This window comes from Streptomyces melanogenes (genome assembly GCF_014649795.1).
Lineage (GTDB): Bacteria > Actinomycetota > Actinomycetes > Streptomycetales > Streptomycetaceae > Streptomyces > Streptomyces noboritoensis.
The window spans coordinates 46,391-277,076 of the sequence record NZ_BMTS01000011.1 but is presented as its reverse complement, the minus strand read 5'-3'; the positions used below and the strand labels follow the sequence as shown (position 1 = coordinate 277,076).

The following is a 230,686-nucleotide window of genomic DNA, read 5'->3' as shown; positions in this document are numbered from 1 at the left end:
AGAGCACGGAACGCGGGACGAGCCCGCGCAACCGGGTCCTTCGGAAGTGACGGCAGTGTCGGAGGGGCCGGACGTGAGCGACGCCGGACGGGAGCCCGCCCACCGCGACGCCCCGGAGCCGAGCCCCGCGGAGCTGAGCGTCGGCGCCCTGGGCCCCGCCGTTCCGGGAGCCGTCGGGCTCACCCCCGACGGACCGCAGGACGACGGCGTGCTCGCCGAGGGCGGCGAGGTCGAGGTCGAGATCCGCCCGCAGCGCAGGCTGCGGATCTGGCAGCTCGCGCCGATCGTGATGCTCGCGGCCATGGGCTCGCTGATGTTCGCCTTCCCGCTCGCCTTCGAGTTCGGCGACGGCGGCCCGGTCGTGGCCATGCTCGGCCTCCTGATCAGCTGCTGCGCCGCCGGCTGGGGCATGATGGCCGCCCGCCGGGTCGGCTACACCTGGCCGGGCCTGCCCGCGCGCGGCTCGGGCGAGCGCCCCGACTGGCGGGTGATCGGGCTGTACGTGGGTGGCCTGGCCGCTGCGGTGGCCCTGGCCGTCTGGCGCGTGGCCCGGCTGCGCTGAGCGCCCGGCATCCCGTCCCCCTGATCCTGACGGGGACACGTCCCCCCGGCGGATCCGTCGTCCGGAGCTCCCGGCCCGTTGTCAGTGGGCACCCGTACGATTGACGGCGTGAACAACACCTCGCCGCTCACCTTCCTCAAGGGCCACGGGACTGAGAACGACTTCGTGATCCTCCCCGACCCGGACAACGCCGTCGACCTGCCCGCTTCCACGGTCGCCCGGCTCTGCGACCGCCGGGCCGGCATCGGCGGCGACGGGCTGCTCCACGTCGTGCGCAGCGCCGCGCACCCCGAGGCGAAGGCCATGGCCGACGAGGCCGAGTGGTTCATGGACTACCGCAACTCGGACGGCTCCATCGCCGAGATGTGCGGCAACGGCGTCCGCGTCTTCGCCGGGTACCTCCAGCGCGCCGGGCTCGTCGAGGAGGGCGACCTGGCGATCGCCACCCGGGGCGGGGTCAAGAAGGCGCACATCGCCAAGAACGGTGATGTCACGGTCTCGATGGGCCGCGCCGTGCTGCCGGAAGAGGGCGTCACCGTCACCGTCGACGGCCGCAGCTGGCCCGCCCGCAACGTCAACATGGGCAACCCGCACGCGGTCGCCTTCGTCGAGGACCTGGCCCACGCGGGCGAACTGCGCACGGTGCCGCCGTACAGCCCGGCCGCCGTCTACCCGGAGGGCGTCAACGTCGAGTTCGTCGTCGACCGGGGCCCCAGCCACGTCGCGATGCGCGTCTACGAGCGCGGCTCCGGCGAGACCCGCTCGTGCGGCACGGGCGCGTGCGCGGTGGCGGTGGCTGCGGCGCGCAGGGACGGCGCGGACCCGGCCGTCACCGGTGCCCCCGTGACGTACACGGTGGACCTCCCGGGCGGGACGCTGGTGATCACGGAGTTCCCCGACGGCCAGGTCGAGATGACCGGCCCCGCCGTGATCGTCGCCGAAGGCGTGATCGACCCGGCGCTGCTCGCGGCGGTTGAAACGGCTGTGGCCTGAACCTTCGCTCGAATGGGTGATCCGGTTCACGCTGAGCGAGAGCCGGACTGCGCCACGTGGTGGGGTCGGTAGCATCAAGCACCGGCCCGGAGGGCACGCCTGCCTTTCCACCGCCGGTCGATGCTGCCGGAGGTGCCCCATGAGTGCAGAGGCCACGAATCCTGACGCACAGAGTCGCCGACGCGGCCTTCCCAGGATCGACCTCCGCAGGCTGGGCCGGGCCGCCCTGCTGGGCCCCACCTCGCGCGACCGGCTGCCCGACGCCATCGGACACGTCGCCGAGGCGCACCGGGCCCACCACCCCGACGCCGACCTGGCGGTGCTGCGGCGCGCGTACGTCCTCGCGGAAACGTCCCACCGGGGCCAGTTCCGCAAGAGCGGCGAGCCGTACATCACGCATCCGCTGGCCGTCACCCTGATCCTGGCCGAACTGGGCGCCGAGACCACCACGTTGACCGCCTCGCTGCTGCACGACACCGTCGAGGACACCGAGGTGACGCTCGATCAGGTACGGGCGGAGTTCGGCGAGGAAGTCACCTATCTGGTCGACGGCGTCACCAAGTTGGAGAAGGTCGACTACGGGGCGGCGGCCGAGCCCGAGACCTTCCGCAAGATGCTCGTCGCCACCGGCAACGACGTACGCGTGATGTCGATCAAACTCGCGGACCGGCTGCACAACATGCGCACCCTGGGCGTGATGCGCCCCGAGAAGCAGGCGAGAATCGCCAAAGTCACCCGTGACGTGCTGATTCCGCTGGCCGAACGGCTGGGGGTGCAGGCCCTCAAGACCGAACTGGAGGATCTGGTTTTCGCCATCCTCCATCCCGAGGAGTACGAGCGCACCCGGGCGCTGATCGCGGCCAACTCGGGCTACGAGGACCCGCTGACCACCATCGCGGACGGCGTCAGGGCGGTGCTGCGCGAGGCCGGCATCAGCGCCGAAGTCCTCATCCGGCCACGGCACTTCGTCTCCGTCCACCGCGTCCAGCTCAAACGCGGAGAGCTGCGCGGCACCGACTTCGGCCGACTGCTCGTCCTGGTCGCCGAGGACGCCGACTGCTACGCCGTCCTCGGTGAGCTGCACACCTGCTTCACCCCGGTGATCTCCGAGTTCAAGGACTTCATCGCCGCCCCCAAGTTCAACTTGTACCAGTCGCTGCACACGGCGGTGGCGAGCTCCGACGGCGCGGTGGCCGAAGTCCTCATCCGCACCCACCAGATGCACCGGGTGGCCGAGGCCGGCGTCGTCGCCCTCGGCAATCCGTACGCCGGGGGCGGGCCCGGCGACGGCGCCGACCCGGCGGCCGACGAGCGCGAGGACCCCACCCGGCCCGGCTGGCTCTCCCGCCTCCTGGACTGGCAGCAGAACGCGCCGGACCCCGACACCTTCTGGTCCTCCCTACGGGAGGAACTGGCGCAGGACCGCGAGATCACCGTGTTCTGCGCCGACGGCCGCACCCTGGGCCTGCCGGCCGGAGCGAGCTGTGTGGACGCCGCGTACGCCCAGCACGGCGAGGCCGCCCACCGCTGCATCGGCGCGCGCGTCAACGGCCGTCTGGCGACGCTCAGTACGGTCCTGAGCGACGGCGACACCGTGCAGCTGCTGCTCGCCCAGGACGCCGCCTCCGGGCCGTCCCCGGACTGGCTCGACCACGCCAGGACCCCGGCCGCGCGGATCGCCATCACCGGCTGGCTCGCCGCCCACCCCGAAGGCGTCAAGGTTCCGGCGGCCGCCCCCCGCCCGCAGGTCTCCGTCACCACCGACCGGCGCAGCGCCGCCAACGCCGTCACCGACCTGCCGGACGCGACCGTACGGCTCGCGGGGTGCTGTACGCCGGTGCCGCCCGACGCGGTCACCGGTTTCGCGGTGCGCGGCGGCGCCGTGACCGTGCACCGCGAGGAGTGCCCGGCAGTGGCCCGTATGACGGCCCTCGGACGGGCCAGGGTCGGGGTGCGCTGGGGAGAGACCGCCGCCTGCCGGGTCACGCTGGTCGCCGAGGCGTTCGGGCGCCCGCGCCTGCTCGCCGACCTCACCGAGGCCATCGCCACCGCGGGCGCCGCGATCGTCTCCGCCACTGTCGAGCCGCCCAGCGAGCAGCGGGTGCGGCACACCTACACGCTCCAGCTGCCGGACGCCGCCGAGCTGCCCGCCCTGATGCGCGTGATGCGCGATGTGCCGGGGGTGTACGACGTGAGCCGCGCGCAGCACCCGGCCGCGGCCGGCTGAACCGACGGCCGACGCTCGTTCGGGTGGGGGTGGTGCGCGTCGGCCCCGCCCTCGCACGGTGTGCTGGTAGCGGTAGGGCATGCTGCTCTCCTCACGCCGTGTGCGTGCCGCTCTGCTGGCCACCGCAGCCGCCTGTGTCCTGGCCGCCGCTCCGCCGCCGCCCGCCCCGGCCGGAATCGGCGACCCGCTCTTCCCGACGCTGGGCAACCCCGGGTACGACGTCATCGCGTACGACATCGGATTCACCTATCCGGGCGACAACAGCAAGCCGATGGAGGCCGTCACCACCATCGACGCCCGCGCCACCGGCTGGCTCGACCGGATCAACCTGGACTTCGCGCGCGGCACCGTCCACGGCGTCGAGGTCAACGGCAGGAAGGCCGAGTTCGCGAGCGCCCAAGAGGACCTGGTGATCACCCCGCGCCACCCGGTGTACCCGGGGGAGGAGCTGCGGATCACCGTCCGGCACACCAGTGACCCGCGCGGCGCCGAGGACGGCGGCTGGGTGCGCACCACCGACGGCCTGGTGATGGCCAACCAGGCCGACGCCGCCCACCGCGTGTTCCCGTGCAACGACCACCCCTTTGACAAGGCGATGTTCACCTTCCGGGTGGACGCCCCCAAGGAGTACACGGTCGTCGCCAACGGGCTGGAGACCGGCTGGACGAGGGAGGGCGGCCGGGCCGTCTCCACGTACCGCACCGAACACCCGATGGCGACCGAGCTCGCCCAGGTCTCCATCGGCCGCTCGGCCGTGCTGCGCCGCGAGGGGCCGCACGGGCTGCCCGTGCGCGACGTGGTCCCGGCGGCCGACCGGCAGCGGATGGAGCCCTGGCTGAAGAAGACGCCCGCCGAGATCGCGTGGATGGAGAACCTGGTCGGTCCGTACCCGTTCGAGACGTACGGCGTCCTGATCGCCGGCGCGGACACCGGGTTCGAGCTGGAGACCCAGACCCTGTCGCTCTTCGAGCGGTCGCTGTTCCTGCGCACCGGGTTCCCCGAGTGGTACGTGGACTCGGTGATGGTGCACGAGCTGGCCCACCACTGGTTCGGCGACAGCGTCTCCCCGCGCGCGTGGTCCGACCTCTGGCTCAACGAAGGGCACGCCACCTGGTACGAGGCGCTGTACGCGCAGGAGCACGGCAAGCGGCCGCTGGAGACCCGGATGCGCGAGGCCTACCGCCAGTCCGACGCCTGGCGCGCCGCGGGCGGACCGCCAGCCGCCCCCAAGCCGCCCGCCCCCGGCCAGAAGATCAGCATCTTCCGGCCCGTCGTCTACGACGGGAGCGCGCTGGTGCTGTACGCGCTGCGGCAGGAGATCGGGGAGGCGAGGTTCGGCGAGCTGGAGCGGCGCTGGGTGAGCGACCACAAGGACGGGACGGCCAGCACGGCCGACTTCACCGGCCTCGCGTCCGAGGTCGCCGGGCGCGACCTCGCCGGGTTCTTCCAGGGCTGGCTGTACGGGGCGAAGACGCCGCCGATGCCCGGGCACAAGGACTGGCGCAGCGTCGCGCCCCGGCACGCCTAGGCCTACGGCACCCGCCCTGTCGGGCGCCGGAAAACCGGGGTGACGGCCCCGGCGGCACCGTGCGACCATCGTCGGGTCGGCGGCGCCGCCGGGGCCGGATTCCACTCGGGAATCTTTCGGGTCCATTACGCGTTGTGACCGACGTAACCGCAATTCCAACGACGTAAGGATCCAATGACCTCCTCTTCATCCCCTTCCCAGGACGAGCAGAGCTTCGCGGAGAAGAACCGCACCGAGAGCCTTCGGGCCGATGCCCTGATGGAAGAGGACGTCGCCTGGAGCCACGAGATCGACGGCGAGCGGGACGGCGCGCAGTTCGACCGCTCCGAGCGCGCCGCCCTGCGGCGTGTGGCGGGCCTCTCCACCGAGCTGGAAGACGTCACCGAGGTCGAGTATCGCCAGCTGCGCCTGGAGCGCGTCGTGCTGGTGGGCGTCTGGACCACGGGCACGCTGAAGGACGCGGAGAACTCCCTGGCGGAGCTCGCGGCCCTCGCCGAGACGGCGGGCGCGATGGTGCTCGACGGTGTGTACCAGCGCCGTGACAAGCCCGACCCGGCCACCTACATCGGCTCCGGCAAGGCGCAGGAGCTGCGAGACATCGTCCTGGAGTCCGGCGCCGACACCGTGGTCTGCGACGGTGAGCTCAGCCCCGGCCAGCTCATCCACCTGGAAGACGTCGTCAAGGTCAAGGTGGTCGACCGGACCGCCCTGATCCTCGACATCTTCGCCCAGCACGCCAAGTCCCGAGAGGGCAAGGCCCAGGTCTCGCTCGCCCAGATGCAGTACATGCTGCCCAGGCTGCGCGGCTGGGGCCAGTCGCTCTCCCGGCAGATGGGTGGTGGCGGCTCCGGCTCGTCCGGCGGCGGCATGGCCACCCGTGGTCCCGGTGAGACCAAGATCGAGACGGACCGGCGGCGGATCCGCGAGAAGATGGCGAAGATGCGCCGGGAGATCGCGGAGATGAAGACCGGCCGCGAGATCAAGCGCCAGGAGCGCCGTCGCAACAAGGTCCCCTCGGTCGCCATCGCCGGGTACACCAACGCGGGCAAGTCCTCCCTGCTCAACCGCCTCACGGGCGCGGGCGTGCTGGTGGAGAACGCGCTGTTCGCCACCCTCGACCCGACCGTGCGCCGGGCCGAGACCCCCAGCGGCCGGCTCTACACCCTGGCCGACACCGTCGGGTTCGTCCGGCACCTGCCGCACCACCTGGTCGAGGCGTTCCGCTCCACCATGGAGGAGGTCGGCGACTCCGACCTGATCCTGCACGTGGTGGACGGCTCGCACCCGGCTCCGGAGGAGCAGCTGGCCGCCGTGCGCGAGGTGATCCGCGAGGTGGGCGCGGTCGACGTGCCCGAGATCGTGGTGATCAACAAGGCGGACGCGGCCGACCCGCTGGTCCTCCAGCGCCTGCTGCGGATCGAGAAGCACTCCATCGCGGTCTCGGCGCGTACGGGCATGGGCATCGAGCAGCTGCTCGGCATCATCGACGCCGAACTGCCGCGCCCCGAGGTCGAGATCGAGGCCCTCGTGCCGTACACGCACGGACAGCTGGTCTCGCGGGCGCACGCCGAGGGCGAGGTGATCTCCGAGGAGCACACCCCGGAGGGCACCCTGCTCAAGGCGCGGGTGCACGAGGTGCTTGCGGCGGAGCTCGCTCCGTACGTACCGGCCAAGCACTGACCACGCGCGCGGCCGGGCACTGACCGGCTCGCTTGAACGAACAAGGCCCGCCCCCTCCGTACGAGGGGGCGGGCCTTGTCGTCGTCAGGTGCGGTCGGCCTTACCGGCCGCCGTACTTCTGACTCATCTGGGTGAAGATCTGCTGGGCGCCGGGGCCCAGCTGGGGTCCGGCCAGCCAGCCCGAGGTGACCGGGCCGATCGAGGTGTTGGAGACCAGCTCCGCCTTGCCGCTCTTGCCGGTGATGAACCAGCCGCCGCCGGAGGAGCCGCCGGTCATCGTGCAGCCGATGCGGTACATCGCGGGCGTGCTCGGGGCGACCGACAGGCGGCCCGGGCGGTCGACGCACTTGAACATCTTCAGGCCGTCGTACGGCGGCGCCGCCGGGTAGCCCCAGGCGCCCATCGCCGAGACGGAGTGCGCGTCCGGCGTCGAGAAGTTGACGGTCAGCGCGTTGCCGACGGTCTCTTCGAGCGACTTGCCGCCGCTTTCCGGGTTCACGTGCAGCACGGCGTAGTCGTACGGGGCGCCGGTGCCGCCGGTGTGGCCGCCGCCGGCGATCCACTCGCCCGAGGTCGAGGCCCAGTCGGCCCAGTAGGCGCCGTACGGGGCGATCTCCTGCGACTGCGCGTTGCGCAGCTGCGCCGCCGACTTGCCCTGGTCGTTGTAGGCCGGGACGAAGGCGATGTTGCGGTACCAGCCGCCCTTGGCGCCCGCGTGGACGCAGTGGCCCGCGGTCCAGACGAGGTTGGACCTGCCGGGGTGCGCCGGGTCCTTCACGACGGTGCCCGAGCACACCATGGAGCCCTCGGGGGAGTCGAAGAACACCTTGCCGACCGGGGCGGCGTAGTTGTGGTAGGGCAGGCTCTCGGCCTTGGCCTGAACAGGCCGCGGCTCCGGATCGCTGATGCCCGGGGCGCCGTTGACGTCACCGGCGGCCATGGTCTTCTGCGGGTCCTTGGCGGACCGCATCCGCTCGGGCTTCCACAGGCCCGCGATGACCGGGTTGACGAAGTCCTTGGCCTCGCGCAGCCACTTGGCCTGGTCCCAGTTCTTCCAGTCGCCGTTCTTCCACTTGTCGAGGTCGACGCCGTGCTTCTTGAGGGCGCCGGCGACGTCGTCGGGAAGGCCCTGGTCGCCCTTGCCCTGGGCGGTGCTCGACGCGGACGGCTTGCTGTCCGCGCCGTCGTCGCCGGGGCCGCACGCGGTGGCCGTCAGCGCGAGTGCCGCCGCGAGGCCGGTGGAGGCCAGCAGCGGACGTATGGATCGCATGGAAACGATTCCCCCTGAGTTGTGCTCGTACCTTGTTCAGTTGCGCGTGCCGGGCGGCACGCCGGGACGGCGTGTTGCCATGGGCACGTCATATCGGGAAACGGGGTCTTCCGGGACCGCCGTTGCGCAGCCCCCCACTATGCCGGTAGCTCGTGGGGGTCTCGTACAGGGGTCCGGGAGCTCTCGTGGAGAGAGCTCCCGGACCCCGGCCGGGCCTACTGGCCCGCGTACTTGTTGCTGACCGAGTCGTACACGCCCTTGGCCTCCGGGCCCAGGCGCGGGCCCGCCAGCCAGCCGGCCGTGACCGGGCCGATGGAGGTGTTGGAGACCAGCGCGGGCTTGCCGTCGGCGCCCGCGGCGATCCAGCCGCCGCCGGAGGATCCGCCGGTCATGGTGCAGCCCAGGCGGTACATCGTCGGGGTGCTGGCGTCGAGCGAGAGCCGGCCCGGCTTGTCCTTGCACTGGTACAGCTTCTGGCCGTCGTACGGCGGCGCGGCCGGGTAGCCGTTCGCCGTCATGCTCGCGATCTTCGGCACGGCCGGGGCGTTGAAGTCCACCGGCAGGGCCGTGCCGACCGTCTCCTCGAGGGACTTGTTGCCCTTGCCCTTCTCGGGGGTGACGTGCAGCACCGCGAAGTCGTACGGAGCGCCCTGGCCGCCGGTCGGGCCGCCGCCCTGGATCCACTGCTGCGAGGTCTGCGCCCAGTCGGCCCAGAACACGCCGTACGGCGCGATCTGCTGCCGGGTCGCCTTCTTCAGCTGCGCGAGCGACAGGTCGGCGTTGTTGTACGAGGGCACGAAGGCGATGTTGCGGTACCAGCCGCCCTTGGCGCCCGCGTGGACGCAGTGGCCCGCCGTCCACACCATGTTGGACTTGCCGGGGTGCGCCGGGTCCTTCACGACGGTCGCCGAGCAGACCATCGAGCCCTCGGGGCCGTCGAAGAAGAGCTTGCCGAGCTCCGGCAGGCTCTCGTGGTACGGGGCCTTCTGGGCCTTGGCCTTGACGGGCGCCGGGGTCGGGTCCGTCACGCCCTTGTCGCCCGAGATGTCGTTGGGGACGGGCTTCTGCGGGGGCTTCTCGGCCTTCCGCATCCGGTCCGGGTCCCACAGGTCCTGGATGATCGGGTTGACGAAGTCCTTGGCCTCACGCAGCCACTTGGACTTGTCCCAGTTCTTCCACTCGCCGTTCTTCCACTTGTCCGGGTCGATCCCGTGCTTCTTGAGCCGGTCCTTGATGTCGTCCGGGATCTGGAGGCCGTCGTCACCGGCGGTCGCCGAGGCGGTCGGCTTGGAGTCGGCCTTGTCGTCGCCGCCCGGACCGCACGCGGTGGCGGTCAGGGCGAGAGCGGCCGTGAGGCCGAGCGCGGCCAGCACGGGGGAGGTCCGGCGATGTGCGCCCCTCCCACCATGGGCCGCGGAGTTCGGACGTGTCGGTCGCATGTTCTTGATCCCCCTGGGACTTCGGTACTGAAGCTGCTGTTGCGCGGTGCAGCCACCGTTGCTCCACCGCTTGCCGTTACTGAAGCGAACCCGCCGACTTCGTCGAAGTCGGCGGCCCACCTCGCTCCGGCCGAAAAGTTCCGGCCGAAGTGCGGCCCCCACTATGCCGGTGCCGGTTGGGACGGTGCGCGGCAGGGCCGCGGTTCCGCTCCGCAAGGATCTTCCCGTTTGCCCGTGATCCTCCGGCTCCGGCGTCGTTGGTACGTACGGGGGACGACACGCCAGCGTTCAGCCCCACCGTTCGCACCGGGCAACGGGCGTGCCACGGAACCGTCACAGGGTCCCGGCGCGCGGCTGGCGCAGCAGGCACAGCGGAGCGCGCACCGTGGGAGGACCAGAACTCGTGGCCGTGACCGAATCCGCGCCGGTACCAGCGTCGGCCGAGCTTCCGACCACACCGCCGCGGACACCGCCCGCCCACGAGGGGATCCTGCGGCGGCAGTCCCTGCGCGAGTCCGCCGCCCGGACGTACGCCCGCTCGCTGCCGATCGTGCCCGTGCGGGCGCGCGGACTGACCATCGAGGGGGCGGACGGGCGGCGTTACCTCGACTGCCTCGCCGGCGCGGGCACCCTGGCCCTCGGGCACAACCACCCGGTCGTGCTCGAAGCCATCCGCAAGGTCCTCGACTCCGGCGCCCCGCTGCACGCGCTCGACCTGGCCACCCCGGTCAAGGACGCGTTCACCACCGAGCTGTTCACCACCCTGCCGCGCCCCCTGGCCGACCACGCGCGGATCCAGTTCTGCAGCCCGGCCGGGACGGACGCCGTCGAGGCCGCGCTGAAGCTGGTCCGCACCGCGACCGGCCGGGGCGGACTGCTCGCCTTCACCGGGGCGTACCACGGCATGACGGCCGGCGCCCTCGACGCCTCGGGCGGCGCCTCCAACGCCCGGGTGACCCGGCTGCCCTACCCGCTCAACTACCGCTGTCCGTACGGCGTGGGGGGCGAGCGCGGCGCCGAGCTCGCCGCCCGCTGGACCGAGAGCCTGCTCGACGACCCCAAGGGCGGGGTGCCCGCCCCCGCCGGAATGATCGTTGAGCCGGTGCAGGGCGAGGGCGGGGTGAATCCCGCGCCCGACTCCTGGATGCGCCGGATGCGCGAGATCACCGCCGCCCGCTCCATCCCGCTCATCGCCGACGAGGTGCAGACCGGCGTGGGCCGCACCGGCGCCTTCTGGGCCGTCGAGCACAGCGGGATCGTGCCGGACGTGATGGTCCTCTCCAAGGCCATCGGCGGCTCGCTCCCGCTCGCCGTGATCGTCTACCGCGACGACCTCGACGTCTGGCAGCCCGGCGCCCACGCGGGCACCTTCCGGGGCAACCAACTCGCCATGGCCGCGGGCACCGCGACCCTCGCCTACGTCCGCGAGAACGGGCTCGCCGAACGTGCCGCCCTGCTCGGCGGCCGGATGCTCGCCCGGCTCCAGGGCCTGGCGGCGGACCACCCCACCATCGGCGACGTCCGCGGCCGGGGCCTGATGATCGGCGTCGAACTCGTCGACCCCGAGCGCGAGGACCCGCAGACCGGCACCGCGGCCGCCGCGCCCGCGCTGGCCACCGCCGTCCAGCGCGAATGCCTGTGCCGGGGCCTCATCGTCGAACTCGGCGGCCGCCACTCCAGCGTCGTACGGCTGCTGCCTCCCCTCACCCTCACCGACGAACAGGCGGTCGCCGTCCTCGACCGGCTGGCCGACGCCCTGGCCGCCGCGGAGCGCGCGACCCGCCACCGGACCGATGCCGGGCCGTCCCACTGACCCGGTCCACCACACAAGGAAGCCCACCGTGAACCGCATCCCCGCACCCGACGCGCCCGATGGCTCCGGCCGCCCCACCGCCCCTTGCGGCCCCCTTGTGGCAGAGACGGCGACGGTGCCGCGCCAGAAGGCGGGGATCCACGGCGAACGGCTGCCCGCCACCGACCAGGACTCCCACGGCCAGGGCGCCCGCGACCAGGACCCCCGGGCCCAAGTCCCCGTGGGCCAGGACCTCCTGGAGCGGGAGCCGCTGGACCACCCGGACCCGCAAGCCGCCGCCGAGGCCGCGGCCGTCGAGAACCTGCTCCGCTGCTGGGTACGGGAGAACGACCTCCCCGCACCCGAAGGGCCCGTGCTGCGCATCCGGCTGCGCGCCAGCGGCACCGCCCTGCTCGTCCCCGTCCGGTACTGGTCCGCCACCGGATGGCACCGCTTCGGCACGCCGGAGCTGGAGGGCGCCCCGCACGGCGCCCCGGCCGTCGACGCCGTCACCGTGGCCGCCCTGATCAACCGCGAGTCCGGCCGCAGCGAGGGCGCCGATCTGGTGGGCCGCGTCGCCGATTCGGTCCGGCGCACCGCGGAGTTCATCGCGGAACGCCGCCGCCACCCCGGCCCCGCCGACGAGGCCGACCTCTTCCTCTCCGCCGAACAGTCCCTCCTTCTCGGTCACCCCCTCCACCCCACCCCGAAGAGCCGCGAAGGACTCTCCGAGGCTGAAGTACGCCTCTACTCACCCGAGTTGCGCGGCTCCTTCCCGCTGCACTGGATGGCCGTCGACCGCACCGTGCTCGCCGCCGACTCGGCCTGGACGGACGGCGGCCGACCGGTCACCGCCGATGAACTCACCGCCCGGCTCGCCGCCGGACTCCACGTCCCGGCGAACACCGTGGCGCTGCCCGTGCACCCCTGGCAGGCGCGCGAGCTCGCCCACCAGCCGGCCGTCGTCGAACTGCTCGACGCCGGGTTCCTGCGCGACCTCGGCCCCCACGGCGACCCCTGGCACCCCACCTCCTCCGTCCGTACCGTGCACCGGCCCGGCGCCGACGCCATGCTGAAGCTCTCCCTCGGCTTGCGCATCACCAACTCCCGCCGGGAGAACCTCCGCAAAGAACTCCACCGAGGCGTGGAGGTCCACCGGCTGCTGCGCACCGGCCTCGCCGAGCAGTGGCAGGCGGCGCACCCCGGGTTCGACATCGTCCGCGACCCGGCCTGGCTCGCCGTCGACGCCCTGGACGGCCAGCCGGTGCGCGGGCTCGACGTGATGATCCGCCACAACCCGTTCGGCCCCAGCGACGACGCCGTCTGCATCGCCGCACTGACCGCGCCGCGCCCGCTGCCCGGCCGCCCCGACAGCGCGATGCACTCGCGGCTCGCCGACATCGTGGCCAAGCTCGCCGCCCGCACCGGCCGCCCGACCCCGGCCGTGGCCGCCGAGTGGTTCCTGCGCTACCTCGACCAGGTCGTCCGCCCCGTGCTCTGGCTGGACGCCACGGCCGGGATCGCGCTCGAAGCCCACCAGCAGAACACGCTGGTGCTGCTCGACCCCGACGGCTGGCCCGTCGGCGGCCGCTACCGCGACAACCAGGGCTACTACTTCCGCGAGTCCCACCGGAACGCCCTCGAACGCCGACTGCCCGGAGTCGGCACCGCCAGCGACACCTTCGTCTCCGACGCCGTCACCGACGAACGCTTCGCCTACTACCTCGGCATCAACAACGTCCTCGGCCTCGTCGGAGCCTTCGGGGCCCAGCGCCTGGCCGACGAGCGCGTGCTCCTCGCCGCCCTGCGGCAGTTCCTGGCCAAGGCCACCGCACTCGGCTCGCCGCTGCCCGCGTACCTCCTGGACAGCCCGACCCTGCGTTGCAAGGCCAACCTCATGACCCGGCTGCACGGCCTCGACGAGCTCGTCGGCCCGGTCGACACCCAGTCCGTCTACGTCACCATCGCCAACCCCCTTCACACCACCGGAACTTGATCACCACGACTTGATCCCTTTGATCTCCACGAACAGCTGAATGAGGAGAGAGGAACGTCGCCGTGCCTCCCACCGATGCGAGCACCGACGCCGACGCCGGAGCCGGTCCCTCCCCCCGGCCCGGCGGCGCCGAGGACACGCTGGACATGCGGCTGCCCTACGAACTCGTCGCGCTGTTCGGGGAGTCGAGAGCGGACGGGATGGGAAGGACGGGCGCGGCTGAGGGGGGAGGCGGCGAGGACGGCGTCCCGGAGTCCGGCCTCCCGGAATCGAGCGTCCCGGACCCGGGTGTACCCGACTTCCGGACCCCCGACGTCGGAGCCCCGGGCCGCGCGACCCCCGGCCCCGACGCGGCAGACGCCGCGACGGCAGGTGCGGAAGCGGGCGCCCGCCCCCCGTCACCTCTCCAGTCCGAGGCCGAGGCCGAGGCCGAGCCCGAGCCCGAGCTAGAGCCCGACCGCTCCCATCCGGCCCCCCGCACCCCTCACACGTACAGCCCCGTCGGCGCCACCCACCTCACCCCACACACACCCTCCCGCATCACCCCCCACACCGCCCCCCACCCCCGCGGCGACGACCTGCTCGACTGCCCCGAGGCGTGGGGACCGGTCACCACGCCCGTCGGCGCCTTCCAGCTCGTCCCCGTCCGGGTCGAACGTGATCTCTCCCTTCTGAGTGCCTGGATGAACGATCCCGCCGTGGCCGCCTTCTGGGAGCTGGCCGGGCCCGAGTCGGTCACGGCGGCGCATCTGCGGCCCCAACTCGACGGCGACGGGCGGAGCGTGCCGTGCCTCGGGCTGCTCGACGGCACGCCGATGAGCTACTGGGAGATCTACCGGGCCGATCTCGACCCGCTGGCCCGGCACTATCCGGCGCGGCCACACGACACCGGTATCCACCTCCTCATCGGCGGTGTCGCCGATCGTGGGCGCGGGGTCGGGACCGCGCTGCTCCGAGCCGTCGCCGATCTCGTACTCGACAACCGGCCGCTCTGTCCCCGTGTGGTTGCTGAACCCGATCTGCGCAACACCCCCTCCGTCTCCGCCTTTCTGAGCGCCGGCTTCCGGTTCTCCGCGGAAGTTGACCTTCCCGACAAGCGGGCCGCCCTCATGGTTCGTGATCGCGCGCTCAGGAACCTGCTGTGAACCACCCGCTGCCCTACATACACCGCTCGAACCGCATCGGTTCCACCCCGAGGAGTCGCCTTGCCGAACCCGCTTGTCCCCGATGATTCCGAGGAAACGGAGGAGCCACTCACACCGCCCACGCCGCCCGGGCTGTCCACACCACCAGCGCCGCCCGCGCTGCTCGCGCCGCCCGAGCTGAACCGCGACGCCTGGGACCGCGCGGCCCGTCGGCTGCTCGCCAAGATGCTCGGGGCCTTTGCGTACGAAGGGATCATCGAGCCGGTCGCGCAGCGGGACGGCGGCACCGAGGACCTTCGAGCGGACGATCCCGGAGGAGCCCTCGAAGCCCTCGAAGCCCTCGAAGCCGGAGCCCCGGAGGCCCCCGAAGACGCCCCGGGCCCGGGCCGCGCCTCCCACCACACCCCCCACCGCATCCCCCGCCGCCCCTGCACCCCCTACACCCAGTCCCTGGACGACGGCTCCGCCCTCTCCTTCCGGGCTCGGCGCGGCGCGTACGACGACTGGCTCGTCGACGCCGAGTCCGTCAGCCACGGCGGGCAGCCCTTCACCGACCCGCTCGCCTTCCTCGTGCGCGCCCGCCGCACGCTCCGGCTCGACGGCGCCACCTTCGGCCACCTCGTCGGCGAGCTCACGGCCACGCTCGCCGCCGACACCCGCCTCGACCACACCGCGCTGCCCGCCGCGCGCCTCGCGGAGCTCGGATACGCGGAGCTGGAGGGCCACCAGACCGGGCACCCCTGGCTCGTCCTGAACAAGGGGCGGGTCGGGTTCTCGGCCGTCGACACCGCCCGGTGGGCCCCCGAGGCCCGCACGCCCGCCCGGCTGCCCTGGATCGCCGTCCGCACCGACCTCGCCCGCTACCGGGGCGTCGGCGCGCTCGCCACGCCCGACCGGCTCTACACCCGGGAGCTCGACCCGGCGGTCCGCGAGGGCTTCGCCGCCGCGCTACGCGCGCGTGGACTCGCCCCGGACGACTACCTCTATCTGCCCGTGCACCCCTGGCAGTGGGACGAAGTGGTGCTGCCGCTCTTCGCCCCGGCCGTCGCCGAAGGCGCGATCGTCCCGCTGCCGGGCGACGCCGACCTCCGGCTGCCGCAGCAGTCCATCCGGACCTTCCTCAACACCTCGCGCCCCGACCGGCACACCGTGAAGCTGCCGCTGTCCATCCTGAACACGCTCGTCTGGCGAGGGCTGCCCACCGAGCGCACGCTCGCTGCCCCGGCCGTCACGGCCTGGGTGCACGCCGTGCGCGACGCCGATCCGTTCCTGCGCGACGAATGCGAGGTGATCCTGCTCGGAGAGGTGGCCTCCGTGGCGGTCGAGCACCCGCTGTACGACCACCTCGCCGAGGTTCCGTACCAGTACAAAGAGCTGCTCGGGGCGATCTGGCGCGAGCCGCTGCAGACCCGCCTCCGGGCGGGCGAACGCGCGCGTACCCTCGCCGCGCTGCTGCACACCGACCCGCAGGGACGTGCCTTCACCGCCGAACTCGTCGCCCGCTCGGGCCTCGCCCCGCAGGTCTGGCTGCGCCGGCTGTTCGCCGCGCTGCTGCCGCCGCTGCTGCGGTTCCTCTACCGCTACGGGACGGTCTTCTCGCCGCACGGGGAGAACGCCATCGTCGTCTTCGACGACCACGACGTGCCCGTACGCCTGGCGATCAAGGACTTCGTCGACGACGTCAACATCAGCGCGGAGCCGCTGCCCGAGCACGACTCGATGCCCGAGGACGTACGGGACGTCCTGCTGACCGAGCCGCCCTCCTTCCTCACCCAGTTCATCCACTCCGGTCTCTTCGTCGGCGTGTTCCGCTATCTCGCGCCAATGTGCGAGGAGCAACTGGACGTTCCGGAGTGCGACTTCTGGGCGCTGGTGCGCGACGAGATCCTGCGCCACCAGGCGCGCTTCCCCGAGCTCAAGAAGCGCTACGAGACGTTCGACCTGCTCACGCCCCGTATCGAGCGGCTCTGTCTCAACCGGAACCGCCTGCACCTGGACGGCTACCGGGACCGCCCCGAGCGCCCGCACGCGGCCGTCGCGGGCACCGTCCCGAACCCGCTCGCACCGCCGACGTGATCCGATTGTCAGTGGTGCCCCGTAGACACCTCGGGGAGGTAACTCGTCAAGCGGCTGCGGAAAAATGGGTGGGGAACGCGGTCTGTTCCTCGAACGGTTTGTTGTGCTGCAGGCAGTGGTAGAGCTGTCCGATCATGCGGTTGAAGAGGTTTCTCTGGGCGGCTGCGTGCCAGTCCCCGTGCTCGTCGCGGCGCTTGGGGTAGTGCGCTTTGGCGCCGGGTGAGGCGGTGAGTGCGGAGAACGCCCAGAGGTATCCGACGTGGTTGAGCCGGTCGTTCTTCACCCACCGTCTGGTGATGGACGACTTCTTGCCGGAGGCCCGGGTGATGGGCGAGGAGCCGGCGTAGGCCTTCAGCCCGCGGGCGTCGGCGAACCGGGTGCGGTCGTCTCCGATCTCGGCGAGCACCCGGGCGCCGAGCTGGACGCCGAGACCGGGGAAGCTAAGGATCACTTCGGCGTCCGGGTGCTGAGGGAAAGCCTCTTCCACCGCCTCGGCCAAGTCGTCGGCTGCCTGGGATGCGGCTTCTAGCTGGATGAGAAGGGCGAACATCTGCTTGCCCAGGGCGTCCTCGACCAGGGGTGGCTGGTGGGCCCAATCGGCGCGGAGGACCTCGCGGAGCCGCTCGGCCTCGGCGTCGATGCCGCGCTTGCGGCCGGCTCGCTTGAGCGCGGCTTGAAGCTGGGAGCGGGTCAGCCTCGCAGCTTGGGACGGCGTCGGGGCGAGGCGAAGGAGCTCGAAGGCCTCGGGGCGGCACAGACCGTTCTTCCAGGTCTCGGCGGCCGCGAGGGCGGCCGGGTAGTACTCGCGCAGCAGCGAGCGCAGCTGGTTGGCCGTCTGCTGCCGGTTCCAGGTGGCGTCCTGCTGGGCGCGGGCCAGCACAGCGATGGCGCGGCCGAGGTCGGAGTCGCCTGGCAGGGGCCGGTGGGCGTGCATGTCGGTGCGCAGGATGTTCGCCAGGACCAGGGCGTCGCCCGGGTCGGACTTCTTGCGCGAGACGGAGTGCCGGTCGCGGTAGCGGGCGGCCGCCATCGGGTTGATCGCGAACACCTGCCGCTTACCCGTCCGCAGAACGGCGACGAGCAGGCCGCGGGAGGTCTCGATCGCCACCGGGATCGGGTCCTCCTCGCTGTCGCCGTGCTCGACGAGCAGGTCCAGCAGGATCTTGTAACCGGCCGCGTCGTCGGTGATGTGCCGCTTGGCCAGTAATCGGCCGGTGTCGTCAACCAAGGCGACGTCGTGCGTCCTTTCCGCCCAGTCGATGCCGCAGTAGATCAAGGTCTTTCCTTCCCCATGTGCAGGTTCGTGCTGGTCACGAGCTCATGCGGGACCACGCGGCGCCCTAATCCCAGGCCTCGACCACGATGGGCCGGACCGACACCTCGGTAGCCGTTCGTGGCACCAGCTCATCCCCACGGGCCCCGGTCTATGCAGGAGCTCAAACGGGCTCGGGCGTATCAAGGAGTCACCGTGGAGCGGGCTCGCACCACCAACACCAACGAGTGACCATGGTGCGGGTGTTGACAGAGGTGGTGGCGGTCGCGAGGACGCCGGACGGTGCACGGTCTACCAAGAGGCTTCACGCGCCTGGCACGGTAAAGACATCCGCCCGGCGCCCACGTGGCCTCCACCACAAGCAGCAGGACCGCGCACGCGATCTACGGGGAGACATCGGATGCCCGGGTTAACGCAGGCGTCACGGCCCCACTGCTCGAACAGCCCGTAACGAACTCTGATCTCGTCCGGCACTGTCTTACCCACGGATTAGGGTTAACGGGCTATGACGAAGCCATCTCTCCCCGAGCTCCTGCACGCCGCCGTCGCCGCCGTCGGCGGTCTGGAGCGCCCCGGCCAGGTCACCATGGCCACGGCCGTCGCCGACGCCATCGACGGCAATTCCCACCTGCTCGTCCAGGCCGGCACCGGCACCGGAAAGTCCCTGGGCTATCTGGTGCCGGCGCTGGCGCACGGCGAGCGCGTCGTGGTGGCCACGGCGACCCTGGCGCTCCAGCGGCAGCTCGTGGAGCGCGATCTTCCGCGTACGGTCGACGCGCTGCACCCGCAGCTGCGCCGCCGCCCGGAGTTCGCCATGCTCAAGGGCCGGTCGAACTACCTCTGTCTGCACCGCCTCCACGAGGGCGTGCCGCAGGAAGAGGAGGACGGTCTCTTCGACCAGTTCGAGGCGGCCGCGCCCACCAGCAAGCTGGGGCAGGACCTGCTGCGGATGCGGGACTGGGCCGACGAGACGGAGACCGGCGACCGGGACGACCTGACGCCCGGCGTCTCGGACCGCGCCTGGGGCCAGGTGTCCGTCTCCTCCCGGGAGTGCTTGGGCGCCTCGAAGTGCGCGTACGGGGCGGAGTGCTTCGCGGAGATGGCCCGCGAGCGCGCCAAGCTCTCGGACGTGGTGGTCACCAACCACGCCCTGCTCGCCATCGACGCCATCGAGGGCGCCCCGGTGCTCCCGCAGCACGAAGTGCTGATCGTCGACGAGGCGCACGAGCTGGTCTCCCGGGTCACCGGCGTCGCCACCGGCGAGCTCACCCCGGGGCAGGTCAACCGGGCCGTGCGACGGGCCGCCAAGCTCGTCAACGAGAAGGCCGCCGACCAGCTCCAGACCGCCGCCGAGGGCTTCGAGCGGCTGATGGAGTTGGCGCTGCCCGGCCGTCTGGAGGAGATCCCCGAGGATCTCGGATACGCCCTGATGGCGCTGCGCGACGCTGCTCGTACGGTGATCTCGGCGCTCGGCTCCACCCGCGACAAGTCCGTCCAGGACGAGGACGCGGTGCGCAAGCAGGCCCTCGCTGCGGTCGAGAGCGTCCACGGCGTGGCCGAGCGGATCTCCAACGGATCCGAGTACGACGTCGTCTGGTACGAGCGGCACGACCGCTTCGGCGCCTCCCTGCGGGTCGCCCCGCTCTCCGTGTCGGGGCTGCTGCGGGAGAAGCTCTTCGCCGACCGGTCGGTGGTGCTCACCTCGGCGACGCTCAAGCTCGGCGGTGACTTCAACGGGGTGGGCGCGTCGCTGGGCCTCGCGCCGGAAGGCACCGAGGGCGAGGACGTCCCGCAGTGGAAGGGCATCGACGTCGGCTCGCCCTTCGACTACCCGAAGCAGGGGATCCTCTACGTCGCCCGGCATCTGGCCACGCCGGGCCGTGAGGGCTCGCGCGGCGACATGATGGACGAGCTGGCGGAGCTGGTCGAGGCGGCCGGTGGCCGGACGCTGGGCCTGTTCTCTTCGATGCGGGCCGCCCAGGCCGCCGCCGAGGAGCTGCGCGGCCGCCTGGACAAGCCGATCCTGCTCCAGGGCGAGGACACCCTGGGCGAGCTGATCAAGACGTTCGCGGGCGACCCCGAGACCTGTCTGTTCGGCACGCTCTCCCTCTGGCAGGGTGTGGACGTGCCGGGCGCGAGCTGCCAGCTGGTGGTCATGGACAGGATCCCGTTCCCTCGGCCCGACGACCCGCTGATGAGCGCCCGCCAGAAGGCGGTGGAGGAGAACGGCGGCAACGGCTTCATGGCGGTGGCCGCCACCCATGCCGCGCTGCTGATGGCCCAGGGCGCGGGCCGACTGGTCCGGGCGACGGGGGACAAGGGTGTCGTCGCCGTCCTCGATCCCAGGCTGGCCAACGCGCGCTACGGCAGCTATCTGCGGGCCTCGCTGCCGGACTTCTGGTACACCACGGACCGCAATCAGGTGCGCCGCTCGCTCGCCGCGATCGACGCGGTCGCCAAGGCCGACGGGAAGTAGCACCCGGCGCCTTGGCTGCCGGGAGCGGGTCCCGGACACAACAGGGCCCCGGGACCGGCGCAGTGGGTCCCGGGGCCGGTCCGGCCGGCGGGTCGGTCAGACCCGCCGCAGCACCGCCACCACCTTGCCGAGGATGGTCGCCTCGTCGCCGGGGATGGGCTGGTACGCGGCGTTGTGCGGGAGGAGCCAGATGTGGTTGTCCTCGCGCTTGAACCGCTTCACCGTGGCTTCGCCGTCCAGCATCGCGGCGACGATGTCGCCGTTCTCCGCGACCGGCTGGCGGCGCACCGTGACCCAGTCGCCGTCGCAGATCGCGGCCTCGATCATCGAGTCGCCGACGACCTTGAGGACGAAGAGCTCGCCGTCGCCGACCAGCTGGCGGGGGAGGGGGAAGACGTCCTCGACCGACTCCTCGGCGAGGATGGGGCCACCGGCGGCGATCCGGCCGACCAGCGGCACATAGGAGGCCGCGGGCTTGCCGGTGGTGTCCGTCGGCTGGGTGCTGGGCTGGTCCGAGCCGCGCACCTCGTACGCCCGAGGGCGGTGGGGGTCGCGGCGGAGGAAGCCCTTGCGCTCCAGGGCCATGAGCTGGTGGGCGACGGACGACGTGCTGGAGAGACCCACCGCCTGACCGATCTCCCGCATCGACGGCGGGTACCCCCGGCGCTGCACCGAGTCCCGGATGACCTCGATGACCCGCCGCTGCCGGTCGGTGAGACCGGAGCTGTCCGCCCTGATGCCCGGAGGTCGGCCGGGCAGCGAGCGTGTGGCCCGCGCGGGGTCGCCGCCCTCCTGGTTCGTGACTGCGTCATTCATGGCATGCACCGGCTCAAGTCGGGTCTGGGAGCGGTCCTGGGCAGTGATGGTGGCACTGTCTGCGGTGGTGGTCACGTCGGCCCCTCTCGAAATGGTCTCCCTAGCTGGACAACGGTAGTTGCTTTCGAAAGGTTGCGCCAAACACACGTTCGAGTGAAAAATCGCAGAAAGCGTGACGTGATGGTGGAGCCGGGTGTATGCGGGCACCCTTGCCGGGGCCGGTCGGCAGGCAATTCGGTCGATTACGGTACCCTTCACCGCTGAGGCCGGAGCCTGCGGGCGCCGCCCGGGAGCGTCGCCGACAGCCGCCGGACCGTGCGTGCGTACGACCGCGGCGCGATGGCCGGTACCGGCCTCCCAGTCTGCCATCCGGTCGCCCGGAAACAGGGTCGGGCGCGCCCGCCGGGCGGTTCCCGATCCGGTGTTCCGGCGGCGGCCGGCCCGCGCTTCGTCGCCCTCCGGGCCTGCGTGGACACGGGCCGGAATCACGCCTTCCCGCGCTGTTCCCTGCGCGACCGCGCCGCGACACGCGGTAGTGGGCAGTTGGCGGCAAAACCCCAGATCTAGTGGTTGGATTGGCACCGCCACCCAGAAGTTGTGGTTGTGGTCCTTGGGGCCGCGGTCATCGCCTATGCTTGTGGCTGCTTCGCGGGGCCTGTTCAGCCCCACCGAGGTCATTCAGTCGTGCTGCGAAGGAGGGTTGGGATCCATGCACTGCCCCTTCTGCAGGCACCCCGACAGCCGTGTCGTCGACAGTCGGACCACCGACGACGGCACGTCGATCCGCAGGCGCCGCCAGTGCCCCGACTGCTCCCGTCGTTTCACGACGGTGGAGACGGCCTCGCTGATGGTGATCAAGCGGTCGGGCGTCACTGAACCCTTCTCGCGCACCAAGGTCATCTCTGGCGTCCGCAAGGCGTGCCAGGGGCGGCCGGTCACCGAGGACGCCCTCGCCAAGCTCGGCCAGCGGGTCGAGGAGGCGGTGCGCGCCACCGGCAGCGCCGAGCTGACCACCCATGACGTGGGTCTGGCCATACTCGGCCCCCTGCAGGAGCTCGACCTCGTCGCGTACCTGCGCTTCGCGTCCGTGTACCGGGCGTTCGACACCCTTGAAGACTTCGAGGCCGCCATCGCGGAACTGCGCGAACAACGGCCTCCCGCGGACGACGCGGACGCGCGCGTGGCCGGAGTGACCCCCGAGGTCCCCGTGCCCGCCACCGCTGCCGACTGACCGGCGGACCCCGGTCGCCGATCGGCGGCAATCCAGGACCTGTCACGGGCGCCCGCGAGGCGCCCGGGGCACAAGACACACACCGTGCCACGGGAACATTCGGGCACTTTTGGGCGTTTTCGCCCGCGTATGGGAGGCGGCATGACAGAGACGGCGAGCGGCCCGGCACGAGGATCCCGCACCAAGGGTTCCAAGGCGACCAAGGGTCTGCGCATCGAGCGCATCCACACCACCCCCGGAGTGCATCCGTACGACGAGGTGGCCTGGGAGCGTCGTGACGTCGTCATGACCAACTGGCGCGACGGCTCGATCAACTTCGAGCAGCGTGGCGTCGAGTTCCCCGACTTCTGGTCGGTGAACGCGGTCAACATCGTCACCAGCAAGTACTTCCGCGGGGCCGTCGGCACCCCGCAGCGCGAGACCGGCCTCAAGCAGCTCATCGACCGGATCGTGAAGACGTACCGCAAGGCCGGCGAGGACCACGGCTACTTCGCCTCGCCCGCGGACGCCGAGATCTTCGAGCACGAGCTGGCGTACGCCCTCCTGCACCAGATCTTCAGCTTCAACAGCCCGGTGTGGTTCAACGTCGGCACGCCCCAGCCGCAGCAGGTCTCGGCTTGCTTCATCCTGTCCGTCGACGACTCCATGGAGTCGATCCTCGACTGGTACAAGGAAGAGGGCATGATCTTCAAGGGCGGCTCCGGCGCCGGCCTGAACCTCTCCCGCATCCGCTCCTCCAAGGAGCTGCTGTCCTCCGGCGGCAACGCCTCCGGCCCGGTCTCCTTCATGCGCGGTGCCGACGCCTCCGCCGGCACCATCAAGTCGGGCGGCGCCACCCGCCGCGCGGCCAAGATGGTCATCCTCGACGTCGACCACCCCGACATCGAGAACTTCATCGAGACCAAGGTGAAGGAGGAGGAGAAGATCCGCGCGCTGCGCGACGCGGGCTTCGACATGGACCTGGGCGGCGACGACATCACGTCCGTCCAGTACCAGAACGCCAACAACTCGGTCCGTGTGAACGACGAGTTCATGAAGGCCGTCGAGACCGGTGGCAAGTTCGGGCTGCGTGCCCGGATGACCGGTGACGTCATCGAAGAGGTCGACGCCAAGTCCCTCTTCCGCAAGATGGCCGAGGCGGCGTGGGCCTGCGCCGACCCGGGCATCCAGTACGACGACACGATCAACCACTGGCACACCTGCCCGGAGTCCGGCCGGATCAACGGCTCGAACCCGTGCAGCGAGTACATGCACCTGGACAACACGTCCTGCAACCTCGCCTCGCTGAACCTCATGAAGTTCCTCAAGGACGACGGCGAGGGCCACCAGTCCTTCGAGGTCGAGCGGTTCGCCAAGGTCGTCGAGCTGGTCATCACCGCGATGGACATCTCCATCTGCTTCGCGGACTTCCCGACCCAGAAGATCGGCGAGAACACCCGCGCCTACCGCCAGCTGGGCATCGGCTACGCCAACCTCGGCGCCCTGCTGATGGCCACCGGCCACGCGTACGACTCGGACGGCGGCCGCGCGCTCGCCGGTGCCATCACCTCGCTGATGACCGGCACCTCGTACAAGCGCTCCGCCGAGCTGGCCGCGGTCGTCGGCGCCTACGACGGCTACGCCCGCAACGCCGAGCCGCACCAGCGCGTCATGAAGCAGCACGCCGACGCCAACGCCAAGGCCGTCCACATCGACGACCTGGACTCGCCGATCTGGGCCGCCGCCACGGAGGCCTGGCAGGACGTGGTCCGACTGGGCGAGAAGAACGGTTTCCGCAACGCTCAGGCGTCGGTCATCGCCCCCACCGGCACCATCGGTCTCGCGATGTCCTGCGACACCACCGGTCTTGAGCCCGACCTCGCGCTGGTCAAGTTCAAGAAGCTGGTCGGCGGCGGCTCGATGCAGATCGTCAACGGCACGGTCCCGCAGGCGCTGCGCCGCCTCGGCTACCAGCCGGAGCAGATCGAGGCGATCGTCGCCCACATCGCCGACCACGGCAACGTGATCGACGCCCCGGGCCTGAAGACCGAGCACTACGAGGTCTTCGACTGCGCCATGGGCGAGCGCTCCATCTCCGCGATGGGCCACGTCCGCATGATGGCCGCCATCCAGCCGTGGATCTCCGGCGCGCTCTCCAAGACGGTCAACCTGCCGGAGACGGCGACCGTCGAGGACGTCGAAGAGGTCTACTTCGAGGCGTGGAAGATGGGCGTCAAGGCGCTCGCGATCTACCGCGACAACTGCAAGGTCGGCCAGCCCCTCTCCGCGAAGACCAAGGAGAAGGAGAAGGCGGAGGTCACGGAGAAGGCCGAGGCCGAGATCCGCAAGGCCGTCGAGAAGGTCGTCGAGTACCGCCCGGTCCGCAAGCGTCTGCCCAAGGGCCGTCCGGGCATCACCACCTCCTTCACGGTCGGTGGCGCCGAGGGCTACATGACCGCCAACTCCTACCCCGACGACGGTCTGGGCGAGGTCTTCCTGAAGATGTCCAAGCAGGGCTCGACCCTCGCGGGCATGATGGACGCCTTCTCGATCGCCGTCTCGGTCGGCCTCCAGTACGGCGTGCCGCTGGAGACGTACGTCTCGAAGTTCACCAATATGCGCTTCGAGCCGGCCGGTATGACGGACGACCCGGACGTGCGGATGGCGCAGTCGATCGTCGACTACATCTTCCGCCGCCTGGCGCTGGACTTCCTGCCGTTCGAGACCCGCTCGGCGCTCGGCATCCACTCCGCCGAGGAGCGTCAGCGCCACCTGGAGACCGGTTCGTACGAGCCGAACCTGGACGACGAGGAGATGGACGTCGAGGGCCTGGCCCAGTCCGCTCCGCGCCAGACCGAGACGCTGAAGGCCGTCGCCGCGCCCAAGCCGGCGGTCGTCGAGCCCCCGAAGGCCGTGCACAACTCGGCCGAGCTCGTCGAGATGCAGCTCGGCGTCAGCGCCGACGCGCCGCTCTGCTTCTCCTGCGGCACCAAGATGCAGCGGGCCGGCTCCTGCTACATCTGCGAGGGCTGCGGCTCGACCAGCGGCTGCAGCTGATCACGGGCGCTCGCGGCCCGAGCGCTCCTGAGGGCTGAAAGGCCCTGCCCCGTGGGGACCGGTGAACTGCCGGTCCCCACGCGGGCGTTCGGGGGGTGTACACCGCCGTGCTTCAGCTACGTACTCCGTACGTAGGAGTCAGACGGTCCGTGCGCCCATCGCGGCGGTGAAGGCGTCCGGGTCCAGGTCGAAGCCGCGTACGCCCTGGTGGAGCTCCCAGGCGCCGCCCGAGGTACGGACGAACTCCGCGACCGTCGCCGCCGTGCTCTGCGCGACCGAGGAGAAGTCGTCGCTCGCCAGCTCCCGGTAGCCCTCGCGGATGCGGACCTCGGGGTTGGCCACGTCCGCGAAGACGAGCCGGTCCGGGCGCTGCTGGATGACCACGCCGACCACGATCCGGGCGTGCGCGTCGGGCTGGCGGGCGAACTCCAGCGTCAGCACCTCGTCGTCCCCGAAGCCCTTTCCGGTGGTGCTGTCGCGGCTCAGATAGACCGTGCCGTCGGGCGAGCGGCTGTCGAAGTGCACCAGATAGGCGGGGCTGCCGTACGGATCGGACGCGGTGTAGACCGCGGCGATCACATCGAGGTCGTGGGCCGCGGAGCCGACCGGGCTCGGGTCCCACCGCAGTGCCACCTCGACCTTGTCGAGCCCCTTGCTGAAGCCGCTCATCCCCAAACCCCTCCCCGTGACTGCCCGTTGTCAGCCGCTCACCGACCATGCTGCCACGCGCGCGGGGCCAACCGGTCCGCCGGAGTGGGACCGGCGCCACGGGCGCTGGCCGTACGATGGCGCGGTGCTGGTCAAGTGGATTCGCTGCACTGTGGTCGACCGTCCCGGCTTCGACCGGGGGCAGCGGAAGTGGGCGGGACTGCTGGGGGAGCCGGGATTCAGGGGCCAGGGCGGCGGGTGGAGCCGAGGGCGGCCCGATGTCGCGCACGTCTTCACGTTCTGGGAGAGCCGGCCCTTCTACGACTCCTTCATGGCGCGCCACCACGACCGCCTCGCCGCCACGCAGTCCGGCACGTTCCGGGACGCGCGCGCCAAGCTGTTCGACCACCGCTTCGACGTGAAGACCGGCTTCGAGCCGCGCTTCACCGACGCCGATGTGGTGCGGGTGGCGCACTGCCGGGTGCACGCCGACCGCGTCGAGCACTTCCGCAGCGCGCAGGAGCGGATCTGGAACCCGGCGATGGCCGGATCGCCCGGAATGCTGCGCGGGGTGTTCGGGGAGGCCCCGGGCAACGAGTTCCTGGTGCTCTCCATGTGGCGGTCGGCCGCCGAGCACGGCAAGTACCGGGCCGACCGGGTGGAGCGGCTCGCGCTGCGCGCGGGGACGGAGGCCGACGTCGCGGGCCTGTCCGGGGCCGTCGTCGACCTGAATCCCAGCTGGACGGTGTGAGCGATACGCCGGATGGCGCCGGACGGCTGCTCGAATGTCAGACCGGCGATCTAGGGTTTACGCATGGCAAGACCGCGTCGCATCGTCCTCGTCCGGCACGGCGAGTCGGAGGGGAACGCCGACGACACCGTGTACGAGCGCGAGCCCGACCACGCGCTGCGGCTCACCGCGACCGGGCGGCGGCAGGCCGGGGAGACGGGGGAGCGGCTGCGCGAGATATTCGGGCGCGAGCGCGTCAGCGTCTACGTCTCGCCGTACCGGCGCACCCACGAGACGTTCCAGGCGTTCGGGCTCGATCCGGAGCTCGTGCGGATCAGGGAGGAGCCCAGGCTCCGCGAGCAGGACTGGGGGAACTGGCAGGACCGCGAGGACGTGAGGCTCCAGAAGGCCTACCGGGACGCGTACGGACACTTCTTCTACCGCTTCGCGCAGGGCGAGTCGGGGGCGGACGTGTACGACCGGGTGGGGTCGTTCCTGGAGAGCCTGCACCGCAGCTTCGAGGCGCCCGACCACCCGCCGAACGTCCTGCTCGTCACCCACGGCCTGACGATGCGGCTGTTCTGCATGCGCTGGTTCCACTGGACGGTGGCGGACTTCGAGTCGCTCTCCAATCCGGGGAACGCGGAGACCAGGACGCTGCTCCTCGGCCCCGACGGGCGGTACACACTGGACCGGCAGTTCGAGCGGTGGCGCGTCCCCGAGCCGTACGGCATCACCGGATAGAGTGGGTGTGCGATGACCGCTGACTCCACACTCGAATCACGCTTCGAACGCGCGCTGGGCAGCCTGCGCGGGCTGTCCGTGGGAGACGCCCTGGGCTCCCAGTTCTTCGTCCCCGCCCACTATCCGCTGCTCAAACGGCGCCAGCTGCCCGACGGCCCGTGGCAGTGGACCGACGACACCGAGATGGCCTGCTCGGTCCTTGCCGTCCTGGCCGCGCACGGCCGGATCGACCAGGACCGGCTCGCCCGCTCCTTCGCCGAGCACCACGACTTCGACCGGGGGTACGGCCCGGCCGTCAACCGGATGCTGCGGCTGATCCGGGAGGGCGGGGACTGGCGGGAGCTGGCCGCCGGGCTCTTCAACGGACAGGGCTCCTGGGGCAACGGCTCCGCGATGCGGATCGCGCCGCTGGGCGCCTGGTACGCGGACGACCCGGAGCAGGCCACCCACCAGGCCGAGATCTCCTCGTACACCACCCACCAGCACCGCGAGGCCGTGGTGGGCTCGATGGCGGTGGCGGCCGCCGCCGCGCTGGCCGCCGATCCGGCGGGCCCGCCGACCCCGGCGGAGCTGCTCGACGGCGTCGTGGCGCTGGTGCCGCGCAGCGCGGTCGGCGCGGGGCTGCGCCGAGCGCGGGACATGCTGGACTACGGGGACGCGGGCACGGTGGCCGCGGTGCTCGGGTGCGGGCGGCGGACCAGCGCGCACGACACGGTGCCGTTCGCGCTGTGGTCGGCCGCGCGCTCGCTCGGCGACTACGAGAAGGCGTTCTGGACGACCGCGCAGGCGGGCGGCGACGTCGACACCACCTGCGCGATCGTCGGCGGGGTGATCGCGGCCGGCAAGGCCGGGGCGCCCCCGGCCGAGTGGCTGGCGCGGACCGAGGAGCTGCCGGGCTGGGTCCCGGCGGCGGCTTCGGGCTGAGGCGGATCCGAGGCCCTTGGGGCCTTTACGGGCGCTCCGGAACCCCGGGGCGCCCGTACCGCCATGGGTCAGCCCGGCACGCCCGCCTTCCCGCTCAGCGCCTCCAGATCGCTCTTGCGGACCTGGATGACGAAGACGGCGACCAGCGCGGCCAGCGATACCAGGGCCACGGCGGCGATGAAGGCCGTGCCGATGCCGTGGGCGAGGACCTCGTCGCTCCAGGGCGCGGGCAGTTGGTGGGTCTTGGCGAAGGCCGCCTTCTGCTCGGGTGAGCCGTGTGCGAGGAAGTCCTTGAGCTGGGTCTTGCCCTCGTTGCGGCTCGCGGTGCCGAAGACCGTGGTCAGGATGGACAGGCCGAGCGCGCCACCGACCTGCTGGGTGGTGTTGAGCAGGCCGGACGCGGCGCCGGACTCGCTGTCGGCGATGCCGGAGACCGCGGTGAGGGTGAGCGTGACGAAGTTCAGGCCCATGCCGAAGCCGAAGAGCAGCAGCGGGCCGATGATCCCGCCGGTGTAGGTGCTGTCCGGATCGATGAAGGTCAGCCAGGCCATGGCGCCCGCGGTGATCAGCGAACCGGTGACCACGAGGGGCTTGGGGCCGATGCGGGGCAGCAGGTTCGTGGCCAGGCCCGCCGCCAGGACGATCGCCAGGGTCGAGGGGAAGAAGGCGACGCCTGCCTTGACCGGGCTGTAGTGCAGCACGTTCTGCACGAAGAGCACGATGAAGAAGAACATGCCGAACATGGCCGCGGCGAGGCTCAGCATGATCACGTACGTACCGGAGCGGTTGCGGTCGGCGAACATCCGCAGTGGGGTGATCGGCTGGGCGGAGCGGCGCTCCACCGCGACGAAGGCGAGCAGCAGGACCACGGCCGCGCCGAAGGACGCCAGGGTGAGGCCGTCGCGCCAGCCGTCGCTCGCGGCCCGGATGAACCCGTAGACCAGGGCCGCCATGCCGCCGGTCGAGGTGAACGCGCCGGCCAGGTCGAAGGTGCCGGAGTGGCGCTGGGACTCCCGGATGTAGCGCGGCGCGAGCGCGGCGATGGCCACGCCGATGGGGACGTTGACGAAGAGCACCCAGCGCCAGTTGAGCCAGTCGGTGAGCATGCCGCCCGCGATCAGGCCGATGGCGCCGCCACCCGCCGAGACCGCCGAGAAGACGCCGAACGCCCGGTTGCGCTCGGGGCCTTCGGGGAACGTGGTCGCGATCAGGGCGAGCGAGGTGGGCGAGGCGATCGCGCCGCCGATGCCCTGGAGGGCGCGGGCGGCGAGCAGCTGCCAGGGTTCCTGGGCGAAGCCGCCGAGGAGCGAGGCGAGGGTGAAGACCAGGATGCCGGTGATGAACATCCGGCGCCGGCCGAGCAGGTCGCCGGCCCGGCCGCCGAGCAGGAGCAGCCCGCCGAAGGTCAGCGCGTAGGCGTTGATGACCCAGGTCAGGTCGCTGGTGGAGAAGCCGAGGGAGGTCTGGATGTGGGGGAGCGCGATGTTCACGATCGTCGCGTCCAGGACCACCATCAGCTGGCACATCGCGATGACCGTGAGGGCGATGCCGGGGCGGTCGGGGCGCGGGGGGTGCGGTTCGGGTGCGGGGGTGCCGGGCTTCGCGTCTATCTGATCTGACGTCATAAAGGGTCCCTTGAGACGTACGTCGTACTAGGAAACGCCACCGTTCACTATTGACGACCCTAGCGAGCCGGAAAGAGTGAACACAAGCGTTCACTAAGGGGAGTTGGGGCAGGTTGTCGGTGGGATGACGGGCCCGTGCGGGGGTGTTCGCGGACGCTGTTCCTGGTCAAACGGCTGGAGGGCGACCACCATGGGGGGCGACCCGTCCCCAACGGAGAGAAGACGATGGCTACTTCGCGCTGGACTGCTGCCGACGAGGCCCCGCAGGTCTCGCCGCGCCGCCGGGGGCCCGTCCTGGAGCGGGCGATCCTCGACGCGGCCCTGGAGCAGTTGAGCACGGTCGGCTGGAACGCCCTCACCATGGAGGGCGTGGCCGCCGGGGCGCAGACCGGGAAGGCCGCGGTGTACCGTCGCTGGTCCTCCAAGGAGGAGCTGGTGGCCGACGCGCTGCGGGCCGGGTTCCCCCATCTGGACCGGGCCGACGACCACGGCTCGCTGCGCGAGGACCTCTACCAGCTCTGCCTGCGGCTGCGGGAGGCGATGTACTCGCGGTCCGGTTTCGCGCTGCGCTCGGTGCTTTACGAGTGCGACGCCGCCAGCGCCGAACGGTTCCACGGCATGGTGCTGCGGCGCCTGGTCGAGCCCGCCCAGCGGCTCTTCCGGGAGGCCGTGCGGCGCGGAATCGAGCGGGGCGAGGTGCGGGCCGACGCCACGGCCGAGGTGATCTTCGATGTCATTCCCGGGCTGATGATGTTCCGCGCGAAGGTGCGCGGAAGCGAATGGCCCGACGAGGCGGTCGCGGAGATGATCGATCACGTGATGGTGCCGCTGCTGCGGGCCGGGACGGCCTGATCGGGGTGTGCGGGCCCGCACGGGGTGGCCGGGGTGTCCTCGGCGGCCCGGGCGGCGTAACCTTGCTGGCGCCATGCCGTACGAACCACCCACCCACACCGTCGAGCGCTCACTCCGCGCCACCACCGGATGCAAGATCATCGCCGGTGTCGACGAAGTCGGACGCGGGGCGTGGGCCGGTCCCGTCACGGTGTGCGCCGCCGTCACGGGGCTGCGCCGACCGCCCGAGGGCCTGACCGACTCCAAGCTGATCAGCCCCAAGCGCCGCCTCGAACTGGCCGGGGAGCTGGAGTCCTGGGTGACGTCGTACGCACTCGGGCACTCCTCGCCGCAGGAGATCGACGAGCTCGGAATGACCGCCGCGCTCCGTCTCGCCGCCGTCCGCGCGCTGGACGCGCTTCCGGTACGGCCGGAGGCGGTGATCCTCGACGGCAAGCACGACTACCTCGGCGAGCCGTGGCGGGTCCGTACCGTCATCAAGGGGGACCAGTCCTGCATCGCGGTCGCGGCCGCCTCGGTGATCGCCAAGGTGCGCCGGGACGCGATGATGGCCGAACTCGGGGGAGCGGCGGGGGAGTACGAGGCGTTCGGCTTCGCCGACAACGCCGGCTACCCCTCGCCCACGCACAAGACGGCCCTGGAGGAGTGGGGTCCGACCCCGTACCACCGGCTGTCCTGGGCGTACCTCGACGCGCTGCCGCGCTGGCGGCACTTGAAGAAGGTCCGGGTCTCGGCGGCGGCGGCCGCACTGGAAAGCGGGGGCCAGCTCGGCTTCGACTTCTGAAATCCCTGGACTTTCCCCGCCCTTTACGGGGAGACTCCGCCCCGATCGCACTTTTGTGCCCACCCGGTGGTGCCCCATTCACCGGCGTTTGATAGACCTTTACCCATGCCTCTCATCCCCGAGGAGCCTCAGATTCACGAGAGCGCCCAGGGTCCCCGCGTCACTCCGGCCGCCGGCCGCACCGCGCCGACCCCCCGTCCCGTTCCTGGTCCGCGTACCGCGGCGGCACCGCGTCCCGGAACTCCGGGTCCCGGTCCCGCCCGGCCCACGCCCCCCGCGCAGCGCACGCACACCGCCGCGCAGCCCCAGGCGCCCCGTCCGGCGGCTGCCGGGCCGCAGGTCCAGCTGATCCCGGCCCCGGCCGACGGCGCGCTCGACGCCGCGGGCGAGGCGGTGGACCTGCTGCTCGACACCGGTCGTGCGCCGGGCGACATCCTGGTCCTCACCACGGGTGAGCAGCATCCGTGGGCGGCTCACGAGCTGTCCTTCGGCGAGGAGTCGTACTGGGCGCAGCACGATGCGCGTGACGACGTCTTCTACGCGTCCGCGGCGTCCGCCGCGCGGGCGGCTGGTCGGGCTGTGGTGATCGTCGCCGTCAACGGCGGGGATGATGCGGCTCTGGCCGCGTTGCCGCTCGCCCGCGAGCGCGCCGGTGCGCTGCTGATCGTCTGTGGTGATCCGCAGCGGATCAATGCGGCGCTGAGCGCGGGGGTCTGAGCGCGCACCTTTTTGGCCCGGTGTTTGTCTGCGGGCCGGTGGTGGGTTGCTCGCGCCGTTCCCCGCGCCCCTACACCCGCTTTCGTCTGCGGGCCGTATGTGGCTGGTCGCGCAGTTCCCCGCGCCCCTTTGGGGGCGCGCACGGCGCAGCCCCCTGCCCGTATGCGCCCGCTAGCGCGCCGCCACCCTGCGTAGGGCCTCTGTTGAGCCGCTGCGTAGCGGCAGGGGGTCGGGGTCGGGGGCCGATAAGGGGGCGGGGCGGGTTGTGGAGCTGGGGTGGCGGCCGCCTCGGCCCTCGCCCAGGACCTGCCAGCCGGCGCGCGTCAGGGTGATGTACGCGCCGCAGCGCAGCCCGTGCAGGGTGCAGGCGTCCCGCAGGCCCCACATCCAGGCGCCGTCCTCCTCGGTCCAACGCTCGTCGCCGTCACGGCAGTAGAGCAGTACGGCGGTGCGCACCGGGGTGCGGCGGCGCAGGTCGTGCGGGATCACCCGGCGCAGGTGCGCGAGCAGCGCGTTGCGGAACTCCCAGCCGTCGGCGGCGACCGGGCGCCGGACGAACGAGGCGCTGGCGGCCAGCCGTTCCTCGTGGTCCAGGACGGCGACCACGGCCGTCGACGGGGTCGGGCGGTGCCTGCTGTGCAGCCCGCTGACCACCTCGCGGGGGTTGCGCAGCAGCGGGATCCCCGCCGAGGCCCACTCCGCGGGCTCCAGCATCCTGGCGAGTCGGTTGGCCGAGGCCGCCGACATGAGGGACGACGCGCCTGCCGAGGCTGCGGACGGTGCGAATCCGAAGGTCACGGTCCTCCCTTCCGGATACGCGCCCACAGTGCGGGCAGGGTCGGGTGAGGGCGCAGCACGGCGCGGCCCGGGATACCGGGTCCACCGCTGAGGCGCGGCTCCAATTCTCGCTGGCTCACGGGCACGCGGCAACGAGCAAATGGAGCCGCTGACTGGAATCGGAGGGTATGACGCTCATATCCCTGCCCAGTCGCGCCCCCGATCACGCCCTGGACTCCCGGGCTCACCCCTGCACGGCGAGGACCAGCGGAAACACCCCCTGCGCGCCCGCCCTGCGCAGCAGCCGGGCCGCCACCGCCAGCGTCCACCCCGTGTCCGAGCGGTCGTCGACGAGCAGCACCGGGCCGCCTGCCTCCCGCACCGCCCGCGCCAGTCCGTCCGGCACCGTGAAGGCGTGGTGCAGGGCGCGCACCCGCTGGGCGCTGTTGGAGGCCGGGACGCGGACCCCGGCGGCCTCCTCCCCGTACTCCACACACCCGAGGAGCGGCATGCGGCCGATCTCGGCGATCCGGGCGCCCAGCGACTCCACGAGCCGGGGTCTGGTGAGCGAGGCGACGGTGACCACGCCGGCGGGCCGGGGCGGGGCGTCGGGGCCGCCGCCCGCCCAGCCGCCGGGGCCCTTGGCCCAGTCGGCCAGGACGGTCACCACGGCGTCGACCACATCGTCCGGAACCGGTCCGTCGGGGCTCTGGGGAGCGAGCATCGGGCGCAGCCGGTTGCCCCAGCCGATGTCCGAGAGGCGGCCCAGGGCCCGGCCGGGGAAGGCCTGTTCACCAGCGGGAATACGACCCTTGAGGTCCACGCCGACCGCCGCGAGCCCGGTCGGCCACATCTTGCGGGGCTCGACCTCCACGCCCGGCCGGCCCAGCTCGCCCTTGGCCGCGTCCAGCGCCTTGCCGGAGACGTCGGCGGTGAAGCGGGCGCCCGCGCAGTTGTCGCAGCGGCCGCACGGGGCCGCCCGCTCGTCGTCGAGCTGGCGGCGCAGGAACTCCATCCGGCAGCCGTCCGTCGCCGCGTAGTCGCGCATCGCCTGCTGTTCGGCGGAGCGCTGGCGGGCCACCCACGCGTACCGCTCCGCGTCGTACACCCACGGTTGTCCGGTGGACGTCCAGCCGCCCTTGACGCGGTGGACCGCGCCGTCCACGTCGAGGACCTTGAGCATGGTCTCCAGGCGGGTGCGCCGCAGCTCGACCAGCGGCTCCAGGGCGGGCAGTGAGAGCGGGCGGCCCGCCTGGGCCAGCACGTCCAGGGTGCGGCGGACCTGCTCCTCGGGCGGGAAGGCGACCGAGGCGAAGTAGCGCCAGATCGCCTCGTCCTCCTGGCCGGGCAGCAGCAATACCTCCGCGTGCTCCACACCGCGGCCCGCGCGGCCCACCTGCTGGTAGTAGGCGATGGGGGAGGAGGGCGAGCCCAGGTGGACCACGAAGCCGAGGTCCGGCTTGTCGAAGCCCATGCCCAGGGCGGAGGTGGCGACCAGCGCCTTGACCCGGTTGGCCAGCAGGTCGTCCTCCGCCTGCTGGCGGTCCGCGTTCTCGGTGCGGCCCGTGTAGGAGGCGACGGTGTGCCCGCACTGGCGCAGATACGCGGTGATCTCCTCGGCGGCCGCCACTGTCAGCGTGTAGATGATCCCGGAGCCCGGCAGCTCGTCCAGGTGGTCGGCGAGCCAGGCCAGGCGGTGTGCCGCGTCCGGCAGCGACAGCACGTTCAGACTCAGGCTCTCGCGGTCCAGGGGGCCGCGCAGCACCAGCGCGTCGGTGTCCGCGCCGGTGCCCAGCTGCTCCGCCACGTCGGCCGTCACGCGCGCGTTGGCCGTCGCCGTCGTCGCGAGGACCGGGACGCCCGGGGGGAGCTCGGCCAGCATGGTGCGCAGTCTGCGGTAGTCGGGGCGGAAGTCGTGGCCCCAGTCGGAGATGCAGTGCGCCTCGTCCACCACGAGCAGGCCGGTGGCCGCCGAGAGCTTGGGCAGCACCTCGTCCCGGAAGTCCGGGTTGTTGAGCCGCTCCGGGCTGACCAGGAGCACGTCGACCTCGCCCGCGGCCACCTCGGCCTGGACGGTCTCCCACTCCTCGGTGTTCGACGAGTTGATCGTGCGGGCGCGGATGCCCGCGCGGGCGGCGGCCTCCACCTGGTTGCGCATCAGCGCGAGCAGCGGCGAGACGATCACCGTGGGGCCGCTGCCGCGCTCGCGCAGCAGCGAGGTCGCCACGAAGTACACCGCGGACTTGCCCCAGCCGGTGCGCTGGACGACCAGCGCCCGCCGCCCCTGGAGGAGGGCCTCGATGGCGCGCCACTGGTCCTCGCGCAGCCGGGCCGCTCCCGTGGGGTCGCCGACGAGGCGGGCCAGGACGGCGTCGGCCTCGGTGCGCGGATCCGTGGTGCTCGTGTGGTTCATGCCCCCATACAACAGGACGGGTCTGACATCCGGCCCGCCGCGCGTCCCCGGGGCGGGCACTACGGCGTGATGTGGTCCGAGCGCAGGCCGTCGAGCACGATGTCGATGTAGCGCCGCCAGTCGCCGCTGCGGCGGTGCACGATCGAGGTGAGGCCGCAGGTCAGGGCGAGGATGTCGGCGCCCGCGATGTCGCGCCGGATGGAACCGGACGCCTGGCCCTTGCCGACCAGGTCCACCAGCTCGGCCTCCAGGTCGGCCCGCATGGTGCTGGGCGGGCCCTCGGAGCCGAGCGTGCCGCCGACGACGCTGGCGAAGCCCCGGTCGCGCGCCTCCACCTCGCCGACCCGGGTGAGCAGCATCTGGAGCGCTTCGAGCGGCTCGGCCGACTCTCGGCACACCGTGCGGTAGTACGTGAGGATCTCGCCGAAGCGCTGCTGGGAGGCCGCCACGACCATGGCTTCCTTGGTGGGGAAGTGGCGGTAGAGCGTGCCCACGCCGACCTCGGCGTGCCGGGCCACCTCGTCCATGGAGACGTTGGCGCCGCGTTCCGCGAACAGCTCGCGCGCCGCGTTCAGGACCCGGGCCCGGTTGCGCTCCGCATCGGCCCGGAGCCGGCGGCCACCGCTCTCGGTGACCGGCGTTGACGTTGGCATACGGAACCTCCCTCCGTTTGACTCTACTATGCCCTGACGTCACCTACTGAACCAGCCCCGACTTCACGCCAGTTGGGGTATGCGGTTCGCAGTTGCCCAGCAGGTTCCAAAGGTGGGCCCCGGGTGTTGACAATGGCCTGGTAGCTGCAGTGAGACGGAAGGACGAACACGATGTCGTTGCCCCTGGGGCGTACGAGTGCGCCGGAGGTGTCGGCGTCGGTGGAGGCATTCCTGGCGGAGCCGCACATCGGCACGCTGACCACCATCCGGTCCGACGGGTCCCCGCACGTGGCGCCGGTGCGGTTCACCTGGGACGCGGAGGCGGGGCTCGCGCGGGTGATGACGGTGTCCTCGTCCCGCAAGGCCCGCAACCTGATCGCCACGGCCGGCGGCCGCGTCGCCATCTGCCAGGTGGCCGGCTTCAGTTGGGTCACCCTGGAGGGCACGGCGCAGGTCGTCGACGAGCCCGCGCGGGTCACCGAGGGCGCGCGCCGCTACGCCCGCCGCTACCGCTCCGGCCCGCCCAACCCGCCCGGCCGCGTGGTGGTCGAGATCCGGGTCGACCGCGTGATGAGCCTGAACGTATAGAAGGAGACGCGGGCACGGCGGGCAAGTGCTAAGCAGAGAGCGGCGGTACGGGGGGCTTCCTCCCCGTACCGCCGCTCTCTTGTCGGTCGTGGCGTGCTCAGCCCTTGCGGGGCGGGGTGCCGGTCACCCAGATCATGCGCAGCGACAGCAGGCTCAGGCGCCAGCCGTCCGGGGTGCGGCGGGCCTTGGCGCTCACCAGGCTTCCGTTCGCGAATATCGGGTCGCGGTCGGCGTCCTCCGGATGGTCGGAGGGGTGGTGCACATGGGTGGAGACGATGTTGGCGCGCAAAGAGGCCTGGTCGCCGTCGATTTCGACCACGGCGGGCGTGTTGGTGTGCTGGGTGCGGGCGAACGCCGCCAGCGCCGTGCTGTGGTACTCGGCGAGGCCCGCGATCCCCTCGTGCCGGCTCATCGGGAACTCGACCACGGCGTCCTCGGTGAACAGCCCCCGGGCCCAGGCGTCATCGAGCTTGTCGTCGTCCAGATTGATCAGGTAGCGGTCCAGGAGAGCCGCGACATCGGCGGTGGATTGGCTTGAGGTCATGGTTGAGGATGACTCCGGAGCAGGCCTCTGACCAAGAGTCCTTGTAGCAGAGTTGACGTACTTGTCAAAGGCCTGTACTAGCAGCTATTTACGCTCGCTTGCCCCCTCGGGATACTGGAGAAACGCCAGTCGGAAGAGGGTAGATGTCTAACTTTGACGCGGACGTAATTATCGCGGGAGCCGGCCCCACTGGACTCATGCTCGCGGGCGAACTGCGCCTGAACGGCGTGTCCGTGATTGTCGTCGACCGCCTTGCCGAGCCGATTCAGCAGTCGCGTGCTCTGGGATTCTCGGCGCGTACCATCGAGGAATTCGGCCAGCGCGGACTGCTGGAGCGATTCGGTGGTGTGGACGTCATTCCGGTCGGTCATTTCGGCGGAGTGTCCATCGATTACCGGTTGGTCGAGGGCGGTTCGTACGGCGCCCGGGGCATCCCCCAGTCGCGCACCGAGGGCGTGCTGGCCGGCTGGGCCGGGCAGCTGGGCGCCGAGGTGCGCCGCGGGGTCGAGGTCACGGGCCTTGAGGACGGCGCCGACGGGGTCACCGTGGAGGTCTCCACGCCCGAGGGCCCGGCCACGCTGCGCGGCCGCTACCTGGTGGGCGCGGACGGCGCCCGCAGTGTGGTGCGCAAGCTCGCGGGCATCGACTTCCCGGGCACCGACCCGGCCATCGAGCTCCGGTTCGCCGACATCAGCGGGGTGCCGCTGCGCCCGCGCTTCAGCGGCGAGCGGGTGCCCGGCGGCATGGTCATGGTGCTGCCGCTCGGCCCCGAGCGCTGCCGGATCGTCTACTTCGACCGGAGCGAGCCGCTCCGTAAGAGCCCGGACCCGATCACCTTCGACGAGGTGGCCGAGGCGTTCAAGCGCCTGTCCGGTGAGGACATCAGCGGCGCCACCGTGCACTGGGTCTCCACCACCACCGATGTGAGCCGCCAGGCCGCCGAGTACCGCAAGGGCCGGGTCTTCCTGGCCGGCGACGCCGCGCACATCCACCTGCCCATCGGCGCGCAGGGAATGAGCGCAGGCGTGCAGGACGCGGTGAACCTCGGCTGGAAGCTCGCCCTGGAGATCAAGGGCCAGGCCCCCGAGGGCCTGCTCGACACGTACCACTCCGAGCGCCACCCGGTCGGTGCCCGGGTCCTCACCAACACGCTCGCCCAGCGGATCCTCTACCTGGGCGGCGACGAGATCACCCCGCTGCTCGACGTCTTCACCGAGCTGACCGGGTTCGAGGACGTCCAGAAGACGCTGATCGGGATGGTCACCGGCCTGGACATCCGGCACGACGTGGGCGAGGGCGACCATCCGCTCCTCGGCCGGCGTCTGAAGGACGAGGAACTGGTGGTCGACGGCAAGAAGACCACCAACTTCGAGCTGCTGGCGGCCGGCAAGGCCGTCCTGTTCGACCTCACCGACGACTCCCACCTGCGCGAGCTCGCCGCGGGCTGGGCCGACCGTGTCACCACGGTCACCGCTAAGCAGCACGACTGCGACGACGGCCTGGACGCGTTCCTGGTGCGCCCCGACGGCTATGTCGCCTGGGTCTCCCCCTCCGCCTCGCGCACGGAGGGGCTCGCCGAATCCCTCAACCGATGGTTCGGCCGGCCCAACTGAGCTGGGCCTGACTCCCTTTCCACTTCCACCCGTACACCCGAAGGAAGCGAAGAACATGCCCAAGATTTCCGCCGATGACAAGAACCTGACCGTCCTCAACCTCTTCTCCACGGACGCCCCGGAGAAGCAGGAGGGCCTGCTCGGCGCGATGCGCGAGATCGTCGACTCGGCCGCCTACCCGGGCTGGATGTCCTCCACCGTCCACGCCGGCGTGGACAAGCCGGGCACGGCCAACTTCATCCAGTGGCGCAGCCGCGCGGACCTGGAGGACCGGTACGACGGCGAGGAGTTCAAGCACCGCACGCTGCCCCTCTTCGGCGAGCTGACCACCTCGATCCGCCTGCTGCAGAACGAGATCGGCTACTCGCAGTCGAAGTCGGGCGACGGCGTCGAGATCTCTCCGGAGCGCACCGACTTCACCGTGATCGCGGTCTTCGGTGTCGAGGAGAAGAACCAGGACGACCTGGTCGACGCGCTCGGCCCGTCGATGAAGTTCCTCAGCGACGTTCCCGGCTACGTCTCCCACACGATCCTCAAGGGCATCGCCGCCCGCGGTCTCGAGGGTTCCTTCGTGGTCTCCTACTCGCAGTGGGAGAGCCAGGAGGCGTTCGTCGCCTACCAGGCCGTGCCGCAGGGCGACAAGCCCGCCGCCCGCCTGGAGGCCGAGAAGCGCACCGGCTCGCTCCTGACGTCGGTGGACTCCAACACCTACCGCGTGGTCCACACCCGCGCGGCCGGCGAGTAACACCTGGCACCACAGCACCACGAAACGCCCGGCTCCTCTCCTGGAGCCGGGCGTTTCGGCATTCCGGGCGCGGGCGCACAGGGGAGACGCTCCGGTTCGCGACCTGACGACACCTGACGCCGACGTGACAATTTCCGTGCGCTCAGCTGCTCATCGCTGCCGGTTCTCTGACATGGCTGCGGTGTATTTGCGGAACCTGACCGAACCGGACGTAGACCTGAACCGGGGCGCCTTGAACGGCGAGCGGGATCAGAAGACCCTTGAATACATGATCCGGGGCGTGGTTCGCCACCGCTGATCCTCTCGCTCAACTCCCGTTCATGGCCCTCGTATCCGGGCGCGTCCGACGTCGTACGCGCGAGGAGGAAGGCCAGTGCCGGATCAACCGCAACCGCTGAGGAGCGAATACGTATGCACAGCACGCTCATCGTCGCCCGCATGGAACCCGGTTCGAGCACCGACGTCGCCAAGCTGTTCGCCGAGTTCGACGCGACGGAGATGCCGCACCGGATGGGAACGCTGCGCCGCCAGCTGTTCTCCTACCGGGGCCTCTACTTCCACCTGCAGGACTTCGACGCGGACAACGGCGGTGAGCTGATCGAGGCCGCGAAGAACGACCCGCGGTTCATCGGGATCAGCAACGACCTCAAGCCGTTCATCCAGGCGTACGACCCGGCCACCTGGCGCTCGCCCGCCGACGCCATGGCCGCCCGCTTCTACAACTGGGAGGCGGGCGCGTGACAACGCCTCGCAGGGTCGTCATCACGGGGATGGAGGTGCTCGCCCCGGGTGGAATCGGCACCAAGAACTTCTGGAGCCTCCTCAGCGAGGGTCGCACGGCGACGCGCGGGATCACCTTCTTCGACCCCACGCCGTTCCGCTCCCGGGTGGCCGCGGAGATCGACTTCGATCCGTACGAGCACGGTCTGAGCCCGCAGGAGGTCCGGCGCATGGACCGCGCCGGGCAGTTCGCGGTCGTCGCCTCGCGCGGCGCGGTCGCCGACAGCGGCCTCGAGCTCGCCGGTCTCGACCCGTACCGCGTCGGCGTCACCGTCGGCAGCGCGGTCGGCGCGACCATGGGCCTCGACGAGGAGTACCGGGTCGTCAGCGACGGCGGCCGGCTCGACCTGGTGGACCACGAGTATGCCGCCCCGCACCTCTACAACCACCTGGTGCCGAGCTCGTTCGCGGCCGAGGTGGCCTGGGCCGTCGGGGCCGAGGGCCCCAGCACCGTGGTCTCCACCGGCTGCACCTCCGGCATCGACTCGGTCGGCTACGCCGTCGAGCTGATCCGCGAGGGCTCCGCCGACGTCATGATCGCCGGTTCCTCGGACGCGCCGATCTCGCCGATCACCATGGCGTGCTTCGACGCGATCAAGGCCACGACGAACCGCTACGACGAGCCGGAGACGGCCTCGCGGCCGTTCGACAACTCGCGCAACGGCTTCGTGCTCGGCGAGGGCACCGCCTTCTTCGTCCTCGAAGAGCTGGAGAGCGCGGTCAAGCGCGGCGCCCACATCTACGCGGAGATCGCCGGCTACGCCACGCGCTCCAACGCGTACCACATGACCGGACTGCGCCCCGACGGCGCGGAGATGGCCGAGGCGATCCGCGTGGCGCTCGACGAGGCGCGGATGAACGGCGACGAGATCGACTACATCAACGCCCACGGCTCCGGCACCAAGCAGAACGACCGCCACGAGACGGCGGCCGTCAAGCGGATCCTCGGCGACCACGCCTACCGGACGCCGATGAGCTCCATCAAGTCGATGGTCGGGCACTCGCTCGGCGCGATCGGCTCGATCGAGATCGCCGCCTCGGCGCTCGCCATGGAGTACAACGTCGTGCCGCCCACGGCGAACCTGCACACGCCCGACCCCGAGTGCGACCTGGACTACGTCCCGCTGACCGCCCGCGACCGGAAGACCGACGCGGTCCTCTCGGTCGGCAGCGGCTTCGGCGGCTTCCAGAGCGCCGTGGTGCTCGCCCGTCCCGAGAGGAAGCTCGCATGACGTCGTCCGTGGTGGTCACCGGCCTGGGGGTGGCGTCCCCCAACGGGCTCGGCATCCAGGACTACTGGGCGGCGACCGTCGGTGGCAAGAGCGGCATCGGCCGCATCACCCGCTTCGACCCGTCGTCCTACCCGGCCAAGCTGGCCGGCGAGGTCCCGGGCTTCGTCGCGGAGGACCTGCTGCCGAGCCGACTGCTCCCGCAGACCGACCGGGTGACCCGGCTCGCGCTGGTCGCGGCCGACTGGGCGCTCGCCGACGCGGGCATCACCCCCGCCGAACTCCCCGAGTTCGACATGGGCGTGGTGACCGCGAGCGCGGCCGGCGGCTTCGAGTTCGGCCAGGGCGAGCTCCAGGCCCTGTGGTCCAAGGGCAGCCAGTACGTCTCGGCGTACCAGTCCTTCGCCTGGTTCTACGCGGTCAACAGCGGCCAGATCTCCATCCGCAACGGGATGAAGGGCCCCAGCGGCGTGGTCGTCAGCGACCAGGCCGGCGGTCTCGACGCGGTGGCGCAGGCCCGGCGGCAGATCCGCAAGGGCACCTCGCTGATCGTCTCCGGCGCCATCGACGCCTCGGTCTGCCCGTGGGGCTGGGTGGCCCAGCTGGCCAGCGACCGGCTCTCCACCAGCGAGGAGCCGACCCGCGCCTACCTGCCCTTCGACCGCGAGGCCGCGGGGTACGTGCCCGGCGAGGGCGGCGCCATCCTGATCATGGAGGACGCCGAGGCGGCCCGCGCCCGCGGCGCCCGGATCTACGGCGAGGTCTCCGGCTACGGCTCGACCATCGACCCGAAGGCCGGCTCCGGCCGTCCGCCCGGGCTGCGCAAGGCCATCGAACTCGCCCTGGCCGACGCCGGGGTCGCACCGGGTGACGTGGACGTGGTCTTCGCCGACGCGGCCGCCGACCCCGAGCTCGACCGCCAGGAGGCCGAGGCGCTCAACGCCGTCTTCGGCACCCGGGGGGTCGCGGTCACCGCGCCCAAGACGATGACCGGACGCCTCTACTCGGGCGCGGCCCCGCTGGACCTGGCCGCCGCCTTCCTCGCCATCAAGGACGGGGTCATCCCGCCCACCGTGCACATCGACCCGGCCGCCGAGTACGACCTCGACCTGGTCCTGGGCGAGCCGCGCACCGCCGAGGTGCGCACCGCGCTGGTCGTCGCCCGCGGCTACGGCGGCTTCAACTCCGCCGTCGTCGTCCGTGCCGCCGCATAGCCGGTACGCAACCGCTCCACCGCACCACCTGTCCACGCACCACCGCTGAACACCACTGCGACCAGCCCCTGCGGCACGCCGTACAGAGGAAGGGAAATCCCATGGCCACCACGTTCACCCTCGAGGACCTGAAGCGCATCCTGCTCGAGGCAGCGGGCGCCGACGAGGGCGTCGACCTGGACGGCGACATTCTGGACACCGAGTTCGAGGTCCTGGGATACGAGTCGCTCGCGCTCCTGGAGACGGGCGGCCGGATCGAGCGTGAGTACGGCATCTCGCTGGACGACGACGCGCTGACCGACGCCACCACGCCGCGCGCCCTCATCGACGTCGTCAACGCCCAGCTGTCCTCCGCGTCCGCCGCCTGAGCCACAGACTAAGGAAGAACGACATGACCGAGAACACCGCACGGGTCGCACTGGTGACGGGTGCCACGAGCGGCATCGGGCTCTCCGTGGCCCGGCTGCTCGCCTCCCAGGGCCACAAGGTCTTCATCGGCGCGCGCAACGCCGAGAACGTCACCGAGACCGTCAAGCAGCTCCAGGGCGAGGGTCTGGAGGCCGACGGCTCGGCCCTCGACGTCACCGACGCCGACAGCGTCAAGGCCTTCGTCCAGGCCGCCGTCGACCGCTTCGGCACCGTCGACGTGCTGGTCAACAACGCCGGCCGGTCCGGTGGCGGCGTCACCGCCGACATCGAGGACGAGCTGTGGGACGCCGTCATCGACACCAACCTGAACAGCGTCTTCCGGGTCACCCGCGAGGTCCTCAACACCGGCGGCATGCGCCACAAGGACCGCGGCCGGATCATCAACATCGCCTCCACCGCGGGCAAGCAGGGCGTCGTGCTCGGCGCCCCGTACTCGGCCTCCAAGCACGGCGTGGTCGGCTTCACCAAGGCGCTCGGCAACGAGCTCGCGCCCACCGGCATCACGGTCAACGCCGTCTGCCCCGGTTACGTCGAGACGCCGATGGCGCAGCGCGTGCGGCAGGGCTACGCGGCCGCGTACTCCACCTCCGAGGACGCGATCCTGGAGAAGTTCCAGTCCAAGATCCCGCTCGGCCGCTACTCCACCCCGGACGAGGTCGCGGGTCTGGTCGGCTACCTGGCCTCCGACACCGCCGCCTCCATCACCGCGCAGGCGCTCAACGTCTGCGGCGGCCTCGGCAACTTCTGATCCGCCACACACCCGAAGGAGGAGCGGTTATGACGACCCGTGAGGTCGAGCACGAGATCACCATCGACGCCCCCGCCGCCGCGGTGTACCGGCTGCTGGCGGAGGTGACCAACTGGCCGCGGATCTTCCCGCCCACGATCTACGTGGACCAGGTCGGTGAGCACGACAACCACGAGCGCATCCGGATCTGGGCCACCGCCAACGGCGAGGCCAAGAACTGGACCTCGCACCGCGAGCTGGACCCCGAGGGCCTGCGCATCACCTTCCGCCAGGAGGTCACCACGCCTCCGGTCGCGGCGATGGGCGGCACCTGGATCATCGAGACCCTGGCCGAGAACTCCTCGCGCGTGCGGCTGCTGCACGACTACCGGGCGATCGACGACGACCCCGAGGGCCTGGCCTGGATCGACGAGGCGGTCGACAAGAACAGCCGCTCGGAGCTGGCCGCGCTCAAGCAGAACGTCGAGCTGGCGCACGCCACCGAGGAGGTGACGTTCTCGTTCACCGACACCGTCATCGTCCAGGGCTCGCCCAAGGACCTGTTCGACTTCATCAACGAGGCGAACCTGTGGTCCGAGCGGCTGCCGCACGTGGCCGTGGTCCGGCTGACCGAGGACACCCCCGGGCTCCAGACCCTGGAGATGGACACCCGCGCCAAGGACGGCTCGGTGCACACCACCAAGTCGTACCGGGTGACCTTCCCGAACCACAAGATCGCGTACAAGCAGATCACGCTGCCCGCGCTGATGACCCTGCACACCGGGATCTGGACGTTCGAGGAGACCCCGGAGGGCACCGCCGCCTCCTCGCAGCACACGGTCACGCTCAACACGGACAACATCGCGAAGATCCTCGGCCCCGAGGCCACCGTCGCGGACGCCCGTGAGTACGTGCACACCGCGCTGTCCACCAACAGCACGGCCACGCTCAACCACGCCAAGACGTACGCCGAGTCGAAGGGCTGATCCCGCATGACCACCACGGACCGCCCAGACACCCAGGTCATCGTCGTCGGCGCCGGACCCGTCGGGCTGCTGCTCGCCGGTGAGCTGCGGCTGGGCGGAGCCGACGTGGTCGTACTGGAACAACGGGCCACGCCCACCACGGAGTCGAGGGCCTCCACGCTGCACGCCCGCACCATGGAGCTCCTCGACAGCCGTGGCCTGCTCGACGTCTTCGGGACGCCGCCGAACGAGCCGCGCGGCCACTTCGGCGGCATCCCGATGGACCTCACACTGCCCAGCCCCTACCCCGGGCAGTGGAAGATGCCCCAGACCCGGACCGAGGCCCTGCTCCAGGAGTGGGCGCTCTCGCTGGGGGTGGACATCCGGCGCGGGCACGAGCTGCGCGGGGTGTCCGACCGGGGCGACTTCGTCGAGGCGACGGCGGCCGGGCCCGAGGGCACGGTCGTGGTGCGCGGTGGATTCCTCGTCGGGTGCGACGGCGAGGACTCCACCGTGCGCCGCCTCACCGGGGCCGAGTTCCCCGGCAACGACGCCGGCCGCGAGCTGCTGCGCGCGGACGTGGCCGGAGTCACCATCCCCAACCGCCGCTTCGAGCGGCTGCCCGCCGGGCTCGCCATCGCGGCGACCCGCGACGGGGTCACCCGGGTCATGGTGCACGAGTTCGGCTCCCAGGCCGAACCGCGCACCGGAGACCCGGAGTTCGGCGAGATCGCGGCCGTCTGGAAGCGCGTCACCGGCGAGGACATCAGCGGCGGCACCCCGCTCTGGGCGAACTCGTTCGGCGACGCCAACCGCCAGCTCACCCGGTACCGCAGCGGCCGGATCCTGTTCGCCGGGGACGCCGCCCACCGCCAGATGCCGATCGGCGGCCAGGCCCTCAACCTCGGCCTCCAGGACGCCTTCAACCTGGGCTGGAAGCTGGCCCTGCACCTCGGCGGGTCGGCCCCCGAGGGCCTGCTCGACACGTACCACACCGAGCGCCACGAGGTCGGCCGGCGGGTCCTGTCCAACATCAGGGCGCAGGCCATGCTGCTGCTCGGCGGCCCCGAGGTGGAGCCGCTGCGCTCGGTGCTCACCGAACTCCTCACCCACGACGACGTCCGGGCGCACCTCGCCGGGATGATCAGTGGTCTCGACATCCGCTACGACGTCGGCGGCCCGGAGCACCCGCTGCTCGGCGCCCGGCTGCCGGACGCGGGCCTGACCACCGGCGAAGGCCCGGTGAACACGGCCCAGTTGCTGCGCACCGCACGCGGTGTACTCCTCGATCTGTCCGGCGGCGGTGCGGCGCTGCCGGACACCTCCGGCTGGGCGGACCGGGTCACGGCCCTCCCGGCCGCGCCGGAGAGGGACGGCGCCCTCGACGGCGTGGGCGCCGTCCTGGTGCGGCCCGACGGGCACGTGGCCTGGGCGGGCGCGCCCGACACCGACGGCTCCGGGCTGCGGGAGGCCCTGGAGCGCTGGTTCGGCCCCTCCCACTGACCTCCCGCAGGCACAACCCCCCACCCCCGCGCACGACCGTACGACTCCTCAGCACGACAGGGCACGACAGGGCACGTCCAGGAAAGGGAACACTATGGAGGGGACAGCCGTGGACACCGATGTCATCATCGTCGGCGCGGGTCCGACCGGTCTCATGCTCGCCGCCGAGCTGCGGCTCGGCGGGGCGCGGGTCGTCGTCGTCGAGCGGCTGGCGAAGCCCACCGGGCAGTCCCGCGGCCTGGGCTTCACGGCCCGCGCCATGGAGATCTTCGACCAGCGCGGACTGCTGCCCCGCTTCGGGCAGGGCGAGACGCTGGAGATCAGCCCGATGGGCCACTTCGGCGGGGTGCAGTTCGACTACACCGTCCTGGAGGGCGGGCACTTCGGGGCGCGCGGCATCCCGCAGTACAAGACCGAGGCGGTCCTGGAGGAGTGGGCGGCCGAGCTGGGCGTCGACATCCGGCGCGGCTGGGACTTCCTGGAGCTGACCGACGGCTTCCTGGACGGCGACGACGTCGAGATCACCGTCCAGACGCCCAACGCGGTGCGCAAGCTGCGCGCCTCCTACCTGGTGGGCGCCGACGGCGGCCGCAGCGTGGTGCGCGAGGCCGCCGGGTTCGACTTCCCGGGCACCTCCGCGACCCGGGCGATGTTCCTCGCCGACGTCACCGGCTGCGAGCTGCGCCCGCGCTTCCTGGGAGAGCGGCTCAACAACGGCATGGTGATGGCGGCCCCGCTCGCCCCGGGCGTGGACCGGATCATCGTCTGCCCCGACAACGCGCCCGCCCGCGCCAGCGGCGAGTCGGTCTCCTTCGAGGAGGTCGCCGCCGCCTGGCAGTCGATCACCGGTGAGGACATCTCGCACGGCGGCGCCGAGTGGGTCAGCTTCTTCAGCGACGCCACCCGCCAGGCGTCCGAGTACCGGCGCGGCCGGGTCCTGCTGGTCGGCGACGCCGCCCACATCCACCTCCCGGCCGGCGGCCAGGGCCTGAGCACCGGCGTCCAGGACGCGGCCAACCTCGGCTGGAAGCTGGCCGCGGAGATCGCCGGGACCGCGCCGGAAGGGCTGCTCGACACGTACCACGGCGAGCGGCACCCGGTGGGTGCGCGGCTGCTGATGAACACCCGCGCCCAGGGCATGGTCTTCCTCGGCGGCCCCGAGGCCGACCCGCTGCGCCAGCTCTTCGGCGAGCTCATCCAGTACGACGACGTCAAGCGCCACCTCGCCGGGATCGTCAGTGGTCTGGACATCCGGTACGAGCTGGGCGGCGAGCACCCGTTGGTGGGGCGCCGGATCGCGCACCGCACGCTGGTCCTGGCGGACGGCGAGACCAGCACGACGGCGCTGCTGCACGCGGCCCGCGGGGTCCTGCTCGACCTGGGCGACTCCTCGGCCGTACGGGGCGCCGCCGCCGCGTGGCAGGGGCGGGTCGACGTGGTCACCGCCTCGGCCAAGCCGGTGGACGGCGGCACCGATCCGCTCGCGGGTACGGGTGCCGTGCTGGTCCGGCCCGACGGATATGTCGCCTGGGCCGGGGACGACGTCCCGGGCCTGGAGGCCGCGCTCGGGCAGTGGTTCGGTCCGGCGGGTTCGTGACGCGGGAGAGCTCGGTTCTGAAGGCGGTGTCGCGTCTGCGGGCCGTCGGTGGCCGGTCGTGCGGTTCCCCGCGCCCCTTCAGGGGCGCGGGGCCGCGGCCGAACGAACCTCAACGCAAACGGGGGCTTTGATGGAAAGCACGCTCGCACCGGCGGTCGTTTCGCAGGGTGTCCGCAGGATCACCCTGGACGCGGGCGGTGTCACCCTGTCCGCGCTGCTGTGCGAGCCGGAAGGCACCCCCCGCGCGACCGTCGTCGCCGTCCACGGCGGTGGCATGAGCGCCGGGTACTTCGACGGCCAGGCCCACCCAGAGCTGTCCCTGCTGACGCTGGGCGCCCGGCTCGGCTACACCGTCCTGGCCGTCGACCGGCCCGGCTACGGGCAGTCCGCCGCCCAGCTGCCCGACGGCCTCACCGTCGCCGAGCAGACCGACGTGCTGCGCGCCGGGATCGACGACTTCACCGCCAGGTACCCGACGGGCGCGGGCATCCTGCTCGTCGCGCACTCCTTCGGCGGCAAGCTCGCCCTGTCGGCCGCCGCCCACTGCACCGGCGACGGCCTCCTCGGCCTCGACATCTCCGGCTGCGGCCACCGCTACGCCGTCACCCCGGGCGTCATCCGCAAGGGCCTCAAGCACATCGCCCGGCACTGGGGGCCGCTGCGGCTCTACCCGCCGAACACGTTCCGCAGCAGCGGCTCCCTGGTGGCGCCGATGCCGGAGCGCGAGGCGAGCGAACTGCCGCGCTGGCCCGAGCTGTTCGCGGCCCTCGCGCCGCGCGTCCGCATCCCCGTCCGGCTCACCTTCGCCGAGCACGAGGGCTGGTGGCTGCACGGCGACAAGGACCTCGCCGACCTCGCCGCCCAGCTCACCGCCGCCCCCCGCATCGTCGTCGACCGCCAGCCGGACGCGGGCCACAACATCAGCCTCGGCTGGGCGGCCCGCTCCTACCACCTGCGCACGCTCGCCTTCCTGGAGGACTGCATCACCAGGGCGGGACGCGATGCCTGACCATCCGAGCCTATGACCAGCACCTTCGCCCATCCCTTCCGCTCCCTGGCGGTCCGCAACTTCCGGCTGTTCGCGGCCGGGCAGGTCGTCTCCGTCGCGGGCACCTGGATGATGGTCGTGGCCCAGGACTGGATCGTCCTCGGCCTGGCCGACAACTCCGGCACCGCCCTCGGCGTCGTCACCGCGCTCCAGTTCACGCCGCTGCTGCTGCTCACCCTGTACGGCGGGCGCCTCGCCGACCGCTACGACAAGCGGCTCCTGCTCACCTGCGCCAATCTGGCGTCCGGCGTGCTGGCCCTGGTCCTGGCGCTGCTGGCGTTCGCGGACGCCGTGCAGCTGTGGCACATCTGGCTGTGCGCGTTCGGCCTCGGGGTCGTCAACGCCGTCGAGGTGCCGACCCGGATGTCGTTCGTCAGCGAGCTGGTCGGGCCCGAACTGCTCCCGAACGCCTCCGCGTTGAGCGCCGCGTACTTCAACACCGCCCGGGTGGTCGGCCCCGCCCTCGCGGGGCTGCTCATCACCGGCTTCGGCACCGGCTGGGTGATGCTGTTCAACTCCGTCAGCTATCTGGCGACCGTGATCGGGCTGCGGATGATGCGGCCCGGTGAACTCCTGCTCGGCGCGCGGCAGGACACCCGGCCGCGGGTGGTCGACGGGCTCAAGTACGTGGCCGGGCGCCGGGACCTGAAGCTGCCGCTCGCCCTCGTCGGGGTGATCTCGCTCTTCGGGCTCAACTTCCAGCTCACGCTTCCGCTGTACGCCAAGACCGTCTTCGACGCCGACGCGGCCTCCTTCGGGCTGCTCACCACCGGGTTCGCGGCGGGCTCGCTGATCGCCGCGTTCGCCACCACCGCGCGCCGCAGCCGTCCCACCAGCCGGCTGGTGGTGGGCGCGGCCCTCGTCTTCGCGGTCCTGGAGACGGTGGCGGGCTGGGCGCCGAACTTCGCGGCCGCGATCGTGCTGCTCTCGCTCACCGGCGGCGCCACCATCTTCTTCGTCCAGGCCGTCAACCACCGCGTCCAGCTCGGCAGCGACCCGCAGTACCGGGGCCGGGTGATGGCGCTGTACACCCTGATCCTCCAGGGCTCGACCCCGCTGGGCTCGCTGCTCATCGGCTGGCTCGCCGAACACCTGGGCGCCCGCTCGGGCTTCTACGTCGGCGGTCTGGTCTCGCTGGCGGCCGCGCTCACCGCGCTGGCGTACGACCGGCGCGGCGGGCGCGTGGAGCCCGTCGAGGAGCCCGCGGGGGACCCGGAGCAGGGCGGCCCCGTCCACGAGGCGGTGCGCCGGTGAACGCGACCCGTACGCCGCTGCGCGCGGCCCCCGCGGCCGGGCGGCTGCACCTGCTGGTGTTCCGGCCGCCCGCCGAGGAGGTGGCGCGGGTGTGCCCGCTGATGCAGGCGCTGGACGAGATGGAGGCGGCGCGCGCGGCCTCCTACGTCTCCGCGCGCGACCGGACCCAGTACGTGGCCGCGCACGCCACCCTGCGCGGGCTGCTCGCCGAGTACACCGGCCTCGAACCCGGCCGGATCGTCCTCGGCCGCAGCGAGGAGCCGTACGGGAAGCCGCAGTTGATCGATCCGCCCGTGCCGCTCCACTTCAACCTCTCGCACAGCCACGGCCTGATCGCCATCGGGGTCGCGGCGGCTCCGGTGGGCGTCGACGTCCAGCGCGTGCCGTCGCCCGAGGCCGTCGAGATGGTGCTGCCCCGGCTGCACCCGCAGGAGCGCGAGGAGCTGCGCGAACTGCCCGCGGCCGAGCGGACGGTGGCGTTCGCCCGGCTGTGGACCCGCAAGGAGGCCTATCTCAAGGGCCTGGGCACCGGACTCACCCGCTCACCCGCGGCGGACTACCTGGGCGACCGCAACGCCCGAGGCCGCCCGCACGGCTGGACGGTGCGCAACGTGCCCGTACAGCCCGGCTACGCCGCCGCGGCGGCGCTGCGCAACCACCCGACGTGACCGCGAAGGCCGTCGACTCCGCACCAAGGATCCGCAACCTACAGGGGGAACCGAACACCATGCCGACCACGCCGACCACACAGTCCTCCGCCGAGGTCTCCGACCGGCTGGACGAACTCAGCGAACGCAAGGAACAGGCCGTCCGCGGCCCGAGCGACAAGGCGACCGAGGCGCAGCACGCCAAGGGCAAGCTGACCGCGCGCGAGCGGATCGAACTCCTCCTGGACAAGGGCAGCTTCACCGAGGTCGAGCAGCTCCGGCGGCACCGCGCCACCGGCTTCGGCCTGGAGGCCAAGAAGCCGTACACGGACGGTGTCATCACCGGCTGGGGCACGGTCGAGGGCCGTACGGTCTTCGTCTACGCCCATGACTTCCGCATCTTCGGCGGCGCCCTCGGCGAGGCCCACGCCTCCAAGATCCACAAGCTGATGGACATGGCCATCGCGGCCGGTGCGCCGCTGGTGTCCCTGAACGACGGCGCCGGCGCCCGTATCCAGGAGGGCGTCTCGGCGCTCGCGGGCTACGGCGGCATCTTCCAGCGCAACACCAAGGCCAGCGGGGTGATCCCGCAGATCAGCGTGATGCTGGGGCCGTGCGCGGGCGGCGCGGCGTACTCGCCCGCGCTCACCGACTTCGTCTTCATGGTCCGCGAGACCTCGCAGATGTTCATCACCGGCCCGGACGTCGTCCAGGCGGTGACCGGCGAGGAGATCTCGCAGAACGGTCTGGGCGGCGCGGACGTGCACGCCGGGGTCTCGGGCGTGGCGCACTTCGCGTACGACGACGAGGAGACCTGCCTCGCCGAGGTCCGCTATCTGCTGTCGATGCTGCCGTCCAACAACCGGGAGATGCCGCCGCTGGCGCAGACCTCGGACCCGGTGGACCGCGAGGGCGCGGCGCTGCTCGACCTGGTGCCCGCCGACGGCAACCGCTCGTACGACGTGCGCGGCGTCATCGAGGAGCTCGTCGACGACGGCGAGTACATGGAGATCCACGCGGCCTGGGCGCCCAACCTGGTGGTGGCCCTGGCCCGGCTCGACGGCCACGTCGTCGGGATCGTCGCCAACCAGCCCTCCGCCATGGCGGGCGTGCTTGACATCAAGGCGAGCGAGAAGGGCGCGCGGTTCGTCCAGTTCTGCGACTCCTTCAGCATCCCGCTGATCACCCTCGTCGACGTCCCCGGGTTCCTGCCGGGCGTCGACCAGGAGCACGACGGCATCATCCGGCGCGGCGCGAAGCTGCTGTACGCGTACTGCAACGCCACCGTTCCTCGTATCTCGGTGGTGCTGCGCAAGGCGTACGGCGGTGCGTACATCGTGATGGACTCGCGCTCCATCGGTGCCGACCTCTCGTTCGCCTGGCCCACCAACGAGATCGCGGTGATGGGCGCCGAGGGCGCGGCGAACGTGGTCTTCCGCCGGGAGATCGCCGCCGCCGAGGATCCCGACGCGATGCGCAAGCAGAAGATCGACGAGTACAAGAACGAGCTGGTGCACCCCTACTTCGCGGCGGAGCGCGGTCTGGTCGACGACGTCATCGACCCGCGCGAGACCCGCTCGGTGCTGTGCCGCTCGGTCGCGATGCTCATCGCCAAGGACGCGGAACTGCCCCGCCGCAAGCACGGCAACCCGCCCCAGTAGGCCCGACTCCCGTAGAGAGGTGACCGACATGAGCGAGATGACCCAGTTCACCGAGCCCGCCACCGAGCCGGCCGCGCCTGCCGAGATGACCCTGGAGCACTGCCGTGAGCTGCTGAGAGTGGAACGCGGTAATCCGGATCCGGAGGAACTGGCGGCGCTGGCCGCGCTGTTCTTCGCACACTTCTCGGCCATGGAGGCCCGGGCGGAGGCGGCCCGGGTGATGATCCCGAGGCAGCGCCGCTCCGCGAGCTGGCGCCGCACCGACCGGGCGACGGGCTTCGACGGCCCGCGCACCTGGCGGGCGGGCGGCCCGGTGCTCGCCTGACGAAAATTACTGACGGTCCGTCAATTCACGGCCGTCCCGCGCTTTTCCCTCGTGGGGAGCGGTGCACAGCGCCCCGAGCGGGCCGTCCGGACAGGGCGGTCCCGCCCGGGGCGCGCCGCTGTTCAGGGCCCCCGGACTTTACTTGACACAGACTCTCCCGGACGACCATTCTGTGCGGTGAATGGGGGTCTTCGTCATGCAGGTGTTGCCGTACTGCAAGCTACAGCCCGATCACAGGGAGCGCTGGGGGGCGCGAGCCGCGCCCGACTGAGGCGCAGTACCGGCGAATTCAAGCCATCGGCCATCGTGACGTCACTTGGACACCTGTTATTTAACTTGTTGTCAGCAGACTCGCCTGAATTCTGTAAACCTCCAGGCCGATGTGGCGAACATCATGTCATGGCATCGTCAACGTCAGAGCTGCGCCAAGATGGCCGGATTATGCGAGTCGCGGCGAGTTACCCTTGGTTGAATCACTCCTGGTCGAATCAACTGATCCTCCAGTGTTCCGCTTCCGCATGGCGGAGACTGGTTGACGGGGGCCCCCAGTCGTGATCACGTATGGAAACGAAGAGGCGCTCTGTCCGATCTCGCTCAATAACCGACACAGTTTATTTGTTATTTGCTCGAACCTCTTTGAATTCCGTAGCAACGGTCTGTAGGTTCGTCGGTGTTCGCAGTGAGATCCGGATCGGATCTCGTATTGGACTCACTCAGATGGGGGAGGGACATGACTCGCGGGGGAGGCATGACTCAGAGTTCGTCAGAGGCAGTGCTGGAGCCTCATATACCTGTCCAGCGTGGTCCAGGGGGACCACACCTGATCGAAGAGGGCGTGTCGGAAGCGGTGCGCAGGGTGGCCGGCCTCTCCCGGGGCCGGCGGATCCTCGTGGTCGACAGCGACGTCGACGGCGCGGAGTCCCTGGTGTGCCGGCTGCGTCGGCACGGCCACGAAGCCATCGGCGTCAAGAGCGGCAGCACCGCGCTGCAGGCCTACGAGGACGTCGATCTCGTCCTGCTCGACCTGGAACTTCCGGACCTCGACGGCCTGGAGGTCTGCCGGGCCATCCGCTCGGTCAGCGGCATCCCGGTGATCATCGTGACGGCCCGCGGCTCCGAGCTCGACTGCGTCCTCGGCCTCCAGGCCGGCGCGGACGACTATGTGGTCAAGCCCTACGGCTTCCGGGAATTAATGGCACGGATCGAAGCCGTCATGCGTCGCGCGAGGTTCCAACCGCCTGTTGCCAGAGAGATCTTGCACGGGCGGTTGCGCATTGACGTGAGCTCCCGCGAGGTGAGCCTGGACGGCCGCGAGGTGGGGCTGACCCGCAAGGAATTCGATCTGCTCTGCCTGCTCGCCTCCCATCCGGACACGGTCATTCCGCGCAAGCGCCTGCTCCAGCAGGTCTGGGGCGACTCCTGGTCGCGCCGCACTGTCGACACCCATGTCAGCAGTCTTCGCGGCAAACTGGGCGACAGCGGATGGATCATTACCGTGCGCGGGGTCGGTTTCAAGCTGGGCAACGGGTGAATTTCCGCCTTTCCGCCCGCCGGAAACAAGAGAAAAACAAGTTGAACAACCGTCATATTCTCGAAGAATTCTTTGGTGCGGCAGCCTGATAATGGCTACCAAGGGTAAGACGGGTTTTCGGCCGGGGCCTCCGGGGCAATGACATTGCCCCGGAGGCCCCGCCGCATTACCAGGTGTCCACCGGAACATCAATTCCGTGCAACACCCGTATTGCACACTTCGCGCACCCCCGTGCACACCTCCGTAGACACCCTCGTGTACAGGAAAAGGCCCCCGCGGCCGGACGAGCCGGACCGCGGGGGACTTCGGGCGTACTGCCGCCGGTTTCCTACGGGTTGAGGACCCAGGCGGAGTTGTGCTGGGTGAAGCCGATGTGCGGGTAGTACTCCACCGCGGCCGGCGCCGACAGCAGGATGACCTTGGCCTGCGGGGCCTCCTTCTGCGTGGCGTCGATCAGCGCCCGGCCGATCCCCGAGCGCTGGTAGTCGCCGCTCACCGCGATGTCCGAGAGGTACGTCGCGTAGCTGAAGTCGGAGATGCTGCGGGCGATGCCGATCAGCCTGCCCTCCGCGCGGGCCACGACCACGAGATTGGCGTTCCGCACCATGGCGGCGAACCGCGTCACGTCCTCGATGGGACGGCGCTCACCGAGCCCGGAGGAGCGGTAGACCTCGAGGACCTCGTCGAGGTCCAGGTCCGCACCCTCCACACGCTCAATCTTCCAGGTCACGAAGTTGCTCCAATCGATCGAGAATCACGCCGTGGTTGACGAGGAAACGCTCCGGGCGCAGCTGGCCGATGTCCATGCCCTCCTGGCGCAGCGTGTCCCCGAAGTGCTCGCCGGTGGCGATCGTACGGTTCGCCGCGGACTGGACCGCGCGGTAGGCCTTCTCCCGCTCCACCCCGTCCGCGAGCAGGTCGGCGAGGACGGCCGAGCTGTACACCAGACCGTCGGTGCGGTCGATGCCCGCCCGCATCCGGTCCGGGAACACCTTGAGGTCGCGGACCAGTTGGGTCGCCATGGTGGCCTGGAAGTGGCCCACCGCCAGCGCGTCCGGCAGGATCACCCGCTCCACCGACTGGTGGGCCAGATCGCGCTCGTGCCACAGCGCCACGTTCTCCAGCGCGGTGGCCGCGTAACCGCGCAGCAGCCGCGCCAGGCCGTTCAGGCGCTCGCTGGTGGTGGGGTTCCGCTTGTGCGGCATGGCGCTGGAGCCCTGGTACGCGGAGGTGCGCTGCTCCTCCACCTCGCGGACCTCGGTGCGCTGCAGCAGCCGCAGCTCCAGGGCGACCTGCTCGATGCTCGCGCCGAGCAGGGCGACGGCCTGGAGCAGCTGGGCGTGCCGGTCGCGGGCGACGACCTGGCTCGGCGCGGGCTCCACACCGAGCCCGAGCTCCTCGCAGACGTACGCCTCCACCGAGGGGTCGATCAGTGCGTACGTGCCGACCGAGCCGGAGATGGTGCCCACCGCGACGGCCTTGCGGGCCGCCTTGAGGCGGGTGAGCGAGCGGTCCACGGAGAACGCGAACTGCGCCAGCTTGTGGCCGAACGACGTCGGCTCGGCGTGCACCCCGTGGGTGCGGCCGACGATCACCGTCTCCCAGTGCTCAAGGGCCCGCTCGACCAGGACCTTGCGCAGCTCCACGCCGGCCGCGAGCACCAGGTCGGTGGCGCGGGCCAGGTTGTAGCCGAGGGAGGTGTCGACCAGGTCGTAGCTGGTCATGCCGAGGTGGACCCAGCGGGCCGACTCGTCGGGGATGCCCTCGCAGTAGGCGGCGAGGAACGAGAGCACTTCGTGGTCGCGCTCCCGCTCGATCTCCTGCACCCGCTCGGGGGTCGGGACACCGGCCCGCCGCATGTCCTCGACGGCGTCCTCGGGCACCCGGCCCAGGCGCACCTGGGCCTCGGAGGCGAGGATCTCCACCCGGACCCAGGTCGCGTAGCGCGCCTGGTCCGAGAAGATGTCCGCCATCGCGGGCAGGGTATAGCGGGGAATCATATGGGCCAGCACCCCCAGGGTGAGCTTGTCGACAGGTGGTTCGGACGGGCCATCAGTAGGCCTCGAAGTATTCGCGCTGCTCCCACTCGGTGACCTGGCCCTCGGCGGGCCGCTCCTGGGCGCGCCACGCCTCGAAGCGGGAGAACTCGCTCTCCTTGAGCTTGGCCAGGGTGGCCGCCAGCGGCTTGCCGAGCAGCTCGGCGCCCTGACCGGCCCGGAAGGCCTCCAGGGCCTCGCCGAGGTTCTGCGGCAGGGTCTCGTGCGCACCCTCGGCCGGGCGGGGGGCCGCGCCCACGGTGGCGGTGAGCCCGTCGAAGCCCGCGGAGAGCTGGGCCGCCAGGGCGAGGTACGGGTTGGCGGTGGGCTCGCCGGTGCGGTTCTCGACGTGGGTCGCGGAGCCGCCGCCGACCACGCGGAGCATCACGCTGCGGTCCTCGTAGCTCCAGCCGATCCGGGTCGGCGAGAGCGAGAACTCCGAGCTCAGGCGGCGGTAGCCGTTGACCGTGGGCACGGAGAGCAGGCACAGGTCGCGGGCGCGGGCCAGCAGGCCGTCGATGTACGCCTTGCCCTGGTCCGAGATGCCGCCGCCCTCGGCCGCGAAGATGTTGCGGCCGGTCGCGTCCATCACCGACTGGTGCAGGTGCCAGCCGCTCGGGTCGAAGCTGTCGACGCGCGGCAGCGACATGAAGGTGGCGTGGTAGCCCTGCCGCGTCGCGGTCTGCTTGACCAGGGTGCGGAACAGCAGCATCGCGTCGGCGGTGTCCAGCGCGTGCATCGGGTTGAAGGTCGTCTCGATCTGGCCCGGGCCCGACTCGTGCTCGATCGACCGCAGCGGCAGGCCGAGTTCGAGCAGCTTGAGGGCGAGCGGGCTGGTGAAGTGGGCGACCGAGTCGTAGTTGGAGTCCAGGTTGAACTGGTAGCCCGAGTTCACCGCCTCGACCTGGGGGGCCGCGCCCTGGAGGCCGAAGCCGTTGCCCGCGTTTCCGGGGGGACCGGGCAGCCGCTTGGTCAGGTACCACTCGACCTCCAGGCCCAGCACCGGCGTCAGGTCGCGGGCCGCGTACCGGGCGACGACCTGGCGCAGCACGTTGCGCGCGGAGAGCGGGTGCGGGGAGCCGTCGCGCAGGTACTCGTCGCCGAGCACCCAGGCGGTGCGCGGCCCCTCGTGCGGCAGCAGCTGGAAGGTCAGCGGGTCCGGCACCAGGACGAAGCTGCCCGCACCGGCGATCTCGTCGACCCCGACGCCCGGGTCGGAGAGGTAGTCGAGCGCGGCCGCGTGGCCGGTGTCGAAGATGAAGGGCCCCGAGCTGAAGTCCATGCCGTTGCGCAGGACCGAGCGGAACGCGTCGGCGGTGAGCGTCTTGGAGCGGGCCAGACCGTGCGGGTCGCCGAAGACCAGGCGGACGAGGTCGACCTCGTCGAGCGACGCCTCGATCTGCTCGGCGGCGGCGGCCTGTTCATCGGTCCAGAGGCCGAACTCGGTGACGAACGCGGGGCGTCCGACACCGCCCGACTCGGAGAAGGGGCGGGACCACGACCGGGAGAACATGGTTTACAGGATCCTTTCGGTTACTCGGTCCGGCGCGGCCGGCAGGGGCCCGAGGTCCGCCTCGAGACGGCGTGCGGCTGACAGGACCAGATCGTCCGCCCCGAACGGGCCCACGAGTTGGAGCCCCACCGGGAGTCCGGCGCGGGTGAGCCCGGCCGGGAGCGAAACGGCCGGCTGGCCAGTCATATTGAAGGGATACGTGGCGGGTGTCCACGCCAGCCAGAGCAGGTCCTCCGGACGGTTCGCCCACTGGGGGCCGATCGCGTGGGGGTCGAACGGCTCGATGGGCACGGTGGCCATGGCCAGCAGGTCGTACCGGTCGAAGATCTCGTGCAGTCTGGTGCGCAGTGCGAGCCGCACCTCCTCGGCCCGCATCACGGTCGCGCCGCTGAGCGTGCGCCCGTGCCGGACGATCGCGAGGCGGCCCGGGTCGCACCACTCCTCGTCGGCGGGCGAGGTGGAGGCGGCGTCGCTGGCGGCGAGGATGTCGACGAGCGCCGGGTACGGGTCGCGGAAGGGCACCTCGATGCGCTCGACGCGGTGGCCCTGCGCGCTGAGCGCGGGCAGCGCCTGCTCGCTGACCCGGCGGATCTCCGGCGAGGTGCCCGGGAACTCGATCCACCCGATCCGCAACGAGCGCCGCTCGCCCGGGACTTCGGTCGCGCCGATCAGCGAGTCCGGGTCGCCCGGGTGCCCGCCGGTGATCACCGAGGCGAGCTCGATGACGTCCGGCACGGTCCGCGCGATCGGCCCCTGGTGGGAGAGCCGGTCGGCGCAGGCGGGCACGTAGGGGACCTTGGCGAACGACGGCTTGTAGCCGACGACGCCGCAGAACGCGGCGGGGATGCGGATGGAGCCCGCGCCGTCGGTGCCGAGCGCGCCCGAGCCGAGGCCCGCCGCCACCGCGGCCGCGGCGCCGCCGCTGGAGCCGCCGGCGGTGAGCTCGGGGTCCCACGGGTTGCGGGTGGGCGGGGCCACCCGGCTCACCGTGGAGCCGCTCCAGCCGTACTCCGACGTGGTGGTCTTGCCCACCACGACGGCACCGGCGGCCCGCAGCCGGGCGACCGAGGGCGCGTCGGCCCGGGCCCGCCGGTTCTCCAGGAGGGACCCGCGGGCGGTGGGCAGGTCCCCGGTCTGGATGAGGTCCTTCACCGAGACGGTGATGCCGAGCAGCGGCTGCCGCTCGAACGCCGCCCGGCCCAGCTCGCGGATCCGGGCGTCGGCCAGCTCGGCTTCCCGGACGGCCTCGTCGCCCGCGACGGAGACGAACGCGCCGAGCTCGATGTCGGTCTTCTGGATCGCGGTGAGGACCGACTGGACGTGCTCGGCCGCGGTGAGCTCGCCCCGGGCGAGGAGCTCGCGTATGTCACCGATGGAGGTCAACGGATCTCCTTGCAAGGACAGGTGGGACGCCGGTCACGACACCGGGTGCGGCTGCTTGGCGCCCGCCGCCGCGGCCTGGACCGACTTGAGGTGCCACTCGGAGTCGAAGGCGGTGACCTCGATGTCCTCGCCCGCGGCCACCAGCGCGGCGGCGGCGCTCATGGCGCTGGCGATGAACCCCGAGGTGCGGTGCGCGGCGAGCAGGTCGGACTCGTTGAACGGGGTGCCGTCGCAGCGCAGCAGACGCAGGTCCATGAACCCGTTGAACTTCTGCCCCATCACCTCGACCGACTGCGGGCTGCGGATGCTGAAGCGCACCTTCGACGCCACATGGCCGTGGTGGTGCTGGTCGGAGTAGAAGGCGACGTCGGGGATGGTCGGCGGGATGAAGTGGTCGCGCTCCACCACGGCGGGCACCTTGGGCAGGTTCCCGGCGATGAAGTGCCAGGAGTTGTACTGCATGCGGGACGACATCGCCCAGGCGTTGTCGGCCAGTTGCAGCACCGAGTCCTCGTAGTGGCGCTTGGCCGACGGGGCGGGCACCACACAGCAGAAGAAGTCGGTGATGTCCCACTTGGTGATCTCGGCGTAGCTCTGCTCTCGCAGGGCGCGCATGAGTTCGGGGAGGGAACGCATGCCCCGGCTCATCGCGAAGTCGGCCTGGAAGACGTCGGTCGCACCGGACACCGTCTCGTACACCAGGGCTTCGAGCCCGGTGCCGAAGTCGCCGTGCGGCCGGGCGAGCCAGCCGGGGGAGGCGGTGAGGCTCGCGCTCAGCTCCTCGAAGGTGGCGCCGGTCAGCGGTAGCCGGTCGCGCAGCCGCGCGGTCATGTCCGCCTCGCGCTGCTTCGACGCCTCGCCGTACGGCCCGGCCAGGCGCTCGATCTTGTGCATCAGCGCGCCGTGGATCTCGCGGTAGAGCTGGGCGTTGGGCAGTACGTGTCCGACGCGGCGCTCGCGCAGCGCCACGGCGAGGGTGTTCAGCGCCTCGACCCGGTGGGTGGGGGCGGCCGGGACCGGCTCGCCGCCGGGCACCGCGTTGTAGTTGCGGCGGGTGCGCTCCAGCATGAACGCCAGGTGGTCCAGGGTGAGCTGGGTGCCGTTGGCCTCCTCGATCCGGCCGGCGCCCGCCGACCGCACGAGCAGGGTGAGGCAGACGACCAGCATCGCGTCGTGGTCGGACCAGCGCTCCATCTCGACGCCGAGCAGGCTGCTGAACGTCTCGCTCGGGTGGCCCGCCCACAGGGTCTTGCCGATGAGGTTGTTGCCCTCGCGGAAGTTGGTGTAGAGCTTCCCCTCCTGGTGGAGGACGAAGGGGGCGGTCCGCAGCGCGGACTCCCGCACCGTCTCCAGGAGTTCGTCGCGGGCCTGGGTGCCGAGCGCCGCCAGCCACTGGCGGCAGTCGACGACCTGGTCGGCGTAGCGGGCGGCCGCGCGGTTGACCTCGCTCTCGTAGTCGAGCAGGTCCTGCGCCGACCACGGCACCTCGATCACGCCGTCGACGAGGTTCTCCTCGTCGGCGAGCGAGCCCTGCGAGGGGACGCGGATGACGATGCGGCCGGTGCTGGTCAGACCCAGCTCGCCCAGGAACGCCGGGCGCTCCAGGGTGTCGCGCGCCGGGGCGGCGAGGTCCTCCTCGCGCCACGAGATGCCGCAGAGCACCTTGAGCGCGGCCTCGTCGGCGGTGCGCAGCGCGCGCAGCTGGACGTCGGCGGGGACGTGGCCGTCCAGGGTGAGCAGGGCGGTCACCGCGGTCCGCAGGTCGGGAGCCTCGACGGCCGTCTCCCAGGCGCGCTTGAGGAGGGTGGGGAAACCGGCCTCCTCGTCCTTGAGGCGGTCCGGCTTCGGCGTGGCGCCGGCCACCGCGCCCAGGCGGCTGGGCCGGCGGCTCTGCCGCTTCTTGGCGTTGATGGCCCGGCGCGAAGTGCCGTTGCGCTCAGCGAAACTGGTCATGACACACCCTCAGCGGTAAGCCCGATGTGGTTCCACATCTCGTCGGTCGTCGGGGTCCAGTCCTCGTCCACGTAGATGCAGTCGACGGGGCACTCCAGGACGCACTTGGGGCAGCCCGAGCAGAGCTCGGGGATGATGACGACGTCGAGCCCGTTGTCGAAGATGGCGTTGAACTCGGGCGGGCAGGCACGCAGGCAGGTGTCGCAGGTGATGCACTCGGCCCGCTCGATGCGGCGCGGCGGCTTCTTCCACGTCTCGCTGCGGGTGCGCTCGGCGATCACCTTGTTGCGCCCGGATACCGAGCCTTCCACCTCGTCGAGTGAGTCGTCCGAAGTATTCGTGGGCATGTGGCCCCCCTCTTGTCCTGTATCGCTCGTGACCACGTAAGAGAGCATCAATAGCGGCGCCGCACCTGGGCGACGTCGGCCAGAATTACACGGAGGCCCGCTTCCTGGGAATGCCGGGCGAGCGGTGTGCAGGCGCGGATCAAAACGTGTGGTGGATTCCTACTGGAGGGAATCTTGAATCGCGCGGACTCTTGATAATCCCCGGTTCCGCAAGGGGGCGCAATATGCTCAAGTCACCGCGCGGCGGCCGTTCGTACGACGGGCACGGGATCCCGTGAGGATCCCGGTTGACCTGCGGTTACGGGGGAATCTGGGCGACGGGTGCGGGCGGCGGGGCCGGGCCGCGGCCGCCGCACCGTACGAAGGTATACGGGAAGCGCGCCCGTGCAACCGCGGAAGTTTCGCAGTCGAACACCTTGCGCGCGCACCGTGATCTGTCAACTCCGTACGCGTTCGTTTACTGGTGTCACCCTACCGTTTTCCGGGATTTGTGTCCGTTATCTCGGACGTGCACATTCCGTCCCGCCGGACTTTGGGTGAAGCAAAGGGAATCCCGGGCGGGTGATTGATGGGAAGGCGCTCCGGGGACATCCCGCCTGACAACGAGAAGCGGCGCGCCACCGGGCCCGATGCCCGGTGGCGCGCCGCCTTTGTGCTGCTCAGTCGCCGAGGATCGTCAGATCGGTCCGGCTGAGCCGGTCGGGCGCGGCCCGCATGTCGATGCCGGTGATCCGCTCGTCCACGATCGTGAAGCCGAAGACGACCCGCGGTCGGCCGCGCGGCGCCCACACCGCGCCCACCGACCCGTCCACCAGCGCCAGTTGGGCGTAGCGGGCCCGCCCCGAGAACGTCTTCGCCACCGAGTCCGCCCCCCGCACCTCCGTCGGCGCGCCCACCGCCACCGCCTCCGGATCGGCGTGCAGCACCACGTCCGGGGCGAGCATCGCGATCAGCGTGTCGAAGTCGCCGCCGCGCGAGGCGGAGAGGAAGGAGTCCACTATCCGCCGCCGCCGGTCCGGGGCGTCCGGCAGCGGGTCGACGCTCTGCACCCGCACCCGCGCCCGGCCCGCGAGTTCGCGCGCCTCCCGCGCGTCGGCGGCGCCGACGATCGGTGCGATCTCCTCGTACGGCAGCCCGAAGAGGTCATGCAGGACGAACGCCATCCGCTCGGCCGGGTCAAGGGTCTCCAGGACCACCAGCAGCGCCAGGCCCACCGAGTCCGCCAGCAACTCCTCGTGGGCCGGGCCCATCCCGGCCAGCTCCGCCGCCAGTACGCCCGGCACCGGGTCCGCCAGGTCGTCCGGCGCACGGCGCGCGGCGGGCACCCGCGGCAGCAGGGGAGCCTCCGGCGAAACCGTTCTGCGCGAGCGCAGCCGGTCAAGGGAGACGTTCGCGACCACCGTCATCAGCCAGGCGGGCAGACCCCGGACACCCTCGTCCGTGGCGTCGTCGCCGCTGTCGATGATCTGTAACCACGCTTCCTCGACGGCTTCGTCGGCCTCGTTCAGCGTCCCCAGCATCCGGTACGCCACGGCCCGCAGATGCGGCCGGTTCTCCTCGAAACGCCGCGCCAGCCATTCGCCGTCGTCCATCGGTCACATTCCTCCGTCGCGCTCCGTCAGTGAGTGACGAACGCGTCACGGTCATACCCTCTGGCCACGTTCCGTCATACCAGTGACGAACAAAACCCAGCTCATGTGACAGGAAGAGGTACCCCGATCGAGTCGAGGCGATCGGGTCGTACAGGGGAGGCCCCTCGAACAACCGGAGTTCGACCGAGCCCTGAGCGGCACACGAGCGCGCAGGACTCCCGACCCTTAGCGAGCAGTCATGACGACGCATCCTCCATCACCCAGGAAGTCCCCCGAGGAGCCGCCGCCCCCGTCCACGACGTCGTTCACCCACAGGTACGCGAAGGCCGTCGCCGGCCGCCGCGCCAAGTGGGCCGTCCTCGTGCTGTGGGTGCTGCTCATCGGCGTGGGCGGATCCCTGGCGGCCAAGCTGGGCGACGTCCAGAACAACGAAGCCCAGACGTGGCTGCCGAAGAACGCGCAGGCGACGAAGGCGGTGAAGATCGCCGAGGACTACTTCGCGGACAAGGGCCGCCTCGGCTCGGTCGTCGTCTACGCGCGCGAAGACGGCCTCACCGAAGCCGACTTGGCCAAGGTCAACAGCGACCGCGAACGGTTCGTCGCGGACAAGCTCGCGGCGGCGGAGATCCCGCAGGTCACCGTGGCCTCCGACAAGAAGGCCGCGTTCCTCAGCGTGCCCATCAAGTCGGACAAGAGCGACAACAGCGTCCTCGGCGACGGTGTGAAGGACCTGCGCAAGGCGGCGCAGAAGAACGCGCCGGACGGCCTCGACGTCCGGATCACCGGCCCGGCCGGCAGCATCGCCGACTTCATCGACGTCTACTCCGGCATGGACGGCGCGCTGATGGGCGCCACGCTCGGACTCGTCGCGATCTTCCTGCTGTTCACCTACCGCAGCCCCATCCTCTGGTTGATCCCGCTCCTCTCGGTCGGCCTGGCCAGCCAGGTCGCCAGCGCCGTCGTCTACCTCCTGGCCAAGCACGCCGGGCTGACGGTCAACGGACAGAGCGCGTACGTACTGATCGTCCTGGTCCTGGGCGTCGGCACCGACTACGCGCTGCTGCTGATCGCCCGATATCGCGAGGAGCTGCACCGCCACGAGGACCGGCACGAGGCGATGGTGTACGCGCTGCAGCGCTGCCTGCCCGCCATCACGGCGTCCGCGGCGACCGTCGGCATCGCCACGCTCTGCCTGGTGTTCGGCTCGATGAACTCCACCCGGGGCCTCGGCCCGGTCGTCGCCCTCGGCGTCGTCATCGTCTACTTCGCGATGACCACGCTGCTGCCCGCGTTCCTGGTGATCCTGGGCCGCTGGGTGTTCTGGCCGTTCACCCCTCGCTACTCGGCGGAGTATGTGGACGCGAGCGTCGAGAAGGAGCACGGCTTCTGGGGGAGGATCTCCGGCTTCGTGGGCCGCAGGCCGCGTCCGATCTGGATCGGTACGGTGCTGGTCCTCGGGGCGCTGGCGTTCGGCGCGATGTCGCTGTCCACCGGGCAGACCCAGGCCGAGCAGTTCACCAAGAAGGTCGACTCGGTGGCGGGCCAGGAGCTCCTGTCCGACCACTTCCCGGCCGGCTCGTCGGCGCCCGCCGACGTCTACGTCAAGGACGCGGGCGCGGCCGCCGCGCTCTCCACGGTCCAGGGCGTGCCCGGCGTCACCAGCGCGACCAGCGTGGCGTCCAGGAACGGCTGGACGCACATCGAGTCCGTCCTGAAGAACGCGCCGGACACCCAGGCCGCCCGGCAGACCATCGACCGCATGCGCACCGCGCTCGACCGCAGCTCCGGCGAGGCCGGGGACGCGGTGGTCGGCGGCCAGACCGCGATCGCGCTCGACACCTCCGACGCCCAGGGCAAGGAGGAGAAGGTACTGATCCCGCTCATCCTCGCGGTGGTCCTGATCATGCTGATCATCCTGCTGCGGGCGCTGGTGGCGCCGCTGATGCTGCTGCTGTCGGTGGTGCTCTCGTACACCGCGGCCGTGGGAACCGCGGCGCTGCTGTTCCACGCGGTCGGGTATCCGCGGATCGACCGGGGGCTGCTGCTGTTCGGCTTCCTGTTCCTGGTCGCCCTCGGTGTCGACTACACCATCTTCCTGATGACCCGGGCCCGGGAGGAGGTCGGCAAGCGCGGCCACCGCGACGGCGTCCTCACCAGCCTCACCGTCACCGGCGGCGTGATCACCTCGGCGGGCCTCGTCCTCGCCGCCACCTTCAGCGTCCTCGCGGCGATCCCGACGGTGGCCTCGCTGCAGCAGGGCCTGCTCGTCGCGGTCGGCATCCTGCTGGACACGTTCATCGTCCGCAGCCTGCTGATCCCGGCGCTCGCCCTGGAGCTCGGCCCGAAGTTCTGGCGCCCGGGGCACCCCGAGCGCGACGAGGCGGACCTCCCGGTCAGGCCGCGCGCCGAATCGGCACGCCTGGGCTGACCCCGTACGTACGACACACGCACCGGCTCGTACGTGCGGTCCTCGATCGCGGGCGCACCGCTTCCCTTGGGGAGGCGGTGCGCCCGTGGCGTGTCCGGAACCTCGGCGTCACACTTTCGCGGGCCGTCTCGTCAGTGTGGCGACACTTCAACGGAGGAGGAGCCATGACGTCGCCCATCCTGGTGACCGGCGGCACGGGCACGCTGGGACGACTGGTCGTCTCACGGCTGCGGGACGCCGACGCCGACGTCCGGGTGCTCAGCAGGAAGAGCCGCCCGGCCGAGAACGGCATCGCGTACGTGACCGGCGACCTGGCCAAGGACCAGGGCATCGGCCCGGCGGTCGAGGGCGTCCGGGCGCTCGTGCACTGCGCCAGCGACAAGAAGGGCGACGCCGACGCCACCCGCAACCTGGTCCGCGCGGCAAAGGAGGCGGGGGTCGCGCACGTCGTCTACATCTCCATCGTCGGCGTCGAGGACGTCTCGTTCGGCTACTTCAAGTCCAAGCTGGAGTCGGAGCGGGTGGTCACCGAGTCCGGGCTGCCGTGGACGCTGCTGCGGGTCACCCAGTTCTACGACTTCATCCTCGACGGGGCCGCAAAGGCGCGGAAGCTGCCGCTGGTCCCGGTGCCCTCGGGCTTCCGGGTGCAGCCGATCGACCCCGAGGAGGTGGCGGTCCGGCTCGCCGAGCTTGCCCTGGACAAGCCGGCCGGGCGCGTCCGCGACCTGGTGGGGCCGCAGGCCACCGACGCCGTCGCGATGATCCGGGCGTATCTGAAGGCCGTCCACAAGGGCTCCCCGGTGGTGCCGGTGTGGATGCCCGGCATCGGGAAGATCCGCAACGGCGGACTGCTGCCGAAGGGCCCGCGGGACGGGTACGACACGGCCCGGGTGACCTGGGAGGAGTTCCTGGCCACCAAGCTCGCCTGACGGCGGGGAACCCTGTCCCGGACGGCCGGGCGGCGTCCGGGACAGGAAACGGGAACGCCGACGGAAAACCGACGGGAAGATGATTTCCCAGCAAATGTCCGAACTGGATACCGAACATCCACGATCTGAACTTGATGTGACTGTCCCATAGGCTGGGCTTGCACTGCGTGACCACGGGCCCGGTGGAGGAATGTGACCGATGGACGAGACCGAACGGCTGGCGGAGCGCTTCGAGGCGTACCGCCCCCATCTGCGGGCCGTCGCCTACCGGATGCTGGGTTCGCTGACCGAGGCCGAGGACGCCGTGCAGGAGTCCTGGTTCCGGCTCAGCCGCTCGGACGTGAGCGCGGTGGAGAACCTGGGCGGCTGGCTGACCACGGTCGTCGCGCGCGTCTGCCTGGACATGCTGCGCTCGCGCGAGTCGCGGCGCGAGGACCTGCTGGGCGAGCGGCCACCGCCCGTCCACCACGGCGCACATGAGAGCGCCGACCCCGAACAGGAGGCGGTCCTGGTCGACTCGGTCGGCCCGGCGCTGCTCGTGGTGCTGGACACGCTCTCGCCGGCCGAGCGGCTCGCCTTCGTGCTGCACGACATGTTCGCCGTCCCCTTCGACGACATCGCCCCGGTCGTGGGGCGCTCCACCATCGCCACCCGGCAGCTCGCCAGCCGGGCGCGCCGCCGGGTCGCGGGCGCCGAGGCCGCGCCCGCCACCGACCGGGGGCGCCAGCGGCAGATCGTCGACGCCTTCCTCGCCGCCTCGCGCGGCGGCCGGTTCGACGAACTGCTCACCCTGCTCGACCCGGAGGTCGTGGTCCGCGTCGACGGCGCCGCGCTGGCGATGGGCGCGAGCGGCGCCCTGGGCGCGCAGGCGGTCGCCAAGACGTTCTCGGGCCGGGCCCAAGTTGCACAGCTCGCGCTGGTGGACGGGGCCCCGGGCATGGTCTGGGCGCCGAACGGCAGCGTGAAGGTGGTCTTCGACTTCATCGTCGTGGACGGGCGGATCGCCGCGATCGACATGGTCGCCGACCCCGAGGAGCTGGACGAAATGGACGTGAAGGTCCTGGCGGAGTAACCGGCCAACCCCCGGACGGAGCCCAGGAACCGGGAGCGTTCCCGGTTTCGAGTGGCACGGGGACACCGCTCCATGCAACACCAAGAGGCGCAGCGCGGCCATCGGGCCGTGCTGCGCCTCTGCCGTTCCTTGAGCGGATCCCTACCGGTGACGGAATCCGGGGTGGATGGCGACCCCGAACCGACTAGCCCCGCCGTACCGTCATCCGCTGGCGCGCGGCCTCGGCGAGCGCGGTGAACGGGCTGTCGTCGTCGGACTCCTCGGCGTGCCACTGCACCCCGACCGCGAACGGGTGGTCGTTGACCTCGATGGCCTCCACCGTTCCGTCCTCGGACCAGGCGGTCACCGTCAGGCCCTCGCCGACCTCGTCGATGACCTGGTGGTGGTGGCAGGGCACGACGTCCTTGGCGAGGAACTTGGCGAGGTGGCTGCCCGGTTCGAGGCGCACCTTCTGCTGGCCGTACTCCTTCCCGCCGGGGGAGTGGTTGTCGTGGCCGACGATCTCCGGCAGGTGCTGGTGGAGCGTGCCGCCGCGCAGGATGTTCATCAGCTGCTCACCCCGGCAGATGCCGAGGGTGGGCAGGTCGGAGGCCAACGCGGCTTCCAGCAGGGCCAGTTCGTGCCGGTCGCGGACCTTGTCGTTCCAGCCGGTCTTCTCGTGCTTCTCCTGGCCGTAGAGCTCCGGGTCCGCATCCGGACCGGCGAGCATGAGCAGACCGTCGAGCCCGTCGACGGCCTGCTCGATCCCGGGCTGCGGAGCCAGCAGAACCGGTATGCAGCCGGCGTCGGCGACCTTCTGGACGAACGTCTGCGGTACGAACGTCGCGTCCATCTCGAAGATCGCGAACTTGATCTGGGTCACGACGGCCGTGATGCCGATGATGGGCCGGCGGGTGCGGTCCAGCGAGTTCAAGGTCTCGTTGACGGCGGAATGCACAGTGCACCTCACAAAGTGTCAGAGCTGGGGTACGGGGCGGAGCTCCGCCTCGTGGTGGGTGATCCACTCGGCGTACGTGTAGGCCGGCCGGCCGGTGACGACGTCGACGGTGGGAAGCACTGCTGCGACCTCCCCCTGCGTCTCCCGGCGCCGGTCGAGGATCTGGTCGGCCACGTACCCCGAGAGGTACTTGACCATCTGCTCGCGGACGCGTTCGCGCGGCACTTCCTGGAAGCGGGTGGGGATGCCGAGCGCGGCACCGATCATGCGCACCCGCTCCTGCGGACTGAGCGACTGGGGCCCGGTGATCGAATGGATCACTCCGGATTCCGCCGCGAGCAGGGACTTCACCGCGACCGCCGCGATGTCGCGCTCATGGATCGGCGCCATCGCGGAACTTCCGTACACACCGTGCACCACTCCGTCTTTGGCGATCTGGGGTATCCAGAGGAGATCGTTGGACATGAACGCGCTCGGCCGCAGGAACGTCCACGGCATTCCCGACTCGACGACTGCCTTCTCGCACGCGATGTGCGGCTCCTCGGCAGCATAGGTGACCGCCTCCGAAGACAGCATGACGACATGTTGCACCCCGGCTTGCGCGATGGCGTCGACGGCCCCCTGGAGCTGGCCGAACACCGGCCAGAGGTAGAGGCGTTCGACCCCGCGCAGGGCCGCGGCCAGGGTATCGGGCCGGCTCAGGTCGGCCGCCAGGACCTCCACTTCGCCCGGCAGGGCGGACTTGGCGGGGTCGCGTGCGATGGCCCGCACCTGCTCCCCCGATTTCAGCAGCTCGTCGACGATGTTTCTGCCGACGTTCCCGGTCGCGCCGGTTACCAAGATCATGTGCTCTCCCGTGGTCAAGGGGGGACGTCCGACGGATGTCTTGCATTTTGCGAAGGCAACACGACACGGGCACGGGAAATCCGGGCAGGGCGGAACCCGGCACGGAAATTGCGGGCGGTGGACAAAAAGCGGTCAGTGGGCGGCCGGGCGGCGGGCGCCGGGAATAAGTGACTGACCGGTAAGTAATGGGATTGTGAAAGAAAAGTTCCGCAGGGAAGCGTCGGCCATGAGGCAGCGGTGCCTCATGGCCGACGGTGGAGCGAGGTGGAGCGGGTGGGGCGCGGGGCAGGTGCGGTTACTTGACCTTGCTCTCGGAAAGGTTGATCCGCCAGGAGACGCCGAACTGGTCATTGACCCAGGCGAACTTGGCGCTGAAGCCGTAGGTGCCGACCGGCATGATCACCTCGCCCTTCTCGGAGAGGCCCGCGAAGACCCGGTCGAACTCCTCGTCGGAGTCGCACTGGATGTACACCGCCATCGCGGGGGAGAACGCGTAGGTGTCCCAGGGGGCGTGGTCGGAGCCCCGGGCGCCGTCCGGCGGAATGTTGATGCACATGAACTGCTGGCCGGCGATGGTGAAGACCGCGTGCTGCAGGGTCCCCTCCGTCCAGCCGGGCTCCCCGGCGCGGGCCCGGATGGTGTTGATCACCTCGGAGTCGTCGAAGAGGGACGTATAGAACGTCACTGCCTCCTCGGCATCCCGCGGGAACGCCAGAAAAACGGTGAGCTTCTGCGTGACTGCGGAGGACATCGTGGCTCTCCTTATTAAGTCTGGTGTTCTGCGCGGATCACCTTTCCAACATCCAATTCGCCCAGTCAAGAGGGCAACCGCGGAAAGTCGATGTCGAGCGGAGAAGTGGATCTTGGCGTGCTGTCGGCTATCTGGAATGAGCCATTACGGTCTCCTGAATGCACCATTCCTATTCCGCTCCATTGATCCTTTTCGGAGAGCGGAAAAGGATCACCGAGAAGAGTATGGCGGATAATTCGATAAGGCTTGCCTGAGTGGCCGGGGGGTGTGCCTGGAAAAGATCAAGAAAAACAGCAGGACTCATTCCCCTTGACGCCCCTGATCGACGGGTTGCAGACTTCTTCGGCGGCCCGAAAGGTCTTTTCCTGAGCCGCTGAGCATGATCACATTCAACGCTCCGTTTTCGAGCTCGATAGGCCGCTGAGCGGCATCGAGAAGCGTTGCGAGTTCATTCCCGAAGTGCTGAATTCGATCTCGCATATCTCATCCAGGAGGGCGAAAAATGGGAACTGGCGTGATCATTGCCGGTGCCGGACCGGTCGGGCTGATGCTGGCCGGCGAACTCCGACTGAACGGCGTGGACGTCGTTGTCTACGAGCAGAGAGCCACCCCGAGCGGCGAGTCGCGCGGGGTGGGCTTCACCCGGCGCGCCGCCGAGGTGTTCCACCAAAGGGGGCTGCTGGCCCGTTTCGGTGACATCGAGATAGGCAACGAGGGCCACTTCGGTGGCGTGCGCATCGACTTCACGGCCCTGGAGGACAACCACTTCGGCATCCGCGGAGTGCCCCAGTACCGCATCGAGGAGATCCTGGAGGCGTGGGTCACCGACCTCGGCGTGGACGTGCGCCGCGGCTACGAGGTGGTCGACTACCGGGAAGGCTCCGACGACATCACGGCAGTGGTGGAGGGGCCGGACGGCCGCGCCGAGCACACCGCCCGGTACCTGGTGGGCTGCGACGGCGGGCGCTCCAGGATCCGCAAGCTGGCCGGCATCGAGTTCCCCGGCCGCGAGGCCACCCGGGGCATGTACGTGGCCGACGTCGTGGACCGCCCCGACATCAAGCCGCGCGTCATCGGCGAGCGGGTCGACGGCGGCATGGTGATGGCGATCCGGCTGGAGGAGGGGGTGACCCGGATCATCATCCATCCGGCGAAGCTCACGCCCCGCGACAACAGCAAGCTGACGTTCAGCGAGATCGCCGACTCCTGGCAGGAGCTCACCGGGCAGTCGCTGCACGGCGCCGAGACCAAGTGGGTCAGCGCGTTCACCAACGCCACGCGCCAGGCCGCCGAGTACCGGCGGGGCCGGGTCCTGCTCTCCGGCGACTCCACCCACATCCACATCCCGGCCGGCGCCCAGGGGCTGAGCGTCGGCGTCCAGGACGCGGTGAACCTCGGCTGGAAGCTGGCCGCCACCGTCAACGGCTGGGCGCCGGAGGGCCTGCTCGACACCTACCAGGCCGAACGGCACCCGGTGGGCGAGAAGTTGCTGCGCAACACCCTCGCCCAGGCCTCCCTCTATCTCACCGGCGACGAGATGGAGCCGATGCGCCAGGTGATGCGCGAGCTGGTGCAGTCGCCCGACGCGGCACGGCGCCTGGCCGGGCACGTCAGCGGGCTCGGTATCCGCTACGACATGGGCGGCGCCACCGGCCACCCGCTGCTCGGGCTGCGGATGCCCGACCGCGAGGTCAAGCTCGGGGACGGCTCCACCACCCGGGTGTCCCGGCTGCTGCACCCGGCGCGCGGCGTCCTGGTCGTCGCGGACGGCAGCACCGGGCCTGCCAAGCTCGCGGCCGGCTGGTCCGACCGGATCGACATCGTCACCGACGCGGGCTGGTCGGACCGGGTGGACATCGTCCCGGACGGCTGGGTGCCGGCGGACACGGCCGAGGGGACGACCCCGGACGCCGTCCTCCTGCGTCCCGACGGACACGTCGCCTGGGTCTCCCCGGACGGCGGCGAACTGCTCGACGCGCTGGCGCGCTGGTTCGGCTCGCCGCGCTGACCCGCGTCGCCCCGCTCGTCCCGTCCGAACCGCAGGAGGTCACGTGATCGAATTCGTGGAGGCCGACGAGACCACTCCCTATACACGGCAACTCCAGGAGCGGACCGGCCCGGTCGTGCTCGTCAACACCTTCACCGTGCCGGAGGGCAAGGCCGAGGAGTTCCTGGCGCTCTGGCGCGAGGACGCCGCATACTTCACGCGGCAGCCCGGCTTCGTCTCCACGCAGATGCACCGGGGCATCGCCGGCAGCCGGATCCTGGTGAACGTCGCGGTCTGGCAGTCCGCCGCCCATCTGGCGGCGGCGCACAGCAACCCCGACTTCCACCCGGGCGGTGAGGGCTACCCGGAGGGGTGCACCGTCTCGCCCCATCTGTACGAGAAAGTCGCGGTCGACGGCATCTGCGCCGCCTGACGCCCAGCAGGCCCGGGGCCCGTCACGCCGGTGTGACAGGTTCCGGGTCTGTTCTCGGCCAATAAACCGGCCAAGTTCGCGCCAGCAGGGTGGAGTTGCCCCACCGCCTCGCGCCGGAAGTGCGACCGGTGGTTACCCCGGGCGCGGGCGACGGCCCGGGGAGCATCACGAGTGCGAAGCCGATCAACCGGGCGGAATGTGTGATTCCGCCCCCTCCTCTGACGGTTGCCGAACGTCCGGCTCCACTCAGTGGGCCGATCCCCACGACTGTTCACGTCCGACGGTACAGAAGGTTGTCCGCGCTTGACGGAACCTGAACTTCCGCTCTGACGGTCCGACGTTTGCCCTCGTACAGCAGTGCGGTACGCACCGCTCCGGGGGCCCTTCGGGCTGCCCCGCGGGCGGCTCGCGCGCGCGTGAACCCCCTTGTCCCGCACGGGAATCCGGGCCTCGCGAACCGGCTCCAGGGTGGTTGACAAGGCTTCGCCGGTCGCCTTTCATTTCGCACACCGGAAGTGGATTCCGGTTCCGATTCATTGCGAGGGGGCGCAAAGTGAGTCTGGCCGAGCAATCGATTGACGATCAGTTACTGAAGATCCACGCGGCGGACCTCGACGAGGTCGTGACCTCCATGGTCTGGATCGAGTCGCATCCCGCCGGTGAAGTACGCATCGACTCCCTGGTCTTCGAGGACTCGCCCCGTCTCGGCGGCGCGGACGAGGACCACGTGCGCGTGCTCGCCGAGGCCGGCGACTCGCTGCCGCCGATCACCGTCCACCGTTCGTCGATGCGCGTCATCGACGGTACCCACCGGGTGCGTGCCGCGCTCCTCAACGGCCGCACCACCATCCAGGCCCGGATGGTCGACTGCGACGAGGGCGCCGCATACGTCCTCGCGGTCAAGGCCAACGTCACCCACGGTCTGCCGCTGTCGCGGTCCGACCGCTCGGTGGCCGCCGCGCGCATCATCATGACCCACCCGCAGTGGTCGGACCGGGCGGTCGCGGCCGCCGTGGGCCTGTCCGACAAGACCATTTCCCGGATCCGGTCCCGCTCCTCGGCGGACGCTCCGCAGTCGAACGCGCGCCTCGGCCGCGACGGCCGCCTGCGCCCGCTGGACAGCGGATACCGCCGCCAGCAGGCCGCCGCGATGATCCACGAGCGGCCCAACGCGGGGCTGCGCGAGGTGGCCCGGGCGACCGGCCTCTCCCCGGCCACCGTGCGGGACGTGCGCCAGCGCATCGACCGGGGCGAGGACCCCGTGCCGGGCCGCTACCGCACGGCCGCGGGCCAGAGCCCGGCGCCGGGCACGCCCGTGGTGCCCCGTCAGACGCAGCGCGCGGTGAGCGCCCGCAGCGAGCGTCGGGAGGTGTCGGTCGACCGGCAGAAGCTGCTGGCCAAGCTGAGCGAGGACCCCTCGCTGCGGCTCAACGAGGCGGGCCGGCGCACCCTGCGCTGGCTCCACCACTACACCGTGGACGGCGAGGGCATGGAGACCCTCGGCCGCGGACTGCCCGGTCACTGGGCGCCCGAGGTCGCCGACCTCGCGCGCAGCTGTGCGGCCGCCTGGCAGACCCTGGCCGAGCAGCTCCAGCAGCGGGCCGAGTGAACCGGCCGGGCGCCGGCCGTGACAGCGCCGGTGAGCGCTGAACACCGCGCACAAGTGAAGAGCGACGCGGCAGGAGTGCTGGCGCGGGCCCGACGCCCGCGCCAGCACTCCGCCCGTTGGCCCGTGCAACTGCGGCACACCCGCACCGGTCCGCCGACCGGCGGATCATCGATACGTTCGAACAGCTGCCCAACCAGCCGCCACTTCCGTCAGGTTGGAAAGGCTTCAACGCGCTGACGTAACCAGGAGGCTGTCCGTGTCCCCTTACGCAGATACCCGCGACCAAGGCCCCCGGACGGGGGTCTGGTTCATCGGAGCCCGCGGCTCCGTCGCCACCACGGCGGTCGCCGGCTGCGCCGCCGTCGCCGCCGGGCTCCAGCCCGCCACCGGCATGGTCACCGAGACCCCCGACTTCGCCGGGACCGGACTTCCCGACCTGTCGTCCTTCGTCTTCGGCGGCCACGACGTCGCCAGCAGCCCGCTGCCCAAGCGGGCCGAGGAGCTCGCCGCCGGGGGAGTGCTCCCGCACGGGCTGCCCGCCGCCGTGCGCGCCGAACTCGCCGCCGCCGACGAGGAGATGCGCATGGGCGGCCCGCTGCCCGGCGACACCCGCGACGACGAGGAGCTGATCGCCGCCTTCGCGGCCGACATCACCGACTTCGCCCGCCGTACGGGAGTGGCCCGCACCGTCGTCGTCAACGTCTCCTCGACCGAGCCCGCGCCCGCCGACGGCGACACCCGGCTGCCCGCCTCCTCGCTGTACGCGGCGGCCGCCCTGCGCGCCGGGTGCGCGTACGTCAACTTCACCCCGTCGACCGGTCTGCGCCACCCGGACCTGGAGGCGGCGGCCGACGCGGCCGGCGTCCCGTACGCGGGCCGCGACGGCAAGACCGGCCAGACCCTGCTCCGCGCGGTGCTCGCCCCGATGTTCCGCCAGCGCGCGCTGGCCGTACGGGCGTGGTCCGGCAGCAATCTGCTCGGTGGCGGGGACGGGGCGTCGCTCGCCGACCCGGCGGCCGCGGCGGCCAAGAACGCGGGCAAGAACCGCGTCCTGGAGGACAACCTCGGCACGCTGCCCGAGGGTGAGGTGCACATCGACGACGTCCCGGCGCTGGGCGACTGGAAGACCGCCTGGGACCACATCGTCTTCGAGGGCTTCCTCGGCTCACGGATGGTGCTCCAGACCATCTGGCAGGGCTGCGACTCGGCGCTCGCCGCGCCGCTCGTCCTCGACCTGGCCCGCCTCACCGCCCGCGCCCACGAGGCCGGGCTGACCGGCCCGCGCCCCGAGCTGGGCTTCTACTTCAAGGACCCGGACGGCGGCTCCTCGGCGCTGGCCGAGCAGTACGGCGCCCTGCTGTCGTTCGCCGAGCGGCTGCGGGAGGCCCGGTGAAGCCGGTGCTGCGCGACTGGGCCGAACTCCTGCGCGTCTCGGCCCTGTTCACCGTTCCCGGCGACGCCCTCGCGGGGGCGGCGGCCGCCGGGCTGCGCCCCAACCGGCGCACCGCGCTCGCCGTGGGCGCCTCCCTCTGCCTGTACGAGGCGGGGATGGCCCTGAACGACTGGGCGGACCGCGACGAGGACGCCGTCGACCGCCCGCACCGCCCGATCCCGTCCGGCCGCGTCAAACCGGCCGCGGCCCTGGCGGCGGCGGCCGGACTCACCGGCGCGGGCCTGGCACTGGCCTACCGCGCCGGCCGCCCGGCGGGCCTGGTGGCGACGGCGCTCGCGGGCACGGTGTGGGCGTACGACCTGCGCCTGAAGCACACGCCGGCGGGCCCGGCGGCAATGGCCACGGCCCGCTCCCTGGACCTCCTCCTGGGCGCCACGGCCACAACAGGCAGGCTGACAAAGCCCCCCCTGCTCCCGGCAACGGCCCTGGGCGCCCACACATACGCGGTGACAACGGTGTCCCGAAACGAGACACAGGGGGGAGCGGCGGGCGCCCCACTGGCGGCCCTGGGCGTGACCACGCTCCTGGGCGCACTGACCGCCGCCCGCACCCCGTTGCCGCACGCCGTCACCGACCACTCCCTCCCGTTGTTGGCAGGCGTTCCGCTGGGGGTCCCCCCAGGTCCTTCGGACACTGGGGGAGGAACGGGTGGGCACAACCCACCCACGGCCCGCAGCCGAACACGGGTCTGGGGCGGAGCCCCAGCAGCTCCAAGCGACTTGGCCCGAGCAGGACTCGCCGCCGTCTACGTGGCCACCGCCGCCAAGCCCTACCTCCACGCCACCCTCAACCCCTCACCCCCACTGACCCAACGGGCCGTCGGCGGCGGCATCAAGGCCATGATCCCGCTCCAGGCGGCGCTGGCGGCAAGGTCGGGAAGCCTCCGCACCGCCGCAGCCCTCACCACCCTCATCCCCGTAGCCCGCAAGCTCGCACGCAAAGTGAGCCCCACATGAGCACCCAAGACCCCCGCATCCGCCTCGGCTACGGCACCAACGGCCTCACCGACCTCCGCCTCGACGACGCCCTGGGCCTCCTCGCGGACCTCGGCTACGAGGGCGTGGGGCTGACCCTCGACCACATGCACCTCGACCCGCTCGCCCCCGAACTCCCCGCCCGCACCCGCCGCGTGGCCCGGCGGCTCGGCGAGCTCGGCCTCGGCGTGACGGTCGAGACGGGCGCCCGGTACGTACTGGACCCCAGGCGCAAGCACGGCCCGTCCCTCCTCGACCCGGACCCCGACGCCCGCGCCCGCCGCACCGACCTGCTCGTCACGGCCGTCCGCGTCGCCGCCGACCTCGGCGCGCACGCCGTGCACTGCTTCAGCGGCATCACGCCCGACGGCACCGACGAGGACACCGCCTGGAAGCTGCTGGGGGAGGCCCTCGCCCCGGTCGTGGACGCGGCCGCGGACGCCGGTGTGCCGCTCGCGATCGAGCCCGAGCCCGGCCACCTCCTCGCCACCCTCGCCGACTTCCACCGGCTGCGCGAGCAGTTGGGCGACCCGGAACCGCTGGGGCTGACCCTCGACATCGGGCACTGCCAGTGCCTGGAGCCGCAGTCGCCCGCGGAGTGCGTGCGCGCCGCCGCGCCCTGGCTGCGGCACGTCCAGATCGAGGACATGCGGCGCGGGGTGCACGAGCACCTGCCGTTCGGGGACGGCGAGATCGACTTCCCGCCCGTCCTGGAGGCGCTGGCCGCCACCGGCTACCGCGGCCTGACCGTCGTCGAGCTGCCCCGCCACTCGCACGCGGGACCCGAACAGGCCCGCCGCTCCATGGAGTTCCTGCGCCCGCTGACCGCGGGTGCCGCCTCGGCCCTGAAGGGAGCCTAGCCGTGATACCTCGTGCGGAACTCGACGCCCGCTTGGGCGGCGCCGCCCGTGCCTGGCTCGACGAGGCGCTCGCCGAGGCGGCGCACACCGCCGAGCGCCCGGTCACCGGATACGGCACCGCGCCCTGGGAGCTGCGGTTCGCCTCGGCGGGCCGCCACCTCGGCGCCGACGCCGTGGACGAGGCACGCGTCCTGCTGCTGCGCACCGCCCGCGTGGACGCGCCCACCGCGACCCGGATCTACCAGCAGGGCACGGCGGCCGAGCGCCGCGCCGTCCTGCTCGCGCTGCCGGACCTCGGCCTCGACGCGGCGGCCGGGGTGCCGCTCGTCGAGGACGCGCTGCGCGCCAACGACACCCGCCTGGTGGCGGCGGCCGTCGGCCCCTACGCCGCGGCCCACCTGGACCCGCACGCCTGGCGGCACGCCGTACTGAAGTGCCTGTTCACCGGCGTGTCCGTGGACGCCGTCGCCTCCTTGCGGGAGCGCGCCCACGGCGACGCCGAACTCGCCCGGATGCTCGGCGACTACGCGAAGGAACGTACCGCCGCCGCCCGCCCCGTCCCCGACGACCTGCACCGCGTACTGGCCCTCACCGGGGCCGAGGAGTCCTGACCATGCGCATCTTCGACCCGCACATCCACATGACGTCCCGCACCACCGACGACTACGAGGCCATGTACGCGGCGGGCGTGCGGGCGGTCGTCGAGCCCGCGTTCTGGCTGGGCCAGCCGCGCACCTCGCCCGCCAGCTTCTTCGACTACTTCGACGCGCTCCTCGGCTGGGAGCCGTTCCGGGCCGCGCAGTACGGCATAGCCCACCACTGCACGATCGCCCTCAACCCCAAGGAGGCGAACGACCCGCGCTGCACGCCCGTCCTCGACGACCTGCCGCGCTATCTGGTCAAGGACGGCGTGGTGGCGGTCGGCGAGATCGGCTACGACTCGATGACGCCCGCCGAGGACCACGCGCTCGCCGTCCAGCTCCAGCTCGCCGCCGAGCACGGCCTGCCCGCGATGGTCCACACCCCGCACCGCGACAAGCTCACCGGTCTGCGCCGCACGATCGACGTCGTACGGGAGTCGGCGCTCGCCACCGACCGGGTGCTGCTCGACCACCTCAACGAGACGACGGTGCGCGAGGCCAAGGACAGCGGCGCCTGGCTCGGCTTCTCGGTCTACCCGGACACCAAGATGGACGAGGACCGGATGGTCGCCATCCTCGACGAGTACGGCCCGGAGAAGGTGCTGGTCAACTCGGCCGCGGACTGGGGCAAGAGCGATCCGCTGAAGACCCGCAAGGTCGCCGACGCGATGCTGAAGGCCGGGTTCGACGAGGACGCGGTGGACCTGGTGCTGTGGCGCAACCCGGTCGCCTTCTACGGGCTGAGCGGCCGCCTCGACCTCGACCCGACCGCCCCGGAGGCCCTGCACGAGGGCAACTCCATCCTCCGCGGCGGCGAGTGAGCCCATGCGACTGCGCCACCCCGACGGCTCCACGGTCCACCTCGCGTACTGCACCAACGTCCACCCCGCCGAGACCCTCGACGGCGTCCTCGCCCAGCTCCGCGACCACTGCGAGCCGGTGCGCCGGCGCCTGGGCACCGACCGGCTCGGCATCGGCCTGTGGCTGGCCCGGGGCGCGGCCGAGGAGCTGAGCGCCGACCCGGCCGCGCTGCGCGGGCTGCGCGCCGAGCTCGACGGACGCGGTCTGGAGGTCGTCACCCTCAACGGCTTCCCGTACGACGGCTTCGGCGCCGAGGAGGTCAAGTACCGTGTCTACAAGCCGGACTGGACCGATCCGGAACGCCTGGAGCACACCGCCGACCTGGCCCGGCTGCTCACCGCGCTGCTCCCCGACGACGTCACCGAGGGCACCATCTCCACCCTGCCGCTCGCCTGGCGCACCGGCTTCGACGCGGCGGCGCAGCAGACGGCGCATGCCGCGCTGCGCGCGCTGGCGGGGCGCCTGGACGCGCTGGAGGAGGAGACCGGGAAGTCGATCCGGATCGGCCTGGAGCCGGAGCCCGGCTGCACGGTCGAGACCACCGCCGACGCCATCGCCCCGCTCACCGCGATCGGCTCGCCGCGCATCGGCATCTGCGTCGACACCTGCCATCTGGCCACCTCCTTCGAGGACCCGTCGACGGCGATCGACGCGCTGCACGCCGCCGGGGTCGCGATCCCCAAGGTCCAGCTCTCGGCCGCGCTGCACGCCGAGCAGCCGGACCGGCCCGAAGTCCGTGCCGCGCTCGCCGAGTTCGCCGAGCCGCGCTTCCTGCACCAGACCCGCACCAGGAGCGGCGCCGGGCTCCTCGGCACCGACGACCTCGACGAGGCCCTGGCGGGTCAGGCCCTGCCGGACACCGCGCCCTGGCGCGCGCACTTCCACGTACCGCTGCACGCGCGGCCGGTAGCGCCGCTGACCTCCACGCTGCCCGTGCTGCGCGAGGCCCTGGCGGGCCTGGTCGGCGGCCCGGTCGCGCACACCCGCCACCTGGAGGTCGAGACGTACACCTGGCAGGCCCTGCCCGCCGAGCTGCGCCCGCGCGACCGGGACCAGCTCGCCGACGGCATCGCCGCCGAACTCACCCTCGCCCGGGACCTGTTGACCGACCTCGGCCTCAAGGAACTGCCATGACCGACGCCCCCACCCCGCTCCTCGTCCTGGACGTCGTCGGGCTGACCCCCAAGCTGCTCGAGCACATGCCGCGCCTCAAGGCGCTCGCGGGCTCCGGTTCCAAGGCGCGGCTGGGCACGGTGCTCCCGGCCGTGACCTGCGCCGCCCAGTCCACGTTCCTGACCGGCGCGCTCCCCGCCGAGCACGGCATCGTCGGCAACGGCTGGTACTTCCGCGACCTCGGCGAAGTCCTCCTGTGGCGCCAGCACAACGGCCTGGTCGAGGGCGACAAGCTGTGGGACGCGGCCCGCCGCGCCCACCCGGGCTACACGGTCGCGAACATCTGCTGGTGGTACGCGATGGGCGCGGACACCGACATCACGGTCACCCCGCGTCCGGTCTACTACGCCGACGGCCGCAAGGAGCCCGACTGCTACACCCGGCCCCCGGCGCTCCACGACGAACTCCACGACAAGTTCGGCACGTTCCCCCTCTTCACCTTCTGGGGACCCGGCGCGAACATCGTCTCCTCCCAGTGGATCATCGACGCCACCCGGCACATCCTGGCGACCCGCGCTCCCGACCTGGCGCTGTGCTACCTGCCGCACCTGGACTACGACCTGCAGCGGTTCGGGCCCGACGACCCGCGCTCCTACCGGGCGGCCGCAGACCTGGACGCGGCCATGGCGCCGCTGCTCGACGACGCCCAGGCGGCGGGCCGCACGGTGGTGGCCCTGTCGGAGTACGGCATCACGCGCGTCAGCCGGCCCGTGGACATCAACCGCGCGCTGCGCCGCGCCGGGCTGCTCGAAGTCCACACCCAGGACGGCATGGAGTACCTGGACCCGATGGCGTCCCGCGCCTTCGCGGTGGCCGACCACCAGCTCGCGCACATCTATGTGCGCAGGCCCGAGGACCTGGACGCCACCCGCGAGGCCCTCGCGGACCTGGCGGGCATCGACCAACTCCTCGACGACGAGGGCAAGAAGAGCTTCGGCCTAGACCACCCGCGCTCGGGCGAACTGGTCGCGGTCGCGGAGCCGGACGCCTGGTTCACGTACTACTACTGGCTCGACGACGACCGCGCCCCCGACTTCGCCCAGCTCGTCGAGATCCACCGCAAGCCCGGCTACGACCCGGTCGAGCTGTTCATGGACCCGCTCGACCCGTATGTGAAGGTCAAGGCCGCGAAGGCGCTGGCGCGCAAGAAGCTGGGGATGCGCTACCGGATGGCGGTCGTGCCGCTGGACCCGTCGCCGGTCCGGGGCAGCCACGGACGGCTCCCCGACGACCCGCAGGACGGGCCCCTGCTGCTGTGCTCGGCTCCGGATGCGGTGGGCGACGCGGTGGAGGCCACCGAGGTGAAGGGGCTGCTGCTGAGGCTGGCGGGGCTGGAGTAGTTCCCCGCCGTACCTGTCGCACGAAGAAGCTCCCGTACACGAAGAAGCTCCTGGCGGATCGTTCCGCCAGGAGCTTCCTCGTACGTACGCGAGGTGGGGCCGGATCAGACCGGGCGCGCCTCGACGATGGAGACGCCCGCGGCGGTCTGCACGATGCGGTCCAGCTGGAAGCCGGTGGCGCGCAGGATCTCCGAGTACTGGCGCTCCGTGCGCTCCTTGCCGCCGACCAGGATCATCAGCCACAGGTCGACGAGCTTGGCGGGGTGCGCCGCGTTGCCCTCCGGAGGCACGAATTCCATGACGAGCAGGCGGCCGTCGGGGCTGATTGCCTCACGGGCGTTCTTGAGGATCTCCAGCGCCTTCGGCTCCGGCCATTCATGCAGAATGTGCTTCAGCAGATAGGCGTCGGCACCGGCCGGCAGCGGACCGAAGAGATCGCCCTTGTCGATCTCGACCCGGTCGACCACGCCCTCTTCGGTGAGAAACGCGTCGGCGCCGAGCTCGTCCGCCCGGGAATCGAAGAGGATGCCCTTCGACGCGGGCGTCTTCTTGAGGATCGCGGACAGCAGACCGCCGCGACCGCCGAAGACGTCGACGAGGGTCTTGTACTTGGAGAAGTCGTACGCGGCGAGAATGGGCTCGGTCTCCATATTCGAGAGCGTGCCCATGCCGTTGAGGAAGATCTCGGCGAATTCCGGGTTCTGGCCCAGGTACTCGTACGCGTGCATGCCGCGGTTCTTCTCGAGGCTCGGCTGACCGGTGCGCACGGTGTGGATGAGCGCACCCCAGTCCTCCCAGCTCGCGGGGTGACCTGTCAACAGGGCCATGTCGCGCATCGACATCGGCGTGCCGGTGCGCAGCGCGTCGGCCATGGGCGTCAGCTTGAAGCGGCCGTCGCTCTGCTCGCTGAATATCCGGTAGCTGGCGAGGGCGCGCAGCAGCCGGTGGACCGCGTCCGGGTCGGCCTCGATCCGCCGGGCGATCTCCTCCGAGGACAGCGGGCCGTCGGCGAGCTGGTCGGCGATCTTCAGTTCGGCCGCCACGTAGATCGCCTGGGACACCCAGGCGCCCTGGGCGAGTTCGAGGACGGCGATCGGCGCGGGCACCATCAGCTGGGCGAGGCGCTGCACCCGCGCGCGCACCCCTTCGACGATGCGGACGACTCGGGCGGGCGGAATTGGGGGCATGCGTATCCTCCATCGGCGGTTGCGCAGCGGTATCAAGAGTCTCAATTACCGGGATACCGGAAACTATGGGCGTCGCCCGGCAGACTCTAGAGCCGCGCCCGGCGGCGAACAACCACTCAACGCGCGAAAACCCGCCCCTCGTTGGCCGAAATTCGGCGCGAGTTCGGCACCAGTGAATTCCGAGTGCGAATCAAGTGTGCAACTGCGGATGGGGCGCAGTCGGACAGGGCTTACAACTTACCTGCGAATACAGGACGGTTGAGGTAGAAGCGTCTATCGTGGCGCCGGTTGAGTCGGCTCCCAATGACGGGGGCACGCCATGATGAGGGAGAGACATGTCGAGAATACGCAGGTCTTGGAGTGGGGCCTTCGTGGCAGCGGCGGCGGTGGGCACCCTGGCCGTCACGCTGATCCCCGGCCCGGCACAGGCCTCGCCGAAGGAGGCGAAGGCCGCCGGTACCACCGCGGGTGCCACTGCCAACATTGAGGTCATTGCGAGCAAGCTCAACAACCCCCGCGGCCTCTCCGTCCAGGCGGACGGGACGGTCCTGGTCGCCGAGTCGGGCGTGGGCAAGCCGGGCTGCGCGCCGGGCACCAAGTGCGTCGGACTGACCGGTTCCATCTACCGCGTCAAGGGCACCCAGCAGGGCCGCGTCGTCACCGGCCTGGCGTCCTCGGCGGTGGCCCCGACCAACCCGTACGAGCCGATCTCGGCCGCCGGCCCCAACGACGTGGAGGCCAACGGGTCGGGCTACCTCGTCCTCAGCGGCTTCGGCGGCGGCACGGACGACCGCGACAAGCTCGGCGCGGACGCGGCCAAGCTCGGCACGCTCCAGACGGCGAGCGGCTGGGTCGTCGGCGACCCGGTCAAGCACGAGACGCTGCTGGACCCGGACTGGATCCTCGGCCACCCGGCCAACCCCGAGGAAGCGTCCATCCACAGCAACCCGTGGCGCTTCGCCCGCAACGGCCGCGGCTTCCTGGTCACGGACGCCGGCGCCAACGACCTGATCGGCGTCGGCTTCGGCGGCCGCACCACCACCGAGGCGATCTTCCCGGACAACGAGCTCCCGGCGCCGGGCGGCGCCGCGGCCCCCTCGGCCAAGGAGAAGAAGGCCCTGGAGTCCCTCGCCCCGCAGGCCAAGACGGTCGCGGCCGACGGCACGGTCAAGGTCCAGGCGGTGCCCAGCGGCATCGTCAAGGGCGCGGACGGCGCGTTCTACGTCGCCGACATGGGCGGTCTGCGTCCGGGTGCCTCGCGCATCTGGCGGATCGTGCCGGGCCACCGCGCTGAGGTCTTCGCCAGCGGTCTGACCGCGGTGACCGACCTGGCCACGGACAAGAACGGCAACCTGATCGCGCTGACCCTGACCGGCGGCTTCCAGCAGCAGGGCCCGCCGCTGCCGGGCAAGCTGAACCGGATCGACGTCAAGACCAAGGCGGTCACCGAGATCCCGACCGACGGCAAGCTGGCGATGTCCACCGGCCTGGCCGTCGGCCCGAACAACGAGATCTACGTGACCAACAACTCGGTCGGCACCGAGGGTCAGCTGATCAAGATCACGGAGTAGTACCGCAGGGCGTGCTACCGCCTGGGTAGTACGAGTAGTACTGATCTACGGATCAGCGCGTGACGTGCGGCCCCGCCGGGAACCTGACGCCCGGCGGGGCCGCTTCGTCGTCCGCGCGGAAAAATCTTCCTCCCCTCCGGTCACACTCCTGAGCCGGGACCCGTCAGACCAGTGACGCGGATCCCGACCGATGGGATCGAGCCAGCGTCGCCGCTGAACGATCGCAGTAGATCTCTGAAGGAGAGCAGTCATGGAAGCACGGATGCAGAACCCGGCGATGGTCCTCCCCGACGCGATGCAGGCCATCCAGAGCCTGTACAAGGCCACCTACGCGGGCGGCGTCCCGGCGGGTCTGCTCGCGCTGAGCCACCTGCGCGCGAGCCAGATCAACGGCTGCGCCCCCTGCGTGGAGTCGGCGTCCGGCCAGGCGCGCAAGGCGGGTGAGAGCGACGAGAAGATCTTCTCCGTCGGCGCGTGGCGGGAGACCCCCTTCTACACCGACTCCGAGCGCGCGGCGCTCGCGCTCACCGAGCACGTCACGCGGCTGAGCGACCGCGAGGACCCGGTTCCGGACGCGGTGTGGAACGAGGCCGCCAAGCACTTCAACGAGCAGGAGCTCGCGGCGCTCGTGCTGCACATCTCCGTCAGCAACCTGTTCAACCGCCTCAACGCCACGACGAAGCAGCAGGCCGGACAGAAGTGGTAGGCACGGCCTAGCGGCGTGTTCGGTACAGCCAGGCCGGACCCGGACCGAGTGGGCGGTGCGGCGGTCGCGCGACGACACGCGACGGCCGCGCCGCCCCTCAGCACGCGGATCGGTTCGCTGCTACGGATCGGTCGACTCGGTCCCCTTGTGCGGCTCAGTATGCAGATCATCGAGGTGGCTTGTTCTCGCCTGTGGACAACGTTTTCCACAGGGGTGGTGAGGGGGGGCCGGGCGCGGGACCGTCGAGGCATGAACAAGCACCACGAATCGCACGGTTCCCACGGTCTGCCCGACGACGACCCGCGGCTCACCCTGCGCAACCCGGCCGAACTGGCCGACGCCCTGCCGTATTTGATGGGCTTCCATCCGACGGACTCCATCGTGATGGTCGCCCTCCACGGTCGCCGGGGCCGCTTCGGCGGGCGGCTCCGGCTCGGCATCCCCCGAGCGGCGGGGGAGTGGCCGCACGTCGCCGAGCAACTGGCCGAGTGCCTGGTGTCGGGGAGCGAGCGGCGGGGCCCGCGCCCGGACGGGATCATCGTGTTCCTCTGCCGGGACCCGGACCGGGCCGGCGATATGACGAGCAGTCAAGTGATGGAGGGGCTACGGCCGTTGGCCCAACTCCTGCGTACGGCGTGCGGCACCCTGGACGTTCCGGTCCTGGAGGCGCTCTGCATCTCGGACGGGAGGTACTGGTCGTACTGCTGCCCGGACGCGCGCTGCTGCCCGCCGGAGGGGAACGTGCTGGCCATGCCCGGTACGTCGGTGCTGGCGGCAGCCGCGACCTTCGCCGGGCTCCAAGTCCGCGGTTCCCTGCGGGAGATGGAGGCGCGGCTCGCCCCCTGGCGGCGCCCGGCGGCGGCCGACCAGGAGCGCGTGCTCGCGGCGGCTGAGGAGGCGCTGGTGCCCCGCATCCTGGACGAGGAGGAGCGGCTGCGGGTCGGACGGGAGACCCTGGACCTGGCGGGCCGCGTGATGCGCCGCCTCTCCGGCGCGCCCCCGGCCACGGGCCGCACGGACGCGGACGCGCTGGACGACGGCCTGATCGCCCACGACGAGGCGGCGGCCCTGGTCCTCGGCCTCCAGGACCGCACCACCCGGGACCGCGCGGCGGAGTGGATGGAGGGCCCGGACGCGGCCCCGGCCCAACGCCTGTGGCGCGCCCTGGCCCGCCGCTGCGTGGGCCGCTACGGGGAGCACGCGGCGGCCCCGCTCACGCTGGCGGGCTGGGTGGCCTGGTCCACCGGCGACGAGCCCGCCGCCAGGGTCGCCCTGGGCCTGGCCCTGCGCGCGGACCCCGACTACCAGTTCGCCCAACTCCTCCACCAGGCCTGCAACCAGGGCCTGGACCCGGAGGCGTTGCGCAGGTGCTTGCGGGAGGAGAGGCGGGAGCGGGAGGAGGGGGTGAGTGCTCCCGGGGTTGAGGCCGCCCTCCCCGAGCCCGGCGTCTCCGCGGCCGAGCCTGCCGCCGCCGGGCGCGGGGTGGTCGTGGAGGCGTCGGTGTCCGGTGCGGCCGGGCCCGTTCGGCGGCTCAAGGCCCGCCGCAAGTCTCCGGGGAGCCGGAACGACAGCGCGGCCGCCACCTCCCCGGCGAACAGGCGGGACGCGGCAACCGCCGCCGCCCGCCCCGACGGTGTCGAGGGCGGCACGCCGGCGGCCGGGTCCGCCCGGCGCGGGGCCCGGCGGACCGGCCGGGCGGGGCAGCGGGACGGGACCGGCCGATGACACCGGGTCCGCGCCACGCCGTGTCGCTCCGTGACCCGTGCACGGCCCGCCGCGTTCACGAGGGGGGCGCCGCGCGAGGGCGGTCCGCCCGACCCGCGAATGCGGCCGGAGTGCTCGGAAGGCAAGGTATGGCGTTCAATGTCCCTCCCCGGGCCAATCCCCCCTCCCGGGTCGATCCCGCTTCCCGGGGCAATCCCTCTTCCTGGGCCGAAGACCCGCCCCCGCCCTGGGGGCACCTCTCCCTCCGGGGTGAAGCCCGGGGTCACACCCCGCCCCGGGCCCCCGCCGGAGGCGGACCGGCCACCCTCGGAGCAACGGGTCGAGGGCCAGGACTCGGGTCCGGGGTCGGGCCTGGACCGGGTCGGCGCCCGGGACCCGCATCCCGAACGTCCGGCCCGGCCGGAACCTCCGGGCACGGACCCGGACCCGGCCCCGGATTCGGCGAGCTCCCCCCACTGCACGCGGCCCTGATCTCCGTCGCCCTGCCCGGCCTCGTCGTCTCGGCGGAGCACGGCCAGCTCACCGGCCACGGCCTGGAGGGCTTCTACCGCCACGGCCGCCGCCTGCTCGCGCGCTGCCAGCTGAAGGTGGCCGGGCGGGAGCCGATCGCCCTCCAGGGCAGATCGATATCGGCCGACCGCGCCCGCTTCTTCGCGGTGGTGCGCACCCCGGCCGACAGCGGCCCCGACCCCGAGATCGCGATCGAGCGGCTGCGCCAGGCCGACGGCAGCGAGCGGATCACCCTGCGCAGCTCGTCACCCCGCCCCCTGCGGCTGCCCGTGGAGATCGCGCTCGGGACGGACCTCGCCGACCTGGGCGCGGTCGCGGCGGGCCGGGCCGGGCCCGAACTGCCGGGCAGCGTCCACGACTCGGGCATGCGCTGGACGGCCCCCGGCGCACACGCGGTGGTGAGCGCCCACCCGCCCCCGGCCGACGCGCTCGCCTCGGCGGGCGTGCTGCGCTGGGACGTGGAGCTGCCCCCGGGTGGTACGTACACGATCGAGCTCACCATCCGCACCGACCGCCCCGCCCGGCCCCCCGGCCAGGCCGCGAGCCACCCGCTGCCGCAGGCCGAGGCGGAGGGCGACGACCCCCGGGTCGGACCGCTGCTCCAGAGCGGCCTCGACGACCTGCGCGCCCTGCTCGTACGGGACCCGGCGCACCCGGTGGACGTGTACGCGGCGGCGGGCGTCCCCTGGCGCACCGGCCCGGCCCCGGCCGAGGCGCTGTGGGCCGCGCGGATGGCCCTGCCGCTCTCCACCCGGCTGGCGGCGGCGACCCTGCGCGCCGTCGCGCGTACCCAACTTGCGGGCGGAGAAAGGGAGTCGGGCCGCATTCCCGGTCCGCTCCGGGACGCGGGTCCACACCTTCCGCCGAGCTGTACCGGAGTGGAGGCCACGCTCGCGTTCCCGGTGGTGCTCGCCGAGGCCCGCCGCTGGGGGCTCGCCGAGTCCGAGGTGGCCGAGCTGCTGCCGGCGGCGGAGCGGTGTCTGCGCTGGCTGCGCGGGTGCGTCGGCGAGGACGGCTATCTCGGCGAGCCCGGCCCGGCGGCGGGGCTCGCCCGGGCCGAGACCCAGGCCCACGCCCACCGCGCCGCGGTCCTTGGCGCCGAACTGCTGAGGGAGTACGGCAGGCCGGGCGCCGAGGAGTGCGCGGCCCTGGCGGCGGGGCTGCGCGAGCGGTTCCGGGAGGAGTTCTGGATCGAGGACCTCGCGGGCGGGCGCCCCTCCGCCGCCCGCACCGCCGACGGCCGCCACCTGCCCCCGCTCGGCGCGGGCGCCGCCCACCTCCTGGACACCGGGCTGCTCGGTGCGGGACGGCTCGCCCCCGGCCTGCTCGACAAGGTGCAGACGGAACAGCTGGCCCGCCTCCTCGGCAGCCCGGCCATGGACTCCGGCTGGGGCCTGCGCGGCCTCGGCGCCAAGGAGCCGGGCTACAACCCGTTCGGCCACCGCGCGGGCGCGGTGCGGGTGTACGACACGGCGGTCGCCGTCACGGGCCTGGCGGCCGCCGGGTACGAGAAGGAGGCGAGCGGCCTGCTGCGCGGACTCCTGGACGCGGCCGAGACGTTCGGCTACCGGCTGCCCGAGATGTACGCGGGGGAGCAGCGCACCGCGGACGGCGCCCCGCTGCCGCACCCCGCCGCGTGCCGCCCGGCCGCCGTCGCCGCGGCCTCGGCGGTCCAGCTGCTCACCACGCTCGCCGGGATCCGCCCGGACGCCCCGGCGGGCACGGTCGCCCTCTGCCCCGTACGGTCGGCGCCGCTCGGCGCGGTGCGACTGTCGGGGCTCAGCGTCGCGGGGGAGCCGTTCGCCGTGCGGGTCAGCAGGCTCGGCGTCGGCATGGTCGAGCAGGCCGCCGGCCGGCTCCAGTTGGGAGGCTGAACGGAGTGCTGAGTGAATCCGGTACGGAGGAAGAGGTCGCGCCCGTCCCCGGGGCGGGGGCGGTGGGCGCCGAGGGTATCGAGCCATATGTGGTGAGAAACCGCGCGCGGGGCGCCTCGGGAGGAACCCGTGGGGCGCCTGGTGAAGATGGTGCGACCGGCCGCGTCCGGGGGCGTGTTTATCGTCAGGGAGACGACTATGATCGCTTCATGTCTCCCTACGACCCGTCGGCCTACCCGCCCTTCGCCGTGACCGTCGACCTGGTCGTGCTCACCGTGCGCCGCCACGCCCTGTGCGCGCTGGTCGTCCGTCGCGGGGAGCCGCCGTTCCAGGGGCGGTGGGCGCTGCCCGGCGGCTTCGTCCGGGGCGACGAGGACCTGTCGGCCGCGGCGGCCCGCGAGCTGACCGAGGAGACCGGACTCTGCGCCCAGGACCCGGCGGCCACCGCCCCGGCCCCGGGCAACGGCGCCCATCTGGAGCAGCTCGCCACGTACGGCGACCCCCGGCGCGACCCCCGGATGCGGGTCGTCAGCGTGGCGCACCTGGCGCTCGCCCCCGATCTGCCCGCCCCGCGCGCGGGCGGCGACGCGCACAGCGCGCGCTGGGCGCCGGTCGAGGACCTGCTGAGCCAGGACGGCGGCTTCGGCCGCGAGGACGAGCAGCCCGCCCCGCTCGCCTTCGACCACGCCCAGATCCTCGCGGACGGCGTGGAGCGGGCCCGCTCCAAGATCGAGTACTCGTCTCTGGCCACGGCGTTCTGCCCGGCCGAGTTCACCGTCGGGGAGCTGCGGCGGGTGTACGAGGCGGTGTGGGGCGTCGCGCTCGACCCCCGCAACTTCCACCGCAAGGTGACCGGCACCCCGGGCTTCCTGGTCCCGGCGGGCGGCACGACGACCCGCCAGGGCGGCCGCCCCGCGCAACTGTTCCGCGCGGGCGGAGCGACGCTCCTGAACCCCCCGATGCTCCGCCCGGAGGTCTGACCCGCGCCCCAAAGGGGCGCGGGGCTGTGTCATTGTGCGGCTCCGCCGCGTGGGCGCGACCAGGCACGCACGGTCCGCAGTCGAAGTCCGCACACCTCCGGCGGCGCCGCACGCATGCCCACGGGTGCATGAAAAGTCCGAAATGTCGAGTTATGTTACTCCGGTACTCGTCGCACCCGCCGCACCCGCGGTACTCGTCCTCCCGCCGTGCCGTCGAGCGGTCTCACCCCCGCGAGAGAAGCGATGCTCCAGGCCATCGGACTCACCAGCACACCCCACCGCGACCGTCCGCCCGAGGTGGACGACCTGACCTTCGAAGCCCGGCCGGGCCTGATCACCGCGCTGCTCGGCGCCCCCGGCTCCGGCAAGACCACGGCCCTGCGCCTGATGCTGGAGCTCGAACCGGGCCGGGGCGTCACCTACTTCCGGGGCCGCCCGCTCCACAAGGTGGCCCACCCGGCCCGCGAGGTCGGCACCCTGCTCGGCGACGTGCCGGGCCACCCCGCCCGCACGGTCCGGGGCCAGCTGCGCCTCATGTGCGCGGTAGCCGGGGTCCCGGCCGCGAGGGCCGAGGAGATGCTCCACGTCGTCGGCCTCGACGGCCTCGGCGACCAGCGGCTCGGCGCCCTCTCGCTCGGCATGGACCGCAGGCTCGGCCTCGCCGCCGCCCTCCTCGGCGACCCGCACACCCTGCTCCTCGACGAGCCCGCAGAGGGCCTCTCGCCGCGCGAGAACAGCTGGCTGTACGGGCTGCTGCGCGGCCACGCCCAGCACGGCGGCACCGTGCTGTGCACCTTCGCCGACCCCAAGGAGGCGGCCCGGGTGGCCGACCGGGTGGTCACCATCGACGGGGGCCGCCTCGTCGCGGACCAGGACGCGAGGGAGTTCGCCCGCACCCGGCTGCGCCCCCGGGTCGCCGTCGCCACCCCGCACGCCGCCCGCCTCGGATCGCTGGTCACGCGCGAGGCCCGCGCCGCACGCCGCTCCGTCGAGGTGGTCGCCGAGGACGGCAGCCACCTCTCGGTCTACGGCACGACCTGCGCCGAGGTCGGCGAGACGGCCTTCCGCCACGGCATCCTCGTCCACCGCCTCACGGAAGAGGTCGGCGACACGGGCCCGACGCCGCCGGGCCCCCGCCCCGCTCCGGCAGGGGCCCCCGCCGAACCCACGGAACTCCTCCCGCCGCACACCAGCGCCCCCACTCCCCACCCGCGCCCCCCGATCACCCCCGCCCTCCCGCGCACCCCACTCCGCCCCCTCCGCTACGAGCTCCGCCGCCTGCTCGGCGTGCGCACCACGTACCTGCTCGCCGGTGCCGTGCTCGTCGGGTCGGTCGCCCTCGCCGTGGTGCTCGGGCGCGCCGGGCACACCCCGCTGCCGCACCTGGCCGCCGCCTGGCCGGAGCTGCTTCCGCTGCCGCCCGCGGCGTTCGGCGCCGGGGTCCTCGGGGCGCTCGCCTTCGGTGAGGAGTACCGCTATCCCGCGCTCGCCGCCGACCGCGGCACCGTCCCCCGCAGGCTCGGGCTGCTGCTCGCCAAGCTCGCCGTGTCGGCCGGGGCCGCCCTCCTGCTGGCCGTGCTCACGGTCGCCCTGGACGCGCAGGCCCTGCGTCTGGTGTACGGCGGCGACTTGGTCCGGATCCCACCGGACTGGCCCTCGCTCGCGGCGAGTTGGGCGGGGCTGACCGTCGGCTGCGCCTGGGCCGGGCTGCTCGCGGCCGGCATCTTCCGGGCCACCACGGCCGGGCTCGCCGCCGTCCTGGCGGTGCCGGTCGCCGTCGTCCCCCTCGTACAGAAGGCGCTGGCGGCGCCGCAGGCGCGATCGGTGGCCGGGCTTCCGGCCCGGCTGCGGGACGTGGCCTGGCTGCGCTGGCCGCACCTGCTGGACAACGGCCTCGCCGCGGCGCTGCACCTGCTGGCCCGGCCGCAGGGCGCGGCCCTCGCGCTGTCGCTCTGCGTGCTGCTCTGCGCCTACGTACTCACCAGCCTTCGCGCGAGGGCCCGTTGGTGACCTCGCCCCGACCTCCCCGTATACCGATGGCCACAACTCCCCAGAGAATGCCCGCTTCTTTCCGATAAAGCGTCAATTGCGAGGGGTGCGGCGATCACCCTTTCGTGTGCTTTTCACCAAAGACCTCAAGGGCCGTGGAAGTCCCGCCGACAAAGGATGCGTGAGTACCCTTGCGCACACCATGATGACCACCGCCCGCGCCGCCGACACCGGCCTCGCAGGACCGGGCGAACTCGACCGCTACCCCTACGCGGAGGCGCGTGGCGCCGACCGCGTCTCCCTCCCCGCGTGGGACGGGGCCGAGGCAGACCTCGGCCGGGTGAGCCGCCGCGCGGCGGGCAGCCGCGGGAGAGGACTGCACGGCCAACTCGTCCAGCAGCTCGGCCAGATGATCGTCTCCGGCGATCTCGGCGCCGACCGCCCGCTGGTCCCCGAGGAGATCGGCCAGCGCTTCGAGGTCTCCCGGACCGTCGTCCGCGAGTCCCTGCGCGTACTGGAGGCCAAGGGCCTGGTCAGCGCCCGCCCCAACGTCGGCACCCGGGTCCGCCCGGTCAGCGACTGGAACCTGCTGGACCCCGACATCATCGAGTGGCGCGCCTTCGGCCCGCAGCGCGACGACCAGCGGCGCGAGCTCAGCGAGCTGCGCTGGACGATCGAGCCGCTGGCCGCCCGGCTCGCGGCGGGGCACGGCCGCGAGGACCTCCAGCAGCGCCTCGGCGACATGGTCGAGATCATGGGGCACTCGCTGGCCCAGGGCGACGTGATCACCTTCTCGCGGGCCGACGCGGAGTTCCACTCCCTGCTGATCCAGGCCGCGGGCAACCGCATGCTGGAGCACCTCTCCGGCATCGTCGGCGCCGCCCTCCAGGTCTCCGGCGGACCGGTCACCGGCTGTGACCGCCCGTCCGACGCCGCGCTCACCCACCACGGCCGGATCGTGGACGCGCTGGCGGCCGCCGACGGGGCGGCGGCCGAGGCGGCCATGCGGCAGCTGCTCACCGTCCACCCCGAGGTGGAGCGCGTCGTTCCCGCGCCGCGCGAGCACTGACGGCGGAGGCGGCCGGGCGCGGGCCCGCCGCCCCCGCCCGGAGGAAGCACGCGTCGCCGGACCTCGGGGGGTCCGGCGACGCGATTATGGGCACTATGACCCTTGTGGCCGTTTCTGTCGTAAATGGGGTGTGACTCGGGCCACGTGGATTGGGCGTAACACTCCTCGAAACCATGCGATGACCTAAGAGGTAACAGCCGAGGAAGGAATACAGCGGCCGCTCGCGGCGCTGTGCAGCTCCGAGGTTCAGCCCGCGCCGTCGGCACAATCCCCAGCCGACGGTCGTCGGCTCCGGCCCGATCATGGGCGGGGCCGGAAGCCGTTTTCCATCGTTCCGAGAGGTTGTTCGTGTCGGCCAGCACATCCCGTACGCTCCCGCCGGAGATCGCCGAGTCAGAGTCTGTGATGGCGCTCATCGAGCGGGGAAAGGCTGATGGGCAGATCGCCGGCGATGACGTGCGTCGGGCCTTCGAAGCCGACCAGATTCCGCCAACCCAGTGGAAGAATGTTCTGCGCAGCCTCAACCAGATCCTCGAGGAAGAGGGTGTGACGCTGATGGTCAGTGCCGCGGAATCTCCCAAGCGCACCCGGAAGAGCGTCGCAGCGAAGAGCCCGGCGAAGCGCACCGCCACCAAGACCGTCGCGGCCAAGACGACCGTGACCAAGACCGTCGCGGCCACCGCGGCCCCGGCGGCCGAGACCGTGGACGTGTCGGCTGACGACGCCGACGCGCCCAAGAAGGCCGCCGCCAAGAAGACGGCCGCGAAGAAGACCGTCGCCAAGAAGGCCGTGGCCAAGAAGACGGCGGCGAAGAAGACCGCCGGCAAGAAGGGCGACGACGAGGTCATCGAGGGCGACGAGCTCCTCGAGGACGTCGCGCCCGGCAAGGGCGACGAGGAAGAGCCCGAGGGCGAGAGCAAGGGCTTCGTCCTGTCCGACGAGGACGAGGACGACGCGCCCGCCCAGCAGGTCGCCGTCGCCGGTGCCACCGCCGACCCGGTCAAGGACTACCTGAAGCAGATCGGCAAGGTCCCGCTCCTCAACGCCGAGCAGGAGGTCGAGCTCGCCAAGCGCATCGAGGCCGGCCTGTTCGCCGAGGACAAGCTGTCGGCCGCCGACAAGCTCGCCCCCAAGCTCAAGCGCGAGCTGGAGATCATCGCCGAGGACGGCCGCCGCGCCAAGAACCACCTGCTGGAGGCCAACCTCCGCCTCGTGGTCTCGCTGGCCAAGCGCTACACGGGCCGCGGCATGCTCTTCCTGGACCTGATCCAGGAGGGCAACCTGGGTCTGATCCGCGCGGTCGAGAAGTTCGACTACACCAAGGGCTACAAGTTCTCCACGTACGCCACCTGGTGGATCCGTCAGGCGATCACCCGCGCCATGGCCGACCAGGCCCGCACCATCCGTATCCCGGTGCACATGGTCGAGGTCATCAACAAGCTCGCCCGCGTGCAGCGCCAGATGCTCCAGGACCTGGGCCGCGAGCCCACCCCGGAGGAGCTGGCCAAGGAACTCGACATGACCCCGGAGAAGGTCATCGAGGTCCAGAAGTACGGCCGTGAGCCGATCTCCCTCCACACCCCCCTGGGTGAGGACGGCGACAGCGAGTTCGGTGACCTCATCGAGGACTCCGAGGCGGTCGTCCCGGCCGACGCGGTCAGCTTCACGCTCCTCCAGGAGCAGCTGCACTCGGTCCTCGACACCCTGTCGGAGCGCGAGGCGGGCGTGGTCTCCATGCGCTTCGGCCTCACCGACGGCCAGCCGAAGACCCTGGACGAGATCGGCAAGGTCTACGGCGTGACGCGTGAGCGCATCCGCCAGATCGAGTCGAAGACCATGTCGAAGCTCCGCCACCCGTCGCGCTCGCAGGTCCTGCGCGACTACCTCGACTAGGTCGTGTTCCTACGTACGTAGTACGTAGTCGTCCGTGACGCAGGGCCCGGTTTCCGCAAGGGAACCGGGCCCTCGTGCGTGTCTGAGCGGGTGCGGGCCGTCAATTGCTCGTTGACTCTGGGTGTGCCTGTGTCACCCGGAGTCAGGAGACCGTATGCGACGTCCCACCGTCCGAGCGCTGCGCGGGGCGCTGGCCCTCACGGCCGCCGCGACCGCCGTACCGCTGGCCGCGCCCGTCTCGGCCGCCGCCGACAGCGTGGTCATCGGGGGCACACCCGTCGCCGTCGAGAACAACCCGTACGCCGTCGCGCTCTCCAGCCGTACCCGGTTCGGGGGTACGCGCGCGGGCCAGTTCTGCGGGGGAGCGGTGGTCGCGCCGACCAAGGTGGTCACCGCCGCGCACTGCCTCAGCAAGGAGGTGCTCGGCGCCAACGGGGTGCGGGACCTGAAGGTGATCGCGGGGCGCTCCCAGCTGCGCGGCAGCAAGGGCCAGGAGGTCGTCGTGCGGGACACCTGGGTCAACCCCGGCTACAGCCCGGTGACCAACGCCGGCGACCTGGCGGTGCTCACCCTGGCGAGCGCGCTGCCCGAGTCGTACGTCATCGGGCTCGCCGGGCCGGGCGACGCCGCGTACACCCCGGGCACCGCCGCGACCGTGCTCGGCTGGGGCGACACATCCGGGCGGGGCAGCTACGCCTCGGCGCTGCGGTCGGCGCCGGTCCAGGTGCTGTCGGACGGGGCCTGTGAGCGCGCCTACCCGGGGAACTCGGAGGGGGAGTACCTGAGCGCCACCATGCTCTGCGCGGGCGATCTCAGGGGCGGCCACGACGCCTGCCAGGGCGACAGCGGGGGGCCGCTGGTCGCCCATGGGCGACTGATCGGCCTGGTGTCCTGGGGCAGCGGCTGCGGGCAGGCCGAGAGCCCGGGGGTGTACACCCGGATCTCCGCGTTCGTCGGCCCGTCACGGCACGCGGCGCCCCTGTAGCGGGGCGCGGGCACGAGAACGGGCGGCCGCCCCCGCGTGCGGGGGCGGCCGCCCGTCGCCGGTCCTGGACCGGCCCTGGCTCGTCGTCAGTGCGAGGTTCAGCGATCCTCTTCGCCTGCGGATTCGGGCACCGCGGTGAGGCGGTCCGTCTCGTCCTGTATCTCAGCGGCGATCTTCTTCAGTTCCGGCTCGAACTTGCGTCCGTGGTGAGCACAGAAGAGCAGTTCGCCGCCGCTGGTCAGAAGGACACGCAGGTAAGCCTGTGCGCCGCAGCGGTCGCAACGGTCAGCGGCCGTCAGGGGGCTCGCGGGGGTCAGAACAGTAGTCACGTCGCCTCTTCTCTAGCTCGACGAGCTGTCGTACCAGGGTCAACATCCAACCAGGCCGAAAACGTTCCCGCTCGTGCCTTTTCCTCGAAACTTCTTGGTCAAGGTGGCTGTCTGCTGCCGGTTGGCGGCGAATGAGCCGTATTGCGTTGCTTTACGGTTTCGCGTTGCTTGTCTCGGTTTGGTCCTCCCGGCAGGGTTGCCGGTTGTTCATGAGGACGTGCCCGGAGCCTAAATGGTTCATGCCTGGATGGGAACGTGATATCCGCATCACCCCAACGAGGGATCGAACATGCATACGAGGCTGGACTAGCATGAGTATTGCCGAGGGTGGCGTGACAACGGCTCTACCAGGCCTCGGTACCCTCTGACCGGCGACCGACGCCGGCCCCCTACCCACCGGGGGCGTATTGAAATTCAGCGAGGAGCGAACTGCGTGACCGCCGAGACGTCCGTTCCGTCCACTGCGCTGCTGTCCGGCGCCGACCGGGACGGCTCCAACTACACCGCGCGGCACCTGCTCGTCCTTGAAGGCCTCGAAGCGGTCCGCAAGCGCCCCGGCATGTACATCGGCTCGACCGACAGCCGCGGCCTGATGCACTGCCTCTGGGAGATCATCGACAACTCGGTCGACGAGGCCCTGGGCGGGTACTGCGACTTCATCGAGGTGATCCTGCACGACGACGGCTCGGTCGAGGTGCGGGACAACGGCCGGGGCATCCCGGTCGACGTCGAGCCCAAGACCGGTCTGTCGGGCGTCGAGGTCGTCATGACCAAGCTGCACGCCGGCGGCAAGTTCGGCGGCGGCTCCTACGCCGCCTCCGGCGGTCTGCACGGCGTGGGCGCGTCCGTGGTGAACGCGCTCTCGGCCCGCCTCGACGTCGAGGTCGACCGCAACAGCGCGACGCACTCGATCAGCTTCCGTCGCGGCACCCCCGGCATGTTCACCGAGCAGGGCCCCGACGCCCCCTTCGACCCGTCGAGCGGGCTGCTCAAGGGCAAGCGGGTGCCCAAGACCCGCACCGGCACCCGCATCCGCTACTGGGCGGACCGCCAGATCTTCCTCAAGGACGCGAAGCTCTCCCTGGAGACGCTGCACCAGCGCGCGCGTCAGACCGCCTTCCTGGTCCCCGGCCTGACCATCGTCGTCCGCGACGAGCGCGGCCTGGACGGCGAGGGGAAGACGGAAGAGACGTTCCGCTTCGACGGCGGGATCAGCGAGTTCTGCGAGTACCTGGCCCAGGACAAGGGCGTCTGCGACGTGCTGCGGCTCACCGGCCAGGGCACCTTCAAGGAGACCGTCCCGGTCCTGGACGAGCGCGGCCACATGACCCCGACCGAGGTCACCCGTGAGCTCGCGGTGGACATCGCGCTGCGCTGGGGCACCGGGTACGACACGAACCTGAAGTCGTTCGTGAACATCATCGCCACCCCCAAGGGCGGCACCCACGTCACCGGCTTCGAGCGGTCGGTCGCCAAGACCGTCAACGAGGTGCTGCGCTCGGCGAAGCTGCTGCGCGTCGCCGAGGACGACGTCGTCAAGGACGACGCCATGGAGGGCCTGACGGCGGTGGTCACCGTCCGTCTCGCCGAGCCGCAGTTCGAGGGCCAGACCAAGGAGGTGCTCGGCACCTCGGCCGCCAACCGGATCGTCGCCAATGTGGTCGCCAAGGAGCTCAAGGCCTTCCTGACCTCCACCAAGCGCGACGACAAGCAGCAGGCCCGCGCCGTGATGGAGAAGATCGTCGCGGCCGCCCGGACCCGGATCGCGGCCCGTCAGCACAAGGAGGCGCAGCGCCGCAAGACCGCCCTGGAGTCCTCCTCGCTCCCGGCCAAGCTGGCCGACTGCCGCAGCGACGACGTGGAGCGCAGCGAGCTCTTCATCGTCGAGGGCGACTCCGCGCTCGGCACCGCCAAGCTCGCGCGGAACTCGGAATTCCAGGCGCTGCTGCCGATCCGCGGCAAGATCCTCAACGTTCAGAAGGCGTCCGTCTCGGACATGCTCAAGAACGCCGAGTGCGGCGCGATCATCCAGGTCATAGGAGCGGGCTCGGGCCGCACCTTCGACATCGACGCGGCGCGCTACGGCAAGATCGTCCTGCTCGTCGACGCCGATGTCGACGGCGCCCACATCCGCATCCTGCTGCTGACCCTCTTCCAGCGCTACATGCGCCCGATGGTCGAGGCGGGCCGGGTCTTCGCCGCCGTCCCGCCGCTGCACCGGATCGAGCTGGTCCAGCCCAAGAAGGGCCAGGACAAGTACGTGTACACGTACTCGGACAACGAGCTGCGCCAGACCCTGCTGGAGTTCCAGCGCAAGAACATCCGCTACAAGGACTCCATCCAGCGCTACAAGGGCCTCGGCGAGATGGACGCCGACCAGCTGGCGGAGACCACGATGGACCCGCGCTTCCGCACCCTGCGCCGGATCAACATCGGCGACCTGGAGGCCTCCGAGCAGGTCTTCGACCTCCTGATGGGCAACGAGGTGGCGCCCCGCAAGGAGTTCATCACCAGCTCGGCGGCGACGCTGGACCGCTCGCGCATCGACGCGTAGCCACAGCGGCGGGCCCGGCCTGGACGGCCGGGCCCGTCCGTGCGTTCCGGGGCGTCGGGGCGGCGCGTCCACCCGTGGGTGGAGCTGCGGGCTCCACCCACGTTCAACCCCTGATCCGATGCGTCTGACCAGCCTGTTTCCGTAACTTCGATGGCGTAGGGAAGTCCTGCCGTCGTAGTTCCGGAGGCCCAGATGTCCGCGCTCGTGAATGTGCTGGTGGCGGTAGCCGTCGTCGCGCTGATCGTCTCGCGCCAGGTGCGGCCCCAGCAGCTGGCCGACGCCAAGCGCTGGTGGCTCGTCCCGGCGGTCCTGGTCTACCTGGCGATACGGGAAAAGGGCCTGGTCGACCCGGACCACCACCTGGCCTCGGCGCTGCTGCTCGGCACGGAGGTCGCGACCGGGCTGCTCATGGGCGCGGCCTGGGGCTGGACCAGCAAGCTCTGGACCGAGGAGGACGGCTCGGTGTGGACCAAGGGCACCAAGGCCACGGCGGCCGTCTGGGTCGTGGGCATCGCCGTCCGGGCGGGGCTCGCGGGTATCGGCGCTCTGGCCGGGATACGGATGGGCACGGGCGCGCTGCTCCTCGGCCTCGCGGCCTCGCTCCTGGTCCGCAGCGGCATCCTGGTGTGGCGGGCCCAGTCACTGCCCGCGTCGTACGGTGCCGCTGCCGACGGCACGGCCCGGCCGCTGTGGAAGGACCGCGTGTGAGCACCGACGTCTGGTTCACCTGGCCCTCGCGGGAGGCGCTCTCCCGCGAGGGGCTCAGCCGCGCACGGCTGGGCATCATGTGGGGCGTGCGGGGGCTGCTGTTCGGCGGGATGCTGTGGACCGCGATCAGCGCGAAGGGGCCCGACGGCTGGTCCTGGGTGGTGGGCGTGGCCATGGTGCTGGTCATGGTCGTGCTGGCCCGGGCGTTCTGGCAGCAGACGCTCGCCCACCGGCTGTGGCCCTCGCTGGGGCTGCTCGCGCTGCTGATGGCCTCGGCGGTGGCGGCGCAGCGGACCGACTGGGACGTCTTCGCGATCATCGTGTGGTGCGGCTGCGCGATCTCCGCCCTGGAGCGGCTCCCGCTGGGCGCCGCCGTCCCCTGCACGCTGGTGGCCCTCGGGGCGTACGCGGTGGTGAACACCGAGAACTGGCTGACCACCGCCCTCACCACCGCGGGGCTCGGTCTCGCCGGATATGTGCTGCGGCTGGACGCGGAGGCCCGGGGCAGCGCCCAGCGGCTGCTCGCCCAGGAGCGGGCCGCCCGGGCCGCCGAGGCCGAGTCGGCCGCGCTCGCCGAGCGGGCCAGGATCGCCCGCGAGATCCACGACGTGCTGGCGCACAGCCTCTCCGCGCAGCTGGTGCATCTGGAGGCGGCCCGGCTGATGATCGAGCGCGAGCCCGCCGGGGAGTTCCGGGACCGGATCCTGGAGCGGGTGGTCGCCGCCCGGTCGATGGCGCGGGACGGCCTGGCCGAGACCCGGCAGGCGCTCTCCGCGCTGCGCGGCGAGATCACGCCGGTCGAGGACTTCCTGCACACGCTCGTCGACGGCGGCGGGCCGGGCGGCCCGGCCGGGGTCGAAGTGGCGGGGGAGCGGCGGCCGTTGACGGCCGAGGCGTCCCAGGCGGTGCGGCGGGTGGCGCAGGAGGCCCTGACGAACGTGCGCAAGCACGCGCCGGGCGCCGCCGTGGCCGTCCGGCTGGAGTATCTGCCGGACGAAGTGGCCCTGGAGGTACGGGATTCGGGTGGCGGCCGGGTCGCGGAGGAACTGGCGGTGAGCGGTTCCGGATACGGTCTGCTGGGGATGAGGGAGCGCGCCGAACTGCTCGGCGGGACCCTGGAGGCGGGACCGGAGGAGGAGGGCTTCGTGGTGCGGCTGAGGGTGCCGGCATGACCGGCGAAGGGGGCGGTGTGGCGGTGGGAGGTACCGGGCCCGAGGGTGCGCCCGGACGTGGGGGCCGGGCGATCCGCGTGGTCGTGGCGGACGACCAGTCGGTGGTGCGCGAGGGGATCGTGATGCTCCTCGGGCTGCTGCCCGGGGTCGAGGTGGTGGGCGCGGCCAAGGACGGCGAGGAGGCGGTCGCGCTGGTCGCCGAAGTGGCCCCGGACGTCGTCCTGATGGACCTGCGGATGCCGCGCTGCGACGGGGCCGAGGCCACCCGCCGCATCCGCTCCGCGTATCCGGGGACGCAGGTCGTGATCCTGACGACCTACGCGGACGACGACTCGCTCTTCCCGGCGCTGCAGGCCGGGGCGCGTGGGTATCTGACCAAGGACGCGGGCGGCGACGAGATCGTCCGGGCGATACAGGACGTGCTGGCCGGACAGGCCGGTCTGGCGCCCTCGGTGCAGCGGCGGCTGCTCGAACGGGTGACGTCGCCACCGCCCTCGGCCGTGCCCGCGGTGCTGCCCGACGGGCTCACCGGCCGCGAGGGCGAGGTGCTCGGCCTGGTCGCCGAGGGCCTGTCCAACCCGGAGATCTCCCGCGCGCTGCACATCTCCACGGCGACGGTGAAGACGCACATCAACAACATCTTCGCCAAGACGGGAGCCAGGGACCGTGCGCAGGCCGTGCGGTACGCGTACCAGCACGGCCTCACCCGCCCACCGGGTCCGGCCATCACCTAATGGGGTGAAGAGGGGGCGTTGAAGAGTGCGGGGGCGTCCCCTCTGCCCATCCTTGGGCACGCGGCCGAACAGGGCCGTGGACAAGGAGTGTTGTTCGGTGGAGAGACAGGAACGGCACGACCCGGCGGCGGGGCGGATCGACGACCCCTGGTACGACGCGCTCGCCTCCGGGTGGGGCGAACTGGACGGCACGGTGCCCGCGTTCGCCCCGCCGCAGCAGCGGGCGGCCGAGCCGGACCCGGGGCACAGCGCGGCCGACATCTATCTGGAGGTGCAGCGCAGCGCCGCCTTCCAGGAGGTGCGCGCCCGCTACCGCAGGTTCGTGATCCCGGCCGCGCTGGCGTTCCTCGCCTGGTACATCGCGTACGTCGTCGCCGCGACCACCGCACCTGATCTGATGGCCCGTCAGGTGGTCGGGGCGGTCAATGTCGCGATGGTCGCCGGGCTCGGCCAGTTCCTCTCCACCTTCCTGCTGACCTGGGCGTACGCCCGTCATGCGCGGCTGCGCCGGGACCGGGCCGCGCTCGAACTGCGCTGGGACACCCAGGAGATGACACGGGGGATGGCCAGGTGAGCGCCGGCCGGGACCATCAGGCGCTGGCGCTGCTGCTGTTCAGCGCGTTCGTGGCGGCGACGCTGGCGATCACCACCTGGGTGAGCCGCAACCGGCGCGGCTCCGCGGAGGAGTTCTATGCGGGCGGGCGGCTGTTCTCCCCCATGGAGAACGGTTTCGCCATCGCGGGCGACTACATGTCGGCCGCCTCGTTCCTGGGCATCTCCGGGCTCATCGCGCTGTTCGGGTATGACGGGATGCTCTACTCCGTCGGGTTCCTGGTGGCCTGGCTGGTGGTGCTGCTGCTGGTGGCCGAGCTGGTCCGCAACTGCGGGCGGTTCACCCTCGCCGACGTGATCGCCGCCCGGATGAGCGAGCGCCCGGTGCGGATCGCGGCGGGAACCTCCTCGGTCACCGTGTCCGTTCTCTATCTGGTGGCGCAGATGGTCGGCGCGGGCAGTCTGGTGGCGCTGCTGCTCGGCGGCTCCAGCGGCGCAGCCCGCTCGTGGACGGTCATCGGCGTGGGCGCGCTGATGGTGGTCTATGTGTCGCTGGGCGGGATGCGGGCGACCACCTGGATCCAGATCGTGAAGGCCGTCCTCCTCATGGCCGGAGCGGTCACTCTCACCGTGCTGGTGCTGATGCGCTTCCACGGAGACATCAACCTGCTGCTCAACACGGCGGCCGACCGCAGCGGCCACGGAAAGGAGTTCCTCTCCCCGGGGCTCCGATACGGCGGTGGCTGGACCGCGCGGCTCGACTTCATCAGCCTGGGCCTGGCCCTGGTGCTCGGCACGGCGGGGCTGCCGCACATCCTCTCCCGCTTCTACACGGTGCCGACCGCCCGGGCCGCGCGCCGCTCGGTCGTCTGGGCGATCGGTCTCATCGGCGGCTTCTATCTGATGACCATCGTGCTCGGCTTCGGCGCGGCCGCCGTGGTGGGCTCCGCCGAGGTGAAGTCGGCGAACGCGGCGGGGAACACGGCCGTACCGCTGCTGGCGCTCGATCTGGGCGGCGGCGCGGGCTCCACAGGCGGAACGGTTCTCTTCGCGGTCGTGGCAGCGGTCGCCTTCGCCACCATCCTGGCCGTCGTTGCCGGGATCACCCTGGCCTCCTCCGCCTCCGTCGCCCATGACCTGTACGCCTCGCTGCGGCGGCGCCACGCCAAGCAGCACAGCGAGGTGGCGGTGGCCCGGGTCGCCGCCGCCGGGATCGGCGCGGTCGCCATCGGCCTCGGGCTGCTGGCCCGGGACCTGAACGTGGCGTTCCTGGTCGGGCTGGCCTTCGCGGTCGCGGCCTCGGCCAATCTGCCCGTGCTGATCTACACCTTGTTCTGGCGGAACTTCACCACCCGGGGCGCGGTCTGGTCGATCTACGGCGGCCTGGTCCCGGCGCTCGTCCTGGTGGTGCTCTCACCGGTGGTCTCCGGCGGGCCGCACGCGCTGTTCCCCGGGGTGGACTTCCAGTTCTTCCCGCTGGAGAACCCGGGGCTCGTCTCCATCCCGCTGGGCTTCCTGGCCGGATGGCTGGGCACGCTGACCTCGCCCGAGCCGCCGGACGAGGCCCGCCACGCGGAGACGGAGGTGCGGTCGCTGACGGGGGCGGGCGCGGTCTAGCCGTCGGCAGGATCGATCCTCCCAAGGTCAGGGCCACGCGTCCGCCGGGCCGGGCCGCCCACCGGATGGCCCCGGCCCGGCCCTCACACCGCCCAGGCGTACCGGTGTTCCGGGCGGCCCGTCTCCCCGTACCGCAGGGTGAGGCGCAGGCGGCCGGACTGCTCCAGGAGCCGCAGGTAGCGCTGGGCGGTGGAGCGGCTGAGGCCGGTGCGGCCCGCCACCTCATGGGCCGAGAGCGGATGGTCCGCGTGGTGCAGCACCTCGCGGATCAGCTCCGCCGTGGGCTCCGAGTGGCCGCTGGGCAGCCCGGGGGTGGTCGCGGCGGTCCGCAGCGCCCCGAAGATCCGGTCGACCTGGTCCTGCCCGGTGCCCTCGGCGCTGTCCTCGCCGGCCCGGTCCACGGTGCGGCGCAGGGTCGCGTACGCGTCGAGCTTGGTCCGTAGGCCCGCGAAGGTGAACGGCTTGACGAGGTAGTGCAGCGCGCCGTGGCGCATCGCGGCCTGGACGGTGGCCACGTCGCTGGCCGACGTCACCATGATCACATCGGTGTGGTGGCCCAGTTGGCGCATCCGGCGGACCAGCGAAAGACCCGTCTCGTCCGGCAGGAAGTGGTCGAGCAGCACCAGATCGACCCGATGGCGCTCCAGCGCCGCCAGTGCCTTGGCGGCGCTGTGCGCGCGGGCGACGACCCGGAACCCGGGAACCTTCCCGACGTACGCCGCGTTGATCTCGACGACACGGAAGTCGTCGTCCACGACCAGGACGTCTATCACCGTGTTTCCCTCCCGTTGAATCCCCGCAGTTGTAGCGCGAGCAAAACGAGCACAACAGGGGGCAGCGAGCAGAAGTGCGTCTTGCGCCCACAAGGCTGCCGCCGTGCCCCGCGCCACCTCTACGGTCCCGCTCCATGAGCACAGAGCAGAGGGGCACAGAGGGCCCCGACAGAGGCCCCGCGATCGAGCTGCGGAGCGCGAGCAAGTCGTTCCGTACGCCGTCCGGGGCGCTGCACACGGCCGTGCGGGACCTGGACCTGACCGTGGGGCGCGGTGAGTTCGTCGCCGTGGTCGGCCCCACCGGCTGCGGGAAGTCGACGACCCTGACCCTGGTCAGCGGCCTGGAGGAGCCCACCGACGGCGAGGTTCTGGTGGCCGGGGAGCCCGTCGACGGCATCGGTGACAAGGTCGGCTTCGTCTTCCAGCAGGACGCGGTCTTCCCCTGGCGGACCGTCCTGTCGAACGTGATGGCGGGGCCGCGCTTCCGGGGCGCCTCGAAGGCGGAGGCCAGGGAGCGGGCCCGCGCCTGGCTGGCCCGGGTCGGACTCGCGTCCTTCGAGGACCGCTATCCGCACCAGCTCTCCGGCGGCCAGCGCAAGCGCGTCGCCCTCGCCGCGACCTTCGTCAACGACCCCGAGATCCTGCTGATGGACGAGCCGTTCTCGGCGCTCGACGTACAGACCAGGGCGCTGATGTCCGACGAACTCCTCGACCTGTGGTCCGGAACGGGCTCCTCCGTCGTCTTCGTCACCCATGACCTGGAGGAGTCGATCGCCCTCGCCGACCGGGTCGTCGTGATGACCGCGGGCCCCGCGACCGTCAAGCGGGTCTTCGACATCGACCTGCCGCGCCCCCGCAAGGTCGAGTCGATCCGTCTTGAGCCCCGGTTCATCGAGATCTACCGGGAGATCTGGGAGTCGCTCGGCGAAGAGGTCCGCATCACCCGCGAGCGGGGTGCCGCCGATGTCGCCTGACACGATCGCCGCCGCCCTCGCCAAACCGACCGAGCGGACGAAGGCGCGGGCGCGCGCCGCACGCAACCGGCGCTTCCTGGTCCACGGAAGCCGTGTCGTGCTGCTGGTCGCCGTGATCGCGCTCTGGGAGGTGCTGGCCCGCACCAAGGCCATCGACCCCTTCAACTTCTCGATGCCGTCGAAGATCTGGGAGCAGATACGCGACTGGGCCGTGTACGGCACCGCGCAGGGGTCCCTGTGGGAGCAGATCTGGTACACGCTGTACGAGGCGCTGCTCGGCTGGATCATCGGCGTCCTGGGCGGTGTCGTCCTCGGCATCACGCTGGGCCGGATCCGGTTCCTCGCCGATGTGCTCGGCCCGTACATCAAGGTCCTCAACGCGATCCCGAGGATCGTGCTCGCGCCGATCTTCCTCATCTGGTTCGGGCTCGGCCCGGCGTCCAAGGTCGCGTCGGCGGTCGTCCTGGTCTTCTTCCCGGTCTTCTTCAACGCCTTCCAGGGCGCCCGCGAGGTCGACCGCAACCTGGTGAACAACGCCCGCATCCTGGGCGCGAGCAACCGCCGGGTCACCCTCCAGGTCGTCGTCCCCTCCGCCACGTCCTGGATCTTCACCAGCCTCCACGTCAGCTTCGGGTTCGCGCTGATCGGCGCGATCGTCGGCGAGTACATCGGCGCGACGAAGGGCCTCGGGCTCCTCGTCGCCGCCTCGCAGGGGACGTTCAACGCCGCCGGGGTGTACGCGGCGATGGCCATCCTCGCGGTCGTCGCGCTGCTCACCGAGGGGCTGCTCACCTTCGCCGAGCGGCGGCTCTTCCGCTGGCGGCCGTCCGAGCCGGGCACCGACCGCTGACAAGCCCGCCCCCCTTACTTCCCCCCTCTCACTGATCACCGGGACGTGATGACATGCGCAGCCACCACTTCAGCAGAATCCACGCGGCCGTTCTGGCGGGCGCCCTGGCCGCCGCCACGCTCACCGCCTGCGGCTCGGACGACTCCGGCTCCGGCTCGTCGAACAAGGTCAAGATCATGGTCGGCGGCCTGGACAAGGTCATCTATCTGCCCGCGATGCTCACCCAGCAGCTCGGCTTCTTCAAGGCCGAGGGCCTGGACGTCCAACTGCTCAGCGAGCCCGCCGGGGTGCAGGCCGAGACCGCGCTGATCTCCGGCGACGTCCAGGGCGCCGTCGGCTTCTACGACCACACGCTCGACCTTCAGGTCAAGGGCAAGCGGGTGGAGTCGGTGGTGCAGTTCTCGCACGCGCCGGGCGAGGTGGAGATCGTCTCCAGCAAGGCCGAGGGGGACATCGCCACGCCCAAGGACTTCAAGGGGAAGAAGCTCGGCGTCACCGGCCTCGGCTCGTCGACCGACTTCCTCACCAAGTACCTGGCGGTCCGCGACGGGCTGAAGACCAGCGACTTCACACCGGTGGCGGTCGGTGCGGGCCAGACGTTCATCGCCGCCCTGAAGCAGGGCGCCATCCAGGGCGGAATGACGACCGACCCGACGGTCGCCAACGTCCTGGACCAGAAGCTCGGCAAGGTCCTCATCGACATGCGGACGCCCGAGGGCTCGCGTGCCGCGCTCGGCGGCCCGTACCCCTCGTCGAGCCTCTACATGAACGCGAGTTGGGTCAACGGGCACCGGGAGACCGTGCAGAAGCTGGCGAACGCGCTGGTCAAGACATTGCTGTGGATGTCCTCGCACAGCGCGGAGGAGATCGCGGCGAAGATGCCCGCCGACTACGCGAAGGGCGGCAAGGCGCTCTACGCGCAGTCCATCAAGAGCACCCTGCCGATGTTCACCAAGGACGGGGTGATGCCCGCCGACGGGCCCGAGACGGTCCAGAAGGTCCTGAAGGCGTTCAACCCCAACCTCAAGAACGCGGACGTGGACCTGTCCAAGACGTTCACCACCGAGTTCGTGAACAAGGTCCCCAAGGGCTGAGCCGCCCGGACCCCGGAGTCAGCGGCCGGTCGCCCACTCGTAGCGGTGCTCGGGGCGGCCGGTCTCCCCGTAGCGCAGACCGAGCCGCACCCGGCCCGCCCGCTCCAGGAGCTTCAGATAGCGCTGGGCCGTCTGCCGGCTCACCCCCGCCCGCTCCGCGATCTCCTGCGCCGAGAGCGGGCCCTCGGCCGCGAGCAGCACCTGGCGCAGCAGTTCGGCGGTGGTGGGGGAGTGTCCCTTGGGCAGGTCGGGCTCGGCGGAGACCGAGAGCGCGCCGAAGATCCGGTCCACCTGGGCCTGTTCGGCCTGGCCGCCGCCGTCGAGGGTGCGGCGCAGCGCGGCGTACGCCTCCAGCTTGGTGCGCAGCCCCGCGAAGTTGAACGGCTTGACGAGGTACTGGAGCGCTCCCTGGCGCATCGCGGCCTGGACGGTGCTCACGTCGCGGGCGGCCGTCACCATGATCACGTCGGTGTGGTGGCCGAGCCGGCGCAGCTCGCGGACGACGGCGAGACCGTTCTCGTCCGGCAGATAGTGGTCGAGCAGGACCAGATCCACGGGGCGCTCGGCGATGACCGCGAGCGCCTCCGCGGCCGAATGCGCCTTCGCCACCACCCGGAAACCGGGAACTTTCTCGGCGTACGCGGCATTGATGTCGGCGACCCGCTGGTCGTCGTCCACGACGAGGACGTCGATCATCGCGCTTCCTCCCGCAGTGCGGTGCCGTCCGGATCCTCACGCGGTACGGCCCCGCCCGCATCCCCGGCCAGCGCCTCGCTCAGCGCCTCCGGCAGGGCCACGGTGAACTCGGCGCCGCCGTCCGGACCCGTCGCCACGCGCGCGTGACCGCCCTGCCGCTCGGCGAACCGACGGACCAGGGCGAGCCCCAGGCCCCGCTTGCCGTGGGCGGGCAGGGCCTTGGTGGACCAGCCCTCGGTGAAGATCAGTTCGCGCTGTTCGTCAGGGACGCCGGGGCCGCTGTCGACGACCCGCAGGACGGCCGTACGCCCCTCGGCGCGCAGGGTCACCCCGACCGAGGCGTCCGGAGTGCCCGCGGCCGCGTCCAGCGCGTTGTCCACGAGGTTCCCGACGACCGTGACGAGCCCGTGCGGGTCGACGAGCCGGTCGGGCAGCAGGCTGTCCGGCGTGATGCGCAGGGCGACCGCGCGCTCGGCCGCCACGGTGGCCTTGCCGACCAGCATCGCCGCGAGCAGCGGGTCGCGGACCTTCTCGGTGACCTGCTCGGCGGTCGTCCGGTGCACCCCGACCACCTCGGTGACGAACTCGACCGCCTCCTCGTGCATCTCCAGCTCCAGCAGGCCGAGCAGGGTGTGCAGCCGGTTGGCGTGCTCGTGGTCCTGGGCGCGCAGGGCGTCGATGAGGCCGTGGGTGGAGTCCAGCTCGCGGCCCAGGCGCTCCAGCTCGGTGCGGTCCCGCAGGGTGGCGACGGCGCCGCCGTCGTCGGTCGGCATGCGGTTGGCGACCAGGACGCGGTGGCCGCGCACGGTCAGCAGATCGGTGCCCGTGACGCGGCCCGCCAGCACATCGGTCGTCCGCCCGGCGCCGAGCACCTCGTCCAGGGGGCGGCCCGCGGCCTCGGGGCCGACGCCGAGCAGCCGCTGGGCCTCGTCGTTGAGCAGCCGGATCCGGCCGGTCCGGTCGAGCGCCACCACGCCCTCGCGGATCGAGTGGAGCATCGCCTCGCGCTCCGCGAGCAGCGCCGAGATATCGGAGAAGGCCAGGTCACGGGTCTGCTTCTGGATCCGGCGGGAGATCAGGTACGCGGCGAGCGCGCCCGCCGCGAGGGCGCCGCCCGCGTAGGCGAGCAGCCCGGGGATGGCGGCGAGCAGCCGGGCGCGCACGCTGTCGTACTCGATCCCGACGGACACCGCCCCCACGATCGCGCCGCCGGAGTCCCGCAGCGGCACCTTGCCGCGCGCCGAGCGGCCCAGCGTGCCGCTGTCGATCTCCATGACCTCCTCGCCCGCCAGCGCCTCGCTGGGGTCGGTGGAGACGACCTTGCCGATCTGCCCGCCGCCGGGGTGCGACCAGCGCACCCCGTGCCGGTCCATGACCACCACGTACTCGGCGCCGGTGGCCCGGCGGACCCGCTCGGCCTCGCGCTGCACGGGGCCGTCGGCGGCGGGCCGGGACGCGACCAGGTCCGTCGCGACCTGTGGCTGGGCGGCCGTCGACTGGGCGATGGCGAGGGCCCGGCGCATCGCCTGGTCGTCGAGCTGGTGGCTGAGCGGGGCGAGGAACAGGCCGGTCGCGAGCACGGTGACACCGGCGGCGACGGCCAGCTGCATCAGCAGCACCTGGGAGAAGACGCGCTGCGGCCAGCCGAACCGCCGCCGTCCGGGCGGGGGCGTGCGGGGGACGGCACTCACGCCTATGCACGGTAGACGGCTCCCTGAGGCATTCCGAAATCTGTTCGCACCGTGGGCACCGCCGCGTTCCCGGCCGCCCTTTCGCGCGGCAGCACTACGCAAATCCCACGCAAGTCGTTTGCATTGTTTGCGGTGAATTTACGGGCATGCGACAGCAGCTCCGAAAAGCCGCAGGACCGACCGCCGATGCCTGCGAAAGCGATCGTTCCGGCAGGCGGGAGCTGGGTGGCGGGGGGTTGGTCAGTGGTGTGAGAGCCATGGACGCCTTGGCATATCTCTGCAACTCTCTGACCGCTCAACGCAAAAGTCTTGGTTCTTCAGTGCAGAAACCCTAGCCGCACGGATCGAGGACCCATGAGAATCCCCCACCGGAGAGGGCGCGCACGGGCGCGGGCGCTCTTCGCCGCCGTGGTCGCCACCAGTCTGATGATGGTCGGATGGCCGTCGCTCTCCGCCTCGGCGGCCGGCGGCCCCAACCTCGCGGCGGGCCGGCCGGCCGCCGGCTCCAGCGCCAACGCCCCCTACACCGCCGCCAACATCACCGACGGCAACGCCTCGACCTACTGGGAGAGCTCCGGCAGCAGCCTCCCGCAGTGGGTGCAGGCCGATCTCGGCGCCTCCGCGCGCGTGGACGAAGTCGTCCTCAAGCTCCCCGCCGGGTGGGAGGCCCGGCAGCAGACCCTCGCGGTGCAGGGCAGCGCCGACGGGACGAGCTTCACCACCCTGGTGAGCTCGGCCGCGTACAGCTTCAGCCCGGGCTCCGGCAACACCGTGAAGATAGGTTTCCCCGCCGCCCAGACCCGGTTCGTACGGATCGACGTCCGGGCGAACACCGGCTGGCCGGCCGCCCAGCTCGCGGAGCTGGAGGTGCACGCCGCGGGTGATGCGAGCGGCAACCTGGCCCTGGGCAAGACCCTGACCGCCAGCAGCCACACCCAGACCTATGTGCCGGGCAACGCCAACGACGATGACCGGGCCAGCTACTGGGAGAGCGCCAACGGCGCCCTGCCGCAGTGGCTCCAGGCCGACCTCGGCGCCTCCGTCCGGATCGACCGGGTGGTGCTGCGGCTGCCGGACGGCTGGGGTGCGCGCACCCAGACGCTGAAGATCCAGGGCTCGGCCAACGGCACCGACTTCACCGATCTGACCGCCGCCAAGGCGTACGAGTTCAGCGCGGCCACCGGCCAGTCCGCCGCCCTCGCCTTCGACGCGGTGACCACCCGGTACGTACGGGTCCTGGTCACCGCCAACACCGGCCAGCCCGCGGGGCAGCTCTCCGAGCTGGAGGTCTACGGCCCCGCCACCGGCGACACCGAGCCGCCCACGGCCCCGAGGAACCTCGCGTACACCGAGCCCGCCACCGGTCAGATCCGGCTGACCTGGGACGCCGCGACGGACAACACGGGCGTGACCGGGTACGACGTCTACGCCAACGGCGAGCTGCGCACCAGCGTCGCCGGGAGCACCACCGCGTACACCGACACCCAGCCGACCGGCGCGACCGTCTCGTACTACGTACGAGCGAAGGACGCGGCCGGGAACCAGTCGGCCGACAGCAACACCGTCACGCGCAAGGGCGACACCGGGGACACCCAGGCGCCCACCGCACCGGGCGGCCTCGCCTTCACCGAGCCGTCGAGCGGCCAGATCAAGCTCACCTGGCAGGCCTCGACGGACAACGTGGGCGTCACGGCCTATGACGTCTACGCCAACCAGACCCTGGTCAAGAGCGTGGCCGGGAACGTCACCACGTACACCGACAGCCAGCCCGCGAACCTGACCGTCTCGTACTTCGTACGAGCCAGGGACGCGGCCGGGAACCAGTCGGGCAGCAGCAACACCGTGACCCGCAACGGGAGTTCCGGCGACGGCTCCAACCTCGCGGTGGGCAAGCCGATCACCGCGTCCTCGGTGATCCAGAACTTCGTCGCGGAGAACGCCGTCGACAACAGCCTCACCACCTACTGGGAGGGCGCCGCCAACAGCTATCCGAACACGCTCACCGTGAAGCTCGGCGCCAACGCCGACACCGGCTCGGTGGTGCTGAAGCTCAACCCGGACAGCGGCTGGGGCACCCGGACGCAGAACATCCAGATCCTCGGCCGCGAGCAGAGCGCGACCGGGTACACCAGCCTGGTCGCCGCGAAGGACTACACCTTCAACCCGTCGAGCGGGAACACGGTGACGGTCCCGCTCGCCGCGCGGGTCGCGGACGTACAGCTGAGGTTCACCGCCAACTCGGGCGCGACGGCCGGGCAGATCGCCGAGTTCCAGGTCATCGGGGTGCCCGCGCCCAACCCGGACCTGGAGGTCACCGCGCTGAGCGCCGCCCCGGCCGCGCCGGTGGAGTCGGACGCCGTCACGCTCTCCGCGACCGTGCACAACAAGGGGACCTCGGCCTCGCCCGCCACCACCGTCGCCTTCCAGCTCGGCGGGGCCAAGGCGGGCACCACGAACGTCGGCGCACTGGCCGCCGGAGCCTCGCAGACCGTGACGGCGAACATCGGCTCGCACGACGCGGGAACTTACGCACTGGGCGCGGTCGTTGATCCGGACAACAGCGTCATCGAGCAGAACGACTCCAACAACAGCATCACGGGCACCCCGCTGGTGATCAAGCCGGTCGCCTCCTCCGACCTGATCGCCTCCGGTGTGGGCTGGTCCCCGAGCGCCCCCTCGGCGGGCCAGTCGGTGTCCTTCTCGGTGACCGTGAAGAACCAGGGCACGGTGGCGTCCGGCGGCGGGTCCCACGCCGTCACGCTCACGCTCCTGGACGCGGCGGGCGCGCCGGTGAAGACCCTCACCGGTGCGTACGACGGCACGATCGCCGCGGGCGCGAGCGCCCCGGCGGTGAACCTCGGCAGCTGGACGGCGGCCAACGGCACGTACACGGCGAAGGTGGTGATCGCGGACGACAGCAACGAACTGCCGGTGAAGCGCGGCAACAACACCAGCACCCAGCCCCTCTTCGTGGGACGCGGCGCCAACATGCCGTACGACACGTACGAGGCGGAGGACGGGGTCACGGGCGGCGGGGCCAAGGTCGTCGGTCCCAACCGGACCGTCGGTGACCTCGCGGGCGAGGCGTCCGGCCGCAAGGCCGTCACGCTCAACAGCACGGGCAGCTATGTGGAGTTCACGACCAGGGCACCCACCAACACCCTGGTCACCCGGTTCTCGATCCCGGACGCGGCGGGCGGCGGGGGCATCGACTCCACCCTTGACGTCTATGTGGACGGCACCTTCCGCAAGGCCGTCACCCTGACGTCCAAGTACGCCTGGCTGTACGGCGCCGAGACCGGACCCGGCAACTCCCCGGGCTCGGGCGCGCCCCGCCACGTCTACGACGAGGCGAACGTGCTGCTCGGCGACACCGTGCCCAAGGGCAGCACGATCCGGCTGCAGAAGGACGCCGCGAACTCCTCCTCGTACGCGATCGACTTCATCAGCCTGGAGCAGGCGTCCGTGCTGCCCGACCCGGACCCGGCGACGTACACCGTGCCCGCCGGATTCACCCACCAGGACGTGCAGAACGCGCTGGACAAGGTGCGGATGGACACCACCGGCAAGCTGGTCGGTGTGTATCTGCCGCCCGGCGACTACCAGACGTCGAGCAAGTTCCAGGTGTACGGCAAGGCGGTGCGGGTGGTCGGGGCCGGGCCCTGGTACACGCGGTTCCACGCGCCGGCGGGCCAGGAGAACACCGACATCGGCTTCCGCGCCGAGAACACGGCGAACGGTTCGGTGTTCACGGGCTTCGCGTACTTCGGCAACTACACCTCGCGCATCGACGGACCGGGGAAGGTCTTCGACTTCTCCAACGTCGCGGACATGACCATCGACGACATCTGGGCCGAGCACCAGGTGTGCCTGTACTGGGGGGCCAACACCGACCGGATCACCATCAAGAACACCCGGATCCGCGACACCTTCGCGGACGGCGTCAACATGACCAACGGGTCCACGGACAACCACGTGGTCAACAACGAGGCCCGGGCCACCGGCGACGACAGCTTCGCGCTGTTCTCGGCGATCGACGCGGGCGGCGCGGACGAGAAGAACAACGTCTACGAGAACCTGACCTCGCTGCTGACCTGGCGGGCCGCGGGAGTCGCCGTCTACGGCGGGTACGACAACACCTTCCGCAACATCCGGATCGCGGACACGCTCGTCTACTCCGGGATCACCGTCAGCTCGCTGGACTTCGGCTATCCGATGAACGGCTTCGGGACCGGGCCGACGACGTTCGACGGCGTCACCATCGAGCGGTCCGGAGGGCACTTCTGGGGAGCGCAGACCTTCCCCGGGATCTGGCTCTTCTCGGCGTCGAAGGTGTTCCAGGGGATCCGGATCAACAACGTCGACATCATCTCCCCGACGTACAGCGGAGTGATGTTCCAGACCAACTACGTAGGAGGGCAGCCGCAGTTCCCGATCAAGGACACCGTCCTGAGCAACATCAGCATCTCCGGGGCGCACCGCAGCGGTGACGCCTATGACGCCAAGTCCGGGTTCGGACTGTGGGCCAACGAGATGCCGGAGGGGGGACAGGGTCCGGCGGTCGGCGAGGTGACGTTCAACGGCCTGAAGTTCTCGGACAACGCACAGGACATCAGGAACACCACGTCCACCTTCAAGATCAACATCAACCCGTAGCGGTCGCGCGGTGAACGGCGGATGCCGCTCCGGGCTCCCTCCGGGGCGGCATCCGCAGCTACGCAAGCGACTTGCAGGGCTTGCGCTAGTCTTGCGCGCATGACGCGACGACTTGCTCAGGTGGCCAAGAAGGTCGGGGTCAGCGAGGCCACGGTCAGCCGGGTGCTCAACGGCAAGCCGGGGGTCTCCGAGTCCACCCGGCAGGCCGTGCTCACGGCCCTGGACGTCCTCGGCTACGAGCGCCCCACCCAGCTGCGCGGCGAGCGGGCGCGGCTCGTCGGCCTGGTCCTGCCGGAGCTGCAGAACCCGATCTTCCCGGCGTTCGCCGAGGTCATCGGCGGTGCGCTGGCGCAGCAGGGGCTCACCCCGGTGCTGTGCACCCAGACCAAGGGCGGGGTCTCCGAGGCCGACTACGTCGAGCTGCTGCTCCAGCAGCAGGTCTCCGGTGTGGTCTTCGCGGGCGGCCTGTTCGCGCAGATGGACGCCCCGCACGGGCACTACCAGCAGCTCGCCGACCGCAAGGTGCCCGTGGTGCTGATCAACGCCTCCATAGAGCACCTCGACTTCCCCTGTGTGGCCTGCGACGACGCGGTCGCCGTGGAGCAGGCCTGGCGCCATCTGGTCTCGCTCGGCCACCGGCGGATCGGCCTGGTGCTCGGCCCGCCCGACCACGTGCCCTCCCGGCGCAAGCTCGACGCCGCCCGCGCCCTGGCCGAGGCGGCCGGCGAGGGGCTGCCCGAGGAGCGCGTGGAGCGGGCGATGTTCTCCCTGGAGGGCGGCCAGGCGGCCGCGTCGCGGCTGCTGGAGCGCGGGGTCACCGGGATCATCTGCGCCAGCGACCCGCTCGCCCTCGGCGCCGTGCGGGCGGCCCGCCGCCGGGGCCTGGACGTGCCGCGCGACGTCTCGGTGGTGGGGTACGACGACTCCGCCTTCATGAACTGCACCGAGCCCCCGCTGACCACCGTGCGCCAGCCCATCGAGGCCATGGGGCGGGCCGCCGTGGAGCTGCTGTCCGCGCAGATCGGGGGCGGGGTGGTGCCGCCCGGAGAGCTGCTCTTCGAGCCGGAGCTGGTGGTGCGCGGCTCCACGGCCCAGGTGCCGCGCTGACCCGCGTACCTCCCTCATGACCTCAGCGCGCCGGGCGTCCTCGCCCGGCGCGCTGTTGTGTGCGGGGCGGGCATGTCCGGCAGTCGGTGACCTGTCAATCATTTGCGATTTCAGCGCGAGATATTGCGTCCATCTGGCGTCGGTGGTTGAGTGTGCCGCGCCCCGGGGCCCGTCGGCCGGGGCCCTCCCACGCTGAGCCCGAAGGGGACCATCGATGAGACGCACCCGGCTCCGCCCCGTCCGACCCCCGCGCCGCACCCCGGCGGCCGCCCTCCTCTGCGCCGCCGCCCTGACCGCCCTCGCCGCCTGCGGCACCAGCAGCAGCGGCAACGGAGGCGACGACGGCTCCGCCAAAGGAGGTTCGTCCGACCCGGCCGCCCCGCTCGACCCCAAGGCGAAGGTCACGCTGACCATCGACTGCATGCCGCCCGCCGCCAAGGCCGCCGAGCTGAAGGAGTGGAACGAGGACGTCGCCACCTTCAACAAGGCGTATCCGAACGTCAGGATCGTCGGGAGGTCGACGCCCGGCCAGTGCGAGGAGCCGGCCCGGTTCACCGCGATGCTCAAGGCCAAGTCCCAACCCGACGTGTTCTACACGTACTTCACCGACCTCCAGCAGGTCCTCGACAACGACGGCGCCGCCGACATCTCCGCGTACGTCAACCAGAAGTCGGTCCCCGCGCTCGCCGACATCGACCCGGGCGTCCTCGGCGTACTGAAGAAGGACGGCAAGCTGTACGGCGTCCCGACCAGCAACTACCGGATGGGCCTGCTGATCAACCGCAAGCTCTTCCAGCGGGCCGGACTCGATCCCGACCGCCCGCCCACCACCTGGGCCGAGGTCCGCGCCGACGCCAAGGCCATCGCCGCGCTCGGCAACGGCGTCTACGGCTACGGCGACTACAGCGCCGAGAACACCGGCGGCTGGCACTACACCGCGGCCCTCTACGGCCTCGGCGGCGACGTGGTCTCGGCCGACGGGACCAAGGCCGCCTTCCGCACCGACCTCGGCCGCCAGGTCGTCCAGAACCTGCACGACATGCGCTGGACCGACGCCAGCATGAGCAAGACGCAGCTGCTCAAGTGGGGTGATCTCCAGAAGCAGATCACCGCCGACAAGATCGGCATGTTCCTCGCCGCGCCCGATGACATCGCGTACATGGTCCAGCAACTGGGCGCCGAGTACGAGAACTTCGGCATGGGGCCGATCCCCGGCGGCAAGGCCACGCTCGGCGGCGGCAACGGCTACATGATCAAGAAGGGCAGCTCGCCCGACAAGATCAAGGCGGCTATCGCCTGGCTGAACCTCAAGACGCTCTCCCCGGGCAAGGGCCAGTTCGACTGGTCGCGCAGCAAGGCGGACGGGCTGCCGGTCGGCGTGCCGCAGCCGAACTTCTTCCTCGGCGCGACCAAGACGGCCGACGACAAGGCGCGCGCCGACCACGCGACCATGCCCGTCGTGAACTTCAAGGCGTACATGGACAACCCGGTCCCCGGCAAGGCCGAGCCGCCCAAGGCGCAGGAGATCTACAAGGTCCTCGACAACGTGATGTCCGGGGTCCTCACCAACAAGGACGCGGACGTCGACAAGCTGCTGGCCACCGCCGAGTCCCAGGTCGACCAGGTCCTGGCGAACCGATGACGAAACCGGCCGGGCCGGTGTCCGGGCCGCTCAGACGCCAGCTGACCGCACACGGCTTCCTGATCGGCGCCGTGCTCTGCTTCGCCTTCTTCTCCTGGTACCCGATGGCCCGGGAGTTCGTCCTCGCCTTCCAGAAGACGAAGGACGGGCGCACGACCTGGGCCGGCTGGTCCAACCTGAGTTACGTCTTCCACGACCCGGCGTTCTGGCAGGCCTGGCGCAACACGCTGCTGTTCACCGGACTCGCGCTGGTACTCGGCTTCGCCGTCCCGTTCCTCGTCGCCGTACTGCTCAACGAGTTCCGGCACGGCCAGGGGTACTTGAGGCTGCTGGTCTATCTGCCGGTGATGCTGCCGCCGGTCGCGTCGGTGCTGCTCTTCAAGTACTTCTACGACCCCGGCTACGGCCTCTTCAACCGGATCCTGGAGCTGGTGCACCTGCCCGCGCAGCAGTGGCTCCAGTCCACCGACACCGCGATGATCTCCGTGGTGATCGCCGCGACCTGGATGAACATGGGCGGCGCGACGCTCATCTATCTGGCGGCGCTCCAGGGGATACCGGGCGAGCTGTACGAGGCGGCGGAGCTGGACGGGGCGGGGCTGCTGCGCAAGATCTGGCACGTCACCATCCCGCAGATGCGGCTGATCCTCTCGCTGATGTTCCTGATGCAGATCATCGCCACGATGCAGGTGTTCACGGAACCGTTCCTGCTGACCAACGGCGCGGGGCCGGAGGGCTCCACGACGACCGTGGTCTATCTGATCTACCAGTACGCGTTCAACTTCAACAACTACGGCGGGGCCGCGGCGCTGGGGCTGTGCCTGCTGGTGCTGCTGGCGGGGTTCTCGGCCGTGTACGTACGCCTGAGCCGCGACAGCGCCGACTAGAACGGACGGTGGACCCCGTGTCGACACGCACCCTCATCTCGCCCGCCACCCTCGGCCGGACCCGGGGCAAGGTCGTCTACTGGAGCGTGTTCAGCCTGGTCACCGTGGTGTTCACGCTCGTCTTCGTCGGTCCGCTCTACTGGATGGCCGTCAACGGGCTCAAATCGACGGACGAGTTCACCCGGATCCCGCCCACCCTCGTTCCGCACGGCGTGCACACCGACAACTACACGCACGCCTGGAAGGTCATGGACCTGGCGCGGCTGCTCAGGAACACGCTCTGGTACGCGTTCGGAGCGCTCGTCTTCCAGCTGGTCCTCGACGTGGCCGCGGCCTACTCCCTCTCGAAGCTCCGCCCGCTGTTCGGCAAGGCCATCCTCGCGATGATGCTGGCCACGCTGATGATCCCGGCCGCGGTCCTCGTCGTACCGCAGTATCTGACCGTCCTCGACGTGCCGGTCTTCCGGCGGAACCTGCTCAACACGCCCTGGGCGATCTGGCTGCCGTCCGTCACCAACGCCTTCAACATCTTCCTGCTGAAGCGGTTCTTCGACTCGATCCCGCGCGAACTGCTCGACGCGGCCGCCATCGACGGGGCGTCCCCGCTGCGGACCCTGCGGTCCGTGGTGCTGCCGATCTCCCGGCCGATCCTCGGCGTCGTCTCCATCTTCGCGGTGGTCGGCGTCTGGAAGGACTTCCTCTGGCCGATGCTCACCCTGCCCGACCCCTCCAAGCAGACCCTCAACGTCGGCATCTACTCGCTCGCCCAGGGCGTGCCCGAGAACTGGCTGACGGCCGCGCTCGCCATGGCCTGCCTGCCGACGCTCCTCATCTTCCTGGTCTTCCAGCGCAACATCATGAGCGGCCTGACCGCGGGCGGCCTCAAGGGCTGACCGCCGCCGCCCTCCCGCTCCGCCGTCGGCCCTCCCGTCCAGGCCCCGCAGCCCGGGCCGACGGCGGGATCCTCCCTGCCCGAAAGGACCGTGACGTGGCAGTCCCCGATCCGGACGCATGGTGGCGCTCGGCCGCCGTCTACCAGGTGTACGTACGCAGCTTCGCCGACGGCGACGGCGACGGCACCGGGGACCTGGCGGGCGTACGGGCGAAGCTGCCCTACCTCGCCGAACTCGGCGTCGACGCCCTGTGGTTCACGCCCTGGTACCTCTCGCCGCTCGCCGACGGCGGGTACGACGTGGCCGACTACCGCGCCATCGACCCCGCCTTCGGTACCATGGCCGAGGCCGAGAAGCTCATCGCGGAGGCCCGTGAGCTGGGCCTGCGCACGATCGTCGACATCGTCCCCAACCACCTCTCGGACCGGCACCCCTGGTTCCGGGCCGCCCTCGCGGCCGGGCCCGGCAGCCCCGAGCGCGAGCTGTTCCACTTCCGGCCCGGACGCGGCGCGCACGGCGAGCTGCCGCCCAACGACTGGCCCTCGCAGTTCGCGGGCGAGCCGCCGTGGACCCGGGTCGCGGACGGCGAGTGGTACCTGCACCTGTTCACCCCCCGGCAGCCGGACCTCAACTGGGCGCATCCGGCGGTCCGCCGCGAGCACGAGGACGTCCTGCGGTTCTGGTTCGAGCGCGGGGTGGCGGGCGTCCGCGTCGACTCCGCGGCGCTGCTCGTCAAGGATCCGGCGCTGCCCGACTTCACGGAGGGCGTCGACCCGCACCCGTACGTCGACGTCGACGGCATCCACGCCGTCTACCGCTCGTGGCGCGCGATCGCGGACGAGTACGGCGGGATCTTCGTCGGGGAGGTGTGGCTGCCCGACAGCGAGCGCTTCGCCCGCTATCTGCGCCCCGACGAGCTGCACACCGCCTTCAACTTCGCCTTCCTCTCCTGCCCCTGGGACGCGGTACGGCTGCGCGCCGCCGTCGACGACACCCTCGCCGAGCACGCCCCGGTCGGCGCCCCCGCCACCTGGGTGCTGTGCAACCACGACGTGACCCGCACGGTGACCCGGTACGGGCGCGAGGACACCGGGTTCGACTTCGCCAAGAAGCGTTTCGGCACCCCGGCCGACCCGGCACTCGGCACCCGCCGGGCCCGGGCCGCCGCCCTGCTGTCGCTCGCCCTGCCCGGCTCGGTCTACCTCTACCAGGGCGAGGAACTCGGCCTTCCCGAGGCCGACGTCCCGCGCGACCGCATCCAGGACCCGATGCACTTCCGCTCCGGCGGCACCGACCCCGGCCGGGACGGCTGCCGGGTGCCGCTGCCGTGGACGGCCGAGCCGTGGGCGACGCCGTGGCTGCCGCAGCCGCCGGGGTGGGCGGCGTACGCGGCAGACCGCCAGGCCGGGGATCCGGGCTCCATGCTCACGCTCTACCGCAGGGCCCTGCGGCTGCGCCGGACCCTGCCCGGCTTCGGGGACGGCCCGCTGACCTGGCTGGACGCGCCGCCCGGTGTCCTCGCCTTCGCCCGCCCGTACGGTCTGCGCTGCCTGGTCAACCTGGCGGACGCGCCGGTCGTGCTGCCGCGCCACAGCGAACCGCTGCTCACCAGCGGGCCGCTGGACGCCGCCGGACGGCTGCCGAGGGACACGGCCGTCTGGCTGCGGGCGTGAATTCCTTATCCGTTCCTTATCTTTATCGGTTCCTCATGCCTCCGGGATGTCCGCCTTGGCGCGCACCAGCGTTTCGCGGGTGATCGCGACGATCCGCTCGTATTCGGCCCGCGCGGCGTCGCTCGGCAGCTTGCCGTCCAAGTCCTCGGTCATGTCCGTACCGATGACGGCGAACCTGCCGTCGCTCAACTCGAAGATGTCCGGGCACGTCTGTCCCGACAGGCTGCCGCGTTCCCGTGGGGAGGCACCGACCCTGCGCACGATTTTCACCAAGGGACCGTTCCAATGGCTCGGAGGAGTCTAGGACGTAGGACAGATAACCAGACTCCCGGAGCCCGCGGTGGGCCGGTGCGGAATTGGTGAGGATTACCTCGACTTGCTGATGTTTCGTACGATCTCGTCCACGCGACGGCCGAGACGTGCCTCTTGTGAGTCCTTCTGCAGCGCGGCCCGGTGCTGCCGGGTGAACTCCCAGTATTCGCGGAAAATAGGACTGCGGCAGATGACCCGCAGATGCCCGCCGATCTCGCTCTCGCTCGTCGAGCCGGTCCGGTACGCGTGCAGCACATTGCTGTAGAGGGCGTTCGCGTAGAGGAACTGGCGCTGTTTGACCGGCGGCACGTCCCCCTCGAACGTGTCCAGGACCGCCGCCAGTTCGGGGTCGTCCATGGCCTTGCTGAGCAGGTCGAAGTGGAGCCGGTGCTGGTGGGTGAGGGTGATCCGGCGGGCCAGCAGCCGGTGCTGGAGGGCGAGTCCGGCGGCGCCCGCGGCGACCGCGAGCCCGGCGAAGACGCCGCCCGCCGAGGCCCCGGCAGCGGCCGGGGCGATCGCGTGGAACCCGGCGCCGAGCGCCAGGCTGAGGACGGCGGCCAGCGCCACGGCGCCCGCCGCGAGCGCCGCCGTCGCCGCCGTACCGTCGTGCTGTCCGGTTCTGTGCAGGCTGGTCATGTCTCTTCTCCCGTACGACTGTTACTACTGTGGGGGAGCGGGCGGCCCCGGCGTGGCCCTGATCTCCTCATCGATCAGCTCTGCCAATTTCCTTTCGTGGCTGTCCCCGGGAAGAGCGAATTTCGCGTCCCTGGAGAGCGCCCAGTAGCGACGATAGGGCTCACTGCTCCGTAAGGACCTCGCGTGTACGCGTAGTTCGTCGTCCGAATAGCTGCCCCACTGGCGGGCGAGCAACAAGTGCCCGAACGTCAGGTTGGCGAAGAGGTACTGACGCTCCTCCTCGTGAGGGATACCCGGAAAGCCGTTCCACACTGCCGCGAGCGACGGATCCTCCATGGCCATCCGGGTGAGCTGCACATGCAGGGAGCGCATATTCGCCTCGGCGCTGCGGTGGAGTTCCTGGCGGGACTGGGTCAGTTCCTCGCGCTGGTCCGCGAGTTCGGTCCGCTGCATGCGCAGTTCCTGGTATTGGAGCAGCAGCGCCACCACGAGTATGAGGAATGCCAGGCCGGAGAAGACGGCGCTGGCGGCGCTGAAATAGTTGCCGATCTGGCTGCGGCCCTCGGCGCGGTCGAGGCCGCCCTCGCGCCGCTGGACGGTGTCGATGAGCCAGCCGCTGACCAGCACGGCGGCCGCGCTCACCAGGGCGGTTCCGGCGAGCGTGGCGGCCGTCCAGAGGGCGAACCTCGCGGCGGAGCGGAGCCAGGGGGACGGGGCTGGGGTTCCTGTCATCAGACCTCCCGGGTGTGGGCACTCAATCTGCCCGCGCGCGAGCGCCAAATATCCTGGAGCGGGTCGGGGGCATCCCCGCGCCCCGTCCCCGTCCCCGTCCCCGTCCTCGTCTGAGAGAGGCCCCCGTGAGCCCCACCGGTCCGACCCAGCAGATCCCCGTCGTCGTCCTCGCGGGCTTCCTCGGCTCGGGCAAGACCACCCTGCTCAACCATCTGCTGCGGGCCAGCAGGGGCACCCGGATCGGGGCGATCGTCAACGACTTCGGGTCCATCGAGATCGACGCGATGACCGTGGCCGGACAACTCGGTGACTCCACGCTGTCGCTCGGCAACGGCTGCCTGTGCTGTGCCGTAGACGCGAGCGAGCTCGACGTCTACCTGGAGAAGCTGACCCGGCCCGCCGCCCGGCTCGACGTCGTCGTCATCGAGGCGAGCGGCCTCGCCGAGCCGCAGGAGCTGGTGCGGATGGTCCTGGCCAGCGAGAACCCCCGGGTGGTGTACGGAGGGCTGGTCGAGGTCGTCGACGCCGCCGAGTACGAGGCGACCCGCGAGAAGCACCCCGAGATCGACCGGCACCTCGCCGTCGCGGACCTCGTGGTGCTCAACAAGACCGACCGGGTGCCGAGGGCGGGCCTGGACCGGCTGCGCGCGTCGCTCGGCGGGGCCGCGTCGGTGGTCGAGTCCGTGTACGGCCGGGTCGACCCGGAGCTGTTCTTCGACCGCAGGCCGAGCACCGAGCGCGTGGGCCAGCTCGCCTTCGAGGACCTGCTGGACGACGAGGAGGAGCACGGGCACGGCGAGGCGTGCGGCTCCGAGTGCGGCCACGCGGTCCATCTGCACACCGCGTACGAGTCCGTCGCCTTCACCTCGGCCGCGCCCATGGACCCGCGTCGGCTGATGGCCTTCCTCGACAGCCGTCCCGAGGGCCTCTACCGCATCAAGGGGTTCGTCGACTTCGGCGCGGCCGACCCGCGCAATCGCTACGGCGTCCACGCCGTCGGCCGCTTCCTGCGCTTCTACCCGGAGCCCTGGCCGCCCGGCGAGGAGTGCCTCACCCAGCTCGTCCTGATCGGCTCCGGGACCGACGCGGACGGCCTGCGCACGTCACTGGAGGCGGCGGTGGCGGGCCCGGGGGACATCCAGGACGAGCCCGCGATGTGGGGCGTGCTCCGCTACGTACAGCAGGCGGACGAGGCCGAGGAGGCCCCGGGCGCGGACGACTGACCGCGTCCGGGGCTCCCCGTACGACCGCCCGCTACGACGCCGGGCCCGCCAGCGCCGTCACCGCGTGGCCCAGCGGTGTGCCCGAGCCGTCGCGGCGCGGGTCCGGCTCCGGGAGCTCCACCGGGGTGCCGTTGGCCTGCGCCGCCTTCGCCGGGGCCGCGCCCGCCCAGGCCAGGACCAGCATGTCCTCGCCCTTCAGGAACCGCTGGCAGCGCACGCCGCCGGTGGCCCGGCCCTTGCGCGGATACTGGTCGAACGGCGTCAGCTTGACGGTCGCCGCCGAGTCCCCGAGCAGCGTGCCGCGCGAGCCCGCCACCGTGAACACCACGCCGTCCGCCGCCGGGTCGACCACCGTGAACGAGATCACCTTGGCGCCGTCGGCCACCTTGATGCCCGCCATACCGCCCGCCGGGCGGCCCTGCGGGCGCACCTGCGAGGCCTGGTAGCGCAGCAGCTGGGCGTCGTCCGTGATGAAGACCAGGTCCTCCTCGCCGGTGCGCAGCTCCGCCGCACCCACGATCCGGTCGCCGTCCTTGAGGGTGATGACCTCCAGCTCGTCCTTGTTGGCCGGATAGTCGGGCACCACGCGCTTGACCACGCCCTGCTCGGTGCCGATCGCCAGACCCGGCGACGACTCGTCCAGCGTCGTCAGACAGACCAGCGTCTCGTCGGCCTCCAGCGACAGGAACTCCGAGACCGGGGCGCCGCCCGAGAGGTTGGGCGCCGCCGCCGTGTCCGGCAGCTGCGGCAGGTCGATCACGGCGAGCCGCAGCAGCCGCCCGGCCGAGGTGACCGCGCCGACGTCGCCGCGCTGGGTGGCGGGCACCGCGGACACGATCACGTCGTGCTTGGTGCGCCGCTCGGCCTCCGCGAGCGGTTCCGCGTTCGCCGTGCGCGCCAGCAGGCCCGTCGAGGAGAGCAGCACCCGGCACGGGTCGTCCGCGACCTCCAGGGGCACCGCCGCGACCGGCGCGCCCGCCGACTCCAGCAGCACCGTCCGCCGCTCGGTGCCGAACTTCTTGGCCACCGCGGCCAGTTCGGTCGAGACCAGCTTGCGCAGCTCGGTGTCGGACTCCAGGATCCCGGTCAGCTCGTCGATCTCGCCGGTGAGCCGGTCGCGCTCGCTCTCCAGCTCGATGCGGTCGAACTTGGTGAGGCGGCGCAGCGGGGTGTCCAGAATGTACTGCGTCTGGATCTCGCTGAGCGAGAAGTGCTCGATCAGGCGCTGCTTGGCCTGCGCCGAGTTGTCACTCGACCGGATGAGACGGATGACCTCGTCGATGTCGAGGAGCGCGACGAGGAGGCCCTCCACCAGGTGCAGCCGGTCGCGGCGCTTGGTGCGGCGGAACTCGCTGCGCCGGCGCACGACCTCGAATCGGTGGTCGAGGTAGACCTCCAGGAGCTCCTTGAGGCCCATGGTGAGCGGCTGGCCGTCCACCAGCGCCACGTTGTTGATGCCGAAGGACTCCTCCATCGGCGTCAGCTTGTAGAGCTGCTCCAGGACGGCCTCGGGCACGAACCCGTTCTTCACCTCGATGACCAGGCGCAGGCCGTGCGAGCGGTCGGTGAGGTCCTTGACGTCGGCGATGCCCTGGAGCTTCTTCGAGCCGACCAGGTCCTTGATCTTGGAGATCACCTTCTCCGGGCCGACCGTGAACGGCAGTTCCGTGACGACCAGGCCCTTGCGGCGGGCCGTCACGTTCTCCACCGACACCTTGGCGCGGATCTTGAAGGTGCCGCGGCCCGACTCGTAGGCGTCCTTGATGCCGGACAGGCCGACGATCCGGCCGCCGGTCGGCAGGTCGGGGCCGGGGACGAAGCGCATCAGCGCTTCCAGGTCCGCGCTCGGATACCGGATCAGATGGCGGGCGGCGGCGATGACCTCGCCCAGGTTGTGCGGCGGCATATTGGTCGCCATGCCGACCGCGATCCCCGTCGCGCCGTTGACCAGCAGGTTCGGGAACGCGGCGGGCAGGGCCACCGGCTCCTGCTCCTGGCCGTCGTAGTTCGGGGAGAAGTCGACGGTGTCCTCGTCGATCGACTCCGTCATGAGCGAGGTGGCGTCGGCCATCTTGCACTCGGTGTAGCGCATCGCGGCCGGCGGGTCGTCGTTGCCGAGCGAGCCGAAGTTGCCGTGGCCGTCGACCAGCGGCAGGCGCATGGAGAAGGGCTGCGCCATGCGCACCAGCGCGTCGTAGATCGACGCGTCTCCGTGCGGGTGGAGCTTGCCCATGACCTCGCCGACCACGCGCGCGCACTTCACGTACCCGCGCTCGGGGCGCAGGCCCATCTCGTTCATCTGGTAGACGATGCGGCGGTGCACCGGCTTCATGCCGTCGCGGGCGTCCGGCAGGGCCCGCGAGTAGATCACCGAGTAGGCGTACTCGAGAAAGGAGCCCTGCATTTCGTCCACGACGTCGATGTCGAGGATCTTCTCCTCGAAATCGTCCGGCGGCGGGGTCTTCGTGCTGCGGCGGGCCATCGCGGCTGCGGCTCCTTCACCAACGAGTTCTTCTTAGCGACCACCAACAAGGTCTGCTGCTGACGCCGACCATTGTGGACCGTCCCACTGACAACGCCGACCGCGACCCGGGAACTTCGCCAGGTGTCGGTGCGCTTGCATACAGTGGCAGGACTTCTTCACCGCGATCGAAGGGACGTACATGCCCATGGGTCACACGGCCACCGCCCAGGCCGGCTCCGGCGGCCTGACAGCGACCGAGCACCGGCTGGCCAACGGCCTGCGCGTGGTGCTCTCCGAGGACCACCTGACCCCGGTCGCCGCGGTCTGCCTCTGGTACGACGTGGGTTCCCGCCACGAGGTCAAGGGCCGTACGGGCCTGGCTCACCTCTTCGAGCACCTGATGTTCCAGGGCTCGCACCAGGTCCACGGAAACGGTCACTTCGAGCTGGTGCAGGGGGCGGGCGGCTCGCTCAACGGCACCACCAGCTTCGAGCGCACCAACTACTTCGAGACCATGCCCACGCACCAGCTGGAGCTGGCGCTGTGGCTGGAAGCCGACCGCATGGGCTCGCTGCTCTCCGCCCTGGACGACGAGTCCATGGAGAACCAGCGCGACGTCGTCAAGAACGAGCGCCGCCAGCGGTACGACAACGTGCCGTACGGCACGGCGTTCGAGAAGCTCACCGCGCTCGCCTACCCCGAGGGCCACCCGTACCACCACACGCCGATCGGCTCCATGGCCGACCTGGACGCGGCGACGCTGGAGGACGCGCGGAACTTCTTCCGTACGTACTACGCGCCGAACAACGCGGTCCTCTCGGTCGTCGGCGACATCGACCCGGAGCGCACCCTCGCCTGGATCGAGAAGTACTTCGGCTCCATCCCGACCCACGACGGCAAGCAGCCGCCGCGCGACGGCGCGCTGCCCGGCGTCATCGGCGAGCAGCTGCGCGAGGTCGTCCACGAGGACGTCCCCGCGCGCGCCCTGATGGCCGCCTACCGGCTGCCGCACGACGGCACCCGCGAGTGCGACGCCGCCGACCTGGCGCTCACCGTCCTCGGCGGCGGCGAGTCCTCCCGGCTGCACAACCGCCTGGTGCGCCACGACCAGAGCGCCGTGGCGGCCGGGTTCGGCCTGCTGCGCCTGGCGGGCGCGCCCTCGCTCGGCTGGCTGGACGTGAAGACGTCCGGCGGCGTCGAGGTCCCCGACATCGAGGCGGCCGTCGACGACGAGCTGGCCCGGTTCGCCGAAGAGGGCCCCACGGCCGAGGAGATGGAGCGCGCCCAGGCCCAGCTGGAGCGCGAGTGGCTGGACCGGCTCGGCACGGTCGCCGGCCGCGCCGACGAACTGTGCCGGTACGCGGTGCTGTTCGGCGACCCGCAGCTCGCCCTGACCGCCGTCGACCGGGTGCTCGACATCACCGCCGAGGAGGTGCGGGACGTGGCCCGGGCCACCCTGCGCCCGGACAACAGGGCGGTGCTGGTGTACGAGCCGACCGCCGCCGAAGCAGACGACGCGGCCGACGCCGACGCCAAGGGAGCAGAGCAGTGAGCGAGACCGGCGTGACCATGCAGTTCCACCCCCAGCCGGCCGCCGGCACCGCGCGTCCCTGGGCGTTCCCCGCCCCCGGCCGCGCCACCCTGCCCAACGGGCTCACCGTGCTGCGCTGCGACCGCCCCGGCCAGCAGGTCGTGGCCGTCGAGATCTTCCTCGCCGCCCCGCTGGACGCCGAGCCGACGGGCCTGGACGGCGTCGCCACGATCATGGCGCGGGCGTTCTCCGAGGGCACCGACAAGCGCTCCGCCGAGGAGTTCGCCGCCGACCTGGAGCGCTGCGGCGCCACCCTGGACGCGCACGCGGACCACCCGGGCGTGCGGGTCTCCCTGGAGGTGCCGGTCTCCCGGCTGCCCAAGGCGCTCGGCCTGCTCGCGGAGGCGCTGCGCGCCCCGGCGTTCGCCGACGCGGAGGTCGACCGGCTGGTCCGCAACCGCCTCGACGAGATCCCGCACGAGCTGGCCAACCCGGCCCGCCGCGCCGCCCAGCAGCTCTCCCGCGAGCTGTTCCCGGCCACCGCGCGCATGTCGCGCCCGCGCCAGGGCACCGAGGAGACCGTCACGCGCATCGACGCGGCGGCGGTCCGGGCCTTCTACGAGGCGTACGTACGCCCGGCGGCGGCCACCGCGGTGATCGTGGGCGACCTGGGCGCCACCGACCTGGACGCGGTCCTGGCGGACACCCTGGGCGCCTGGACGGGCACCCCGGCCCAGGAGCGCCCGATGCCCCCGGTCACCGCCGACGACACCGGCCGCGTGGTCATCGTCGACCGGCCCGGCGCCGTCCAGACGCAGCTGCTGATCGGCCGGATCGGCCCGGACCGCCACGACCGCGTCTGGCCCGCCCAGGTCCTCGGGACGTACTGCCTGGGCGGCACGCTCACCTCCCGCCTGGACCGCGTCCTGCGCGAGGAGAAGGGCTACACGTACGGAGTGCGGGCCTACGGCCAGGTGCTGCGCTCCGGCGCGGAGGGCACCGGCGCGGCCATGCTCGCCATCAGCGGCTCGGTCGACACGCCCAACACCGGCCCGGCCCTGGACGACCTGTGGACGGTGCTGCGCAAGCTCGCCGCCGAAGGCCTCAACGACGCCGAGCGGGAGACCGCCGTGCAGAACCTGGTGGGCGTGGCCCCGCTCAAGTACGAGACGGCGGCCGCCGTCGCCGGGACGCTGGCCGACCAGGTCGAGCAGCATCTCCCGGACGACTTCCAGGCGCAGTTGTACGCGCGGCTGGCCGACACCGGCACCGTGGAGGCCACCGCGGCGGTCGTCAGCGCCTTCCCGGTGGACCGGCTGGTGACGGTCCTGGTCGGGGACGCGGCGCAGATCGAGGAGCCCGTCAAGGCGCTCGGCATCGGTGAAGTCACCGTCGTATCAGGCTGATTGAACCGCCCGCCGGAGCTGTCCGGCAGCCGGGCGGAGGAGTCGGGTGAGGACCCCGGTGGCCGAGTGGCCGCCGGGGTCCTCCCTTATGTCCGATTTATTGGGGAGGTTGCCTGTCTGTCATGTGGCGTGCGCTACAAAAAGACGTGTCTGTTTGGTGATTGAAAGATCAGCCGTCTAGCGTCGGTCGGGCTGTCCGTCACCACCCGTCGCAGCCGCGGCACCGGACAGCGATCGCCGAGTCCCCAACTGGCGCGAGCCAGGGGAGCCGGGGACCCACTCAGTCCCTGGGGTGAATCGGACGCCTCCGCCCGCGGAGGGGCCCGTAGGAGACCTTCCAGCTCCGAACCCGTCAGCTAACCCGGTAGGCGAGATGGAAGGAAAGGACACCGCCTCTCCATGGCGTTCACCCGTGCCACCGGGAAACACCGTCGTCCGAGCGCCGTGTCGCGCAAGAGCGCGAACATCGCGGGCATCGCCACCCTCGCCACCGCCGGCGTCGTGGGCACCCTCGCCTCCCCGGCCCTGGCCGCCGAGAACTCCGCGCCCGCCGCGGCCTCCGTCGAGGACACCGGCATCACCCAGGCCATCGTGATCGGCGACTCCCTCGCCGACCGCATCGACGCCCAGGCCGCCGCCCAGCAGCACGCCGCCGACAAGGCCCGCGCCATCGCCGAGGCGAAGCGCAAGGCCGAGGCGAAGGCCAAGGAGGAGCGCGAGGCCCGGGAGCGCGCCGCCCGCGAGGCCGAGCGCAAGCGCCTCAACTCCTTCGTCGCCCCGATCGACGGCAGCTACGTCTCCACCGGCTACAAGACCGGCGGCTCGATCTGGTCCTCCGGCAGCCACACCGGCATCGACTTCCACGCCGGCATGGGCACCTCGGTGCACGCCGTGGGCCTGGGCACCGTCGTCGAGGCGGGCTACGGCGGCGCCTACGGCAACAACATCGTGATCCGGATGAACGACGGCACGTACACGCAGTACGGCCACCTGTCGTCCATCGGTGTCTCCGTCGGCCAGCGCGTCGAGCCGGGCCAGCAGATCGGCCTCTCCGGCAACACCGGCAACACCACCGGCCCGCACCTCCACTTCGAGGCCCGCACCGGCGAGTCGTACGGCTCGGACATCGACCCGATCGCGTACCTGCGCTCGCACGGCGTCAACGTCTGACGGCCGTCCCCGCACCTTCCACCGGAGCCCCCGGCGCACCCGCGCCGGGGGCTCCGGCGTCGTGGCCGGGCGCGGTGAGCCGTCCGTGGCCAAAAGATATGCATTGCATACGGCATGTCACCGGGAATTAACAGCCGCTGGAATAGAGTCGCCGAACAGGCGTCGATCGACCGCGTTTCGCGGGGATTAAGGCGGAGGTTCGGTCATGCGCATTCCGGCGCAATCGGTATGCACGGCAATCCGCGACGACATCGTCGCGGGGCTCTTCGCGCGCGGCAGCCGGCTCACCGAGGAAGTGCTCGCCCGGCGGTACGGGGTGTCGCGCGTCCCGGTCCGCGAGGCGCTGCGCACGCTGGAGTCCGAGGGGTTCGTCACCACGCGCCGGCACGCCGGGGCCTGTGTCGCCGAGCCGACCGAGCAGGAGGCCGCCGACCTGCTCGAACTGCGCGCGATGCTGGAGCCGCTGGCCGCCTCGCGGGCCGCCGCCCGGCGCACCGAGGCCCACCTCAAGGTGCTGCGCGGCCTGGTCAGGCTGGGTCAGGACCGCATCCGGCGGGCCCAGGGCGAGGATCTGCGCTCGCTGGGCGTCTGGTTCCACGAGACGCTCGCCCAGGCCTCCGGCAGCCCCGGCCTCATCGCCCTGCTCACCCAACTGCGGCACAAGATCGCCTGGATGTACGTGGTGGAGCAGCCCGCGCTGCCCGCCGAGTGCTGGGCGGAGCACGGGGCGATCGTGGACGCGGTGGCGCGCGGCGACGCGGAGCGGGCCAGGTCGCTGACCGCGCACCACGCCGAGCGCGCGTTTTCCGCCTATCGCCTGCGGGGTCCGGTGGACGTGAGGATTTCGCAACATGCCGTAAACACGGCGAGCGTCCGCGCTTAACGGGATCGCCGTATACAAAGGGAGTGCGGGGGCGGGGTTCTTTTGTGCTGCCCGAATTCGCCACGGGAATTCGACGGCACGGGCAGGACAGCAGTGCAACCCGCTCAACCCGCTTGACTCATGCAAAAGAAAGAAGCCGCCGACCCTGAATTCAGGATCCGCGGCTTCTTTCGCGAAGTGCGGTGACGCGCCGGTCCGGGCCGTTCGGCCGACCGGATGCGGTCAGACGGTCTCGGGGAGCTCCTCGAGGCCCTCCGCGACGAGCTTCGCCAGGCGCTCCAGGGCCGCCTCGGCGCCCTCCGCCTCGGAAGCCAGCACGATCTCCTCGCCGCCCTGCGCGCCCAGGCCGAGCACCGCGAGCATGGAGGCGGCGTTGACCGGGTTGCCGTCGGCCTTGGCGATCGTCACGGGGACGCCGGAGGCCGTGGCGGCGCGGACGAAGATGGAAGCGGGGCGGGCGTGCAGGCCCTCGGCCCAGCCGACATTGACGCGGCGCTCAGCCATGGTGATGCCCTTCGAAATCTCTGACGGTTGTCTAGACCAGTCTCTCATGTCCTGCGGAGTGCTCGTGCCGACGTCGGTCCCGGATCCGGCGGCCCTTCGGCCCTGGCCGCCATCTCCACTTGCCCCCCACCTTGACCTGACCGCGGCGGCCCCGCGACCCGTAGGCTGCCGGTATGCAGGCTCCGCAGGAGAAGACGCAGGACCCCGCGTACCCGGCCCACTGGGAGGCCGACGTCGTGCTGCGCGACGGGGGGACGGCGCGGATCAGGCCCATCGCGGCCGACGACGCGGAGCGGCTCGTCTCGTTCTACGAGCAGGTGTCGGACGAGTCCAAGTACTACCGCTTCTTCGCGCCCTACCCCCGGCTGTCCGCGAAGGACGTGCACCGCTTCACCCATCACGACTACGTGGACCGGGTCGGGCTCGCGGCGACGGTGGGCGGCGAGTTCATCGCGACGGTCCGCTTCGACCGGATCAATGCGCAGGGCAGGCCCGCCTCGGCGCCGGCCGACGAGGCCGAGGTGGCGTTCCTGGTCCAGGACGCGCACCAGGGGCGCGGGGTCGCCTCCGCGCTGCTCGAACACATCGCGGAGGTCGCGCGCGAGCGGGGGATCCGGCGGTTCGCGGCGGAGGTGCTGCCCGCCAACAACAAGATGATCAAGGTGTTCACGGACGCGGGCTATCAGCAGAAGCGTTCCTTCGAGGACGGCTCGGTCCATCTCACGCTCGATCTGGAGCCGACCGCCGAGTCGCTGGCCGTGCAGCGGGCCCGCGAGCAGCGCGCGGAGGCACGCTCGGTGCAGCGGCTGCTGGCGCCCGGCTCGGTGGCCGTGATCGGGACCGGGCGCGCGCCGGGCGGCGTGGGCCGTACGGTGCTGCGCAATCTGCTGGGGGCGGAGTTCACGGGACGCGTGTACGCGGTCAACCGGGCGTTCCCGGAGGGCGGTTCCGAGGTCGACGGCGTCCGCGCCGTCCGCTCGCTCGGCGACATCTCGGAACAGGTCGACCTCGCGGTGGTGGCGGTTCCGGCCGAGCGGGTGCCGGAGGTGGTCGCGGAGTGCGGCGAGCACGGGGTGCAGGGTCTGGTGGTCCTGTCCGCCGGTTACGCCGAGAGCGGCGCGGCCGGGCGGGAGCGCCAGCGCGAACTGCTGCGGCAGGTGCGGTCGTACGGGATGCGGCTGATCGGGCCGAACGCGTTCGGCGTCATCAACACCGCGCCCGGGACCCGGTTGAACGCCTCGCTGGCGCCCGAGCCGCCGCAGCGGGGCCGGATCGGTCTGTTCACCCAGTCGGGCGCGATCGGGATCGCGCTCCTTTCGGGGCTGCACCGGCGGGGCGCGGGTCTGTCGACGTTCATCTCGTCGGGCAACCGGGCGGACGTCTCGGGCAACGACATCCTCCAGTACTGGTACGAGGACGGGGACACGGACGTGGTCCTGCTGTACCTCGAATCCATCGGCAACCCGCGGAAGTTCACGCGGCTCGCGCGGCGGACCGCGGCGGTGAAGCCGGTGGTCGCGGTGAAGGGGGCCCGCCACAGCGGCTCGACGCCGCCGGGGCACGCGGTTCCGGTGACGCGGGTCCCGGACGCGGCGGTGTCGGCGCTGCTGCGGCAGGCGGGGGTGATCCGGGTGGACACGGTGACCGAGCTGGTCGACGCGGGCGTCCTCCTGGCGGGGCAGCCGCTCCCGGCGGGCCCGCGCGTGGCCATCCTCGGCAACTCGGAGTCCCTCGGCCTCCTCACGTACGACGCCTGCCTCACGGAGGGCCTGCGCCCGCACCCACCCGTCGACCTCACGACGGCGGCCACGCCGGAGGACTTCCGCGACGCGCTGGCGCGGGCCCTGGCGGACGAGTTCTGCGACGCGGTGGTGGTCACGGCGATCCCCTGGGTAGGCGAGCCCGACTACCCCGACGAGGCCCTGGCCACAGCCCTCCACCAGGCCACGGCGACGGCCCCGGCGAAGCCGGTGGCAGTGGTCCACGTGGAACTGGGCGGCCTGGCGGAGGCCCTGGCGAGCGCGGCCAGCACGGGGCGACGCGGGGCGGCTGCGGGCCGTGGTTCCGCTGTGCCCACCCTCCCCCAAGCTCTCGGCTCCGCTCGAGCAGGGGGGACCCCCATCGCCCCAGCGGAACGAATGCCCACAGCGGAGGGGAGTGGTCAGGAGCAGCGGGCCGGGGCAGCCCCAGGGCACACCCCCGAGCGGGTTGCCGGGACGCCAGGCACCTCTGAAACCCCGGGGCACAGCCCGGCCGGTGCCGCGGGCACGGCTTCCACGGCGCAGCCCGAGCGGGGGGCCGGGGCCGCAGGCCCCGCCGGGGGGCCGGGGGCGGAGCCCCCGGGAGACTCCTCCCAGCTCAACCCACCCCCACCCCCGGAGGGTCTAGGGAAGGGGCGGGGTGGGGAAGGAACCCCCGGCCACCCCCGCCGCATCCCCGCCTACCCCGCCGCAGAACGCGCCGTACGCGCCCTCGCCGAAGCCGTTCGGTACGGGCAGTGGCGGCGGCAGGCCGCCGAGCAGGGGAAGGTGCCGGAGTACGACGACATCGACGAGGCCGGGGCCGCCGCCGACATCGAGCGGCTGCTCGGGGACGCGGACCCGAGGGGGACGACCCTCGGCGCCGCCGACGCGGAGGCGCTGCTCGGCCGGTACGGGATCCCGGTCCGACGGGCCCTGCCCGCGCCCCACCCGGACGCCGCCGTGGACGCCGCCGCCCGCCTCGGCTACCCCGTCGCCCTCAAGACCACCGCCCCCCACCTGCGCCACCGCCCCGACCTCGGCGGCGTCCGCCTCGACCTCGCCGACGAGGAGCAACTGCGGCGCTCGTACGCCGAGTTGACCCAGGCCCTGGGCAAGCCGGAGGAGCTGCTGCCGGTCGTCCAGGCGATGGCACCGCGCGGGGTCGACACCGTCGTACGCGCCGCCATCGACCCGGCCGTCGGCGCCGTGCTCTCCTTCGGCCTCGCCGGAGCCGCCTCCGAGCTGCTCGGCGACACCGGCCACCGGCTGGTCCCGGCCACCGACCGGGACGCCGCCGAGCTGGTCCGGTCGATCCGGACCGCGCCCCTCCTGTTCGGCTGGCGCGGCTCCGCACCCGTGGACACGGCCGCCCTGGAAGAGCTGCTGCTCCGGGTGTCGCGCCTGGTCGACGACCACCCGGAGGTCGTCGCCGTCTCCCTGGAGCCGGTCGTCGTCGCCCAGCACGGCCTCTCCGTACTCGGAGCGAGCCTGCGCCTCGCACCTCCGCCGCCCCGCTCCGACCTGGGGCCGAGGCGCCTGCCCAGCTACTGAAACGATCGGGCCCGAAGGCCCCGTAGGATGGAGCTCATGGCGAAGACCGGCACGATGACCCAGGGGCTGCGCGCGGCGATCGAGCGCAGCGGCTACTACCCGGCCCTTGTGGCCGAGGCGGTGGAGGCCGCCGTCGGTGGTGAGCCCATCGCGTCGTACCTGGTCCACCAGGAGACCACCTTCGACGCCAACGAGGTGCGCCGCCACGTGACGGTCCTGGTCCTGACGGGCAACCGTTTCATCGTCAGTCACACCGACGAGCAGAACGCCGACACCAGCTCTCCGACGCCGTACGCGACGACCTCCACCGAGTCCGTGAAGCTCGACCGGATCTCGTCCGTGGTCGTCAGCCGCGTGGTCGCCAACCCCGAGTCGTACACCCCGGGCACCCTGCCCCGCGAGGTCGTCCTGACCATCGGATGGGGCGCGGTCTCCCGCATCGACCTGGAGCCCGCCGCCTGCGGCGACCCCAACTGCGACGCCGACCACGGCTACACCGGCAACTCCACCGCCGACGACCTGAGCCTGCGCGTCAGCGAGGCCGGGGACGGTCCGGACACCGTGCGCCAGACCCTCGACTTCGCCCAGGCGCTCTCCGAAGCCACCGCGGCCACCGCCCGCTGATGGCCCAGCCCGCCTGGCAGGACCCGGAACCCCTCGCCCTCGACACCGCCCCCCTGCCCGAGTACGGCAGCGGCTCGCTCGCCGACCTGCTGCCCACCCTCGCGGCCGGCATGGGCGTGCCCGGCGTGGGCGCCGCCATCCCCGAGCTGACCCCGGCCGACCGGAACTGCGTGTTCCTGATCGACGGGCTCGGCTGGGAGCAGATCAAGGCCCACCCCGACGAGGCGCCCTATCTGCACGGGCTGCTCGCCACCTCACGCGGCGGCACCGGACGGCCGATCACCGCCGGGTTCCCCGCCACCACCGCCACCTCGCTCGCCTCCGTCGGCACCGGTCTGCCGCCCGCCGCGCACGGCCTGCCCGGCTACACCGCGCGCAACCCGGAGACCGGCGAGCTGATGAACCAGCTCCGCTGGAAGCCCTGGACCGACCCGCACGTCTGGCAGCCGTACCCCACGGTCTTCCAGCTGGCCGACGCGGCCGGCGTGCACACCGCCCAGGTCTCCTCGCCCACCTTCGAGCACACCCCGCTCACCAAGGTCGCGCTCAGTGGCGGAACGTTTCACGGCCGGCTGACCGGCGAGGACCGCATGGACCTGGCGGCCGCGCAACTGGCCGCCGGAGACCGCTCGCTGGTCTACACGTACTACAGCGAGGTCGACGGCAAGGGCCACCGCTTCGGCGTCGACTCGGACGCCTGGCGCGGCCAGCTGATGTACGTCGACCGGCTGGTCCAGCGCCTCGCCGAGCAGCTGCCGCCGCGCTCCGCGCTCTACGTCACCGCCGACCACGGCATGATCGACATCCCCTTCGACGAAGAGTCCCGCATCGACTTCGACGAGGACTGGGAGCTGCGCGCCGGAGTGGCCCTGCTCGGCGGCGAGGGCCGGGCCCGGCACGTGTACGCGGTCCCGGGCGCCGAGGCCGACGTCCTCACCGTCTGGCGCGAGGTGCTCGGCGAGCAGTTCTGGGTGGCGAGCCGCGACGAGGCGATAGCGGCGGGCTGGTTCGGGCAGCCGGGCGCCTGCGACGAGCGGGTGTACGGGCGGATCGGCGACGTCGTCGCGGCCGCGAGCGCCGACGTGGTGATCACCGCCTCGCAGAACGAGCCGCACGAGTCCGCGATGGTCGGCATGCACGGCTCGATGACCCCCGTCGAGCAGCTCGTGCCGCTCCTGGAAGTACGCTCGTAACCCTTCCGCACTTCCCCCCTTCTCCTCCTGTACGCGGACGTACGCGGACGCGTGCGCAGATCCGAAAGGCCGTCACCCTCCCATGCCCGAGCTGGTGTTCTTCTCCGGAACGATGGACTGCGGAAAGAGCACCCTCGCTCTTCAGATCGAGCACAACCGCTCCGCGCGCGGCCTCCAGGGCATGATCTTCACCCGGGACGACCGCGCGGGCGAGGGCAAGCTGTCCTCCCGGCTCGGCCTGGTGACGGACGCGGTCGAGGCCGCCGAGGGCTTCGACTTCTACGCGTACCTGGTCGCCCACCTCTCCAAGGGCGGCCGCTGCGACTACGTGATCGCCGACGAGGCGCAGTTCCTCGCGCCGGGCCAGATCGACCAGCTCGCCCGGGTCGTCGACGACCTCGACCTGGACGTCTTCGCCTTCGGCATCACCACCGACTTCCGCTCCAAGCTCTTCCCCGGCTCCCAGCGCCTGGTCGAGCTGGCCGACCGCGTCGAGGTCCTCCAGGTCGAGGCGCTCTGCTGGTGCGGGGCGCGGGCCACGCACAACGCGCGTACGCGGGGCGGGGAGATGGTGGTCGAGGGCGCGCAGGTCGTGGTCGGCGACGTGAACCAGTCCGAGGACGAGATCGGGTACGAGGTGCTGTGCCGGCGGCATCATCGGCGGCGGATGACGGCGGCGGTGGCGCGGGCGGCTGCTTTGTCGCCTGACGTGTTGCCGATCGACGCGTAGTCGCATCCGCGGGGGCCCGGATTTTGGCTGCGGGTCGGTGGGGGGCTGGGCGCGCCCACGCGGCGGAGCCGCAAAATGTCACAGCCCCGCGCCCCTTGCGGGGCGTGCCTCAGCCTGTTGACCGGACCACCGTGAACACCGCCCCCTCCGGGTCCGTCACCGTTGCTGTGCGGCCACTCGATCCCTCGTGCGGGGGCTTGAGGATCTGGCCGCCCAGTTCCGTCACCCGGGCCGCCGCCTCGTCCGTGTCCGCCACCTCGAAGTACGTCATCCAGTGCGCGCCCTTGTCGCGTGGCAGGGCGTTGCCGACGCCGTGCAGGGAGCAGACCGGGCGGCCTTCGATGTGCAGCGTCACGTAGTCGAAGTCGGCCGAGACCACCGCCTCCTTCTCGTAGCCGAACACCGTCCCGTAGAACTTGCCGACCGTGGACGTCTCGCGGGTCACCAGCTCGTTCCAGACGGGCGTGCCCGGCGCGCCCGCGACCATCGTGCCGACGTGCGCCTCGGCCTGCCAGGCGCCGAAGACCGCGCCCTCCGGGTCCGAGGCGATCACCAGGCGGCCCGCGTCGCCCGCGTCGAGCGGACCGACCCCGACCGTGCCGCCGCAGTGCCGGATCGTCTCGGCCGTCGCGTCGGCGTCGTCGGTGGCCAGATACGTCGTCCAGGCGATCGGCAGATGGCGGTCGGGCGGCAGCTGGCCGATGCCCGCGACCTCGGCGCCGTCGAGCAGCGCCCGCACATAGGGGCCGAGCGAGGCGGGCCCCGGCCGGAACTCCCAGCCGAACAGCGCCGCGTAGAACTCCTGGGTAGGAGCCAGGCCGTGCACCATGAGGCTCACCCAGCAGGGTGTGCCGGGCGTGCGCCGGGTCTCTGCCTGGGACATCGTGACTCTCTCCTCGGACCATCGCTGGGGGAACGCGCCCTGAAGAGGCGGGCGGCCGGGCCGCGCCGGCACCCACCCCCTCGCAGATGCTTGCACCACCGACGGCCAAGCGCGCCCCGGCCGCGCCGCTTTTGGCGCGTTCCCGCAGGAGCATGCCCGCTTTGGCATTTCTCATCCGTTTCGCGACCGTTACGCGGCGCCGCCCACTGCGCGAGGATGGCCCCATGAACGCCATCATCAGCGCATCCGAACTGGCGGACGAGCTGGCCGGGGCCCGCCCCCCGGTCCTCCTGGACGTCCGCTGGCAGCTCAGCCTGGCGAAGGCGGCCGGCGCCGCCGCCTTCGACGGCCGGGCCGAGTACGAGGCCGGGCACCTGCCCGGCGCGGTCTTCGTCGACCTCGACGCGGAGCTGGCGGGGCCGCCCGGCGCCGGCGGCCGCCACCCGCTGCCGGACGTGGCGGCGTTCGGCGCCGTGATGCGCCGCGCGGGCGTGTCGGCCGGGACGCCGGTGGTCGTCTACGACGGCGGCCAGGGCTGGGCGGCCGCACGTGCCTGGTGGCTGCTGCGCTGGACGGGTCACCAGGACGTCCGGGTCCTCGACGGCGGCCTCGCCACCTGGACCGGCGCCCTGTCCACCGACGTCCCGGCGCCCGCCGAGGGCGACTTCGCCCCGGAGCCCGGCGCGGTGGCCCTGCTCGACGCGGACGGGGCGGCCGCGCTGGCCCGCTCCGGACTGCTGCTCGACGCCCGGGCGGGGGAGCGGTACCGGGGCGAGGTCGAGCCCATCGACCGGGTCGGCGGCCACATCCCGGGCGCGGTCTCCGCCCCCACCACCGAGAACGTGGGCCCCGACGGGCGCTTCCTGGCTCCCGAGGTCCTCGCCGACCGCTTCAAGGCCCTGGGCGCCTCCGGCACCGAGGTCGGCGTCTACTGCGGCTCCGGGGTCTCCGGTGCCCACGAGGTGCTGGCGCTGGCGGTCGCGGGGATCCCGGCCGCGCTCTACGCCGGGTCCTGGTCGCAGTGGTCGTCGGACGAGTCCCGCCCGGTCGCGACGGGCCCGGACCCGCAGTAGCGCACGACGAGGGGCCCGCGCTCGGCGCGGGCCCCTCGGTTCGTATCGATGTTCCTCGCACCGATGCGCGGGGCATCGACGGACGAGGCGTCCTACTCCTGTTTCTTGCGCCGGGTTCCGAAGACGATCTCGTCCCAGCTCGGCACGGCCGCCCGGCGTCCGGGCCGGACGCCGTCCGCCTCGGCCTGGCGGTCCGTGGTGCCGGTGAGGCGGTCGCGGTGGCCGGTCACCGAGCGGGGCATCAGCACGTCCGCGTACGCCGCGCCGGCGCCCGCCGACGCCGCCGGAGCGGGCGGCTCCTCGACCTCGGGCTCCGCCTCGGGCTCGCTCGCCGGGGGCTCCGGCGGCGCGGCGGGCCGTTCGGGCACCACCATGTCGCCGCGGAAGCTCGGCACAGCCTCCAGGAGGCTGGTGAGCGAGTCGCTCTCGTCCGCCGCCGGTTCCGGCGCGGGCGCGGTGGGGCGCTCCAACTGGCGGTCCAGGGCGCGGTCCAGCGGCCGGTCCCGGGGCAGTCGGGCGATCCTCGGCACGAACGGGAAGCTCGGCTCGGGGGTGTCGTCGCTCTCGCCGATCAGCGAGCGGGCCTCGTCGTCGACGGCCTGGACGAGCCGGCGCGGCGGGTCGTAGGTCCAGCTCGCCGCGTGCGGCTCGGTGGCCACCCGGTACACGAGCAGGACTTCCCAGGTGCCGTCGTCGCGGCGCCAGGAGTCCCACTGGACGCTGTCCTTGTCGGCGCCGCGCAGCAGCAGCCGCTCCTGGACGGCCTCGCCGAGCTGGGGTCCGGTGTTCTCGCCGGGGCGCCGCACGGGCGTCTTGCGCGCCCGCTCGGCCATGAAGGCGCGCTCCGCGAGCACCGGGCCCTCGAAGCGCCGGACCCGGTCGACGGGGATCCCGGCGAGCTGGGCGACCTCCTCGGCCGAGGCACCCGCACGTATCCGTGCCTGGATGTCGCGAGGCCGGAGGTGGCTCTCGACCTCGATCTCGATCTGCCCGAGCCGGGCGCGGTCGTTGCGCACGGCGGCGCGCAGCCGCTCATCGATCGGAAGCGTGTACTCCGTGCTGTCCGCAGCCTTGAGCACCAGTCGTGTGCCGTCGTTGGAGACGGCCACGACACGCAGTTCGGGCATGGGGACCTCCCGGGTGGTGCCTGCCGACGTCACCTGCGTCGCTGCTTCCGCTAGTCGAGTGTGGCCTGCCCGGGTGCAGCCTGCCACAACCTTGCCGAGTTGCCCGGCGTGTCGGGCATGGGCCCTGGAACGCCGTTATGGCACGGTTACCTGTTCGCGACGCAGAGTGACCGAAGTGGTCGCTCTGGACAGCAGGCGTCCGTGCGGTGCCGCGGCGCCGCCGGTTCGAGTGCCGCTTTCGGCCCCCTCCCGCAGAGCCCGGAAACCCGAGAGGGAGACCAGGCCCAGGGCTCGCCACAGTACTCCATTCGGGCCACCTGGGTGGACCGCCGCGCCGCCGAAGTTCTCCTGGGGGGCGGGAGTTGGACGCCGTGCGCCCTGCGAATACGCACTTCATACGTGTCGTGCTTCACAGAATCGCCAGAAACGGAACTAATCGCTTCGCCCATAGGTCCCCTCTACGTACAAGCTCACGGAGAAGCGTGGAGAAGGGCGAACAGAGGCGGAAAATGGGTGACAAGCCGGATACCGGGACGAAGCAGGACGAGAGGCGACTCGACCTGAGCGTGCCCCAGGTCGCGGGCAGCGCGCTCGCGGCGATCGCGGCCGCCGTGCTCGCCTCCCAGCTCGGTGTCTACGGGACGATCGTCGGCGCCGGTGTGGTGAGCGTCGTGGCCACCTGCGGCGGCACGGTCTTCCAGCACCTGTTCCGGCGTACCGGGGAACAACTGCGCGACGCCACCGTCCAGTCGCTGCCCAAGGCGCGCCGCGACCCGGGCCTTCCGGCGTACGAGGACGCCCGCGAGGGCGAGTTCGGCGCGGCCACCGTCCACGGCACCCGGCTGCGGGGCTGGAAGCGGTCCGCGCTCGGCGCCGCCGTCGTCTTCGCGGTCGCGATGGGCGGCATCACCACCTACGAACTGGCGTCCGGCGCGGAGCTGAGCGGCGGCAAGGGCGGCACCACCTTCGGCTCGGTCGTGAGCGGCGGGGGCGGCGGCAAGTCGTCGCAGCGGGACTCGGAGAAGGGCTCGGAACCCGACCGACGCACCCCGCACACGCCGGGCACCGGCACCGACGGGGGCACGTCGTCCTCGCCGGACCCCGGGCAGGGGACCGGCGGAACGCCCGCCACCGGCGGCACCACCCCGACGCCCACCCCCACCCCCACGCCCTCGACCTCCACCGGCGGCACCCCGACCCCGCCGCCGTCGCCCCCGCCGTCCACCGGCTCGGGCGGTGCCACCCCCGACACCGGTCCGGCAACGGGGTCCGCGGCGACCCCGCCCGCGACCTAGTCAGTCCCCGAGCACCCGGCGCAGATACGCGTTGCCGAACAGCCGGTCCGGGTCGAGCCGGTCGCGCAGGGCCGTGAACTCGCCGAAGCGCGGATAGGCCTCGGCGAAGTACTCGGCGTCGCGGGTGTGCACCTTGCCCCAGTGCGGCCGGCCCGCGTGTGCGGTCATGATCCGCTCGACGGCGGTGAAGTACGCCTGGTACGGCGTGCCCTTGTACATGTGCACGGCGATGTACGCGGTGTCGCGCCCGGACGCCGTGGACAGCGCGATGTCGTCGGCCGGGGCGGTGCGCACCTCGACCGGGAAGCTCACCCGCAGGCCCGACCGGTCGACCAGCGCCCGCACTTCGCGCAGCGCCGCCACGACGGCCTCGCGCGGCACCGCGTACTCCATCTCCACGAACCGCACCCGACGCGGACTTGTGAAGACCTTGTACGGAATGTCGGTGTACGTACGGGCGGAGAGGGCGCGGCTGGAAACCTTGGCGATCGCGGGGATCGTCGCGGGGACGGCCCGGCCCAGCGAACAGACGACCTGGAAGAGGCCGTTGGACATGAACTCGTCCTCGATCCAGCCGCTCACCCGGCCGGGCGGGGCGGCGGGACCGGCGCTGCGGTTGTTGCGCTTGGTGTTGCAGTTGCCGGTGTGTGGGAACCAGTAGAACTCGAAGTGCTCGTTCTCCGCGTGCAGCGCGTCGAACTCCGAAGTGACCCTGTCGAAGGCCATCGGCTCCTCGCGCGCGGTGAGCAGGAACTCGGGCTCCACGGCGAAGGTGAGGGCCGAGACGACGCCGAGCGCTCCGAGCCCGATCCGGGCCGCCGCGAAGACCTCGGGGTTCTCCTCGGCCGAGCACTTCAGGAGCGAGCCGTCGGCGGTGATCAGCTCAAGGCCCGTGATCTGCGCGGCGATCGAGGCCGAGTCGCGGCCGGTGCCGTGGGTGCCGGTGGAGGTGGCCCCGGCGACCGTCTGCTCCATGATGTCGCCCATGTTGGTGAGCGAGAGGCCCTCGCGCGCGAGGACCGCGTTCAGCCGCTTCAGGGGCGTGCCCGCCTCGACGGTCACCGTCATGGCCGTACGGTCGATCTCCCGGATGCCGGTGAGCAGGTCCGGGCGTATGAGCACGCCGTCGGTGGCGGCGGCCGTGGTGAAGGAGTGGCCGGTGCCGACCGCCTTCACCTTCAGGCCGTCCTCGGCCGCCCGGCGCACGGCGTCGGCCAGTTCGGCCACCGAGGCGGGCGAGACCTCCCGCACCGGCCGGGCCGTCACGTTGCCCGCCCAGTTACGCCACGTGCTGCTGCTCGCTCCGCTCATCTGCTCCGAGCCCCTCCCGTTGCGGCGCCGGCCTGCGCAGCCGGCGGTACCCCAGGAACGCCACCGCGGCCGCGAGCGCTCCCGCCACGACGGGCACCAGGTACCCCGAGCGCGCGCCCGCCGCGTCCACCGCCCAGCCGGCGGCCGACGACCCGAGCGCCACACCGACCGCGAGCCCGGTACTGGTCCAGGTCATGCCCTCGGTGAGCTTGCTGCGCGGTACGTGCTGTTCGACGAGGGCCATGGTGGTCACCATCGTCGGTGCGATGGACAGGCCCGCGACAAAGAGCGCCACGGCCAGGAACGGCAGGCTCCCGGCCAGTTGGAGCGGGATCATACTCACCGCCATCGCACACACTCCCACCAGCCACCTCGTGGCCGGGGCGCCCTTGAGGCGCAGCAGCCCGAACACCGCTCCCGCGAGGCAGGAGCCCAGCGCGTAGACGGCGAGCACCAGGCTGGCCGCCGCCTTGTGGCCGCGCTCGTCCGCGAAGGCCACCGTGACCACGTCGACCGCGCCGAAGATCGCGCCGGTGGCGACGAAGGTGGCGACGAGGACCTGGAGGCCGGGGGAGCGCAGCGCGGAGCCGCCGGTGTGGTGCTCGCGCGGGTGCGGCACGGGCTCGGTGGCGCGCTGGGCGGTCAGCCAGAAGACGCCGACCACCAGGAACCCGGCCGCCATCAGCGGCCCGGCCTCGGCGAACCAGGCGGTGGAGAGCCCGATGGAGAGGATCGGCCCGACGATGAAGCAGAGCTCGTCGACGATCGACTCCCACGAGTACGCGGCGTGCAGGCTCTGCCCGTCGCCCCGGTAGAGCTCGGCCCAACGGGCCCGGACCATCGAGCCGACACTCGGCACACAGCCCGCGGCCGCCGAGAAGACGAACAGCGACCAGTCCGGGGCGCCCTGCTGGGCGCAGACGAGCAGCCCGGCCACGGCGGCCACCGCGGCGAGCGTGGCGGGGCGCAGGACCCGGCGCTGGCCGTGCCGGTCGACCAGGCGCGAGATGTACGGGCCGAGCACGGCGGCCGACATCGCGAGGGTCGCCGAGAGCGCCCCGGCCAGCCCGTAGCGGCCGGTGAGCTGGGAGACCATCGTGACGATGCCGATGCCCATCATGGACAGCGGCATCCGGCCGAGCAGCCCGGCCGCGGAGAACCGCTTGGTGCCGGGGGCGGCGAATATCGCGCGGTACGGACTGGGCATGGGCGCTCCGGCTTCCGGCTCAACCGTGGAGGTGAGGCTGAGTACTTAAGTTCTAAAGCTTACGGTGTTGAACTCTATGGTGGCGAGCGTCCGGGGCGCACAGGCTTTTCCGGGATTCCCGGTGGCCCGGTTGTCAGTGGCGGATGGCAGGATCGATGTCATGTCCGATCTGCGCGATCAAGCTCCTGGAGCGGCCGGCGACGCGGCTCCGTACGACGCCCTGCTGCTGCTCTCCTTCGGCGGCCCCGAGGGCCCCGACGACGTGGTCCCGTTCCTGGAGAACGTGACGCGCGGCCGGGGCATCCCCAAGGAGCGGCTCAAGGAGGTGGGGCAGCACTACTTCCTGTTCGGCGGGGTCAGCCCCATCAACGACCAGAACCGCGCCCTGCTGGACGCGCTGCGCGAGGACTTCGCGCAGAACAGCCTGGACCTCCCGGTCCACTGGGGCAACCGGAACTGGGCGCCGTACCTGACGGACACCCTGCGCGAGATGGCCCGGGCGGGCCACCGCCGCATCCTCGTGCTCACCACCAGCGCCTACGCGTCGTACTCGGGCTGCCGCCAGTACCGGGAGAACCTGGCGGACGCGCTGGCCGCCCTGGAGGCGGAGGGCGTCGAGCCGCCGCGGGTGGACAAGCTGCGGCACTACTTCAACCACCCCGGCTTCGTGCGCCCGATGATCGACGGCGTCCTCGCCTCGCTGGACGGGCTCCCCGAGGAGGTCCGCGCCGGCGCCCACCTCGCGTTCACCACGCACTCGATCCCGGACGCCTCGGCCGACACCTCGGGCCCGGCCGAGGAGCACGGCCGGGGCGGCGCCTATGTGCGCGAGCACCTGGACGTGGCCCGGCTGATCGCCGACGCGGTGCGCGAGGAGACCGGCGTCGAGCGGCCCTGGGAGCTCGTCTACCAGTCCCGCTCCGGCGCCCCGCACATCCCCTGGCTGGAGCCGGACATCTGCGACCACCTGGAGACCCTGCACGGCAAGGGCGTGCCCGCGGTCGTGATGGTGCCCATCGGCTTCGTCTCGGACCACATGGAGGTCCTGTACGACCTGGACACGGAGGCCACCGCCAAGGCCGCCGAGCTCGGTCTGCCGGCCGCGCGCTCGGCCACGGTCGGCGCGGACCCCCGGTTCGCCGCCGCCGTGCGCGAGCTCGTCCTGGAGCGGGCCGCCACCGAGCGCGGACAGCGCGTCGAGCGCTGCGCCCTGGGCGCGCTCGGCCCCTCGCACGACCTCTGCCCGGTCGGCTGCTGCCCGGCCCGCGCCCCCCGGCCCGCCGCGGCCGGCGCCGACAGCCCGTACGCGTAAGGAGCGACGATGACCGCGCACCACACCGACCAGGACGCCGACAACGCCGGGAGCGCCGAGAACAGGGAGCTGCTCAGGCTCGCCCTGGAGGCCGCCCGCCGGGCCGGGGCGCTGCTGCGGGACGGGCGCCCGGACGACCTGGGCGTCGCCGCCACCAAGACGAGCTCCATCGACGTCGTCACCGAGATGGACATCGCCGCCGAGAAGCTGATCACCGGCTTCCTCTCCGAGCACCGCCCCGCCGACGGCTTCCTCGGCGAGGAGGGCGCCTCCAGCGAGGGCACCAGCGGCGTCCGCTGGGTCATCGACCCGCTCGACGGCACCGTCAACTACCTGTACGGACTGCCCACTTGGGCCGTCTCCATCGCCGCCGAGCGCGACGGCGTGCGGGTCGCGGGCGTGGTCGAGGCCCCGATGCGCGGCGAGACGTACCACGCGGTGCTCGGCGGCGGCGCGTTCCTCGGCGAGCGGCGGCTGCGCTGCCGCCCGGCCGCCCCGCTGGAGCAGTCCCTGCTCGGCACCGGCTTCGCCTACGTCCAGTCGGTCCGCGCCCACCAGGCGTCCGTCGTCCAGCGGCTGATCCCGAAGTTCCGGGACATCCGGCGCGGCGGCTCGGCCGCGATCGACCTGTGCGACGTGGCGGCCGGGCGGCTCGACGCGTACTACGAGCGCGGGCTGAACCCCTGGGACCTGGCGGCGGGCGACCTCATCGCGCGCGAGGCGGGCGCCCTGACCGGCGGGCGCGCGGGCGACCCGCCCTCCCGGGAGCTGACGATCGCGGCGACCCCGGAGCTCTTCGGCCCGCTCCAGACGCTCCTGGAGGAGCACGGCGCCTGGCACGACTAGGGCCTGTCCCCGGACAGCGGAGACCCCCGGCACCGTCCCGCGGTGCCGGGGGTCTCCCGCGGCGCGTCAGTGTGCCGCGGCCGCCACCTCGACGCCGTGTTCGGCGGCGAGGCGATGGAGATCGTCGAGCTCGGCCTGCTCGACCTCCGCGAGGAAGTCGTCGCCGTTCTCGCGAGCCCGCGTGAGGTCCGTCTCCGTGGCTTTGATGCGCTGCAGCAGTCCTGCGGTGAATGCGTCCATGGTGCGCCCCCTCGTCGTGGGTCGGTGGCGGTGGCACGGGGGTGTGCCGACGGGGTCACGATCACGGGCAACCCGTATGTGGCATGCCACATACAGGGCGTGATCGCGGGTGTGCAGTCGTCCTCCCCCGGCCCGGTGTACGAGAAACCTCAACTCGCGCGGCAATCCCCGCAATTCCCGGACGATCCGGGAAGCCGCAGGTCGGGCGGCGGCCGGGCGGTGGCACCGTCTTACCGCCGGTTTATGGCCGTAAGGGGCAGGATGGAAGCACACAGTCACTGCTTCAGTGCCCACAGAACCGCCCGTACGGGCTCAGGAACGCCCGCGCGGGGCCCACAGGCGCCCACGGGGCACCACCGGCCCGTCAGGGCTCACAGGAAGGAAATGCGCCGTGCGCGTACTCGTCGTCGAGGACGAGCAGCTGCTCGCCGATGCGGTGGCCACCGGACTGCGCCGGGAGGCGATGGCCGTCGACGTCGTGTACGACGGCGCGGCCGCCCTGGAGCGCATCGGGGTCAATGACTACGACGTGGTCGTGCTCGACCGGGACCTCCCGCTGGTGCACGGCGACGACGTCTGCCGCAAGATCGTCGAGCTGGGGATGCCCACCCGGGTCCTGATGCTGACCGCCTCCGGCGACGTCAGCGACCGGGTGGAGGGCCTGGAGATCGGCGCCGACGACTATCTGCCCAAGCCGTTCGCCTTCAGCGAGCTGACCGCCCGGGTGCGGGCCCTGGGCCGGCGCACCACGGTGCCGCTGCCGCCCATCCTGGAGCGCGCGGGCATCAAGCTCGACCCCAACCGGCGCGAGATCTTCCGCGACGGCAGGGAGATCCAGCTGGCGCCGAAGGAGTTCGCGGTCCTGGAGGTGCTGATGCGCAGCGAGGGCGCGGTCGTCTCGGCCGAGCAGCTCCTGGAGAAGGCCTGGGACGAGAACACGGACCCGTTCACCAACGTGGTCCGCGTGACGGTCATGACGCTGCGCCGCAAGCTCGGCGAGCCGCCCGTCATCGTCACCGTGCCCGGCTCGGGATACCGGATCTGACCGCGATGGCCACGACCCCGGCGCCACCGGCGGCGCCACCGAAGCCCACCTGGGACCCCCGGGGGGCCGAGCCACCGTTCCCCTGGGTGCGCCCGACCATCCGCATAAGGCTGACCCTGCTCTACGGCGGCATGTTCATGATCGCGGGCATCCTGTTGCTCTCGATCATCTACCTGCTGGCGGCGACGGCCCTGCACTCGGGCAACGCCCCCTTCAAGATCCTCAGCGGGCAGAACGTGACGGTGTCCAGCGGCAGCTGCCAGGTCCCGGCCACGGGCAACGCCCAGGAGTTCAACGACGCGATCAGCCGGTGCATGGCCCAGCAGCGCCAGCACGCCCTGGACAGCCTGCTGACCCGCTCGCTGATGGCGCTGGTCGGCCTGAGCGTCATCGCCTTCGCCTTCGGCTACGCGATGGCGGGCCGCGTCCTGTCGCCGCTGGGCCGGATCACCCGCACCGCCCGCCGGGTGGCCGGGACCGACCTGACCCGGCGGATCGAGCTGGACGGCCCGGACGACGAGCTCAAGGAGCTCGCGGACACCTTCGACGACATGCTGGACCGCCTGGAGCGGGCCTTCACCGCCCAGCAGCGGTTCGTCGCCAACGCCTCGCACGAGCTGAGGACCCCGCTGGCGATCAACCGCACGCTCCTGGAGGTCCACCTCTCCGATCCCGGGGCACCCGTGGAGCTCCATCAGCTGGGCAAGACGCTGCTCGCCACCAACGAGCGCAGCGAGCAGCTGGTCGAGGGCCTGCTGCTGCTCGCCCGGAGCGAGAACGAGATCGTCGACCGCAAGCCGGTCGACCTGGCCGAGGTCGCCTCCCGCGCCATCGACCAGGCCCGCGGCGAGGCCCAGGCCAAGAGCGTGGAGATCCGCGGCGAGCGGGCGCTCGCGGTGGTCCAGGGCAACGGCGTGCTGCTCGAGCGGATCGCCCTGAACCTGGTGCAGAACGCCGTGCGCTACAACGTGCCGCAGGACGGCTGGGTCTCGGTGACCACCGAGCTCAAGGACGGCCACGCGGTCCTGGTGGTCTCGAACACGGGGCCGGTGGTTCCCGCGTACGAGATCGACAACCTCTTCGAGCCGTTCCGGCGGCTGCGGACCGAGCGGACCGGCAGCGACAAGGGCGTCGGCCTCGGCCTGTCCATCGCCCGATCCGTCGCGCGGGCCCACGGAGGCCGTATCATCGCGGAGCCTCGTGAGGGAGGCGGCCTCGTGATGCGTGTCACCCTGCCCGTCTGAGATGCTTTTCGATGCCGTCGAGAAGTTCGCTTTGAGCGGAATTTTCGGGACCTGTTCCGAAGATATCCGTGTGTGATCAATCACAGGGGCAAAATTCCGGCCATCTACTCTCCGTGATCAAGGCTTCCCCCGGAAAACCGGGAAAAGTCCGGGTTTCCGGGGGGTGAGATCACGGGAAGTACACGGGGTGACGCCCGTGAAGTGCGACATTCGGACCGTGTACGGTCCCGATCGCCATCCAAGACGATCACTCTTGAGGAGTGCGGCTGGGTGTCGATTGAGTAACAGACCTTGATGTGAGGCAAAATCTCCGCCTCGGGTCGGGCACAAGTCCGGCCTCTCACGCGTTACGTGCGCTGGAGACACCGCAACCACCCAGAGGGGGAGAGCGACATGGCAACGGACTACGACACCCCACGCAAGACCGATGACGACGTCGATTCCGACAGTCTTGAAGAACTGAAGGCCCGGCGGAACGACAAGTCCGCCTCGGCCGTCGACGTCGACGACTTCGAGGCCGCGGAGGGCATGGAACTGCCCGGCGCGGACCTTTCCAACGAGGAACTCGCCGTCCGGGTCCTGCCCAAGCAGGCCGACGAGTTCACCTGCATGAGCTGCTTCCTCGTGCACCACCGCAGCCAGCTGGCCCGGGAGAAGAACGGCCAGCCGATCTGCCGCGACTGCGACTGATCAGGCACGCCCGTGAAAGGCGGTGAAGGCGCCGAACCGCCCCGGAAGCGACCGTTCCGGCGAAAGGGTGCCTCGGGTACGCCCGAGGTGTCACAGGGCGGCACAGGCCCGGCAGAGGGCGTCCAGGCGCCCGCCGAGCCCTCCGCCCTCCCCGCGGTGAGCTCTGCCGCTCGTGCGCATGAGGACGAGCGGGGCCGGCCGGCCTCGCTCGAAGCAGTACTGGACGACCAGGCGGGGCCCGCGGCCGGGGCCCGACGCCTGGACGCCCTGCGCCGGGCCGCCGCCACCAAGGGCGTCCCCGCGCTCAAGAAGGGCGTCCGCTGGAGCGGCGCGAGTGCCAGGGCCGGAATCGGGCACCTCGCCGACCGCGTCATCGACATCGCCCCGCGCATTCCGGTCCGCGACCTGGCGACCCTGCGCGGGCAATTCCCGGGCCTGGGCCGGGAGGAAATCGCCGACAAACTGATCGCGGGCGCCGCGAACGCCACGTCCACGGTGGGCGCGGGCATCGGCGCCGCCGCGATGCTTCCCGTCCCGCCGGCCATGCCGGCCGAGCTGGCCGCCGAGATCACCGGCGTCGCCGCCATCGAACTGAAGCTCATCGCCGAGCTCCACGAGGTCTACGGGATGCGCCCGCCCGGCAATCTGAAAGAGCGCTCCATGGCGTATCTGACGTCCTGGACCGAGGAGCGCGGCGTCCAGGTGACCAGACCGGCGACCATCAATGCCGCGCTCGGCGGCCAGATGAAGCGCGAACTGCGCCAGCAGATCATGAAGCGCATGGTCCGCAATCTGCCGAACCTGACGCCGTTCATGGTCGGGGCGGCGGTGGGCGCGGTGATGAACCGGCGCGATACGAAGAAGGTCGCGGCGCATGTCCGCGACGATCTGCGCAAGCGGCAGGTGCCGTGGGACGCGCTGGCCTCGCTCCCGGCCCTGGAGCAGCCCGCCGATCCTCTGCGGCCCGGGGAGATCCCGAAGGAGCTCGGCCGTTAGGCCGTGGGCGCGGGGCTCTGCCCCGGACCCCGCTCCTCAGACGCCGGAGGGGCTGTCTTCGCCAGTGCCGCCTTGAGGGCCTGCGGGTCCCGCGTCGACAGATAGACGTACGGGGTCGGGTCCTGCGGGTCCGTGATCTCCACCCGCACCGCCGTCGGAATGTAGCTGCGCAGCAGCATGAACGCGCGCGGGTCGGCCTTGTGGAGGCGCCAGGCCCTGGCCTCCTCCGCGTCCAGCACCTCGGGCTCGCCGAGCGCGGTCACCGGGATCCGGGCGTCGCCCGCCACCAGCGTGCCCGCCACCACCCGGATCCGTACCGACCCGTACGAACTCACCACCACCGCGGCCGCGGCCGTCCCGCCGATCAGGCCCGCGAGCAGCGGCAGGCCGCCCAGCGGCAGCAGCATCAGCGCGCACGCCACCCCGACCAGGGCGGCGATCAGCCACCACGAGCGGGGGGTGGTGAGGCGTTCGGTGTACTGAGGGGCGTTCGGCTGCATGACAGCAAGCTTGGCACGGCGCGACCGGCGCCCGGGACCGCGGGTAAGGTCAGCGGCTGTGACTGCTAGATCTGCGTCCCTGACGCCCCCGGCCGACGCCAAGCCGCCGGTCCGGCACCCCGACGCGCCCGCCCCGGGCGAGCTGCTCGGCGCGCACTACGAGCACTGCTTCGGCTGCGGCGGCGGACAGCCCCACGGACTGCACCTGGAGGCGCGGGCCGGCGCGGGCGTGACCGTCACCGCCGAGTTCACCGTGCGCCCCGCGCACCAGGGCGCGCCCGGTCTCGCGCACGGCGGGGTGCTCGCCACCGCGCTCGACGAGACGCTCGGCTCGCTGAACTGGCTGCTGCAGACGATCGCGGTGACCGGCCGGCTGGAGACCGACTTCGTGCGGCCCGTGCCGGTGGACACCGTGCTGTTCCTGGAGGCCGAGGTCACCGCCGTCGACGGCCGGAAGATCTACTCCACGGCGACCGGGCGGATAGGCGGCCCCGGCGGGCCGGTGGCGGTCCGGGCCGACGCCCTCTTCATCGAGGTGAAGGTCGACCACTTCATCGAGAACGGCCGTCCGCAGGAGATCCAGGCCGTCATGTCCGACCCCGACCAGGTCAGGCGCGCCCGCGCCTTCGAGGTGAACCCGTGACCCGTAACCCCGTAGACGTCCTCATCCGCCGAGTCGACCCGGAAGTGCCGATTCCGGCGTACGGGCACCCCGGCGACGCGGGGGCCGACCTCGTCACCACCGAGGCCGCCGAGCTCGCTCCGGGGGAGCGGGCCGTCCTGCCGACCGGGGTGAGTATCGCCCTGCCCGACGGGTACGCGGCCTTCGTGCATCCGCGGTCCGGCCTGGCCGCACGCTGCGGTGTCGCCCTGGTGAATGCCCCGGGGACGGTGGATGCCGGGTACCGTGGGGAAATCAAGGTGATCGTGGTCAATCTCGACCCGCGCGAGACCGTGCGGTTCGAGCGATTCGACCGGATTGCCCAACTTGTCGTCCAGCAGGTCGAGAAGGTGCGCTTCCACGAGGTGGCGGAGCTTCCCGGCTCGGCGCGGGCCGAGGGGGGCTTCGGTTCCACCGGCGGCCATGCCGCCGTGGACGGCACTACGGGTGGGAATCGATACGCTTCGGTCGTATCCGACCGGGAAGGACAGTGACGTGTTCGGACGTCGCAAGAAGAGCGGATCCGCCGAAGACACGGCGGGCGAGGCCGAGCAGGTCGTCGACGGCATCGATGCCGAAGATACCGACTACGCCGATGACACCGCCGACACGGACGCGCCGCGCAGGGTGAACCTGCCGCCGGCGCCCCGGCCGGACGGTCCGTGGGACATCTCCGAGGTCTCCGAGGCCGGCGAGGGCCGGGTCGACCTGGGCGGCCTGTTCGTCCCCGGGGTCGAGGGCATGGAGCTGCGGGTCGAGGTCGCGGGCGACGCCATCGTCGCGGCGACCGTCGTGCTGCGCGACAGCGCCGTACAGCTGCAGGCCTTCGCGGCCCCCAAGAACGAGGGGATCTGGGGCGAGGTCCGCGAGGAGATCGCCTCCGGCATCACCCAGCAGGGCGGCATCATCGACGAGGTCGAGGGTCCGCTCGGCTGGGAGCTGCGGGCCCAGGTGCCCGTCCAGCTCCCGGACGGTACGAACGGGGTGCAGCTGGTCCGCTTCGTGGGCGTGGACGGGCCGCGCTGGTTCCTGCGCGGTGTGATCTCCGGCCAGGGCGCGGTGCAGCCGCAGGCCGCGGGGCTCCTCGAGCAGATCTTCCAGGACACGGTCGTGGTGCGCGGCGAGGGCCCGATGGCCCCGCGCGACCCGATCGTCCTGAAGCTGCCGGACGACGCGCAGATGATGCCCGACGGCGTCCAGCAGGAGGAGCAGGAGGGCTCGCGCTTCTCCGGCGGCATGGGCCAGCTCCAGCGCGGCCCGGAGATCACCGAGGTGCGCTGACCGTTTCCGGTCCTTCGGCGGGCCGTACCCCTTCGCGGGGTGCGGCCCGCCGGCGTTCGCGGGCATTGCCCGGACGGGTGCCTGCTGCACATACTGGCGCGGCCGGGAACAGACGTACGGGGGAGTGGGCATGAGCGAGAGCACCAGCGGGCGCGGCACGGCCGTCGCCGAGCAGCCGGGCACCGGGCCGATGGTCCGCGTCGAGGACCTGCGCCGTTCGTACGGCGAGGGCGCCGCCGCCGTCCACGCGCTGCGCGGGGTGTCCTTCGAGGTGCCGCGCGGCGAGCTCGTCGCCCTCAAGGGGCGCTCCGGATCGGGCAAGACGACGCTGCTCAACCTGGTCGGCGGGCTCGACCGGCCCGACGGCGGCCGGATCACCGTCGACTCCACCGACCTGGCGGACCTCGGCGAGGAGGGGCTGCTCGCGCTGCGCCGGGACCGGATCGGCTTCATCTTCCAGTCCTTCGGACTGATCCCGATCCTGTCGGCCGCCGAGAACGTCGGCGTCCCGATGCGGCTGCGCAAGGCCGACCCGCGCGAGCGCGACGCGCGCGTGGAGCTGCTGCTCGCCCTGGTCGGGCTCGGCGACCACGCCCAGCAGCGCCCCGGCGAGCTCTCCGGCGGCCAGCAGCAGCGGGTCGCCATCGCCCGCGCGCTCGCCAACCGGCCCGCGCTCCTGATCGCCGACGAGCCCACCGGCCAGCTGGACGCCGAGACCGGGCTCGCGGTCATGGAGCTGCTGCGGGCGGTCGTGCGCAGCGAGGGCGTCACCGCCCTGGTCGCCACCCACGACACCCAGCTGCTCGGGCTCGCGGACCGCGTCCTGGAGCTCAGCGACGGGCGGATCATCGACCACGGCTGACCGCCCCGGGCCCCACCCCTCGTATCAGAATCGCGTCAATACGGCAGCTCAGCCGCACCCCCGGTCCGATTTGCCGGAATCGGGGGCCGTAAGGTCGGCAGCGCGTAGACGGCAGTTCTCTGAAAGACAATGGGGCCATGGCACGCGGCAAGCTTCGGATATACCTCGGTTCGGCACCGGGCGTCGGCAAGACCTACGCGATGCTGTCCGAGGGCCACCGGCGCGTGGAGCGCGGCACCGACTGCGTGGTGGCGTTCGTGGAGCACCACGGGCGCCCGCGCACCGAGGTGATGCTGCACGGCCTGGAGCAGATCCAGCGGCGCACGATCGAGTACCGCGGCTCCACCTTCACCGAGATGGACGTCGACGCGGTCCTGGAGCGCCGGCCCGCCGTCGCCCTGGTGGACGAGCTCGCCCACACCAATGTGCCCGGCTCGCGCAACACCAAGCGCTGGCAGGACGTCGAGGAGCTGCTCCAGGCGGGCATCGACGTGGTGTCGACGGTCAACATCCAGCACCTGGAGTCGCTGGGCGACGTCGTCGAGTCGATAACCGGCGTGCGCCAGCGCGAGACGGTGCCCGACGAGGTGGTGCGGCGGGCCGACCAGATCGAGCTCGTCGACATGTCGCCCCAGGCGCTGCGCCGCCGGATGGCGCACGGCAACATCTACAAGTCCGACAAGGTCGACGCGGCCCTGTCCAACTACTTCCGCCCCGGCAATCTGACCGCGCTGCGCGAGCTCGCGCTCCTGTGGGTCGCGGACCGGGTCGACGAGTACCTCCAGCAGTACCGGGGCGAGCACAACATCCGCTCCACCTGGCAGGCCCGGGAGCGGATCGTCGTCGGGCTGACCGGCGGGCCCGAGGGCCGCACCCTGATCCGGCGCGCGGCCCGGATGGCCGCCAAGGGCTCCGGCAGCGAGATCCTCGCGGTGTACGTGGCCCGCAGCGACGGGCTGACCTCCGCCTCGCCCAAGGAACTGGCCGTCCAGCGCACCCTGGTCGAAGACCTCGGCGGAACGTTTCACCACGTCATAGGCGACGACGTGCCCGCCTCCCTCCTGGAGTTCGCCACGGGCGTCAACGCCACCCAGATCGTCCTCGGCTCCAGCCGCCGCAAGACCTGGCAGTACGTCTTCGGGCCGGGCGTCGGCGCCACCGTGGCCCGCGAGTCCGGGCCCGACCTGGACGTCCACATCGTCACCCACGAGGAGGTCGCCAAGGGGCGCGGCCTCCCGGTGGCGCGCGGCGCCCGGCTCGGGCGGGCCCGCAGCATCTGGGGCTGGCTCTCGGGCGTGGCGGGACCGGCACTGCTCACGCTGCTGCTGACCAACGTCGACGCGGACCTCGGGCTCGCCAACGACATGCTGCTCTTCCTGACGCTCACCGTCGCGGCCGCGCTGCTCGGCGGGCTCCTGCCGGCGCTCGCCTCCGCCGCGTTCGGCTCGTTCCTGCTGAACTACTACTTCACCCCGCCCGTCCACCAGATCACCATCGCGGACCCCAAGAACATCCTCGCCATCGCGATCTTCTTCCTGGTGGCGGTGTCGGTGGCCTCCGTGGTCGACCTCGCGGCCCGGCGCACCCACCAGGCGGCCCGGCTGCGCGCCGAGTCCGAGATCCTCTCGTTCCTGGCCGGCAGCGTGCTGCGCGGCGAGACCACGCTCGACGCGCTCCTGGAGCGGGTCCGCGAGACCTTCGCCATGGAGTCCGTCGCCCTCCTGGAGCGGGCGGGCGACGTCGAGCCGTGGACCTGCGCGGGCAGCGTCGGCCCGCACCCCGTGGCCCGCCCCGAGGACGCCGACGTCGACATGCCGGTCGGCGACCACATGGCGCTGGCGCTGAGCGGCCGGGTGCTGCCCGCCGAGGACAGGCGGGTGCTCGGCGCCTTCGCCGCCCAGGCCGCCGTGGTCCTGGACCGACAGCGCCTGGTCGACGAGGCCGAGGAGTCCCGCAAGCTCGCCGAGGGCAACCGCATCCGCACCGCCCTGCTCGCCGCCGTCAGCCACGACCTGCGCACCCCGCTGGCCGCCATCAAGGCCGCCGTCACCTCGCTGCGCTCCGACGACGTCGACTGGTCCGAGGACGACGAGGCCGAGCTCCTGGCGGGCATCGAGGACGGCGCCGACCGGCTCGACCACCTCGTCGGCAACCTGCTCGACATGTCCCGCCTCAACACCGGCACGGTCCGGCCGATCATCCGCGAGATCGACCTCGACGAGGTGGTCCCGATGGCGCTCGGCGGCGTCCCCGAGGACAGCGTCGAGCTGGACATCCCCGAGAGCCTGCCGATGGTCGCCGTCGACTCCGGACTCCTGGAGCGGGCCGTCGCCAACATCGTCGAGAACGCCGTCAAGTACAGCCCCGACGCCGCGCCCGTCCTGGTGGCCGCCAGCGCGCTCGGCGACCGCGTGGAGGTCCGGGTGGCCGACCGCGGCCCCGGCGTCCCCGACGACAGCAAGGAACGGATCTTCGAGCCCTTCCAGCGGTACGGTGACGCTCCGCGCGGCGCCGGAGTGGGACTGGGGCTCGCGGTCGCCCGGGGATTCGTCGAGTCGATGGGCGGCACCCTCACCGCCGAGGACACCCCCGGCGGCGGCATGACCATGGTGCTCACCCTCAGGGCGGTGCCCGGCCCCGGCCCGGTCGTCGCCGACCTCTCCGCCCAGGTCACCTCGTGACCCTCGGCCCACGGCAGAAAGCAGGATCCGCATGACCCGGGTGCTCGTGGTGGACGACGAGCCACAGATCGTCCGCGCCCTCGTGATCAACCTCAAGGCGAGGAAGTACGAGGTGGACGCCGCCCCCGACGGGGCGACCGCCCTCCAGCTCGCGGCCGCCCGCCACCCCGACGTGGTCGTCCTGGACCTCGGCCTGCCCGACATGGACGGCGTCGAGGTGATCAAGGGGCTGCGCGGCTGGACCCGGGTGCCGATCCTGGTGCTCTCCGCCCGCCACACCTCCGACGAGAAGGTCGAGGCGCTGGACGCGGGCGCCGACGACTACGTCACCAAGCCGTTCGGCATGGACGAGCTGCTGGCCCGGCTGCGGGCGGCCGTGCGCCGCGCCGAGCCGGTCGGCGGCGAGGGCGCGGACGACGTGGTGACGGTGGAGACCGACGGCTTCACGGTCGACCTGGCCGCGAAGAAGGTCAACCGGGAGGGCCGGGACGTACGCCTCACGCCCACCGAGTGGCACCTCCTGGAGGTGCTGGTCCGCAACACCGGCCGACTGGTCAGCCAGAAGCAGCTCCTCCAGGAGGTCTGGGGCCCCTCCTACGGGACGGAGACGAACTACCTGCGCGTCTACATGGCGCAGCTGCGCCGCAAGCTGGAACTGGACCCGTCGCATCCGCGCCACTTCATCACCGAGCCGGGGATGGGGTACCGGTTCGAGCGGTGAGCGCGCTGTGTCCGCACGGTGAGCGGGCTGTGAGCGGCCCCGCAGCGGGGTGACCGCGGACACCTCCCGTGTCGGTGGGGGCCGGTACGCTTTCTGTATGAGTGCTGACCTTCGAACCGAGAAGCCCGCGGGACGCTTCCGCCGGATGCTCGACCGGCTGTCCACCTCGCAGGAGGATCTGCACTCCGCGGAACTGCAGGAGGACACGCAGGCCACGGGGTGCACCCGCATCTCCGACTGCGACGACCGCCAGATAGTCAAGGTGACTGGTACCTTGCGGACGGTCACCCTGCGCCCGAGGGCGGGCGTCCCGGCGCTGGAAGCCGAGCTCTTCGACGGGACCGCCCCGCTGGACGTGGTGTGGCTGGGACGGCGCTCGATCGTGGGCATAGAGCCGGGCCGCAAGCTGATCGCCTCGGGCCGGATCTCGATGAGCCACGGCCGGCGGGTGCTGTTCAACCCCAAATACGAACTCCGACCGCTCGGACAGGAGTAGCCGGTGACGTCAGTCGACAAGCCGACCACCACGACCGCCGCCAAGCACGCGCGCACCACCCCGGACGCCGACGCCAAAGCCGTCACCGAAGCCGCGCTCTTCGAGGCGTTCGGCGGGATCCGGGGCATGGTGGAGACGTGCCTGCCCGGCCTCCTCTTCGTCACGATCTTCACGGTCAACAAGGACCTGCACAGCTCGGCGATCGCGGCGATCGCGGTCTCGCTGCTGCTCGTGGTGGTCCGGCTGATCCGCAAGGACACCGTCAAGCACGCCTTCAGCGGCGTCTTCGGCGTGGCCTTCGGCGTGGTCTTCGCGATGATGACGGGCAACGCGAAGGACTTCTACCTGCCGGGCATGCTCTACACCCTGGGCCTGGCCGTCTCGTACCTGGTGACGACGCTCTTCGGGGTCCCGCTGATCGGGCTGATGCTGGGCCCGGTCTTCAAGGAGAACCTGTCCTGGCGCACCAGGAACCCCGGCCGCAAGAAGGCGTACGCGAAGGCGAGTTGGGCCTGGGGCCTGATCCTGCTCGCCAAGTGCGCGATCCTCTTCCCGCTCTACTGGTGGGCCAACACCTCCCAGCTCGGCTGGGTCCTGATCGCCCTGAAGATCCCGCCGTTCCTCCTCGCGGTCTGGCTGACCTGGATCTTCCTGGCCAAGGCGCCGCCGCCGATCGACGTGTTCGCGGAGATGGAAGCGGAAGAAGAGGCGGCGAAGGCCGCCCCGTAAGGGGCGCGGGGAACTGCGCGACCAGCCACAGACGGCCCGCAGAAAAAGTAGGCGCGGCCAAAGGGAAGGGGCCGGGAGTACGTAACGTACTCCCGGCCCCTTCCCTTTGTGTGAGGGAGCGTCAGCTCACGGCGTCGTCCCGCCGCACCGACAACAGATCCTCCAACTGCTCCTCCCGCGCCTGCGCGGCGACGAACAGCAGCTCGTCCCCCGCCTCCAGCGTCTCCTCCGCCTGCGGAGTCAGCACCCGGGTGCCCCGGATGATCGTGACCAGCGAGGTGTCCTCGGGCCAGGCCACGTCCCCGACCTGGGTGCCCGCCAGCGCCGACTCCGGCGGCAGCGTCAGCTCGACCAGGTTGGCGTCGCCGTGGCTGAAGCGCAGCAGCCGGACCAGGTCGCCGACGCTCACCGCCTCCTCGACCAGCGCCGACATCAGCCGCGGGGTGGAGACGGCCACGTCCACGCCCCACGACTCGTTGAACAGCCACTCGTTCTTCGGGTTGTTGACCCGGGCGACCACGCGCGGCACGCCGTACTCGGTCTTCGCGAGCAGCGAGACGACCAGGTTCACCTTGTCGTCGCCGGTGGCCGCGATGACCACGTTGCAGCGCTGCAGCGCCGCCTCGTCCAGCGAGGTGATCTCGCAGGCGTCGGCCAGCAGCCACTCCGCCTGCGGCACCCGCTCCACCGAGATGGCGGTGGGCGCCTTGTCCACGAGGAGCACCTCGTGACCGTTCTCAAGGAGCTCGCCCGCGATGGAACGACCCACCGCACCGGCCCCGGCAATCGCGACGCGCATCAGTGACCGCCCTCCTCGGGACCCTGGGCGAAGGCCGCCTCGACCTTCTCGACCTCGTCCGTACGCATCATCACGTGCACGAGGTCGCCTTCCTGCAGGACCGTCTGGGAGGTCGGCAGCACCGCTTCGCCCAGCCGGGTGAGGAACGCGACGCGCACGCCCGTCTCCTCCTGCAGCTTGCTGATCTTGTGGCCGATCCAGGCCGTGGAGGTGTGCACCTCCGCCAGCTGCAGCGCGCCGCTCGGGTCGCTCCACAGCGGCTCCGCGCCGGACGGCAGCAGCCGCCGCAGCATCTGGTCGGCGGTCCAGCGGACCGTGGCGACCGTCGGGATGCCGAGCCGCTGGTACACCTCGGCGCGACGCGGGTCGTAGATGCGGGCCGCGACGTTCTCGATCCCGAACATCTCGCGGGCCACCCGGGCCGCGATGATGTTGGAGTTGTCGCCGCTGGAGACCGCCGCGAACGCGCCGGCCTCCTCGATCCCCGCTTCACGCAGGGTGTCCTGGTCGAAGCCGACGCCGGTGACCCGGCGCCCGCTGAACCCCGAACCGAGCCTGCGGAAGGCCGTGGGGTCCTGGTCGATGACGGCGACCGTGTGCCCCTGCTGCTCCAAGGTCTGCGCGAGAGCGGCTCCCACTCGCCCGCAGCCCATGATGACGATGTGCACGTCCCCTCACATACTTCCTTGTCGGCGTTGCCCGGTGACGAGCTTATGCGGCTCGCGGCGGTCTGCACTCACCAGCGTCGGTACTTCCCCGGGCGCGGTCGGTGAGCCTGCCACGCCACGGTGCCCCGCCGCACACCCGTCGCGCAGGCTGAGACGCGGGAAACGGCCCCGGCGTTCACTCCCGCCGCGCGCCGGTCGCGCTCCGGGTCGTGGCCATGGTCACGGCCGTGCGGGCGGCTCTGTCGTACGGATGGGGGGTGGCGGGTGGGCCGTGTCAATCCGGAGCCCTTACTCTTCTCTGTTGTGTCCAAACTGACCGACGTGCCCAAACGGATCCTGATCGGCCGGGCGCTGCGCAGCGACAAGCTGGGAGAAACGCTCCTCCCCAAGCGCATCGCGCTCCCCGTCTTCGCGTCCGACCCGCTCTCGTCCGTTGCGTACGCGCCCGGAGAAGTCCTCCTGGTGCTCTCCGTGGCGGGTGTGTCGGCGTACCACTTCAGCCCCTGGATCGCGGTCGCGGTCGTGGTGCTGATGTTCACCGTGGTCGCCTCGTACCGGCAGAACGTGCACGCCTACCCCAGCGGCGGTGGTGACTACGAGGTCGCCACCACCAACCTGGGGCCCAAGGCCGGACTCACCGTCGCCAGCGCGCTCCTCGTCGACTACGTGCTGACCGTCGCCGTCTCGATCGCCTCCGGCATCGAGAACCTCGGCTCGGCCGTCCCGTTCGTCGTCGAGCACAAGGTGCTCTGCGCGGTCGTCGTGATCGTGCTGCTCACGCTGATGAACCTGCGCGGCGTGAAGGAGTCGGGCAAGCTCTTCGCCATCCCCACGTACGTCTTCGTGGGCGGCGTCTTCGTCATGATCGCCTGGGGTGCCTTCAAGGGCATGGTCCTCGACGACACGATGAAGGCCCCGACGGCCGACTACACGATCCACGCCGAGCACCAGGGCCTGGCGGGCTTCGCGCTCGTCTTCCTGCTGTTGCGCGCCTTCTCCTCCGGCTGTGCCGCGCTCACCGGCGTCGAGGCGATCAGCAACGGCGTCCCGGCCTTCCGCAAGCCCAAGTCCAAGAACGCGGCGACCACGCTGGCCCTGATGGGCGCCCTCGCGGTCACCATGTTCTGCGGCATCATCGCGCTGGCCATGGCCACCAAGGTGCGGATGGCCGAGAAGCCCGCCACCGACCTGCTCAGCAACGGCGTCCCGGTCGGCGACGGCTACGTCCAGAACCCGGTGATCTCGCAGGTCGCGGAGGCCGTCTTCGGCAAGGGCAGCTTCCTGTTCATCATCCTGGCGGCGGCCACCGCGCTGGTCCTGTTCCTGGCAGCGAACACCGCGTACAACGGCTTCCCGCTGCTCGGCTCGATCCTCGCGCAGGACCGCTACCTGCCGCGCCAGCTGCACACCCGCGGCGACCGCCTGGCGTTCTCCAACGGCATCGTGCTGCTGGCCGGGGCTGCGATCCTGCTCGTGGTGATATACGGCGCGGACTCGACCCGGCTGATCCAGCTCTACATCGTCGGCGTCTTCGTCTCGTTCACGCTGAGCCAGACCGGCATGGTCCGGCACTGGAACCGGCACCTGGCCGGCGAGCAGGACCCGGCCAAGCGCCGCCACATGGTCCGCTCCCGCGCGATCAACGCCTTCGGCGCCTTCTTCACCGGCCTCGTCCTGGTCGTCGTCCTCGCCACCAAGTTCACCCACGGCGCCTGGGTCGCCCTGATGGGCATGGTGATCTTCTACGGAACGATGACCGCGATCCGCAAGCACTACGACAAGGTGGCCGACGAGATCGCGGCGGCCGAGGAGCGCCCGGACGAGTACGTGCGCCCCTCCCGTGTGCACTCCGTGGTCCTGGTCTCCAAGCTCCACAAGCCCACCCTGCGCGCCCTCGCCTACGCCAAGCTGCTGCACGCCAACCAGCTGGAGGCGATCAGCGTCAGCGTGGACGCGGCCGAGACCAAGGCGCTCAAGGACGAGTGGGAGCGGCGCGGCATCGACGTACCGCTGAAGATCATCGACTCGCCGTACCGCGAGATCACCCGCCCGGTCATCGAGTACGTCAAGGGCCTGCGCCGCGAGAGCCCGCGCGACGCGGTGAGCGTGTACATCCCCGAGTACGTGGTGGGCCACTGGTACGAGCACCTGCTGCACAACCAGAGCGCCCTGCGCCTGAAGGGCCGCCTGCTCTTCACCCCGGGCGTGATGGTGACGTCCGTCCCCTACCAGCTCCAGTCCTCGGAGGCCGCGAAGAAGCGGGCCCGCAAGCGGCAGGAGTGGAACGCGCCGGGTTCGGTACGGCGGGGGCCGGTGGCACCGCAGCGGCCCAAGGAGCCGAGCGGCAAGGGGTGAGCGGCGGGGGCTCTGCGGGCGACGCGGTCGGCGTCGTCGGCGCGCGCACGTAGACTGGGGGGCTGCCGTCCGTACGAGGACGACAGCCCCCTTCCCCTTGGCACCTGGAGTCCTCCGTCATGCAGAACGAGCCTGAGTCCTCGTCTTCGCCCTCGTCCTCGCTGGTCGGGGAGGAGTACGAGGTCGAGGTCGGTCCCGTCGCGCACGGCGGCCACTGCATCGCCCGCACGGAGCAGGGCCGGGTCCTCTTCGTGCGGCACGCGCTGCCGGGCGAGAAGATCGTCGCGCGCGTGACAGAGGGCGACGAGGACTCCCGCTACCTGCGGGCGGACGCGGTGACGATTCTCTCCGCGTCCAAGGACCGCGTCGAGGCGCCCTGCCCGTTCGCGGGCCCCGGCAAGTGCGGCGGCTGCGACTGGCAGCACGCGAAGCCGGGCGCGCAGCGCCGCCTCAAGGGTGAGGTGATCGCCGAGCAGCTGCAGCGGCTCGCCGGGCTGACGCCCGAGGAGGCCGGCTGGGACGGCACGGTCATGCCCGCCGAGGGCGACAAGCTCCCCGCGGGCCAGGTCCCGCAGTGGCGCACCCGCGTCCAGTACGCCATCGACGAGGACGGCCGGGCGGGCCTGCGCAAGCACCGCTCGCACGACGTCCAGGTGATCGACCACTGCATGATCGCGGCGCCCGGCGTCAGCGAGCTGGGCATCGAGAAGCGCGAGTGGCCGCAGATGGAGTCGGTCGAGGCGATCGCCGCGACGGGCTCGCACGACCGCCAGGTGGTCCTGACCCCGCGCGCGGGCGGCCGCCTCCCGCTGGTGGAGCTCGACAAGCCGGTCTCGGTCCTGCGGGTCGAGGAGAAGGACGGCGGAGTCCACCGCGTCCACGGCCGCGCGTTCGTCCGCGAACGCTCCGACGAGCGTACGTACCGCGTCGGCATGGGCGGCTTCTGGCAGGTCCACCCGCAGGCGGCGGACACCCTGGTCAAGGCCGTGATGCAGGGCCTGATGCCGCGCAAGGGCGAGATGGCGCTCGACCTGTACTGCGGCGTGGGCATCTTCGCGGGCGCCCTCGCCGAGCGCCTCGGCGAGACCGGCGCGGTCCTGGGCATCGAGTCGGGCAAGCGCGCGGTGGAGGACGCCCGCCACAACCTGGCCGACTTCCCCCGCGTCCGGATCGAACAGGGCAAGGTCGAGCAGGTCCTGCCCCGCACGAAGATCACCGAAGCCGACCTGATCGTCCTCGACCCGCCGCGCGCGGGCGCGGGCAAGCAGACGGTCAAGTACCTCACGAGCCTCGGGGCCCGCCGCATCGCCTACGTCGCCTGCGACCCGGCGGCGCTGGCTCGAGATCTGGGGTATTTCCGGGAGGGCGGGTACAAGGTGCGGACGCTTCGGGCGTTTGATCTCTTTCCTATGACTCATCATGTGGAGTGTGTGGCTATTTTGGAGCCGGTGCGGGACGAGGACTGAGCTGCGTTCCCTGATGTGCGCTGTGCGCGTCAGGGGCATCCGGGCTGCGTGAGCGGGTCAGATGCTCCTGGCGCGTCTGGACCCGCCTGGGCCAGGCGTCGGTGTCAGTCTTGGCTGTCCGGCCGGTAGGGCGTTGCTCATCGTTTGCCGTTGCTGAATCGGATGTCCTGGTTCCAGGCATCGCTCCTGCCGTTCGCGCCTGCTTTGTAACTCTGGGACAGAGTGTTGAGGCTGCTGATCATCACCGTCTGCTCGTCGATGACCGAGATCTTCTGATGCGTGACGTTGACCGGCATCACGGTGTGGACGACTGCGCGGAGATCCGCGATGAGAAGACGGTCACCCGCACCCCACGACCGGCCGCTTCCCGCAAAAGGGGAAGGACGCCGCGCACGCGGTTCGCCACCCACGGCGCCCACAGCCACAAGGAAATGCGTGCCTTACGGATCTCGTCCTCTGCTGCCATGGATACCCAGCGGGCAGGTGTTCCCTCTCAGCTTCCGGGCGTGAACAGGGCTTCTGTCCCGCTCGTGGGTCCGAAGAACCGCGCCACCTCCGCGTCCCCCACCTCCTCCAACGTCCCCGGACTCCACCGAGGCTCCCGATCCTTGTCGATCACCTGGGCCCGGATCCCCTCGACCAGGTCCGGGGAGGTCAGGGACGCGCAGGAGATGCGGTACTCCTGGGTCAGGACCTCCTCCAGGGTGGGGAGTTCGCGGGCTCGGCGCATTGCCCGCAGGGTGACCTTCAGGGACGTAGGGGACTTCGTCAGGAGTGTTTCGGCTGTTTGTTTCGCCTCCTGGATGCCTGTGGCGAGTAGGCGGTCCACGATCTCCTCGACCGTGTCCGCCGCGTAGCAGTGGTCGATCCAGTCGCGGTGCGTGGTGAGTACGCCTGGTGGCGGGGGCCGGTGGGGGAGTGCTTCTCGTACGGGGGAAGTCGACAACTCCGTGAGCAGCTCCGGGAGTTCGGGCGACGGGACGTAGTGGTCCGCCAAGCCGCACAGGATCGCGTCCGCCGCGCCCACCGGAGCGCCCGTGAGGGCCAGGTGGGTGCCCAGTTCGCCGGGTGCTCGGCTGAGCAGATACGTACCGCCCACGTCCGGGACGAAGCCGATGCCCGTTTCGGGCATGGCGACCCGGGAGCGTTCGGTGACGATGCGTACATCGCCGTGGGCCGAGATTCCGACTCCGCCGCCCATGACGATGCCGTCCATCACGGCCACGTACGGCTTGCGCCAGCGCGCGATGCGGGCGTTGAGGCGGTACTCGTCCCGCCAGAAGTCCGCCGAGGCCGTGCCGCCCGTGCGGGCGTCCTGGTGGATCGCGCGGATGTCGCCGCCCGCGCAGAGTCCGCGTTCGCCGGCGCCGGTGAGGACGACCGTCTCCACGGCCGGGTCGTGCTCCCACGCCGTCAGCGCCTCGTCGATCCGGCGGACCATGGCGTGGGTCAGCGCGTTGAGCGCCCTCGGCCGGTTGAGGGTGAGGTGGGCGGCGCGGCCCCGGGTCGCGAGCAGGACGTGCTCGGCCTCGGCTCCGGCGGCGGTGGCGGGATCCATTTGCTGGCGGTTCCTTTCGGATCTTTGTTGTTCCTTGCAGATCCGGTCAGGTGATCTCCATGAATGATCTCTCCGAACATATAGTTGGACGTCCTAGTAAGTCCATCGCGTGAGTCGCCGCCCGTGCCCACCGCCCTCGCCCGCCCCTCCCGGGCCTAGAGTGCTCTCGTGCCGACGTACAGCATTGGCCAGGCAGCGGGGCTGCTCGGCGTGAGTTCCGAGACCGTTCGGCGGTGGGCCGATGCCGGGCGGCTGCGGATGGAGCGGGACGGCACGGGCAACCGGGTGATCGACGGGGTCGGGCTCGCGGCGTTCGCGCAGGAGCGGGCCGTCGGGGCGTACGAGGTTCCCGGCGGGGTGGCCACCTCGGTGCGGAACTCCTTCGTGGGGATCGTGACGGCCGTGACCGTCGACGACGTGGCCGCGCAGGTGGCCATCCAGTGCGGGCCGCACCGGGTGGTCTCGCTGGTGACGCGCGAGTCCGTCGAGGAGCTCGGCATCGAGGTCGGGGTGACCGTCACCGCCCGGGTCAAGTCGACTCATGTCCATGTCGACCTGGGGTGAGTCAATCTGGGGTGAGTCCATAGCGGGCGCGCCTGGTCAGCGGCACAGCAGCGCCGCCCGTAGGTCCAGTTTGTGGTCGAGGCGGGACAGGTCTCTGCCGGTGAGGACCTCCACGCGTTCGATGCGGTAGTGCACCGTGTTCACGTGCAGATGCAGCGCCTCGGCCGTACGCGCCCACGAGCAGTTGTGCGCCAGGAAGACCTCAAGTGTCTCCAGGAGCATGGCATGTGACGCACTGTCGGATTGTGTCAGCGGGCCGAGCGTGCGCGCGCAGTACGCGGCCCGCACCTCCGCCGGTACGCCCGCCAGCAGTGACTCCAGCGTCGACAGCTCCTCGACCGCCGTCACCCGGGCGGCACCCGGCGACGTGCTCCGGGCCGCCGCGAGCGCGTACCGCGCCTGCCCGAGAGCCGCCCCGAGCCCGGCCGCCGCGCAGGGGGCGCTCACTCCGGCGTGGAGCGCGCCCGTCTTCGGCTCGCACTCCGCCAACAGCGGCCATACGTCGCCGAGTTGGCGCCAGATGTCCTCCTGCTCCTCGACGATCGCCACCGCCTCTCCCCCCTCGGCCCCGCCCGTGCTCACGACGAACGTCGCCTGAGCCGCGTGGCTCAGCGCCTCCGTCAGCGCGTCGGCGGCGTCCGTCCGCCCCTCGGTGCCGCCGACCGTCGCGACCAGCACCCGGTACGAGCCCTCCGCCCGCAGCCCGCACGCGCGCAGCGCGCCCTCCACCGCCTTGGTGTCGGGGCCGAGACCCGTCACCCCCGCCCCCATCGCCGCGACCAGCGCGTCCGCGGCCTGCCGTCCCGCCGCCCGGCGGCGGTCGTGGTCGTGCCGGGACTGGGCTACGACCTCGGCTATCTCGTGGAGCACGCACGGCGGAACCTCCGCCCCGGCCGGCAGGTGCAGATGCCAGGCGTCGTACGTGCCGCTCTCCGCCTGGATCCGCAGCGTCGTCCCCGTCGCGCCGCGCAGGCTCAGTGCGGCGCGGTCCGCGGGGAGCGCCGGTGCCGAAGGGGTGCGGGCCACCGTACGGCCGCTGCTGGTCAGCAGATAGCAGGGCGGGCCGCCGAGCGGGGCGAGCGCGCGGTCGAGCAGTTCGCCGGGGTCTGCGCCTCGGTCCAGGAGTCGGCTGAGCTCGGTGCGTACGTTCTCCGGCAGCGCGTAGTGCGGCGCCTGGAGGCGGCTGAGGTCGCCCCACTGGCGCAGGTACACCGCCTCGGTGATCGCGCGGAAACTCGTCCGCGCGGGCACGGCGAGCAGCGGCACCCGGTGCTCGCGGCAGGAGTCGATCAGCTCGCCGGGGACCGTGCCGTGGGTCTCCTCGCCCGCCAGGAGCGCGGTCGCCCCCGACGTACGCAGTGCCGAGACGAAACGGTCGGTCTTCGCGCGGGCATCGCCCGGGTTCCACCACACCAGGCCGCTCAGCACGACCTCGCCCTCCTGGAGGAAGCGCGCCGGGTCCTCCAGATCGGTCGCGGTCACGCCGCTGATCTCGCGGCCTAGGAGCGACTCCTCGCCCCACAGGAGGGTGAGGTCCAGGCTGTCGAGCTGGAGGAGGTGTCCGACGTGCATGCTCTGGCTCCTTGCGCGGCTGCCGGGCGGGCAGATGCTCGGCTTCTCACATTCACTAGGTGAGTGCGAGTTGAGTCATCGTAAATGCCAGGCCGGTGAGGGGGAATGGTTCTTGGTTGATCCTCCAGATATCGGTCGCGCCGCTGGGATGTTTTCGGTGTGGCCCGCCGTGGGTCGGTCGGCCGTACGGGGGCGGGCGGCGTCGCCCGAAGCGGGCGGGGGCGGGTCGTGTGCGTCTGCGCCCGGATGGGCATATGCAAGAGCATGACGCGTAGTGGATTCCCAGTAGCCAGGCAGAACACCGCTGCCAGCTCGCAGGTGAGATCGCTCGCCCTGTACGGGGACGTGGCCCGCCCCGCCACGCTCACCGTCGCCGACCTTCGGGAGGGCTGGGAGCCGCGCCAGGCCGACGTCGTCTTCGACTGCGCCACCAGTGGCCCCCAGCGCCACCGCTTCGAGGGACCGCTGCTGCGCGACGTGGTCGCCGCCGCCGGTCCGGCCTTCGACGTCCGCCGCCGCAAGGACCGGTCCCGCTTCCTGCTGGCGGTCAGCGGGGGCGACGGCCACCATACGGTCCTGGCCTGGGCCGAGATCGACGCCGACTTCGGTGACAAACCGATCCTGCTCGCCACCCGCATGGACGGCCGCCAACTCGATGCCGAGGGCATTCAGTTGGTGGTCCCACCCGACCGGTGCGGGGCGCGCTACGTCAGCGCGATCACCAGCATCTGGGTCGGCGGCTTTCCCCCGGCGGCGGACGTGCCGTAGCCGCCAGGTCGCCAGGGCCTCGTGCTTGTCCGGCTGGCCAGACGGCGGCCACTCAGTACCGGGTGGCGGCCATTCAGTAGACGTCCCGCACGTACCGTTTCCCCGCCGTCAGCTGCTTCAGATACGCCGCCGCCGACTCCTCGTCCAGCCCCCCGTGCGCCATCGCGATGTCGCGCAGCGCCCGGTCGACGTCCTTGGCCATACGGGACGCGTCACCGCACACGTAGAAGTGCGCCCCGTCCTGGAGCCAGGACCACAGCAACGGGCCGTGCTCGCGCATACGGTCCTGTACGTACACCTTGGCGCGCTGGTCGCGGGAGAACGCCGTGTCCAGGCGCGCCAGGGTGCCCTCCGCGCTCAGTTTCGTCAGCTCGTCCTCGTAGTAGAAATCGGTGGCACGGTGCTGCTCCCCGAAGAACAGCCAGTTCGGGGCGTGATGGCTCAGCGCCCGGCGCTCGTAGAGGAATCCGATGAACGGGGCGACCCCGGTGCCGGGGCCGACCATCACCATCGGCGTCCCCGGGTCGGTGGGCGGCCGGAAGTGCCGGGTGCGCTGCACATACACCGGAAGCGGCGCGTCCGGCGGCGAGTCCGCGAGCAGGGCCGAGCACACGCCCGCCCGCGAGTGGCCGAGGCGGTTCTCGTACCGGACGACCGAGACTGTCACGGACACCTCGTGCGGGTCGGTCAGCGGGCTGGACGAAATCGAGTACAGCCGCGGCCGCAGTCCGCGCAGGACGCCCGCCCACTCGGGCGCGCTCGCGCGCACCCCGTGCTCGGCCACCACGTCCACCGCCTGGCGGCCCCAGGACCACTGCGCCAGCTGCCACTTGTTGTCGGGGCGCAGCAAGTCCTTCAGGCGGCGGTCATGGGTCCGCTCGGCGACGAACCTGAGCAGGTCGGGGCCGACCCGTGTGATGTCCAGGTGTTCGTGCAGCGCCGTACCGAACGGGACTTCGCCGACCCCGCGGATCTCGACGGGAGTGGTGGAGTCCAGGCCGGTGACGGCCAGCCACTCGGCCACCAGGTCCGGTGAGTTGACCGCGTGCACACCCAGCGCGTCCCCGGCCGCGTACGTGAGCGGGGTGTCGCTCGCGCGGGTGTCGAAGGTGAACCGCCGCACCTCTTTGCCCGACCCGGGGAGGCTGAGCAGCGAGTTCCCCGTCAGCCGGGCCGTGACGGCGGCGGCCCGGGAGCTGGGGAGGGGGGCGGAGGGGGTGGTAGGGACCCTGGCGGTCGGGGAACTGCCGGGGACGGTTGTGGTGTTGAGGACCGAGGGTGTTGCTGTACCCGGTGAACGGACGCCGTGCGCGGCGAGTTCCCGCCCGGCCGCGAATTCGCCGGGGAAGTTTCCGGGGGCCCCGGGGGTGGGCGCGGCGGGCGCGCCCAGGGACGTTTCTCCGGGGAGACCGGCGGGCTCGCCGGAAGCCGGGTTCCCGGCGGCCGACAGCTCGTCGAGCAGCGACAGCACCGCGTCGAGCCATTCCTGCGCCCGGTCCTCGAAGTCCGGTTCGCAGTCGGTGCGGGGGAGCAGCCGGACCGCCCCCAGCTCGGCCAGGCGCCGGTCCAGGCGGCGGCCGTGCCCGCAGAATTCGTCGTACGACGAGTCCCCGAACGCCAGGACCGCATAGCGGCGCCCTTCCAGTCGCGGGGCCTCGTCGTCGGCCAGGGCGTCCCAGAACGCGGCGCCGTTGTCGGGCGCTTCGCCGTCTCCGGTGGTGCTGGTGATCAGCAGCAGCTCGGCGTCGGTGGGCAGCGAGTCCGGAGCGGTGTCGTCCATGGGCACGAGCCGGATCCGGTGCCCGGCGGCGGCGAGCCGTTCGGCACCGGCCGCGGCGAGCTGCTCGGCGTTGCCGGTCTGCGAGGCCCACAGCACCAGCACGTCACGACCCCGGGGGGCCGGGGGCGGTGCGGCGGGCGCGGGGGCGGGCCGAGGGGTGGCCCGCGAGTACATCCCGGCCAGCACGCCGTTCACCCACAGCGCGTGCTCCTCGCTGAACGGCGCCGTCGGCGGCAGTACGGGGATGCCGGGCGCGCCCGACTCCAGCCCGGCCAGGAACCCGGCGAGGTACTGGCGTTCCCGCTCGGTGAGGACCGGCGGGGGCGAGCCGAGCCCGAACACGGCGGCGGGGGCGGCGCCTTGGCCCGCCGACAGGGGCGAGTCGGAGGCCGCGCGCTGGGCGGGGACGGAGTGGGGGAGGGGCGCGGGGGCGTCGAGGAGCGCGGTACCCGCAGTGAGCGCTCCCACAGCGCCGGATGCGCCGGGCACCACAGCCGCAGCGCCGCCCGCGACCAGGGTTCCCGTCGCCCCGGCCACACCTGCCGCCGCCCCGGCCGATCCGTTCGCGGCCGCCATCCCGCCCGCGACCGCCACCCCTGGCATGACGGGCCGCGCCACCTCGGCCGCGACCCTCGTCAGCGACACCGCGCAGACCTTGAACTCGGGCTGCAGCGAGATCGGGTCGACCGCGTCGCTGGTCACGTCGTTGATGCTCAGGTCCGCGCCGAACAGGTCGTTCCAGTGGAACGGCGCGAAGCAGCAGCCCGGCCGCACCCGGTCGGTCACCACGGCGGGCAGCACCGCCCGTCCGCGCCGGGAGGCGATCTCCACACCGTCGCCCTCGGCGATGCCGAGGCGTTCCGCGTCCTCGGGATGCACCTCCACGAACGGCGCCGGGTTGAGCTTGTTGAGCTTGGCCACCTTGCCCGTCTTGGTGAGCGTGTGCCACTGGTGCTGCAGCCGCCCGGTGTTGAGCACGAACGGGAAGTCGTCGTCGGGCATCTCGGCGGCCGGCAGGTGCGGCCGCGCGTGGAAGACGGCCCGCCCGCTCGCCGTCGGGAACACCGGACCGCCGCCGCCCTCGGCCACGTACCGGATCGGATTGCGGTCGGGCCCCTCGGCGGTCGGCGCGGGCCACTGCACGGGCGTGGCGCGCAGCCGCTCGTAGGTCACCCCACGCAGGTCGTAGCCGGTCTTCGGGTTCCAGGCGCGCTTGATCTCCTCGAAGACCTCCTCGGGGCCCGCGTAGGTGAACGCCTGCTCGTAGCCCATCGCGCACGCCACGCGCGCGATGATCTGCCAGTCGGGCAGCGCCTCGCCGGGCGCGTCGACGGCCTGCCGGGCGAGGGTGAGGTTGCGCTCGCTGTTGATGAGGACGCCCTCGGCCTCCGTCCACAGGGCGCCCGGCAGCACCACGTCCGCGTACGCGGTGGTCTCGGTCTCGGCGAACACGTCCTGGACGACGACGAACTCGGCCGCCCGCAGGCCCTCGACGACGGTGCGGCGGTTGGCGACCGAGGCCACCGGGTTGGTGCAGATCACCCAGCATGCCTTGATGTCACCGTCCGCCATCCGCCGGAACAGCTCGACGGTGCCGAGCCCCGCCCCGTCCGTGCGCAGCGTGCCCGGCTCCAGCCCCCACAGCGCCTCGGTGAAGGCCCGCTCCTCGTCCACGAGCACCGAGCGCTGGCCGGGCAGCCCGGGGCCCATGTAGCCCATCTCGCGGCCGCCCATGGCGTTCGGCTGGCCGGTGAGCGAGAACGGGCCGCTGCCGGGGCGGCAGATCGCGCCGGTCGCCAGATGCAGGTTGACCAGGGCGTTGGTGTTCCAGGTGCCGTGCGTGGACTGGTTGAGCCCCATGGTCCAGCAGCTCATCCACTCCCCGGCCGCGCCGATCCACCGCGCCGCCGTACGGATGTCGTCCTCGGGGATCCCGGTGGTCTGTGCGACGGAGGCGGGCGGGTAGTCGGCCAGGAACTCGCCCATCGCCTCCCAGCCCTCGGTGTGCTCGGCGATGAAGGCGGGGTCGGTGTGCCCGTTCTCCTGAAGGAGGTGCAGCAGGCCGTTGAGCAGCGCGAGATCCGTGCCCGGCTTGATCTGGAGGAACAGGTCGGCCTTGGCGGCGGTCGCGGTGCGGCGCGGGTCGACGACGATCAGCTTCGCCCCGGCCTTGACGCGCTCCATCATCCTCAGAAAGAGGATGGGATGGCAGTCGGCCATGTTCGAGCCGATGACCAGGAAGACGTCCGCCTTCTCGAAGTCCTGGTACGAGCCGGGCGGCCCGTCCGCGCCCAGCGACAGCTTGTAGCCGCTGCCCGCGCTGGCCATGCACAGCCGGGAGTTGGACTCGATCTGGTTGGTGCCGATGAAGCCCTTGGTCAGCTTGTTGGCCAGATACTGCGCCTCAAGGCTCATCTGACCGGACACGTACAACGCGACGGCGTCGGGCCCGTGCTCGTCGACGATCGCCCGCAGCCTGCCCGCCGTCTCGGCGATCATCGCGTCGACCCCGGCGGGCACCGGCTCCGCCCCGCGCTCACCCCGTACCAGCGCGGTGGACAGGCGTCCGGGAGCGGCCAGCATGTCGGCCGTCGTCGCGCCCTTGGTACACAGCCGGCCGGAGTTGGCTGGGTGTGACTTGTCACCGGAGGCTTTGAGCACCGTGCGCCGGCCGTCCGGCCCCATGGCGATGTCGAGGACCATCCCGCAGCCCACACCGCAGTACGAGCAGACCGTGCGCACCTGTTCGGTGGCGGCCCGCGTGGCCTGTGCGGTCAACGGGTGTCCCCTCTCGTCTCGACCGGGATACCTTGGGCTCCGACCGTACGAAATGCCCGTTACTTCGATGTCACGTGCGGCGATCACGAGTGGTTACGTCGGCCACACTAATCGCGCCCCGATGCTGTGAGCACCTGTGTGCGACTGCGGCACGCCTCCGATGTCGGACATCACCAGGCGGGCACGCCGGATGTGAGGGGCGGCCCGGGCCCGTGTCTGGGTAGGGTGGCGCTCGCAGCTGGTTCGCCCCGTCCGCCAGGCGGGAGGCGTCGTAAGAGGGAACCCGGTGGGAATCCGGGACTGCCCCGCAGCGGTGAGCGGGAACGACCGCCGTCATACGCACTGGGCCCGGCCGGGTCTGGGAAGCGACGGCCAGTAGGTGTCCGCCGGGAATCCGGCAGGCGTGCCCGCGAGTCCGAAGACCTGCCCGTTGCCCGTGCGCGACCGCGCGCGGAGACCTTGGTGACCTCGTGGGCGGGTCGGCGGGACGAGAGGTGGTTCGAGCGCGGGCACCGTTCCGCGCGGGCCGCCCTGTCCGTCATCCCTTCGCGCCCACGACCCGTACCAGGGTCGATTTCGGGACATTCTCGCGAAGGAGAGTTTCGTGACCAGCAAGTCCGCAGCCGCGGCAGGACGGGCCACCGTGTACGGCTACCCCCGCCAGGGCCCCGACCGGGAGCTCAAGAAGGCCGTCGAGGGCTACTGGAAGGGCCGCGTCGGCGCCGACGCCCTCCGTGACACCGCCCGTGACCTGCGCCGCGCCAACTGGCGCCGGCTCGCAGAGGCGGGCGTCGACGAAGTGCCGACCGGCGACTTCTCGTACTACGACCACGTCCTCGACACCAGCGTGATGGTGGGGGCGATCCCCGAGCGGCACCGCACCGCCGTCGAGACCGACACCCTGGACGGCTACTTCGCCATGGCCCGCGGCACCCAGGACGTGGCGCCGCTGGAGATGACCAAGTGGTTCGACACCAACTACCACTACCTGGTCCCCGAACTCGGCCCGGACACCGTCTTCACCGCCGACTCCGGCAAGCAGGTCGCCGAGCTCACCGAGGCGCTGGCGCTCGGCCTCGCGGCCCGGCCCGTCCTGGTCGGACCGGTCACCTACCTCCTGCTGGCCAAGCCCGCACCCGGCGTCGACGCCGACTTCCAGCCGCTGGCCCTGCTGGAGCGGCTGCTGCCGGTGTACGCCGAGGTGCTCGCCGATCTGCGGGCGGCCGGCGCACAGTGGGTGCAGCTCGACGAGCCCGCCCTCGTCCAGGACCGCAGCCCCGCCGAACTGGACGCCGCCGCCCGCGCCTACGGGGCGCTCGGCAGCCTCACCGACCGCCCCAAGCTGCTGGTCGCCTCCTACTTCGACCGCCTCGGCGAGGCCCTGCCGGTACTCGCCAAGGCGCCCGTGGAAGGCCTCGGCCTGGACTTCACGGGACCGGCCGCCGCCAACCTCGACGGCCTCGCCGCCGTCGGCGGGCTGCCGGGCAAGCGGCTGGTCGCGGGCGTCGTCGACGGCCGCAACATCTGGATCAACGACCACGAGAAGTCCCTCGCCACCCTGGGCACGCTCCTCGGCCTCGCCGACACGGTCGACGTGGCACCGTCCTGCTCGCTGCTGCACGTCCCGCTCGACGCGACGGCCGAACGCGACATCGACCCGCAGATCGCCCGCTGGCTCGCCTTCGCCCACCAGAAGACCGCCGAGACCGTGACGCTGGCCCGCGGTCTCACCGGCGGCACCGGCGCGATCGCCGCCGAACTCGCCGCCAACCGCGCCGACCTGGCCTCACGCGCGGGCTCCGCCCTCACCCACGACCCGGCGGTACGCGCGCGTACGTCGACGGTCACCGAGGCCGACGGCCGCCGCTCCCAGCCGTACGGCGAACGTGCCCCGGCCCAGCGTGCCCGCCTGGGGCTTCCGCTGCTGCCCACGACCACCATCGGCTCGTTCCCGCAGACCACCGAGGTGCGCACCGCCCGCGCCGACCTGCGCGCCGGACGCGTCGACACCGAGGGCTACGAGGAGCGCATCAAGGCCGAGATCCGCGAGGTGATCGCCTTCCAGGAGAAGGCGGGCATCGACGTCCTCGTCCACGGCGAGGCCGAACGCAACGACATGGTGCAGTACTTCGCCGAGCAGTTGACCGGCTACCTCGCCACGCAGCACGGCTGGGTCCAGTCGTACGGCACGCGCTATGTCCGTCCGCCGGTCCTGGCCGGCGACATCTCGCGGCCAAAGCCGATGACGGTGCGCTGGACCGCGTACGCCCAGTCGCTCACCGACCGCCCCGTCAAGGGCATGCTCACCGGGCCGGTCACCATGCTGGCCTGGTCGTTCGTCCGTGACGACCAGCCGCTCGCGGAGACCGCCCGCCAGGTGGCGCTCGCCCTGCGCGACGAGGTCGACGACCTGGAGACGGCGGGCACTTCGGTCATCCAGGTCGACGAGCCCGCCCTGCGCGAGACGCTGCCGCTGCGCGCGGCGGACCGCGCCGCCTATCTGGACTGGGCCACGGAATCGTTCCGCCTGACCACCGCGGGCGTACGTCCCGACACCCAGATCCACACCCACATGTGCTACGCCGAGTTCGGTGACATCCTCCAGGCCATCGACGACCTCGACGCGGACGTCATCAGCCTGGAGGCGGCCCGCTCGCACATGAGGGTGGCCGACGAGCTCGCCGCCGCCGGCTATCCGCGCGAGGTGGGACCCGGTGTCTACGACATCCACTCGCCGCGCGTACCGAGCGCCGAGGAGGCGGCCGCACTGCTGCGCAAGGGGCTCGCGGCCATCCCTCCGGAGCGGCTCTGGGTCAACCCGGACTGCGGGCTGAAGACCCGCGGCTGGACCGAGACGAGGCAGTCCCTGGAGAACCTCGTCGAGGCCGCCCGGACGGTCAGGACGCAGGTGCGGCAGGGGGCTTGACACAGCCGGGGTGTTCGGGCACGCGCGCGTGCCCGAACACCCCGGGACCCCTCCGGCTCGCTACACGTCGGCCATCTGCGGCATCTCGCCCTGCGTCGTCTGCAGGTCGATCACCGAGAACGACGCGCCCTGCGGGTCGCTGAGCGCCGCGAACCGGCCGAAGGGCGTGTCCATCGGCCCGAACCGCAGCACCCCGCCCCGCTTGGTGGCCTTCGCCACCGCGTCGTCGCAGTTGTCGACCGCGAAGTACACGTTCACGTACGACGGGACCTCCGGCGGGAACTCCTCCGTCATCTTCATGCGCCCCATGACCATCTCGTCACGCACGCTGAAGACCCGGAAGTCGGCCGCGTCGTCCTGCATCTGCTTGGCGCCGTACGGGAACACCGCGGGCAGGAACGCGTCGACCTTCTCCGGGTCGCGGGTGAAGAACTCGGCCCAGCAGAACGACCCGGGCACGCCCTTGGCCTCGAAGCCCTCGTGGCTGCCCGCCTGCCACACGCCGAAGACGGCGCCGCTGGGCTCGCGGGCGATCGCCATCGAGCCGAAGTCGCCGACCTGCATCGGCTCCATCAGCACCTCGCCGCCGTTGTCCTTGATCTTCTTCGCGGTGGCGGCGACATCCGGCGAGGCGAGGTAGAGGCACCAGGCCGACTGGCCCTCCTGGCCCGGCATCGGCGGCACGACGGCCGCCACCGCCTTGCCGTCCACATACGCCTGCGTGTAGTTGCCGTACTCCGACGACGCCTCGCCGAACGTCCAGCCCAGCACGTCACCGTAGAAGCTCTTCGCTCCCTCGACATCGGTGAACATCGCATCGGCCCAGCACGGAGTGCCCTCTGGTTCTGCGGCCATGACTGTGCTCTCTCCTGTGTGACAGACGGTCCGGCTTGCCACGCTAGCCAGCCCACCCCGACCCCGCGCGTCGAGCACTCCCACGCGCCGGGGCGCGGACGACCCGAGCGCGCGAAAGGGGTGACGCGCCGGGACGACGGGCACGTAATCGGGTACGGATCCTGGCGGGGCGGACGACTCGGGCGTAGCGTGACCCGGCGCTGGCGCGCACAGCGACTACAGGGGGCGTGTGACCTCATGGACAAGCCGGTCTGGCAGTTCTCGGACGACCGCGGGCAGATGGCGACGGCGAGCGGGGTACCCACCCGGGTGACCGCCTACATCCAGGCCGGAGCCACGCTCTGGGACCACGGAGTCGGCCCGGGAGCCGTCTTCGGCTCCTTCCACGACGGGGCCTCGCCCGACCGAGCCAAGGCCGGCGGGCTGCCCCTGGACCGCCTGCGCTACCTGGGCGCGGGTGCCGCACTCGACCTCGACGTGCTGCTCCAGGGCACACCCGACCTCGTGGTCGCCGTCAGCTACGGCGGCGGCCAGGTCTACGGCCTCGCCCCCGAGACGGCCAAACACCTGGAGGAACACGTTCCTGTGGTCGTCATCGACATCGGGCACTCGCACTCCCTGGCCGAGATCAGGGATCGCTTCACCGACCTCGCCCGCGCCCTCGGCGGCGACCGCCACCACGAGGACGCCACCCGCCTCCTCGACGCGGCACAGCGCCGCCTGCGCACCGTGACGGCCGCCACGCGCGCGTACGTAGACACGGACCCGCCCGCAGGACCCCGCGTCCTCGCCCTCTCGCCCGCCGGGACCGACCAGGTCCATGTGGCGCGCCCGGCCGCCTGGCCGGAACTGCGCGCACTGGCCGAGCACGGCGTCCACCTGGTCGAGCCGCCCGCCGGAACCGGGGCGAACTGGACCACGCTCACCTGGGAGGAGGCGGCCGCCCTGCCCGCGGAGATCGTCTTGTCCGACGTACGGGTGAACGCCACCCCCGTCGAGCAGCTGCGCGCCGACCCGCACTGGCGGACGATCGAGGACCGCGCGCGCGTACTGCCGTGGAACCCGGAGACACCGTGCAGCGCCCGCGCCCACGCCCGGTTCTTCGCCCTGGTCGCCGACGCGATCGACTCCCGTACCGCACGTTAGTACGCCTCGGTCCGGACAACTTCACAGCTCAGAGCCGTGTCGGAGTTGGGCTGAACGGGTGAGCGGCGTCATCATGGCCGGATGCAGATACAGCACATGGGCGAGGTGGTCCGGTGAGCAGGTACGACGTCACCGATGAACAGTGGGAGGGGCTCGCCCAGGTCGTTCCGCTGCGCAGTCGCAACGAGTGGCCGTCGCGCGTCGACCACCGCACCATCCCCAACGAGTACGCGGCCGTCGAACAGCGCCGCTTCGTGGTCCTGCGCGTCCAGGTCTTCGCGGACGCGCGCGAGGTCGCCGAATACATGATGGCGCAGACCCCGGTCCTGCTCGATCTGACGGGCGCGGACACCGAAGTCGCCAAGCGCATACTCGACTTCAGCAGCGGAGTGGTCTTCGGCCTGGGCAGCGGAATGCACCGGGTCGACCGCAACGTCTTCCTCCTCGCCCCCGTCGGCACGGAAGTGGAGGGCATAGCCGAGGCGGTCGTCCCGCACGCGTAGGGCGGTCCCCGGCGCGGGGAACCGCTGCGCCGGGCCTCTCTCGTACGGGGAACCGTCCCTCATTCGTAGGAAGGTGATCGAGGCGTAACGGTTCGTCATGTTTCGTGCTCATACGGTTCCGTTCCATGAACGGAACCTGCGACCGGCCCACCGTCACCGAACTGCGGCTCTCCGCCTTCAAGTCGCACCGCGGCGCGGTCTTCCCGCTCGGCCCGCTCACCTTCCTGGCGGGACCGAGCGGCAGCGGCAAGTCCAGCGTCCTCCAGGCCTATGAGGCACTGGCCCGGCTCGGCTCCGGCGCCACCCTCGCCTCGGCGTTCCCCGACCCCGCCGGATGCGTACCGGAACGCGCCGAGGCCGACGCCCAGGGCCGACGCGGGTTCCGCATCGGCTGCACCGTCGACGGACCCGCCGGGCCCGTCCGGCTCGACCTCGCCGTCCAGGCCGAGCCGGAACTCCGCGTCGTCGGCGAACGTTTGACCAGTGACGGCGACACCCTCCTGTCCACCGCCCTGCGCGACCCCGGCCGCTCCACCGTGCAGGCCGCCTGGCACACCGCCGGCGCCGTCCCGGTCACCCGCGCCCCGCTCCCCGACGACCGGCTCGGCACCGCCCTGCTGCCGCTGCGCGTCGCCGGGAAGACCGAGGGCCAACTGCGCGTCCTCGCCGCCGCCGAGCAAGTCGTCGTCGCCCTGCGGTCCGTGTTCGCCTGCGACCCCCAGCCGCAGCGCATGCGCGAACCCGTCCCGCCCGGCCAGGGAAGACTGCGGCGAGGCTGCGACAACCTCGCCGAGATCCTCTCCCGCACCGCCGAGGAGTGCACCATCCGGCACGCCCGGCTGGTCACCGCGGCCCGCGCGGGCTGCGCCGGCCCGGTCACCGCGCTCGCCGCCGAAGAACTCGCCGACGGCACGTTACGAGCCGTCGTGGGCCGCGGCGAACGCACCCCCACACCCGTAGCCCGCCTGGGCGAAGGCGAACTGCGCTACCTCGCGCTCGCCCTGGTCCTGCTCACCGGCCCCGGCGTCCTCGCCGTCGACACCGTCGCCGAGATCCCGTCCGCACTGCAGACCCTCACCGTCCTCACCGACGGCTTCGACCGCGGCCTCGACCGGCGCCAGGCCCGCGAACTGTCCGCACTGGCCGCCGAGATGTGCCGACGCGGCCACATCCGCCTCACCGGCACCGTCACGGACGCCGGGTGCGCCCGAGGAGTCCAGGGAGCGGCAGTGGTAGACCTGGAGCCGTGACCCAACTCGACGTAGCGGGACTCCAGCGCCGACTGGCCGACTTCGCGGCCGCACGCCACTGGCAGCCCTTCCACACCCCCAAGAACCTCGTCTCCGCCCTCAGCGTCGAGGCCTCCGAACTCCTCGAGATCTTCCAGTGGCTGACCCCCGAGCAGTCCGACCGCGTCATGCACGACCCCGACCGCGCCCACCGGGTGACCGACGAAGTCGCCGATGTCCTCGCCTATCTCCTGCAGCTGTGCCAGGTCCTCGGCATCGACCCGCTCGCCGCGCTCTCCGCCAAGATCGACCGCAACGAGCTCCGCTTCCCCGTCCCTGCGGCCCCGCCCACCCCGCAGCCCCCCACCGATCCCGCCCCGCCACAGACCCGCCCCACCCCTGCACAAACCGGGCCCGCCCCTGTACGAAACCCCGAAGAAAGTCCAAACGGTCACTCTTCGGAGTGAGCGAGTTATTCAAAACCCCCTGCTCGTCCACAGATTTCCCAATTCCTCTGGCTTTCCTGGCCTCAGAAGCTCACTCTAGGTAGTGACGGGGAAACGGATCGTCGTATGAACGGGGGCGGCGCATGGACGCGGTACGGCTCATCGGAGTGAGCAGGTTAGCGCTCGCGGAAAGCACCGCGGCGCTGGAGATCGTCGCCGAGGCCTGGCAGGCACAAGCCCTCGCCCAGGCCATCGGAAGCCACCTGGCGGCCACCGGCCCGCCGGAGCTCAGGGGCGAAGCACGCGGCCTCAGCGAAACCGGCGGCCGAGGCTGCGGCGCCCTCGACCACCCCGGACTGCGCATCGGCGGCATCCGCGCCACCCAGCTCTCCGAAGTCACCGACGCCAGACAGACCCTGACCGGACTCGGCGGCCTGCTCGGCGACGTCGGCATGGCCCTCGTCGGCGTCGCCTGCGCCACCGACGAAGAAGGCCTCTACTGGCAGTGCATCGAAGCCATCGACGCCGCCGACGAGTCGAGCGACCGGGTCCGCGGAATGCTCCGCAGACTCACCGTCCGCGAGCAGGAAAGGCGCCCCGGCGCCCTGCGCGACTCGACGGCGGGGCCGTCATGACCGTACGAAACCCACCGCACTCACACGCCCGTGGAGCGGCCCTCCACCTGCCCATCGGCGTCCCGCCCCGGCGGCACCCGGTCGGCGGACGACTGCAGATCGGCGTCCAGCTGCGACAGATCCGCGTTGAGCGCCGCCATCAGCTCCTCCATCTGCTGCAGCAGCCCCTTCGGCGCACCTTTCTGCTCGGGCACGGACTGCCCGGCCGGCTCCTGCGGCACGGCCTGTTCCGGCACGGCTTCCTGGGACATGGCGGCCTCCTCGGCCCAAGCCCTCCCGCGCGGCTGCGGGGGTGGCAGTTCGACAGACGCGTCGGCAACGGCCGCCGGCGCGCGGGCCGGGCGGTCCGGCTCCGCCCGAGCCAACGACCACTCAGCGCGACAGTCACTGGTCAGAGCCCGCGCGGCCCGTCAGGTGGACGATTTTCACCCGACTGGGCAGCCATCGCGCACACCGCAAGGGCGGGGTTGACGACAGTTCGAAGGTGCAGGATGGATGCATGGATCTTCGAATCTTCACGGAGCCCCAGCAGGGCGCCGACTACGACACCCTCCTCGCCGTCGCGAAGGCCACCGAAGCCCTCGGCTTCGACGCCTTCTTCCGCTCCGACCACTACCTGCGTATGGGCTCCGCCGACGGCCTCCCGGGCCCCACCGACGCCTGGATCACCCTCGCCGGACTCGCCCGCGAGACCAGTCGCATCCGCCTCGGCACCCTGATGACCGCCGGGACCTTCCGCCTCCCCGGCGTCCTCGCCATCCAGGTCGCCCAGGTGGACCAGATGTCCGGCGGCCGCATCGAACTCGGCCTGGGCGCGGGCTGGTTCGAGGACGAGCACAAGGCGTACGGCATCCCCTTCCCGAAGGAGAAGTCCGCGCGACTCGAAGAACAACTGGCCATCGTCACCGGCCTCTGGGCCACCGAGACCGGCAAGACCTTCAACCACGACGGCACCTACTACCAGCTCACCGACTCGCCCGCGCTCCCCAAGCCCGCCCAGGCCAAGGTGCCGGTCCTGATCGGCGGCCACGGCGCGGTCCGCACCCCACGGCTGGCCGCGCGGTACGCCGACGAGTTCAACATCCCGTTCGCCTCCCTGGCCGACAGCGAGCGGCAGTTCGGCCGGGTGCGCGCCGCCGCCCAGAGCGCCGGACGCAGCCCAGACGACCTGGTGTACTCCAACGCCCTGGTCGTCTGTGTAGGAAAGAACGACGCCGAAGTGGCGCGCCGGGCGGCCGCCATCGGAAGGGAGGTCGAAGAGCTCAAGGCGAACGGACTGGCGGGCTCGCCCGCCGAAGTGGTGGAGAAGATCGGCATGTACGAGGCGATCGGTTCGTCCCGGATCTACCTCCAGGTCCTCGACCTGGACGACCTCGATCACCTCGAACTGATCTCCTCCCAGGTCCAGTCCCAGCTGAACGGGGCCTGACCGTGCGGCCCGCCCGTCCACTCGCCGACGCCCTGGCCGAACGGACTGTGGTCCTCGACGGCGGCCTCTCCAACCAACTGGAGGCCCAGGACTGCGACTTGAGCGACCCGCTCTGGTCGGCTCGACTGCTGGCAGACGACCCGAGCCAGATCGAGGCCGCACACGAGGCGTATGTACGGGCGGGCGCACAGGTACTGATCACGTCCAGCTACCAGGCGACGTACGAGGGCTTCGCCCACCGGGGAGTGCCCCGCCGCGAGGCGACGGCTCTACTCACCCGGAGCGTGGAGCTGGCCAGGAGGGCGGGGGCGGGGAGGGGGGTGGGGGGAGGGGGGTGGGAGCCCCCCAAGAACGCCGAAGTCTGGATCGCCGCCTCCATTGGCCCCTACGGCGCCTTCCTGGCCGACGGCAGCGAGTACCGGGGCGGGTATGGGCTCGCGGTGAAGGAGCTGGAGCGCTTCCACCGCCCCCGCGTAGAGACGCTGGCGGCGGCCGGGCCGGATGTGCTCGCGCTGGAAACCGTGCCCGACATCGACGAGGCCGAGGCGCTGCTGCGGGCGGTCGAGGGGTGCGGGGTACCGGTGTGGCTGTCGTACAGCGTGGAGGGGCTGCGGACCAGGGCGGGCCAGCCGCTGGAGGAGGCGTTCGCACTGGCGGAGGGGCTGGACCAGGTGATCGCCGTGGGCGTGAACTGCTGCACGCCCGCGGACGCGGACGACGCCGTGGGGCTCGCGGCGTCGGTCACGGGCAAGCCGGTGGTCGTCTACCCCAACAGCGGGGAGCGCTGGGACGCGGAGGCCCGGGGATGGCGGGGCGGCGCGACGTTCGACCCGTCTCGCGTGCGTGCCTGGCAGATGGCGGACGCCCGTCTGGTGGGTGGCTGCTGCCGAGTGGGGCCGGCCGAGATCGCACGGCTGGCGGGGTTCGTGGCGGAAGGGGCGTGAGGGGCGGGACGGGTTGCTGCGAGGGGCACGCGGAGCCGGGCGTGAGGGGAGGGAAGGCTGACGCCAAGTGGCGTGCCGAACCGGGCGGGACGGGCTGACGTGCACCACCCGGCTCGGCGCACCTCCCCCGGCCTCCCGGGAAAATGCCTGGTAGGAGCCGTAGAAATCGGATGATACTCGACGCGTGTTCCTGACAATCACCACGACCGGTACCCCTGAACGCCCCGCCACCGACCTCGGTTTTCTGCTGCACAAGCATCCCGGGAAGGCGCAGGCGTTCTCCACGTCGCACGGCACCGCGCACGTCCTCTACCCCGAGGCGACCGCCGAGCGCTGCACGGCCGCGCTGCTCCTGGAGGTGGATCCGGTCGCGCTGGTGCGGCGGGGCAAGGGCAAGGGCCGTGGCGGAGCCCCCGATTCCGCGCTGGCGCAGTACGTCAACGACCGCCCGTACGCGGCCTCGTCGCTGATGTCCGTCGCGCTGAGCACCGTCTTCAAGAGCGCCCTGCGCGGTGTGTGCAACGCGCTGCCGGAGCGGGCCGAGGCGCCGCTGCCGCTGCGGATCGAGGTGCCCGCGCTGCCCGCGCGCGGCGGCGCCGACCTCGTACACAAGCTGTTCGGGCCGCTGGGCTGGGCCTCGGTCTCGGCGGAGCCCGTCGCGCTGGACGAGGAGTTCCCGGAGTGGGGCGAGTCCTGTTACGTACGGCTCGTACTGGAAGGGGAGCTGCGGCTCGCGGACGCGCTGCGGCAGTTGTACGTACTGCTGCCGGTGCTCGACGACGCCAAGCACTACTGGGTCGCGCCCGACGAAGTCGACAAGTTGCTGCGTGCCGGTGACGGCTGGCTGGCCGACCACCCCGAGCAGAAGCTGATCACGAGCCGCTATTTGTCCCGGCGCTGGGGGCTGACCCGGCAGGCGATGGAGCGCCTCGAACTGGTACGGCTGGCTGAGGCCGACGACATCGCGGTCGAGGCCATCGACAACGCGGTGGACGAGACGACCGACACCGAGGACCGGCCCGTGCCGCTCGCCGTGCAGCGACGCGACGCCATTCTGGCGGCGCTGACCGCCGCCGGGGCGAGCCGGGTGCTCGACCTGGGCTGCGGCCAGGGCCAGTTGGTGCAGGAGCTGCTCAAGGACGTCCGGTTCACCGAGATCGTGGGCGTGGACGTCTCGATGCGCGCGCTGACGATCGCCGCGCGGCGGCTGCGCCTTGAGCGGATGGGTGAGCGGCAGGCCGGGCGGATCACGCTGATGCAGGGCTCGCTCGCGTACACGGACAAGCGGCTCAAGGGGTACGACGCGGCGGTGCTCAGCGAGGTGATCGAGCACCTCGACCTGCCGAGGCTGCCCGCCCTTGAGTACGCGGTGTTCGGCGCGGCGCGCCCGCGCACGGTGATCGTGACGACGCCGAACGTCGAGTACAACGTGCGCTGGGAGTCGCTCCCCGCCGGGCATGTGCGCCACGGCGACCACCGGTTCGAGTGGACGCGCGCGGAGTTCCGCGACTGGGCCGCTTCGGTGGCCGAACGGCACGGGTACGGCGTCGAGTTCGTGCCCGTGGGGCCGGACGACGCCGAGGTGGGTCCGCCCACCCAGATGGCTGTATTCGAGATGACCACGACCGCGAAGGAGGCGAACGCCGCATGAACGCCGAGAAGGACATGGACTCCAAGGACACCGCCTCCAAGGCCACCGACTCCGATGCCGGTACCAGCACCAGTGCGAGTGCCAGCACCGGTACCGGGACGCACACGGAGACCGGAACCGGGACAGGAGCCCGGACCGACACCGGATCGGGGACCGGAACCGACCCCGAGTCCCCCACCCCGTCCCGCAAGCGCGCGCTCCCCGTCCCCGACCTCTCCCTCGTGGTCCTCGTCGGCGCCACCGGATCGGGCAAGTCCACTTTCGCTCGTCGGCACTTCAAGCCCACCGAGGTCATCTCGTCCGACTTCTGCCGCGGCCTGGTGGCCGACGACGAGAACGACCAGAGCGCCAGCGGCGACGCGTTCGACGTGCTCCGCTACATCGCGGGCAAGCGGCTCGCGGCCGGGCGGCTCACCGTCGTCGACGCCACCAGCGTGCAGGTGGAGAGCCGCAGACAGCTGGTCCAGCTGGCCCGGGAGCACGATGTGCTGCCCGTGGCCATCGTCCTCGACCTGTCCGAAGACGTCTGCGCCGCCCGCAACGCGGCCCGGCCCGACCGCGCCGGCATGCCCCGTCAGGTCATCGCGCGGCACCGCCGTGAGCTGCGGCGTTCGCTGCGCGGCCTGGAGCGCGAAGGGTTCCGCAAGGTCCATGTCCTGCGCTCCGAGGCGGAGGTGGACAGCGTCGAGATCGCGATCGAGCGACGCTACAACGACCTCACCCACCTCACCGGCCCCTTCGACATCATCGGTGACATCCACGGCTGCCGCTCCGAGCTGGAGACCCTGCTGGCGAAGCTGGGCTACGTGGACGGGGCGCACCCGGAGGGCCGTACGGCGGTCTTCGTCGGTGACCTCGTGGACCGCGGCCCGGACAGCCCCGGTGTGTTGCGGCGAGTGATGAAAATGGTGACCGATGGTAACGCTCTGTGTGTTCCCGGGAACCATGAGAACAAGCTCGGACGTTATCTGGGTGGCAAGAAGGTCCAGCGCACCCATGGACTGGCGGAAACCATCGAGCAGTTGGACAGGGAGGACGATGGATTCAAGGAACAGGTGAAGGAGTTCATCGACGGGCTCGTCAGCCACTACGTGCTCGACGGCGGCAAGCTGGTCGTCTGTCACGCGGGTCTGCCCGAGAAGTACCACGGGCGTACGTCGGGGCGTGTTCGCTCGCACGCGCTGTACGGGGAGACGACCGGCGAGACCGACGAGTTCGGCCTGCCCTTGCGCTACCCGTGGGCCGAGGACTACCGGGGTCGCGCGGCGGTCGTCTACGGCCACACGCCCGTCCCGAACACGTCGTGGATCAACAACACCATCTGCCTGGACACGGGTGCGGTGTTCGGCGGAAAGATGACCGCGCTGCGCTGGCCGGAGCGCGAGCTCGTCGACGTGCCCGCCGAGAGGGTGTGGTACGAGCCGGTCCGTCCGCTGACCACCGAGGCGCCCGGTGGCCAGGACGGACGGCCGCTCGACCTCGCCGATGTGCACGGCCGCCGGGTCGTGGAGACCCGGCAGCTGGGCAATGTGGCGGTGCGCGAGGAGAACGCGGCGGCGGCGCTCGAAGTCATGAGCCGGTTCGCTGTCGACCCACGGCTGCTCGCGTATCTGCCGCCGACGATGGCACCGACGGCGACGTCACGGGAGGAGGGCTATCTGGAACATCCGGCGGAGGCGTTCACGCAGTACGCGGCGGACGGGGTCGCGCGGGTCGTGTGCGAGGAGAAGCACATGGGCTCGCGGGCGGTGGCCCTGGTGTGCCGTGACGCCGAGGCGGCGCGCGAGCGGTTCGGGGTGGAGGGGCCCACGGGCGCTCTGCACACCCGCACCGGTCGTCCGTTCTTCGACGACGCCGCCGTCACCGAGGAGGTCCTCGGGCGGCTGCGGGCGGCGGTGTCCGCGGCCGGGCTGTGGGACGTGCTCGGTACGGACTGGCTGTTGTTCGACGCCGAGCTGATGCCGTGGTCGCTGAAGGCCTCGGGGCTGCTGCGTTCGCAGTACGCCGCGGTGGGTGCCGCGTCGGGGGCGGTCTTCCCGGGCGCGCTCGGGGCTCTGGAGGCGGCTGCGGCGCGCGGTGTCGACGTGGACGGGCTGCTCGCGCGTCAGCGTGGGCGGGCGCGGGACGCGGAGGCATTCACGGACGCGTACCGGCGGTACTGCTGGACCACGGACGGCCTGGACGGGGTGCGGTTCGCGCCCTTCCAGATCCTGGCCGCCCAGGGCCGCAGCCTGGCCGCGGTGCCGCACGACGAGCAGCTGGCGTGGCTGGACCGGCTGGTGGAGCACGACCCGACGGGTCTGCTCCAGGTCACCCGGCGGCTGGTCGTCGACACCGGCGACGAGGCGTCGGTGCGGGCCGGAATCGACTGGTGGCTGGAGCTGACCGGCGCGGGCGGCGAGGGCATGGTCGTCAAGCCGCTCCAGGCGCTGGCCCGGGGCGGCAAGGGGCGCCTCGTGCAGCCCGGTATCAAGGTGCGCGGACGCGAGTACCTGCGGATCATCTACGGTCCGGAGTACGTGCGCTCCGAGAACCTGGAGCGGCTGCGGCAGCGCTCTTTGGGCCACAAGCGGTCGCTGGCGCTGCGGGAGTACGCGCTGGGTCTGGAGGCGCTGGACCGGCTGGCGGCGGGGGAGCCGCTGTGGCGTGTCCACGAGGCGGTCTTCGCGGTCCTGGCCCTGGAGTCGGAGCCGGTGGACCCCCGGCTGTGACGCCGTTGGGGGTGCGGCAGCACTGCCGCGCCCCCACGGGCCGGGGCTCAAGCCGCCGGTTCGCCGGGTGAGCGGGCTGCGGGCGGGACAGGATGGGGGCATGGGATTCCATGTCGACTCCGAGACCGGGCGGCTGCGCCGCGTCATCCTGCACCGGCCGGATCTGGAGCTGAAGCGGCTCACTCCGAGCAACAAGGACGCTCTCCTCTTCGACGACGTGCTCTGGGTGCGCCGGGCCCGTCAGGAGCACGACGGCTTCGCGGACGTGCTGCGCGACCGCGGGGTCGAGGTGCACCTCTTCGGTGATCTGCTGCGGGAGTCGCTGGCGATCCCGCAGGCGAGACGGCTCGTACTGGACCGGGTCTTCGACGAGAAGGAGTACGGGCCGCTGGCCACCGGGCATCTGCGCGAGGCTTTCGACGAGCTGTCCGCCGCCGAGCTCGCGGAGGCGCTGGTGGGCGGTATGACCAAGCGGGAGTTCCTGGAGCGCCACGCCGAGCCGGTGTCCGTCCGGTTCCACGCCCTGGACCTGGACGACTTCCTGCTGGGCCCGCTGCCCAACCACCTCTTCACCCGGGACACCTCCGCCTGGATCTACGACGGGGTGTCCATCAACGCGATGCGCTGGCCCGCCCGGCAGCGCGAGACGGTGCACTTCGAGGCGATCTACCGCCACCATCCGCTCTTCGTGGGTCCCGAGGCCGGGCGGTTCCACACCTGGTCGAAGGGGCAGAGCGACTATCCGTCGACCATCGAGGGCGGCGACGTGCTGGTGATCGGCAATGGCGCGGTGCTCATCGGGATGAGCGAGCGGACGACGCCGCAGGCCGTGGAGATGCTGGCGCGCGGGCTCTTCGCGGCCGGTTCCGCACGGACGATCGTGGCGTTGGACATGCCCAAGCGCAGGGCCTTCATGCACCTCGATACGGTGATGACGATGGTCGACGGAGAAACCTTCACTCAGTACGCCGGGCTCGGCATGCTCCGCTCGTACACGATCGAGCCGGGCGCCGGTGAGCAGGAGCTGAAGGTGACCGACCACGCCCCGGAGCACATGCACCGCGCCATAGCGGCGGCGCTCGGCCTGGACGGGATCCGGGTGCTGATGGCCACCCAGGACGTGCACTCGGCGGAGCGCGAGCAGTGGGACGACGGCTGCAACGTGCTGGCGGTCGAGCCGGGCGTGGTGGTGGCGTACGAGCGCAATGTCACCACCAACACGCATCTGCGCAAGCAGGGCATCGAGGTGATCGAGATTCCCGGCAGCGAGCTGGGGCGGGGGCGGGGCGGGCCGCGGTGCATGAGCTGTCCCGTGGAACGCGATGCCGTATAGTGATGCGTTCAATCGCATATACTTACAGTGTCCCCGCCTTCCGTCACCCAGGAGCAGTCACCATGGCGACAGACCTCGCAGGCCGCCACTTCCTCAAGGAGCTGGACTTCACCGCCGAGGAGTTCCGCGTCCTGGTGGACCTCGCCGCCGAACTCAAGGCCGCCAAGAAGGCGGGCGCCGAGGTCCAGCGGCTGCGCGGGCGGAACATCGCGCTGATCTTCGAGAAGCCGTCGACGCGTACGAGGTGCTCCTTCGAGGTGGCGGCCGCCGATCAGGGCGCCTCCACGACGTACATCGACCCGGCGGGCTCGCACATCGGCAAGAAGGAGTCGGCGCGGGACACCGCACGGGTGCTCGGGCGGATGTTCGACGCGATCCAGTTCCGCGGGGACGCGCAGGAGACGGTCGAGACCCTCGCCGCGCACGCGGGCGTGCCGGTCTACAACGGCCTCACCGACGCCTGGCACCCCACCCAGATGCTCGCCGACGTCCTCACCATGACCGAGTACACCGACAAGCCCCTGGAGCGCATCGCTTTCGCCTATCTGGGTGACGCCCGGTACAACATGGGCAACTCCTACCTGTTCACGGGCGCGCTGCTCGGCATGGACGTGCGGATCGTGGCGCCCAAGGCGTACTGGCCGGCCGAGGATGTCGTCGCCCTCGCCGAAAGGGCCGCCGAGCGGAGCGGCGCCCGGATCACCCTCACCGAGGACATCGCCGAAGGCGTGGCGGGCGCGGACTTCGTCGCCACCGACGTCTGGGTGTCGATGGGCGAGCCCAAGGAGATCTGGGCCGAGCGGATCAAGGCGCTGGCGCCCTACGCCGTGACCATGGACGTCCTGCGCGCCACCGGCAACGCGGACGTCAAGTTCCTGCACTGCCTGCCCGCCTTCCACGACCTCGGTACGGCGGTCGCCCGCGAGATCCACGAGCAGTACGGCCTGGCCGAGCTGGAAGTGACCGACGAGGTCTTCGAATCCGCGCACTCGGTGGTCTTCGACGAGGCGGAGAACCGCCTGCACACCATCAAGGCGGTCATGGTCGCGACGCTTACGGGAACTCCGGCAGGGGCGGACGCGCCGGTAGCGTGAACCACACGGCCTTGCCGTGCGCGGTCGGGCGGTGACCGCAGGCCGAGCTCAGGGTGCGGATCAGCAGCAGACCCCGGCCGTGCTCCTGCCACGGGTCGGGCTCGTCGTCCGGTTCCGGGGTGCCGAGGTCGCCCGGCGGCAGCGGGGAGCGGTCGTGGACCTCGACCTGGCAGCCCGAGTCCAGCAGCTCCACGACCAGCTCGATGGGCTGGTCGGCGGCGGTGTGCTCGACGGCGTTGGCCACCAGCTCGGCGGTGAGCAGCTCGGCGGTGTCGCTGTCGGCGGGGGCGTCGATGTCCGCCAGTGCGGTACGGATCAAGGCGCGGGCGATGGGCACGGCGGCGTTGGTGTGGGGGAGCGGGATACGCCAGGAGGTCGGGGTGCCGGCCGGTTCGCGGGCGGCACCGGAGGGGTCGGGCACGGCGGGGGTTTCCGTTCGGTCGCGTGAAGCGTCCGGGGCGCGGGGGGTGCGCGGGGCGCTGCTACTCCCTTCAACTTTACGAACCGGGGCAAGGGGCCGGACAGAGCCCCATGGCAGGCGGTGAAGGGGACGTGTGGCGCACGGGGCAGGGCCCTTCGCCCCGCCCCTCGGTGAAGCCGCGCCGCCCGGAGCTCGGCGCGGCCACACGCCCGCCTCCCCATATCGCGCCCTCGTGACGACAGTCACACATGAGTGATACCTTCGAAGTGCAGGCATCTGGCAGCCCGCCGAGGAGGCCGCACTCCATGAGCCCGTTCCCCAGCTCCGCACCCCGTACCGAAAACTGGCGCCACCTGCGGCTTTCCGTGGTGGACGGGGTGGCCACGGTCACCCTCGCCCGTCCCGAGAAGCTGAACGCGCTCACCTTCGGGGCCTACGCCGACCTCCGCGATCTGCTCGCCGAGCTCGCCCGCGAGCGGGCCGTACGCGCCCTGGTCCTCGCGGGCGAGGGGCGCGGCTTCTGCTCCGGCGGCGACGTCGACGAGATCATCGGTGCCACGCTCTCCATGGACACCGCCCAGCTGCTCGACTTCAACCGGATGACCGGGCAGGTCGTACGGGCCGTGCGCGAATGCCCCTTCCCGGTGATCGCGGCGATCCACGGCGTCGCGGCCGGTGCGGGCGCGGTCCTCGCGCTGGCCGCCGACTTCCGCATCGCCGATCCCTCCGCCCGGTTCTCCTTCCTGTTCACCAAGGTCGGTCTCTCCGGCGGCGACATGGGCGCGGCCTATCTGCTGCCGCGCGTCGTCGGGCTGGGCCACGCCACCCGGCTGCTGATGCTCGGCGAGCCGGTCCACGCCCCCGAGGCCGAACGGATCGGCCTGCTCAGCGAGCTCACCGACGAAGGGCAGGCCGACGCGCGCGCCGCCGAGCTCGCCCGCCATCTCGCGGCCGGACCCGCACTCGCGTACGCGCAGACCAAGGCCCTGCTCACCGCCGAGCTCGACATGCCGCTCGCCGCCGCCGTCGAACTCGACGCCGCCACCCAGGCGCTGCTGATGAACGGGCAGGACTACGCCGAGTTCCACGCCGCCTTCACCGAGAAGCGGCCCCCCAAGTGGCAGGGGCGCTGAGCCGTGCCCGGGCCCCGGGACAGCACCCCTGACCCCGCCGAACGGCCGCTGCGGATCGCGGTCATCGGCGGTGGCCCCGGTGGACTGTACGCCGCCGCACTGCTCAAACGGCTCCGCCCCGAACGTGAGATCACCGTCTGGGAGCGCAACGCCCCCGACACCACCTTCGGCTTCGGAGTCGTCCTCTCCGACGAGACCCTCGGCGGGATCGAGCACGCCGACCCCGTGGTGTACGAGGCGCTGAAGGCCGAGTTCGTCCGGTGGGACGACATCGACATCGTCCACCGCGGCCGCACCCTCACCTCCGGCGGGCACGGTTTCGCCGCCCTCGGCCGACGCAGGCTCCTGGAGATCCTGCACCAGCGCTGCCGGGCCCTCGGCGTGCACCTGTGCTTCCGCACTGAGGCACCGCCCGCCGCCGAACTCGCCACCGGCTACGACCTGGTCATCGCGGCCGACGGCGTACACAGCGCCACCCGCGAGAGGCATGCCCAGCACTTCGCGCCCCGGATCACCGGCCACCGCTGCCGCTACATCTGGCTGGCCGCCGACTTCGCCTTCGACTCCTTCCGCTTCGAGATCGCCGAGACCGAGCACGGCGTGATGCAACTGCACGGCTATCCGTTCGCCGCCGACTCCTCCACCGTCATCGTCGAGATGCGCGAAGAGGTCTGGCGGGCGGCCGGGTTCGACGAGCTCGACGAACAGGGGTCGGTCGACCGCTGCGCCAAGATCTTCGCGGACGCCCTGGGCAACCGGCCGCTGCGGAGCAACAACTCCTCCTGGACCGTGTTCCGCACCGTCGTCAACGCGCACTGGTCGTACGGCAACACCGTGCTGCTCGGCGATGCCGCGCACACCGCGCACTTCTCCATCGGCTCCGGCACCAAGCTCGCCGTCGAGGACGCCCTCGCCCTGGCCGCCTGCGTCGAGGAGCAGCCCACCCTGCCGGCCGCCCTCGCCACGTACGAGCGGGAGCGCAGGCCCGTCGTCGAGTCCACCCAGCGCGCTGCCGCCGCCAGCCTGCGGTGGTTCGAGGAGCTGGCGCTCTACCTGGACCAGCCGCCCCGGCAGTTCGCCTTCAACCTGCTCACCCGCAGCCGCCGGGTCACCCACGACAACCTGCGGTTGCGCGACCCCGGCTTCACCGGTGTGGTCGAGCGCGACTTCCCCTGCCCTTCCGATACGCCTCCGATGTTCACCCCCTTCCGGCTGCGCGGGCTCGAACTGCGCAACCGCGTCGTCGTCTCCCCCATGGACATGTACAGCGCCGTGGACGGTCTCCCCGGCGACTTCCACCTCGTCCACCTCGGCGCCCGGGCCCTCGGCGGCGCGGGCCTGGTCATGACCGAGATGGTGTGCGTGAGCCCGGAGGGCCGCATCACTCCGGGGTGCACCGGTCTCTACACCCCCGAGCAGGCCGCGGCCTGGCGCCGGGTCACCGACTTCGTGCACCGACAGGCCCCCGGCACCGCCATCGGCGTCCAGCTCGGCCACTCCGGACGCAAGGGCTCGACCAAGCTGATGTGGGAAGGCATCGACGAGCCGCTCGACGACGGCAACTGGCCCCTCGCCGCCGCCTCACCGCTCCCGTACCGCCCCGGTGTCAACCAGGTCCCGCACGCGCTCGACCGCGCGGGGCTGACCGACATCCGCGAGCAGTTCGCCGCGGCGGCCTGGCGGGCCGCCCGCTGCGACTTCGACCTGCTCGAACTCCACTGCGCCCACGGCTACTTGCTCTCCGGATTCCTCTCCCCTCTCACCAACCAACGCACGGACGTCTACGGGGGTTCCCTCGCCAACCGGCTGCGTTTCCCGCTGGAGGTGTTCGACGTGCTGCGCGGCATCTGGCCCGCCGAGCGGCCGATGACCGTCCGCATCTCGGCGACCGACTGGGCGCCGGGCGGCACCACCGCCGAGGAGTCCGTCGAGATCGCCCGCGCGTTCGCCGAGCACGGCGCCGACGCCATCGACGTGTCCACCGGGCAGGTCGTCGCGGACGAGCGGCCCGAGTTCGGCCGCTCGTACCAGACGCCGTACGCCGACCGGATCCGCAATACGCTCGGCGTGCCCGTCATCGCGGTCGGGGCGATCTCGTCCTGGGACGACGTGAACTCGCTGCTGCTCGCGGGCCGCGCCGACCTCTGCGCCCTCGCCCGGCCCCATCTCTACGATCCGCACTGGACCCTGCACGCGGCCGCCGAACAGGGCTACTCGGGACCCGGAGCGCCCTGGCCGGCGCCGTACCGGGCAGGCGGCCGCAGGCCTCCGACGGGGCGTACGGACGCGCCCAGACCGAGGCTCACCCTGACGTGAGCCGCGAGCGAGCCGCGAGTGATGCGCGAAGTGAGTCGTGGCTCACAGGGAAATGACGCTCCGTGGGAACCATTCGGCCCGCCCGTCAGTTTCTACAGCGTTGTAGAAGTGACTATCGAGACCAGATGGAGACCTCATGGCCCTGTGGGACCGCTTCAAGGAGTCCGCGTCGACCATGCAGACGCAGCTGATCGCCAAGAAGAACGACCTGAAGAGCGGTGCGTTCCGGGACGCCAGCATGGCGATGTGCGCCCTGGTCGCGGCGGCCGACGGCACCGTCGACCCGTCCGAGCGGCGGCGCGTAGCGCAACTCATCTCCACCAACGAGGTGCTGCAGAACTTCCCGGCCGACGACCTCCAGCGCCGCTTCGACGACTACCTGAACAAGCTCACCGCCGACTTCGACTTCGGCAAGGTCAGCGTGTTGCAGGAGGTCGCCAAGGCGAAGAAGAAGCCCGCCGAGGCGCGCGCGGTGATCCAGATAGGCATCGTCATCGGCGGCGCCGACGGCGACTTCGACAAGACGGAGCAGGCCGTCGTCCGCGAGGCCTGCTACACGCTGGACCTGCCCCCGGCCGAGTTCGACCTGTAGGAGGACCCGTTCAGCCTGTAGGAACGCCCGTTCCGTGAGTCGGGCTGCCCGCCGGGGCGGCCCCTCACAGTACGGTCGCGGCCCTCAGCACCGTGAACAGCGTCACGGTCGCGTTCGCCGACGCCAGCGCCGAGACCGCCGTGCCACCCGCGGCGGTCCACAGCGCGAGCCCGGCCGCCGTCCACGCGGGCGGCAGTGCGGGCGCCGGGGGCACCGGGCCGAGCAGCGCCGCCACCCGGCGCGGCACCGGCCCGGCCGTCGCGAACCCCACCAGCGCGGTGGCCGCGCCCCGGCCCGTCGCCGCGCGCGACACCAGCGCGGCCTTGCCGATGGCCCGGGCCACCGTCCTGCGGTCGCCCACCGCCCGCGCCGCGTCCTCGTCCGCCCAGCGCTCGGCGGTGTACGCCACGGCGGTGCGCAGCGGGCGCAGGAACGGGTTGGCGCGCGCCGCGAGCCCGGCCACCAGCAGGAAGCGGTGGTGGCGCGCCGTCAGATGCGCCTCCTCGTGGGCGATCAGCGCCTGCCGTTCGCGCGCGTCGAGGCTCTCCAGCATCGCGCGCGACACGACGATCCGGCCGCGCGCCCCGGCCGTACCGCGCCCGCCCGGCAGCGCGTACGCATAGGCCCGCTCGTCGTCCGGCAGTACGGCCAGCCTGCCCTCGGGCAGCCCGGCCAGTGCCCGGGTCGCGCGCGTACGCACCCGCCGGTGCAGCCACACCAGGTGCGCGCACGCCCCGGCGACCGCCGCCAGGAGCGGGATCGCCGCCTGGCCCACCACCTCGTCGTACGGCAGCACCGCCCGCACCTCGGGGTCGGCCCACGCGTCGGGCAGCGGGTTGCCCGGGAGTTGTGCCGTGCCGACCACCATCAGGAGCATCAGGCACAGGGTGCTGCACAGCGCGAGGACGCCGCCGACCGTCGCGAGCAGCCAGGTCGCCGCGCGCGGATGCAGCTGCTGCTCGGCCAGCCGGGCGATCGGCCAGGCGGTCAGCGGCAGGACGAGCGGCAGAAAGACGAACACACCCACTACGTCAGTCCCCGGTCTCCGCTTCGGCGCCGTCCGCACCGGCCACGTCGTCCACGCTGTCCGCGCCGTCGAGGAGTGCGCGCAGCAGCCGCTCGTCGTCGGGTGAGAGCGCGGTGACGAAACTGGCGAGCACGGCGCCCCGGTCCGGCTCGCCGTCCAGCACCTTGCGCATCCGCAGCGCCGCGAGTCCGGCCTCGTCGGCCGCCGGCGTCCATACGAACGAGCGCCCCGCGCGCTCCCGGGTCACCGACTGCTTGGCGTACAGCCGCGACAGGATGGTCACGACGGTGGTGTACGCGAGCGCTCCGCCGATCCGCTCCCGCACCCAGCCGGCGGTCACCGGCCCCGCCGCGTTCCGCAGCGCCGCCAGGACCTGGGCCTCCAGCTCACCCTGCCCCCGCCTGCGGGCGCGCCTGTCCTCATCCGTCACTTTGTCATCCTACTGAGGGGGGTCGACACCTCCGGAGGGGTCCGGCAGCACTCAGCCGTCAGCCCCCGGCTCCCGCCGTACGAACGCCGCCCCCGCGTCCCGCAGTCGGGCGTGCAGGCGGTGGAACACCGTCGCCGACCGCTCGCCAGGCCAGTCGGGCGGCAGCAGGGCGGCGGGCAGGCCCGGGTCCGCGTACGGGAGGCGGCGCCAGGAGTCCAGGGCGAGCAGATAGTCCCGGTAGGCCTCCTCGGGCGGCACCTCGGACGAGGTCTGCGCGCGGGCCTCCCAGGCTCGCAGCGCGGGTTCGTGCAGGCCCAGGAACTCGTCGTGCTGCTTGGCGATCGCCGTCAGGTCCCACCACCGGGCGACCGCCTCGGCCGTCGGCGCGAAGCCCAGGTGCTCGCCCCGGAACAGGTCGACGTACGGAGCGAGTTGGAGCCGTTCCAGGGTGTGCCGGGTCTCGTCGTACAGCCGCGCCGGGGCGATCCACACGCCGGGCGCCGCCGTGCCGAAGCCGAGTCCCGCGAGCCGGGAGCGCAGCACATGGCGCTTGTTGCGCTCCGACTCGGGGACCGAGAAGACGGCCAGGACCCAGCCGTCACGCGCGCGTGGCCGCGCGTGCGGGTAGATGCGGCGGTCGCCGTCGTCGAGCAACTGGCGCGCGTCGGCGGACAGGGCGTACCCGGCGGCGCCGCTCGCGGTGCGCTCGGGCACCAGCAGCCCGCGCCGTTTGAGCCGGGAGACCGACGACCGTACGGACGGGGCGTCCACGCCCACGGCGGCGAGCAGGCGGATCAGCTCGGCGACCGCGAGGGAGCCGGCCGTCTCGCGCCCGTACGCGCCGTAGAGGGTGACGATCAAGGATCGGGGTGTGTGCTGCTCGGCCACGTGATCACTCTAGGGCCCGCAGCCGGAAGCGCTGCAGCTTGCCGGTCGGCGTCCGGGGGAGGGCGTCGAGGAAGACGACCTCGCGCGGGCACTTGTAGGGGGCGAGCTCGGCCTTCACGTGGTCGCGCAGCAGCCCGGCCGTGACCTCGCCGCCCACCACCCCCTCGCGCAGCACGCAGTACGCCACGACCACCTGCCCGCGTGCCTCGTCGGGGCGTCCGATCACCGCCGTCTCCACCACGTCCGGGTGGCGCAGCAGCGCGTCCTCCACCTCCGGGCCCGCGATGTTGTACCCGGCCGAGATGATCATGTCGTCGGCGCGGGCGACATAGCGGAAGTAGCCGTCGGGCTCGCGCACATAGGTGTCGCCGGTGAGGTTCCAGCCTCCTTTGACGTACTCCGACTGGCGGGGGTCGGCCAGATAGCGGCAGCCGACCGGTCCGCGCACCGCGAGCAGACCCGGTTCGCCGTCCACCACCGGTTGACCCGAGGCGTCGACCACGCGCGCGTGCCAGCCGGGCACCGGCTTCCCGGTGGCGCCCGGTCTGATGTCGTCGTCCGCCGCCGAGATGAAGATGTGCAGCAGTTCGGTGGCGCCGATGCCGTTGATGATGCGCAGCCCGGTGCGCTCGTGCCACGCGCGCCAGGTCGCGGCGGGCAGGTTCTCCCCGGCCGACACACAGCGCCGCAGCGCCCCCACGTCGTACCCGTCGAGCTCCTCCAGCATCGCCCGGTAGGCGGTCGGCGCGGTGAACAGGACGGAGACCCGGTGCCGGGCGAGGGCGGGCAGCAGCTGCTTGGGGCCCGACTGTTCGAGCAGCAGCGAGGAGGCGCCCGCCCGCATCGGGAAGACGACCAGGCCGCCCAGGCCGAACGTGAAGCCGAGCGGCGGGCTGCCCGCGAAGACGTCGTCGGGCCTGGGGCGCAGGACGTGCCGGGCGAAGGTGTCCGCGATGGCCAGCACGTCCCGGTGGAAGTGCATACAGCCCTTGGGGCGGCCGGTGGTGCCGGAGGTGAACGCGATCAGCGCCACGTCGTCCGCCGCCGTCGCCACGGCCGTGAACGGCTCCCGGGCCGTGGGCGCGTCGGCGAGGCGCAGCAGGTCGCCGGCCGTTTCACCCCCGTAGGGGGTGATGCGCAGGCCCGGCACGGCGGCCTTCTCCAGGTCCGCCAGCGACCGCGCGTCGCACAGGGCGTGCCCGATCCGGCCGAGCTCGCAGATGGTGGCGAGCTCGTGGGCCCGCTGCTGGGCCAGTACGGTGACGGCCACCGCGCCCGCCTTCATCACCGCCAGCCAGCACGCGGCCAGCCACGGCGTGGTGGGCCCGCGCAGCAGCACCCGGTTGCCCGGGACCACACCGAGGTCGGTGGTGAGGGCGTGGGCGATCCGGTCGACCCGGGTGCGCAGCTCGCCGTACGTCCAGGGGGCGCCCTCCGCCGTACGGAAGACGGGCCGGTCCGCGCCGAACCGCTCGATGGTGCGGTCCAGGAGCTCGGCACCGCAGTTGAGCCGCTCGGGGTAGCGCAGCTCGGGGAGGTCGAAGACCAGTTCCGGCCACTGATCGGCGGGCGGCAGATGGTCGCGGGAAAACGTGTCGGCATGCGCTGAGGTCTTCAGCTCCATACGGGATCGCCCCCTTGTCGCATCTGGAGCGTATCGTTTGGATGACGACAGTCAACGGTTCGCGATAAGGGCAGTTTCACGGGTTGGTAAGGACGGCTCACGGGTCGGTGGGGACGGGTTCACGAGCCCGGTCGGCCCAAAACCCTGGAGTCGGTGGACGGAACACGGCGGGGACGCAGCGAGACTGGACGCGAGACGAGAGGGGCCGCCATGCCCGCATTCGCGCTGGAGCCGGAGCAGCAGGAGTGGTGCGCATGGCTGCGCACCACCGCCGCGGAGCGGTTGCGTCCCCTTGCGGACAAGGGTGACCCGGGGCGCGTGAACCGGCCACTCGTCGCCGCCCTCGGCGGGCTCGGGCTCCTTGAGCGGCTGTTCGCCTCGGGCGCGCTCGACCTGTGTCTGATGCGCGAGTCGCTGGCGTACGCGTGCACCGAGGCGGAGACCGCGCTCGCCCTTCAGGGGCTCGGCGCCCACCCCGTGGCCGCGCACGGCACCGAGGCGCAGCGGGCCCGCTGGCTGCCCGAGGTCACCTCCGGGCGGGCCGTGGCCGCCTTCGCGCTGAGCGAGCCGGACGCGGGCTCCGACGCGGCCGCCCTCGCCCTCAAGGCCGAGCGGGACAGCGGCGGTTGGCGGCTCAGCGGCGAGAAATGCTGGATCTCCAACGCCCCCGAGGCCGACTTCTGCACCGTGTTCGCCCGGACCACCGAGGGCGCCGGAGCACGCGGGGTGACCGCCTTCCTGGTCCCCGCCGACCGGTCCGGGCTGAGCGGCACCGCCCTCGACATGCTCTCCCCGCACCCGGTCGGGACGCTCGTCTTCGATGGGGTGCGCGTCGGCGCGGACGACGTCCTGGGGGAGCCCGACCGGGGCTTTCGCGTCGCCATGGGCACGCTGAACCTGTTCCGGCCGAGCGTCGGCGCGTTCGCGGTCGGCATGGCGCAGGCGGCGCTGGACGCGACCGTCGCGCACACCGCGCGCCGCAGCGCGTTCGGCGGCCCGCTCAAGGACCTCCAGGCGGTCGCCCACCAGGTCGCGGAGATGGCGACCCGCACGGAGGCGGCGCGCCTGCTGGTGTACGGGGCGGCCGCCGCGTACGACAGGGGGGCACCGGAGGTTCCCAAGTACTCGGCGATGGCGAAGCTGCTCGCCACGGAGACCGCGCAGTACGTCGTCGACGCGGCCGTCCAACTGCACGGCGCGCGGGCGCTGCGGCGGGGCCATCTGCTCGAACACCTCTACCGCGAGGTGCGCGCGCCCCGCATCTACGAGGGCGCGACCGAGGTGCAGCGCACGATCATCGCGAAGGAGCTGTACCGATGAGCCTCCACCGGGTGAACCCCGCCGACCTCTCCCCGGCCACCGGCTTCAGCCACGCCGTCGTCGCCACCGGCGGGCGGCTGGTCTTCCTCGCGGGCCAGACCGCGCTCGACGCCGACGGCAAGGTGGTGGGCGAGACGCTGCCCAAGCAGTTCCGGACCGCGCTCACCAACCTCCTCGCCGCGCTCGCCGCGGCCGGGGGCACCCCGGCCGACCTGGCCCGGGTCACCGTGTACACCACGGACGTGGCGGACTATCGCGCCCGGGCGCACGAACTCGGGCTCATCTGGCGGCAGTTGGCCGGGCGAGACTATCCCGCGATGGCGGTGATCGGCGTCGTACGGCTGTGGGACGAGCAGGCGCGGGTCGAGCTGGACGGGTTCGCGGTGTTGGACTGACGACTGTCAGCTGACCGCCACCCCCGACCGTCACCCTCACCCCCCGCCGCGCCTAGCCGGGAATTAGACCCCGCACAAGTCTTGTCAGTGCAATTTCACATTACTATGTTACAGCTCACGCGGCGGCTCACCAGATCCCCAACTGCCGTACAGAACCAGGCGATTCAGCCCTACTTCGGGGCGGCTTCGCCGTGCCCCGGCACACCGGACCGCCCGATAGAGCCGCAGCCGCACGACACGTACACGCATCCCCGCACCGCAGCGCCACCCCCAACCCACCTCCCACACAGGAGACTTCGGTGTCCCAGCTCAGATCCGCGCGCAAGCCGCTGCTCGCCGCCGCCGTCGCGGCGACCCTGCTCGTCACCGCCGGGCAGGCCGCGCAAGCCGCGCAGGCCCCGCACCCCGCCAAGGCTGACGCCTCACGCGCGCTCCCCAGCACTTTCGCTGGTCGGCCCGCCCCGGCCACCGGCACGGGGGCGAACCCCTTCGACGAGGTCGACCATATCGCCAAGGCGCCCAAGCAGACGGCCCGTCAGCTGCCCGCCCCCGGCGGCCAGCAGGACGGGCGCATAGCCGGGCCGCAGACCCGCGCGGTCGCCCCCGCCGCCCACAAGGGGTTGCGCGCCGCCGGGGTCGCGTGCACCCTCGACGGCATCACCGGCCTGAGCCCGCAGGGGCTCGCCGACTTCCTCACCGACCCGGCGGTCACCGCCGACGGCTGTCTGCGCGGGCTCGTCTGGACCTGGGACGCGCGCCTGGCGCCGGTCATGTCCGACGCCCACGTACAAGCCGTCGCCCGTCGCGCCACCAGCCTCGCCGCCTCCCACGACGGCAAGAACAGCAGCCATCTGCTGGAACTGTTCACCTACCTCCACGCGGTCGCGTACCAGGACTACGGGCACGACGAGATCGACGTCACCGACCAGCCCACGGTCGACGCGATGCGCGAGGCCGTCGCCGCGCTCGGCAACGCCGCGCACACCTTCGACGTCACCCCGCAGAACGCCCAGACCCTGCGCGAGGCGCTGTACGCCGCGAGCGCGCCGGGCCTGCGCCAGCACCAGCTCCCCCTGATCAAGCGGGTCCTGGCGACCATGGCGCCGGGTGCCCCGACCGCCACCAGCACGGACTGGGCCGGCGCCGCGCTCGCCGCGCTCTCCGTCAACTACCTCGGCGTCTACCCGGGCAACAAGGACACCGCGTTCCAGACCGCCGCGGCCGCCGACCCCGCCTACCGCGCCGCCTTCCGCGCCTTCTCCGGCTACACCCACCTCAAGGACACGGCCAATGCCTGGGTGGTCCGCGATGCGCTGTCGGAGTACGGCCGCTTCGGCCAGATCGACGCCGTCAAGAGCCAGATCGTCCCCGACCTCGGCGCCCTGCTGCCGACCACCGCGGCGAACTTCGGCAAGATCAGCGCCCCCTGGCTCTCGCTCGCGAGCTGGCTCAACTTCTACGGCCAGTGCGCCACGTACAACGTGTGCAAGGACCAGGTCGAGAACCAGCTCTTCACCCATACCTACACCTACGACAACGGCGCCATCCAGGTCCGCACCGCCCTCGACCAGGCCACCGTCGACCAGCTTTACTACGCGAGCAAGCAGGTGAAGTCGCAGTACTTCCGGGTGCTCGGCACCGACAAGCCGCTCGCGGGGGACACCAACAGCACCCTCCACATCCACCTGTACGCCTCGCGCGCCGACTACGAGGTCTACCAGCCGTTCCTCACCGGCTTCTCCACCAACAACGGAGGGATGTACATCGAGGACGGCGCCACCTTCTACACCTACCAGCGCCGGGTGCCGCAGGACTCCTCCCTCACCCTCGAAGAGCTCTTCCGGCACGAGTACACGCACTACCTCAACGGCCGCTGGGCGGTGCCCGGGACGTTCGGGCAGGGCGCCTGGTACACCGGCGACCGCACCACCGCCATGGACGAGGGGACCGCCGAGTTCTTCGACGGCGGCACCCGCGACGACGGCATCGCCGTACGCAAGTCGCTGGTCAAGGGCATCATCAACGACACCGCGCGCGGCGGCCCGCGGATGAGCGTCGACCAGCTGTTGCACGCCACGTACGACGGCGACGGCTTCCGCTTCTACAACTACGCGGGCACCTTCTTCGAGTTCCTGTGGAACGAGCGGCCCTCGCTGCTGCGGGAGATGTACGGCTATCTGCGCGCGGACGACCCGGCGGGCTTCGACGCCTGGCGCAACCGGATGGGCCGGGACGCGGAACTGCAGACCGAGTACAACGCGTTCCTGGACGAGCAGATAGCCAAGGTGGACACGCTGTACGTGCCCGACACCAAGTACACCCCCAACGCCAAGTTGAAGTACTCCGCCCTGTCGGGCGTGCGCACCGCGTTCGCCAAGTCCACCTACAGCCAGCCGGACTGCGTCCAGAACGGCGACCCAGGCAAGAACCGGTTCATCTGCACGGGGAAGATCACCGCGAACCTGGCCGACGCGAACGACCCGGACCAGGTCTTCGTGGACATGTCCGACACCGTCGACTACTTCCTCCTCGGCCGGTCGGAAGACGGCGGCAACAACTTCGCCGACATGAACTGCTCCTTCGGAACAGTGGACATCTGGTCCAACAAGAAGGGCGGCACCTCCACTTACTCCTGTGAGGGCCCGCTGCGCAGCTGACGTCCCGCCTCTCGGGGCCGGGGCGACTCCGACCGCGCCGGCCCCTTGGCCGCCCTAGAGGAATGTGACATATTACTGTGGTGCCCAAGAGACACTCCCTCGACGCCGTGATCGTCGGCGCCGGAGTCGTCGGCGCGGCCTGCGCGTACTACGCGGGGCGCTCCGGACTCCGCGTCGCGGTGGTCGACCGCGGCCCCGTCGCGGGCGGCACCACGGGTGCGGGGGAAGGCAATCTGCTCGTCTCCGACAAGGAGGCGGGCCCCGAGCTCGACCTCGCGCTGCTGTCCACCCGACTCTGGCGCGACCTCGCCCACGTCCTCCCACCGGAGATCGAGTACGAGCCCAAGGGCGGTCTCGTCGTGGCGCCCGACGAGGCCGCTCTCACGGCGCTGCGCGCGTTCGCCGAGGAGCAGCGCAAGGCCGGGGTGCGGGCGCGGGAGATCGCCCCCGACCGGCTGTACGACCTGGAGCCCCATCTCGCCCCCGGCCTCGCCGGCGGCTTCCTCTACCCGCAGGACGCCCAGGTCCAGCCCGCCCAGGCGGCCGCGCAACTCCTGCGCGCGGCACGCCAGTTCGGCGCCGAGGTCCATCTGGACCAGGAGGTCAAGGACGTCCTCACCGGACCGGACGGCCGCGTCCGGGGCGTCCGCACCCCGCAGGGCGACCTGCTCGCCCCGGCCGTCGTCAACGCGGCCGGGACCTGGGGCGGCGAGGTCGCGGCCCTCGCGGGCACCTCGCTGCCGGTGCTGCCCCGCCGCGGCTTCGTCCTGGTCACCGAGCCGCTGCCGCGCCTGGTGCGGCACAAGGTGTACGCCGCCGACTACATCGCGGACGTCGCCAGCGGCTCGGCCGCGCTCCAGTCCTCCGCGGTGGTCGAGGGGACGGCCGCGGGACCGGTCCTGATCGGCGCCACGCGCGAGCGCGTGGGCTTCGACCGCGCCCTCTCCACCGAGGCGCTGCGCCGCCTCGCCGCCCAGGCCGCCGCCCTCTTCCCGGTCCTCACGGGCGTCCGCGCGATCCGTACGTACCACGGCTTCCGCCCCTACCTCCCCGACCACCTGCCCGCGATCGGCCCCGACCCCCGGGTGCCGGGCCTGCTGCACGCGTGCGGCCACGAGGGCGCGGGCATCGGCCTCGCACCGGCCACCGGCCTGCTGCTCGCCTCGGCACTGCGGGGCGAGCGGACGGCCCTGGACCTCCGGCCGTTCAGGCCCGACCGGTTCGCGGGGGAAGAGCACGACGGTGAGTACGAGCGGGGGGCGGGCCGATGACGAAGGTGTACGAATCGGAGGACGGGTCTGCGGCGAGCCGCCCCGACCCCGACCGCCCCTCCCGGAAGGCCGTTTCCCTGAGGGGCGCCTCCTCGCCCGCCGCCCTCGTCCGGGCGACCCCCGGCCCCGCCTTCGACCTCACCTTCGACGGCCGGACGATCACCGCCCTGCCTGGGCAGAGCATCGCCGCCGCGCTCTGGGCCGCCGGGATCCTCTCCTGGCGCACCACGCGCGCGGGGGGCGAGCCGCGCGGCGCGTTCTGCGGGATCGGCGCCTGCTACGACTGCCTCGCCACCGTCAACGGGCGCCCCAACCAGCGCGCCTGCCTCGTCGCGGCCCGCCCCGGCGACGCGATCACCACCCAGGAGGGCACGGGCCATGCCGACCTCGCCGTCTGAGCCGTCCGACCTGGCCGTCGTCGGCGCCGGGCCCGCCGGGCTCGCGGCCGCCGTGGCCGCCGCCGACCTCGGCCTGAGCGTGACCGTCCTGGACGCCGGGGAGCGGCCCGGCGGGCAGTTCTACCGGCACCCGGCGCCCGGCCTCGGCGCCGCCCGGCCCGAGGCGCTGCACCACGACTGGGAGGCGTTCGCCACGCGCGCGTCCCGGCTCGAAGCCCACCGCCGGGCGGGCCGCGTCACCCACCTCGCCGCCCACCACGTCTGGACGGTCGTACGGGACGCGGCCACGGGGGAGTGGCTGCTGCACGCGGTCGCGAGCGGCCCCGGCGGCGAGGAGCGTCCGGCCGCGGTCCGGGCGCGGGCGGTGCTGCTGGCGACCGGGGCGTACGAACGCCAACTGCCCTTCCCCGGCTGGACCCTGCCCGGCGTCGTCGGCGCGGGCGGGGCGCAGGCCATGCTGAAGTCCGGCCTGGTGCTGCCCGGCCAGCGGGTCGTGGTGGCGGGCAGCGGCCCGCTGCTGCTCGCCGTCGCCGCCTCGCTCGCGGCGGCCGGCGCCACCGTCCCGGCCGTGGTCGAGGCGTCCGCGTACACCTCGTACGCACGCGAACTGCCCGCGCTCGTCCGCAACCCCGGCAAACTGGGCGAGGGCGCGCTGTACGGCGGCGGGCTGCTGCGGCACCGGGTGCGGCTGCTGACCCGGCACGCGGTGACGGCCGCGCACGGCACCGGCCGCGTCGAGGCCGTGACGGTGTCCCGGCTCGACCGCGACTGGCGGCCCGTGCCGGGCAGCGAGCGCCGGGTGCCGTGCGACGCGCTCGCGGTCGGCCACGGGCTCGTCCCCCAGCTGGAGCTGGCGACCGGCCTGGGCTGCGCCACCCGTCGTACCGCCGACGACACCCTCGCCCTGGAGCTCGACGCCGCGCAGCGCACCTCCGTGCCCGGGATCTGGGCGGCGGGGGAGACCGGCGGCATCGGCGGCGCTCAACTGGCCCTCACCGAGGGTGAGTTGGCGGCGGCGGCGATCGCGTACGAGCTGCACGGAACCCGACGTCCGCGAGGGATCGCCGCTCTGGTGCGCAGGCGGGCGCGGCTGCGCCGGTTTGCCGGGGCGATGGCGGCCGCGCACCGGCCCGGCGACGGCTGGACCGGGTGGCTGGACGACGCGACCCTGGTGTGCCGCTGCGAGGAGGTCCCGGCGGGGCGGATCAGGGAGGCCGTGGCGGAGCTCGGCGCGTATGACGCCCGGAGCGTGAAACTGCTGACCAGGGCCGGTATGGGCTGGTGCCAGGGCAGGATGTGCGGCCAGGCCGTGGCCTGCCTCGCGGGTGGCGCGCCGGCCGAGGACCGGCGGCCGCTGTCCTGCCCGGTGGAGCTCGGCCACCTCGCCCAACTACCGCCGTCCGCAAGCTGACCGCGACCCGCGAGGCCGCCATCCGCACATCGAAGGCGTCCGTCATCACCCTGGTGCGCCTCTTGTGGCCGCCGTACAGCGTTCAGTAAAATGTCACACACCACATGAGGGAGTCATCGATGACGTCTGCCCAGACCGCCGTGTCCGCCCGCTCCTCCGCCGCCCGGCAGCCCTGGCGCGGCATCATGGTCGCCACCGCCCTGCCCCTGCGCGAGGACCTGTCCGTCGACTACGACGCCTACGCCGACCATGTGCGCTGGCTGATCGACAACGGCTGCGACGGTGTCGTACCGAACGGCTCCCTCGGCGAGTACCAGACCCTCACCGACGAGGAACGGACCCGTGTCGTCCAAGTCGCCGTGGAAGCGGCGGGCGACGGGGACCGGGTGATGCCCGGCGTCGCGGCCTACGGCAGCGCCGAGAGCCGCCGCTGGGCCGAGCAGGCCGCCGAGGCGGGCGCGGGCTCGGTCCTGCTGCTCCCGCCGAACGCCTACCGCGCCGACGAGGTGACGGTGCGCGCCCACTACGCCGAGGTGGCCCGGGCCGAGCTGCCGGTCGTCGCGTACAACAACCCGTACGACACCAAGGTGGACCTGACGCCTGCGCTCCTTGCCCAACTCCACCGGGACGGCAGCATCGTCGCGGTCAAGGAATTCAGCGGGGATGTGCGCCGGGCGTACGAACTCGCCGAACTCGCCCCGGAGCTCGACCTGTTGATCGGAGCCGACGACGTCCTCCTCGAACTCGCCCTCGCGGGCGCGGTCGGCTGGGTCGCCGGGTACCCCAACGCGCTGCCCGCCGCCTCGGCCACCCTCTACCGCGCCGCCGTCGCCGGGGACCTGGAGACCGCCCTGCCGCTCTACAAGTCGCTGCACCCGCTGCTGCGCTGGGACTCCAAGACCGAGTTCGTGCAGGCCATCAAACTGTCCATGGACATCGCCGGACGGCCCGGCGGACCGGTCCGGCCGCCGCGCGCGAGGCTCGTCGGGGACCAGGAGTCCGCCGTCCGCGCGGCCACCGAGAAGGCACTCGCGGAAGGGCTCCGCTGACCATGCGCACACGTCACGTCTACCACGCGGTCGACTCGCACACCGAGGGCATGCCCACCCGGGTGATCACCGGCGGCGTCGGTGTCATCCCGGGCGCGACCATGGCCGAGAAGCGGCTCCACTTCCTCGACCACCTCGAAGACCTCCGCACGCTGCTGATGTACGAGCCGCGCGGCCACGCCTCCATGAGCGGCGCGATCCTCCAGCCGCCCACCCGCCCCGACGCCGACTACGGCGTCCTGTACATCGAGGTCTCCGGACTGCTGCCGATGTGTGGCCACGGGACGATCGGCGTGGCCACCGTGCTGGTGGAGACCGGCATGGTGCCGGTGACCGAGCCGGTCACCACCGTCCGCCTCGACACCCCCGCCGGGCTGGTCAGCGTCGACGTCCAAGTGGCGGACGGCGAGGCGAAGTCCGTCACGCTCACCAACGTGCCGTCCTTCTGCCTCGGACTCGACCGCAAGGTGGAGGTGCCCGGCCACGGCACGGTCACCTACGACATCGCGTACGGCGGGAACTTCTACGCCTTCGTCCACCTCGACGACCTCGGGCTGCCCTTCGACCGGGCGCGCAAGGACGACCTGCTCGCCGCCGGGCTCGCGATCATGGACGCCATCAACGCCACCGACCGGCCGGTGCACCCGGAGAACCCGGAGATCGGCGGCGTCAAACACGTCTACCTCGCCGCGCCCGGCTCGGACGCGGTCCGCTCCCGGCACGCCATGGCGATCCACCCGGGCTGGTTCGACCGCTCCCCGTGCGGCACCGGCACCTCCGCCCGGATGGCGCAGCTGCACGCCCGGGGCGAACTCCCGCTCCACCGCGACTTCGTCAACGAGTCCTTCATCGGTACGGAGTTCACCGGCAGGCTCGTCGAGGAGACCACCGTCGGCGGCCTCGCGGCGGTCGTGCCGACGGTGACCGGACGCGCCTGGATCACCGGGACGGCCCAGTACTTCCTGGACCCGTCCGACCCCTTCCCGGCGGGCTTCCTGCTGTGAACGAACCCGGCATGGATCTCGCCCTGGTCGGCGCCGAGGAGATCGCGCGCCTGCTCACGCCCGCCGCGGCCGCCGAGGCGGTGGCGGAGGTGCTGCGCGACGGGTTCGACCCCGAGTCGGACCCGCCGCGCGTCAACATGCCGGTCGCGGCGGGGGAGTTGCTACTGATGCCCGCCGCCTCCGGATCGTACGCGGGGGTGAAGATCGCGGGCGTCGCCCCGGCCAACCCCGCGCGCGGCCTGCCCAGGATCACGGGCAGCTATCTGCTCCTGGACGGCGCGACCCTGCTGCCGCTCGCCCTCCTGGACGGCGCGGCCCTGACGACCTTGCGCACCCCGGCCGTCTCCGCCGTCGCGCTCGCGCACCTGGCCGCTCCCGAGGCGGCCCGGCTCGTCCTGTTCGGCGCGGGCCCGCAGGCGTACGGACATCTGCGGGCGGCCCTGGCCGTACGGGAGTTGAAGGACGTCACCGTGGTCGCCCGCAACCCCGAGGCCGTCGAGGCGCTGGTGGCGCACGCCCGTACGCTCGGGGTGGAGGCGCGGGGCGGCGCCCCGGACGACGTGCGCGACGCGGACCTCGTCATCTGCTGCACCACCGCGCGCGAGCCGCTGTTCGACGGCCGGCTCGTCGCGGACGGGGCCACCGTGGTCGCGGTCGGCTCGCACGAACCGGACGCCCGCGAGACCGACTCGGCGCTGGTGCGGTGCTCGGCGGTGTACGTGGAGTCGCGGGCGGCGGCCCTGCGCGAGGCGGGCGATCTGCTGATCCCGCTGACCGAGGGCGCGATCGGGCCCGGTCAGGTGACGGGCACCCTCGCCGAGCTCGTCAACGGGCGGGCCGCCGTGCCATCCGATCGCCCGCGCCTCTTCAAAAGCGTGGGCATGGCCTGGGAGGATCTGGCGGTGGCGGCGGCCTGGCACCGTGCACGGCGCGACCCGACGGGGCAACGTGACATTGTACGCTGAGCCTCCGCGGATTCACGGAGGAAGTGCCATGGGCGACCTGAAGCAGCGCAATCTCATCACGGCCCAGGAGCGGCTGCGCGACCAGGTCGCCCACGCCCTGCGCGCCGCCCTGGTCGCCGGTGAACTCCGCCCCGGCAACATCTACTCCGCCCCGGGCCTGGCCGCGGACTTCGGTATCTCGGCCACCCCGGTCCGCGAGGCCATGCTCGACCTGGCCCGCGAAGGCCTCGTCGAACCCGTACGGAACAAGGGCTTTCGCATCACCGAGGTGAGCGAGCGCGACCTCGACCAGTACACGGAACTGCGCGCCATGATCGAGGTGCCCACCGTCGGCAAGGTGACGCAGATCGCCACCGTGGAGCAGCTGGAGGAACTGCGGCCCGTCGCCGAGGAGATCGTCGCCCACGCGCGCGACCACAACCTCATCGGCTACCTCGACGCCGACCGCCGCTTCCACCTCCAGCTCCTCGGCCTGGCCGGGAACGAGCGGCTCGTCGAGACCGTCGGCGACCTGCGCAAGCGCTCCCGGCTCTACGGACTGACCCGGCTCGACGAGCGCGGCCAGCTCATCTCCTCGGCCGAGGAGCACATCGAGCTGCTCGACCTGATGGTGGCGGGCGACGAACTCGCCGCCCAGGAGTGCATGGCCCGCCACCTCGGCCACGTCCGCTCGCTGTGGGCGCAGGCCCGCGACGAGCCGGTGGAGCCGCGCCCCAAGCGCACGCTGGGCAACCGCTGACCTGCGCACGGTGACGACTGCGGGGCAGCGGCGGGCCGTTGGGGCGGCCGGGACTTGATCGACTGGTGAGGCCCAGGGGCCGGGCTTAGTGTCGAGGGGTGGACGGGACCGTCCACCGTCCCTCGTGCGAGGGCAAGGTCCGCCATGACGAGTTCGCAGCCGACACCCACGACCGACACCGCCGCCCCCGACCGCGGAGGCGGCGGCAAGGGGATCGCGCTCCTGGTCATCGCCTCGTGCCAGTTGATGGTGGTGCTCGACATCACCATCGTCAACATCGCCCTGCCGCACATCCAGAGCGCCCTGGACTTCTCCACCACCAGCCTGGCCTGGGTGGTGAGCGCCTACACGCTCACCTTCGGCGGGCTGCTGCTGCTCGGCGGCCGCACCGGCGACATCCTCGGCCGGCGCCGGGTGTTCATGTTCGGCGTCGTGCTCTTCGCGGTCGCCTCCCTGCTGGGCGGACTGTCCCAGGACTCCGGTCAGTTGCTGGCCGCCCGCGCCTTCCAGGGCGTCGGCGGCGCCATCGCCTCGCCGACCGCGCTGGCCCTGATCACCACCACGTTCACCGAAGGCCCCGAGCGCAACCGGGCGTTCGGCGTCTTCGCGGCGGTCTCCGCGGGCGGCGGCGCGATCGGCCTGCTCGCCGGCGGCCTGCTCGTCGAATGGCTCGACTGGCGCTGGGTGTTCTTCGTCAACGTGCCGATCGCGGCGCTGATCGTCATCGCGACGCCCCGGCACATCCAGGAGTCCGAGCGCCATCCGGGCCATTTCGACTTCGCCGGCGCGCTCACCTCGACGCTCGGCATGACCGCGCTGGTGTACGGCTTCATCCGGGCCGCCCAGGAGGGCTGGCGCGACCCGTACACCCTGGGGTCCTTCGGCGCCGCCGTGCTGCTGCTCGTCGTGTTCTTCCTGGTGGAGCGGCGTTCGGAGCGGCCCATCACACCGCTGCACATGTTCGCCGACCGCAACCGCGCGGGCACCTACGGCATCATGCTGAGCCTCGCCGCAGCGATCTTCGGCATGTTCTTCTTCCTCACCCTGTTCGTGCAGAACGTGCTGGGCTTCAGCCCGCTGAAGGCCGGGCTCGCCTTCCTGCCGGTCAGCGCCGTCATCGCGGTGGGCGCGGGGATCGCCTCGCAACTGCTGCCCAAGTACGGCCCCAAGCCCTTCATGGTGACGGGCTCGGTCCTGGCCGCGGCGGGCCTGTCGTGGCTGACGCTCACCGACATCCACTCCACGTACGCGGGCAGCATCCTGGGCCCGATGCTCGTCTTCAGCCTCGGCATGGGCCTGAACTTCGTCTCGCTGACGCTGATGGCCGTCTCGGGCGTGCCCGTGCACGAGACGGGCGCCGCCTCCGGCATGCTCAACGCCACCCAGCAGGTGGGCGGCTCGCTGGGCCTGTCCATCCTGGTCACGGTCTTCGGCACGGCCAGCCGCAACGAGGCGAACGACCAGGTGCCCACGTTCCTGCACCAGGCGACCCCCGCCGAGCGCCTGATGTTCCAGCGCACCGGCAAGCTGCCGCGCCCCTGGAGCGACCAGGTGCTCGCCTCGGGGGTCTCCACCGCCTTCATCGTGGCCGCGATCTTCACGGTCGTGGCGGCGGTGATCGCCCTGTTCGTCATCCAGGTCCGCCCCTCGGACCTGGAGCGCCTCCAGGGCGGAATGACCCCCGGTCCCTGAGGCCGCCCGGCGGGGACGATCTCAGGGACCGGGGACCGACGGCCTGTGTACGGGACGAGCCGCCGGACGGTATGCGGGATTTGCTACTAGATGTCGCGGAAGATCTCGATCTGCGCGCCCACCGAGTTGAGCCGCTCCGCCAGCTCCTCGTAGCCGCGGTTGATCACGTACACATTGCGCAGTACGGACGTGCCCTCGGCCGCCATCATCGCGAGCAGGACCACCACCGCCGGGCGCAGCGCGGGCGGGCACATCATCTCCGCCGCGCGCCAGCGGGTCGGGCCCTCGACGAGCACCCGGTGCGGGTCGAGGAGCTGGAGGCGGCCGCCGAGGCGGTTGAGGTCCGTGAGGTAGATCGCACGGTTGTCGTAGACCCAGTCGTGGATGAGGGTCTTGCCCTGCGCCACGGCCGCGATCGCCGCGAAGAACGGCACGTTGTCGATGTTGAGGCCGGGGAACGGCATCGGGTGGATCTTGTCGATCGGCGCCTCCAGCTTGGAGGGGCGGACCGTGAGGTCGATCAGCCGGGTGCGGCCGTTGTCGGCGGCGTACTCCGCCGAGCGGTCGTGGTCCAGGCCCATCTCCTCCAGGACCGCGAGCTCGATCTCCAGGAACTCGATCGGCACCCGACGGATCGTCAGCTCCGACTCGGTGACCACCGCGGCGGCCAGCAGGCTCATCGCCTCGACCGGGTCCTCGGACGGCGAGTAGTCGACGTCCACGTCGATGTTCGGCACGCCGTGCACGGTCAGGGTGGTGGTGCCGACGCCGTCGACCCGTACGCCCAGCGCCTCCAGGAAGAAGCAGAGGTCCTGGACCATGTAGTTGGAGGAGGCGTTGCGGATGACGGTGACGCCGTCGTTGCGGGCGGCGGCCAGCAGCGCGTTCTCGGTCACCGTGTCGCCGCGCTCGGTCAGCACGATCGGGCGGTCCGGGGCGGTCCGGGTCACCTCGGCGTGGTAGATGCCCTCGGTGGCCGTGATGTCCAGGCCGAAGCGGCGCAGCGCGATCATGTGCGGCTCGATGGTGCGCGTACCGAGGTCGCAGCCGCCCGCGTACGGCAGCCGGAAGCGGTCCATGCGGTGCAGCAGCGGGCCGAGGAACATGATGATGGAGCGGGTCCGGCGGGCGGCCTCCGCGTCCATGCCGTCCATGTCGAGGTCGGCCGGGGGCACGATCTCCAGGTCGACGCCGTCGTTGATCCAGCGGGTGCGCACCCCGATGGAGTTCAGCACCTCCAGGAGCCGGAAGACCTCCTCGATGCGGGCCACCCGGCGCAGCACGGTGCGGCCCTTGTTGAGGAGCGAGCCGCAGAGCAGCGCCACGCAGGCGTTCTTGCTCGTCTTGACGTCGATGGAGCCGGAGAGGCGGCGCCGGCCGACCACCCGCAGATGCATGGGCCCGGCGTAGCCGAGCGAGACGATCTCGCTGTCGAGTGCTTCACCGATGCGGGCGATCATCTCAAGGCTGATGTTCTGGTTCCCGCGCTCGATACGGTTCACGGCGCTCTGGCTCGTGCCCAGAGCCTCGGCCAACTGCGTCTGTGTCCAGCCCCGGTGCTGCCGGGCGTCACGGATGAGCTTGCCGATGCGTACGAGGTAGTCGTCTGACATGGCGGCAGGTTATCTCACATATGAGATGAGATTCCTCTTGGGGTGCGCCGTCGGGGTGAGGGCTCTGTGAAGCACCGTCAGTTCTGATGGTGGTGCGGCGGGGGTGCCGGGGCAACCGGAGTGCATCCGTCCGGGACCCTTCGGGGCAGCCCGCGCACGCGTGCGGGGCGTGCCCGCGCATGACCGGCGGCCGCCCATGTACTAGAGTTATCTCGACATCGAGATATCTGCCGAGGCGCACCGCGGCCGCACGTCACCGTCGAAGTGGCGGTAAGGGTGACCTAACTTAGCCTTACCTTAGCGGATTGGCTATCCAGCGTGGCGGCAGGATGCGGTGGAACGCGCACATATATGAAGGAGACTGTCGTGTCGGCGAACAGCTTCGACGCCCGCAGCACGCTGCAGGTGGGCGACGAGTCGTACGAGATCTTCAAGCTGGACAAGGTCGAGGGCTCCGCGCGCCTCCCTTACAGCCTGAAGGTGCTGCTGGAGAACCTGCTCCGTACCGAGGACGGCGCGAACATCACCGCCGACCACATCCGGGCGCTCGGCGGCTGGGACTCCCAGGCGCAGCCCAGCCAGGAGATCCAGTTCACGCCGGCCCGCGTGATCATGCAGGACTTCACCGGCGTGCCCTGTGTCGTCGACCTCGCCACCATGCGCGAGGCCGTCAAGGAGCTCGGCGGCGACCCGGCGAAGGTCAACCCGCTCTCCCCGGCCGAGCTGGTCATCGACCACTCCGTCATCGCCGACAAGTTCGGCACCAAGGACGCGTTCGCCCAGAACGTGGAGCTGGAGTACGGCCGCAACAAGGAGCGCTACCAGTTCCTGCGCTGGGGCCAGACCGCCTTCGACGACTTCAAGGTCGTCCCGCCGGGCACCGGCATCGTCCACCAGGTCAACATCGAGCACCTCGCTCGTACGGTCATGGTCCGCAACGGCCAGGCCTACCCCGACACCCTGGTCGGCACCGACTCGCACACCACCATGGTCAACGGCCTCGGTGTGCTGGGCTGGGGCGTCGGCGGCATCGAGGCCGAGGCCGCGATGCTCGGCCAGCCGGTCTCGATGCTCATCCCGCGCGTCGTCGGCTTCAAGCTGACCGGCGAGCTGAACCCGGGCACCACCGCCACCGACCTGGTCCTCACGATCACCGAGATGCTGCGCAAGCACGGCGTCGTCGGCAAGTTCGTCGAGTTCTACGGCGAGGGCGTCGCCGCCACCTCGCTGGCCAACCGCGCCACCATCGGCAACATGTCGCCGGAGTTCGGCTCCACCGCCGCGATCTTCCCGATCGACGGCGAGACGCTGAAGTACCTGCGTCTGACCGGCCGCTCCGAGCAGCAGGTCGCGCTCGTCGAGGCGTACGCCAAGGAGCAGGGCCTCTGGCTGGACCCGGCCGCCGAGCCCGACTTCTCCGAGAAGCTGGAGCTCGACCTCTCCACGGTCGTCCCCTCCATCGCCGGCCCGAAGCGCCCGCAGGACCGCATCGTCCTGGCCAACGCCGCCGAGCAGTTCGCCCTGGACGTGCGCAACTACGTCGAGGACGACGACGAGGCGGGCAAGGAGTCCTTCCCGGCCTCCGACGCCCCGGCCGCCGCCAACGGCGTCCCGAGCCGCCCGACCACCGTGGTCGCCGCCGACGGCTCGACGTACGAGATCGACCACGGCGCCGTCACCGTCGCCGCGATCACCTCCTGCACCAACACCTCGAACCCGTACGTGATGGTGGCCGCGGCCCTCGTCGCGAAGAAGGCGGTCGAGAAGGGCCTGTCCCGCAAGCCGTGGGTCAAGACCACGCTCGCCCCGGGCTCGAAGGTCGTCACCGACTACTTCGACAAGGCCGGTCTGACGCCCTACCTCGACAAGATGGGCTTCAACCTGGTCGGCTACGGCTGCACCACCTGCATCGGCAACTCCGGTCCGCTGGACGAGGAGATCTCGAAGGCGGTCAACGAGCACGACCTCGCGGTCACCTCGGTGCTCTCCGGCAACCGCAACTTCGAGGGCCGGATCAACCCCGACGTCAAGATGAACTACCTGGCGTCCCCGCCGCTGGTCGTCGCGTACGCCATCGCGGGCTCCATGAAGGTGGACATCACCACCGAGGCCATCGGCACGGACACCGACGGCAACCCGGTCTTCCTCAAGGACATCTGGCCGACCGAGGCCGAGGTCAACGACGTCGTGGCGAACGCCATCGGCGAGGACATGTTCAACAAGTCCTACCAGGACGTCTTCGCGGGTGACGCGCAGTGGCAGTCGCTGCCGATCCCGACCGGCAACACCTTCGAGTGGGACCCGCAGTCCACCTACGTCCGCAAGCCCCCTTACTTCGAGGGCATGCAGATGGAGACGACCCCGGTCACCGACATCACGGGCGCGCGCGTCCTGGCCAAGCTGGGCGACTCGGTCACCACCGACCACATCTCCCCGGCCGGTGCGATCAAGGCCGACACCCCGGCGGGCAAGTACCTCACGGAGCACGGCGTCGCCCGCCGTGACTTCAACTCCTACGGCTCGCGCCGTGGCAACCACGAGGTCATGATCCGCGGCACGTTCGCCAACATCCGCCTGCGCAACCAGATCGCGCCGGGCACCGAGGGCGGCTTCACCCGCGACTTCACGGTCGAGGGCGCGCCGGTCTCCTTCATTTACGACGCCTCCCAGAACTACCAGGCCGCCGGCACCCCGCTGGTCATCCTGGCGGGCAAGGAGTACGGCTCGGGCTCGTCCCGCGACTGGGCCGCCAAGGGCACGGCGCTGCTCGGTGTCAAGGCCGTCGTCGCCGAGTCCTACGAGCGCATCCACCGCTCGAACCTCATCGGCATGGGCGTCCTCCCGCTCCAGTTCCCGGAGGGCGCCACGGCCGCCTCCCTGGGCCTGACGGGCGAGGAGACCTTCGCCATCACGGGCGTCACCGAGCTGAACGACGGCACGACCCCGCGCACGGTGAAGGTCACCACGGACACGGGCGTGGACTTCGACGCGGTGGTCCGCATCGACACCCCCGGCGAGGCGGACTACTACCGCAACGGCGGCATCATGCAGTACGTGCTGCGGAACCTGATCCGTAACTAACGGACCCGGGTCAGCAGGAAGGGCCGCACCCCGTCTGAGGGGTGCGGCCCTTCGTCATGCACGGCGCTTCAGAGAAGAGCCGGTCGGATCAGAACAGCAGGCGGTAGGTGTTCCAGCCGCCGTTGCCGATCTTCACCTTGGACTCGAAGGGGTCCCGGGCGTTGCCGTTGCCGGAGTAGCGCCACAGGGCGCCGCTGCCGTCGCGGGCGATGAGGTCGGTGCGGCCGTCACCGGTGATGTCACCGACGGACACGAGGGTGTTGTACGCGTTCCAGCCGCCACCGATCCGGGTGCGGCCCTCGAACGGCGCCTTGTAGTTGCCGGTGCCCTTGTAGAGCCACAGCGTGCCGCCACCGTCGCGGGCGACGATGTCGGGCTTGCCGTCACCGGTCAGGTCGCCGTTGCCGGCGATCTGCGTGTACTGGCCCCAGCCGCCGCCGACCTTGTAGCGGGACGTCATGTTGCCGTTGCCGTACCCGAGGTACAGGTACAGGTAGCCGTTGCCGTCACGCGCGATCAGGTCGCCGGCCCCGGCGCCGCCGAGGTCGCCCACTGCCCACACGTGGTTGTAGGTGTTCCAGCCGCCGCCGACCTTGAAGTTCTGGCCGCCGAAGGGCTGGTAGAGCAGGTCGCCGTTGTTCTGGCGGGCCCAGAAGCCGTCGGCGTGGCCGTCGTTGTTCAGGTCGGTCTGGGCGATGTCCCGGGTGCGGTCCCAGCCGTAGCCGGAGTACTGGCGGGACTCGAGGCCACCGTTGCCGTCGGGCGCGTAACCGTACACGAAGCCGTCGCGCTCGACGCCGTACAGCGCGAAGTACGAGACCGCGGCGAGCGAGTTCGAACGCGGCGCGGTGACGCCGGTCTTCGCCTTCGGCTTGGCGTCGGTCGCCGACTTGCCGGGGTTGTCCGCCGCGACGGCGGAAGCGCCCGTCGCGACGAGGGCGGCGGTGACCGCCGCGGTGGCGAGGCGCGCGGCTATGCGTCCACGCTTACGGCCAGAAGTCTTGGCCACGTATTTCTCCATGGAGTTGTTGAGACATGGCGTGCCACACGACGTGCGGCGCGCCATAGGATCAACGAGATCGTTTCACGGGTTTCTCACATCCTCCAAACAGGTTTGTGCGGGAATCGTCACGGCCGGTTCGGCTGTGCGTGCCGGTACGCCGAAGGGCCGCACCGCCGAAGCGGTACGGCCCTCCGTCACCTCGGGTCAGGGACCCGACGGTCGATCAGAAGAACAGCCGGTAGGTGTTCCAGCCGCTCGTGCCGATCTTCGTACGGCCCTGGTACGGGGACGCGGCGTTGCCGGTGCCCTTGTACAGGTACAGCTCGCCCGCGGCGTTGCGGCCGATGAGGTCCGCCTTGCCGTCCAGGTCGATGTCGCCCGGAGCGAAGATCGTGTTGTAGGTGTTCCACCCACCACCGATCTTGACCCGGCCCTCGAAGGGAGCCTTGTAGTTGCCGGTGCCCTTGTAGAGCCACAGGGTGCCGTCGCCGCCGCGCGCCACGATGTCGGCCTTGCCGTCGCCGGTCAGGTCGCCGTTGCCCGCGAGCTGGGTGTACTGGCCCCAGCCGCCGCCCACCAGGTAGCGGGACGTCATCTTGCCGTCGCCGTAGCCCAGGTAGAGGTACAGGTTGCCCGAACCGTCACGGCCCAGCAGGTCACCCGCGCCCGCGCCGCCCAGGTTGCCCGGGGACAGCAGGGTGTTGTAGGTGTTCCAGCCGCCGCCGACCTTCCACGGCTGGCTGCCGTCGTTGGCCGCGTAGTACAGGTTGCCGCTGTAGTCGGCCTGCCAGATGCCGTCCGCCAGGCTGTCGGCGTTGTGGTCGACCTGGCCGATCCACTTCTGGTTCCAGCCGGTGTTGCCCTCGAAGCCGACACGGCCCTCGAGGCCGCCGTTGCCGTCGGGGGCGTAGTACCAAGCCGTGTTCGACTTGTCGACGCCGTACAGGCCGAACACCGGGGCGTCGCCCACGTTGGACGCCTGCGCGCTCGTCAGGGCGCCCTTGGCCGGCTTGGCCGCCGGAGCCTTGAACGGCTTCGCCGAGGGGTTGTCGGCGGCGAAGGCGGAGGCGCCGGTGCCGACGAGGGCGGCGGTAACCGCCGCGGCAGCGAGGCGGGCAGCTATCCGTCCACGCTTACGGCCAGAGATCTTGGCCACGTATGTCTCCATTGGTCGTGAATGAGACGTGGAGCGGCTCGGGTGCCGAGCCGCGTCACGAGTTCAGCGGAATCGTTTCACGACTCCTTTACCTGTCAACCCGCCCACCACCAAAGGGGACCAAGACAACAGCTCTTTCTTGGCCCTTGTTCACCCGCCGTATCCCAAAAACGCCCAAAAGGGCCGCATTTCCTAAACAGGAATGCGGCCCTCCGGATATTCGCCGGTCATCCACCGGTCATCCGCAGCGCGGAGGAGGCGTCAGAACAGCAGCCGGTACGTGTTCCAGCCGCCGTTGCCTATCTTCACGCGCGGCTTGTACGGGGCCGCCGCGCTGCCCGTGCCCTTGTACAGCCACAGCGCGCCCGCCGCGTCGCGGCCGAGCAGGTCGGTGGTGCCGTCGAGGTCCACGTCGCCGGAGGAGACGATGGTGTTGAAGATGTTCCAGCCGCCGCCGATCTTGACGCGGCCCTCGAAGGGAGCCTTGTAGTTGCCGGTGCCCTTGTAGAGCCACAGGGTGCCGTCGCCGCCGCGCGCCACGATGTCGGCCTTGCCGTCACCCGTGAGGTCGCCGTTGCCCGCGAGTGCCGTGTACTGGCCCCAGCCGCCGCCCACCAGGTAGCGGGAGGTCAGCTTGCCGTTGCCGTAGCCCAGGTAGAGGTACAGGTTGCCCGAGGAGTCGCGGCCCAGGAGGTCGCCGGCGCCCGCGCCGCCCAGGTTGCCCGGGGACAGCAGCGTGTTGTAGATGTTCCAGCCGCCGCCGACGGTGGTGTTCTCCAGCTCGACGTACGGCTCGTACGTCATCGTGCCCTTGGTGTCCCACTTCCACATGCCGTCCGCGACGCCGTCGGCGTCGTTGTCGACCTGGGCACCGTTCTTGAGGCCGCCCTGGCCCTCGTCGAGCTGCATCCGGGGCGAGAAGCCGCCCTCGAAGTCCGGCAGATAGGCGTAGCTGTTGCCGGAGCGGTCCACGCCGATCAGCGGGAAGACCGGGTAGGCGCCGTTGGGGTCGCCGTCGGCCTTGGCGACGCCGTGCTTGGCGCCCTTCGCCGCGGCGTGCGCGGCGGCCTTGGCGGTGGCGGCCTTCACCTGTGCCTTGGCGGACGGGGTCGGGTTGTCGGCGGCGAAGGCGGAGGCGCCGGTGCCGACGAGGGCGGCGGCAACCGCCGCGGCAGCGAGACGGGCGGCGGCTCGACGCCCACGCGTACGGCCAGAGGTCTTGGCCACGTATCTCTCCATAGAGTCGATGAGCCATGACGCGGTACCGGGCACGTCTGCGAACCGTGCGCCGGGACGCGTCACGCGATCATCGAGATCCTTACACAACTCCTTTACCTGTCAACCTGTTTGAGTGCGGAATCGGGAGTTGGCCGAATGCGGAAGGGCCGCACCCCCGTCCCCGGGAGTGCGGCCCGTCCGTATCGCGGGTCGGCGACGAGAAGAAGCGACCAGGCGAAGCGATCAGAAGAACAGCCGGTACGTGTTCCAGCCGCTCGTCCCGATGTTCTTGCGCCCCGCGAACGGCGCCGCCGCGTTGCCCGTGCCCGAGTAGCGCCACAGGGAGCCGTCGTTGCCGCGGGCGACGAGGTCGGTCGTGCCGTCCAGGTCCAGGTCGCCCATCGAGAACAGGGCGTTGTACGTGTTCCAGCCGCCACCGATCCGGACGCGGCCCTCGAACGGGGCCCGGTAGTTGCCGGTGCCCTTGTAGAGCCACAGCGTGCCCGAGGCGTCGCGGGCGACGATGTCGGCCTTGCCGTCGCCGGTCAGGTCGCCGTTGCCCGCGATCAGGTTGTACGCGTTCCAGCCGCCGCCGACCTTGTAGCGGGTCGCCACCTTGCCGTTGCCGTAGCCCAGGTACACGTACAGCGCGCCGGTGGTGTCGCGGGCCAGCAGGTCGCCGGCGCCCGCGCCGCCCAGGTTGCCCGGGGCGAGCACCAGGTTGTACGTGTTCCAGCCGCCGCCGACGGTCCACGGGTCGGTGGCGTCGTCCGCGGCGTAGTACATCGTGCCGTTCTTGTCCCACTCCCACCAGCCGTCGGCGTACCCGTCGGCGTCGTGGTCGACCTGGGTCGTCCACTTGATGGCGTCCCAGCCCGTGTCGATCTTGGCGCGCGGGCTGAGGGCGCCGCCGCCGTCGCGGATGTAGCCGTAGAGCGTGTTGGCGCGGTCCGCGGCGAACAGGTCGAACTGGGGGGCCTCGGGGCTGGGCGCGGAGCTCACCGCGCCGGACCGCGCGAGCGACGGCGCCGACGACGCCGGGGCGGCGGGCGTGAACGGCTTCGGCGGGTTGACCGCGGCGGCCGCGGTCGCACCGGCGCCGACCAGGGCGGCGGCGGCCACGGCGGCGCCGAGCCGGGCGGCTATCCGGCTCCGCTTGCTGCCGGAAGTCCGAGAAGTCCCGGAAGTCCCGGTATCCTTGGCCAGAGTCTTGGCCACGTAGTTCTCCATGATCCATGAGGCTCAGATGCGACGTGGCGCGCCTCAGCAGTCGAGACGCGCCACGGGTTTCACGGGAATCTTGCCATGACTCCTTTACATGTCAATCGGCTTGAGGTAAAAGCGGCCAACTCGATACGACCGCCCACCTCATGGGGTCGTCACCGCAGCAGCTCGATCTCCGCCAGCGTCGCCGGTCCGCCCGCCGGCACCAGCCGGTAGTGCCCGTACGAGCCGGGCCGGGCCACCCCGAACACCCGGGTCTGCTTGTCCCAGGCGAACGACTCACCCGAGCGTTTGTCCAGATCGACCCACTTCGTCCCGTCCGAAGAGCCTTGGAGGACCCACCCCTTGGGAGCCTTCGCGCGGTCGGCGGACGTCAGGGTGTACTGCACCGCGCGCGTCGCCGAAGCCACCGGCAGCTCGACCGAGTCGAACGTGCCCGCCGTGGCCGAGGTGTCGTCGAACAGCGGGCCGCTGCCCGAGATGGCGTCGGACGGCGGCGCGGGCACCTTGTCGTCGTGCGTGATCGACACCGGCGCCGCCTTCTCGCCCGTGCCCCAGGCCGAGGGGCGCGGCCCCATCGCGAAGTCCAGCGTGCCGCCCCGGGCCAGCAGGGAGTGGGGGAGCGCGGTGGAGTTCCAGGCCTTGCCGTTCACCTTCAGCGACTGGACGTAGAGGTTGCGGGAGCTGTTCTTCGGGGCCTTCACCACGAGGTCGCGGCCGTTCTCCAGGTGCACCGTCGCCTTGGTGAACAGGGGCGAGCCGATGGCGTACTCGCCGCTGCCCATGACCAGCGGATAGAACCCGAGCGCGGAGAACAGGTACCAGGCCGACTGCTCGCCGTTGTCCTCGTCGCCGTGGTAGCCCTGGCCGATCGCGCTGCCCGTGTAGAGGCGGTTCATGACCTCGCGGACCTTCTCCTGCGTCTTCCAGGGCTGCCCGGCCGCGTCGTACATGTACGTCACGTGGTGGCCGACCTGGTTGGAGTGGCCGTACATGCCCATCCGGACGTCACGCGCCTCGGTCATCTCGTGGATGACGCTGCCGTACGAACCGGCGAAGTCGGGGGAGGCCGTCTCCGGCGTCGCGAAGAACGCGTCGAGCTTCTTCGCGAGCCCGGCGCGCCCGCCGTAGAGGTTGGCGAGGCCCCGCGAGTCCTGCGGGGCGGTGAACGCGTAGCCCCAGCCGTTGGTCTCGGTGTAGTCGTAGCCCCAGACCCGCGGGTCGTAGGAGCCGCTCGGCACCCGCCACTCGCCCTTGGTGTCGCGGCCCTGGAAGAAGCCGGGCGCGCCCGCCCCGGCGCTCGCCGCCTTCGGGTCGAAGAGCTTCACGTAGTTCTGGGCCCGGCTCAGGAAGTACGCCGACTCCTCCTTGTAGCGGGCCTTGTGCGTCTTCTTGTAGAGCGCCTCGCCCATCTTCGCCAGGCCGTAGTCGTTGAGGTAGCCCTCAAGGGACCAGGACAGGCCCTCGTGCGTGGAGGTCGGGGTGTAGCCGAGGAAGGGCGAGGTGTCCATGCCCTTGCGGCCGACCCCCGCGGACGGCGGGGCGACGGTCGCGTTCTTCAGCGCGGCCTCGTAGGCGGCCTCGCCGTCGAACCTCACGCCCTTCACATACGCGTCGGCGAACGCCACGTCCGAGCTGGTCCCGGTCATCAGGTCCGCGTAGCCGGGCGAGGACCACCGCGAGATCCAGCCGCCGTCCTTGTACTGCTGGACGAACCCGTCGACCATCTCGCCGGCCCGGCCCGGGGTGAGCAGCGAGTACGCGGGCCAGGTCGTGCGGTAGGTGTCCCAGAAGCCGTTGTTGACGTACACCTTCCCGTCGACGATCTTCGCGCCGGTGTGCGTCGGGGTGTCCTGGCCGGTGCCGGGGGAGAAGGGGCTGGCGTACTGCTCCTTCGAACCGACCTTCTCGAAGCCGGAGTTGGGGTACAGGTACAGGCGGTAGAGCGAGGAGTAGAGCGTCGTCAGCTGGTCGTGGCTCGCGCCCTCGACCTCGACCCGGCCCAGGATCCGGTCCCAGGCCTGGCGCGCCCGGTCCCGTACGCGCTCGAAGGAGGTGCCCGCCGGGATCTCCGCGGCGAGGTTCGCCTTCGCCTGGTCCACACTGATGAGTGAGGTGGCGAGCCGCAGGGTGACCGTGCGGTCCTTGCCGGGCTTGAGGCGCAGATAGCCGGTGACGTCCGCGCCGCCGCCCCCGGGCAGCTTGCCGCCCGCGGTGGCCGGCGCGTCCAGGACGCCGTAGACGAAGAGCCTGGTGGCGCCCTCGGAGAGGCCGCTCTTGACGTCGGAGTAGCCGGTGAAGGACGAGGTCGACGGGTCCAGGGTGAGGGCGCCGTTGTTGTTGACGTTGTCGAAGAGCACGCTCGCGTCGTCACCGGGATAGGTGAACCGCATGGTCGCGGCGTGGTCGGTGGGCGCCATCTCGGCCTTGAGGCCGTTCTCGAAGGTGACGCCGTAGTAGTACGGCTTCGCCGTCTCGTTCTCGTGCCGGAACGCCAGCGCGCGTGCGGTGCGCGAGGCGTCCGGGGTCCCGGCGGCCGCCGACGGCATCAGCTGGAAGGTCTGCCGGTCGCCCATCCAGGGGCTCGGCTCGTGGCTCGCCGAGAACGCCTGGAGGGTGGGCAGGTTGTCCGCGTTGTTGCGCCGCGCGTAGTCGTACAGCCAGTCCTGCGAGCCCGCGTTGGTCACCGGGGTCCAGAAGTTGAACCCGTTGGGGACGGCCGTCGCCGGGAAGGTGTTGCCGCGCGAGAAGGAGCCGCTGGAGTTGGTTCCCCGGGTGGTCAGCGCGTAGTCGGCGAGGTGGGCCAAGCGCTTCTCCGGCTGCTGCGGGGCGATCGACAGGTCGTCGATCCAGCCCTGGAACTTCGCCGGGCCCTTGGGCGAGTCGTACGCCACCAGGATCCGGTCGACGGTCTTCCCGGCGGCCACCGCCCCGATGCGCGAGGACACCTGGTTCCACTGGTTGACGTAGAGCGTCTTCGCCGCGCCCTGGCCCTGCGGGGTCAGCAGGCCGCCGTGCGAGTCGATCGCCTTGAGGTCGCTCAGATAGGTGCCGTCGGTGAAGGCGAGGTCCACCGACACGTTGGTGGCGGGATAGCCGAGGTCGGTCTCCGGCATCGACGGGAAGACCTTGTAGTCGAGCACGGTGTCCCGGCCGATCCGGGTGTCCACGTCGAAGATCTTGTTGTACGAGTAGGCCCGCCCGTCCGCCTTGTGCGTACCGGCGTAACGCAGGGCCCTCTTTCCGGTGAATCCGGCGTTGGCCTTGGCGGTGGGGGAGCCGCCGGGCCCGCGGTCCGCCAGGGTCAGCATGTCCGGCGGGACCGGGGTGCTGGTGTCCCCGTTCGAGAACTGCACATCGGCCAGCTGGGTGATGTCGGCTCCGCCGTTGCGGGTGATCTCCAGGCGGTAGTGCGCGTACGCCGTGGAGCCCGCGAAGTCGTACGTCTTGGTCTGGAAGCGGGAGTTGAACGTTTCACCCGAGCGGGAGTCCAGCGTCGTCCAGGTGCTGCCGTCCGCCGAGCCCTTCAGCGTCCAGTCCTTGGGGTCGCGGGGAGCCGCGTCATTGGCCGAGGTCAGCGCGTAGGTGACGACCTTGACCGGACTGTCGAGATCGAATTCCAGCCAGGCGGTGGGCTGGAAGGCGAGCCATTTGGTGCTCGGCTGGCCGTCGACGAGGTTCTCCTTCACCTCGCCCGAGCCGTCGTTCTCGGCGCTCGCCCGCACCGCCGTGACCCTGTCGGTGACATTGCCCGGTATTCCGCTGGTGAATCCGCCGTCGACCCCCGACGTACGTTTCCTCCCGTCCGGGCCCACCTCCACGGTGTTGCGCCAGTCCGGCTGCGGCTGGCCGGTTTCGAACGAGGTGCGGAACTCCTGGCCGCCGAGGGCGGGTCGGGCCGCGGCCGGCTGGGCCGACGCGGCCCCCTGGGCCGTCACCACGAGCAGGAAGGAGGCCGCCGCGAGGGCGGCCGCCGGCCCTTGTCGGAGCCGGGATCTGGGCAGCATACGGAGGCCTTTCCATTGGCGGGCGCATGACACGACGACGCCCGGCCGAGGCCGGTGCGCTCCGGTCATACGATCTGGACAACGTTGTCAGAGTGAAAATGCAGGATCCAGTAGGAAGCCAAGGCATAGGTGGTGTCAAGGGTGTTGAGGGGGAATGGCCTGGGCGTTTCGCGGCGCCGCGAGAGTGTCGCGGGGGTCCGGCCCACCGCGCTCCGCCATCAGATATCCAGGAGGTCTCAACTCGGGAAAGGATGCCGTCCAACCATGCTTTCGATCTTGCTCAGTTGACGGAAAGTGGACTATACCTGTCGGCGTCCGCTCCGCCGGGAAACCGGCGGGCTCGGGGGACGGGGGACGTCGGGGAAGCAACGGCACGTCATCCTCCGCAATGTCCGACGTATCCGCTGCGTACCCTGCACTACCCAAGCTTCAGCACAACTGACCGCGGTGGCGGGGCCCTTCGCCTGCAGGCGATTTGGTACGGGCGACCGGTACACCGCCTGAGTCCTGGAGAAGGCGAGGACTTGAGCATGGGATCCACCTCCGCCCACGACAGCAATGAGGGCCTGGGCCGTCGCGATCTGATCAAGCGGTCCGCGGCGCTCGGTCTGATCACCGTTCCGGCGATGGGCTTCCTGTCCGCCTGTGCGAGCAGCAGCGACGACAGCCCGAAGGAAAAGGCCAGCGGCGGCCCCAAGACCGCCAAGAACCCGCTGGGCGTCAATGAGTCGGCCGGTCTCGACGTCGTCATCTTCGACGGCGGTTTCGGCACCAAGTACGCCACCGACGCGAACGCGGTGTACGAGAAGGCGTTCCCGAAGGCGAAGATCAATTTCCACAAGACCCAGAAGATCCAGTCCGAGCTGCAGCCCAAGTTCAACGGCGGCACCCCGCCGGACCTGATCGACAACTCGGGCGCCGAGCAGATGGACATGGGCGTCCTGGTCGGAAAGAGCCAGCTCACCGATCTGACGCCGCTCCTGGACGCGCCCTCCATCGACGACCCGAGCAAGAAGGTCCGCGACACGCTGCGGCCCGGCATCGTGGAGATGGGCCAGTTCGACGGCGACCAGTGCTGGATCTTCTACTACGCGTACACCGTCTACGGCGTCTGGTACTCGCAGACCGCGCTGGACAAGCTCGACGCGAAGTACCCGGAGACCTGGGACGAGATGCTCGCCCTGTGCGAGAAGGCCAAGAAGCAGGGCATCGCGGGCTGGACCTACCCGGGCAAGTACCCGTACTACCTGCCCTTCTCGCTCTACCCGTTCATCGCCAAGATCGGCGGCCGCGAGGTCCTGGACGCCATCGACAACCTGGAGCCGAAGGCCTGGGAGCACCCGGCCGTCAAGGCCGCGTTCGAGGCGTACTACGAGCTCTTCAAGAAGGGCTACATCCTCCAGGGCACCCCGGGCATGACCCACATCCAGTCGCAGACCGCCTGGACCAAGGGGCAGGCGCTGTTCATCCCGAACGGCTCCTGGGTGGAGAACGAGGCCGCTCCCACCACGCCCAAGGACTTCAAGATGATGGTGGGCGCGCCTTCAAGCCTCGACGGCAACGACAAGATGCCGTTCGGCACCATCTGGGCGTCCGGCGGCGAGCCGTTCATCGTCCCGGCCAAGGCGAAGAACCCGACCGGCGGCATGGAGCAGCTGCGCATCATGCTCAGCGAGGCCTCCTCGAAGAACTTCACGACCCAGGTCAAGTCGCTCTCCGCGTTCAACGGCGGCACGGACGGCCTGGCCCTGTCGACGGCCCTGCAGTCCGGTGTCGACGCGCTGAAGAAGGCCGGCACCAACGTCGTCAACCCGCGGCTCCAGGACTGGTACGTGAAGCTCCAGAAGGAGCAGATCGGTGTCGCCGGTCTCGGTGAGATGATGGCGGGTCGCGCGACTCCGGCCGAAACCATCAAGAAGATCCAGGGTTACGCCGACAAGGCCGCCCAGGACCAGAACATCAAGCACTACAAGCACAAGAAGTAGCGGCAGTGTTCAGGCGTCATCAGCGGCGGCACCCGCTGGAAGATCGGGGTCGGTAACCATGCAACACGGCAAGTACCGGTTCATCGTGGGATTTCTGGTACTCCCACTGGCGTTGTACTCACTCTTCGTCATCTGGCCGTTCGTCCAGTCCATCTACTACTCGTTCACGGACTGGACCGGTCTGAGCCCGGACTTCAAGATGGTCGGCTTCGACAACTACAAGCGGATGTTCGACGACGACATCTTCTGGAAGTCGTTGCAGCACAGTCTGCTGTTCGTCCTGCTGCTGCCGCTGGTGACGCTGGGTCTCGCGCTGTTCTTCGCCTTCATGCTCAATGTCGGGGGGCGGCGCCGAAAGGGCGCCGCCATTACCGGAGTGCGCGGCTCCGGCTTCTACAAAATCGCCTACTTCTTTCCGCAGGTGCTCTCGATCGCGATCGTCGCCCTGCTGTTCCAGTTCGCGTACAACCCCAACAACGGCGTGATCAACTCCGCGCTCAAGGGGGTCGGTCTCGGCAGCGTCCAGCCGAACTGGCTGGGCGACCCGGATCTGGCGCTGTACTGCGTGATGGCCGTGCTCGTCTGGTCCACGGTCGGATTCTTCGTCGTGCTGTTCTCGGCCGGAATGGCGTCGATCCCCAGGGACTTCTACGAGGCGGCGTTGCTCGACGGCGCCAGCCGCTTCACCACGTTCTTCCGGATCACGCTGCCGCTGCTCTGGGACACCGTGCAGTCCGGCTGGGTCTACATGGGCATCCTCGCCCTCGGCGCCGAGGCCTTCGCCTCGGTGCAGATCATGACGGTGGGCCCGGGCGGCCCCGACTACTCGACCACGGTCCTGCCGCTCTACGTCTATCAGTCGGCGTTCCGCGACGGTCAGGCCGGATACGCGACCACGATCGGTGTCGCGCTGCTCGTCGTCACGCTGCTGTTCGCGGCGGTCGTGATGCGACTGGGCCGGCGCGAGCGGCTGGAGTTCTCATGACCACTGACACCTCGACCGCCGACCTCGCCGAGGAGCGCCCGCCCGTGGCCAAGCAGGCGGCACCCGCCAAGAAGGAGAAGAAGGGCGAGGGCGTCGTCCTCAACGTCTTCTCGCACGGCGTGCTCATCCTCTGGGCGTTCATGGTCGTCATCCCGCTGCTCTGGGCGGTCATGGCGTCCTTCAAGGACGACAACTCGATCCTGTCGACCCCCTGGGCGCTCCCCGACAAGCTGCACTTCGACAACTGGTCGCGGGCCTGGACCCAGGCCCATATGAGCGACTACTTCGTCAACACCATCCTGGTGGTGGGGGGCTCGCTCATCGGCACGCTGCTGCTCGGCTCGATGGCCGCGTACGTGCTGGCGCGCTTCGAGTTCCCCGGGAACCGGTTCATCTACTACCTGTTCATCGGTGGGATGAGCTTCCCGATCATGCTGGCCCTGGTGCCGCTGTTCTACGTGATGAACAACCTGAGCCTGCTGAACACCACGCACGGGCTGATCCTGGTCTACATCGCGTACTCGCTGCCCTTCACGGTCTTCTTCCTCACCTCGTTCTTCCGGACGCTGCCCACCTCGGTCGCCGAGGCGGCCATGATCGACGGCGCCTCGCACACCCGTACCTTCTTCCAGGTGATGCTGCCGATGGCCCGTCCGGGTCTGATCAGCGTGGGGATCTTCAACTTCCTGGGGCAGTGGAACCAGTACATGCTGCCGACGGTCCTCAACACGGACCCGGACAAGCGGGTGCTCTCCCAGGGTCTGGTCGAGCTCGCGACCAGCCAGGGGTACAAGGGCGACTGGTCCGGCCTCATGGCGGGCCTGGTGATGGCGATGTTGCCGGTGCTCGCCGCGTACATCGTCTTCCAGCGCCAGGTCGTCGCGGGACTCACCGCGGGGGCGCTCAAATAGCGGTACGTCACGCTCCGTATCCACCACGGGACCGCCCGTCGGCGACACGCCGACGGGCGGTCCCGTGCTATGTCCCACTGCTCAGGTCTTGACGGGAGACAACCCGAAAGGCTCAGCTTAGAGTTCACATGTTGGAGATAGGGCGGGGCCTCAAAGCTGCGGCCCCGTGCGGGGGCGGCCGTCGTGCCGCCTGCCTACGGCAGGAGTGGATGGGTCGATGGAGACTCCGGGGTCGCAGACGTCGTTGCACCGGGCCAACCTGGAGCGGGTCGTACGCGCGGTCCGCATGGCGGGCTCGCTCACCCAGGCCGAGATCGCCAGGACCACGGGCCTGTCCGCGGCCACGGTCTCCAATATCGTTCGTGAACTGAAGGACGGCGGGACCGTCGAGGTCACGCCCACCTCGGCGGGCGGCCGCCGGGCCCGCAGCGTCTCGCTCAGCGGCTCCGCGGGCATCGTCATCGGCGTCGACTTCGGCCACACTCACCTGCGCGTCGCGGTCGGCAACCTGGCCCACCAGGTGCTCGCCGAGGAGGCCGAGCCACTCGACGTCGACGCCTCCTCCGCGCAGGGCTTCGGCCGGGCGGAAGAGCTGGTCACCCGGCTGATCACGGCCACCGGCATCGCCCGGGACAAGGTCATCGGGGTGGGCCTGGGCGTGCCCGGGCCCATCGACGTGGAGTCCGGCACGCTGGGCTCCACGGCCATCCTGCCGGGCTGGACCGGCATCAACCCCCGCGAGGAGCTCTCGGGCCGCCTGGGCGTGCCGGTGTACGTCGACAACGACGCCAACCTGGGCGCCCTGGGCGAGCTGGTGTGGGGCAGCGGGCGCGGGGTCAAGGACCTGGCGTACATCAAGGTGGCGAGCGGTGTCGGCGCGGGGCTGGTGATCGACGGGCAGATCTACCGGGGCCCGGGCGGCACGGCCGGCGAGATCGGGCACATCACCCTGGACGAGTCGGGCCCGGTGTGCCGCTGCGGCAACCGGGGCTGCCTGGAGACCTTCACGGCCGCGCGGTACGTGCTGCCGCTGCTGCAGTCCAGCCACGGGGCCGATCTGACCATGGAGCGCGTGGTCCAGCTGGCCCGCGAGGGCGACCCGGGGTGCCGGCGTGTCGTCGCGGACGTGGGCCGCCACATCGGCAGCGGTGTCGCCAACCTCTGCAATCTGCTCAACCCCAGCAGGGTGGTGCTCGGCGGCGATCTGGCCGAGGCCGGGGAGCTGGTCCTGGGGCCCATCAGGGACTCCGTGTCGCGGTACGCCATCCCCAGTGCGGCGCGCCAGCTTTCGGTCCTTCCGGGTGCTCTCGGCGGGCGCGCCGAGGTGCTCGGCGCGCTGGCTCTGGTACTGAGTGAAATGGGCGATTCGACCCTGCTTGAGAGTGCTCTCCCGGCCGGGGCGCCTGCCTTCACTTAGATAACGGATGGCACCGTTGTCATCTCGTTAAGGATTTACTCCTTGACGGTGGCCCTGCAGTCGAGTTGACTTCCAGCCACCTCGGCCGCAACGTCGCGGCCTCGTCAGGGAGGTTTCAGAATGAACACGCGTATGCGTCGTGCCGCCGTGGCCGTGGCCGCCACCGCGATGGCTGTCTCTCTCGCCGCCTGTGGAAGCGCCAAGGAGTCCGGCGACAAGACCAAGGAGTCGGGCGGCGCCAAGAAGGGCGACGAGATCAAGATCGGTCTGCTCCTGCCGGAGAACCAGACCGCGCGTTACGAGAAGTTCGACAAGCCGCTCATCGAGAAGAAGGTCAGCGAGCTGACCAACGGCAAGGGCAAGGTCGTCTACGCCAACGCCAAGCAGGACGCCACGGTCCAGGCCCAGCAGGTCGACACGATGATCACCAACAAGGTCGACGCGCTGATCGTGGACGCGGTGGACTCGAAGGCGATCGCGGGCGCGGTGAAGAAGGCCAAGGACCAGGGGATCCCGGTCGTCGCCTTCGACCGTCTGGCGGAGGGTCCGATCGACGCGTACACGTCGTTCGACAACGAGCAGGTCGGGCATGTGCAGGGCAAGGCCCTGGTCGACGCGCTGGGCGCG

The 230,686-nt window shown here is 71.4% G+C and carries 187 protein-coding genes, 1 pseudogene and 2 riboswitches (1 of these 190 only partly in view); of the genes and pseudogenes, 133 read left to right on the top strand and 55 right to left on the bottom strand.

The window, feature by feature from the left end; all coding sequences use genetic code 11:
- From IE252_RS24550 to hflX, 5 genes are all read left to right on the top strand, one after another.
- Positions 1 to 562 carry the 3' portion of a hypothetical protein gene (locus IE252_RS24550; protein ID WP_373298598.1) on the top strand. The gene continues 23 nt to the left of window position 1, outside the view, so 562 of the gene's 585 nt are visible here — the last part of the coding sequence; its start codon lies off the left edge, out of view; the stop codon is at positions 560 to 562.
- A gap of 108 nt (positions 563 to 670) precedes the next feature.
- Positions 671 to 1,555 carry a diaminopimelate epimerase gene (gene dapF / locus IE252_RS24545; protein ID WP_373298597.1) on the top strand — a complete coding sequence of 295 codons (885 nt, stop codon included), beginning with the start codon at positions 671 to 673 and terminating at the stop codon, positions 1,553 to 1,555.
- A gap of 139 nt (positions 1,556 to 1,694) precedes the next feature.
- Positions 1,695 to 3,782, top strand: coding sequence for a RelA/SpoT family protein (locus IE252_RS24540; protein WP_190091635.1), 2,088 nt, complete (start codon positions 1,695 to 1,697; stop codon positions 3,780 to 3,782).
- 79 nt (positions 3,783 to 3,861) lie between these two features.
- Positions 3,862 to 5,310: a M1 family metallopeptidase gene (locus tag IE252_RS24535; protein ID WP_190091634.1), complete on the top strand. Its 1,449-nt coding sequence runs from the start codon at positions 3,862 to 3,864 to the stop codon at positions 5,308 to 5,310.
- 174 nt (positions 5,311 to 5,484) lie between these two features.
- Positions 5,485 to 6,990, top strand: coding sequence for a GTPase HflX (hflX, locus tag IE252_RS24530; RefSeq protein WP_190091633.1), 1,506 nt, complete (start codon positions 5,485 to 5,487; stop codon positions 6,988 to 6,990).
- Positions 6,991 to 7,090: 100 nt separating this feature from the next.
- Here the strand turns inward: hflX and IE252_RS24525 are convergent, their stop codons facing one another.
- A complete protein-coding gene (locus IE252_RS24525; RefSeq protein WP_190091632.1) occupies positions 7,091 to 8,260 on the bottom strand; it encodes a trypsin-like serine peptidase in 1,170 nt (389 codons plus the stop codon).
- A gap of 215 nt (positions 8,261 to 8,475) precedes the next feature.
- Positions 8,476 to 9,699 carry a trypsin-like serine peptidase gene (locus IE252_RS24520; RefSeq protein ID WP_190091631.1) on the bottom strand — a complete coding sequence of 408 codons (1,224 nt, stop codon included), beginning with the start codon at positions 9,697 to 9,699 and terminating at the stop codon, positions 8,476 to 8,478.
- 403 nt (positions 9,700 to 10,102) lie between these two features.
- On the opposite strand from IE252_RS24520, the gene IE252_RS24515 reads away from it, so the two are divergent.
- From IE252_RS24515 to IE252_RS24495, 4 genes are all read left to right on the top strand, one after another.
- Positions 10,103 to 11,512: a diaminobutyrate--2-oxoglutarate transaminase family protein gene (locus IE252_RS24515; protein WP_190091630.1), complete on the top strand. Its 1,410-nt coding sequence runs from the start codon at positions 10,103 to 10,105 to the stop codon at positions 11,510 to 11,512.
- A gap of 28 nt (positions 11,513 to 11,540) precedes the next feature.
- Positions 11,541 to 13,487, top strand: a complete 1,947-nt coding sequence (locus IE252_RS24510; protein WP_229848768.1) for an IucA/IucC family protein — start codon at positions 11,541 to 11,543, stop codon at positions 13,485 to 13,487.
- Positions 13,488 to 13,687: 200 nt separating this feature from the next.
- A complete protein-coding gene (locus IE252_RS43410) occupies positions 13,688 to 14,632 on the top strand; it encodes a GNAT family N-acetyltransferase (RefSeq protein ID WP_373298606.1) in 945 nt (314 codons plus the stop codon).
- Positions 14,633 to 14,692: 60 nt separating this feature from the next.
- Complete coding sequence (locus IE252_RS24495) at positions 14,693 to 16,708, top strand: IucA/IucC family protein (RefSeq protein ID WP_373298596.1); 2,016 nt, start codon at positions 14,693 to 14,695, stop codon at positions 16,706 to 16,708.
- A 46-nt stretch (positions 16,709 to 16,754) separates the two neighbouring features.
- On the opposite strand, the gene IE252_RS24490 is transcribed toward IE252_RS24495, so the two are convergent.
- Complete coding sequence (locus IE252_RS24490; RefSeq protein WP_190091628.1) at positions 16,755 to 17,984, bottom strand: IS110 family RNA-guided transposase; 1,230 nt, start codon at positions 17,982 to 17,984, stop codon at positions 16,755 to 16,757.
- A gap of 502 nt (positions 17,985 to 18,486) precedes the next feature.
- Between IE252_RS24490 and IE252_RS24485 the strand changes: the two genes are divergently transcribed.
- Complete coding sequence (locus tag IE252_RS24485; RefSeq protein ID WP_190091627.1) at positions 18,487 to 20,457, top strand: ATP-dependent DNA helicase; 1,971 nt, start codon at positions 18,487 to 18,489, stop codon at positions 20,455 to 20,457.
- 96 nt (positions 20,458 to 20,553) lie between these two features.
- On the opposite strand, the gene lexA is transcribed toward IE252_RS24485, so the two are convergent.
- Complete coding sequence (gene lexA / locus IE252_RS24480; RefSeq protein ID WP_067165097.1) at positions 20,554 to 21,348, bottom strand: transcriptional repressor LexA; 795 nt, start codon at positions 21,346 to 21,348, stop codon at positions 20,554 to 20,556.
- A 634-nt stretch (positions 21,349 to 21,982) separates the two neighbouring features.
- On the opposite strand from lexA, the gene nrdR reads away from it, so the two are divergent.
- Both nrdR and IE252_RS24470 read left to right on the top strand, forming a co-directional pair.
- On the top strand, positions 21,983 to 22,504 hold the full coding sequence (gene nrdR / locus IE252_RS24475; RefSeq protein ID WP_101390516.1) for a transcriptional regulator NrdR: 522 nt from the start codon (positions 21,983 to 21,985) through the stop codon (positions 22,502 to 22,504).
- 141 nt (positions 22,505 to 22,645) lie between these two features.
- Positions 22,646 to 25,540, top strand: coding sequence for a vitamin B12-dependent ribonucleotide reductase (locus tag IE252_RS24470; protein WP_190091626.1), 2,895 nt, complete (start codon positions 22,646 to 22,648; stop codon positions 25,538 to 25,540).
- A 138-nt stretch (positions 25,541 to 25,678) separates the two neighbouring features.
- Here the strand turns inward: IE252_RS24470 and IE252_RS24465 are convergent, their stop codons facing one another.
- On the bottom strand, positions 25,679 to 26,209 hold the full coding sequence (locus tag IE252_RS24465; RefSeq protein WP_190091625.1) for a TerD family protein: 531 nt from the start codon (positions 26,207 to 26,209) through the stop codon (positions 25,679 to 25,681).
- Between the two features lie 124 nt (positions 26,210 to 26,333).
- Here IE252_RS24465 and IE252_RS24460 point away from each other — a divergent pair, with 124 nt between their 5' ends.
- The 3 genes from IE252_RS24460 (at position 26,334) to IE252_RS24450 (ending at position 28,586) form a co-directional block, all read left to right on the top strand.
- Positions 26,334 to 26,939 carry a YdbC family protein gene (locus IE252_RS24460; RefSeq protein ID WP_190091624.1) on the top strand — a complete coding sequence of 202 codons (606 nt, stop codon included), beginning with the start codon at positions 26,334 to 26,336 and terminating at the stop codon, positions 26,937 to 26,939.
- A gap of 63 nt (positions 26,940 to 27,002) precedes the next feature.
- Positions 27,003 to 27,662 (top strand): histidine phosphatase family protein, encoded by a 660-nt coding sequence (locus tag IE252_RS24455; RefSeq protein ID WP_190091623.1) that lies wholly within the window; start codon positions 27,003 to 27,005, stop codon positions 27,660 to 27,662.
- A gap of 12 nt (positions 27,663 to 27,674) precedes the next feature.
- A complete protein-coding gene (locus tag IE252_RS24450; RefSeq protein ID WP_190091622.1) occupies positions 27,675 to 28,586 on the top strand; it encodes an ADP-ribosylglycohydrolase family protein in 912 nt (303 codons plus the stop codon).
- Positions 28,587 to 28,654: 68 nt separating this feature from the next.
- Here IE252_RS24450 and IE252_RS24445 read toward each other — a convergent pair whose 3' ends face one another.
- Positions 28,655 to 30,211, bottom strand: a complete 1,557-nt coding sequence (locus tag IE252_RS24445; protein WP_190091621.1) for an MFS transporter — start codon at positions 30,209 to 30,211, stop codon at positions 28,655 to 28,657.
- 225 nt (positions 30,212 to 30,436) lie between these two features.
- Here IE252_RS24445 and IE252_RS24440 point away from each other — a divergent pair, with 225 nt between their 5' ends.
- The 3 genes from IE252_RS24440 to IE252_RS24430 all read left to right on the top strand — a co-directional run bounded on the left by IE252_RS24440 (position 30,437) and on the right by IE252_RS24430 (position 32,564).
- The gene (locus IE252_RS24440) at positions 30,437 to 31,063 is read left to right on the top strand and encodes a TetR/AcrR family transcriptional regulator (RefSeq protein ID WP_190091620.1); all 627 of its coding nucleotides are present in this window, start codon (positions 30,437 to 30,439) and stop codon (positions 31,061 to 31,063) included.
- A 73-nt stretch (positions 31,064 to 31,136) separates the two neighbouring features.
- Positions 31,137 to 31,847 (top strand): ribonuclease HII, encoded by a 711-nt coding sequence (rnhB, locus tag IE252_RS24435; protein WP_190091619.1) that lies wholly within the window; start codon positions 31,137 to 31,139, stop codon positions 31,845 to 31,847.
- Positions 31,848 to 31,952: 105 nt separating this feature from the next.
- A complete protein-coding gene (locus IE252_RS24430) occupies positions 31,953 to 32,564 on the top strand; it encodes a hypothetical protein (protein WP_190091618.1) in 612 nt (203 codons plus the stop codon).
- 171 nt (positions 32,565 to 32,735) lie between these two features.
- Here the strand turns inward: IE252_RS24430 and IE252_RS24425 are convergent, their stop codons facing one another.
- The 3 genes from IE252_RS24425 to IE252_RS24415 all read right to left on the bottom strand — a co-directional run bounded on the left by IE252_RS24425 (position 32,736) and on the right by IE252_RS24415 (position 36,407).
- Positions 32,736 to 33,362: a hypothetical protein gene (locus IE252_RS24425; protein ID WP_190091617.1), complete on the bottom strand. Its 627-nt coding sequence runs from the start codon at positions 33,360 to 33,362 to the stop codon at positions 32,736 to 32,738.
- A gap of 223 nt (positions 33,363 to 33,585) precedes the next feature.
- Positions 33,586 to 35,754, bottom strand: coding sequence for a RecQ family ATP-dependent DNA helicase (locus IE252_RS24420; RefSeq protein ID WP_190091616.1), 2,169 nt, complete (start codon positions 35,752 to 35,754; stop codon positions 33,586 to 33,588).
- A gap of 59 nt (positions 35,755 to 35,813) precedes the next feature.
- Complete coding sequence (locus IE252_RS24415; RefSeq protein ID WP_190091615.1) at positions 35,814 to 36,407, bottom strand: TetR/AcrR family transcriptional regulator; 594 nt, start codon at positions 36,405 to 36,407, stop codon at positions 35,814 to 35,816.
- Positions 36,408 to 36,578: 171 nt separating this feature from the next.
- Between IE252_RS24415 and IE252_RS24410 the strand changes: the two genes are divergently transcribed.
- Entirely contained in the window at positions 36,579 to 36,995 is a 417-nt protein-coding gene (locus tag IE252_RS24410; protein WP_190091614.1) for a pyridoxamine 5'-phosphate oxidase family protein, read from the top strand.
- Between the two features lie 97 nt (positions 36,996 to 37,092).
- Here IE252_RS24410 and IE252_RS24405 read toward each other — a convergent pair whose 3' ends face one another.
- A complete protein-coding gene (locus IE252_RS24405; RefSeq protein ID WP_190091613.1) occupies positions 37,093 to 37,539 on the bottom strand; it encodes a nuclear transport factor 2 family protein in 447 nt (148 codons plus the stop codon).
- Between the two features lie 143 nt (positions 37,540 to 37,682).
- On the opposite strand from IE252_RS24405, the gene IE252_RS24400 reads away from it, so the two are divergent.
- The 16 genes from IE252_RS24400 (at position 37,683) to IE252_RS24325 (ending at position 54,807) form a co-directional block, all read left to right on the top strand.
- A complete protein-coding gene (locus IE252_RS24400; protein ID WP_190091612.1) occupies positions 37,683 to 39,152 on the top strand; it encodes an FAD-dependent monooxygenase in 1,470 nt (489 codons plus the stop codon).
- Positions 39,153 to 39,207: 55 nt separating this feature from the next.
- On the top strand, positions 39,208 to 39,897 hold the full coding sequence (locus IE252_RS24395; protein ID WP_190091611.1) for an antibiotic biosynthesis monooxygenase family protein: 690 nt from the start codon (positions 39,208 to 39,210) through the stop codon (positions 39,895 to 39,897).
- Positions 39,898 to 40,308: 411 nt separating this feature from the next.
- Positions 40,309 to 40,638, top strand: a complete 330-nt coding sequence (locus tag IE252_RS24390) for a TcmI family type II polyketide cyclase (protein WP_067162612.1) — start codon at positions 40,309 to 40,311, stop codon at positions 40,636 to 40,638.
- Positions 40,635 to 41,909 (top strand): beta-ketoacyl-[acyl-carrier-protein] synthase family protein, encoded by a 1,275-nt coding sequence (locus IE252_RS24385; protein WP_190091610.1) that lies wholly within the window; start codon positions 40,635 to 40,637, stop codon positions 41,907 to 41,909. The genes IE252_RS24390 and IE252_RS24385 overlap by 4 nt, the downstream gene beginning before the upstream one ends.
- On the top strand, positions 41,906 to 43,120 hold the full coding sequence (locus tag IE252_RS24380; protein ID WP_190091609.1) for a ketosynthase chain-length factor: 1,215 nt from the start codon (positions 41,906 to 41,908) through the stop codon (positions 43,118 to 43,120). The genes IE252_RS24385 and IE252_RS24380 overlap by 4 nt, the downstream gene beginning before the upstream one ends.
- 101 nt (positions 43,121 to 43,221) lie before the next feature.
- Positions 43,222 to 43,488, top strand: a complete 267-nt coding sequence (locus IE252_RS24375; protein WP_190091608.1) for an acyl carrier protein — start codon at positions 43,222 to 43,224, stop codon at positions 43,486 to 43,488.
- Positions 43,489 to 43,511: 23 nt separating this feature from the next.
- On the top strand, positions 43,512 to 44,297 hold the full coding sequence (fabG, locus tag IE252_RS24370) for a 3-oxoacyl-ACP reductase FabG (RefSeq protein WP_190091607.1): 786 nt from the start codon (positions 43,512 to 43,514) through the stop codon (positions 44,295 to 44,297).
- A gap of 29 nt (positions 44,298 to 44,326) precedes the next feature.
- Positions 44,327 to 45,262 carry an aromatase/cyclase gene (locus tag IE252_RS24365; RefSeq protein ID WP_190091606.1) on the top strand — a complete coding sequence of 312 codons (936 nt, stop codon included), beginning with the start codon at positions 44,327 to 44,329 and terminating at the stop codon, positions 45,260 to 45,262.
- A 6-nt stretch (positions 45,263 to 45,268) separates the two neighbouring features.
- On the top strand, positions 45,269 to 46,744 hold the full coding sequence (locus tag IE252_RS24360) for an FAD-dependent monooxygenase (protein WP_190091605.1): 1,476 nt from the start codon (positions 45,269 to 45,271) through the stop codon (positions 46,742 to 46,744).
- A 109-nt stretch (positions 46,745 to 46,853) separates the two neighbouring features.
- Positions 46,854 to 48,341 carry an FAD-dependent monooxygenase gene (locus tag IE252_RS24355; RefSeq protein ID WP_444545958.1) on the top strand — a complete coding sequence of 496 codons (1,488 nt, stop codon included), beginning with the start codon at positions 46,854 to 46,856 and terminating at the stop codon, positions 48,339 to 48,341.
- Between the two features lie 130 nt (positions 48,342 to 48,471).
- Positions 48,472 to 49,350 (top strand): alpha/beta hydrolase, encoded by an 879-nt coding sequence (locus tag IE252_RS24350; protein WP_190091603.1) that lies wholly within the window; start codon positions 48,472 to 48,474, stop codon positions 49,348 to 49,350.
- A 12-nt stretch (positions 49,351 to 49,362) separates the two neighbouring features.
- Entirely contained in the window at positions 49,363 to 50,643 is a 1,281-nt protein-coding gene (locus IE252_RS24345; protein WP_190091602.1) for an MFS transporter, read from the top strand.
- Positions 50,640 to 51,311, top strand: coding sequence for a 4'-phosphopantetheinyl transferase family protein (locus IE252_RS24340; protein WP_190091601.1), 672 nt, complete (start codon positions 50,640 to 50,642; stop codon positions 51,309 to 51,311). The genes IE252_RS24345 and IE252_RS24340 overlap by 4 nt, the downstream gene beginning before the upstream one ends.
- Positions 51,312 to 51,370: 59 nt before the next feature.
- On the top strand, positions 51,371 to 52,951 hold the full coding sequence (locus tag IE252_RS24335; RefSeq protein ID WP_190091600.1) for an acyl-CoA carboxylase subunit beta: 1,581 nt from the start codon (positions 51,371 to 51,373) through the stop codon (positions 52,949 to 52,951).
- Positions 52,952 to 52,979: 28 nt separating this feature from the next.
- A complete protein-coding gene (locus IE252_RS24330) occupies positions 52,980 to 53,276 on the top strand; it encodes an acyl-CoA carboxylase epsilon subunit (RefSeq protein WP_229848766.1) in 297 nt (98 codons plus the stop codon).
- A 730-nt stretch (positions 53,277 to 54,006) separates the two neighbouring features.
- On the top strand, positions 54,007 to 54,807 hold the full coding sequence (locus tag IE252_RS24325; protein ID WP_371655131.1) for a response regulator transcription factor: 801 nt from the start codon (positions 54,007 to 54,009) through the stop codon (positions 54,805 to 54,807).
- A 328-nt stretch (positions 54,808 to 55,135) separates the two neighbouring features.
- Here the strand turns inward: IE252_RS24325 and IE252_RS24320 are convergent, their stop codons facing one another.
- The 7 genes from IE252_RS24320 to IE252_RS24290 all read right to left on the bottom strand — a co-directional run bounded on the left by IE252_RS24320 (position 55,136) and on the right by IE252_RS24290 (position 63,631).
- Positions 55,136 to 55,537, bottom strand: a complete 402-nt coding sequence (locus tag IE252_RS24320) for a GNAT family N-acetyltransferase (RefSeq protein ID WP_190091599.1) — start codon at positions 55,535 to 55,537, stop codon at positions 55,136 to 55,138.
- A complete protein-coding gene (gene purB / locus IE252_RS24315; protein WP_190091598.1) occupies positions 55,521 to 56,807 on the bottom strand; it encodes an adenylosuccinate lyase in 1,287 nt (428 codons plus the stop codon). Before purB ends, IE252_RS24320 begins: the two co-directional genes overlap by 17 nt.
- A 52-nt stretch (positions 56,808 to 56,859) precedes the next feature.
- On the bottom strand, positions 56,860 to 58,356 hold the full coding sequence (locus IE252_RS24310; RefSeq protein ID WP_190091597.1) for a glutamine synthetase family protein: 1,497 nt from the start codon (positions 58,354 to 58,356) through the stop codon (positions 56,860 to 56,862).
- 3 nt (positions 58,357 to 58,359) lie between these two features.
- On the bottom strand, positions 58,360 to 59,739 hold the full coding sequence (locus IE252_RS24305; protein WP_190091596.1) for an amidase: 1,380 nt from the start codon (positions 59,737 to 59,739) through the stop codon (positions 58,360 to 58,362).
- Positions 59,740 to 59,772: 33 nt separating this feature from the next.
- On the bottom strand, positions 59,773 to 61,692 hold the full coding sequence (locus IE252_RS24300) for a hypothetical protein (RefSeq protein ID WP_190091595.1): 1,920 nt from the start codon (positions 61,690 to 61,692) through the stop codon (positions 59,773 to 59,775).
- The gene (locus IE252_RS24295) at positions 61,689 to 62,039 is read right to left on the bottom strand and encodes a 4Fe-4S dicluster-binding protein (RefSeq protein ID WP_229848764.1); all 351 of its coding nucleotides are present in this window, start codon (positions 62,037 to 62,039) and stop codon (positions 61,689 to 61,691) included. Before IE252_RS24295 ends, IE252_RS24300 begins: the two co-directional genes overlap by 4 nt.
- Before the next feature lie 659 nt (positions 62,040 to 62,698).
- Positions 62,699 to 63,631 (bottom strand): sigma-70 family RNA polymerase sigma factor, encoded by a 933-nt coding sequence (locus IE252_RS24290; RefSeq protein ID WP_190091594.1) that lies wholly within the window; start codon positions 63,629 to 63,631, stop codon positions 62,699 to 62,701.
- A gap of 238 nt (positions 63,632 to 63,869) precedes the next feature.
- Between IE252_RS24290 and IE252_RS24285 the strand changes: the two genes are divergently transcribed.
- The 3 genes from IE252_RS24285 (at position 63,870) to IE252_RS24275 (ending at position 68,060) form a co-directional block, all read left to right on the top strand.
- The gene (locus IE252_RS24285) at positions 63,870 to 66,059 is read left to right on the top strand and encodes an MMPL family transporter (RefSeq protein ID WP_190091593.1); all 2,190 of its coding nucleotides are present in this window, start codon (positions 63,870 to 63,872) and stop codon (positions 66,057 to 66,059) included.
- A gap of 164 nt (positions 66,060 to 66,223) precedes the next feature.
- A complete protein-coding gene (locus IE252_RS24280) occupies positions 66,224 to 66,988 on the top strand; it encodes an SDR family oxidoreductase (protein WP_190091592.1) in 765 nt (254 codons plus the stop codon).
- A 199-nt stretch (positions 66,989 to 67,187) separates the two neighbouring features.
- Complete coding sequence (locus IE252_RS24275) at positions 67,188 to 68,060, top strand: sigma-70 family RNA polymerase sigma factor (protein ID WP_190091591.1); 873 nt, start codon at positions 67,188 to 67,190, stop codon at positions 68,058 to 68,060.
- Positions 68,061 to 68,244: 184 nt separating this feature from the next.
- Here IE252_RS24275 and IE252_RS24270 read toward each other — a convergent pair whose 3' ends face one another.
- From IE252_RS24270 to IE252_RS24260, 3 genes are all read right to left on the bottom strand, one after another.
- Positions 68,245 to 68,997 (bottom strand): gamma-glutamyl-gamma-aminobutyrate hydrolase family protein, encoded by a 753-nt coding sequence (locus IE252_RS24270; RefSeq protein WP_190091590.1) that lies wholly within the window; start codon positions 68,995 to 68,997, stop codon positions 68,245 to 68,247.
- A gap of 18 nt (positions 68,998 to 69,015) precedes the next feature.
- The gene (locus tag IE252_RS24265; RefSeq protein ID WP_190091589.1) at positions 69,016 to 69,843 is read right to left on the bottom strand and encodes an SDR family oxidoreductase; all 828 of its coding nucleotides are present in this window, start codon (positions 69,841 to 69,843) and stop codon (positions 69,016 to 69,018) included.
- Positions 69,844 to 70,138: 295 nt separating this feature from the next.
- Positions 70,139 to 70,594 carry a VOC family protein gene (locus IE252_RS24260; RefSeq protein ID WP_101390553.1) on the bottom strand — a complete coding sequence of 152 codons (456 nt, stop codon included), beginning with the start codon at positions 70,592 to 70,594 and terminating at the stop codon, positions 70,139 to 70,141.
- A 502-nt stretch (positions 70,595 to 71,096) separates the two neighbouring features.
- Here IE252_RS24260 and IE252_RS24255 point away from each other — a divergent pair.
- The 10 genes from IE252_RS24255 (at position 71,097) to IE252_RS24210 (ending at position 81,925) form a co-directional block, all read left to right on the top strand.
- Positions 71,097 to 72,602 (top strand): FAD-dependent monooxygenase, encoded by a 1,506-nt coding sequence (locus tag IE252_RS24255; RefSeq protein ID WP_190091588.1) that lies wholly within the window; start codon positions 71,097 to 71,099, stop codon positions 72,600 to 72,602.
- A 43-nt stretch (positions 72,603 to 72,645) separates the two neighbouring features.
- Positions 72,646 to 73,014 carry an antibiotic biosynthesis monooxygenase family protein gene (locus tag IE252_RS24250; protein WP_190091587.1) on the top strand — a complete coding sequence of 123 codons (369 nt, stop codon included), beginning with the start codon at positions 72,646 to 72,648 and terminating at the stop codon, positions 73,012 to 73,014.
- Between the two features lie 553 nt (positions 73,015 to 73,567).
- A complete protein-coding gene (locus IE252_RS24245) occupies positions 73,568 to 74,623 on the top strand; it encodes a ParB/RepB/Spo0J family partition protein (RefSeq protein ID WP_190091586.1) in 1,056 nt (351 codons plus the stop codon).
- A gap of 250 nt (positions 74,624 to 74,873) precedes the next feature.
- Positions 74,874 to 76,016, top strand: coding sequence for an inositol-3-phosphate synthase (locus IE252_RS24240; protein WP_190091681.1), 1,143 nt, complete (start codon positions 74,874 to 74,876; stop codon positions 76,014 to 76,016).
- Positions 76,013 to 77,032 carry an SCO3242 family prenyltransferase gene (locus IE252_RS24235; protein WP_190091585.1) on the top strand — a complete coding sequence of 340 codons (1,020 nt, stop codon included), beginning with the start codon at positions 76,013 to 76,015 and terminating at the stop codon, positions 77,030 to 77,032. Before IE252_RS24240 ends, IE252_RS24235 begins: the two co-directional genes overlap by 4 nt.
- Positions 77,029 to 77,910, top strand: coding sequence for a sugar phosphate isomerase/epimerase family protein (locus IE252_RS24230; RefSeq protein WP_190091584.1), 882 nt, complete (start codon positions 77,029 to 77,031; stop codon positions 77,908 to 77,910). The genes IE252_RS24235 and IE252_RS24230 overlap by 4 nt, the downstream gene beginning before the upstream one ends.
- Positions 77,911 to 77,912: 2 nt before the next feature.
- Positions 77,913 to 78,521 carry an EboA domain-containing protein gene (locus IE252_RS24225; protein WP_190091583.1) on the top strand — a complete coding sequence of 203 codons (609 nt, stop codon included), beginning with the start codon at positions 77,913 to 77,915 and terminating at the stop codon, positions 78,519 to 78,521.
- Positions 78,522 to 78,523: 2 nt separating this feature from the next.
- The gene (locus tag IE252_RS24220; RefSeq protein WP_190091582.1) at positions 78,524 to 79,372 is read left to right on the top strand and encodes a TatD family hydrolase; all 849 of its coding nucleotides are present in this window, start codon (positions 78,524 to 78,526) and stop codon (positions 79,370 to 79,372) included.
- A gap of 4 nt (positions 79,373 to 79,376) precedes the next feature.
- Positions 79,377 to 80,546, top strand: coding sequence for a metabolite traffic protein EboE (gene eboE, locus IE252_RS24215; protein ID WP_190091581.1), 1,170 nt, complete (start codon positions 79,377 to 79,379; stop codon positions 80,544 to 80,546).
- Complete coding sequence (locus IE252_RS24210) at positions 80,543 to 81,925, top strand: alkaline phosphatase family protein (RefSeq protein WP_190091580.1); 1,383 nt, start codon at positions 80,543 to 80,545, stop codon at positions 81,923 to 81,925. Before eboE ends, IE252_RS24210 begins: the two co-directional genes overlap by 4 nt.
- Positions 81,926 to 82,029: 104 nt before the next feature.
- On the opposite strand, the gene IE252_RS24205 is transcribed toward IE252_RS24210, so the two are convergent.
- Positions 82,030 to 83,112, bottom strand: a complete 1,083-nt coding sequence (locus tag IE252_RS24205; RefSeq protein ID WP_190091579.1) for a methyltransferase — start codon at positions 83,110 to 83,112, stop codon at positions 82,030 to 82,032.
- 335 nt (positions 83,113 to 83,447) lie between these two features.
- On the opposite strand from IE252_RS24205, the gene IE252_RS24200 reads away from it, so the two are divergent.
- The 9 genes from IE252_RS24200 to IE252_RS24160 all read left to right on the top strand — a co-directional run bounded on the left by IE252_RS24200 (position 83,448) and on the right by IE252_RS24160 (position 96,414).
- Positions 83,448 to 84,683 carry a ScyD/ScyE family protein gene (locus IE252_RS24200; RefSeq protein WP_190091578.1) on the top strand — a complete coding sequence of 412 codons (1,236 nt, stop codon included), beginning with the start codon at positions 83,448 to 83,450 and terminating at the stop codon, positions 84,681 to 84,683.
- 250 nt (positions 84,684 to 84,933) lie between these two features.
- On the top strand, positions 84,934 to 85,389 hold the full coding sequence (locus IE252_RS24195; RefSeq protein WP_190091577.1) for a carboxymuconolactone decarboxylase family protein: 456 nt from the start codon (positions 84,934 to 84,936) through the stop codon (positions 85,387 to 85,389).
- Between the two features lie 249 nt (positions 85,390 to 85,638).
- Entirely contained in the window at positions 85,639 to 87,114 is a 1,476-nt protein-coding gene (locus tag IE252_RS24190; RefSeq protein WP_190091576.1) for a DUF4192 domain-containing protein, read from the top strand.
- Positions 87,115 to 87,581: 467 nt separating this feature from the next.
- Positions 87,582 to 89,498, top strand: a complete 1,917-nt coding sequence (locus IE252_RS24185; RefSeq protein ID WP_373298605.1) for an amylo-alpha-1,6-glucosidase — start codon at positions 87,582 to 87,584, stop codon at positions 89,496 to 89,498.
- Between the two features lie 209 nt (positions 89,499 to 89,707).
- Entirely contained in the window at positions 89,708 to 90,478 is a 771-nt protein-coding gene (locus tag IE252_RS24180; RefSeq protein ID WP_190091574.1) for an NUDIX hydrolase, read from the top strand.
- A gap of 243 nt (positions 90,479 to 90,721) precedes the next feature.
- The gene (locus tag IE252_RS24175) at positions 90,722 to 92,488 is read left to right on the top strand and encodes an ATP-binding cassette domain-containing protein (RefSeq protein WP_190091573.1); all 1,767 of its coding nucleotides are present in this window, start codon (positions 90,722 to 90,724) and stop codon (positions 92,486 to 92,488) included.
- 160 nt (positions 92,489 to 92,648) lie between these two features.
- Positions 92,649 to 93,536 (top strand): FadR/GntR family transcriptional regulator, encoded by an 888-nt coding sequence (locus IE252_RS24170; protein ID WP_190091572.1) that lies wholly within the window; start codon positions 92,649 to 92,651, stop codon positions 93,534 to 93,536.
- Between the two features lie 348 nt (positions 93,537 to 93,884).
- Positions 93,885 to 95,429, top strand: a complete 1,545-nt coding sequence (locus IE252_RS24165; RefSeq protein WP_190091571.1) for an RNA polymerase sigma factor — start codon at positions 93,885 to 93,887, stop codon at positions 95,427 to 95,429.
- Between the two features lie 154 nt (positions 95,430 to 95,583).
- A complete protein-coding gene (locus IE252_RS24160; protein WP_190091570.1) occupies positions 95,584 to 96,414 on the top strand; it encodes a S1 family peptidase in 831 nt (276 codons plus the stop codon).
- Positions 96,415 to 96,512: 98 nt separating this feature from the next.
- Here IE252_RS24160 and IE252_RS24155 read toward each other — a convergent pair whose 3' ends face one another.
- Complete coding sequence (locus tag IE252_RS24155) at positions 96,513 to 96,743, bottom strand: DUF7455 domain-containing protein (RefSeq protein WP_067165114.1); 231 nt, start codon at positions 96,741 to 96,743, stop codon at positions 96,513 to 96,515.
- 433 nt (positions 96,744 to 97,176) lie between these two features.
- On the opposite strand from IE252_RS24155, the gene IE252_RS24150 reads away from it, so the two are divergent.
- The 6 genes from IE252_RS24150 to IE252_RS24125 all read left to right on the top strand — a co-directional run bounded on the left by IE252_RS24150 (position 97,177) and on the right by IE252_RS24125 (position 104,080).
- Positions 97,177 to 99,297, top strand: a complete 2,121-nt coding sequence (locus IE252_RS24150) for a DNA gyrase/topoisomerase IV subunit B (RefSeq protein ID WP_190091569.1) — start codon at positions 97,177 to 97,179, stop codon at positions 99,295 to 99,297.
- Positions 99,298 to 99,489: 192 nt separating this feature from the next.
- Positions 99,490 to 100,005 carry a CcdC protein domain-containing protein gene (locus IE252_RS24145; RefSeq protein WP_190091568.1) on the top strand — a complete coding sequence of 172 codons (516 nt, stop codon included), beginning with the start codon at positions 99,490 to 99,492 and terminating at the stop codon, positions 100,003 to 100,005.
- Positions 100,002 to 101,177: a sensor histidine kinase gene (locus IE252_RS24140; RefSeq protein WP_190091567.1), complete on the top strand. Its 1,176-nt coding sequence runs from the start codon at positions 100,002 to 100,004 to the stop codon at positions 101,175 to 101,177. The genes IE252_RS24145 and IE252_RS24140 overlap by 4 nt, the downstream gene beginning before the upstream one ends.
- 122 nt (positions 101,178 to 101,299) lie before the next feature.
- Complete coding sequence (locus tag IE252_RS24135; protein ID WP_229848774.1) at positions 101,300 to 101,911, top strand: response regulator; 612 nt, start codon at positions 101,300 to 101,302, stop codon at positions 101,909 to 101,911.
- A 97-nt stretch (positions 101,912 to 102,008) separates the two neighbouring features.
- A complete protein-coding gene (locus IE252_RS24130) occupies positions 102,009 to 102,485 on the top strand; it encodes a DUF485 domain-containing protein (RefSeq protein WP_229848763.1) in 477 nt (158 codons plus the stop codon).
- A complete protein-coding gene (locus IE252_RS24125; protein WP_190091564.1) occupies positions 102,482 to 104,080 on the top strand; it encodes a monocarboxylic acid transporter in 1,599 nt (532 codons plus the stop codon). The genes IE252_RS24130 and IE252_RS24125 overlap by 4 nt, the downstream gene beginning before the upstream one ends.
- A gap of 83 nt (positions 104,081 to 104,163) precedes the next feature.
- Here the strand turns inward: IE252_RS24125 and IE252_RS24120 are convergent, their stop codons facing one another.
- Positions 104,164 to 104,853, bottom strand: coding sequence for a response regulator (locus IE252_RS24120; RefSeq protein WP_190091563.1), 690 nt, complete (start codon positions 104,851 to 104,853; stop codon positions 104,164 to 104,166).
- 134 nt (positions 104,854 to 104,987) lie between these two features.
- Here IE252_RS24120 and IE252_RS24115 point away from each other — a divergent pair, with 134 nt between their 5' ends.
- Genes IE252_RS24115 through IE252_RS24105 form a run of 3 tightly spaced genes read left to right on the top strand, consistent with a single transcriptional unit; the run spans position 104,988 to position 107,771 of the window.
- On the top strand, positions 104,988 to 105,827 hold the full coding sequence (locus tag IE252_RS24115; protein WP_190091562.1) for an ABC transporter ATP-binding protein: 840 nt from the start codon (positions 104,988 to 104,990) through the stop codon (positions 105,825 to 105,827).
- Positions 105,817 to 106,677 carry an ABC transporter permease gene (locus tag IE252_RS24110; protein WP_190091561.1) on the top strand — a complete coding sequence of 287 codons (861 nt, stop codon included), beginning with the start codon at positions 105,817 to 105,819 and terminating at the stop codon, positions 106,675 to 106,677. Before IE252_RS24115 ends, IE252_RS24110 begins: the two co-directional genes overlap by 11 nt.
- Positions 106,678 to 106,730: 53 nt before the next feature.
- A complete protein-coding gene (locus IE252_RS24105; RefSeq protein WP_190091560.1) occupies positions 106,731 to 107,771 on the top strand; it encodes an ABC transporter substrate-binding protein in 1,041 nt (346 codons plus the stop codon).
- Between the two features lie 18 nt (positions 107,772 to 107,789).
- Here IE252_RS24105 and IE252_RS24100 read toward each other — a convergent pair whose 3' ends face one another.
- Together IE252_RS24100 and IE252_RS24095 are read right to left on the bottom strand one after the other, a co-directional pair.
- Positions 107,790 to 108,467 carry a response regulator gene (locus IE252_RS24100; protein ID WP_190091559.1) on the bottom strand — a complete coding sequence of 226 codons (678 nt, stop codon included), beginning with the start codon at positions 108,465 to 108,467 and terminating at the stop codon, positions 107,790 to 107,792.
- Positions 108,464 to 110,077, bottom strand: a complete 1,614-nt coding sequence (locus tag IE252_RS24095; RefSeq protein WP_190091680.1) for an ATP-binding protein — start codon at positions 110,075 to 110,077, stop codon at positions 108,464 to 108,466. The genes IE252_RS24100 and IE252_RS24095 overlap by 4 nt, the downstream gene beginning before the upstream one ends.
- A gap of 435 nt (positions 110,078 to 110,512) precedes the next feature.
- Between IE252_RS24095 and IE252_RS24090 the strand changes: the two genes are divergently transcribed.
- From IE252_RS24090 to IE252_RS24065, 6 genes are all read left to right on the top strand, one after another.
- The gene (locus IE252_RS24090; RefSeq protein WP_444545957.1) at positions 110,513 to 114,814 is read left to right on the top strand and encodes a discoidin domain-containing protein; all 4,302 of its coding nucleotides are present in this window, start codon (positions 110,513 to 110,515) and stop codon (positions 114,812 to 114,814) included.
- Positions 114,815 to 114,913: 99 nt separating this feature from the next.
- Positions 114,914 to 115,921, top strand: coding sequence for a LacI family DNA-binding transcriptional regulator (locus IE252_RS24085; RefSeq protein WP_190091558.1), 1,008 nt, complete (start codon positions 114,914 to 114,916; stop codon positions 115,919 to 115,921).
- Positions 115,922 to 116,135: 214 nt separating this feature from the next.
- The gene (locus tag IE252_RS24080; protein ID WP_190091557.1) at positions 116,136 to 117,563 is read left to right on the top strand and encodes an ABC transporter substrate-binding protein; all 1,428 of its coding nucleotides are present in this window, start codon (positions 116,136 to 116,138) and stop codon (positions 117,561 to 117,563) included.
- Positions 117,560 to 118,450, top strand: a complete 891-nt coding sequence (locus IE252_RS24075; protein ID WP_190091556.1) for a carbohydrate ABC transporter permease — start codon at positions 117,560 to 117,562, stop codon at positions 118,448 to 118,450. Before IE252_RS24080 ends, IE252_RS24075 begins: the two co-directional genes overlap by 4 nt.
- 17 nt (positions 118,451 to 118,467) lie before the next feature.
- Positions 118,468 to 119,343 carry a carbohydrate ABC transporter permease gene (locus tag IE252_RS24070; protein WP_190091555.1) on the top strand — a complete coding sequence of 292 codons (876 nt, stop codon included), beginning with the start codon at positions 118,468 to 118,470 and terminating at the stop codon, positions 119,341 to 119,343.
- Between the two features lie 95 nt (positions 119,344 to 119,438).
- On the top strand, positions 119,439 to 121,016 hold the full coding sequence (locus IE252_RS24065) for a glycoside hydrolase family 13 protein (protein WP_190091554.1): 1,578 nt from the start codon (positions 119,439 to 119,441) through the stop codon (positions 121,014 to 121,016).
- 33 nt (positions 121,017 to 121,049) lie between these two features.
- On the opposite strand, the gene IE252_RS24060 is transcribed toward IE252_RS24065, so the two are convergent.
- From IE252_RS24060 to IE252_RS24050, 3 genes are all read right to left on the bottom strand, one after another.
- Positions 121,050 to 121,286 (bottom strand): hypothetical protein, encoded by a 237-nt coding sequence (locus IE252_RS24060; RefSeq protein WP_190091553.1) that lies wholly within the window; start codon positions 121,284 to 121,286, stop codon positions 121,050 to 121,052.
- Between the two features lie 96 nt (positions 121,287 to 121,382).
- Positions 121,383 to 121,964 (bottom strand): DUF6082 family protein, encoded by a 582-nt coding sequence (locus IE252_RS24055; protein ID WP_190091552.1) that lies wholly within the window; start codon positions 121,962 to 121,964, stop codon positions 121,383 to 121,385.
- Positions 121,965 to 121,988: 24 nt separating this feature from the next.
- Complete coding sequence (locus tag IE252_RS24050) at positions 121,989 to 122,696, bottom strand: DUF6082 family protein (RefSeq protein WP_190091551.1); 708 nt, start codon at positions 122,694 to 122,696, stop codon at positions 121,989 to 121,991.
- Positions 122,697 to 122,821: 125 nt separating this feature from the next.
- Here IE252_RS24050 and IE252_RS24045 point away from each other — a divergent pair, with 125 nt between their 5' ends.
- Entirely contained in the window at positions 122,822 to 123,919 is a 1,098-nt protein-coding gene (locus IE252_RS24045; RefSeq protein ID WP_229848762.1) for a CobW family GTP-binding protein, read from the top strand.
- A gap of 31 nt (positions 123,920 to 123,950) precedes the next feature.
- Here the strand turns inward: IE252_RS24045 and IE252_RS24040 are convergent, their stop codons facing one another.
- Positions 123,951 to 126,401, bottom strand: coding sequence for a DNA gyrase/topoisomerase IV subunit A (locus tag IE252_RS24040; RefSeq protein ID WP_190091550.1), 2,451 nt, complete (start codon positions 126,399 to 126,401; stop codon positions 123,951 to 123,953).
- Positions 126,402 to 126,582: 181 nt separating this feature from the next.
- Between IE252_RS24040 and IE252_RS24035 the strand changes: the two genes are divergently transcribed.
- From IE252_RS24035 to IE252_RS24020, 4 genes are all read left to right on the top strand, one after another.
- Positions 126,583 to 127,935 (top strand): M16 family metallopeptidase, encoded by a 1,353-nt coding sequence (locus IE252_RS24035; RefSeq protein ID WP_190091549.1) that lies wholly within the window; start codon positions 126,583 to 126,585, stop codon positions 127,933 to 127,935.
- A gap of 17 nt (positions 127,936 to 127,952) precedes the next feature.
- Entirely contained in the window at positions 127,953 to 129,320 is a 1,368-nt protein-coding gene (locus IE252_RS24030) for a M16 family metallopeptidase (protein ID WP_373298604.1), read from the top strand.
- 225 nt (positions 129,321 to 129,545) lie between these two features.
- Positions 129,546 to 129,706: riboswitch (cyclic di-AMP (ydaO/yuaA leader) on the top strand.
- A gap of 13 nt (positions 129,707 to 129,719) precedes the next feature.
- Complete coding sequence (locus IE252_RS24025) at positions 129,720 to 130,490, top strand: M23 family metallopeptidase (RefSeq protein WP_190091547.1); 771 nt, start codon at positions 129,720 to 129,722, stop codon at positions 130,488 to 130,490.
- A gap of 205 nt (positions 130,491 to 130,695) precedes the next feature.
- Positions 130,696 to 131,373 (top strand): GntR family transcriptional regulator, encoded by a 678-nt coding sequence (locus IE252_RS24020; RefSeq protein ID WP_190091546.1) that lies wholly within the window; start codon positions 130,696 to 130,698, stop codon positions 131,371 to 131,373.
- Between the two features lie 222 nt (positions 131,374 to 131,595).
- Here the strand turns inward: IE252_RS24020 and IE252_RS24015 are convergent, their stop codons facing one another.
- Positions 131,596 to 131,877, bottom strand: a complete 282-nt coding sequence (locus tag IE252_RS24015; protein ID WP_067165150.1) for an HPr family phosphocarrier protein — start codon at positions 131,875 to 131,877, stop codon at positions 131,596 to 131,598.
- Positions 131,878 to 132,050: 173 nt separating this feature from the next.
- Here IE252_RS24015 and IE252_RS24010 point away from each other — a divergent pair, with 173 nt between their 5' ends.
- The 4 genes from IE252_RS24010 to IE252_RS23995 all read left to right on the top strand — a co-directional run bounded on the left by IE252_RS24010 (position 132,051) and on the right by IE252_RS23995 (position 137,717).
- The gene (locus IE252_RS24010; RefSeq protein WP_190091545.1) at positions 132,051 to 135,170 is read left to right on the top strand and encodes a bifunctional acetate--CoA ligase family protein/GNAT family N-acetyltransferase; all 3,120 of its coding nucleotides are present in this window, start codon (positions 132,051 to 132,053) and stop codon (positions 135,168 to 135,170) included.
- Positions 135,171 to 135,206: 36 nt separating this feature from the next.
- Positions 135,207 to 135,794 carry a DUF5998 family protein gene (locus tag IE252_RS24005; RefSeq protein ID WP_067167157.1) on the top strand — a complete coding sequence of 196 codons (588 nt, stop codon included), beginning with the start codon at positions 135,207 to 135,209 and terminating at the stop codon, positions 135,792 to 135,794.
- The gene (locus IE252_RS24000) at positions 135,794 to 136,987 is read left to right on the top strand and encodes an alkaline phosphatase family protein (RefSeq protein ID WP_190091544.1); all 1,194 of its coding nucleotides are present in this window, start codon (positions 135,794 to 135,796) and stop codon (positions 136,985 to 136,987) included. Before IE252_RS24005 ends, IE252_RS24000 begins: the two co-directional genes overlap by 1 nt.
- Positions 136,988 to 137,069: 82 nt before the next feature.
- Positions 137,070 to 137,717, top strand: coding sequence for a thymidine kinase (locus IE252_RS23995; RefSeq protein ID WP_190091543.1), 648 nt, complete (start codon positions 137,070 to 137,072; stop codon positions 137,715 to 137,717).
- A 109-nt stretch (positions 137,718 to 137,826) separates the two neighbouring features.
- Here IE252_RS23995 and IE252_RS23990 read toward each other — a convergent pair whose 3' ends face one another.
- Positions 137,827 to 138,600, bottom strand: coding sequence for a VOC family protein (locus IE252_RS23990; RefSeq protein WP_190091542.1), 774 nt, complete (start codon positions 138,598 to 138,600; stop codon positions 137,827 to 137,829).
- A gap of 224 nt (positions 138,601 to 138,824) precedes the next feature.
- Here IE252_RS23990 and IE252_RS23985 point away from each other — a divergent pair, with 224 nt between their 5' ends.
- On the top strand, positions 138,825 to 139,673 hold the full coding sequence (locus tag IE252_RS23985; RefSeq protein ID WP_190091541.1) for a sulfurtransferase: 849 nt from the start codon (positions 138,825 to 138,827) through the stop codon (positions 139,671 to 139,673).
- A gap of 92 nt (positions 139,674 to 139,765) precedes the next feature.
- Here IE252_RS23985 and sepH read toward each other — a convergent pair whose 3' ends face one another.
- Positions 139,766 to 140,800: a septation protein SepH gene (sepH, locus tag IE252_RS23980; RefSeq protein WP_190091540.1), complete on the bottom strand. Its 1,035-nt coding sequence runs from the start codon at positions 140,798 to 140,800 to the stop codon at positions 139,766 to 139,768.
- A 509-nt stretch (positions 140,801 to 141,309) separates the two neighbouring features.
- Between sepH and IE252_RS23975 the strand changes: the two genes are divergently transcribed.
- Positions 141,310 to 142,095, top strand: coding sequence for a hypothetical protein (locus IE252_RS23975; RefSeq protein WP_229848761.1), 786 nt, complete (start codon positions 141,310 to 141,312; stop codon positions 142,093 to 142,095).
- Here IE252_RS23975 and IE252_RS23970 read toward each other — a convergent pair whose 3' ends face one another.
- Both IE252_RS23970 and IE252_RS23965 read right to left on the bottom strand, forming a co-directional pair.
- On the bottom strand, positions 142,096 to 143,406 hold the full coding sequence (locus IE252_RS23970) for a D-arabinono-1,4-lactone oxidase (RefSeq protein WP_190091539.1): 1,311 nt from the start codon (positions 143,404 to 143,406) through the stop codon (positions 142,096 to 142,098).
- Positions 143,375 to 144,613: an MFS transporter gene (locus tag IE252_RS23965; protein WP_190091538.1), complete on the bottom strand. Its 1,239-nt coding sequence runs from the start codon at positions 144,611 to 144,613 to the stop codon at positions 143,375 to 143,377. The genes IE252_RS23970 and IE252_RS23965 overlap by 32 nt, the downstream gene beginning before the upstream one ends.
- A 160-nt stretch (positions 144,614 to 144,773) precedes the next feature.
- On the opposite strand from IE252_RS23965, the gene IE252_RS23960 reads away from it, so the two are divergent.
- Positions 144,774 to 145,925 (top strand): ferrochelatase, encoded by a 1,152-nt coding sequence (locus IE252_RS23960; RefSeq protein WP_190091537.1) that lies wholly within the window; start codon positions 144,774 to 144,776, stop codon positions 145,923 to 145,925.
- Between the two features lie 9 nt (positions 145,926 to 145,934).
- Positions 145,935 to 146,771: an inositol monophosphatase family protein gene (locus IE252_RS23955; RefSeq protein ID WP_190091536.1), complete on the top strand. Its 837-nt coding sequence runs from the start codon at positions 145,935 to 145,937 to the stop codon at positions 146,769 to 146,771.
- Positions 146,772 to 146,837: 66 nt separating this feature from the next.
- On the opposite strand, the gene IE252_RS23950 is transcribed toward IE252_RS23955, so the two are convergent.
- Entirely contained in the window at positions 146,838 to 147,011 is a 174-nt protein-coding gene (locus tag IE252_RS23950) for a hypothetical protein (protein WP_190091535.1), read from the bottom strand.
- 391 nt (positions 147,012 to 147,402) lie between these two features.
- Between IE252_RS23950 and IE252_RS23945 the strand changes: the two genes are divergently transcribed.
- The 4 genes from IE252_RS23945 to IE252_RS23930 all read left to right on the top strand — a co-directional run bounded on the left by IE252_RS23945 (position 147,403) and on the right by IE252_RS23930 (position 150,986).
- A complete protein-coding gene (locus IE252_RS23945; protein ID WP_190091534.1) occupies positions 147,403 to 148,056 on the top strand; it encodes a response regulator transcription factor in 654 nt (217 codons plus the stop codon).
- Positions 148,057 to 148,061: 5 nt separating this feature from the next.
- Entirely contained in the window at positions 148,062 to 149,300 is a 1,239-nt protein-coding gene (locus IE252_RS23940; protein WP_190091533.1) for a sensor histidine kinase, read from the top strand.
- Between the two features lie 393 nt (positions 149,301 to 149,693).
- Positions 149,694 to 149,990, top strand: coding sequence for a DUF4193 domain-containing protein (locus tag IE252_RS23935; RefSeq protein WP_067165176.1), 297 nt, complete (start codon positions 149,694 to 149,696; stop codon positions 149,988 to 149,990).
- 12 nt (positions 149,991 to 150,002) lie between these two features.
- Entirely contained in the window at positions 150,003 to 150,986 is a 984-nt protein-coding gene (locus tag IE252_RS23930) for a hypothetical protein (protein WP_190091532.1), read from the top strand.
- On the opposite strand, the gene IE252_RS23925 is transcribed toward IE252_RS23930, so the two are convergent.
- Positions 150,983 to 151,486: a DUF3093 domain-containing protein gene (locus IE252_RS23925; RefSeq protein WP_190091531.1), complete on the bottom strand. Its 504-nt coding sequence runs from the start codon at positions 151,484 to 151,486 to the stop codon at positions 150,983 to 150,985. The genes IE252_RS23930 and IE252_RS23925 overlap by 4 nt on opposite strands.
- Before the next feature lie 58 nt (positions 151,487 to 151,544).
- Between IE252_RS23925 and IE252_RS23920 the strand changes: the two genes are divergently transcribed.
- The 8 genes from IE252_RS23920 to IE252_RS23885 all read left to right on the top strand — a co-directional run bounded on the left by IE252_RS23920 (position 151,545) and on the right by IE252_RS23885 (position 158,917).
- A complete protein-coding gene (locus IE252_RS23920) occupies positions 151,545 to 152,129 on the top strand; it encodes a PaaI family thioesterase (RefSeq protein WP_190091530.1) in 585 nt (194 codons plus the stop codon).
- Positions 152,126 to 152,641 carry a dUTP diphosphatase gene (gene dut / locus IE252_RS23915; protein WP_190091529.1) on the top strand — a complete coding sequence of 172 codons (516 nt, stop codon included), beginning with the start codon at positions 152,126 to 152,128 and terminating at the stop codon, positions 152,639 to 152,641. The genes IE252_RS23920 and dut overlap by 4 nt, the downstream gene beginning before the upstream one ends.
- 1 nt (position 152,642) lies before the next feature.
- On the top strand, positions 152,643 to 153,428 hold the full coding sequence (locus tag IE252_RS23910) for a DUF3710 domain-containing protein (RefSeq protein WP_190091528.1): 786 nt from the start codon (positions 152,643 to 152,645) through the stop codon (positions 153,426 to 153,428).
- 130 nt (positions 153,429 to 153,558) lie between these two features.
- Complete coding sequence (locus tag IE252_RS23905) at positions 153,559 to 154,290, top strand: ABC transporter ATP-binding protein (RefSeq protein ID WP_190091527.1); 732 nt, start codon at positions 153,559 to 153,561, stop codon at positions 154,288 to 154,290.
- Between the two features lie 137 nt (positions 154,291 to 154,427).
- Entirely contained in the window at positions 154,428 to 156,971 is a 2,544-nt protein-coding gene (locus IE252_RS23900) for an ATP-binding protein (protein ID WP_190091526.1), read from the top strand.
- 31 nt (positions 156,972 to 157,002) lie between these two features.
- Positions 157,003 to 157,692 carry a response regulator gene (locus IE252_RS23895; protein WP_190091525.1) on the top strand — a complete coding sequence of 230 codons (690 nt, stop codon included), beginning with the start codon at positions 157,003 to 157,005 and terminating at the stop codon, positions 157,690 to 157,692.
- Between the two features lie 97 nt (positions 157,693 to 157,789).
- A complete protein-coding gene (locus IE252_RS23890) occupies positions 157,790 to 158,188 on the top strand; it encodes an OB-fold nucleic acid binding domain-containing protein (protein WP_190091524.1) in 399 nt (132 codons plus the stop codon).
- A 3-nt stretch (positions 158,189 to 158,191) separates the two neighbouring features.
- On the top strand, positions 158,192 to 158,917 hold the full coding sequence (locus IE252_RS23885; protein ID WP_190091523.1) for a DUF3159 domain-containing protein: 726 nt from the start codon (positions 158,192 to 158,194) through the stop codon (positions 158,915 to 158,917).
- A 121-nt stretch (positions 158,918 to 159,038) separates the two neighbouring features.
- Here the strand turns inward: IE252_RS23885 and IE252_RS23880 are convergent, their stop codons facing one another.
- Positions 159,039 to 159,716 (bottom strand): potassium channel family protein, encoded by a 678-nt coding sequence (locus tag IE252_RS23880; protein ID WP_190091522.1) that lies wholly within the window; start codon positions 159,714 to 159,716, stop codon positions 159,039 to 159,041.
- Positions 159,716 to 160,384: a potassium channel family protein gene (locus IE252_RS23875; RefSeq protein ID WP_190091521.1), complete on the bottom strand. Its 669-nt coding sequence runs from the start codon at positions 160,382 to 160,384 to the stop codon at positions 159,716 to 159,718. Before IE252_RS23875 ends, IE252_RS23880 begins: the two co-directional genes overlap by 1 nt.
- 303 nt (positions 160,385 to 160,687) lie before the next feature.
- Here IE252_RS23875 and IE252_RS23870 point away from each other — a divergent pair, with 303 nt between their 5' ends.
- Complete coding sequence (locus IE252_RS23870) at positions 160,688 to 162,739, top strand: APC family permease (protein WP_190091520.1); 2,052 nt, start codon at positions 160,688 to 160,690, stop codon at positions 162,737 to 162,739.
- A 119-nt stretch (positions 162,740 to 162,858) separates the two neighbouring features.
- Positions 162,859 to 164,205: a class I SAM-dependent RNA methyltransferase gene (locus tag IE252_RS23865; RefSeq protein WP_190091519.1), complete on the top strand. Its 1,347-nt coding sequence runs from the start codon at positions 162,859 to 162,861 to the stop codon at positions 164,203 to 164,205.
- 137 nt (positions 164,206 to 164,342) lie between these two features.
- On the opposite strand, the gene IE252_RS23860 is transcribed toward IE252_RS23865, so the two are convergent.
- Both IE252_RS23860 and IE252_RS23855 read right to left on the bottom strand, forming a co-directional pair.
- Positions 164,343 to 164,624 (bottom strand): phospholipase D-like domain-containing protein, encoded by a 282-nt coding sequence (locus IE252_RS23860; RefSeq protein ID WP_229848759.1) that lies wholly within the window; start codon positions 164,622 to 164,624, stop codon positions 164,343 to 164,345.
- A gap of 74 nt (positions 164,625 to 164,698) precedes the next feature.
- On the bottom strand, positions 164,699 to 165,763 hold the full coding sequence (locus IE252_RS23855) for an enoyl-CoA hydratase/isomerase family protein (protein ID WP_190091518.1): 1,065 nt from the start codon (positions 165,761 to 165,763) through the stop codon (positions 164,699 to 164,701).
- Between the two features lie 168 nt (positions 165,764 to 165,931).
- On the opposite strand from IE252_RS23855, the gene IE252_RS23850 reads away from it, so the two are divergent.
- Positions 165,932 to 166,327, top strand: a complete 396-nt coding sequence (locus IE252_RS23850; RefSeq protein WP_190091517.1) for a TOBE domain-containing protein — start codon at positions 165,932 to 165,934, stop codon at positions 166,325 to 166,327.
- A gap of 36 nt (positions 166,328 to 166,363) precedes the next feature.
- On the opposite strand, the gene IE252_RS23845 is transcribed toward IE252_RS23850, so the two are convergent.
- The gene (locus IE252_RS23845; protein ID WP_190091516.1) at positions 166,364 to 167,899 is read right to left on the bottom strand and encodes a PucR family transcriptional regulator; all 1,536 of its coding nucleotides are present in this window, start codon (positions 167,897 to 167,899) and stop codon (positions 166,364 to 166,366) included.
- A gap of 264 nt (positions 167,900 to 168,163) precedes the next feature.
- On the opposite strand from IE252_RS23845, the gene IE252_RS23840 reads away from it, so the two are divergent.
- Positions 168,164 to 168,667, top strand: a complete 504-nt coding sequence (locus IE252_RS23840) for a molybdopterin-dependent oxidoreductase (RefSeq protein WP_190091515.1) — start codon at positions 168,164 to 168,166, stop codon at positions 168,665 to 168,667.
- A gap of 73 nt (positions 168,668 to 168,740) precedes the next feature.
- On the opposite strand, the gene IE252_RS23835 is transcribed toward IE252_RS23840, so the two are convergent.
- Entirely contained in the window at positions 168,741 to 173,150 is a 4,410-nt protein-coding gene (locus IE252_RS23835) for a bifunctional nitrate reductase/sulfite reductase flavoprotein subunit alpha (RefSeq protein WP_229848773.1), read from the bottom strand.
- Positions 173,151 to 173,447: 297 nt separating this feature from the next.
- A riboswitch (cobalamin riboswitch) is annotated at positions 173,448 to 173,670 on the top strand.
- A 159-nt stretch (positions 173,671 to 173,829) separates the two neighbouring features.
- Between IE252_RS23835 and metE the strand changes: the two genes are divergently transcribed.
- Positions 173,830 to 176,151: a 5-methyltetrahydropteroyltriglutamate--homocysteine S-methyltransferase gene (gene metE / locus IE252_RS23830; RefSeq protein ID WP_190091513.1), complete on the top strand. Its 2,322-nt coding sequence runs from the start codon at positions 173,830 to 173,832 to the stop codon at positions 176,149 to 176,151.
- Between the two features lie 60 nt (positions 176,152 to 176,211).
- Here metE and IE252_RS23825 read toward each other — a convergent pair whose 3' ends face one another.
- Entirely contained in the window at positions 176,212 to 177,006 is a 795-nt protein-coding gene (locus IE252_RS23825; protein ID WP_190091512.1) for a VOC family protein, read from the bottom strand.
- Positions 177,007 to 177,243: 237 nt separating this feature from the next.
- On the opposite strand from IE252_RS23825, the gene IE252_RS23820 reads away from it, so the two are divergent.
- The 5 genes and pseudogenes from IE252_RS23820 to IE252_RS23800 all read left to right on the top strand — a co-directional run bounded on the left by IE252_RS23820 (position 177,244) and on the right by IE252_RS23800 (position 180,965).
- On the top strand, positions 177,244 to 178,152 hold the full coding sequence (locus tag IE252_RS23820) for a substrate-binding domain-containing protein (protein ID WP_190091511.1): 909 nt from the start codon (positions 177,244 to 177,246) through the stop codon (positions 178,150 to 178,152).
- 113 nt (positions 178,153 to 178,265) lie between these two features.
- Positions 178,266 to 178,655 carry a cell division protein SepF gene (locus tag IE252_RS23815; protein WP_190091510.1) on the top strand — a complete coding sequence of 130 codons (390 nt, stop codon included), beginning with the start codon at positions 178,266 to 178,268 and terminating at the stop codon, positions 178,653 to 178,655.
- Between the two features lie 125 nt (positions 178,656 to 178,780).
- The gene (locus IE252_RS23810; protein ID WP_190091509.1) at positions 178,781 to 179,905 is read left to right on the top strand and encodes an AAA family ATPase; all 1,125 of its coding nucleotides are present in this window, start codon (positions 178,781 to 178,783) and stop codon (positions 179,903 to 179,905) included.
- Positions 179,902 to 180,222: pseudogene (locus IE252_RS23805) on the top strand (nucleotide pyrophosphohydrolase); the annotation flags it as partial. The gene IE252_RS23810 and the pseudogene IE252_RS23805, both read left to right, overlap by 4 nt.
- Before the next feature lie 251 nt (positions 180,223 to 180,473).
- Positions 180,474 to 180,965 carry a DUF6099 family protein gene (locus IE252_RS23800; RefSeq protein WP_101390628.1) on the top strand — a complete coding sequence of 164 codons (492 nt, stop codon included), beginning with the start codon at positions 180,474 to 180,476 and terminating at the stop codon, positions 180,963 to 180,965.
- Positions 180,966 to 180,985: 20 nt separating this feature from the next.
- On the opposite strand, the gene IE252_RS23795 is transcribed toward IE252_RS23800, so the two are convergent.
- Positions 180,986 to 181,216 (bottom strand): hypothetical protein, encoded by a 231-nt coding sequence (locus tag IE252_RS23795; RefSeq protein ID WP_190091507.1) that lies wholly within the window; start codon positions 181,214 to 181,216, stop codon positions 180,986 to 180,988.
- 248 nt (positions 181,217 to 181,464) lie between these two features.
- On the opposite strand from IE252_RS23795, the gene IE252_RS23790 reads away from it, so the two are divergent.
- The 6 genes from IE252_RS23790 (at position 181,465) to argF (ending at position 190,127) form a co-directional block, all read left to right on the top strand.
- The gene (locus tag IE252_RS23790) at positions 181,465 to 182,394 is read left to right on the top strand and encodes an LLM class F420-dependent oxidoreductase (RefSeq protein ID WP_190091506.1); all 930 of its coding nucleotides are present in this window, start codon (positions 181,465 to 181,467) and stop codon (positions 182,392 to 182,394) included.
- A gap of 2 nt (positions 182,395 to 182,396) precedes the next feature.
- On the top strand, positions 182,397 to 183,338 hold the full coding sequence (gene mmuM, locus IE252_RS23785) for a homocysteine S-methyltransferase (protein ID WP_190091505.1): 942 nt from the start codon (positions 182,397 to 182,399) through the stop codon (positions 183,336 to 183,338).
- Between the two features lie 184 nt (positions 183,339 to 183,522).
- Complete coding sequence (locus IE252_RS23780; protein ID WP_190091504.1) at positions 183,523 to 184,989, top strand: 3' terminal RNA ribose 2'-O-methyltransferase Hen1; 1,467 nt, start codon at positions 183,523 to 183,525, stop codon at positions 184,987 to 184,989.
- Positions 184,986 to 187,700: a polynucleotide kinase-phosphatase gene (locus IE252_RS23775; RefSeq protein ID WP_229848758.1), complete on the top strand. Its 2,715-nt coding sequence runs from the start codon at positions 184,986 to 184,988 to the stop codon at positions 187,698 to 187,700. The genes IE252_RS23780 and IE252_RS23775 overlap by 4 nt, the downstream gene beginning before the upstream one ends.
- Positions 187,701 to 187,800: 100 nt before the next feature.
- Positions 187,801 to 189,033 carry an arginine deiminase gene (locus tag IE252_RS23770; protein ID WP_190091503.1) on the top strand — a complete coding sequence of 411 codons (1,233 nt, stop codon included), beginning with the start codon at positions 187,801 to 187,803 and terminating at the stop codon, positions 189,031 to 189,033.
- 62 nt (positions 189,034 to 189,095) lie between these two features.
- Positions 189,096 to 190,127, top strand: coding sequence for an ornithine carbamoyltransferase (gene argF, locus IE252_RS23765; protein WP_190091502.1), 1,032 nt, complete (start codon positions 189,096 to 189,098; stop codon positions 190,125 to 190,127).
- On the opposite strand, the gene IE252_RS23760 is transcribed toward argF, so the two are convergent.
- Positions 190,087 to 190,548: an ATP-binding protein gene (locus tag IE252_RS23760; protein WP_190091501.1), complete on the bottom strand. Its 462-nt coding sequence runs from the start codon at positions 190,546 to 190,548 to the stop codon at positions 190,087 to 190,089. The two genes, argF and IE252_RS23760, sit on opposite strands and share 41 nt — an antisense overlap.
- A gap of 305 nt (positions 190,549 to 190,853) precedes the next feature.
- Between IE252_RS23760 and IE252_RS23755 the strand changes: the two genes are divergently transcribed.
- The 3 genes from IE252_RS23755 to IE252_RS23745 all read left to right on the top strand — a co-directional run bounded on the left by IE252_RS23755 (position 190,854) and on the right by IE252_RS23745 (position 194,589).
- A complete protein-coding gene (locus IE252_RS23755; protein WP_190091500.1) occupies positions 190,854 to 191,681 on the top strand; it encodes an enoyl-CoA hydratase family protein in 828 nt (275 codons plus the stop codon).
- Between the two features lie 3 nt (positions 191,682 to 191,684).
- Positions 191,685 to 193,997 carry a bifunctional salicylyl-CoA 5-hydroxylase/oxidoreductase gene (locus IE252_RS23750; protein ID WP_229848757.1) on the top strand — a complete coding sequence of 771 codons (2,313 nt, stop codon included), beginning with the start codon at positions 191,685 to 191,687 and terminating at the stop codon, positions 193,995 to 193,997.
- Between the two features lie 136 nt (positions 193,998 to 194,133).
- Positions 194,134 to 194,589, top strand: coding sequence for a tellurite resistance TerB family protein (locus IE252_RS23745; RefSeq protein WP_190091499.1), 456 nt, complete (start codon positions 194,134 to 194,136; stop codon positions 194,587 to 194,589).
- Positions 194,590 to 194,653: 64 nt separating this feature from the next.
- On the opposite strand, the gene IE252_RS23740 is transcribed toward IE252_RS23745, so the two are convergent.
- From IE252_RS23740 to IE252_RS23725, 4 genes are read right to left on the bottom strand one after another with little or no spacing between them, the layout of a single operon-like run.
- The gene (locus IE252_RS23740) at positions 194,654 to 195,616 is read right to left on the bottom strand and encodes a M56 family metallopeptidase (RefSeq protein WP_190091498.1); all 963 of its coding nucleotides are present in this window, start codon (positions 195,614 to 195,616) and stop codon (positions 194,654 to 194,656) included.
- A gap of 4 nt (positions 195,617 to 195,620) precedes the next feature.
- Positions 195,621 to 196,046: a BlaI/MecI/CopY family transcriptional regulator gene (locus IE252_RS23735; protein ID WP_190091497.1), complete on the bottom strand. Its 426-nt coding sequence runs from the start codon at positions 196,044 to 196,046 to the stop codon at positions 195,621 to 195,623.
- 51 nt (positions 196,047 to 196,097) lie between these two features.
- The gene (locus tag IE252_RS23730) at positions 196,098 to 196,934 is read right to left on the bottom strand and encodes a PaaX family transcriptional regulator (protein WP_190091496.1); all 837 of its coding nucleotides are present in this window, start codon (positions 196,932 to 196,934) and stop codon (positions 196,098 to 196,100) included.
- A gap of 4 nt (positions 196,935 to 196,938) precedes the next feature.
- Positions 196,939 to 198,558 carry an AMP-binding protein gene (locus tag IE252_RS23725; protein ID WP_190091495.1) on the bottom strand — a complete coding sequence of 540 codons (1,620 nt, stop codon included), beginning with the start codon at positions 198,556 to 198,558 and terminating at the stop codon, positions 196,939 to 196,941.
- Between the two features lie 210 nt (positions 198,559 to 198,768).
- Here IE252_RS23725 and IE252_RS23720 point away from each other — a divergent pair, with 210 nt between their 5' ends.
- The 11 genes from IE252_RS23720 to IE252_RS23670 all read left to right on the top strand — a co-directional run bounded on the left by IE252_RS23720 (position 198,769) and on the right by IE252_RS23670 (position 211,459).
- Entirely contained in the window at positions 198,769 to 199,878 is a 1,110-nt protein-coding gene (locus tag IE252_RS23720; RefSeq protein WP_190091494.1) for an acyl-CoA dehydrogenase family protein, read from the top strand.
- A complete protein-coding gene (locus IE252_RS23715; protein ID WP_190091493.1) occupies positions 199,875 to 200,273 on the top strand; it encodes a RidA family protein in 399 nt (132 codons plus the stop codon). Before IE252_RS23720 ends, IE252_RS23715 begins: the two co-directional genes overlap by 4 nt.
- Before the next feature lie 299 nt (positions 200,274 to 200,572).
- Positions 200,573 to 202,930, top strand: a complete 2,358-nt coding sequence (locus tag IE252_RS23710; RefSeq protein WP_190091492.1) for a collagenase — start codon at positions 200,573 to 200,575, stop codon at positions 202,928 to 202,930.
- Between the two features lie 80 nt (positions 202,931 to 203,010).
- Entirely contained in the window at positions 203,011 to 204,201 is a 1,191-nt protein-coding gene (locus IE252_RS23705; protein ID WP_190091491.1) for an NAD(P)/FAD-dependent oxidoreductase, read from the top strand.
- Positions 204,202 to 204,278: 77 nt separating this feature from the next.
- A complete protein-coding gene (locus IE252_RS23700; protein ID WP_229848772.1) occupies positions 204,279 to 204,599 on the top strand; it encodes a (2Fe-2S)-binding protein in 321 nt (106 codons plus the stop codon).
- Positions 204,580 to 206,010 (top strand): NAD(P)/FAD-dependent oxidoreductase, encoded by a 1,431-nt coding sequence (locus IE252_RS23695; protein ID WP_190091489.1) that lies wholly within the window; start codon positions 204,580 to 204,582, stop codon positions 206,008 to 206,010. The genes IE252_RS23700 and IE252_RS23695 overlap by 20 nt, the downstream gene beginning before the upstream one ends.
- Before the next feature lie 119 nt (positions 206,011 to 206,129).
- On the top strand, positions 206,130 to 207,059 hold the full coding sequence (locus IE252_RS23690) for a dihydrodipicolinate synthase family protein (protein ID WP_190091488.1): 930 nt from the start codon (positions 206,130 to 206,132) through the stop codon (positions 207,057 to 207,059).
- A 2-nt stretch (positions 207,060 to 207,061) separates the two neighbouring features.
- Complete coding sequence (locus IE252_RS23685; RefSeq protein WP_190091487.1) at positions 207,062 to 208,063, top strand: proline racemase family protein; 1,002 nt, start codon at positions 207,062 to 207,064, stop codon at positions 208,061 to 208,063.
- 11 nt (positions 208,064 to 208,074) lie between these two features.
- Positions 208,075 to 209,028 (top strand): ornithine cyclodeaminase family protein, encoded by a 954-nt coding sequence (locus IE252_RS23680; protein WP_190091486.1) that lies wholly within the window; start codon positions 208,075 to 208,077, stop codon positions 209,026 to 209,028.
- A gap of 28 nt (positions 209,029 to 209,056) precedes the next feature.
- Positions 209,057 to 209,767, top strand: coding sequence for a GntR family transcriptional regulator (locus IE252_RS23675; protein WP_190091485.1), 711 nt, complete (start codon positions 209,057 to 209,059; stop codon positions 209,765 to 209,767).
- A 144-nt stretch (positions 209,768 to 209,911) separates the two neighbouring features.
- Complete coding sequence (locus IE252_RS23670; RefSeq protein ID WP_190091484.1) at positions 209,912 to 211,459, top strand: MFS transporter; 1,548 nt, start codon at positions 209,912 to 209,914, stop codon at positions 211,457 to 211,459.
- 86 nt (positions 211,460 to 211,545) lie between these two features.
- On the opposite strand, the gene IE252_RS23665 is transcribed toward IE252_RS23670, so the two are convergent.
- A complete protein-coding gene (locus IE252_RS23665; RefSeq protein WP_190091483.1) occupies positions 211,546 to 213,072 on the bottom strand; it encodes a helix-turn-helix domain-containing protein in 1,527 nt (508 codons plus the stop codon).
- A 366-nt stretch (positions 213,073 to 213,438) separates the two neighbouring features.
- On the opposite strand from IE252_RS23665, the gene acnA reads away from it, so the two are divergent.
- Complete coding sequence (gene acnA / locus IE252_RS23660; RefSeq protein ID WP_308434555.1) at positions 213,439 to 216,153, top strand: aconitate hydratase AcnA; 2,715 nt, start codon at positions 213,439 to 213,441, stop codon at positions 216,151 to 216,153.
- Between the two features lie 88 nt (positions 216,154 to 216,241).
- Here the strand turns inward: acnA and IE252_RS23655 are convergent, their stop codons facing one another.
- From IE252_RS23655 to IE252_RS23635, 5 genes are all read right to left on the bottom strand, one after another.
- Positions 216,242 to 217,162 (bottom strand): FG-GAP repeat domain-containing protein, encoded by a 921-nt coding sequence (locus IE252_RS23655; protein ID WP_229848756.1) that lies wholly within the window; start codon positions 217,160 to 217,162, stop codon positions 216,242 to 216,244.
- Positions 217,163 to 217,379: 217 nt separating this feature from the next.
- Positions 217,380 to 218,312, bottom strand: a complete 933-nt coding sequence (locus IE252_RS23650; RefSeq protein ID WP_190091480.1) for an FG-GAP repeat domain-containing protein — start codon at positions 218,310 to 218,312, stop codon at positions 217,380 to 217,382.
- A gap of 261 nt (positions 218,313 to 218,573) precedes the next feature.
- Positions 218,574 to 219,539, bottom strand: a complete 966-nt coding sequence (locus IE252_RS23645) for an FG-GAP repeat domain-containing protein (protein ID WP_190091479.1) — start codon at positions 219,537 to 219,539, stop codon at positions 218,574 to 218,576.
- A 234-nt stretch (positions 219,540 to 219,773) separates the two neighbouring features.
- Positions 219,774 to 220,748 (bottom strand): FG-GAP repeat domain-containing protein, encoded by a 975-nt coding sequence (locus tag IE252_RS23640; RefSeq protein ID WP_229848755.1) that lies wholly within the window; start codon positions 220,746 to 220,748, stop codon positions 219,774 to 219,776.
- A 161-nt stretch (positions 220,749 to 220,909) separates the two neighbouring features.
- The gene (locus IE252_RS23635) at positions 220,910 to 224,761 is read right to left on the bottom strand and encodes a GH92 family glycosyl hydrolase (protein WP_190091477.1); all 3,852 of its coding nucleotides are present in this window, start codon (positions 224,759 to 224,761) and stop codon (positions 220,910 to 220,912) included.
- Positions 224,762 to 225,291: 530 nt separating this feature from the next.
- Here IE252_RS23635 and ngcE point away from each other — a divergent pair.
- The 5 genes from ngcE to IE252_RS23610 all read left to right on the top strand — a co-directional run.
- Positions 225,292 to 226,746, top strand: a complete 1,455-nt coding sequence (ngcE, locus tag IE252_RS23630) for an N-acetylglucosamine/diacetylchitobiose ABC transporter substrate-binding protein (RefSeq protein ID WP_190091476.1) — start codon at positions 225,292 to 225,294, stop codon at positions 226,744 to 226,746.
- Positions 226,747 to 226,804: 58 nt separating this feature from the next.
- Positions 226,805 to 227,731, top strand: coding sequence for a carbohydrate ABC transporter permease (locus tag IE252_RS23625; protein WP_190091475.1), 927 nt, complete (start codon positions 226,805 to 226,807; stop codon positions 227,729 to 227,731).
- On the top strand, positions 227,728 to 228,642 hold the full coding sequence (locus IE252_RS23620) for a carbohydrate ABC transporter permease (protein ID WP_190091474.1): 915 nt from the start codon (positions 227,728 to 227,730) through the stop codon (positions 228,640 to 228,642). The genes IE252_RS23625 and IE252_RS23620 overlap by 4 nt, the downstream gene beginning before the upstream one ends.
- 217 nt (positions 228,643 to 228,859) lie before the next feature.
- On the top strand, positions 228,860 to 230,059 hold the full coding sequence (locus tag IE252_RS23615) for an ROK family transcriptional regulator (RefSeq protein WP_190091473.1): 1,200 nt from the start codon (positions 228,860 to 228,862) through the stop codon (positions 230,057 to 230,059).
- Positions 230,060 to 230,179: 120 nt separating this feature from the next.
- The coding region (locus IE252_RS23610) for a substrate-binding domain-containing protein (protein WP_190091472.1) at positions 230,180 to 230,686 on the top strand (507 nt) is incomplete at its 3' end.

Bases quoted from the DNA above. Each gene is read 5' to 3' on its own strand.
- IE252_RS23775 (WP_229848758.1), top strand. From the start codon at position 184,986: ATGAACGCCGAGAAGGACATGGACTCCAAGGACACCGCCTCCAAGGCC.
- IE252_RS23720 (WP_190091494.1), top strand. From the start codon at position 198,769: ATGCCCGCATTCGCGCTGGAGCCGGAGCAGCAGGAGTGGTGCGCATGG.
- IE252_RS24210 (WP_190091580.1), top strand. From the start codon at position 80,543: ATGACCGACGCCCCCACCCCGCTCCTCGTCCTGGACGTCGTCGGGCTG.
- IE252_RS23790 (WP_190091506.1), top strand. From the start codon at position 181,465: ATGGATCTTCGAATCTTCACGGAGCCCCAGCAGGGCGCCGACTACGAC.
- IE252_RS23665 (WP_190091483.1), bottom strand. From the start codon at position 213,072: ATGTCAGACGACTACCTCGTACGCATCGGCAAGCTCATCCGTGACGCC.
- IE252_RS23800 (WP_101390628.1), top strand. From the start codon at position 180,474: ATGGACGCGGTACGGCTCATCGGAGTGAGCAGGTTAGCGCTCGCGGAA.
- IE252_RS24230 (WP_190091584.1), top strand. From the start codon at position 77,029: ATGAGCACCCAAGACCCCCGCATCCGCCTCGGCTACGGCACCAACGGC.
- IE252_RS23670 (WP_190091484.1), top strand. From the start codon at position 209,912: ATGACGAGTTCGCAGCCGACACCCACGACCGACACCGCCGCCCCCGAC.
- IE252_RS23890 (WP_190091524.1), top strand. From the start codon at position 157,790: ATGAGTGCTGACCTTCGAACCGAGAAGCCCGCGGGACGCTTCCGCCGG.
- IE252_RS23795 (WP_190091507.1), bottom strand. From the start codon at position 181,216: ATGTCCCAGGAAGCCGTGCCGGAACAGGCCGTGCCGCAGGAGCCGGCC.
- IE252_RS23865 (WP_190091519.1), top strand. From the start codon at position 162,859: ATGCAGAACGAGCCTGAGTCCTCGTCTTCGCCCTCGTCCTCGCTGGTC.
- IE252_RS23925 (WP_190091531.1), bottom strand. From the start codon at position 151,486: ATGCAGCCGAACGCCCCTCAGTACACCGAACGCCTCACCACCCCCCGC.
- IE252_RS23620 (WP_190091474.1), top strand. From the start codon at position 227,728: ATGACCACTGACACCTCGACCGCCGACCTCGCCGAGGAGCGCCCGCCC.
- IE252_RS24105 (WP_190091560.1), top strand. From the start codon at position 106,731: ATGCGCAGCCACCACTTCAGCAGAATCCACGCGGCCGTTCTGGCGGGC.
- IE252_RS24040 (WP_190091550.1), bottom strand. From the start codon at position 126,401: ATGGCCCGCCGCAGCACGAAGACCCCGCCGCCGGACGATTTCGAGGAG.
- IE252_RS24015 (WP_067165150.1), bottom strand. From the start codon at position 131,877: ATGGCTGAGCGCCGCGTCAATGTCGGCTGGGCCGAGGGCCTGCACGCC.
- IE252_RS24030 (WP_373298604.1), top strand. From the start codon at position 127,953: ATGCAGTTCCACCCCCAGCCGGCCGCCGGCACCGCGCGTCCCTGGGCG.
- IE252_RS24540 (WP_190091635.1), top strand. From the start codon at position 1,695: ATGAGTGCAGAGGCCACGAATCCTGACGCACAGAGTCGCCGACGCGGC.
- IE252_RS24440 (WP_190091620.1), top strand. From the start codon at position 30,437: ATGGCTACTTCGCGCTGGACTGCTGCCGACGAGGCCCCGCAGGTCTCG.
- IE252_RS24410 (WP_190091614.1), top strand. From the start codon at position 36,579: ATGTCGTTGCCCCTGGGGCGTACGAGTGCGCCGGAGGTGTCGGCGTCG.
- nrdR (WP_101390516.1), top strand. From the start codon at position 21,983: ATGCACTGCCCCTTCTGCAGGCACCCCGACAGCCGTGTCGTCGACAGT.
- purB (WP_190091598.1), bottom strand. From the start codon at position 56,807: ATGATTCCCCGCTATACCCTGCCCGCGATGGCGGACATCTTCTCGGAC.
- IE252_RS23810 (WP_190091509.1), top strand. From the start codon at position 178,781: ATGAACGGAACCTGCGACCGGCCCACCGTCACCGAACTGCGGCTCTCC.
- IE252_RS24255 (WP_190091588.1), top strand. From the start codon at position 71,097: ATGGGAACTGGCGTGATCATTGCCGGTGCCGGACCGGTCGGGCTGATG.
- IE252_RS24350 (WP_190091603.1), top strand. From the start codon at position 48,472: ATGGAAAGCACGCTCGCACCGGCGGTCGTTTCGCAGGGTGTCCGCAGG.
- IE252_RS24085 (WP_190091558.1), top strand. From the start codon at position 114,914: ATGACGCGACGACTTGCTCAGGTGGCCAAGAAGGTCGGGGTCAGCGAG.
- IE252_RS23635 (WP_190091477.1), bottom strand. From the start codon at position 224,761: ATGCTGCCCAGATCCCGGCTCCGACAAGGGCCGGCGGCCGCCCTCGCG.
- IE252_RS24360 (WP_190091605.1), top strand. From the start codon at position 45,269: ATGACCACCACGGACCGCCCAGACACCCAGGTCATCGTCGTCGGCGCC.
- IE252_RS23695 (WP_190091489.1), top strand. From the start codon at position 204,580: ATGCCGACCTCGCCGTCTGAGCCGTCCGACCTGGCCGTCGTCGGCGCC.
- IE252_RS24285 (WP_190091593.1), top strand. From the start codon at position 63,870: ATGACGACGCATCCTCCATCACCCAGGAAGTCCCCCGAGGAGCCGCCG.
- IE252_RS24420 (WP_190091616.1), bottom strand. From the start codon at position 35,754: ATGAACCACACGAGCACCACGGATCCGCGCACCGAGGCCGACGCCGTC.
- IE252_RS24465 (WP_190091625.1), bottom strand. From the start codon at position 26,209: ATGAGCGGCTTCAGCAAGGGGCTCGACAAGGTCGAGGTGGCACTGCGG.
- IE252_RS23855 (WP_190091518.1), bottom strand. From the start codon at position 165,763: ATGGATCCCGCCACCGCCGCCGGAGCCGAGGCCGAGCACGTCCTGCTC.
- IE252_RS24470 (WP_190091626.1), top strand. From the start codon at position 22,646: ATGACAGAGACGGCGAGCGGCCCGGCACGAGGATCCCGCACCAAGGGT.
- IE252_RS24295 (WP_229848764.1), bottom strand. From the start codon at position 62,039: ATGCCCACGAATACTTCGGACGACTCACTCGACGAGGTGGAAGGCTCG.
- IE252_RS23625 (WP_190091475.1), top strand. From the start codon at position 226,805: ATGCAACACGGCAAGTACCGGTTCATCGTGGGATTTCTGGTACTCCCA.
- IE252_RS24175 (WP_190091573.1), top strand. From the start codon at position 90,722: ATGCTCCAGGCCATCGGACTCACCAGCACACCCCACCGCGACCGTCCG.
- IE252_RS23990 (WP_190091542.1), bottom strand. From the start codon at position 138,600: ATGTCCCAGGCAGAGACCCGGCGCACGCCCGGCACACCCTGCTGGGTG.
- fabG (WP_190091607.1), top strand. From the start codon at position 43,512: ATGACCGAGAACACCGCACGGGTCGCACTGGTGACGGGTGCCACGAGC.
- IE252_RS23835 (WP_229848773.1), bottom strand. From the start codon at position 173,150: ATGGTCCTCGACATCGCCATGGGGCCGGACGGCCGGCGCACGGTGCTC.
- ngcE (WP_190091476.1), top strand. From the start codon at position 225,292: ATGGGATCCACCTCCGCCCACGACAGCAATGAGGGCCTGGGCCGTCGC.
- IE252_RS24135 (WP_229848774.1), top strand. From the start codon at position 101,300: ATGCTCCTCGGGCTGCTGCCCGGGGTCGAGGTGGTGGGCGCGGCCAAG.
- IE252_RS24005 (WP_067167157.1), top strand. From the start codon at position 135,207: ATGGCGAAGACCGGCACGATGACCCAGGGGCTGCGCGCGGCGATCGAG.
- IE252_RS24020 (WP_190091546.1), top strand. From the start codon at position 130,696: ATGCGCATTCCGGCGCAATCGGTATGCACGGCAATCCGCGACGACATC.
- IE252_RS24400 (WP_190091612.1), top strand. From the start codon at position 37,683: ATGTCTAACTTTGACGCGGACGTAATTATCGCGGGAGCCGGCCCCACT.
- IE252_RS24000 (WP_190091544.1), top strand. From the start codon at position 135,794: ATGGCCCAGCCCGCCTGGCAGGACCCGGAACCCCTCGCCCTCGACACC.
- IE252_RS24265 (WP_190091589.1), bottom strand. From the start codon at position 69,843: ATGATCTTGGTAACCGGCGCGACCGGGAACGTCGGCAGAAACATCGTC.
- IE252_RS24110 (WP_190091561.1), top strand. From the start codon at position 105,817: ATGTCGCCTGACACGATCGCCGCCGCCCTCGCCAAACCGACCGAGCGG.
- IE252_RS23940 (WP_190091533.1), top strand. From the start codon at position 148,062: ATGGCCACGACCCCGGCGCCACCGGCGGCGCCACCGAAGCCCACCTGG.
- IE252_RS24115 (WP_190091562.1), top strand. From the start codon at position 104,988: ATGAGCACAGAGCAGAGGGGCACAGAGGGCCCCGACAGAGGCCCCGCG.
- IE252_RS24310 (WP_190091597.1), bottom strand. From the start codon at position 58,356: ATGTTCTCCCGGTCGTGGTCCCGCCCCTTCTCCGAGTCGGGCGGTGTC.
- IE252_RS23825 (WP_190091512.1), bottom strand. From the start codon at position 177,006: ATGGCCGCAGAACCAGAGGGCACTCCGTGCTGGGCCGATGCGATGTTC.
- IE252_RS24260 (WP_101390553.1), bottom strand. From the start codon at position 70,594: ATGTCCTCCGCAGTCACGCAGAAGCTCACCGTTTTTCTGGCGTTCCCG.
- IE252_RS24205 (WP_190091579.1), bottom strand. From the start codon at position 83,112: ATGCCCCCAATTCCGCCCGCCCGAGTCGTCCGCATCGTCGAAGGGGTG.
- hflX (WP_190091633.1), top strand. From the start codon at position 5,485: ATGACCTCCTCTTCATCCCCTTCCCAGGACGAGCAGAGCTTCGCGGAG.
- IE252_RS24180 (WP_190091574.1), top strand. From the start codon at position 89,708: ATGTCTCCCTACGACCCGTCGGCCTACCCGCCCTTCGCCGTGACCGTC.
- IE252_RS24390 (WP_067162612.1), top strand. From the start codon at position 40,309: ATGCACAGCACGCTCATCGTCGCCCGCATGGAACCCGGTTCGAGCACC.
- IE252_RS23745 (WP_190091499.1), top strand. From the start codon at position 194,134: ATGGCCCTGTGGGACCGCTTCAAGGAGTCCGCGTCGACCATGCAGACG.
- argF (WP_190091502.1), top strand. From the start codon at position 189,096: ATGGCGACAGACCTCGCAGGCCGCCACTTCCTCAAGGAGCTGGACTTC.
- IE252_RS23935 (WP_067165176.1), top strand. From the start codon at position 149,694: ATGGCAACGGACTACGACACCCCACGCAAGACCGATGACGACGTCGAT.
- IE252_RS24035 (WP_190091549.1), top strand. From the start codon at position 126,583: ATGCCCATGGGTCACACGGCCACCGCCCAGGCCGGCTCCGGCGGCCTG.
- IE252_RS23680 (WP_190091486.1), top strand. From the start codon at position 208,075: ATGGATCTCGCCCTGGTCGGCGCCGAGGAGATCGCGCGCCTGCTCACG.
- IE252_RS23615 (WP_190091473.1), top strand. From the start codon at position 228,860: ATGGAGACTCCGGGGTCGCAGACGTCGTTGCACCGGGCCAACCTGGAG.
- IE252_RS24330 (WP_229848766.1), top strand. From the start codon at position 52,980: ATGAGCGAGATGACCCAGTTCACCGAGCCCGCCACCGAGCCGGCCGCG.
- IE252_RS24200 (WP_190091578.1), top strand. From the start codon at position 83,448: ATGTCGAGAATACGCAGGTCTTGGAGTGGGGCCTTCGTGGCAGCGGCG.
- IE252_RS23965 (WP_190091538.1), bottom strand. From the start codon at position 144,613: ATGCCCAGTCCGTACCGCGCGATATTCGCCGCCCCCGGCACCAAGCGG.
- IE252_RS23975 (WP_229848761.1), top strand. From the start codon at position 141,310: ATGGGTGACAAGCCGGATACCGGGACGAAGCAGGACGAGAGGCGACTC.
- IE252_RS23725 (WP_190091495.1), bottom strand. From the start codon at position 198,558: ATGGAGCTGAAGACCTCAGCGCATGCCGACACGTTTTCCCGCGACCAT.
- IE252_RS23690 (WP_190091488.1), top strand. From the start codon at position 206,130: ATGACGTCTGCCCAGACCGCCGTGTCCGCCCGCTCCTCCGCCGCCCGG.
- IE252_RS24025 (WP_190091547.1), top strand. From the start codon at position 129,720: ATGGCGTTCACCCGTGCCACCGGGAAACACCGTCGTCCGAGCGCCGTG.
- eboE (WP_190091581.1), top strand. From the start codon at position 79,377: ATGCGACTGCGCCACCCCGACGGCTCCACGGTCCACCTCGCGTACTGC.
- IE252_RS24405 (WP_190091613.1), bottom strand. From the start codon at position 37,539: ATGACCTCAAGCCAATCCACCGCCGATGTCGCGGCTCTCCTGGACCGC.
- rnhB (WP_190091619.1), top strand. From the start codon at position 31,137: ATGCCGTACGAACCACCCACCCACACCGTCGAGCGCTCACTCCGCGCC.
- IE252_RS23960 (WP_190091537.1), top strand. From the start codon at position 144,774: ATGTCCGATCTGCGCGATCAAGCTCCTGGAGCGGCCGGCGACGCGGCT.
- IE252_RS24335 (WP_190091600.1), top strand. From the start codon at position 51,371: ATGCCGACCACGCCGACCACACAGTCCTCCGCCGAGGTCTCCGACCGG.
- IE252_RS23840 (WP_190091515.1), top strand. From the start codon at position 168,164: ATGACGCGTAGTGGATTCCCAGTAGCCAGGCAGAACACCGCTGCCAGC.
- IE252_RS24345 (WP_190091602.1), top strand. From the start codon at position 49,363: ATGACCAGCACCTTCGCCCATCCCTTCCGCTCCCTGGCGGTCCGCAAC.
- IE252_RS23685 (WP_190091487.1), top strand. From the start codon at position 207,062: ATGCGCACACGTCACGTCTACCACGCGGTCGACTCGCACACCGAGGGC.
- IE252_RS24190 (WP_190091576.1), top strand. From the start codon at position 85,639: ATGAACAAGCACCACGAATCGCACGGTTCCCACGGTCTGCCCGACGAC.
- IE252_RS24300 (WP_190091595.1), bottom strand. From the start codon at position 61,692: ATGACCAGTTTCGCTGAGCGCAACGGCACTTCGCGCCGGGCCATCAAC.
- IE252_RS24220 (WP_190091582.1), top strand. From the start codon at position 78,524: ATGCGCATCTTCGACCCGCACATCCACATGACGTCCCGCACCACCGAC.
- IE252_RS24525 (WP_190091632.1), bottom strand. From the start codon at position 8,260: ATGCGATCCATACGTCCGCTGCTGGCCTCCACCGGCCTCGCGGCGGCA.
- IE252_RS23985 (WP_190091541.1), top strand. From the start codon at position 138,825: ATGAACGCCATCATCAGCGCATCCGAACTGGCGGACGAGCTGGCCGGG.
- IE252_RS24455 (WP_190091623.1), top strand. From the start codon at position 27,003: ATGGCAAGACCGCGTCGCATCGTCCTCGTCCGGCACGGCGAGTCGGAG.
- IE252_RS24160 (WP_190091570.1), top strand. From the start codon at position 95,584: ATGCGACGTCCCACCGTCCGAGCGCTGCGCGGGGCGCTGGCCCTCACG.
- IE252_RS24325 (WP_371655131.1), top strand. From the start codon at position 54,007: ATGACTCGCGGGGGAGGCATGACTCAGAGTTCGTCAGAGGCAGTGCTG.
- IE252_RS24485 (WP_190091627.1), top strand. From the start codon at position 18,487: ATGACGAAGCCATCTCTCCCCGAGCTCCTGCACGCCGCCGTCGCCGCC.
- IE252_RS23715 (WP_190091493.1), top strand. From the start codon at position 199,875: ATGAGCCTCCACCGGGTGAACCCCGCCGACCTCTCCCCGGCCACCGGC.
- IE252_RS24275 (WP_190091591.1), top strand. From the start codon at position 67,188: ATGGACGAGACCGAACGGCTGGCGGAGCGCTTCGAGGCGTACCGCCCC.
- sepH (WP_190091540.1), bottom strand. From the start codon at position 140,800: ATGCCCGAACTGCGTGTCGTGGCCGTCTCCAACGACGGCACACGACTG.
- IE252_RS24375 (WP_190091608.1), top strand. From the start codon at position 43,222: ATGGCCACCACGTTCACCCTCGAGGACCTGAAGCGCATCCTGCTCGAG.
- IE252_RS23995 (WP_190091543.1), top strand. From the start codon at position 137,070: ATGCCCGAGCTGGTGTTCTTCTCCGGAACGATGGACTGCGGAAAGAGC.
- IE252_RS24055 (WP_190091552.1), bottom strand. From the start codon at position 121,964: ATGACCAGCCTGCACAGAACCGGACAGCACGACGGTACGGCGGCGACG.
- IE252_RS23905 (WP_190091527.1), top strand. From the start codon at position 153,559: ATGAGCGAGAGCACCAGCGGGCGCGGCACGGCCGTCGCCGAGCAGCCG.
- IE252_RS24290 (WP_190091594.1), bottom strand. From the start codon at position 63,631: ATGGACGACGGCGAATGGCTGGCGCGGCGTTTCGAGGAGAACCGGCCG.
- IE252_RS43410 (WP_373298606.1), top strand. From the start codon at position 13,688: ATGGGAAGGACGGGCGCGGCTGAGGGGGGAGGCGGCGAGGACGGCGTC.
- IE252_RS23755 (WP_190091500.1), top strand. From the start codon at position 190,854: ATGAGCCCGTTCCCCAGCTCCGCACCCCGTACCGAAAACTGGCGCCAC.
- IE252_RS24050 (WP_190091551.1), bottom strand. From the start codon at position 122,696: ATGACAGGAACCCCAGCCCCGTCCCCCTGGCTCCGCTCCGCCGCGAGG.
- IE252_RS23970 (WP_190091539.1), bottom strand. From the start codon at position 143,406: ATGAGCGGAGCGAGCAGCAGCACGTGGCGTAACTGGGCGGGCAACGTG.
- IE252_RS24145 (WP_190091568.1), top strand. From the start codon at position 99,490: ATGTCCGCGCTCGTGAATGTGCTGGTGGCGGTAGCCGTCGTCGCGCTG.
- IE252_RS24535 (WP_190091634.1), top strand. From the start codon at position 3,862: ATGCTGCTCTCCTCACGCCGTGTGCGTGCCGCTCTGCTGGCCACCGCA.
- IE252_RS24365 (WP_190091606.1), top strand. From the start codon at position 44,327: ATGACGACCCGTGAGGTCGAGCACGAGATCACCATCGACGCCCCCGCC.
- IE252_RS23820 (WP_190091511.1), top strand. From the start codon at position 177,244: ATGGACAAGCCGGTCTGGCAGTTCTCGGACGACCGCGGGCAGATGGCG.
- IE252_RS24445 (WP_190091621.1), bottom strand. From the start codon at position 30,211: ATGACGTCAGATCAGATAGACGCGAAGCCCGGCACCCCCGCACCCGAA.
- IE252_RS24415 (WP_190091615.1), bottom strand. From the start codon at position 36,407: ATGCCAACGTCAACGCCGGTCACCGAGAGCGGTGGCCGCCGGCTCCGG.
- IE252_RS23950 (WP_190091535.1), bottom strand. From the start codon at position 147,011: ATGGACGCATTCACCGCAGGACTGCTGCAGCGCATCAAAGCCACGGAG.
- IE252_RS24075 (WP_190091556.1), top strand. From the start codon at position 117,560: ATGACGAAACCGGCCGGGCCGGTGTCCGGGCCGCTCAGACGCCAGCTG.
- IE252_RS23895 (WP_190091525.1), top strand. From the start codon at position 157,003: ATGACCCGGGTGCTCGTGGTGGACGACGAGCCACAGATCGTCCGCGCC.
- IE252_RS23770 (WP_190091503.1), top strand. From the start codon at position 187,801: ATGGGATTCCATGTCGACTCCGAGACCGGGCGGCTGCGCCGCGTCATC.
- IE252_RS24080 (WP_190091557.1), top strand. From the start codon at position 116,136: ATGAGACGCACCCGGCTCCGCCCCGTCCGACCCCCGCGCCGCACCCCG.
- IE252_RS24395 (WP_190091611.1), top strand. From the start codon at position 39,208: ATGCCCAAGATTTCCGCCGATGACAAGAACCTGACCGTCCTCAACCTC.
- IE252_RS24280 (WP_190091592.1), top strand. From the start codon at position 66,224: ATGACGTCGCCCATCCTGGTGACCGGCGGCACGGGCACGCTGGGACGA.
- IE252_RS24520 (WP_190091631.1), bottom strand. From the start codon at position 9,699: ATGCGACCGACACGTCCGAACTCCGCGGCCCATGGTGGGAGGGGCGCA.
- IE252_RS23955 (WP_190091536.1), top strand. From the start codon at position 145,935: ATGACCGCGCACCACACCGACCAGGACGCCGACAACGCCGGGAGCGCC.
- IE252_RS24100 (WP_190091559.1), bottom strand. From the start codon at position 108,467: ATGATCGACGTCCTCGTCGTGGACGACGACCAGCGGGTCGCCGACATC.
- IE252_RS23675 (WP_190091485.1), top strand. From the start codon at position 209,057: ATGGGCGACCTGAAGCAGCGCAATCTCATCACGGCCCAGGAGCGGCTG.
- IE252_RS23845 (WP_190091516.1), bottom strand. From the start codon at position 167,899: ATGCACGTCGGACACCTCCTCCAGCTCGACAGCCTGGACCTCACCCTC.
- IE252_RS24450 (WP_190091622.1), top strand. From the start codon at position 27,675: ATGACCGCTGACTCCACACTCGAATCACGCTTCGAACGCGCGCTGGGC.
- IE252_RS24195 (WP_190091577.1), top strand. From the start codon at position 84,934: ATGGAAGCACGGATGCAGAACCCGGCGATGGTCCTCCCCGACGCGATG.
- IE252_RS23900 (WP_190091526.1), top strand. From the start codon at position 154,428: ATGGCACGCGGCAAGCTTCGGATATACCTCGGTTCGGCACCGGGCGTC.
- IE252_RS23880 (WP_190091522.1), bottom strand. From the start codon at position 159,716: ATGCGCGTCGCGATTGCCGGGGCCGGTGCGGTGGGTCGTTCCATCGCG.
- IE252_RS24010 (WP_190091545.1), top strand. From the start codon at position 132,051: ATGCAGGCTCCGCAGGAGAAGACGCAGGACCCCGCGTACCCGGCCCAC.
- IE252_RS24430 (WP_190091618.1), top strand. From the start codon at position 31,953: ATGCCTCTCATCCCCGAGGAGCCTCAGATTCACGAGAGCGCCCAGGGT.
- IE252_RS24380 (WP_190091609.1), top strand. From the start codon at position 41,906: ATGACGTCGTCCGTGGTGGTCACCGGCCTGGGGGTGGCGTCCCCCAAC.
- IE252_RS24095 (WP_190091680.1), bottom strand. From the start codon at position 110,077: ATGCAGCTGGCCGTCGCCGCCGGTGTCACCGTGCTCGCGACCGGCCTG.
- IE252_RS24090 (WP_444545957.1), top strand. From the start codon at position 110,513: ATGAGAATCCCCCACCGGAGAGGGCGCGCACGGGCGCGGGCGCTCTTC.